General features: G+C 58.6%; 216 protein-coding genes, 10 tRNA genes, 2 riboswitches and 1 other annotated feature. Of the genes, 76 read left to right on the plus strand and 150 right to left on the minus strand.

Annotation, left to right across the window (positions count from 1 at the left end):
* Positions 1–225 precede the first annotated feature (225 nt).
* From ETHHA_RS12445 to ETHHA_RS15710, 14 genes are all read left to right on the plus strand, one after another.
* Positions 226–2298: a VirB4 family type IV secretion system protein gene (locus ETHHA_RS12445; RefSeq protein ID WP_137143916.1), complete on the plus strand. Its 2073-nt coding sequence runs from the start codon at positions 226–228 to the stop codon at positions 2296–2298.
* 1 nt (position 2299) lies between these two features.
* Complete coding sequence (locus ETHHA_RS12450; RefSeq protein WP_013486312.1) at positions 2300–2968, plus strand: lysozyme; 669 nt, start codon at positions 2300–2302, stop codon at positions 2966–2968.
* Positions 2969–2988: 20 nt separating this feature from the next.
* Complete coding sequence (locus ETHHA_RS12455) at positions 2989–3552, plus strand: hypothetical protein (protein WP_013486313.1); 564 nt, start codon at positions 2989–2991, stop codon at positions 3550–3552.
* Between the two features lie 117 nt (positions 3553–3669).
* A complete protein-coding gene (locus ETHHA_RS12460) occupies positions 3670–3993 on the plus strand; it encodes a hypothetical protein (protein ID WP_013486315.1) in 324 nt (107 codons plus the stop codon).
* 103 nt (positions 3994–4096) lie between these two features.
* Positions 4097–4432, plus strand: coding sequence for a hypothetical protein (locus ETHHA_RS12465; RefSeq protein WP_013486316.1), 336 nt, complete (start codon positions 4097–4099; stop codon positions 4430–4432).
* 258 nt (positions 4433–4690) lie between these two features.
* Entirely contained in the window at positions 4691–5074 is a 384-nt protein-coding gene (locus tag ETHHA_RS12470) for a hypothetical protein (RefSeq protein WP_013486317.1), read from the plus strand.
* 80 nt (positions 5075–5154) lie between these two features.
* Positions 5155–5334 (plus strand): hypothetical protein, encoded by a 180-nt coding sequence (locus ETHHA_RS12475; RefSeq protein ID WP_013486318.1) that lies wholly within the window; start codon positions 5155–5157, stop codon positions 5332–5334.
* Positions 5312–6199 (plus strand): radical SAM protein, encoded by an 888-nt coding sequence (locus tag ETHHA_RS12480; protein ID WP_013486319.1) that lies wholly within the window; start codon positions 5312–5314, stop codon positions 6197–6199. Before ETHHA_RS12475 ends, ETHHA_RS12480 begins: the two co-directional genes overlap by 23 nt.
* Positions 6200–6318: 119 nt before the next feature.
* On the plus strand, positions 6319–10452 hold the full coding sequence (gene mobL / locus ETHHA_RS14810; protein WP_013486320.1) for a relaxase MobL: 4134 nt from the start codon (positions 6319–6321) through the stop codon (positions 10450–10452).
* Between the two features lie 23 nt (positions 10453–10475).
* Positions 10476–12404: an ankyrin repeat domain-containing protein gene (locus tag ETHHA_RS16195; protein ID WP_242822077.1), complete on the plus strand. Its 1929-nt coding sequence runs from the start codon at positions 10476–10478 to the stop codon at positions 12402–12404.
* A 1-nt stretch (position 12405) separates the two neighbouring features.
* On the plus strand, positions 12406–14544 hold the full coding sequence (locus tag ETHHA_RS12500; protein WP_013486323.1) for a VirD4-like conjugal transfer protein, CD1115 family: 2139 nt from the start codon (positions 12406–12408) through the stop codon (positions 14542–14544).
* A gap of 7 nt (positions 14545–14551) precedes the next feature.
* Positions 14552–15145 carry a phospholipase D-like domain-containing protein gene (locus ETHHA_RS12505; protein WP_013486324.1) on the plus strand — a complete coding sequence of 198 codons (594 nt, stop codon included), beginning with the start codon at positions 14552–14554 and terminating at the stop codon, positions 15143–15145.
* A 385-nt stretch (positions 15146–15530) separates the two neighbouring features.
* Positions 15531–16736, plus strand: a complete 1206-nt coding sequence (locus tag ETHHA_RS12510; RefSeq protein ID WP_137143918.1) for a hypothetical protein — start codon at positions 15531–15533, stop codon at positions 16734–16736.
* A 1111-nt stretch (positions 16737–17847) separates the two neighbouring features.
* A complete protein-coding gene (locus ETHHA_RS15710; protein WP_013486328.1) occupies positions 17848–17997 on the plus strand; it encodes a hypothetical protein in 150 nt (49 codons plus the stop codon).
* Between the two features lie 161 nt (positions 17998–18158).
* On the opposite strand, the gene ETHHA_RS12520 is transcribed toward ETHHA_RS15710, so the two are convergent.
* Positions 18159–18234: transfer RNA gene (locus ETHHA_RS12520), tRNA-Val, on the minus strand.
* 226 nt (positions 18235–18460) lie between these two features.
* Positions 18461–18564, plus strand: a riboswitch (SAM riboswitch).
* Positions 18565–18639: 75 nt separating this feature from the next.
* On the opposite strand from ETHHA_RS12520, the gene metK reads away from it, so the two are divergent.
* Both metK and ETHHA_RS12530 read left to right on the plus strand, forming a co-directional pair.
* Entirely contained in the window at positions 18640–19821 is a 1182-nt protein-coding gene (gene metK / locus ETHHA_RS12525; RefSeq protein WP_013486329.1) for a methionine adenosyltransferase, read from the plus strand.
* 201 nt (positions 19822–20022) lie between these two features.
* Positions 20023–20364 (plus strand): hypothetical protein, encoded by a 342-nt coding sequence (locus ETHHA_RS12530; protein ID WP_013486330.1) that lies wholly within the window; start codon positions 20023–20025, stop codon positions 20362–20364.
* Positions 20365–20431: 67 nt separating this feature from the next.
* On the opposite strand, the gene nrdG is transcribed toward ETHHA_RS12530, so the two are convergent.
* Positions 20432–20953 carry an anaerobic ribonucleoside-triphosphate reductase activating protein gene (nrdG, locus tag ETHHA_RS12535; RefSeq protein ID WP_013486331.1) on the minus strand — a complete coding sequence of 174 codons (522 nt, stop codon included), beginning with the start codon at positions 20951–20953 and terminating at the stop codon, positions 20432–20434.
* Positions 20950–23295: an anaerobic ribonucleoside triphosphate reductase gene (locus ETHHA_RS12540; RefSeq protein ID WP_013486332.1), complete on the minus strand. Its 2346-nt coding sequence runs from the start codon at positions 23293–23295 to the stop codon at positions 20950–20952. Before ETHHA_RS12540 ends, nrdG begins: the two co-directional genes overlap by 4 nt.
* A 384-nt stretch (positions 23296–23679) precedes the next feature.
* Here ETHHA_RS12540 and pyrE point away from each other — a divergent pair, with 384 nt between their 5' ends.
* Complete coding sequence (pyrE, locus tag ETHHA_RS12545) at positions 23680–24363, plus strand: orotate phosphoribosyltransferase (protein WP_013486333.1); 684 nt, start codon at positions 23680–23682, stop codon at positions 24361–24363.
* A 206-nt stretch (positions 24364–24569) separates the two neighbouring features.
* Here the strand turns inward: pyrE and ETHHA_RS12550 are convergent, their stop codons facing one another.
* Positions 24570–26405: an ABC transporter ATP-binding protein gene (locus ETHHA_RS12550; RefSeq protein WP_013486334.1), complete on the minus strand. Its 1836-nt coding sequence runs from the start codon at positions 26403–26405 to the stop codon at positions 24570–24572.
* 1 nt (position 26406) lies between these two features.
* Complete coding sequence (locus tag ETHHA_RS12555) at positions 26407–28134, minus strand: ABC transporter ATP-binding protein (RefSeq protein ID WP_242822126.1); 1728 nt, start codon at positions 28132–28134, stop codon at positions 26407–26409.
* Positions 28135–28321: 187 nt separating this feature from the next.
* Here ETHHA_RS12555 and ETHHA_RS15715 point away from each other — a divergent pair, with 187 nt between their 5' ends.
* The 5 genes from ETHHA_RS15715 (at position 28322) to ETHHA_RS12580 (ending at position 31892) form a co-directional block, all read left to right on the plus strand.
* On the plus strand, positions 28322–28765 hold the full coding sequence (locus tag ETHHA_RS15715; RefSeq protein ID WP_013486336.1) for a zinc ribbon domain-containing protein: 444 nt from the start codon (positions 28322–28324) through the stop codon (positions 28763–28765).
* Between the two features lie 32 nt (positions 28766–28797).
* Positions 28798–29892 (plus strand): DUF3810 domain-containing protein, encoded by a 1095-nt coding sequence (locus ETHHA_RS12565; protein ID WP_013486337.1) that lies wholly within the window; start codon positions 28798–28800, stop codon positions 29890–29892.
* A 159-nt stretch (positions 29893–30051) separates the two neighbouring features.
* Entirely contained in the window at positions 30052–30345 is a 294-nt protein-coding gene (locus tag ETHHA_RS12570; protein WP_013486338.1) for a hypothetical protein, read from the plus strand.
* Between the two features lie 198 nt (positions 30346–30543).
* Complete coding sequence (locus ETHHA_RS12575) at positions 30544–31464, plus strand: polysaccharide deacetylase family protein (RefSeq protein WP_013486339.1); 921 nt, start codon at positions 30544–30546, stop codon at positions 31462–31464.
* Positions 31461–31892: a ComEA family DNA-binding protein gene (locus ETHHA_RS12580; protein ID WP_013486340.1), complete on the plus strand. Its 432-nt coding sequence runs from the start codon at positions 31461–31463 to the stop codon at positions 31890–31892. Before ETHHA_RS12575 ends, ETHHA_RS12580 begins: the two co-directional genes overlap by 4 nt.
* Positions 31893–31922: 30 nt before the next feature.
* Here ETHHA_RS12580 and dinB read toward each other — a convergent pair whose 3' ends face one another.
* Positions 31923–33122, minus strand: a complete 1200-nt coding sequence (gene dinB / locus ETHHA_RS12585; protein WP_013486341.1) for a DNA polymerase IV — start codon at positions 33120–33122, stop codon at positions 31923–31925.
* A gap of 545 nt (positions 33123–33667) precedes the next feature.
* Between dinB and ETHHA_RS12590 the strand changes: the two genes are divergently transcribed.
* Positions 33668–34396 (plus strand): CPBP family intramembrane glutamic endopeptidase, encoded by a 729-nt coding sequence (locus ETHHA_RS12590; protein ID WP_013486342.1) that lies wholly within the window; start codon positions 33668–33670, stop codon positions 34394–34396.
* Positions 34397–34534: 138 nt separating this feature from the next.
* On the opposite strand, the gene ETHHA_RS12595 is transcribed toward ETHHA_RS12590, so the two are convergent.
* From ETHHA_RS12595 to spoVG, 8 genes are all read right to left on the minus strand, one after another.
* Positions 34535–34610 (minus strand) — tRNA-Gly (locus ETHHA_RS12595).
* 97 nt (positions 34611–34707) lie between these two features.
* Complete coding sequence (gene nth / locus ETHHA_RS12600) at positions 34708–35361, minus strand: endonuclease III (RefSeq protein WP_013486343.1); 654 nt, start codon at positions 35359–35361, stop codon at positions 34708–34710.
* 192 nt (positions 35362–35553) lie between these two features.
* Positions 35554–35629, minus strand: a tRNA-Thr gene (locus tag ETHHA_RS12605).
* A 75-nt stretch (positions 35630–35704) separates the two neighbouring features.
* A tRNA-Cys gene (locus ETHHA_RS12610) sits at positions 35705–35779 on the minus strand.
* A 92-nt stretch (positions 35780–35871) separates the two neighbouring features.
* Positions 35872–35947 (minus strand) — tRNA-Gly (locus ETHHA_RS12615).
* Between the two features lie 5 nt (positions 35948–35952).
* Positions 35953–36028, minus strand: a tRNA-Phe gene (locus ETHHA_RS12620).
* 6 nt (positions 36029–36034) lie between these two features.
* A tRNA-Asp gene (locus ETHHA_RS12625) sits at positions 36035–36111 on the minus strand.
* A 207-nt stretch (positions 36112–36318) separates the two neighbouring features.
* On the minus strand, positions 36319–36615 hold the full coding sequence (gene spoVG / locus ETHHA_RS12630) for a septation regulator SpoVG (protein ID WP_013486344.1): 297 nt from the start codon (positions 36613–36615) through the stop codon (positions 36319–36321).
* A 254-nt stretch (positions 36616–36869) separates the two neighbouring features.
* Here spoVG and murC point away from each other — a divergent pair, with 254 nt between their 5' ends.
* The gene (gene murC, locus ETHHA_RS12635; RefSeq protein ID WP_013486345.1) at positions 36870–38234 is read left to right on the plus strand and encodes a UDP-N-acetylmuramate--L-alanine ligase; all 1365 of its coding nucleotides are present in this window, start codon (positions 36870–36872) and stop codon (positions 38232–38234) included.
* A gap of 61 nt (positions 38235–38295) precedes the next feature.
* Here murC and ETHHA_RS12640 read toward each other — a convergent pair whose 3' ends face one another.
* Both ETHHA_RS12640 and ETHHA_RS12650 read right to left on the minus strand, forming a co-directional pair.
* Entirely contained in the window at positions 38296–39072 is a 777-nt protein-coding gene (locus tag ETHHA_RS12640; protein ID WP_013486346.1) for a tRNA threonylcarbamoyladenosine dehydratase, read from the minus strand.
* 365 nt (positions 39073–39437) lie between these two features.
* Positions 39438–40655 carry a beta propeller repeat protein gene (locus tag ETHHA_RS12650; protein WP_013486347.1) on the minus strand — a complete coding sequence of 406 codons (1218 nt, stop codon included), beginning with the start codon at positions 40653–40655 and terminating at the stop codon, positions 39438–39440.
* Between the two features lie 155 nt (positions 40656–40810).
* Here ETHHA_RS12650 and ETHHA_RS12655 point away from each other — a divergent pair, with 155 nt between their 5' ends.
* The 5 genes from ETHHA_RS12655 to rpsR all read left to right on the plus strand — a co-directional run bounded on the left by ETHHA_RS12655 (position 40811) and on the right by rpsR (position 44437).
* Complete coding sequence (locus ETHHA_RS12655) at positions 40811–42373, plus strand: FAD-dependent oxidoreductase (protein WP_013486348.1); 1563 nt, start codon at positions 40811–40813, stop codon at positions 42371–42373.
* 13 nt (positions 42374–42386) lie between these two features.
* Positions 42387–43190 (plus strand): putative bifunctional diguanylate cyclase/phosphodiesterase, encoded by an 804-nt coding sequence (locus tag ETHHA_RS12660; protein ID WP_159033379.1) that lies wholly within the window; start codon positions 42387–42389, stop codon positions 43188–43190.
* A gap of 200 nt (positions 43191–43390) precedes the next feature.
* On the plus strand, positions 43391–43678 hold the full coding sequence (rpsF, locus tag ETHHA_RS12665; protein ID WP_013486350.1) for a 30S ribosomal protein S6: 288 nt from the start codon (positions 43391–43393) through the stop codon (positions 43676–43678).
* Positions 43679–43693: 15 nt separating this feature from the next.
* On the plus strand, positions 43694–44137 hold the full coding sequence (locus ETHHA_RS12670) for a single-stranded DNA-binding protein (protein WP_013486351.1): 444 nt from the start codon (positions 43694–43696) through the stop codon (positions 44135–44137).
* 45 nt (positions 44138–44182) lie between these two features.
* Entirely contained in the window at positions 44183–44437 is a 255-nt protein-coding gene (rpsR, locus tag ETHHA_RS12675; protein WP_013486352.1) for a 30S ribosomal protein S18, read from the plus strand.
* 221 nt (positions 44438–44658) lie between these two features.
* Here rpsR and ETHHA_RS12680 read toward each other — a convergent pair whose 3' ends face one another.
* Genes ETHHA_RS12680 through ETHHA_RS12710 form a run of 7 tightly spaced genes read right to left on the minus strand, consistent with a single transcriptional unit; the run spans position 44659 to position 50738 of the window.
* The gene (locus ETHHA_RS12680; RefSeq protein WP_013486353.1) at positions 44659–45324 is read right to left on the minus strand and encodes a hypothetical protein; all 666 of its coding nucleotides are present in this window, start codon (positions 45322–45324) and stop codon (positions 44659–44661) included.
* A gap of 38 nt (positions 45325–45362) precedes the next feature.
* Positions 45363–46661 carry a glycosyltransferase family 39 protein gene (locus tag ETHHA_RS12685; RefSeq protein WP_242822127.1) on the minus strand — a complete coding sequence of 433 codons (1299 nt, stop codon included), beginning with the start codon at positions 46659–46661 and terminating at the stop codon, positions 45363–45365.
* Positions 46662–46666: 5 nt separating this feature from the next.
* A complete protein-coding gene (gene rffA, locus ETHHA_RS12690) occupies positions 46667–47845 on the minus strand; it encodes a dTDP-4-amino-4,6-dideoxygalactose transaminase (protein WP_013486355.1) in 1179 nt (392 codons plus the stop codon).
* A gap of 38 nt (positions 47846–47883) precedes the next feature.
* Complete coding sequence (locus ETHHA_RS12695) at positions 47884–48219, minus strand: EamA family transporter (RefSeq protein WP_013486356.1); 336 nt, start codon at positions 48217–48219, stop codon at positions 47884–47886.
* Positions 48216–48596: an EamA family transporter gene (locus ETHHA_RS12700; protein ID WP_013486357.1), complete on the minus strand. Its 381-nt coding sequence runs from the start codon at positions 48594–48596 to the stop codon at positions 48216–48218. The genes ETHHA_RS12695 and ETHHA_RS12700 overlap by 4 nt, the downstream gene beginning before the upstream one ends.
* Complete coding sequence (locus ETHHA_RS12705; protein ID WP_013486358.1) at positions 48593–49750, minus strand: ATP-grasp domain-containing protein; 1158 nt, start codon at positions 49748–49750, stop codon at positions 48593–48595. The genes ETHHA_RS12700 and ETHHA_RS12705 overlap by 4 nt, the downstream gene beginning before the upstream one ends.
* Before the next feature lie 4 nt (positions 49751–49754).
* Complete coding sequence (locus ETHHA_RS12710) at positions 49755–50738, minus strand: glycosyltransferase family 2 protein (RefSeq protein WP_013486359.1); 984 nt, start codon at positions 50736–50738, stop codon at positions 49755–49757.
* Between the two features lie 367 nt (positions 50739–51105).
* Here ETHHA_RS12710 and ETHHA_RS12715 point away from each other — a divergent pair, with 367 nt between their 5' ends.
* Positions 51106–52359, plus strand: coding sequence for a GDSL-type esterase/lipase family protein (locus ETHHA_RS12715; protein ID WP_013486360.1), 1254 nt, complete (start codon positions 51106–51108; stop codon positions 52357–52359).
* A gap of 34 nt (positions 52360–52393) precedes the next feature.
* Here ETHHA_RS12715 and pepT read toward each other — a convergent pair whose 3' ends face one another.
* Both pepT and ETHHA_RS12725 read right to left on the minus strand, forming a co-directional pair.
* The gene (gene pepT, locus ETHHA_RS12720) at positions 52394–53608 is read right to left on the minus strand and encodes a peptidase T (protein ID WP_013486361.1); all 1215 of its coding nucleotides are present in this window, start codon (positions 53606–53608) and stop codon (positions 52394–52396) included.
* Positions 53609–53726: 118 nt separating this feature from the next.
* A complete protein-coding gene (locus ETHHA_RS12725) occupies positions 53727–54782 on the minus strand; it encodes a glycosyltransferase family 2 protein (protein ID WP_013486362.1) in 1056 nt (351 codons plus the stop codon).
* A gap of 216 nt (positions 54783–54998) precedes the next feature.
* Here ETHHA_RS12725 and ETHHA_RS12730 point away from each other — a divergent pair, with 216 nt between their 5' ends.
* The 3 genes from ETHHA_RS12730 to ETHHA_RS12740 all read left to right on the plus strand — a co-directional run bounded on the left by ETHHA_RS12730 (position 54999) and on the right by ETHHA_RS12740 (position 57604).
* Positions 54999–55679: a response regulator transcription factor gene (locus ETHHA_RS12730; protein WP_013486363.1), complete on the plus strand. Its 681-nt coding sequence runs from the start codon at positions 54999–55001 to the stop codon at positions 55677–55679.
* Positions 55680–55715: 36 nt separating this feature from the next.
* Complete coding sequence (locus ETHHA_RS12735) at positions 55716–57155, plus strand: sensor histidine kinase (protein WP_013486364.1); 1440 nt, start codon at positions 55716–55718, stop codon at positions 57153–57155.
* An 89-nt stretch (positions 57156–57244) separates the two neighbouring features.
* Positions 57245–57604, plus strand: a complete 360-nt coding sequence (locus ETHHA_RS12740) for a DUF6483 family protein (protein WP_013486365.1) — start codon at positions 57245–57247, stop codon at positions 57602–57604.
* Positions 57605–57902: 298 nt separating this feature from the next.
* Here the strand turns inward: ETHHA_RS12740 and clpX are convergent, their stop codons facing one another.
* From clpX to flgB, 53 genes are all read right to left on the minus strand, one after another.
* Complete coding sequence (gene clpX / locus ETHHA_RS12745; protein WP_013486366.1) at positions 57903–59213, minus strand: ATP-dependent Clp protease ATP-binding subunit ClpX; 1311 nt, start codon at positions 59211–59213, stop codon at positions 57903–57905.
* Positions 59214–59225: 12 nt separating this feature from the next.
* Positions 59226–59810: an ATP-dependent Clp endopeptidase proteolytic subunit ClpP gene (gene clpP, locus ETHHA_RS12750; protein WP_013486367.1), complete on the minus strand. Its 585-nt coding sequence runs from the start codon at positions 59808–59810 to the stop codon at positions 59226–59228.
* A gap of 108 nt (positions 59811–59918) precedes the next feature.
* Positions 59919–61262 (minus strand): trigger factor, encoded by a 1344-nt coding sequence (gene tig / locus ETHHA_RS12755; RefSeq protein ID WP_013486368.1) that lies wholly within the window; start codon positions 61260–61262, stop codon positions 59919–59921.
* Positions 61263–61605: 343 nt separating this feature from the next.
* Positions 61606–62898 (minus strand): Ger(x)C family spore germination protein, encoded by a 1293-nt coding sequence (locus ETHHA_RS12760; protein ID WP_013486369.1) that lies wholly within the window; start codon positions 62896–62898, stop codon positions 61606–61608.
* Positions 62885–64000: a GerAB/ArcD/ProY family transporter gene (locus ETHHA_RS12765; protein WP_013486370.1), complete on the minus strand. Its 1116-nt coding sequence runs from the start codon at positions 63998–64000 to the stop codon at positions 62885–62887. The genes ETHHA_RS12760 and ETHHA_RS12765 overlap by 14 nt, the downstream gene beginning before the upstream one ends.
* Positions 64001–64013: 13 nt before the next feature.
* Positions 64014–65549, minus strand: a complete 1536-nt coding sequence (locus ETHHA_RS12770; protein WP_013486371.1) for a spore germination protein — start codon at positions 65547–65549, stop codon at positions 64014–64016.
* 200 nt (positions 65550–65749) lie between these two features.
* Positions 65750–67129: a glycine--tRNA ligase gene (locus ETHHA_RS12775; RefSeq protein ID WP_013486372.1), complete on the minus strand. Its 1380-nt coding sequence runs from the start codon at positions 67127–67129 to the stop codon at positions 65750–65752.
* 148 nt (positions 67130–67277) lie between these two features.
* Positions 67278–68057 (minus strand): OmpA/MotB family protein, encoded by a 780-nt coding sequence (locus tag ETHHA_RS12780; protein WP_013486373.1) that lies wholly within the window; start codon positions 68055–68057, stop codon positions 67278–67280.
* 33 nt (positions 68058–68090) lie between these two features.
* Positions 68091–68891, minus strand: coding sequence for a motility protein A (locus ETHHA_RS12785; RefSeq protein WP_013486374.1), 801 nt, complete (start codon positions 68889–68891; stop codon positions 68091–68093).
* A gap of 129 nt (positions 68892–69020) precedes the next feature.
* A complete protein-coding gene (gene fliT / locus ETHHA_RS12790) occupies positions 69021–69359 on the minus strand; it encodes a flagellar protein FliT (RefSeq protein ID WP_013486375.1) in 339 nt (112 codons plus the stop codon).
* A 29-nt stretch (positions 69360–69388) separates the two neighbouring features.
* Positions 69389–69769 carry a flagellar export chaperone FliS gene (gene fliS / locus ETHHA_RS12795; protein ID WP_013486376.1) on the minus strand — a complete coding sequence of 127 codons (381 nt, stop codon included), beginning with the start codon at positions 69767–69769 and terminating at the stop codon, positions 69389–69391.
* 4 nt (positions 69770–69773) lie between these two features.
* Positions 69774–71999, minus strand: coding sequence for a flagellar filament capping protein FliD (fliD, locus tag ETHHA_RS12800; protein WP_013486377.1), 2226 nt, complete (start codon positions 71997–71999; stop codon positions 69774–69776).
* Between the two features lie 120 nt (positions 72000–72119).
* Positions 72120–72500 (minus strand): flagellar protein FlaG, encoded by a 381-nt coding sequence (locus ETHHA_RS12805; protein WP_013486378.1) that lies wholly within the window; start codon positions 72498–72500, stop codon positions 72120–72122.
* Positions 72501–72598: 98 nt separating this feature from the next.
* On the minus strand, positions 72599–73612 hold the full coding sequence (locus ETHHA_RS12810) for a protein-glutamate methylesterase/protein-glutamine glutaminase (protein ID WP_013486379.1): 1014 nt from the start codon (positions 73610–73612) through the stop codon (positions 72599–72601).
* 5 nt (positions 73613–73617) lie between these two features.
* Complete coding sequence (locus ETHHA_RS12815) at positions 73618–74427, minus strand: CheR family methyltransferase (protein WP_013486380.1); 810 nt, start codon at positions 74425–74427, stop codon at positions 73618–73620.
* A gap of 92 nt (positions 74428–74519) precedes the next feature.
* Positions 74520–75020: a chemotaxis protein CheW gene (locus ETHHA_RS12820; protein ID WP_013486381.1), complete on the minus strand. Its 501-nt coding sequence runs from the start codon at positions 75018–75020 to the stop codon at positions 74520–74522.
* Between the two features lie 40 nt (positions 75021–75060).
* The gene (locus ETHHA_RS12825; RefSeq protein WP_013486382.1) at positions 75061–77184 is read right to left on the minus strand and encodes a chemotaxis protein CheA; all 2124 of its coding nucleotides are present in this window, start codon (positions 77182–77184) and stop codon (positions 75061–75063) included.
* A gap of 50 nt (positions 77185–77234) precedes the next feature.
* Positions 77235–79475, minus strand: a complete 2241-nt coding sequence (locus ETHHA_RS14820; protein ID WP_013486383.1) for a glycosyltransferase — start codon at positions 79473–79475, stop codon at positions 77235–77237.
* 136 nt (positions 79476–79611) lie between these two features.
* A complete protein-coding gene (locus ETHHA_RS12835; RefSeq protein ID WP_013486384.1) occupies positions 79612–81384 on the minus strand; it encodes a flagellin N-terminal helical domain-containing protein in 1773 nt (590 codons plus the stop codon).
* A gap of 120 nt (positions 81385–81504) precedes the next feature.
* Positions 81505–81762 (minus strand): carbon storage regulator, encoded by a 258-nt coding sequence (locus ETHHA_RS12840; protein WP_013486385.1) that lies wholly within the window; start codon positions 81760–81762, stop codon positions 81505–81507.
* A 1-nt stretch (position 81763) separates the two neighbouring features.
* The gene (gene fliW / locus ETHHA_RS12845; RefSeq protein WP_013486386.1) at positions 81764–82204 is read right to left on the minus strand and encodes a flagellar assembly protein FliW; all 441 of its coding nucleotides are present in this window, start codon (positions 82202–82204) and stop codon (positions 81764–81766) included.
* Between the two features lie 51 nt (positions 82205–82255).
* A complete protein-coding gene (locus tag ETHHA_RS12850) occupies positions 82256–82813 on the minus strand; it encodes a DUF6470 family protein (RefSeq protein ID WP_013486387.1) in 558 nt (185 codons plus the stop codon).
* 14 nt (positions 82814–82827) lie between these two features.
* Positions 82828–84138, minus strand: coding sequence for a hypothetical protein (locus ETHHA_RS12855; RefSeq protein WP_013486388.1), 1311 nt, complete (start codon positions 84136–84138; stop codon positions 82828–82830).
* A gap of 22 nt (positions 84139–84160) precedes the next feature.
* Positions 84161–85807, minus strand: a complete 1647-nt coding sequence (flgK, locus tag ETHHA_RS12860) for a flagellar hook-associated protein FlgK (RefSeq protein WP_013486389.1) — start codon at positions 85805–85807, stop codon at positions 84161–84163.
* Positions 85808–85829: 22 nt separating this feature from the next.
* Positions 85830–86300 (minus strand): flagellar export chaperone FlgN, encoded by a 471-nt coding sequence (gene flgN, locus ETHHA_RS12865; protein ID WP_013486390.1) that lies wholly within the window; start codon positions 86298–86300, stop codon positions 85830–85832.
* 12 nt (positions 86301–86312) lie between these two features.
* The gene (locus tag ETHHA_RS12870) at positions 86313–86627 is read right to left on the minus strand and encodes a flagellar biosynthesis anti-sigma factor FlgM (RefSeq protein ID WP_013486391.1); all 315 of its coding nucleotides are present in this window, start codon (positions 86625–86627) and stop codon (positions 86313–86315) included.
* A gap of 137 nt (positions 86628–86764) precedes the next feature.
* A complete protein-coding gene (locus ETHHA_RS12875; RefSeq protein ID WP_013486392.1) occupies positions 86765–87469 on the minus strand; it encodes a flagellar hook-basal body protein in 705 nt (234 codons plus the stop codon).
* 24 nt (positions 87470–87493) lie between these two features.
* A complete protein-coding gene (locus ETHHA_RS12880) occupies positions 87494–88213 on the minus strand; it encodes a flagellar hook-basal body protein (RefSeq protein WP_013486393.1) in 720 nt (239 codons plus the stop codon).
* Positions 88214–88241: 28 nt separating this feature from the next.
* Positions 88242–88988, minus strand: a complete 747-nt coding sequence (locus tag ETHHA_RS12885) for a sigma-70 family RNA polymerase sigma factor (protein ID WP_013486394.1) — start codon at positions 88986–88988, stop codon at positions 88242–88244.
* Between the two features lie 36 nt (positions 88989–89024).
* Complete coding sequence (gene flhA, locus ETHHA_RS12890; protein ID WP_013486395.1) at positions 89025–91079, minus strand: flagellar biosynthesis protein FlhA; 2055 nt, start codon at positions 91077–91079, stop codon at positions 89025–89027.
* A gap of 26 nt (positions 91080–91105) precedes the next feature.
* A complete protein-coding gene (flhB, locus tag ETHHA_RS12895) occupies positions 91106–92176 on the minus strand; it encodes a flagellar biosynthesis protein FlhB (RefSeq protein ID WP_013486396.1) in 1071 nt (356 codons plus the stop codon).
* A gap of 36 nt (positions 92177–92212) precedes the next feature.
* On the minus strand, positions 92213–92983 hold the full coding sequence (gene fliR, locus ETHHA_RS12900; RefSeq protein WP_013486397.1) for a flagellar biosynthetic protein FliR: 771 nt from the start codon (positions 92981–92983) through the stop codon (positions 92213–92215).
* Positions 92984–93088: 105 nt separating this feature from the next.
* Complete coding sequence (locus ETHHA_RS12905) at positions 93089–93355, minus strand: flagellar biosynthetic protein FliQ (protein WP_013486398.1); 267 nt, start codon at positions 93353–93355, stop codon at positions 93089–93091.
* 30 nt (positions 93356–93385) lie between these two features.
* Positions 93386–94189: a flagellar type III secretion system pore protein FliP gene (gene fliP, locus ETHHA_RS12910; RefSeq protein ID WP_013486399.1), complete on the minus strand. Its 804-nt coding sequence runs from the start codon at positions 94187–94189 to the stop codon at positions 93386–93388.
* Positions 94173–94574 carry a flagellar biosynthetic protein FliO gene (gene fliO, locus ETHHA_RS12915; protein ID WP_013486400.1) on the minus strand — a complete coding sequence of 134 codons (402 nt, stop codon included), beginning with the start codon at positions 94572–94574 and terminating at the stop codon, positions 94173–94175. Before fliO ends, fliP begins: the two co-directional genes overlap by 17 nt.
* 37 nt (positions 94575–94611) lie before the next feature.
* Positions 94612–94977 (minus strand): response regulator, encoded by a 366-nt coding sequence (locus ETHHA_RS12920; protein WP_106919249.1) that lies wholly within the window; start codon positions 94975–94977, stop codon positions 94612–94614.
* Positions 94978–95002: 25 nt separating this feature from the next.
* Entirely contained in the window at positions 95003–96127 is a 1125-nt protein-coding gene (gene fliY / locus ETHHA_RS12925; protein WP_013486402.1) for a flagellar motor switch phosphatase FliY, read from the minus strand.
* Positions 96114–97121, minus strand: a complete 1008-nt coding sequence (fliM, locus tag ETHHA_RS12930; RefSeq protein WP_013486403.1) for a flagellar motor switch protein FliM — start codon at positions 97119–97121, stop codon at positions 96114–96116. The genes fliY and fliM overlap by 14 nt, the downstream gene beginning before the upstream one ends.
* Positions 97122–97181: 60 nt before the next feature.
* On the minus strand, positions 97182–97937 hold the full coding sequence (locus ETHHA_RS12935) for a motility protein A (RefSeq protein WP_013486404.1): 756 nt from the start codon (positions 97935–97937) through the stop codon (positions 97182–97184).
* Between the two features lie 84 nt (positions 97938–98021).
* On the minus strand, positions 98022–98273 hold the full coding sequence (locus ETHHA_RS12940) for a flagellar FlbD family protein (protein ID WP_013486405.1): 252 nt from the start codon (positions 98271–98273) through the stop codon (positions 98022–98024).
* 25 nt (positions 98274–98298) lie between these two features.
* On the minus strand, positions 98299–99279 hold the full coding sequence (locus tag ETHHA_RS12945; RefSeq protein ID WP_013486406.1) for a flagellar hook-basal body protein: 981 nt from the start codon (positions 99277–99279) through the stop codon (positions 98299–98301).
* Positions 99280–99392: 113 nt separating this feature from the next.
* Positions 99393–99776: a TIGR02530 family flagellar biosynthesis protein gene (locus ETHHA_RS12950; protein ID WP_013486407.1), complete on the minus strand. Its 384-nt coding sequence runs from the start codon at positions 99774–99776 to the stop codon at positions 99393–99395.
* A 28-nt stretch (positions 99777–99804) separates the two neighbouring features.
* A complete protein-coding gene (locus ETHHA_RS12955; RefSeq protein WP_013486408.1) occupies positions 99805–100275 on the minus strand; it encodes a flagellar hook assembly protein FlgD in 471 nt (156 codons plus the stop codon).
* Positions 100276–100290: 15 nt separating this feature from the next.
* Positions 100291–102132: a flagellar hook-length control protein FliK gene (locus ETHHA_RS12960; RefSeq protein WP_013486409.1), complete on the minus strand. Its 1842-nt coding sequence runs from the start codon at positions 102130–102132 to the stop codon at positions 100291–100293.
* A 32-nt stretch (positions 102133–102164) separates the two neighbouring features.
* Entirely contained in the window at positions 102165–102602 is a 438-nt protein-coding gene (locus tag ETHHA_RS12965; RefSeq protein ID WP_013486410.1) for a flagellar export protein FliJ, read from the minus strand.
* Between the two features lie 15 nt (positions 102603–102617).
* On the minus strand, positions 102618–103919 hold the full coding sequence (gene fliI / locus ETHHA_RS12970) for a flagellar protein export ATPase FliI (RefSeq protein ID WP_013486411.1): 1302 nt from the start codon (positions 103917–103919) through the stop codon (positions 102618–102620).
* Entirely contained in the window at positions 103900–104550 is a 651-nt protein-coding gene (locus ETHHA_RS12975; protein WP_137143919.1) for a FliH/SctL family protein, read from the minus strand. Before ETHHA_RS12975 ends, fliI begins: the two co-directional genes overlap by 20 nt.
* Before the next feature lie 31 nt (positions 104551–104581).
* Positions 104582–105457 (minus strand): FliG C-terminal domain-containing protein, encoded by an 876-nt coding sequence (locus ETHHA_RS12980; protein ID WP_041686887.1) that lies wholly within the window; start codon positions 105455–105457, stop codon positions 104582–104584.
* Complete coding sequence (fliG, locus tag ETHHA_RS12985) at positions 105450–106478, minus strand: flagellar motor switch protein FliG (RefSeq protein ID WP_041687698.1); 1029 nt, start codon at positions 106476–106478, stop codon at positions 105450–105452. Before fliG ends, ETHHA_RS12980 begins: the two co-directional genes overlap by 8 nt.
* Before the next feature lie 37 nt (positions 106479–106515).
* Entirely contained in the window at positions 106516–108102 is a 1587-nt protein-coding gene (gene fliF, locus ETHHA_RS12990; protein ID WP_013486415.1) for a flagellar basal-body MS-ring/collar protein FliF, read from the minus strand.
* A gap of 28 nt (positions 108103–108130) precedes the next feature.
* Positions 108131–108442: a flagellar hook-basal body complex protein FliE gene (fliE, locus tag ETHHA_RS14825; RefSeq protein WP_049776623.1), complete on the minus strand. Its 312-nt coding sequence runs from the start codon at positions 108440–108442 to the stop codon at positions 108131–108133.
* A 102-nt stretch (positions 108443–108544) separates the two neighbouring features.
* On the minus strand, positions 108545–108976 hold the full coding sequence (gene flgC / locus ETHHA_RS13000) for a flagellar basal body rod protein FlgC (RefSeq protein ID WP_013486417.1): 432 nt from the start codon (positions 108974–108976) through the stop codon (positions 108545–108547).
* Between the two features lie 5 nt (positions 108977–108981).
* Positions 108982–109359, minus strand: coding sequence for a flagellar basal body rod protein FlgB (gene flgB / locus ETHHA_RS13005; RefSeq protein ID WP_013486418.1), 378 nt, complete (start codon positions 109357–109359; stop codon positions 108982–108984).
* A gap of 531 nt (positions 109360–109890) precedes the next feature.
* Here flgB and ETHHA_RS13010 point away from each other — a divergent pair.
* A tRNA-Pro gene (locus ETHHA_RS13010) sits at positions 109891–109967 on the plus strand.
* 68 nt (positions 109968–110035) lie between these two features.
* Here the strand turns inward: ETHHA_RS13010 and ETHHA_RS13015 are convergent.
* Positions 110036–110911 carry a LysR family transcriptional regulator gene (locus ETHHA_RS13015; protein WP_013486419.1) on the minus strand — a complete coding sequence of 292 codons (876 nt, stop codon included), beginning with the start codon at positions 110909–110911 and terminating at the stop codon, positions 110036–110038.
* Between the two features lie 145 nt (positions 110912–111056).
* On the opposite strand from ETHHA_RS13015, the gene ETHHA_RS13020 reads away from it, so the two are divergent.
* Positions 111057–112496: an MFS transporter gene (locus tag ETHHA_RS13020; protein WP_013486420.1), complete on the plus strand. Its 1440-nt coding sequence runs from the start codon at positions 111057–111059 to the stop codon at positions 112494–112496.
* A gap of 230 nt (positions 112497–112726) precedes the next feature.
* Here ETHHA_RS13020 and ETHHA_RS13025 read toward each other — a convergent pair whose 3' ends face one another.
* Together ETHHA_RS13025 and ETHHA_RS13030 are read right to left on the minus strand one after the other, a co-directional pair.
* Positions 112727–113929 (minus strand): Ger(x)C family spore germination protein, encoded by a 1203-nt coding sequence (locus ETHHA_RS13025; protein ID WP_013486421.1) that lies wholly within the window; start codon positions 113927–113929, stop codon positions 112727–112729.
* A gap of 18 nt (positions 113930–113947) precedes the next feature.
* Positions 113948–115477 carry a spore germination protein gene (locus ETHHA_RS13030; RefSeq protein ID WP_013486422.1) on the minus strand — a complete coding sequence of 510 codons (1530 nt, stop codon included), beginning with the start codon at positions 115475–115477 and terminating at the stop codon, positions 113948–113950.
* 155 nt (positions 115478–115632) lie between these two features.
* On the opposite strand from ETHHA_RS13030, the gene ETHHA_RS15720 reads away from it, so the two are divergent.
* On the plus strand, positions 115633–115770 hold the full coding sequence (locus ETHHA_RS15720) for a hypothetical protein (RefSeq protein ID WP_013486423.1): 138 nt from the start codon (positions 115633–115635) through the stop codon (positions 115768–115770).
* A gap of 29 nt (positions 115771–115799) precedes the next feature.
* Positions 115800–116912 carry a GerAB/ArcD/ProY family transporter gene (locus tag ETHHA_RS13035; protein WP_013486424.1) on the plus strand — a complete coding sequence of 371 codons (1113 nt, stop codon included), beginning with the start codon at positions 115800–115802 and terminating at the stop codon, positions 116910–116912.
* Between the two features lie 135 nt (positions 116913–117047).
* On the opposite strand, the gene ETHHA_RS13040 is transcribed toward ETHHA_RS13035, so the two are convergent.
* The 3 genes from ETHHA_RS13040 to ETHHA_RS13050 all read right to left on the minus strand — a co-directional run bounded on the left by ETHHA_RS13040 (position 117048) and on the right by ETHHA_RS13050 (position 122070).
* Complete coding sequence (locus ETHHA_RS13040; protein WP_013486425.1) at positions 117048–119390, minus strand: glycogen/starch/alpha-glucan phosphorylase; 2343 nt, start codon at positions 119388–119390, stop codon at positions 117048–117050.
* A 13-nt stretch (positions 119391–119403) separates the two neighbouring features.
* Positions 119404–120966 carry a 4-alpha-glucanotransferase gene (malQ, locus tag ETHHA_RS13045; RefSeq protein WP_013486426.1) on the minus strand — a complete coding sequence of 521 codons (1563 nt, stop codon included), beginning with the start codon at positions 120964–120966 and terminating at the stop codon, positions 119404–119406.
* Positions 120967–121053: 87 nt separating this feature from the next.
* Entirely contained in the window at positions 121054–122070 is a 1017-nt protein-coding gene (locus ETHHA_RS13050; RefSeq protein WP_013486427.1) for a LacI family DNA-binding transcriptional regulator, read from the minus strand.
* Between the two features lie 505 nt (positions 122071–122575).
* Between ETHHA_RS13050 and ETHHA_RS13055 the strand changes: the two genes are divergently transcribed.
* Both ETHHA_RS13055 and ETHHA_RS13060 read left to right on the plus strand, forming a co-directional pair.
* Positions 122576–122651: transfer RNA gene (locus tag ETHHA_RS13055), tRNA-Thr, on the plus strand.
* A 54-nt stretch (positions 122652–122705) separates the two neighbouring features.
* A tRNA-Tyr gene (locus ETHHA_RS13060) sits at positions 122706–122791 on the plus strand.
* Between the two features lie 321 nt (positions 122792–123112).
* On the opposite strand, the gene ETHHA_RS13065 is transcribed toward ETHHA_RS13060, so the two are convergent.
* From ETHHA_RS13065 to ETHHA_RS13125, 12 genes are all read right to left on the minus strand, one after another.
* On the minus strand, positions 123113–123850 hold the full coding sequence (locus tag ETHHA_RS13065; RefSeq protein ID WP_013486428.1) for an ECF transporter S component: 738 nt from the start codon (positions 123848–123850) through the stop codon (positions 123113–123115).
* A complete protein-coding gene (locus ETHHA_RS13070; protein ID WP_013486429.1) occupies positions 123820–125496 on the minus strand; it encodes an ABC transporter ATP-binding protein in 1677 nt (558 codons plus the stop codon). The genes ETHHA_RS13065 and ETHHA_RS13070 overlap by 31 nt, the downstream gene beginning before the upstream one ends.
* Entirely contained in the window at positions 125463–126401 is a 939-nt protein-coding gene (locus ETHHA_RS13075; RefSeq protein WP_198009333.1) for an energy-coupling factor transporter transmembrane component T, read from the minus strand. The genes ETHHA_RS13070 and ETHHA_RS13075 overlap by 34 nt, the downstream gene beginning before the upstream one ends.
* Positions 126355–127437: a DUF4430 domain-containing protein gene (locus ETHHA_RS14830; RefSeq protein ID WP_049776624.1), complete on the minus strand. Its 1083-nt coding sequence runs from the start codon at positions 127435–127437 to the stop codon at positions 126355–126357. The genes ETHHA_RS13075 and ETHHA_RS14830 overlap by 47 nt, the downstream gene beginning before the upstream one ends.
* 124 nt (positions 127438–127561) lie before the next feature.
* A riboswitch (cobalamin riboswitch) is annotated at positions 127562–127745 on the minus strand.
* Positions 127746–127772: 27 nt separating this feature from the next.
* A complete protein-coding gene (locus tag ETHHA_RS13090) occupies positions 127773–128375 on the minus strand; it encodes a TIGR04100 family radical SAM protein (RefSeq protein WP_013486432.1) in 603 nt (200 codons plus the stop codon).
* Entirely contained in the window at positions 128372–129148 is a 777-nt protein-coding gene (locus ETHHA_RS13095; RefSeq protein ID WP_013486433.1) for a TatD family hydrolase, read from the minus strand. The genes ETHHA_RS13090 and ETHHA_RS13095 overlap by 4 nt, the downstream gene beginning before the upstream one ends.
* 4 nt (positions 129149–129152) lie before the next feature.
* Positions 129153–131207, minus strand: coding sequence for a methionine--tRNA ligase (gene metG, locus ETHHA_RS13100; RefSeq protein WP_083803739.1), 2055 nt, complete (start codon positions 131205–131207; stop codon positions 129153–129155).
* Between the two features lie 148 nt (positions 131208–131355).
* Positions 131356–132498, minus strand: a complete 1143-nt coding sequence (locus ETHHA_RS13105; protein WP_013486435.1) for a G5 domain-containing protein — start codon at positions 132496–132498, stop codon at positions 131356–131358.
* A gap of 273 nt (positions 132499–132771) precedes the next feature.
* A complete protein-coding gene (gene rpsI / locus ETHHA_RS13110; protein WP_013486436.1) occupies positions 132772–133170 on the minus strand; it encodes a 30S ribosomal protein S9 in 399 nt (132 codons plus the stop codon).
* 15 nt (positions 133171–133185) lie between these two features.
* Positions 133186–133614, minus strand: coding sequence for a 50S ribosomal protein L13 (rplM, locus tag ETHHA_RS13115; protein ID WP_013486437.1), 429 nt, complete (start codon positions 133612–133614; stop codon positions 133186–133188).
* A 212-nt stretch (positions 133615–133826) separates the two neighbouring features.
* Complete coding sequence (locus ETHHA_RS13120; RefSeq protein ID WP_242822128.1) at positions 133827–134693, minus strand: LCP family glycopolymer transferase; 867 nt, start codon at positions 134691–134693, stop codon at positions 133827–133829.
* A gap of 173 nt (positions 134694–134866) precedes the next feature.
* The gene (locus tag ETHHA_RS13125; RefSeq protein ID WP_159033381.1) at positions 134867–135823 is read right to left on the minus strand and encodes a sensor histidine kinase; all 957 of its coding nucleotides are present in this window, start codon (positions 135821–135823) and stop codon (positions 134867–134869) included.
* A gap of 411 nt (positions 135824–136234) precedes the next feature.
* Between ETHHA_RS13125 and gap the strand changes: the two genes are divergently transcribed.
* Complete coding sequence (gene gap / locus ETHHA_RS13130) at positions 136235–137257, plus strand: type I glyceraldehyde-3-phosphate dehydrogenase (protein WP_013486440.1); 1023 nt, start codon at positions 136235–136237, stop codon at positions 137255–137257.
* Between the two features lie 72 nt (positions 137258–137329).
* Here gap and ETHHA_RS13135 read toward each other — a convergent pair whose 3' ends face one another.
* From ETHHA_RS13135 to alr, 6 genes are all read right to left on the minus strand, one after another.
* Positions 137330–138109: a hypothetical protein gene (locus tag ETHHA_RS13135; protein WP_013486441.1), complete on the minus strand. Its 780-nt coding sequence runs from the start codon at positions 138107–138109 to the stop codon at positions 137330–137332.
* The gene (locus ETHHA_RS13140) at positions 138051–138623 is read right to left on the minus strand and encodes an RNA polymerase sigma factor (RefSeq protein WP_013486442.1); all 573 of its coding nucleotides are present in this window, start codon (positions 138621–138623) and stop codon (positions 138051–138053) included. Before ETHHA_RS13140 ends, ETHHA_RS13135 begins: the two co-directional genes overlap by 59 nt.
* A gap of 174 nt (positions 138624–138797) precedes the next feature.
* Positions 138798–139655 carry a DUF975 family protein gene (locus ETHHA_RS13145; RefSeq protein WP_013486443.1) on the minus strand — a complete coding sequence of 286 codons (858 nt, stop codon included), beginning with the start codon at positions 139653–139655 and terminating at the stop codon, positions 138798–138800.
* A gap of 134 nt (positions 139656–139789) precedes the next feature.
* Positions 139790–141472, minus strand: coding sequence for a 2-isopropylmalate synthase (leuA, locus tag ETHHA_RS13150; RefSeq protein ID WP_013486444.1), 1683 nt, complete (start codon positions 141470–141472; stop codon positions 139790–139792).
* Between the two features lie 61 nt (positions 141473–141533).
* Positions 141534–141762: a binding site (T-box leader), on the minus strand.
* Positions 141763–141840: 78 nt separating this feature from the next.
* On the minus strand, positions 141841–142533 hold the full coding sequence (locus ETHHA_RS13155; protein WP_013486445.1) for a metallophosphoesterase family protein: 693 nt from the start codon (positions 142531–142533) through the stop codon (positions 141841–141843).
* Positions 142534–142597: 64 nt separating this feature from the next.
* On the minus strand, positions 142598–143779 hold the full coding sequence (gene alr, locus ETHHA_RS13160) for an alanine racemase (RefSeq protein WP_013486446.1): 1182 nt from the start codon (positions 143777–143779) through the stop codon (positions 142598–142600).
* Positions 143780–144005: 226 nt separating this feature from the next.
* On the opposite strand from alr, the gene ETHHA_RS13165 reads away from it, so the two are divergent.
* Complete coding sequence (locus ETHHA_RS13165; protein WP_013486447.1) at positions 144006–145022, plus strand: peptidylprolyl isomerase; 1017 nt, start codon at positions 144006–144008, stop codon at positions 145020–145022.
* Positions 145023–145089: 67 nt separating this feature from the next.
* Here the strand turns inward: ETHHA_RS13165 and ETHHA_RS13170 are convergent, their stop codons facing one another.
* From ETHHA_RS13170 to ETHHA_RS13205, 8 genes are all read right to left on the minus strand, one after another.
* Positions 145090–145809, minus strand: coding sequence for a 16S rRNA (uracil(1498)-N(3))-methyltransferase (locus ETHHA_RS13170; RefSeq protein WP_013486448.1), 720 nt, complete (start codon positions 145807–145809; stop codon positions 145090–145092).
* 4 nt (positions 145810–145813) lie between these two features.
* Complete coding sequence (gene prmA, locus ETHHA_RS13175; protein WP_013486449.1) at positions 145814–146779, minus strand: 50S ribosomal protein L11 methyltransferase; 966 nt, start codon at positions 146777–146779, stop codon at positions 145814–145816.
* Positions 146780–146939: 160 nt separating this feature from the next.
* Entirely contained in the window at positions 146940–148628 is a 1689-nt protein-coding gene (locus ETHHA_RS13180) for a [FeFe] hydrogenase, group A (RefSeq protein WP_013486450.1), read from the minus strand.
* A 3-nt stretch (positions 148629–148631) separates the two neighbouring features.
* Positions 148632–150506: an NADH-quinone oxidoreductase subunit NuoF gene (locus tag ETHHA_RS13185; RefSeq protein WP_013486451.1), complete on the minus strand. Its 1875-nt coding sequence runs from the start codon at positions 150504–150506 to the stop codon at positions 148632–148634.
* On the minus strand, positions 150503–150985 hold the full coding sequence (locus tag ETHHA_RS13190; RefSeq protein ID WP_013486452.1) for an NADH-quinone oxidoreductase subunit NuoE family protein: 483 nt from the start codon (positions 150983–150985) through the stop codon (positions 150503–150505). The genes ETHHA_RS13185 and ETHHA_RS13190 overlap by 4 nt, the downstream gene beginning before the upstream one ends.
* A gap of 226 nt (positions 150986–151211) precedes the next feature.
* Positions 151212–151760, minus strand: a complete 549-nt coding sequence (locus tag ETHHA_RS13195) for a pyruvate kinase alpha/beta domain-containing protein (protein ID WP_013486453.1) — start codon at positions 151758–151760, stop codon at positions 151212–151214.
* Between the two features lie 77 nt (positions 151761–151837).
* Positions 151838–152506, minus strand: coding sequence for a DUF3298 and DUF4163 domain-containing protein (locus tag ETHHA_RS13200; RefSeq protein ID WP_013486454.1), 669 nt, complete (start codon positions 152504–152506; stop codon positions 151838–151840).
* A gap of 154 nt (positions 152507–152660) precedes the next feature.
* Positions 152661–154349 (minus strand): B12-binding domain-containing radical SAM protein, encoded by a 1689-nt coding sequence (locus ETHHA_RS13205; RefSeq protein ID WP_013486455.1) that lies wholly within the window; start codon positions 154347–154349, stop codon positions 152661–152663.
* A gap of 173 nt (positions 154350–154522) precedes the next feature.
* Here ETHHA_RS13205 and ETHHA_RS13210 point away from each other — a divergent pair, with 173 nt between their 5' ends.
* Positions 154523–155266, plus strand: coding sequence for an EAL domain-containing protein (locus ETHHA_RS13210; RefSeq protein WP_278244207.1), 744 nt, complete (start codon positions 154523–154525; stop codon positions 155264–155266).
* Between the two features lie 198 nt (positions 155267–155464).
* On the opposite strand, the gene ETHHA_RS13215 is transcribed toward ETHHA_RS13210, so the two are convergent.
* The 3 genes from ETHHA_RS13215 to ETHHA_RS13225 all read right to left on the minus strand — a co-directional run bounded on the left by ETHHA_RS13215 (position 155465) and on the right by ETHHA_RS13225 (position 158198).
* The gene (locus tag ETHHA_RS13215; RefSeq protein ID WP_013486457.1) at positions 155465–156406 is read right to left on the minus strand and encodes an FAD:protein FMN transferase; all 942 of its coding nucleotides are present in this window, start codon (positions 156404–156406) and stop codon (positions 155465–155467) included.
* Between the two features lie 124 nt (positions 156407–156530).
* Positions 156531–157484 carry a ketopantoate reductase family protein gene (locus tag ETHHA_RS13220; protein WP_013486458.1) on the minus strand — a complete coding sequence of 318 codons (954 nt, stop codon included), beginning with the start codon at positions 157482–157484 and terminating at the stop codon, positions 156531–156533.
* Positions 157485–157517: 33 nt separating this feature from the next.
* Positions 157518–158198, minus strand: a complete 681-nt coding sequence (locus tag ETHHA_RS13225; RefSeq protein WP_041686899.1) for a hypothetical protein — start codon at positions 158196–158198, stop codon at positions 157518–157520.
* Positions 158199–158618: 420 nt separating this feature from the next.
* Between ETHHA_RS13225 and sufC the strand changes: the two genes are divergently transcribed.
* From sufC to tsaD, 14 genes are all read left to right on the plus strand, one after another.
* Positions 158619–159368 (plus strand): Fe-S cluster assembly ATPase SufC, encoded by a 750-nt coding sequence (sufC, locus tag ETHHA_RS13230; protein ID WP_013486460.1) that lies wholly within the window; start codon positions 158619–158621, stop codon positions 159366–159368.
* Between the two features lie 28 nt (positions 159369–159396).
* Positions 159397–160803: a Fe-S cluster assembly protein SufB gene (sufB, locus tag ETHHA_RS13235; RefSeq protein WP_013486461.1), complete on the plus strand. Its 1407-nt coding sequence runs from the start codon at positions 159397–159399 to the stop codon at positions 160801–160803.
* A 196-nt stretch (positions 160804–160999) separates the two neighbouring features.
* A complete protein-coding gene (gene sufD, locus ETHHA_RS13240) occupies positions 161000–162106 on the plus strand; it encodes a Fe-S cluster assembly protein SufD (protein WP_013486462.1) in 1107 nt (368 codons plus the stop codon).
* A complete protein-coding gene (locus tag ETHHA_RS13245; RefSeq protein ID WP_013486463.1) occupies positions 162093–163343 on the plus strand; it encodes a cysteine desulfurase in 1251 nt (416 codons plus the stop codon). The genes sufD and ETHHA_RS13245 overlap by 14 nt, the downstream gene beginning before the upstream one ends.
* Complete coding sequence (gene sufU, locus ETHHA_RS13250) at positions 163330–163764, plus strand: Fe-S cluster assembly sulfur transfer protein SufU (RefSeq protein ID WP_013486464.1); 435 nt, start codon at positions 163330–163332, stop codon at positions 163762–163764. The genes ETHHA_RS13245 and sufU overlap by 14 nt, the downstream gene beginning before the upstream one ends.
* Positions 163765–163912: 148 nt before the next feature.
* Positions 163913–164284: a VOC family protein gene (locus tag ETHHA_RS13255; RefSeq protein ID WP_013486465.1), complete on the plus strand. Its 372-nt coding sequence runs from the start codon at positions 163913–163915 to the stop codon at positions 164282–164284.
* Positions 164285–164401: 117 nt separating this feature from the next.
* A complete protein-coding gene (locus ETHHA_RS13260; RefSeq protein WP_013486466.1) occupies positions 164402–165625 on the plus strand; it encodes an MFS transporter in 1224 nt (407 codons plus the stop codon).
* A gap of 123 nt (positions 165626–165748) precedes the next feature.
* Entirely contained in the window at positions 165749–166363 is a 615-nt protein-coding gene (locus ETHHA_RS13265) for a PilZ domain-containing protein (RefSeq protein WP_013486467.1), read from the plus strand.
* A 184-nt stretch (positions 166364–166547) separates the two neighbouring features.
* Positions 166548–167420 (plus strand): DNA-3-methyladenine glycosylase family protein, encoded by an 873-nt coding sequence (locus ETHHA_RS13270; RefSeq protein ID WP_013486468.1) that lies wholly within the window; start codon positions 166548–166550, stop codon positions 167418–167420.
* On the plus strand, positions 167417–170029 hold the full coding sequence (gene polA, locus ETHHA_RS13275) for a DNA polymerase I (RefSeq protein ID WP_013486469.1): 2613 nt from the start codon (positions 167417–167419) through the stop codon (positions 170027–170029). The genes ETHHA_RS13270 and polA overlap by 4 nt, the downstream gene beginning before the upstream one ends.
* Positions 170030–170227: 198 nt before the next feature.
* Positions 170228–170662, plus strand: coding sequence for a low molecular weight protein arginine phosphatase (locus ETHHA_RS13280; RefSeq protein WP_041686901.1), 435 nt, complete (start codon positions 170228–170230; stop codon positions 170660–170662).
* Positions 170659–171114, plus strand: a complete 456-nt coding sequence (gene rimI, locus ETHHA_RS13285; protein WP_013486471.1) for a ribosomal protein S18-alanine N-acetyltransferase — start codon at positions 170659–170661, stop codon at positions 171112–171114. The genes ETHHA_RS13280 and rimI overlap by 4 nt, the downstream gene beginning before the upstream one ends.
* Before the next feature lie 42 nt (positions 171115–171156).
* Positions 171157–171834, plus strand: coding sequence for an MBL fold metallo-hydrolase (locus tag ETHHA_RS13290; protein WP_013486472.1), 678 nt, complete (start codon positions 171157–171159; stop codon positions 171832–171834).
* 35 nt (positions 171835–171869) lie between these two features.
* On the plus strand, positions 171870–172874 hold the full coding sequence (gene tsaD / locus ETHHA_RS13295; RefSeq protein WP_013486473.1) for a tRNA (adenosine(37)-N6)-threonylcarbamoyltransferase complex transferase subunit TsaD: 1005 nt from the start codon (positions 171870–171872) through the stop codon (positions 172872–172874).
* Between the two features lie 53 nt (positions 172875–172927).
* Here tsaD and ETHHA_RS13300 read toward each other — a convergent pair whose 3' ends face one another.
* The 3 genes from ETHHA_RS13300 to gpr all read right to left on the minus strand — a co-directional run bounded on the left by ETHHA_RS13300 (position 172928) and on the right by gpr (position 174945).
* Positions 172928–173368, minus strand: coding sequence for a hypothetical protein (locus ETHHA_RS13300; RefSeq protein WP_013486474.1), 441 nt, complete (start codon positions 173366–173368; stop codon positions 172928–172930).
* Between the two features lie 56 nt (positions 173369–173424).
* On the minus strand, positions 173425–173895 hold the full coding sequence (locus ETHHA_RS13305) for a hypothetical protein (protein WP_041686903.1): 471 nt from the start codon (positions 173893–173895) through the stop codon (positions 173425–173427).
* Positions 173896–174030: 135 nt separating this feature from the next.
* Complete coding sequence (gene gpr / locus ETHHA_RS13310; protein WP_013486476.1) at positions 174031–174945, minus strand: GPR endopeptidase; 915 nt, start codon at positions 174943–174945, stop codon at positions 174031–174033.
* A 170-nt stretch (positions 174946–175115) separates the two neighbouring features.
* Here gpr and rpsT point away from each other — a divergent pair, with 170 nt between their 5' ends.
* Complete coding sequence (gene rpsT / locus ETHHA_RS13315) at positions 175116–175376, plus strand: 30S ribosomal protein S20 (protein ID WP_013486477.1); 261 nt, start codon at positions 175116–175118, stop codon at positions 175374–175376.
* Positions 175377–175587: 211 nt separating this feature from the next.
* Positions 175588–175740, plus strand: coding sequence for a hypothetical protein (locus ETHHA_RS15725; protein WP_013486478.1), 153 nt, complete (start codon positions 175588–175590; stop codon positions 175738–175740).
* Between the two features lie 193 nt (positions 175741–175933).
* Here the strand turns inward: ETHHA_RS15725 and ETHHA_RS13320 are convergent, their stop codons facing one another.
* The 9 genes from ETHHA_RS13320 to ETHHA_RS13360 form a co-directional block, all read right to left on the minus strand.
* A complete protein-coding gene (locus tag ETHHA_RS13320; RefSeq protein ID WP_013486479.1) occupies positions 175934–176164 on the minus strand; it encodes an acyl carrier protein in 231 nt (76 codons plus the stop codon).
* Between the two features lie 313 nt (positions 176165–176477).
* Positions 176478–177281 (minus strand): acetyl-CoA carboxylase carboxyltransferase subunit alpha, encoded by an 804-nt coding sequence (locus ETHHA_RS13325; RefSeq protein ID WP_013486480.1) that lies wholly within the window; start codon positions 177279–177281, stop codon positions 176478–176480.
* Positions 177274–178149 (minus strand): acetyl-CoA carboxylase, carboxyltransferase subunit beta, encoded by an 876-nt coding sequence (gene accD / locus ETHHA_RS13330; protein ID WP_013486481.1) that lies wholly within the window; start codon positions 178147–178149, stop codon positions 177274–177276. Before accD ends, ETHHA_RS13325 begins: the two co-directional genes overlap by 8 nt.
* A gap of 59 nt (positions 178150–178208) precedes the next feature.
* Positions 178209–179585, minus strand: coding sequence for an acetyl-CoA carboxylase biotin carboxylase subunit (gene accC, locus ETHHA_RS13335; RefSeq protein ID WP_013486482.1), 1377 nt, complete (start codon positions 179583–179585; stop codon positions 178209–178211).
* 50 nt (positions 179586–179635) lie between these two features.
* Positions 179636–180082, minus strand: a complete 447-nt coding sequence (gene fabZ, locus ETHHA_RS13340; protein WP_013486483.1) for a 3-hydroxyacyl-ACP dehydratase FabZ — start codon at positions 180080–180082, stop codon at positions 179636–179638.
* Between the two features lie 39 nt (positions 180083–180121).
* A complete protein-coding gene (gene accB, locus ETHHA_RS13345; RefSeq protein WP_013486484.1) occupies positions 180122–180565 on the minus strand; it encodes an acetyl-CoA carboxylase biotin carboxyl carrier protein in 444 nt (147 codons plus the stop codon).
* An 81-nt stretch (positions 180566–180646) separates the two neighbouring features.
* Positions 180647–181882 (minus strand): beta-ketoacyl-ACP synthase II, encoded by a 1236-nt coding sequence (gene fabF / locus ETHHA_RS13350; RefSeq protein WP_013486485.1) that lies wholly within the window; start codon positions 181880–181882, stop codon positions 180647–180649.
* A gap of 90 nt (positions 181883–181972) precedes the next feature.
* Positions 181973–182716: a 3-oxoacyl-[acyl-carrier-protein] reductase gene (gene fabG / locus ETHHA_RS13355; RefSeq protein ID WP_013486486.1), complete on the minus strand. Its 744-nt coding sequence runs from the start codon at positions 182714–182716 to the stop codon at positions 181973–181975.
* A gap of 72 nt (positions 182717–182788) precedes the next feature.
* A complete protein-coding gene (locus ETHHA_RS13360; protein ID WP_013486487.1) occupies positions 182789–183781 on the minus strand; it encodes a 3-oxoacyl-ACP synthase III family protein in 993 nt (330 codons plus the stop codon).
* A 224-nt stretch (positions 183782–184005) separates the two neighbouring features.
* Here ETHHA_RS13360 and fabD point away from each other — a divergent pair, with 224 nt between their 5' ends.
* The 9 genes from fabD (at position 184006) to ETHHA_RS13405 (ending at position 193636) form a co-directional block, all read left to right on the plus strand.
* Positions 184006–184929, plus strand: coding sequence for an ACP S-malonyltransferase (gene fabD, locus ETHHA_RS13365; RefSeq protein ID WP_013486488.1), 924 nt, complete (start codon positions 184006–184008; stop codon positions 184927–184929).
* Positions 184930–185192: 263 nt separating this feature from the next.
* Positions 185193–186032, plus strand: coding sequence for a shikimate dehydrogenase (gene aroE, locus ETHHA_RS13370; protein WP_013486489.1), 840 nt, complete (start codon positions 185193–185195; stop codon positions 186030–186032).
* Positions 186033–186035: 3 nt separating this feature from the next.
* Positions 186036–186581: a shikimate kinase gene (locus ETHHA_RS13375; RefSeq protein WP_013486490.1), complete on the plus strand. Its 546-nt coding sequence runs from the start codon at positions 186036–186038 to the stop codon at positions 186579–186581.
* A gap of 346 nt (positions 186582–186927) precedes the next feature.
* Positions 186928–187938 carry a 3-deoxy-7-phosphoheptulonate synthase gene (gene aroF / locus ETHHA_RS13380; RefSeq protein ID WP_013486492.1) on the plus strand — a complete coding sequence of 337 codons (1011 nt, stop codon included), beginning with the start codon at positions 186928–186930 and terminating at the stop codon, positions 187936–187938.
* Between the two features lie 12 nt (positions 187939–187950).
* Entirely contained in the window at positions 187951–188808 is an 858-nt protein-coding gene (locus ETHHA_RS13385) for a prephenate dehydrogenase (protein WP_041686905.1), read from the plus strand.
* A 104-nt stretch (positions 188809–188912) separates the two neighbouring features.
* Complete coding sequence (gene aroB / locus ETHHA_RS13390) at positions 188913–189974, plus strand: 3-dehydroquinate synthase (RefSeq protein ID WP_013486494.1); 1062 nt, start codon at positions 188913–188915, stop codon at positions 189972–189974.
* A 177-nt stretch (positions 189975–190151) separates the two neighbouring features.
* The gene (gene aroA, locus ETHHA_RS13395) at positions 190152–191429 is read left to right on the plus strand and encodes a 3-phosphoshikimate 1-carboxyvinyltransferase (RefSeq protein WP_013486495.1); all 1278 of its coding nucleotides are present in this window, start codon (positions 190152–190154) and stop codon (positions 191427–191429) included.
* Complete coding sequence (gene aroC / locus ETHHA_RS13400; RefSeq protein WP_013486496.1) at positions 191410–192507, plus strand: chorismate synthase; 1098 nt, start codon at positions 191410–191412, stop codon at positions 192505–192507. The genes aroA and aroC overlap by 20 nt, the downstream gene beginning before the upstream one ends.
* Positions 192494–193636: a bifunctional chorismate mutase/prephenate dehydratase gene (locus tag ETHHA_RS13405; RefSeq protein WP_013486497.1), complete on the plus strand. Its 1143-nt coding sequence runs from the start codon at positions 192494–192496 to the stop codon at positions 193634–193636. Before aroC ends, ETHHA_RS13405 begins: the two co-directional genes overlap by 14 nt.
* 130 nt (positions 193637–193766) lie before the next feature.
* Here ETHHA_RS13405 and eno read toward each other — a convergent pair whose 3' ends face one another.
* Positions 193767–195059 carry a phosphopyruvate hydratase gene (gene eno / locus ETHHA_RS13410; protein ID WP_013486498.1) on the minus strand — a complete coding sequence of 431 codons (1293 nt, stop codon included), beginning with the start codon at positions 195057–195059 and terminating at the stop codon, positions 193767–193769.
* 377 nt (positions 195060–195436) lie between these two features.
* Here eno and ETHHA_RS13415 point away from each other — a divergent pair, with 377 nt between their 5' ends.
* The 4 genes from ETHHA_RS13415 (at position 195437) to ETHHA_RS13430 (ending at position 199432) form a co-directional block, all read left to right on the plus strand.
* Positions 195437–196147, plus strand: coding sequence for a YveK family protein (locus ETHHA_RS13415; RefSeq protein WP_013486499.1), 711 nt, complete (start codon positions 195437–195439; stop codon positions 196145–196147).
* 10 nt (positions 196148–196157) lie between these two features.
* The gene (locus tag ETHHA_RS13420; protein WP_013486500.1) at positions 196158–196880 is read left to right on the plus strand and encodes a CpsD/CapB family tyrosine-protein kinase; all 723 of its coding nucleotides are present in this window, start codon (positions 196158–196160) and stop codon (positions 196878–196880) included.
* A 79-nt stretch (positions 196881–196959) separates the two neighbouring features.
* A complete protein-coding gene (locus ETHHA_RS13425; protein WP_013486501.1) occupies positions 196960–197643 on the plus strand; it encodes a sugar transferase in 684 nt (227 codons plus the stop codon).
* 166 nt (positions 197644–197809) lie between these two features.
* Positions 197810–199432, plus strand: a complete 1623-nt coding sequence (locus ETHHA_RS13430; protein ID WP_013486502.1) for an ABC-F family ATP-binding cassette domain-containing protein — start codon at positions 197810–197812, stop codon at positions 199430–199432.
* Positions 199433–199483: 51 nt separating this feature from the next.
* Here the strand turns inward: ETHHA_RS13430 and ETHHA_RS13435 are convergent, their stop codons facing one another.
* The 6 genes from ETHHA_RS13435 to ureA form a co-directional block, all read right to left on the minus strand.
* Positions 199484–200254 (minus strand): urease accessory protein UreD, encoded by a 771-nt coding sequence (locus tag ETHHA_RS13435; protein ID WP_013486503.1) that lies wholly within the window; start codon positions 200252–200254, stop codon positions 199484–199486.
* Positions 200255–200866, minus strand: coding sequence for an urease accessory protein UreG (gene ureG, locus ETHHA_RS13440; protein ID WP_013486504.1), 612 nt, complete (start codon positions 200864–200866; stop codon positions 200255–200257).
* Positions 200867–201053: 187 nt separating this feature from the next.
* On the minus strand, positions 201054–201728 hold the full coding sequence (locus ETHHA_RS13445; protein WP_041686907.1) for an urease accessory protein UreF: 675 nt from the start codon (positions 201726–201728) through the stop codon (positions 201054–201056).
* Positions 201729–201757: 29 nt separating this feature from the next.
* Positions 201758–203464, minus strand: coding sequence for an urease subunit alpha (gene ureC / locus ETHHA_RS13450; protein ID WP_013486506.1), 1707 nt, complete (start codon positions 203462–203464; stop codon positions 201758–201760).
* On the minus strand, positions 203461–203835 hold the full coding sequence (locus ETHHA_RS13455; RefSeq protein ID WP_013486507.1) for an urease subunit beta: 375 nt from the start codon (positions 203833–203835) through the stop codon (positions 203461–203463). Before ETHHA_RS13455 ends, ureC begins: the two co-directional genes overlap by 4 nt.
* A gap of 11 nt (positions 203836–203846) precedes the next feature.
* Positions 203847–204149 carry an urease subunit gamma gene (gene ureA / locus ETHHA_RS13460; RefSeq protein ID WP_013486508.1) on the minus strand — a complete coding sequence of 101 codons (303 nt, stop codon included), beginning with the start codon at positions 204147–204149 and terminating at the stop codon, positions 203847–203849.
* A gap of 265 nt (positions 204150–204414) precedes the next feature.
* Between ureA and ETHHA_RS13470 the strand changes: the two genes are divergently transcribed.
* Positions 204415–205695, plus strand: coding sequence for a glycoside hydrolase family 18 protein (locus ETHHA_RS13470; RefSeq protein WP_013486509.1), 1281 nt, complete (start codon positions 204415–204417; stop codon positions 205693–205695).
* Between the two features lie 122 nt (positions 205696–205817).
* Here ETHHA_RS13470 and ETHHA_RS15940 read toward each other — a convergent pair whose 3' ends face one another.
* From ETHHA_RS15940 to ETHHA_RS13495, 5 genes are all read right to left on the minus strand, one after another.
* Complete coding sequence (locus ETHHA_RS15940) at positions 205818–206015, minus strand: CDIF630_02480 family spore surface protein (protein WP_013486510.1); 198 nt, start codon at positions 206013–206015, stop codon at positions 205818–205820.
* 112 nt (positions 206016–206127) lie between these two features.
* Positions 206128–206601 (minus strand): ribose 5-phosphate isomerase B, encoded by a 474-nt coding sequence (rpiB, locus tag ETHHA_RS13480; protein ID WP_013486511.1) that lies wholly within the window; start codon positions 206599–206601, stop codon positions 206128–206130.
* Positions 206602–206747: 146 nt separating this feature from the next.
* Positions 206748–209510 carry a preprotein translocase subunit SecA gene (secA, locus tag ETHHA_RS13485; RefSeq protein WP_013486512.1) on the minus strand — a complete coding sequence of 921 codons (2763 nt, stop codon included), beginning with the start codon at positions 209508–209510 and terminating at the stop codon, positions 206748–206750.
* Between the two features lie 391 nt (positions 209511–209901).
* A complete protein-coding gene (gene ppk1, locus ETHHA_RS13490; RefSeq protein WP_013486513.1) occupies positions 209902–212010 on the minus strand; it encodes a polyphosphate kinase 1 in 2109 nt (702 codons plus the stop codon).
* A 16-nt stretch (positions 212011–212026) separates the two neighbouring features.
* Positions 212027–212935, minus strand: coding sequence for a Ppx/GppA phosphatase family protein (locus tag ETHHA_RS13495; RefSeq protein WP_013486514.1), 909 nt, complete (start codon positions 212933–212935; stop codon positions 212027–212029).
* 216 nt (positions 212936–213151) lie between these two features.
* Here ETHHA_RS13495 and ETHHA_RS13500 point away from each other — a divergent pair, with 216 nt between their 5' ends.
* Entirely contained in the window at positions 213152–213856 is a 705-nt protein-coding gene (locus ETHHA_RS13500; protein WP_013486515.1) for a DUF421 domain-containing protein, read from the plus strand.
* A gap of 24 nt (positions 213857–213880) precedes the next feature.
* The gene (locus ETHHA_RS13505; protein WP_013486516.1) at positions 213881–214264 is read left to right on the plus strand and encodes a DUF4363 family protein; all 384 of its coding nucleotides are present in this window, start codon (positions 213881–213883) and stop codon (positions 214262–214264) included.
* A 163-nt stretch (positions 214265–214427) separates the two neighbouring features.
* On the opposite strand, the gene nrdR is transcribed toward ETHHA_RS13505, so the two are convergent.
* From nrdR to ETHHA_RS13520, 3 genes are all read right to left on the minus strand, one after another.
* A complete protein-coding gene (gene nrdR / locus ETHHA_RS13510; protein ID WP_013486517.1) occupies positions 214428–214886 on the minus strand; it encodes a transcriptional regulator NrdR in 459 nt (152 codons plus the stop codon).
* Between the two features lie 103 nt (positions 214887–214989).
* Positions 214990–215271 carry a DUF6514 family protein gene (locus ETHHA_RS16415; protein ID WP_013486518.1) on the minus strand — a complete coding sequence of 94 codons (282 nt, stop codon included), beginning with the start codon at positions 215269–215271 and terminating at the stop codon, positions 214990–214992.
* Positions 215272–215566: 295 nt separating this feature from the next.
* The gene (locus ETHHA_RS13520) at positions 215567–216352 is read right to left on the minus strand and encodes a sugar phosphate isomerase/epimerase family protein (RefSeq protein WP_013486519.1); all 786 of its coding nucleotides are present in this window, start codon (positions 216350–216352) and stop codon (positions 215567–215569) included.
* Between the two features lie 244 nt (positions 216353–216596).
* Between ETHHA_RS13520 and ETHHA_RS15945 the strand changes: the two genes are divergently transcribed.
* A complete protein-coding gene (locus tag ETHHA_RS15945; protein ID WP_013486520.1) occupies positions 216597–216860 on the plus strand; it encodes a hypothetical protein in 264 nt (87 codons plus the stop codon).
* 389 nt (positions 216861–217249) lie between these two features.
* Here the strand turns inward: ETHHA_RS15945 and secF are convergent, their stop codons facing one another.
* The 3 genes from secF to purB form a co-directional block, all read right to left on the minus strand.
* Complete coding sequence (gene secF / locus ETHHA_RS13530) at positions 217250–218440, minus strand: protein translocase subunit SecF (RefSeq protein ID WP_013486521.1); 1191 nt, start codon at positions 218438–218440, stop codon at positions 217250–217252.
* Positions 218437–219762, minus strand: coding sequence for a preprotein translocase subunit SecD (locus ETHHA_RS13535; protein ID WP_013486522.1), 1326 nt, complete (start codon positions 219760–219762; stop codon positions 218437–218439). Before ETHHA_RS13535 ends, secF begins: the two co-directional genes overlap by 4 nt.
* Positions 219763–220012: 250 nt before the next feature.
* Positions 220013–221446, minus strand: coding sequence for an adenylosuccinate lyase (gene purB, locus ETHHA_RS13540; RefSeq protein ID WP_013486523.1), 1434 nt, complete (start codon positions 221444–221446; stop codon positions 220013–220015).
* 225 nt (positions 221447–221671) lie between these two features.
* Between purB and ETHHA_RS13545 the strand changes: the two genes are divergently transcribed.
* A complete protein-coding gene (locus ETHHA_RS13545; RefSeq protein WP_013486524.1) occupies positions 221672–222868 on the plus strand; it encodes a DegT/DnrJ/EryC1/StrS family aminotransferase in 1197 nt (398 codons plus the stop codon).
* Here the strand turns inward: ETHHA_RS13545 and ETHHA_RS13550 are convergent.
* The 7 genes from ETHHA_RS13550 to ETHHA_RS13580 form a co-directional block, all read right to left on the minus strand.
* On the minus strand, positions 222849–223919 hold the full coding sequence (locus ETHHA_RS13550) for a lactonase family protein (RefSeq protein WP_013486525.1): 1071 nt from the start codon (positions 223917–223919) through the stop codon (positions 222849–222851). The two genes, ETHHA_RS13545 and ETHHA_RS13550, sit on opposite strands and share 20 nt — an antisense overlap.
* Positions 223920–224043: 124 nt before the next feature.
* Positions 224044–224487 (minus strand): GNAT family N-acetyltransferase, encoded by a 444-nt coding sequence (locus tag ETHHA_RS13555; RefSeq protein WP_013486526.1) that lies wholly within the window; start codon positions 224485–224487, stop codon positions 224044–224046.
* 72 nt (positions 224488–224559) lie between these two features.
* The gene (locus ETHHA_RS13560) at positions 224560–226167 is read right to left on the minus strand and encodes a peptide chain release factor 3 (RefSeq protein WP_013486527.1); all 1608 of its coding nucleotides are present in this window, start codon (positions 226165–226167) and stop codon (positions 224560–224562) included.
* Between the two features lie 258 nt (positions 226168–226425).
* Positions 226426–227487, minus strand: a complete 1062-nt coding sequence (gene hisC / locus ETHHA_RS13565) for a histidinol-phosphate transaminase (RefSeq protein ID WP_013486528.1) — start codon at positions 227485–227487, stop codon at positions 226426–226428.
* Positions 227488–227686: 199 nt separating this feature from the next.
* Positions 227687–228394 carry an LrgB family protein gene (locus tag ETHHA_RS13570; RefSeq protein ID WP_013486529.1) on the minus strand — a complete coding sequence of 236 codons (708 nt, stop codon included), beginning with the start codon at positions 228392–228394 and terminating at the stop codon, positions 227687–227689.
* Entirely contained in the window at positions 228391–228882 is a 492-nt protein-coding gene (locus ETHHA_RS13575; RefSeq protein WP_013486530.1) for a CidA/LrgA family protein, read from the minus strand. Before ETHHA_RS13575 ends, ETHHA_RS13570 begins: the two co-directional genes overlap by 4 nt.
* A gap of 276 nt (positions 228883–229158) precedes the next feature.
* Complete coding sequence (locus ETHHA_RS13580) at positions 229159–230607, minus strand: 4Fe-4S dicluster domain-containing protein (RefSeq protein WP_013486531.1); 1449 nt, start codon at positions 230605–230607, stop codon at positions 229159–229161.
* Positions 230608–230686 lie beyond the last annotated feature (79 nt).

A 230686-nucleotide genomic window follows, 5' to 3' on the forward strand; every position in this document is an offset into this window, starting at 1 on the left:
CTGTCCTGCTCAGTAAAGGATGCAGCAAAAACATCTTCATTGCCCGTCACCCGGATTATTCCAAGCAAATCGCCTGGCTGGGCCAGCACGAACAGATGCAAACGAACGCCAATTTCAAAAACATTCTGGCACGGCAGAGACATGTGATCGAATGGTGGACGGACAATCGCATGGAAAGACGCTCATGCATCATCACCTATGGGGATTCCATGCAGGCGGTTGACGATGAGCTGGCCAGATATGCGGGCCAGCTACAGCGCGCGGGAGTCTCGGCCGAGGTGTGTACAACCGAGGATTTTATTACAATCTACAAGGCACTCTTACAGGGAGGTGAAGAACAATATGGATCTGCAACAGACGATAAGGGACAACCTTCGTGATAAGCTCCATCTGTTTATGCCTGGCTCGGATACTTCAAATGCCGATCAAACAGAGGAAGATATTCGGTTTATCAAGCAAATTTTACCGTCCGGAATTACACAGTCGAAACAGTACCTGAAATCTGGGAATTGTTATATGACCGTATATCTGGTCAACAGATTTCCAACGAGGATGCCTGCGCTTGTTTTTACAGAAATCTTCAACAAGCCGGGTGTTACCGTTACGATGGACCTGGAGGTCGCACAAAAATCTCAGGCCATGGAGGAACTTGAGAACAGTATCAACGAGTTGGACACACGCGTTTTTGTCAACAGGCATTCCAGTGAAAACCGCAATGATTCCTATGATTTGAACGATTTGCTGGAACTCCACAAGAAACTCCAGCTTACTTCCGAGGATATTGCGTATATTTCGCTGCGCTTCTGGATATATGCGAAGACGGTTAACGAGCTGAAAGCAAAAGTGAAAAGTCTCGCGGATGATCTGAAAACCTATGGCATGTATGGCTTTGTCCCGGAGTATGAGATACTCGCGGAGTACAGGGGGATGCAGATCGCCGCCAACACGATCCGCCAGCCTATTCCGATTCTGGACACGCTGAAAGAACAGTTCCCGTATTACTTCCAATCGTTTACCGACCCGCATGGATGGGTGTGGGGTGAGACGAAGACGGGAGGCCTGGTGCTTCTTGACACAAACAGGCATACCAGCCAGCGAAAAAGCTCCGATATTGTGTTCATCGGTCAGAAAGGCGCCGGGAAAAGTACCGAACTTAAATACCATGCGCAGATCCAGCTTGCGCTGGGAAATAAAGTGCTGGCTTACGATGTGGAAGGCGAAATGCTCGAATATGCAGTCGTCAACGGCGGCCGAGTTGTTAAGCCTGCTGATCCAAGCGGATACATCAATTTTCTGGAGCTTCACCAGATGTTTTCCAAAAAAATTGAAGAGGACATCTCCGACGCGGCGGCGGATGAGACAAGCATCATCGCGGAGAATTATACCTATGAAATGTCCCGTTTGGTGAAAAATTTCCAACAACTTTTTCCGGAGCTTGGAGACGAGCATTTTGATGAGCTTCGTGATATGCTCATGCGCACGTTCTTAAAATTCCATATAACAAAAACAACTCCGTTGATCAGACTGTCACATGAAGATTTCCCTGTGATGCATGATCTGTATGACACGCTTTACGACGCCCTCTATGAAACCGGCACGGATGGCAAGCTGTATTACAGGGCATCCGTCAGTGAACACCGCCGCAACGTCCTGGAACGTCTCCTGGCAAAAATAAAGCCCTATCAGCGCGATGGCATCTATGCCCCCTACTTTGACCACCATTCCGCGTTCGACATATCCGAGGAACAACTGGTCGTGTTTGATATGTCGTCCTTAAACGGGCTTGAGGAAAATATCTCGAACGCCTACATCATGCACACGATGTCCTTGATGTGGAGCGAGGTTTACAAAAATCGCATACGCAATATGGGACGACGGGGTGAGGAAATTCGCGAATGCATCCTGATATTTGATGAGGCACATAAAGTGCTGAACACGAAAAACACCGAGGGCCTTGCGTTGTGTGACGATATGACCAGACGAGACCGGAAATATGACGCGGCGATCTGGCTTGCATCCCAACAGCCCCGCGACTTTGCACCATCCGGCTACAACGAAAACCTGGATAAGATCCACAATATTTTTGGTCTCATACAGTATAAAGTGCTGATGCAGCAGGACCAGAGCAATTTCCCAATTCTTAAAGAATTGTTCCCGCAGTTTACAGACAGTGAAATCGAGTCCACCGCATTGTATGAGAAAGGTGAAAAACTGATTTCCATTGGTGCGGGAGCAAAGATTCGATGCGCGCTAACGCTGCCTGACGATTATCTTGCCTATTTCGGCGGAGGGCGCTGACATGGGTTCCGTTCTCCATGGGATTGCCTCAAAACTCAAATGGAAGCTGCTCATTGCCGCCGCACCTGTCCTCTTAATTTCGGCCCTCGGCGTGCTGGTTGTATTGGTCGCGGCGGTATCAATCCAGCATGCGTCCTCATCGGAATCAACCGCGTCTACCACCAGCAGCGCGGCGTACATTCCCGGTCAGGTGACAAACCTGCCAATCAGTAAAATGGGACTTGTATTTATTGAACAATGGGAAGGGGCCTATTCCAACTGGTACGATGACGGTTATGGGAACATGACCATCGGATATGGCCACACGGGGCCGCTTCCTACTGGCTTTACGTCCCCGCTCACCACAGGCCCCGGCGGTACGGCAGAGCAACTTCTCATACAGGATTTAAGCAGCGGTGGATACTGCTCCTCCGTTCAAAAAGAGTTCCAGGGCGTCGCCTTAAACCAGAACCAAATGGATGCATTGATCAGTCTTGCTTACAACATCGGAGGAAACGCATGGAATAGCCTGAGCCTTACGCAAGCGGTCAAAACGGGTGCGCCTCCTGACATTATCACAGCGGATTTTGAAAAAATATGCTACGCAGGAACCACATATTCACCCGGTCTGTACCGGCGTCGTGTGGCGGAGGCGCTGCTGTACACACAGGGGACTTATACATATCCGTAAATACGGTAGGGGGTGTAATTTTGCAATCAAAGGGCCGAATCTACGGTGTTCTATTCGTTGTAATTCTTGTTGTCTGCGGGTTCTTTTTTTCCTCAAAGCTCTGGTTGCCTGACGATCGTTCGCTCAAAAACCTCAACTATGACCAAGTGCTCACCCTGGGGGATTGGATGATACGTTTTCAAGACGCATCGTTTAATAAAGCGGCTGGAACGATGACGGTCAATGTGCTGCAAAAAGCACAGCTTGCAACTGATGGTCCGTACAAGGTGGTAGTCTATTTAGGAGACAAAAGCCTCGGAAAAAAACTGCCGTTTCATCTGAACCCCGTTATGGACAGGCCTAACCTGCAAGTGCTGAACATAGAAAAAATTCCAGCGGATTTTTACTATGTTACAGTTGAAGTCATCGTTCCGCAAAGCTATGCATCTCCCTCATCCGGAACCTCGACGGGCGATTCCAACCAAGACATATTTGGCACGGGTTCCGCCGTTCAGCAGCAGGAGCAGCCTGTTACGACAGAAGTCCATATTGACTATAGAAAAGTCCATATAATCAAAAATGCTGCGGATAAAAAGGAGTCATAATGCAAGCGGTATACATCATTATGATCGTGTTGCTGTTCGCCGCAGGCGCCTATGGTTCGGCGCTGAATGCGCACCGAAAATCTGCTCAAAAACCACCTGAAAAGGAGTCGAAACGTAATGTCAAAAAACCGCAATAAGGACAGCAATATTCCCAAATGGTATCTGGAAGCCGCCATAGAAATCGCGGCGGCACAGGGCACGACCTGGGATGACGTTTTGAAGGATTTCATCAAAAAATACGTCAGCGATAATATGTCTATTCTGGTCGGGCAAGCCAAACGCGGGCGCTTGCAAACGCCCAAAGAAGCTCCCCAAAAGAGTGCGCAGCAGCCTGCCTCTCCGCCAGTTCTTCGCACGGAGGTTTCCGGGACACCTGCCGCAGATACCGCGCATCCCGCGCCATCCACGGCGTATAAAACCGGCGAGAATCCCACGCCATAATCTCCACCATATCGCCCTGATGAGAGCCGGATGGCAACCGGCCGAAATGCCCCGAAGGGGGGCATAGGCGAGAGCCAGAATAAGCAAAAGCGAGGTGCTATTTATGACGTATGAAATAAAGGTCAAGGGCATATCTCAGGAAACTTACGATAAAATCAACCTCTGTTTTGAACACTCTAAATTTCCTGACAGGAGCGCATACATCATCCATGCGCTTGAACTCCACATGCTCTATAATGATTCCGCGTTTATCCGTTTGCTTCCCGATACGCTCCGCATATTGGTAGAAGACATCATCGCAAAAGAGATCAATAAGCGTGGCGATCTACTTGAGTTGGCACTGATAAACATTCAAAAAGATACGGAGTCACGGCAGCAATTGTGGCGTCTTCTTAACAATGATAATGTCCCGGAAAGTGATGAAAACGATGATTTTTAAGCGTGGGCCGTTCGTGGCCACACCCTCTAAATCGTGGGTCGTGTGTGGGTAGTTCACCCGAAAAGGCCAAATATCTCCTAGAAAATGGTATTACTTCTACCCACGCGCTACCCACAACGCACCTTTTCAGGGCCCCGTTCAAATCCTGTCACTGACAGGATTTGCGCGTCTTTGGGGCCCCGCCCCCTTATGCTCGTTTTTAAAATCACCTCTAAACCCCGAAAAGGGCCGGAAACCAACAATAGGGAGGAAATGGAAATGCCTGAAAAAGTGTTGCGGAAGCACCTGTTATTAACAGAAAAGGCATGCAACTCGTTAGATGAATTGGCTAAGGCAGCAGGGATGCCCAAAGGGCAGTATATAAGCTGCCTGATATTAGAAGAAGCGGCACGGCAGAAAGACGAACTGAGCGCGTCAGGTGAGGCACACCGCGCGTACTTGGCTGCACATGCGGCAGACCGAAAGATGGCAATACTCCTTGATTCGTGGAATAGTTATTTGCACCAGTTTGAATCCGGCGCAACGGATGAAAATTTCCGGCCTGCCGCAGACGATCCGCAAATCTGGGTTAAAAAGGCGGACGACTTGGAAGAGTACAGACGCAAAGTCGCGTATGACAAGAAACGTAGAAAATCGCCCTGATTAGAACCGGATGGCAACCGATCAAAATGCCCGAAAGGAGGGCATAGGCGATAACCAATTAAATTGTGGATGTGATGAGAATGACGCAGGTCAAGCGGTTTTCCAGAAAGCTCCTGATAAAAATAGAGGACTTGAGTGCAAAGGGGTACTGGCCGAAAGAAATATCCCGAAAACTGAAAATCACGGAAGACGATGTTAAAAAGGGATTATTAAAAATCTATAAGGATGAGCTTGCGTATGAAAATCGGTTTGTGGAGTGACGCACATAATTTTCCAAACCTCGTGTTGATGAAGCTGTCAGCATACCACAAGGTCATCGGGGATCAGGTTGAGATGCTGTGCCATCTCAACCATTACGATCGGGTATACTGCTCCAAAACATTTGACTTTACGGATAGCCCGGAAACGTATGCGGCTATCCGTGCGGATGAAATACTTTACGGCGGCACCGGATATCAAAACAGCAAAGTTACCCTGCCGTCTGAAATTGAACATATCTATCCGGATTACAGTTTGTTCCCGAGCTACACACAGGCATACGGTTTTTTGACAAGGGGCTGTCCGCGGGCATGCCCCTTTTGTGTTGTCTCAAAAAAGGAGGGGAACAAGAGCATGCAAGTGGCCGATCTGCACGAGTTCTGGCACGGGCAAAAGGAAATAAAACTGCTTGATGCCAATCTGTTGGCCTGCGAAAACCATGAGCAGTTATTGACACAGCTTGCCGCCAGCGGCGCATGGATAGATGTTACTCAAGGCTTTGATATACGGCTGGTGACGCCCGACAACATGCCCCTCATCAACCATCTGAAAATTCGCTCTATGCATTTTGCGTGGGACAACCCATGCGAAGATTTGATCGATCAGTTTCAATATTTTATCACGCATACTACTATGACTAAGCATCAGCGTCCTGCCGTTTATGTGCTGACGAATTTCGGCAGCTCGCATGAGCAGGATTTGTACCGGGTATACCGACTGCGCAAATTAGGATATGACCCATATATCATGATATATGATAAGCCCCATGCGCCACGAGAAACCCGATTGCTACAGCGCTGGGTTAATAACAAAATCATTTTTCGCAGTACTGAGAGGTTTGAAGAGTACAACCCGAAAGTAGGATAGTAAAAAAGTAGGTCTTTTGGCCTGCTTTCTAGCCGCGATTGCCGGTTATCTTGAACCGGTTGTTTCTTTACTTAACTCCGGCAGTCCGGGCTACATGATGAAAAAGAAGGGTAAGCGGCATGAGTGATTCCCCCGGCGTTACAACCATGCATAAATTTGTTCAGGCCAAAAGCGTCGAAGGCAGATACAGCGGGTATGCTGTTGGCTATATGGATCGACCGGAAGCCTTTGAAGAAGATGAGCACCTTGACGACCCTTTGTATAAGAATGTTGATGGTTACATGGGAAACCGAGAAAAAACAGACGGCCTGTTTGACGCAAACTTTGACTTACTGAACGATTACGACAAGAAAAACTATGGAGAAATGTTTGACGCTGCTCAGGATGTTGACTCCTGCATGTACCAGCCTATCATCTCTTTTGATAACGACTATCTCCTGGCTCACGGTATAGATTATCGCACGGAAGACGGTCTCCACCTTTTAAAAGAAATGACCAGACTGGCAGTCTCTGATCTTATTGCCAACAGCCACCTTGACGAGCACAACGCCATCTGGACAGGCGCGATCCACACCAATACGGGTAATATCCACATCCATATCGCCATCGCGGAAATTGAAAAGACCAAATCCCCACGTGACGTGCTGCCTGAAAAGGCCATCGACAAAATGAAATCCCGCGTGGCCAATGTGCTTATGGGGGATGAAAAAATCATCCGGCTCTCGGAGTATCTGCATAAGGAGCTGCCGCATGAGATCCGCACAGCCGCGCTGGAAGCCGGAAACGAGCTAACCGCCCTCGCCCGCCTACTCCCAGCAGATTGTGCATGGCAGTATAACCGTCCCAGCATGGCTCCATATCGGACAAAAATCAACCACTGCGTCGATACCATTATCCGCAGCAATCCTGAACTGACCGCGAAATACACCGACGCAATGGGTTTGTTGGAAGAATACCGGCAAGACATACAAGATGTTTATGGCGTCGGAAAACACGATCGCGCGCACGAGATGATGGACAACAAACTGGCAGACTTCTACGCCCGCGCCGGCAACGCTCTGCTTGCGGAAGCCAAAGAACTGAAACGCGATATGGCCCTTGAAGAAGGGCACAAAAACGGCCTGCCCGGCGGACCAGAAGGGGGAAAAAGGGAAACGGATGATTTACCGGCCTCAGCGCCGCCTCTTGTGGATGAGAATGTGGACTTTTTAGACCACGCCCGCCCCTCCCCGCCAGAGGGCAAAATCGGGCAGGCAGGCCAACCAGAAGGGGGAAAAAGAGAAATGTCGGATAATCCACCTTTACCGGATGAAATGGACATACCACCGGAATCTGATGGGACGCCAGACTTTGACTATGTTTCAAGACCACCGGAAAAGATTCCCGATGAGATCGACCTGCTCATAACCCGTGCCGAGCACGGAGACGCCCGCGCACAATACGATCTTGGCATGCGCACCCTGCGGGGCCGCGGCATTGAAAAAGATCCTGCGCTTGCTTTTCGGATTATCAAGGACTCTGCCGACCGGGGAAACCCGGCCGCGCAATACAAACTGGCTCAGATGTATCGGGACGGCATAGGCGTGCCGGCTGATGTCGCGGGCGCTTCCTGGACGGATAAAAACAGCTTCCACGCGGATGAATATTTTCACGAGGCGTTTCAGGGCTTTTTGGAAAAAGCAGAGGCCGGGAACGCCTATGCAAACTATCGTGTGGCCACAATGTACGAAAAAGGCGATGGCGTTCCGCAGGATGCCCAGAAAGCCCAAAACTACCTGCGTGAAGCGGCATACCTTGGTCACACGCAATCCATGTACCTGCTCGGCAAACAGCTTATTACCTCATCCATCAAAGACTATGCAGAAGGTATCCGTTATTTGGAATCAGCGGCGGATAAAGGGCACGTTAAAGCCGCTATTACGCTTGGCCAGTCTTATCTGCCCGCCGGTGACGATGCGACCGCTTTTGCATATATGCAGCTTGCCGCCGGGCTTGGCGATCGCCAGGCAGCGTATATGCTCGGGAAAATGTACCGCGATGGCATCGGCACACCGGCCGACGCGAAAAAGGCGGCAGATTACCTCAAACAGGGTGCCAACATCTTTTGGACGGACGAATACAAGTCCGCACGGGCATACCTGTATGGATCAAAAGAGGTCGAACAGGATTTTGCCACTGCTCTCGATCTGCTCAAAGAAGAGGCAGCGAAAGGCAACGCGTTTGCCATGTGCGATGTCGGCCGAATTTATGAGCGGGGCCTCGGTATCGATCCTGATCCGGAAATGGCCACCCGGTATTACTCCGAGGGCCTTGCTGCTCTGCTGGCGGTCGAGGAGATCGGACATGACGCCTACATACAGTATCGCATCGGTAAAATGTACCGTTTCGGGCAGGGCACAGAACCAAACGACGTGATTGCCGCCGAATTGTTTGAAAAATCAGCCGACCAGGGCAACCCGTTTGCACAGTACTCTCTGGGCGGGATGTACTACCGTGGACAGGGTGTGGAGCAGGATTTTGTCAAGGCTTTTGAGCTTTACTGTGCCTCGGCTAAAAAAGACAATTCGTTCGCCGCATATGAACTCGGTAAAATGTATCATGACGGGATTGGAACGGCTCCGGACGCTGCCGAAAGTGAGCGCTGCTTCGAGCAGGCATTCGCCGGGTTTGTTGCCATTGAGAAAGCCAACCCGGACGATAAGATCCAATACCGGCTCGGGAAAATGCTGGAGACCGGCACCGGCACACCAAAGGACCTCGATGCTGCCGTCCAGTATTACGAAAAATCCGCGAAACTCAAAAATCCAAACGCGCAGTATGCACTTGCGCGGATCTATCTGACCAGCCAAGACGCTGTGAAGATAAAACAGGCGATTATGTGGCTGAAAAAATCCGCTGTCCAGCAAAACCCGTATGCAAGATATACCCTTGGCAAGCTGCTGGCGGACGGCAAGGTCATAAAGCAAAACCATAAGGCCGCGCTGATCTGCTTTGAGTCAATTGCCGACAGCAACCCCTACGCCGCTTATACCGTAGCAAAGATGTACCGGGACGGCATCGGCACCGAAAAAAGCACGGAGCAGGCGGACAAATACTTCACCATGGCGTTTCAGAGCTTCACCGCGGCGGAAAATGAAACGCCAGATGCCAACCTGGAATACCGTTTGGCCACCATGCTCTTGACTGGTGAAGGCTGCGAAAGAAATCCCGAACAGGCAGTTGCCTATCTGAAAGCCGCCTGTGACAAAGAGCATCCATCCGCGCAGTACATGCTTGGGAAAATGTATCTGAATGGCGATGTCGTTGCAAAGGATGAAAAACAGGCGTTTAGGCTCATCAAAGCCGCCGCCGACAACGATCATCCCCACGCAGCCTACACCACAGGGCAACTGTACCGGGACGGCATTGGCACCCAAAAAGATGAGCAGGCCGCCCAGAGGTACTTCCAGAAGGCATTTGAGGCATACCAGAAGGGGGAAAAAGAACAACCTGACGAAAATCTGGAATATCGGCTCGGTATGATGCTGCTTGCCGGTGAGGGGTGCCCAAAAGATGTAAAAGCCTCGGTTGTCTATTTGGATACGGCTGCCGGCAAGGGGCACGAATACGCCCAATACGCGCTGGGCCGCCTGTACCTCACCGGCGAAGATCTTCCGAAAGACGTCGATAAGGCCGTGGGTTATCTGGATGCCTCCGCCGCAAAGGGGAACCAGTATGCACAATACGCCCTCGGCCGCCTGTATCTCACCGGCGAAGATCTTCCGAAAGACGTCGACAAGGCTGCCGACTACCTGGATGCCTCCGCCGCACAAGGGAACCAGTTCGCGCAATACGCCCTCGGCCGCCTGTATCTCGATGGAAAGGAGGTGCCAAAGGACGTGCAGAAGGGACTTGGGTTTCTTGAGGCTTCCGCCGGGCAGAACAACCCATTCGCACAGTACGCTTTGGGCAGGCACGATCTGTCGGAAGGAAAACGAGGGCGGGCGCTTGAGTGGTTCCGAAAGTCTGCCGCCCAGGGTAATGAGTACGCAAAGAAAGCAATTGATTACATCAATCGACCGAAAAGCCGCCCCCATCCCCAATGGCAAGCCAGCATCATACCGGTGAAAGCCCTGTCTGCGGTGCGAAGGCTCACAAACGACTACAACCGTCGTGTCGCTCAGCTCAAGCGTGAATTTGACCGTGAAATGGAACTTGAAAGAGAACAGACACAATCTCTTGAACGGAGTCAGGAAAAAGGCAGGAGCCTGTAAATGAAAATGAATAGAGGGATTGTATGAACCGAAAAAAACAGCTACACTATGTCTATAAGGACACCTTGAGGCGCGTCACGTCCTATCCTGACCGTTGGAAACGGTTTTTAAAGTATTGCGATCAGGTCTACCCGATGTCGTTTGAAAACATGGTGCTGCTCTTTGGGCAGAACCCCAAAGCTACTCTCTTAGCCACTGAAGAACAATGGCGGGCAATGGGACGGAATGTCCTTGATAACGCAAAAGAACTTTTTGCTTTTGATACAAACGGCGGTGAGATCCGCGCGGCAAAATTTTTTGATGTAAAGCAGACGGACGGGGAACCGGTTCCCGAACGCTGGCGGCTGGATGAAGACACACAACGCAGCTATTTGAGTGCCATCAACCGGCATCGATCCGAGCCGGCCGACTCGGTTGAACGCTATCTTCGGGACATGATAGCTAATGATGTGCAGAATTACGGCTCCTTTGCCGAAGATTCGTTTCTCAAGGCGTTACGGGATCGCGGGTATGATCCCGGCAAAATAGCTGCTCTCCAGAAATCTTTTCGCCCCATGCTTGAACGCAATATCCGTTACCTGGTTGGAAACCGTTGTGACTTTCCCATGCACAGCCTTCCCGCTACCGGCAAATTTCGATATATCCGCGATTTTAACGATGTGTATTCCGCCACGCTGTTCGGCATCGTTTCAACCGACATGGCACGCGCGGTGCTGACGCGGGTGGAACACTATGTACAACGGCTTGATGCAAAGGAGAATTTGATCTATGAAACTGAATTATACCAAGCAGGGACGTTTTCTCTCTCCAGAAATCCAGATCTCGAACGATCCGAGGGACGACCGTCCGCTGGGGGATCTCGGGAAGAAGATATTCAAGCGGCTGAAGCTGGAGAACAAGTGGAACTTTACGATTCTGTTGGTCGAAGGCGAGCTGATGGGCAAGATGCACCAGGCCGAGGAAACGGCCAATCGGAGGCTGCCGAAGTTGATCGAGGAGATGATGTCGAAAGAGCAGCTCCCGGAGGATTTGGAACTGCGGGAGCAGCGGATGCAGGAAATCCGGACTCAGGCGGAGGAGCAGATCATCCGGGAGATGGTGCAGAGCTTGAGCTGATCGCGCTGGATGAAAGTTATTTGTTGAAATCAAATTTGGGTGAGGGGCCGTTGAAAGACGGCTCTATTTTTATGCCCGAAGCAGCATCGGCAAAGAAGCTCTCCACCGTTCTCCTTTGTCTCCCGGTGCAGCCACCGATTGAAAGGCAAATGGCCTTGAGCGCAGAAAGCCTGCGTGAAGCGGTCGGCGGCCCTTATATGGAAATCGAGTATAAAGCCGGTGTTTCCTGTATTTGCAAACCACCCAATTATGATGGTGGCGACGTATTTAATCGCGTGGTATCCGGAGAACTGACGGCAGGCCCCATCATCTTTGTTCATGCAAACGCGGATGGTTCATATTCGTCGCTGTCAAAAGAGGACTTAGATCATCTGAAACTGAAATTCGCGGCACCTTTGATCGATGTCGGCCGTGAAATGGATAGATCCCATGCGCTTCTGGATGCGGTTCAGGCCAACGAAGGCGAAAAAGTATCCCAGATGCTTGCCGGGCATAAGGATGACGCCAACAAACTGATTGACGGTGCCACACCGCTGCATTACGCCGTTGAGCATGGCGCCGATAAAAGCGCTGCGGTGCTTTTGAAGCGTGGTGCGTATGTAGACGCCATCAATGAGGAGCGCAAGACTCCGCTTTTTCGGGCGGTGGAACGCGGGGATGCAAAGATGACGAGGCAGCTGCTCAAAGCCGGCGCTGACCCGGAACTCAGCGACGGCAAGCGCTTTATACAGGATATTGTCGCATCCAAAGCGATCAAGTCCATGCTGGATGAGTACACGACGATAAAACAACTCAAGACGGGGCGTTTGCCTTCCGGCCCGAGGAGGAAGATGTAGTATGAAGGCAAAACAGAGGTTCATCTATATCTTAATCGTGTTGGGAGTTCTGGCTGGAATGACCAGCCTTGCTACGATGTTGATCAACGTTGCCTTGCATTATTTATTTATTTTATTGCATTCACTGCCGTCCATTGTCAGATCCATCCGAACAAATACGTTTCATCCAAACCTGAGTTTTCGATCCGGCTATCTTTTCACTACGGTTTCCCCTTTAAAATGGTACTACCCATGGCTGTTTGCCTTGATTCTGATGATGTTGCGTGGCAGGCAAACCGTACTCAAAATAAGCCACCGGGTTTTTCGGTCACTACCTGTTACAAAGCCAGACTTTGAGGGCAGCAGCCGGTGGCAAACGAAAAAGGAAATCCGACAGAACGAACAGTTGGTGGCCATCCCCCATAGCAATATCCGATCGGTCAAGGATGCGGGAATACCAATCGCGAGGGATTTACTTTACACGTATGCATGTAAAGCGGTCGTTCACTCCTTGATTGTCGGTATCACACGCAGCGGTAAAGGTCAGTTGATGGTGCAGAACACGATTCGTTTTATCAGCCAGTGCAAAAACCCAGAATCGTTTATTGTCTTTGATCTCCGCGGCGATAATGCCCAGTCGAATTATCGGACGCTGAAAAAAACACATAAAATTCATATCATCAATTTGGACAATCCCAAAAAGAGCGCCGGATGGGACCTGCTTTCCACGATTCGTAAAGCATTTTTGCAGGAAATAAAAGAAGGAGATTTTGATAAGACCATTCAGCTGACTACTACCCTTGCTCATGCGTTTACGGAAGACAGTACATCCGAGGCTGTTTGGCCTGAGTCCTGCAAACAGCTCTTGACCGCTATGATTTTGTATCTGTTGGACGATGGCTATAAACGCGGTTGTCTTGACAAGGTGAATATGTACAGCGTCACGGAATTTTTCATCAAGTACGCTGGGCAGGAAATAAAGATTGGGCGGACAACGACCAATGCACTGGATACGTTGTTCTCCGAGCTTCCGGATGGTCATCTAGCAAAAAACTTTTATGCAACCAGCAAATTTGCGCAAGGTGATATGCGTTCGTCCATTTTTGCAATACTATCCGCGAACCTGTCCATGTTTAACGATTCGGGTATTATTCGCCTTACCAGCAATGATGACGTAGACTTTGCAGACCTGGCAAATCCGGATAAGCCATGCGCCATTTTTATTATCGTACCAGAAGGGCGCGAGGAACGTAATAAACTGGTGTCCCTGCTGGTGGATCAATGCTACGCAGAACTACTTGATATAGCAAGAGCACGCCCGGATGGCCAGCTGCCGAGACGGGTGCGGATCATTGCCGATGAAATCTGCAACTATCCTAAAATCACCGCACTGTCCAACAAAATCACAACTTCGCTGGCGCGCGGCATCATTTTAGACATGTATATTCACTCTCTGCCGCAATTTGAGGATAAATACGGCAAAAACACCGCCCAAACTATTTTAAGCAACGGCGGCAATCTTGTTTATATCTATTCGCAAGACAAAGCAACTAATCAATATGTTTCGGATTTGCTCGATACCTCGACCGAGGAGTATCGTACATACAACTCGGAGAATGGCGCTATTTTGGATAACAACAGAATGAGCCATTATAAGGGCAGACCGCTAAAAACGCCCGGTGAGCTGCGTCGGTTAAAATTTTGGGAAATCGTTGTAATTCAACAACGCAACTACCCTATTCATTCGCATCTTGTGCCATTTTTTCAACTGCACATACCTGTGGCAGCGTACGAGGAGCTGCCAATCCCAATACACAATGAGAAAAAAGAAGAACACCTCTTCCCCGTCTCATCCATAATGAATACCAAGCGGGATACCAGCGAAGACGCTGCACCCTTGCCCGGAGACAATGATGCGCCGCCAGCCGCAGCCGATACCCATGGCGACCATAAGGTAATCACTATGGATACCAAGCTTCAGGGTGTTCTAAACAACATCGATATCCTGACGCACGGGAAATTTCGGCATGCCGCCGAGAAGCGCAACAAAAACGCACTATATACTATGATTACCAAATACCAAGAGGCCGGCCAGCTGAACATGGAACAGGCCGAGCTGTTGGAAAGCTATGTTGATGATCTGTCTGATACAAAGGAGTAAGAATGCTATGAAAAAGACAATCGCCCTATTGGCTGCTGTAACGCTGTCTGTTGGCCTGCTGGCCGGGTGCGACTCTGTACCAAACGCCATTGCGTCCGTTTCGTCCACGCCCGCTTCTGTGGCCTCTCCCGGGGGAAGTGATATTTCCGTTTACTTTCCACGCGCCGGGCAGGACGCCGAAGGGCAGTTGATTTCCCGTCTGTCCGCCGCGCAGAAGACTTTGGATGTGGCTATTTACGAGTTCACAGATACCAAGATTGCGGATGCCATCGCCGCCGCAAAAAAGCGCGGCGTGACCGTGCGCCTGATCTCCGACCGGGAATGCTCCGGCGAAGCGGCACAAAAAAAGGCGCTTAACATCGTGAAGGCTGCCGGCATCCCGATCAGGATCAACAGCCACCCAGGTATCATGCACCTGAAGGTATCCATCATCGACGACAGCGTGACGACGACCGGCAGCTTCAACTATACCAAAGGCGCCCAGAACGAGAATGACGAGAACCTGGTCGTCCTGAACAACTCGCAGATTTCGCAGCAGTACGAGACGCAGTTCAACCGAATGTGGAACGACACAAAGGATTTTACAAACTGGAACAGTTGAATATCGTTTGTACTATTACTTGGGGAGGCGGGAAACCGTCTCCCCTTTTTTATTTTCACCTGTGCCCATAGGGTAAAAGCCATTATTCAGATGGCAGAAAATGGGTGGTTGACAAATGAAAAGGATATCGCATCACATTAAGCAGAACATGATTATGTACTCATATATCAAAAACATGAAGGGAGGGAAATAAACAGTGAGGTACGGTTTTATCAAGTTATCCAGAAACATGCTTGGTTGGCGTTGGTATCGGGATAATAACACAAAAGCTGTCTTCGTTCACTTTCTAATGGACGCGGCATGGGAACCGACAAAAGTAGATGGCATCCAGCTTCAGCGTGGCCAGTGCTTCGTATCTATGCCCACACTGGCGAAAGCATTACATATGGGTATGAGCAGTATCCGCACGGCATTGGGCCACCTTCAGGAAACCGGTGAGATCTCTGTCAATGCGAATTATAGAGGCAATCTGATAACCGTAAACAATTATGAGATGTACCAGTCCATGGACGCGGCCTGGTATGTAAAACTGTTTCGGAAGATCCGGCAATGGCGTTGGTACGGTAACACCAACACAAAGGCACTGTTTTTCCATCTGCTGCTTACGGCGGAATATAAGCCCGAGACGGTTGACGGGAAAGCTCTCGGTCGCGGGCAGTTGATTACAAGAATACCAGATCTGTCAAAGGCATTGGGAATGAGCGCAAGGGAAATCCGCACGGCCCTTGCCCATCTCGTTGAGACCGGCGAAATCTCTGACGAATCGGATAACCGCGGACGTGTGATTACAATCTGCAAATATGATGATTACCAGGGTGTCCTGCCCGGAGGCACCGGCGAAGATCGGGATAATTCTCCCGTGCCCGCAGAAAAAGCGACAGGCACACAGGCAGCCGCGCCGCGGCCAATGCGACAGGCAGATCTGTCAAAAGCGACAGGCACATATGACGTACAGGCGACAGGCAAAGCAAGTGTAGAAGATGGCTTTCCTATGCCAAATGTTGCGCCATCCGCATGTGCCATCGACATGCCAGAAACGGCATGCACCAACATGCCTCTTGATGAAAATCCGCATGCTGCCTGTCGCTTCATTGACGTGCCGGTCAACGCGCCTTCCTTTAATAAGAATTTAAAGAATTTAAAAAGCGAAGAAGGGGAAGAAACGCGTGCGCGCGCGCTTTCCCCCTGCATCCCAACCAACGAGGATGATGCTTTAACAATCGACGGCGTAGCCAAGCTGTATCTCCAGCTATGCCCATCACTGCCCCCGGTATCTTTGCCGCTGACGTTGCCCCGGCGGCACCATATTGCTATCCTGCTGCGGCAATACCCTGACCGGCAAACTATCCATGCCCTGTTCCAAAAGGCCGAGAGCAGCGCATTTCTCAAGGGCGCTGACGGCAAATGGAAAGCCGACTTTGATTGGCTTATAGACCCCACAAATGCCAGCCGTGTTCTGGAGGGCAAATACGATGTGCTCTGGGAGAAGACGCCACGGCCAGGCGGATATATGCCTGTTTCAGAATTGGAACCCACTTACGATATGCAGGAATACGTAGATTTGTCGATAAAACGGATACTGGAATCATAGATAGACTGACATGTTATCGCTGTCCAGCAAATAGAAAAAATTGTGCCTCAAAGGCACTTGGAGGTAAAAATGAGTAACACTTATGGTTCGAGGACAGTGGTCGTTGGTTTGTGGAAGGACAGTGAGTTGTTTAGTTTTCGTTTGGTTTTTCAAATAATGTATGTATTTGGCTAAATATAGCATCAAAAGAAATCAGCGAGGCTAAAAAAGTGTAATTCACAACAGACAAGAGTAAATTCGTAGGATGCTTGTAAAAAGATGATTCTATTTGATTATATCCATACAACAACGTAATAATAATCCCAGTAGAGTAAGCGCATAATTTTTTGAAAGCGAATCTTTTTTTGTCTCTATCGAAAGTCGGGACAATATTATAATTGTTAGACCATTGAAAATAGCACCAAAATATGTAAACCAGTCCACAGACGACCAATGATACAAAGAGGCTCAGATCACTGGCGTGCTTTGCAAAATGTGAAACAGAAAATATAAATGCAAATATACAAGCGAAGGTGTATAACAAATAAAATGCAAACAAAAGAGAATATCCAGTAGCCGTGTCTACGGTACTGTTATTTTCCCCTTTAAGAATTAATTTGTCGATCAATATGTTTATCCCAATTACGATAATTCGAGAGCCTACAAATATAATGACCGAAGAAAAAATTAAAATAAAATCATCTACACCCATAATTGCTCCTTGTGTAGTTTAAATTACTACTTGAATCATAATGAAAAATTATATTATATATTATTGACATATGTATCCACATAATATATAATATATGTATCCACAAAAGAAAGAAGGGTGAAAATGCCACGAACTGGACGACCAACCGATGACCCTAAGACCCTTAACACAAGGATACGATTTTCGGAAGGTGATGTTCAAAAACTGGACTACTGCTGCAAGGTGTTGGGCCTTACCAAAGCGGAAGTGATCCGGCAAGGAATTGAAGAAATGTATCAAAAGGCCCAAAAGCAAAAATGAAGCAGCCCCTCACCCTGAACAAGTAGTGGACTGCTACATACCGACAGGGCAAACCCTATCCGAGACCATTATACCAGATGGGGCTACCTTGTCAAACACAGAGTTTGAAAGGAGCTTATAATGAACACCATACAATCTATTGCGAAACTGGAGGCGCTTATTGCCTCCTTGGCCGGATACTCCGCCGAGGACTATCAGGAGATCGAGGACGCCGCTGCGCGGGGACTGGAGCGCGCCCGGGTGGAACTCATTTTAAAAGACGCTGTATGATTGCATGCCATTTTGCACCCATTACTTACTTCTAATTTTGTCCACTTTTTGTCCACTCGTTCATGTATGAGATGTACCATGGTATACCATAATTTCGTATTTGAACGCAAAACGAAATGCCACCCTATGGCTTAGGTAAGCCGTGGAGTGGCATTTTTAGCTGGTGCGCGCTGAGGAACTCGAATCCCCGACCCTTCGCACGTCAAGCGAAAGCTCTACCAGCTGAGCTAAGCGCGCAAATAAGTGACGAGTGATATTATACAGCATTTTTCTGCGATATGCAAGCCCTAATTTTTCTTTTTGACCGATTTTCTACACACCGGAAACGGTGAATTTTTTCCCGTGTATTGTTGACAACAACAAAGTTTATGTTATAATAAAGAACGTGATTGCGGTACATTTTTAAGCATATATGTGCACTTGGTTTTGTTTGCCGCAGCACCTACAATTACATAAGATCTTGACCTTATCAAGAGAGGCTGAGGGAAAGGCCCTGTGAAGCCCGGCAACCTGCACATGGATGCAAGGTGCCAATTCCTGCGGAGTGGATAACCGTGCAGATGAGGAGTTTGTTAGCAATCGCCCTCCGGTTATTGGCCGGAGGGTTTTTGTGTCAAGATGGGCCAACAAGGAGGAAAACCAATGGCGACCAAAAGTTATTTCACATCCGAATCCGTTACGGAAGGGCATCCGGATAAACTCTGCGACCAGATTTCCGATGCGATCCTTGACGCAATCATCGCACAGGACCCTGTGGCGCGTGTGGCGTGTGAAACGTTCGCGACCACCGGCCTGGTGCTGGTGGCGGGCGAAATCAGCACCAACTGCTATGTAGACATCCCCAAAGTGGTACGCAACACCATTCGTGATATTGGCTACACCCGTGCCAAATTTGGCCTGGACTGCGAAAACTGCTCGGTGCTGACCGCCATTGATGAGCAGTCTCCCGACATTGCCGCAGGTGTGAACGTGTCTTTGGAAACACGCGGCGGAAAAAATGAGATTGCAGACATTGGCGCAGGCGACCAGGGCATGATGTTCGGGTATGCCTGCAACGAGACTCCGGAACTGATGCCGCTGCCCATCTCTCTGGCTCACCGGCTGGCACGCAGGCTCACCGAAGTACGCAAAAACGGCGAACTCTCCTATCTGCGGCCGGACGGCAAAACCCAGGTCACCGTGGAATATGACGGCGACAAACCGGTGCGGGTGGACACCGTCGTCGTGTCCGCGCAGCACAACCCGGACGTTACCACCGAGCAGATTCACCAGGACATCCTCTCCAAAGTCATCAACGCCGTTATCCCTGAAAACCTGCTGGATGACCAGACACGGTATTTCATCAACCCCACCGGCCGTTTCGTGGTCGGCGGACCTGCGGGCGACACCGGCCTGACCGGGCGCAAGATCATTGTGGACACCTATGGCGGCTACGCCCGTCACGGCGGCGGCGCTTTTTCCGGCAAAGATCCGACGAAGGTGGATCGTTCCGGCGCATATGCCGCACGCTATGTTGCAAAAAATATCGTAGCCGCCGGCCTGGCCGACAAATGTGAAGTGGAGATCGCCTATGCCATCGGCGTGGCCAACCCGGTCTCCATCCTGGTGGATACTTTCCACACACATAAGATTCCCGAAGCCCGTATCCAGGAACTGGTCAAAGAACATTTCGACCTGCGCCCGGCTGCCATCATCCAAAAACTGGACCTGCGCAAGCCTATCTTCCGGAATCTGGCCGCTTATGGCCATATGGGCCGCGAAGATCTGGGTGTTTCGTTTGAAAAGACCGATCTAGCTGAAACCCTGCGAAAGGCCGCTTTCTAATCAAGCGTGACGATAAAGCAAAGGCCGCTGCCTATACGGGCAGCGGCCTTTGCTTTATGCGGATTTTGCCAGTTCTATGTTCGTCCAACTCAATTGATTTACAAAAGATGCACAAAGTTATCCTGCATTTTTGCGGGGTCTTTCAGTCGATTTCACCACCGGCACATTCCTATCATAGACTGGAAAAAAGGGGTGGTGGATATGTTCCAACTGATTGCCGGCATTACGATTGCGTTTTTCACCGTGATTGGCATCACCGAGGTGTTCCGCTGCGGCCTGCGGTATTTGCTGACGCCTCCCGAAGACCGCGTAACTTATGTGGTGCGGGTGCATGGCAGGGATGAGGGCGTGGAATACATCGTGCGTGCGCTGGCTTTTGCCGCACGCGAGCAATGTGCCAGAAACGTGCCTGTCATCATTCTGATCGACGACGATATGGATACGCAAACACGGCAGATCTGCGATGTGCTTGCCGGAGAACTGGGCTGTGTGCGCGTTTGCAAATCACAGGAAATTCCACGCGTGATCAATGCGGAAGCCTGAGTTCTCGGTGTCGCTCGCCAAACAAAAAGCCGCACAGGCTTTGCCGTGCGGCTTTTTGTTTGTTATCCTAACGGGGTTCATCCAGTCGTTTCGGCATTGGGGCACCGCTTTGCAGTGACATGGGCACATCCAGCAGGCGCTGGTTGGCGGACCCTTTATACAGCAGATCGTAACTCATTTTATCCTGTTCAAACCGACCGTCCACCAGGACGTCCAGCACGCGGAGCAGGTGCAGCACATCCGGCTCGGCCACGCTGCGCGCCGCCAGCTCTTCCCAAGTGTACCCCGTATACGCCCAGACGGAGTAGCCCGCATCTTTGGCTTGTTCCGCCAGTTCCTCCATTGCATCGCACTGGCAGAACGGTTCGCCGCCACTCAGGGTCAGGCCCGCGAGCAGCGGGTTTTCCCGCATGGCGGCCAGCACCTTTTCAGGCGGCGTCTCATGCCCGCCCGCAAACGGCCAGGTCTGAGCGTTCTGGCAGCCGGCGCAGTGGTGCGGGCAGCCTTGCGCAAATACCACGAACCGGATGCCCGGCCCGTCTACGATGGACTCCCGGACTACCCCCGCCAGACGCAGCGGCGCGCTCAAAGATTCTCCATCTGCCGCACTTTTTCATTGCAGTCGAGATGCTTCACACGGTCGTGTTCCTCGGCGCGCTTGGCGTTGTTGAAACGGTCGAGCGTGCCCACCAGATACCCGGTGATGCGGCGGATACGCTCAAACGGATGCTCGTCATCCTCCGCGCGTCCGCATTTGGGGCAGCGATCACCGATGATGCCCGTAAAGCCGCAGACCGGGTCACGGTCCACCGGGTGATTGATGGCGCCGTATCCGATGTTGTTTTCTTTCATGCAGCGCACCACAGCCTCAAACGCGTCCAGATTCTTGGTGGGGTCGCCGTCCAGTTCAATATATGTAATGTGGCCGCCGTTGGTCAGTTCATGGTACGGTCCTTCCAACTGGATCTTCTGGAACGCGCTGATGGGATAATAGACCGGCACATGGAACGAGTTGGTGTAATAGTCGCGGTCGGTAACGCCCTCGATGATGCCGAAGCGCTCTTTATCCATCCGCACGAAACGACCGGACAGGCCCTCCGCCGGGGTGGCGATGAGCGAAAAATTCAGATTGTGACGCACGGTGGCCTCATCCATCCGTTTGCGCATGTGCCCCACGATCTCCAGCCCCAGATTCTGCGCGCGCTCCGATTCACCGTGGTGCTCGCCGATCAGCGCCTTGAGGCACTCCGCCAACCCAATGAAACCGAGCGTGAGCGTACCGTGCTTGAGCACTTCACGCACTTCGTCGTCCGGCCCAAGTTTCTCCGAGCCCAGCCAGATGCCCTGGCCCATCAGGAACGGGAAATTCCGCACCTTTTTCCGCCCCTGAATCTCAAAACGGTCGAGCAGTTGGTCGATCACCAGCTCGATCTTACGGTCGAGCTCTTCGAAAAAGGCATCCACATCACCGTGACTGCGCAGGGCAATGCGCGGCAGATTGACCGAGGTGAAACTCAGATTGCCGCGACTGTTGATGATCTCATGCGTGGGGTCCACATAATTGCCACCCACGCGCGTGCGGCAGCCCATATAGGCCATCTCGGTTTCGGGATGTCCTTCCTTATAATACTGCAAGTTAAACGGCGCGTCGATAAACGAAAAGTTCGGGAACATGCGTTTGGCGCTCACGCGGCAGGCCAGCCGGAACAGGTCGTAGTTCGGGTCGCCCTGCTCGTAGCTCACGCCTTCCTTCACGCGGAAGATCTGGATGGGAAAAATGGGGGTTTCGCCGTTGCCCAGACCCGCCTCGGTGGCCAGCAGCACATTGCGCACGGCCATGCGGCCCTCGGGCGTGGTATCCATACCGTAATTGATGGAGGAAAACGGGATCTGCGCGCCCGCGCGGCTGTGCATGGTGTTGAGGTTGTGAATGAACGCCTCCATGGCCTGGTAGGTTGCACGGTCGGTTTCCTCATAGGCGCGCCTGAGGGTAAATGCCTGCGCGCGCCGCACGATGTCTTCCGCATAGGTTTTTTGCAGCAGCGCCGACTCGCGGGTCTGGTAGGCGTTGTTGTTAGCCAGCACCGGCAGAATCCCCTGCTCGTCCAAAAGCGCCGCCACGGCTGCGACGGTCTTCTCCGCGTTTGCGTCCTCCGCAATCAGTTCCAGCGCACGGGCCATGTTCTGCCGGTAGCGTCTCGCATAGGTCTTGCGCACGCCGATGGCCATGGCATAATCGAAATTCGGGACACTCTGGCCGCCGTGTTGGTCGTTCTGGTTGGACTGGATGGCAATACAAGCCAGCGCCGTGTAGCTGTTGATGTCGTTGGGCTCGCGCAGGAAGCCATGCCCGGTGCAGAAACCGTTTTCAAACAGCTTGACCAGGTCGATCTGGCAGCAGGTGGTGGTCAGCGTCAGAAAATCAAGGTCATGAATGTGAATGTCGCCTTCACGGTGGGCTTTGGCGTGTTCAGGCTTGAGCACGAACATATCATAAAACTGCTTGGCGCCCTCGGAACCGTATTTGAGCATAGTGCCCATGGCGGTATCGCCGTCAATGTTGGCGTTTTCGCGCTTAAGGTCGTTGTCCAGCGAGGATTTGAAGGTGAGCTCCTCATAGATCTTCATCAGACGGGTGTTCATGTCCCGCACGCGGGTGCGGTTGGCCCTGTAAAGGATATACGCTTTCGCGGTACGGGCATGCCCGGTCTCAATGAGCACGTGCTCCACAATATCCTGTATGCCCTCCACGGTGGGAATGCTGTCCCCGGAACGGCGCTGGATCTCCTCCGTCACCTTTTCGGCAAGAGCCACTGCCATGTCATAATCGTGGCCGCCGTTGGCTCTGGCGGCTTTATAGATGGCATTCGCAATCTTTTCCATATTGAACGGGGCCTCGCGTCCGTCACGTTTTCTGATCCGGGTAATCATCCGCGTCTCTCCTTTAACACTATATATAGTATGCCTGCTGCTTTTACATCCAGCATGATGTGTTTATTATACCCAACCGAATACCATTTTGCAAGGGAGTGGGAAAGATTTCGCGCTTCCTACAAAAAACGACCACAGCCTGTCCCATCTCCTGTACGGACGGGTGGAAAGTGTGGTATACTGAAGATATATGTGCAAGCAAAGCGCCGATTTTCGTGTGCATCGCGCAGCAATATTATACTTTTGGTATTTTTCGTATTATTATTTCATTTTCCGACGGCATTTGTACAGGCGCTTTCACGAAACCGGAGGAAAACCGGAACGACCCGCCAACGCGGCGAAATGGCGCGGGCCGGGAGTCCGGATGGGAAAGGAACAGGACCTATGAGCGAGATCGAGCAGAGCAAACGGGATTTCATCACCTTTATGGTGCGGGCAGGCGTCCTCACATTTGGGGATTTTGTAACCAAAAGCGGACGCAAGACCCCCTATTTCGTCAACACCGGCAACTATGGTACCGGCGCGCAGGCGGCCAAGCTGGGCGAAACCTACGCGCGTTGCATCCACGAGCGCATCGGCAAGGTGGACGCGCTGTTTGGCCCGGCCTATAAAGGCATCCCGCTCGCCACCGCCACCGCAGTGGCCCTGCATACGCTCTACGGCGAGGACGTGGGCTACTGCTTCAACCGCAAGGAAGCCAAAGACCACGGCGAAGGCGGCAACATGGTAGGGTGCCGGCTGAAGGACGGCGACTGCGTGGCCATCACCGAAGATGTGGTCACGGCGGGCACCTCGGTGCGCGAAACACTGCCGCTGCTGCAAAAGGCTGCGGATATCACCATTGCAGGGCTGATCGTCTCGGTGGACCGAATGGAAAAAGGCGTGCACGGCAAGACCGCCATCGAGGAATTGTATGAAGACTTCGGCATCCGTACCTATCCGCTCGTCACGGTGCGGGAAGTGCTCGCGGCCCTCCACAACACCGAAATCGACGGTCGCATCGTCATCGACAACGCAATGAAAGCGCGGATGGAAGCCTATATGAAAGAATACTGTTCGGAAAATTGAACAAATTTTCTACAAATCGTTTGCCTGTTCGACGGCATTTTACGGTGCACTTTTTGCCGTGACGGACAAAAAACATGCACAACCGCACGCGCCGGGCTCTTACATCTGTAAAAGCCTGGCGCTTTACATCTCCTGATCGGCAGGTTCGGCCGCCCGGATGGCGTGCCGGTCCTTCCGGGCCTTTTTTAGCCGCGCTGATTCCGTTCTTATCCAAAAGTCGTCTGGCTGTTCCAGAGCCTTGCATACAGGCCGTCTTGGGCGAGCAGTCCCTTGTGTGTGCCCTGCTCGGCGATCCGCCCGCCGGACACTACAAGAATTTGATTGGCGTCCCGAATGGTGGATAGACGGTGCGCAATGAGAAAACAGGTGCGCCCGCGCATAAGCCGCACCATTGCCTCCTGAATGCGTTTTTCGGTGCGGGTATCCACATTGGAGGTTGCTTCGTCGAGGATGAGCACAGGCGGGTCGGCCAACACGGCGCGCGCAATGGTGAGCAACTGCCGCTGCCCCTGGCTGAGCGACTGCTCACCAATAACGGTGTCATAGCCGTCCCACATGCGGGAGATAAAATGGTCCGCCCCCGCGGTTTCCGCCGCGGCGCGCACCTCTGCGTCGGTGGCGTCCGGCCGGCCGTAGCGGATGTTCTCGGCGACGGTGCCGGGCATCAGACTGGTATCTTGCAGCACAATGCCAAATGCGCGGCGCAGGCTGGCACGAGTGTATTGCCGCACATCCACCCCGTCAAACAAGATACGTCCGCCCGTCACGTCATAAAATCGATTGAGCAGGCTGATGACGGTCGTCTTGCCCGCGCCGGTGGGACCCACCAGCGCCACCACGCTGCCCGCTTCCGCCCGGAAGCTGACATGGGAAAGCACCTGCACGTCCGGCCGGTAGCCGAACGATACGTCTTCGAACGCGATCTCACCGCGCGGATGCGAAAGTTCCACGGCGTCCGGCGGATCGCCCGGTTCGGCAGGCGTGTCCAACACCTCAAAGATGCGCTCCGCGCCCGCCACCGCCGTCTGAAGGGAATTATAGGTATTGGCCACATCATTGAGCGGGCGGGTGAACTGGCGCGAATAGCTCAGGAAACTGGCAATGACCCCCACCGTGACCATTCCGCGCACCGCCAGAATGCCGCCTACACCCGCCACGGCGGCGAACCCCAGGTTGCCGATGACATTCATGATGGGCATCATGTAGCCCGACCAGATCTGTGCCTGGATGGAAACATCCAACAGGGCATTGTTGGCGGCGTTGAATTCCTCCACCACCTGCTTTTCGCGTCCGAACGCCTTGACCACCGACAGCCCGGAAATACTCTCCTCCACATGGCCGCCCAGCCGCCCCAGCGCCGCCTGCTGCGCCGAAAACAATTTGGCAGTGTGGGTCGTGACGGTCTTGGAAAGCAGGAATACCAGCGGCACCGTAACGAGCGCGGCCGCCGTGAGCGGCACGTTCAGCGCCAGCATGAGCCCAAACGCCCCGACGATGCCGGTAACATCCGCCAGCAATGACACGGTGGACTGCGAGATGGTGGTGCTGATATTATCCACATCATTGGTAAAGCGGGACATCAGATCGCCATGGGTGTGCACGTCGAAAAAGGCGATAGGCAGCGCCTGAATACGGTCGAACAGCACACTGCGCAGCCGCCCCACGATGCGCTGGGACGCACCTGCGATCAGGCGGTTTTCCAGCACCGTCAGCAGCCAGTCCCCCGCAAACACCGCAAGCAGCAGGCCAATGACGGCAAAGAGCGGCGAAAACGCCACCTTACCGCGCCCGCCCGCCATATAGTCCACGGCGCGCCCTTCCAGATAGGGCACGGCCAGCATAAGCGCGGCGTCCACCAGCACGAACACCACGATGACGGCCAGGATGCGCTTTTCTTTTGAAAAATAGCCAAGCAGACGAAGCACTGTTTTGCCGAACTGCCTGGGCTTCTCCACCGGGCCGCCGCGGCGCGGGCGCCGCCCGCCCGGGCGGATGGACGCCATATACGTCGCTGCGGCTGCTGTTTGCCGTTCTTCCGCCATCTTACACCCCCGCCTTCCCAAACTGCGACGCGAAAATGTCCCGATAAACCGCACAGCTTTGCAGCAGCGCTTCATGCCTGCCGCTCCCCACAACCCGGCCCTCATCCAGCACCAAAATCACGTCGGCGTCCATCACCGAGACGATGCGCTGCGCGATGACGATGCAAAGCAGCCCGCGCGCCACCGCGTGCAGTCCCTCGCGGATCTTACGCTCAGTCACCGCGTCCACCGCGCTGGTGCAGTCGTCCAGGATAAGGATGTCCGGTCGTCGCACCAGCGCACGCGCGATGGCAAGGCGCTGCTTCTGCCCACCCGAGAGATTCACGCCACCCTGACCAAGACGGGTCTCATAGCCCTCCGGCAGGGCGGTGATAAAATCATGCGCCTGCGCCAGCTTTGCCCCCGCGCCGATCTCCTCCCTCGTGGCATGCTCATCGCCCCAGCGCAGGTTTTCGAGGATGGTGCCGGTGAACAGTGTACTTTTCTGCGGCACCACGGCAATGCGCCGGCGCAACGCCGCCGCATCCGCCTGCCGCACATCCACACCGCAGACTTCCACCGTACCTTCCGCCGGGTCGTAGAACCGGGGGATGAGGTCCACCAGGCTGGTTTTTCCCGCGCCGGTGGACCCGATCAGGCCCACCGTCTGCCCGGCTGTGCAGGCAAACGAGATATCCTGCAGCACTGGTCCGCCGCCGGGATAGGCAAACGTCACATGCGAAAAGCGCACTCGTGCTTCTTCCCCCAGCTCACGCGGGCGGGCAGGCTCCCGCAGTACATCCTGCGCGTTCATCACTTCCCCGATGCGCTCCGCCGAGGCACGCGCACGTACAAACATGGTAAATACCATGAAAATCGTCATGAGCGAGGTGGAAATCTGTGTCATATAATTAATGAACGCCATCACCTTGCCCACCTCGAGCGAACCGGCGTCAATCCGCCAGCCGCCCAGCCAAAGCACGGCCACGATGCCCATGTTGACCACCATCATCACCGACGGACCGAACATCGCCATGGTGCGCATGGCGCGCGCCTGCGCGCCGCAAAGGGCCTCGTTTTCCCGCGCAAAACGCGCCTGCTCATAATCGAACCGGTGAAATGATTTCACAACCCGCACACCGCCCAGATAAGCGCGCATGGCGCCGTTGACACCGTCCACCGCACGCTGCACCCGCGCAAACAGCGGGTACCCCCGCCGCATGCCAAACACGACGATGACCGCCACACAGGGCACCACGAGCGCCAGCACCAGCGCACCTTGCGGGTCGAGCAGGCTAGCCATAACGACGCCGCCCACGCACAGGATGGGCGCCTTGATGAAAATGCGCATCAGCCCGTTGGAAAAGTTTTGCAGCTGGGTCACGTCGTTGGTCAGGCGAGTAACCAGCGAAGCGGTATCAAACCGTGCCGCCGTTTCATAAGAAAGCGACTGGATCCTGGCGTAAAGGTCGGCACGCAGGTCGCCGCCAAACCGCTGCGACACACGGCTGGAGAGGTTGTTGCGCACCACGGCGCCCACGGCACCCAGCGCCGTCACCCCCAGCATGACGCCGCCCATGCGCAGCACAAACGCCATGTTCCGGTTGCGGATGCCCACGTCCACCACGCGCGACATCAGGGCGGGCTGGAACAGGTCGCACAGCGCCTCCAGCGTCAGAAAGCAGATCGAAATGACGAACAGCTTCCCGTAACGCCGGATGTATTTTTTTAAATAAGACACACCGCTCATCCCTTTTATCAAACTCGGCACCCTCATCATACTAAAAAAAAGGTGAACGGTCAACTTTTTTAACCGATTCGGAAAAAGGCCGCCCTGAACACCCCACCGCAAAAAGGGTTTTATCAAAAACAGTTCACATCCGGCGCATTCTGTATTAAAATAGTAAAAAGAAACGAAACGGAAAGGAGGCGGACGAATGGCGCGTTGTACCGCCTGTGGAACAGAGCTGCCCGCAGACGCCATAGCCTGCCCCGCTTGCGGGAAGGAGGTGCGGGTGTGCATTGGTTCCACTGCAAACCCGGTGGAAACCGAGTTGTTTGAAGCACGCCTGCGCAGCGCCGATCTGCCCTATCTGAAGCAGCCGCATCCGGGCGGGGGGCTGCTCGCCCTGCTGAACGGATTCTCCGCGCCGGGTGCGGATTTTTTCGTACCCGCCGCAACATGCACAGAAGCCCGGCGCGCGCTGGGTTATGTGGATGACGCCGGCGCATCGCCCGCCGGCCCGGAAACGACTGTGGTCAGGCACGGCAGTTGGAAGACGCGAATCCTCGGGATTGTGATTGCCGCCGTGCTGCTGGCACTGTATTTTGGACTGGACGCGCTGCTATCTTTCATCCGGCACCTGTTCGGCGCCCCGTAAACGCGCCCGAAAAACCACGGAGGAACCGGCTTTTGAAACATCGTGTGCGTACCATATTCGCCCTGCTGCTTACGCCCGCCGCGCTGGCCCTGCAATTTTGGGCCGCCCGGCACAGCGAGCTTGTGGAAACGGCCTACAGCAGGGGCATCTATCCCATCATTGCCTCCATTTTTTCCACTCTATTCGGCCTCATCCCCATATCGGTCGCCGAAGTGCTGCTGGCACTGGCGGCCATCGTCATCCTGTGCCGCTTTTTCTTCCGGCTCGTCCGCCTGCCCAAAACAGGCCCCATCGGCCTGTGGCATGGCCTGCTCAAATTCGGCGCGTTCCTTTCGGTGCTGTTTTTCCTGTTCACCATCTGGCAGCTCAACTACCACCGGGAACCGCTCGCACAAAACCTGAACTATAAGACCGGGACACCCAACAAAGCCGAACTGGTTGCCCTCACCACGCAGGAGGTGTCCGCCATCAACGCGCTTTGCCCGCTGCTGAGCTGGAACAAGCAGGGACATTCCTATGAAGCAGGCGGGTTCAACGCCGTGCGCGCGCGCGTGAACGACGCCTACGGCCGTCTGTCGGCCGCTGAAGACCCGTCCAACATGCTTCTGCCACGTATCTCCGCTTACCCCAAAGCCGTCTGGCCATCTGGGTTGCTGGCACATTTCGGCATCGAGGGCATCTACGTGCCGTTCACGTTTGAGCCCACGGTGGACACCGGATACCCTATGTTTCTGTGGCCGTTCGACGCCGCGCATGAATCGGCGCATCTCAAGGGCTTTGCACGCGAGGATGAGGCCAACTACTGGGCCTATCTGGCCGACTGCGCGAGCCCCGACGTGTTCTTCCAGTATTCCGGGCACATGAACGCCCTGCTTTATCTGGCAAACGCGCTGGGCTCCACCGATGTGAGCGCGCTGAGCGCGCAGCTCGAAAAGCTGGACACCCGCGCCAAGTCGGATATCAACAGCTACAACGCCTATGTTGCGAAAAATCAGGGGACGCTGAGCACGGCCGCAAGCAAAGTCAACGACAGCTACCTCAAAGTGCAGGGACAGCCGGGCGTGATGAGCTACGACGCGTTTGTCGACCTGCTGTGCGACCGCTACCGCACGCAGACGGGCGTCTGACATATGGATTCGTCTTCGCCGGTATCTGACATCTTTCTCCCATCCGACCGTTTACAATGTGTCTTGAGCAGGACGGCGAACGGCTGCGTCCGTTCTCCAACGGACGGTTTCGTTCCTTGCGTCCGGGCCTGCAATGCATTGCAAGGGGGAGAACGGACCATGGATCGAAAATCGGACCTAAAGAAGGCACACGATGCGGAAATGCGCGAAGCCGCAAGCGGCGCGCCCCTGTGCATTCTCACCGCCGCACAGATACGCGCCGCACAGTCAAAATATGCTTCGCTCTGCGCGGAATACCTGGCATGCAACGGCATTTATTCCGGCTTCCATGAGGCGGGCTTTGACGAAAAAGCCAGCCCGTTCGCAATGGCCGCCACCATCGCGGCCGAAAACGTGCGCGCGGTGGGCGAACTGCTGGATATTCTGCACATCAGCCATCCGGATGCGCTCTGAACGACCGCCGACAACCCACGTCTTCAAAAGCCCGCCGTATCTGCGGCGGGCTTTGACGCGCCATAAAAAGTGACAGAACCGTGTCAAATTTATATAATGCTTTTAATCCCACTGGAATATGCTATAATGAAAAAGGCCGTGAATGACAAGACATACAGAGAGAATACCTTTGCGAATTAAAGAGGGGAATCAGACAATATGAAGCCGTTGCAATCCATGAAAAAAATCAATTTTTTTCACCTGCTTTTCCTGCTTAGCATCGCGTTGGCGGCAGTCTTCTGCATCGTTTCGGTGGTGCAGAGCGCGCACCTGCAGCAGGTCGAACACCAGCTTTCCTCCATGCGCGGGGAGACCTCGCGGGCAGACCATCTTCAGGACCAGTTGCAGGACCTCACCGCCAAATACGACGACCTTTCCAGCCGTATGGCCATCCGGCAATCCTTTTCAGAGACTCACGCGTCCGACGGCACCAAGATCGCCTACCTCACATTCGACGACGGGCCATCCAAAAACACGTCTCAGCTCCTGCAAGCGCTCAAGCAGTCCAACGTGAAAGCCACCTTTTTCGTCATCGGGCTCAACTGCCAACAGTACCCGGATGCGGTAAAAAACGAGGCGGCCGGCGGACATGTGGTGGGCATCCACTCCTGGACGCATAAATATGAATACATATACGCCAACATGGACAATTTCAAGCAGGACTTCATGCAGCTGCACGACTACCTGACACAGCAGTTGGGCTCGGAGCCCACCATCTGCCGGTTCCCAGGCGGCACCAACAACACCGTTTCCAAAAAATACACCAAAGAACCGATCATGCAGGAAGCTGTCAACTGGGTGGAAGGCATGGACATCCGCCCCATCGACTGGGATGCCGACGCGGGTGATGCGGAAACTCCCATCCCCACCAAGGATCAGATCGTGCAGCGCGTCCTCCGGGAGATCGGGCATAAAACCAATCCCGTTATCCTCATGCACGATTTCGGCAATCGCACCAGCACCATTGAAGCCGTGCCGCTGATCGTTCAGCAGTTGCAGGCACAAGGCTATACGTTCGGCACCCTTTCGGCCGCCACGCCGGCCACCCTCTTTAAGCCCGTCGTCACCGCAGCGTCATGAAAACCGGAAACCGCCGCTTTCTTGTTCTACTTTCGGTTCTGACCGCACTGTGCTGCATTGCTGTTGTGTTTATCAATTTCATGGGCATGCCCCCGTTTGAAAGCGCCGTGGCGGCCGCATCCGCTCCCGCGTCCTCCGGCACGTTTTCCTCCGGCGTGGCGGACACTTCCGCCTTTTCAGCCGTATCCACGGTACCCTCCTCCCGGGCAGCGGTTTCTGTCTCCGACGCGGCCGGCGCGCCAGTGGATATCAACACGGCAGACGCGAACACGCTCGCTTCCCTGCCGGGCATCGGGGACACGCTGGCTCAGCGCATCATCGACTACCGCAACGCACACGGCCCGTTTACCAGCACCGCCCAGCTCGACCAGGTCAAGGGCATTGGCGAAAAGAAAATGGCCGAACTACAGGGACTGATTACGACATAGATCGAAACGAAAACCGCGAAGGGCATGCCGTTAGAACGGCGTGCCTTTTTGTTTTGAATCCAACAGCGCGGCCCGCTGGATGGTCTGCCGGCCGTATTTGGCGCGGATGCAGTCTACAGCCGCTTCCAGTCTTCCATCCTGCCGGACCGGGGCGGTCGGTCTTCCCAGCAGATCGGCAAAGGAAAGCTGCCGGTTTTCCTCCCCGCCAAACCCGGACAGCGTGACCCCCAGCAGGCGGACAGGCCGCCCGTTCCAATGCTTTTGGAACAGAACGCGGGCGGTTTCGTAGATCGGCACGGGCAGATCGGTGGCGGGGACGGACGCCTGCCGCGTCACCACGGAAAAATCGGCGTATTTGATGGCGATGTGCACGGTCGTGCCTTTTTTCCGATGCCGCCTGGCCCGCTCCCCCACGCTTTCGGAGAGAGCCAGCAACACCTTTGCCGCCTGCCCGCAGTCGGTCACATCCTCCGCCAGCGTGGTGGAACGTCCGATGGATTTCATCGCATCCTGCTGATGGGGCGTGACGGGGGACGAATCTTTCCCCAGCGCGTGAGCATAGAGTTCCACACCCCATTTGCCGTACCGGGCCTTCAGCGTCTGCTCGCCGCAGTACACCAGATCGCCAACGGTCACGATTCCCCGGCTGGTGAGCTTTTCTTGCATCTTCCGCCCCACACCGTACAGCTCGCCCACCGGCAACGGCCAGAGCTTTTGCCGGACTTCCGACGGCCAGAGCGCGGTGATGCCGCGCGGTTTTTTCATATCGGCGGCCATTTTGGCAAGAAACTTGTTTTCGGAGATGCCGATGGAACAATCCAAACCGGTCTCCTCCCGGATCACCGCCATGATGCCGCCGGCCAGTTTGACCGGCTCCATTCCCGCAGGCAGGCATCCCGTCAGATCGAGCCACGCTTCGTCGATGCTGTTCCGCTCGAGCACAGGTGTGTAACGCTCCAGGATTGCCATCACGCTCCGGGAACACGCTGCATAATATGCGTGGTCGGGCGAAACAAGCCGGAGCGCGGGACAAAGCCGCTTGGCCTGGTAGGTGGTCATCGTGGTCCTCACGCCATAGGCACGGGCGGCGTAATTGGCCGTGAGGATAATGCCGCTGCGCCGCTCCGGGTCGCCCGCCACGGCGGCCGGAACGTCCGCAAGCGATGAATCACGCACAGTCTCGCACGAGATGAAGAAGGCGTTCATATCCACAAGAAAAACCAGTTTCATCGCAGCCACGGCTCCTTTCCGACGCAGGTCTGCCCGCTTCCCTACCTGCATGATAACAAACCGCCCGGCATTCGTCTAGAAAATGTCTGCAAAAAATGTCCTCCGCATAAGCGGAAGACATTTGCCTGATACCCACATGCATACATCGCCCCGCCCGGTGTGAACGGAAAGCAGCGAGAGAAAACACAAAAGCAAATGCGCCCGCAAAGCTGCGGGCGCGTCCTATTTACTGGGGCGGGTGGTCTTATAGGATTTACGGCACAACCCCAGTGAAATCAAGGCTTCACAGGCAGTCGGCGAGCAGTATTTACGTTCAAAGTTAAAGAAATCAGCAGTGTTTTGAGGACATTTTGTGAGCACGGAACGTTCTTTTGGTATTATTGAACAGCTTTTGCTTTTATTCAATTTTACCCTAACTTGGTTGATGATGCAAGCAACACGTAATACACTATCAAGGTGATATATAATATTTGCAATTTTAACAAATTTGTTTACCGATTTACTTTTAGCTTAAAGCGCCAGCTTGAGTGGAGAGGAACATGCAAATGAGAAATCTATTGGAAAAGAAGCCCGTCTTGCACGCAATCCTGTGGATCATTCTTTACATTGCGGCAGTCAACGTGGGAGACATAGTATCGGGAACGACAGGAATAACATGTTTGACAGGTGTGATTCTGATCGTCCTGTCGATCGTTCTGTTTCTTTATCTGAAGAAAACTCAGCGGCTTACGTACTACGGAATTTGCAAGGTCACCGCACAGGATGCTCGCAGAGCCTTGCTTTATATCCCACTGGCTGTGCTGGCGTTCATCCAGCTTCTTTCTGGAGTGCCCCGTACTACTACGCTGGCTGATGTTGCCGTTTCGTGCCTGTTAATGATCGGCACCGGCTTTATTGAAGAAGTGATTTTTAGAGGGCTCCTTTATCAAAGTATCGCGCAAAGACGGGGCATCGTCGCTGCAATCCCGATTTCCGGAATCACCTTTGGCCTTGGCCACATTGTCAACTTGCTGCGTGGGTATACATCCACGGTGCAAGCGGAGCAGATTGTGACAGCCATCGTGATCGGGATTGCCCTTGCCATGCTGGTAGCAATCACTCGATCGATAATCCCGGGCATCCTATTCCATATCATGTTCAATATCACCGGCACCATCACGGATACCAACGGTAATGCGCAAACCCGCCTGCTCATTGCCATTTTGGCAATCGGCGTGCTCTATACTGTCTGGCTGATCAAATTCCTTCCGAAGAAGAAAAAACAGCGCAAATGACATGACGCTTATTCATAGGATAAAAGTGCTATCACTCGCACCTCATTTGCAAGTGTTCTTAATAGGATTTGTATCCCACGAACCTGCACAAACACAGGCACAACAAAGCCCGACGATTTAAAATCGTCGGGCTTTCGATGGAGCGGATGACGGGGCTCGAACCCGCTACCTCCACCTTGGCAAGGTGGCGCTCTACCAGATGAGCTACATCCGCATATCAACACGTTTTTGTGTATCCGCCGATCAAGCGGCGATATTTATTATATACAAGCCCGGCAGCTTTGTCAAGGCTTTGTAAAAAATTGTGTCAATCATCCCGGCACGACCGCGTCAATTACATGCGGCGCGCTTGCGCAATAAGGCGCCAGGCAGCAATGCGCGCACTCCGGCTGCCGGGCCTTGCACACGGCGCGCCCGTGCCAAACCAGCCGGTGACAGAACATGGAGGATTTTTCCGGCGCAATGAGCTCACGCAGGCGCATCTCCACCCGCTTGGGATCTTTGGTATCCACCAGCCCCAACCGGTTGGAGATGCGGATGCAGTGTGTATCGGCCACGATGGCGGGCTGGCCGTAGATATCCCCCATGATGAGATTGGCTGTTTTACGCCCCACGCCGGGCAGCCTGACGAGCGCTTCCAGAGTATCTGGCACGCCGCCGCCGTATTCCGTCACCAGTATCTGGCACATGCGCACGATGTCGCGCGCCTTGGTGTGATACAACCCGCAGGAATGGATAATGGATTCGATGTCCGCAATGTTCGCCCCGGCAAAATCCTCGGCCGTATGATAGCGCGCAAACAGGTCTTTGGTGACGATATTCACCCGCGCATCGGTGCATTGCGCGGAGAGACGGGTGGCGATCAGCAGTTGCAGCGCATCCCGGCTTTCCAGCGAACAGGCGGCATCCGGATATGCGGTTTCCAACGCCTGCACGATATAAGCGGCACGCTCTTTGATATCCATAGGAAGCTGCTCCTTTCCGGGGCGGGATTCGACTAAAACCGTATCCTGTATTATAACACGGATCGTCCGAAATGCCAACGCCGGGCCCCGCCGGCTTTTGCCGCTCTGCGAAACCGATGCGAAAAGCTGGTCTTGCAAAAAAAGAGCAATCGCCCGGGCCAGCCGAAATCGACTTACCTGGGCGATTTGCTTTGGAGCTGGTGATCGGACTCGAACCGATGACCTGCGCATTACGAATGCGCTGCTCTACCAACTGAGCCACACCAGCAAATGCAGGACGATGCCCGCCCCCGGCCACACCCGCCGGGCATGCAGCCCGAACGGCTGCGCGCTGTGAATAAAATGGAGGCGCCACCCGGAATCGGACCGGGGAATGAAGGTTTTGCAGACCTTTGCCTTACCGCTTGGCTATGGCGCCATAAAAGAAAAAATCCCCCGAGTCGCTGCAAAAAGCGGCCGGGAGAAACACACGGGGTCTGTATCCCGCCGGCCTGCTGGCGGATAATCCGCTGGAGCGGATGACGGGGCTCGAACCCGCTACCTCCACCTTGGCAAGGTGGCGCTCTACCAGATGAGCTACATCCGCATAATTGGTGCCTCCGGGCGGAATCGAACCACCGACACGGGGATTTTCAGTCCCCTGCTCTACCGACTGAGCTACAGAGGCACACGATGGCGACCCGAAGGGGGCTCGAACCCCTGACCTCTAGCGTGACAGGCTAGCGTTCTAACCAACTGAACTACCGGGCCATCTGTGACTTTTCCACCTCTGCGAGCTGAAAAACGAACCCGCAAAGAATGGGACAGCGCTATTTATTATAATAGAATCCACTTCTCTTGTCAATATATTTTGCAATCATTTTTCACAAAATCAAAAAAGAACCTCCACGGTCATCGCCGCGGGCAGACAAACCGCCCCCCGCAGAACATCTGCGGGGGGCGGTTTGTTGGTTATGTTCAGCCGTTCATGGTCTCCACATGCGGCTCGGCATCGGCCTGGGCCACGGCCTCTTCATATTTCTCCAAGATGGCCGACTCGATCTGTGTGCGCGAATCGCTGGAGATCGGGTGCACAATATCCTGGAACCGGCCGTCTTCCGAGCGGCGGTTTGGCATGGCGACAAAAAGCCGCTCCACACCCTCGATGACCTTCAAATCATGCACGGCGAATTCCCCATCAAATATAATGGAAACGATCGCGCGCACCTTGCCTTCGGAAAAAAGTTTTCTGATTTTGATATCCGTGATGTTCAACTGCAAGTCCTCCTAAAAATGTCGTCCGAAAAACGGCTCGATCCATGTAAAAGCATATAAGACGCAAACCGGGCGGTTCCCTGCCCATAGTGTGCGGCGAAAAACAACCGTTTATACATTTTTACCCAACAGAAGCGATTTGGCGGAAAAGTGGTTTATTTTTACCGGCAATGGTCGTATAATATGCAGGAACTGTACGTGCTTTCCATGCACACAGCCCGCACGGTACAAGTTTGAGAGGAGTTAATCGAAACGTGAACGAGAATATATTGGCGCATGTAAAACGTGTCCATTTTATTGGCATCGGTGGCTCGGGCATGAGCGCGCTGGCCGGCATCCTGCACCGGGAAGGGTTTTCCCTCACCGGCTCGGACAACAATGAATCCGACACGCTTGCGCAGATACGCAAGCTGGGCATCCCGGTGCAGATGGGCCACCGCCCCGAAAACATCGGCAACGCCGAAATGGTGGTCTACACCGCCGCCGTACATGAAGACAATCCGGAAATCCAGGCGGCGCGTGCGAAAAATCTGCCGCTGTTCAGCCGGGCGGAACTGCTTGGCCTGCTCAGCCGGCATTATGCCGACACCTTCGCCGTTTCGGGCACACACGGCAAAACCACCACCACCAGCATGCTCACCCAGATCCTCATGATGGCCGGGAAAGACCCCACCGCCGTCATCGGTGGAAAGCTGCCGTTCATCGGCGGCAGCAGCCGGATCGGGGCAACCGACCTGATGGTCTGTGAGGCCTGCGAATTCCAGGATTCGTTCCTGACCCTGCACCCGGCGGTCTCCGTTATCCTGAACATCGACAACGACCATCTTGAATACTTCAAGTCCATGGAAAACCTCATCGAACATTTCGCCCGCTTCGCCGCTCAGACCGGTAACGCGCTGATCTACAACGGAGACGATGCCAACACCCTGCGCGCCGTCCGCAATGCGTCAATTCACAAAATCACATTCGGTCTTGACCATGCAAACGACTATTCTGCGGACAATATCGGAGTGGTTGACCGGCACCTCACATTCGATCTTCTGCGCGGCGAGCAGACGATGGCACATATCACATTGAAGGTGCCCGGCAGGCATAACATCCTCAACGCACTGGCAGCCTGCGCCGCCGCCGCCTACGCGGGCGTGCCCGACGCCGTCATTGAAGAAGGACTCAACGCGTTTTCCGGCGCCGGACGGCGGTTTGAAGTGCTGGGCAGAACGGCAAACGGCACCACCGTTGCGGATGACTATGCCCACCATCCCACCGAGCTCTCCGCCACCCTGCGCGCCGCCAAGGATCTGGGCTATGCGGCCGTGTGGGCGGTGTTCCAGCCGTTTACCTTTTCACGCACCGCCATGCTGCTGGACGATTTTGCCGACGCCTTGCGCATCGCGGACAAGGTCGTGCTCTCGCCCATCATGGGCTCGCGCGAGGTCAACACCTACGGCATCCGCTCCGAGGACCTTGCGGCCAAAGTGCCGGGCAGCGTCTGTCTGCCGGATTTCGATGCCATCGCCGCCTATGTGTCCGAGCACGCCGGGCCTCACGACCTGGTGCTGACACTCGGCTGCGGCGACATCTACAAGGCAGCCAAGCGGATGCTGCGCGCATCGGCGTGACCCCTCCACCCTGCCTGCCCCCGGCTGTGAAGCCGGGGGCTTTTTGGCGCGGCGGGAAAACTCAGTTGCCCGTCGCGGGCCTCGGGATACCACAGAGGTCCCGGACCACTTCGCCAGCCAGAATGAGCCCCGCCGCCGCCGGCACAAACGCCGTGCTGCCTGGAATCTGCCGCCGGACCGTGCAGGTCCGCTTGGTGCCCTCGGGGCAAACGCAGTTGTATTTGCAACTGGTTTCCTCGTTTTCGCGCGGACGGATGGGAATCTCGCGGGAATAAACCACCTTGAGACGCGGCACGCCGCGGCGGCGCAGTTCGTGCCGCATCACCTTGCAGAGCGGGCAGACAGACGTTTCGTAAATGTCCGCCACCTCCAGTTTGGTGGGGTCGAGCTTGTTGGCGGCTCCCATGCAGCTGATGACCGGAATGCCCGCTTCCATGGCGCGCGTAACCAGATCGAGCTTGGCGGAAACCGTATCCACCGCGTCGATGATGTAATCCCACCGTGTGTCGAACACGTCCGCGGCGGTCTGTTCGGTATAAAAAACCTTGCGCACGTCCACCCGCGCGCGGGGATTGATGTCCCGCGCGCGCGCGGCCATCACATCCGCCTTATACCGGCCCACCGTCTGGTGCGTCGCATGCAGCTGGCGGTTGATATTGGTCAGACAGATGCGGTCGTCGTCCACCAGCGTAAGCGATCCGACGGCGGAACGCGCCAGCGCTTCGACGACATAAGACCCCACGCCCCCGATGCCGAAAACCGCCACGTGCGCCGCGGCCAGCCGCTCCAGCGCCGGCTTTCCGATCAGCATCTCCGTCCTGGAAAATTCATTCAACATATGGTATCCTGTTTGCTTTTGCGCGAAAACCGGTGCAATAACGTTTGGTTCACCTCACATCATTATAGCATAAATATCCACCGAAAAAACAAGAGGGGACGCCGGTTGCAAAAAAAATATTTTGGCAATACGGTAAAAAGCCGGGACCCAAATAAGCAGGGCATTCGCACAAACGGCCGCCGCAAAGCCGCAAAAAAATATAGGCAGAATGCATATTCATTATACCGAGCCTGTTTTATTTTACAAGGAAAATTTCCTTTTTTTGTAGCTTTGTCACGTAATTGGTCGCAAAATATCGAATTTTGTGCATAAAATTTATTTGATTTGAACACATTTCACCTTTTCTGCGAAATCCGGTGGAAAAATCAGAGCGGGCGTTTGACCCAGGTCTTCCCGCCGTCCGTAGTAACGAAAACCGCGTCTTTTTGCAAAACAAACCCATCGGAAAGGCTCACAAACTGGAGCTGCAGCGCATCGGCCGGCAGCGTGGCGCTCTCCACCCGCTTCCAGCCGCCCTGCGCCTGGAAACGATAGAGCACCGGTTTCCCGCCCGCGCGCGAAAGCGCATAGATCGTCTGCGCATCCGGCATGCTCACGCTTTTGGCATCCAGCGGCAGGTCGGTGAGCAGTTCGGTCAGCTTGCCGGCCACCGAGCCGTCGGGCGAAAGGGTGTAAAAAACGTCACGCATGCGGGCATCCGCCGTCTCGGTCTTTCCTTTTGCCCCGGCGGCCGGCGTGCCGTTCTGCACACTGAGCATGGCAACGCGCGCGTCGGCTGCCATGCGCACCGGCACATACGTGGGAACCACGTCGGTGAAGCGCGGGGAAAGGCCGCTGTCCTGTTCTTTCCACGTTTTGCCGCCGTCGGTCGTGGCCAGCATGAAAACCGGCGCCGCCGAACCATTGATAAACAGATAGGCATGCGAAGCATCGGCAAGCGCCAGAGTGTTCTGCCCGTTCGGCATGCGCAGGCTGTCCGCCTGCTTCGTAAAGCTGCGCGCGCCGTCTTTGGTGGCAAAAACAACGGATTCATGGCTTCCCGCCGCAGGGTCGCCCGCCAGGATAAGCAGGCCGTTTGAGCTGCTGGCCATGGAGAAACCGTCCACGCCGCGCGTAATGCCCTCCGCACTGAAATACGGCGCACCCGAAAGCGCGAGGTGCCGCCAGTTTTTCCCGCTGTCCGCCGTGGCATAGACGGAGATGCCCGTCAGCGCTTCCTCGTCGTGGACAGCCTTGGCCAGCGCAAAGGCATGGGTAGCATCCAGAAAATCCGCTGCGCCGCCGTCATAAAACGGCGCGGCGGCATCCCAGCTTTTCCCGCCGTCCGTCGTGTGGAAGAGGTTCTGCCCGTCGCTGCGCCAGCCGTTCTGCGTATCCGCCATATACAGCGACAGGTCGGCTGTTTTCTGCCGCTCGGTGATCCAGTCGTTTGCCGTCTGCACAAAAGATTGCATATCCTCGTGCGTGGGCAGAACGGTTTTTGCGGTCGGCCGGCCCGCCTGCCGGACATACGCCGTGCCCACCCCCGCTGCGGCCGCCGCCAGCACGGCGGCGACCAGCAGCGCAATGTATTTTCCACGCATGGTTTCGACATCCTTCCGTCACTTCACCCGCCGCAAACACCTAAGCAAAGCGGGTGTTTCACTTTTTTCTGACATCAGTATTTTTGCCATTTTTGCGCATACTAATCACACAAATCAGGAAACCGCCGGGAAAAACAGACGCGGGAGGGCGCAAAATGGACAACCACACGCAATCGTATTGGGAAAAAACGGTCGGACGCACAGCGTATCCTGCTCTGGAGGCCGACGCCAAGGCCGACGTGCTGATCGTCGGCGGCGGCATCACCGGTGTGAGCTGCGCATACCATCTGGCCCGGGCGGGCGCTTCCGTGCTGCTGACGGAGGCGGACACACTGGGCTGCGGCACCACCGGGAAAAGCACCGGAAAGGTCAGCGCGCTGCATGACGTCTTTTACGGGCGGCTGAGCAAGCTACCTGGAAAAACGACGGCTTCGCAGGTGGCGCGCACACAGCGCGAAGCGGTGGACTTTGTGAAGCAATTTGCGCTGAGCTGCGAACTGGACTGCGGCTTTGCCGAAAGCGACGCCTTCCTCTTCGCCCGCAGCGAAGAAGAACGGCAGGCTGTGGAGGACGAGTTTGAGGCCGTGCGCAAGGCGGGGCTGGACGCGCGCTTCCTCTTCCGGCCCGACTTTCCCCCGCAGGGCATCTGCGCCACCGTGATGTTCGGGCAGGCCGTCATCCACCCGCTGCGCTACCTGCAGGCATTGGCGGATGCCGCCGTCAAGCAGGGCGCACAGCTTTGCGAGCAGACGCGCATCACGGATGTGGCTTCGGGAAAAATGGTGCGCGCGGTGTGCGAAAACGGCATGCGCATTGCGGCGCGCCACTTAATCCTGGCGACGCAATACCCGCTGTGGGAACAATTCGATACCTATTTCACACGGCTTTATCCGCGCCGCAGCTACGGCGTGGCGGTGGAACCGGAAAACATCTGGCCGGCCGGCAGCTACATCAGCGCGGGCGGCCCGATTCGCTCCATCCGCACCGTGATCGAGGGCGGAAAAAAGATCCTGCTGGTGATGGGCGACGGACATACCACCGGGCGGGACGAACACGACTGGGACGGCGGGCGGCATTTCGAGGCCCTCACGGATTATGCACAAAAACTGGCGGGCCCCTACTCGCTGCTGGCGCGCTGGTCGGCGCAGGATTACCAGACACCGGACGGCATCCCCTACATTGGGCCGGTCGCGCCGCAGTCGAATATCTATGTGGCGACCGGCTTCAACAAATGGGGGCTTTCGAGCGGCACGCTTGCCGGCATCCTGCTCACCGACTGGATCACCGCCGGGAAAAGCGTGCGCGGCGCACCGTATGACCCCGCGCGCCTGCATCTGGCCGGTGCGGCCACGCTGACGGGCGAGCTTTCCGGACAGGTGGGCGCGCTGGTGCGATCCAAGCTGAAAAAACCGGGCCGAGCGGAAGATCTGAAGCCCGGAGAGGGCGGCGAGGTGCTGTTCAATGGGAAAAAGGCCGGGGCCTACCGCCATCCAGACGGCCGGCTGACCGTACTGGACATTACCTGCACCCATCTGGGCTGCACCCTCACCTGGAACGAAACCGAAAAAAGCTGGGACTGCCCCTGTCATGGCGGCCGCTTCACCGCCGAGGGCGAGCGGCTGGAGGGACCGCCGCCCAAAGGGCTGCACGTTTTTCTCCGCAGGCAGGACGGGCTGCCGGAAAGGGCCGACGTCCCTGATACGCGTCCGCATGGCTAAGCGGGGCACCCCGGTGCCAACCGGCGCAGGCGTTTGCCCGGAGAACGTGGAAGCCCTGCTGCGTGACGCGCTGCAGAACGACCGCTTCACGCTTGCCTATCAGCCGCAGGTTGACCTGCAAACGGGTCAGCTGGACGGAGCGGAAGTCCTGCTTCGCTGGCTGCCGCCCACAGGCGCGCCGGTACTGCCGCCCGCGTTTATCCCCACCGCAGAAGCAACCGGGCTGATCCACCCCATCGGAGAATGGGTGCTGCGCACCGCCTGTGGGCAGACACACCGGTGGAATGCCAACAACCGCCCGTTTCGACTGGCGGTCAATCTTTCGCCCAGGCAGTTCTCCCGCGCCGAGGAGATCGTCCTTGCCGCACTGCGCGAAACGGGACTGGACCCCGGGCGGCTGGAACTGGAGATCACCGAACAGAGCGTGGCGGAGGATCTCCCGGCGGCAGCCGGCGTCCTGCGTCGGCTGAACGCGCTGGGCGTGCGGCTCGCGCTGGACGATTTCGGGACCGGCTATTCCTCGTTGCAATATCTGGCGCGCCTGCCGGTGCACACACTGAAGATCGACCGCAGTTTCGTGGCCGGGATGATCCGCACGGCCAAAGCGCGTATCATCGTCGAAAACATCATCCGGCTGGCGCACGGCCTTTCGATGCGTGTGGTGGCCGAGGGTGTGGAAACGCCCGGGCAGCGCGATCTGCTGCGGCGGCAGGGATGCGATCTGGCGCAGGGTTTCCTCTATTCCCGCCCGCTGGCGGGGAAAAAACTGCGCATGCTGCTTACCCGGCCGGAGCCATGCGTGCAAACCGCAGGTTGACCAAGGGCGCGGAAAGAGTGCTTCTTTCCGCGCTCTTTTTATTGTGGAATCCTGTTTATCCGACGGAACCGTCCCCTTGACAGCTTTCCGTTTCCATGATAAACTATTTATTTGTCGGGTCGTCCGTCCTGTTTTTCTGCGGGACGGCGCCGCATCCTTGCCGCTCTATGCGGCCTTATGTCCAAAAGGAGGTGCTTTTCATGGCAACCATCAGCAAGTACGAAAGCGTGATCATCTTCAAACCCAATCTGGGTGAAGAAGCGACCTCGGCGCTGCTTGAAAAATTCAAGACGCTGGTGTCCGAAAACGGCACGCTTGAAACGGTCGATGAATGGGGCAGACGCCGTCTGGCCTATCCCATCGAAGATGAAAACGAAGGCATTTACGTGCAGTTTCTTTTTTCATCCGACAACACTTTCCCGGCTGAATTGGATCGTCAGCTCAAGCTTAGCGACGGCGTGCTGCGCTCACTCATCGTGCGCAAATAAGGAGCGTGATTCTTTATGTTGAATGTGGTGGCCCTCAATGGTCGGCTGACAGCCGACCCTGAACTTCGGCACACAAGCAACGATATCGCCGTCACGTCCTTCACCCTCGCGGTGGACCGCAGCTATTCCCGCTCCGGCACCGAACGGCAGACCGATTTCATCGATATTGTCTGCTGGCGGAACACGGCGGAGTTTGCGTCCAAATATTTTCACAAAGGTCAGCTCGTGGCGGTGGAGGGGTCTATCCAGACCCGCAGCTACACCGACCGGGAGGGCAACAAGCGTCGCGCGTTTGAAGTGGTGGCGAGCAACGTGCATTTTGCCGAGCCGCGCCGTGATTCCTACGGCAATCCGGGCAGCGGCCAGAGCGTGGGCACGCAGGGTGGCGCGCCCGCCATTGCAAGCGGCGACAACGGTGATTTTGTGGAAATTGCGGGAGACGACGATCTCCCGTTCTAATGCCGGATTGTATGAATCGGATCAACCAACAAAGGAGGCTGTACAATGAGCAGAGAAGACAGAGAAGGCAGAGGAGACCGCCGCGGACGCAAAGGCCGCCGCAAGGTCTGCTCTTTCTGTGTGGATAAAGTCGAGTCCATCGATTACAAAGATATTGCCAAACTGCGTAAATATCTTTCCGAGCGGGCGAAAATCCTGCCCCGCCGTGTGACGGGCACCTGCGCGCACCATCAGCGCGAGCTGACCATCGCCATCAAGCGGGCCCGGCATCTGGCGCTGCTGCCGTATGTGAGCGACTAAATCGGTTTTTGATGATACGCCCCCGAAACGAATCGTTTCGGGGGCGTATCTGCATATGCAAGGAAAATGAAGCAACTGTTCAAAGACGTCCAGCAGGAACACGAGGAAATGAAGCCTCTGCTGAACGAAACACGGGAGATCCTGCACGCTTTGCATAAAAACCAGCGGGAACGGGGCTCATCGTTTCACCCGGTCCAGACGTTTTGAAAAGGCGGGCAGTCTCAAGACTTCAACAACAGCCCGAAAAGCAGACAGCAGAGAACAACCGACACCGCGATGACGCACAGCACCAGCGTGACATACGAAGCCGGGAAACGCCCGTTGTAGATGGCACCCAGACGGGAAGACCGGTAGACCGTCCGGAATGCCAGCACCCCTTTTTGCTGCGTCCCGTCGAGATACAGGCGATACCCGGTTTCGTCTCGTTCCTGGCGGTAAAACACCGCACCGTCCATCCACTGCCCCTGTGCCGGGCGGAGTTCCAGCGTAAAGCGCCTGCCCTTTGCATGCTCGACCGGCGTGAATGAGACCCGGACAAACCGGGATTTGTCCACATACGCCAGAGCGACGGTCTGCCGCGTTACGACACGGCCGGCATCATCCTGCAACTGCACCAGCACCGCCGCACCGGGCTGCGGACTGTCCGGTGTGATCTTGACGGCGATGCCGCAGAACGCGTCTTCGCGCACAATGAACGTCTGCCGGATGGCACCGATCCGGTTCGGCACCGTGATTTTGCTGAGGGCATATGGCGTTTCGATCCGTGTTTTTTGACGGGGCAGCTCATGGTAGAGCGCAAACAGCACCGCTGCCGCCAGCAACAGCGGCAACAGCAGGGGCAAGAGCCGGGAAAGGCGCTCCGGCAGATACAAACGGGCTGTATGCATTCTTCCTCTCCTCTCTCTCGCGCGAAAAACGGCTGCGGTCACTGCACGAAATAATAGCCAAACAGGCGCTGATAGACGCAGAACAGCTGCACCAAAACAAACCCCAAAGACACCAGCAGATAAAACCAGCGCTTCACCCGCCCGGCAAGCACTTTTTCAAACCCGAGAACCAGCAGGAGCACGATGGCCACCAGCCCCGGGTACATATACCGCCCCTGCGGCTGAAAATCACTGGTGAGCGAATAATGGGCATGCAAAGCAAACGCCCCGAGCGCCACCAGCGGCAACATCAGAGCAAACGGGCGGTGAAACAGCGTGCGCCACCCCTGCCGGAGCTTCTCCATGAACGCCGCGGAAAGACCGACAAACGCAAGTACATGCAGGCCGAAAATGCAAAGATAATAATCGGGGTTGATCGACAGGCTCATCGAACCGAACGTGGCCCAGAACGAGCGGAACGTTTCCAGCGGCCAGACGGTATCAAACAGCATATCCGCAAATCCGCGCAGATGGATGGTGGACGCCAGCCGCACCGACGGTTTATCTTTACCCGTCGCCAGCCGCTCCGCGATGCGGTCGGTGGTGGAAAGGCCCAGCAGGTCACCGTGGTACAGCAGGCCGCTGCGGATGAAAAACCAGCCGCTCACCGCCGCCATAATGCCCACACAGAGCAACAGTTTGCCGTAGAACGCACGCGTCCCCCTCCCCCGGTAGGACAGCAGTACGATGACGAACGACGCCGCGATCAGCAGATAGCCGTTGATATAGGTCAGCAGCATCACGCCCAGCACCACGCCCAGCCATGCCGTCGTTCGGATGCTCCAGTTGTCTTCCAAGCCTTTCAGCCAGAGAAACATCGTGGCCGCGCTGAGCATGACCATAAACGCATCCTGATTGGTGTAGGCGCAGATGAACGCGAACTGCGGGATAAACGCGAAAAACAGCGGAACAAACCGCCGGGTGATCATCTCGCGGAACAGCATGCCCGCAATACGGTGAACGAAGTAAACCGCCGCGACGCCCGCGCCGACCGAAACCATGCGCGAGACCAGATACGGCGCCGCGGAAATGCCCACGCCTTTGGCAAACATGCACAGCAGCGCGGAGAGAATATAGGAAAAAAACGGCATGGCGGCATAGGTCTGCCCGGCAGCATAGGAAAGGCGCGGATCGCCGGCCACCGGCAACGCATGGTAACGCAGGATGAAGTGTACGATATCAAAGCGCAGCGGCTCGTCCGGCCCCGCACCGAACGGCAGGATGAGCGCCCATGAGAAATACAGCACAAAAACGGCGGACAGCAAAACTGCAAGATAGACGCGGTCGTTTTTCTGCATCGCGTTCAAGCCAGAACCTCCCGGTCCGCGCTGCGCGTTTTGCAAACCGCGGTGTGTTGATAAAAGGCATGGACCGCGTCCACCACCGCCATCTGATCCGCGGCGCTGATCCCGAAATAGAGCGGCAGGCGGCAGATGCGTTCGCTTTCCCGGGTGGTGTAACGGTCTTCTCCGTGGAAGCGGCCGTATTTCCGGCCGGCCGTGGAGGAATGCAGCGGAATATAATGGAACACCGCGTCCACGTCATGCTCCTTGAGCCACGCGAGCAGATGGCTACGCTCCTCCAGATCACGGCATTTCAAGTAAAACATATGGGCGTTGTGCGCGCATTCCGGCGGCACCACCGGCAGCTCGACGCACCCGGCCTCCGCCAGATCGGCAAGCGCCGCACGGTAAAACGCCCAAGCGCGCAGCCGGTCCTGAAAGATCATGTGCGCCTGCTCCAACTGGGCGAACAGATAGGCCGCATTGAGATCGCTGGGCAGATAGCTCGAACCGATGTCCACCCAGGTGTATTTGTCGATCTCCCCACGAAAAAAGCGGCTGCGGTCGGTGCCTTTTTCCCGGATGATCTCGGCGCGGGCGGACTGCTCCGCATCATCCAGCAGCAGCGCGCCGCCCTCCCCCATCGAGTAATTCTTCGTTTCGTGGAAACTGAACGCGCCAAACCGCCCAATGGTGCCCAGGAACCGCCCTTTGTACCGCGCAAGGAACCCGTGCGCCGCATCCTCCACCACCGTCAGCCCATGGCGGGCGGCAATGGCGCAGATGGTGTCCATCTCGCAGGCCACGCCCGCGTAATGCACCGCAACGATAGCGCGTGTTTTTTCGGTGACGGCATCCTCAATCAGCCGCTCGTCGATATTCAGCGTATCCGGCCGGATATCGACGAACACCGGCACCGCCCCCCGCAGCAAAAACGCATTGGCGGTGGAGACGAACGTATAGGACGGCATGATGACTTCGTCCCCGGGCCGGATGTCACAAAGCATGGCGGCCATCTCCAGCGCGTGCGTGCCGGAAGTGACCAACAGCGCACGCCGCACACCGAAGCGTTCCTGCATCCAGGCACTGCATTTGCGGGTGAATGAACCGTCGCCGCTGATCTTGTGGTTGACTTTGACCGCTTCGGCAATATAGTCCAATTCTTTGCCGACAAACGGGGGTACATTGAAAGAGATCATGATTTCCTCCGAAACACTGTCCTCCGACCACTGCGGGATCAGAGATAAAAAATCAGCACGCCCGCCACGATGAGCAGATTGCCCGCCAGCTTGCGGCGGGTGATTTTTTCCCGAAAAAACAGGCGGCTGAGGACCAGCACAAACAGGTAACCCAAAGATTCGATCACCGGCGCGTTTTTGAACGCCAGCCCTTTAAACGCCGCGACCGTAAGCAGCGTGGAACACAGCAGCAGGGCGTAGGCGCCCAGCGTCCAGGGATTACAATATTCGGCCAGAAAGCCCCTGTGCGACCGGCCGGCCCCGGCCTTCAACAGCAACTGAGAAACCGACGCCACCGCCACCGACAGCACCAGCAGTGCAATATACCCGTTCATGCCTGTCCCTCTTGGTCGGTGTTCACCAGCAGCACGCCCGCAAAGATCACGCCCACACCCAGCAGGTTGCGCAGAGTAATTTGTTCGCCGAACACCGCCGCCGAAATCAAAAGCCCCCAGAAAACCGCCACGCTCCGGTTGGCATAGGCGGTGGTTAGGCTCATGCGCTTAACAGCCTGCTGCCACAGCAGCGCGTAAGCGCCCAACAGCACCAGCTCGGCACCGTAATACAGGAAAAAGCCCGACGAACCGAATGCGTGGCCGGACGCAAACTTCGCCGCTGCCGAAGCCGCCGCGTAGACCGCCACCACGCCCTGCAAAAACAGCAGAAGCACCCACCGCCTGCGGGGCAGCCGCTTTCCTTTCCGGCTGCTCATTGCGGCACGGCCTGCGCAAAACCCAGCAGGGAGCGCAGGCGCACAAACCGCTCATCCGCGCACGCACCAAGATAATAACCAAGGCGGTTGGAACTGTCAGTCACCGGCCGGCCGGCCGGCGGCTCGATGGCGCTCACCCGCCGCAGCACGTCCGGAGCCTCTTCCTGCATGACGTGCAGGGTATCCAGATCAGCCTGCCCGAACAGGAAGCGCACGAATGCCGTCTGTGGAACCGAAACGGGCGTAAAGTCCGGCGCCTTTCCACAGGCGGCGTCCAGCGTCATCCGCAGGAAATCATGCCCGGTGGAGAGCCGCACCAAGTCGGAGCCGATGCAGTCGCCGCCCATCCGCGCACCCACCTCAATGAGCCGCACCTCACCGGCCGACGTGACCTTGAACTCCGCGTGCGAAGCGCCGCAGGTGATTTCCAGCGCGTCCAGCGCGGCAAACACCGCATCCCGCACCGCGCCGGGTGGCACCGGCGCGGGCTGGACATGCCCGGTCTCTATGAAGTGGGGCGCGCCGGTGGTAAATTTCTGCGTCACTGCCAGCAGCCGGTGCCGTCCCCGGAAGGAGATGCTCTCGGCACTGTATTCGTCGCCCTCAATGTACTCTTCCACGATGGCCTTTTTCTCAAAGGAACAGCCAACGCACCGCGCGACCGCTTCCCGCAGGGTTGCCCGGTCTTCCACACGCGTCACACCGCGGCTGCCCGAACGGTCGGTCGGCTTGACGATGAGCGGGAACGGCGCATCCACTGCATCGCTCTCCGCCGGGGATGCCACCTCCCAAAAGCGAGGCGTGGGAATGCCCCGCTCCCGAAACCGCCGCCGCATACGGAACTTGTTGGTGGAAACCGCCGCGCAGGCCTCGCTGTTACCCGGCAGGCCAAGCCGGGCGGCCAGATAGCTCACGGTGGGCACAGCCAGGTCGGAGCCGATGGAAAACACGCCGTCCAGCCGAAGCGGGCGGCAGATCTCCAGGATGCGCTCCTTTTCGGTGATGCTTACCGGGTAGAAATGATTAGCCGTATCTTTTCCCACCGCGCCATCGGCCCACGCAAACACATGCGTGGTGTATCCAAGCGATTTGGCCAGCAGGATGGCTTGATTCTGGAAATCGTTTGCGCCGATGATGGCAACCGTATGCCCCATCCCGTCAGACCCCCGCTGTGTTCTTCTGCGCGCAGACCCGCTCGGCGGCACCGGAACCGGTGGGCGGCTGGGGCTTGATGACATACTGCGGCGTCTGGTTCACACTCAGATAGATCCGACCGATGTACTCGCCCAAAATGCCCACCGACAGCAGCTGCACGCCGCCGATGAACAGCATGATGACGATGGTGGAGGTCCAGCCCACCTGGATATCCTGCCCGGAGAGCTTGAGAATGAACAGCACCGCCGTCATCACAAACGCGCACAGCGCGATGACCGCCCCCGCAAACGACGCGATACGCAACGGCCTGACCGAAAAATTGGTGAACCCGTTCATCCAGAGCTGCACCAGTTTCACCAGCCCGTAGCCGGAGCGACCGGCGTGCCGGGCGGCGTGCCGGATGGGGATGCTGGCCACGCTGCCGGTCACCAGCAGGAACAAGCCGGGCAGATAGGGGAACGGCTTGTCGTAGCGTTTGACCACATCCACCACATACCGCCTGGCAATAAAATAGCTGGAGGTATGGATATTGCACGGTTTGTTCAGAATAAACGTCTGCATCTGTTCGTTCAGCGCCGTGCCGAAATTGCGGAAAGCGCTGTGCTTTTTCTGCTCGTAATAACCGTAAACCACGTCGAAACCGCCGCTCTGCATGGTATGGTAAAGCTTCGGGAACTCCTCCGGCGGGGTCTGCAAATCGTCGTCCAGGCAGACCACATAGTCGCCGGTAATCTGGTTGAGCCCGGCCATCAGCGCGTTGGCCTGCCCGAAATTGCGCGCCAGCCGGAACGACCGCACATACGGCAGCTCCACCGCAAGCTGCCGGCAGACGGTATACACGCCGTCCCGGCTGCCGTCATCTACCAGCACGATCTCAAAATCCAGCGGCGTTTCCAATGCCTGTACGGCCGCCGCGATGCGCCGGACCACCGACGCAATGGTGTCTTTGGAATTGTAGACCGGCACCAAAAACGATAGCTTTTCCATGCTTGCCCCTTTTCCTGTTTCTGTATGCACCGGCGCGAGCGGGCGGAGAAACAAATATGAACAAAATGTTTCAAAAATATGAACAGCTCAACATTCAGTATATCGACCTCGCGAATACCTGTCAATTCAATATTTGACAGATTGATGTAAAATTTGTGTAAAAATGTAGCGTTTGTTACCTTTTCACCCGATTAAACCGTCTTTCCTATGTTCAAAACACGTCAAAACAGTACGAATCGCTTAATATTTTGACAAACGGCTTTTGTAAATCGCTTCCATTGTCATCTGTTTTGCTTTGCGTTATGCTTAATGAGAAGACAATGCCCCTTTCCGTTCCAAATTCTGATGCAAACCGCGGGGAATGTGTATGCAAACAAAAACCCACAAACAACTGTTCGCCTGTTTTCTGGCTGTTTTGCTGATTGTTTTCGCAGCCCTGCCGGCCGAAGCGAAAACGGCGGAAATCCGCTCGCCTGTCTACACCGCTCTGGGTGATTCCATTGCCAGCGGGTATAAGCTCAACCAAAGCAACAACGGCTATGTCGGCCTGTTCGGGTCCTATCTGTCCGCCCAGACGACCAACCTGGCGCGCGTCGGGCTGGACAGCGCCGGCCTGCTCAAGCTGCTCAACTCCGACCAGGCCACGGTTGACCAGGTGAAAAAATCCGATATCATCACCATTTCCATCGGTGGAAACGACCTGCTGCCCATCTTTTCCGCCCTCCAGCCAACGTCGCCCACCTCGCTGGTCGCCGCCGTGCAGGCCATCAACGGCAACGCGATGCAGCAGAAATTCCAGAACGCCGTGACGCACTTCGGGCAGAACTGGGACAAAATCATCGCGCAGATCAAAAAACTGGCCCCCCACGCGCAGATCATCGCCACCACACTGATCGACCCCTATGAGGGCATGGTCATCAGCGTGCCGGTCATCGCGCACTTCGACCTGGGCGGCTATGCCGACGGCTACATCAAACAGATCAACGCGGTCATCACCGGGCACGCGAAGTCCGGGCAATACGCCGTGGCAGATGCATACGGCCTGTTCATGCAGCACAAAACGGACAAGCTGACCAACGCCGACCTCGCCAAGCTCGATTTCGACCCGCATCCAAACGCGGCGGGGCACCGCCTGCTCTTTCAGGCGCATCAGGCCGTGGCTCTTGATTTTACGCAGGACGCGCTGGCTCTGAGCGGACCGTCGCGCATCGTCATCCCCGCCGACGGCAAAAGCAGCCACGCACAGTTCTCCGCGCAGCCGCTCCTCTCCTGCTTCACCACGGCGAACGCATCCGCTCAGACCGCCTACACAATGGAAGACCCCGGCGCCACCGGTGCCGCCATCGACGTCTCCACCGGCACCTTATATGTGTACAAACCCGGCACCGTGAAGATCAAAGCCACGCTCACCACGGCCAACGGGAAACTGTCCGCGGAAACGATCCGGACCATCCGCGTGACCCAGGCGCTGGTTACACAGGCCGAGTGGAAACAATGGGCTGTGCCCGCCGGCATCGGGCTGGCCGTGCTGGCGGCCGTGTTGCTCATCCTGCTGCTCCCGCGGCGTAAAAAGCGCCGGCCGCACGACCTCCCGGCAGACAGAGAAAAAACCCCCGTTTGAAAAACGGGGGTTTTGGGCGATATATCCGGACCGGTTAAACCCGCAGCAGCCGCACCAGCACATCCACCATCCGATCCATGGACTGGATGGAAATGTATTCAAACCGGCCGTGGAAATGGTGGCCGCCGGTGGGCAGGTTGGGGCACGGCAGCCCCATGAACGAGAGACGCGCGCCGTCGGTACCGCCGCGGATGGGCACGACCATCGGCTCCACGCCCGCTTCCCGCATCGCCTGTTTGGCGTTTTCAATGAGGAACAGGAACGGCTCGACCTTCTCTTTCATATTGTAATAGCTGTCCCGCAGCGCGACTTCGACCGTCCCGCCGCCGTACCGCTCGTTGAGGAAGGCCGCCGCTTGTTTGAAACCGGCCTTTTTGCGTTCAAATGTTTCCCGGTCATGGTCGCGAACGATATAGTGCAGTTCCGCACGCTCCTCTGTACCGGACATCCGCGTGAGGTGGTGGAACCCTTCATACCCCTCGGTGCATTCCGGCAGCTCGTGGGGAGGCAGCAGCGCGTCAAACGCCATGCCGATGCGCAGGGCGTTTTTCATTTTGTTCTTGGCGCTGCCCGGGTGGATATTGACGCCGTGTACCGTCACATCCGCCGAGGCCGCGTTGAAATTCTCATATTCGATTTCACCGATGGCGCCACCGTCCACGGTATAGGCATAATCGGCGCCGAAGCCTTTCACATCGAACCGGTCGGCTCCGCGCCCGATCTCCTCGTCCGGCGTGAACGCGATCTGGATGGTGCCGTGCCTTGCGCCGCTCTCCCGCAGCGTTTCCACCGTGGTGAGGATTTCGGCAATACCCGCCTTGTCGTCCGCACCGAGCAAGGTGGTGCCGTCAGTCACGATGAGGTCTTCCCCCACATGGTCCCTCAAGCTCTCGAACGCAGCCGCGCGCAGCACCACGCCTTTTTCTTCGTTCAATACGATGTCGCCGCCGTCATACGCGCGCACGATGCGCGGCTTCACACCCTCGTCGCTGGCCGCGTCGCTGGTGTCCATATGGGCAATGAGCCCCAGCACGGGCCGCTCTTCCGCACAGTTGGCGGGCAAGGTGCCGTACACATAGCCATATACATCCACGCGTGCGTTTTCCAGCCCCAAGCCGCACAGTTCATCCGCCAGCGCGTTTGCCAGCACCCGCTGCCCCTCGGTGCTGGGGCAGACGGAGGCGGGCGCCGCCTCGTCCGACGTGGTGGGGTATGCGACATACCGCAGCAGACGTTCATATGCTCTCAAGGCAATTTTCTCCTTTTCAGCCACTTGATACGCCTATTATACCCCCCGCGCCGCCCATCCACAACGGCAGTTCTGCAAAAAAAGGACGGGCCGCGTTTGCCCGTCCTCCCCTTGCCGTTCATTTCTCTACGCGGAACGGATACGGCGGCGAATGGGCATCGGTTTCACCCTCCACCCCGTCGGACTTTCCCGCCACACCGCCCTGACCGATCTCCACCCGGCCGGCCTGCGCGCGCAGGTATTCTTCAATGTGAAAACGTGGGCGGTGTTTGGTTTCGGCATAGATTTTGCCGATGTATTCACCCACGATGCCCAGCGCCAGCAACTGCAACCCGCCCAGGAACCAAATGGAGCAGACCACGCTGCTCCACCCCGGCACGGCCCAGCCCGAAACATGCGCGGCCAGCACATAGAGAAACGCGACGATGCTGGCAAGCAGGATGCCGAGCCCCAGCCACGCGAGCAGGCGGATGGGCTTGACCGAAAAGGACGTGATGCCGTCGAACGCAAACGCCAGCATCTTGCCCAGCGGATACTTGGATTCGCCCGCCACACGCTCTTTGCGCTCGTAGGGCACGCAGGTGCTTTTGAAGCCGATAAGCGGCACGATGCCACGCAGAAACAGGTTGACCTCCCGATAGTCCGCCAGCGCGTCCAGCGCACGCTTGCTCATCAGGCGGTAATCCGCGTGGTTGAAGACCATCTCCACGCCCATGGCGCGCATGAATTTGTAAAAACCCTCCGCCGTGGTGCGTTTGAAAAACGTATCCTTTTCGCGGCTGGAACGCACGCCGTAGACGATGTCGCAGCCGCCCTCATACTCTTCCAGAAAGCGATCCACCACGTCGATGTCGTCCTGCAGGTCGGCGTCCATCGAAACGACCACATCCGCGCTTTCACGGGCAGTCATCAGCCCGGCCAAAAGCGCATTCTGATGCCCGCGGTTGTGCGAGAGCTTCACGCCCGCGAACAGTGCGTCCGTCTTCACCAGTTCCTCGATCTTTTCCCATGTCCGGTCTTTAGAGCCGTCGTCCACAAACAGCACGCGGCTCTGAGACGCGGCGCGTCCGGCGGACTGCAGCGCCCGCATTTTTCGGTAGAGGATCTGCGCCGTGATCGGCAAAGCCTCTTCTTCATTGTAGCACGGAATCACAAAATAGATGATATCGGCCATATCAGGCAACCCCTTTCCCGCTCAACGCGGAATCGCTCGCCGTGCGATCTTTGGTGTTTCTGTCTGCAGTATACCGTTGTTATGTGACAAAATCGTGAAGAGCGTCTGAACACTGCGCGAAAGGCGAAAAGACATGATTTTTTCAGTTTTTCACCACCCTGTCACACAGGTGCGGTATAATAAGCACAGGAAACAACAGAAACAGGAGGCGCGGAGATGTCCAAAATCCTGATCGTGGACGATGAAACAAACATACGCGCGGGTCTGCGCGAATATGCCGAATTCGAGGGGCACGAGGTGACCGAAGCCGGCGACGGCATGGAGGCGGTGACCATCTGCCGGGAACAGGATTTCGACGCCATCATCATGGATGTGATGATGCCGAAGCTCGACGGCTTTTCGGCGTGCAAGGAGATTCGCAAGACCAAAGACATCCCCGTGCTGATGCTCTCCGCACGCGGTGAAGAATACGACAAGCTGTTCGGGTTCGAGGTGGGGGTGGACGATTATGTCGTCAAACCCTTCTCGCCAAAAGAGGTGATGGCACGCCTCCGTGTCATCATCAGCCGCAACCGGCAGCACCTGCAAAACGGAGGCCCGATGCAGACCTTCCGCCACGACGGGCTGGTGGTGGACCTGGCCGGCCGCAGCGTGATGGTAGACGGCCAAAAGGCCGAGCTGACCCCCAAAGAGACCGACCTGCTTTTTTATCTGGTACAGAACCGCAACCTCGCGCTCTCCCGTGCGCAACTGTTGCAGGATGTGTGGGGCTACGACTTTTACGGCGATGACCGTACGGTAGACACTCATATCAAGATGCTGCGCAGCAGCCTGGGCAAATACAAGGACGCCATCGTCACGCTGCGCGGCGTGGGCTACAAATTTGAAGTGCATTGAGACACAAGAGCGGGTTGCACCACGAAGGGAAACCGGATGAAAAAGAGCAGACGGGCGCGCGCGCGCCGGCACATTGATCCAAAAGGGCTGCAGTTTAAGATTTGGCGGTATTTTGTGGCATTCGCCGCCATCATCATGGTGCTGCTCTGGCTGCTCCAGATCGTCTTCCTGCGCACCTATTACCAGAGCATGAAGACTCTGGAGGTGCAGAAGATCGGCAACGACATCGCGGCCGCCTACGGCACCAGTTCGTTTGCCGACACGGTGTTCAAATATTCGTTCAATAACGGGTTGATGGTGCAGGTGCTGGATGAAAGCGGCCAGCCGCAGACCGACTGGCAGCAAAACGGCACGGGGGACAATCTCCACATGGGGCCGCCAGACCCCCTCGCGTTCGCCACCCTCACCTATCGCCTTTCCCAGAGCACGAGCGGCTGGGTAACGTACATCTCCGACGACAGCAGCCACCACGTCGGCGGGCAGACACTGACCTACGGCGCCGTGCTCAAAAGCGGAAGCGGCAAGCGCTACCTGTACATCAACGCGCAGATTGCGCCGGTGGACTCCACCTCCGCTGTTTTGCAGACGCAGCTCATCATCATCACGGTGCTCTCGCTGCTGCTTTCGCTGGGTATCTCGCTGCTCATCGCGTCCAAGCTGGCCCGGCCCATCGTGCGCATGACCCAGGCGGCCGAAAAACTGGCCGGCGGCGATTTCGACGTGCAGTTCGAGTCGGGCAGCTACACCGAGATCAATCGGCTCGCGGCCGCGATGAACTATATGACCGGCGAGCTTTCCAAGACCGAGCAGCTGCGGCGCGACCTCATCGCCAACATTTCCCACGACCTGCGTACGCCGCTGACTATGGTAAAAATGTATGCCGAACTGATCCGCGACGTATCGGGCGGTCAGACGGAAAAACGCACCGCGCACGCGCAGCTCATCATTGATGAGGCGGATCGGCTCAGCCTGCTCATCAAAGATATGCTCGACCTCTCTAAGATACAGGCCGGCACGGAATCCCTCAAACCCGTGACATTCGACCTCGGGGAAAAAGCCCGCGTCATCCTCACACGCTTTGCAGTGCTGGCGGAACGCAACGGATACCGCTTTTCATTGGACTGCGCGGGCGACACCGCCGTCACTGCGGACGAACGCAAAATCGAGCAGGTCATCTACAACCTGGTGGGCAACGCGGTCAACTACACCGGCGCGGACAAAACCGTCTCTCTGCGGGTGGCGCGGCAAAACGACGGTGTCTGCTTCTCGGTGACGGACACCGGCAAAGGCATTCCGCCCGAAAAATGCGCGCACATCTGGGAGCGCTATTATATGGCCAAGGAGACCACCCGCCACCGGGTGGTGGGCACCGGGCTGGGGCTTTCCATCGTCAAGGCCATTCTGGCAGCACACCATGCCCGATTTGGGGTGGAAAGCATTGTGGGAAAAGGCAGTACCTTCTGGTTCGTGCTGTAAGCCGCCGTGGTTGCCTTCCCTTTCTGCGTGTGGTACAATACACATAGTAAAGGGCCGCTCTTTACCGGGCGGTACAGGAGGCGACCCGTGTGTTCGAGAACGATTACTGGATGCGGCAGATTGAAGACATTACAAAGGCGTTGGGAAATATGCTGTTCGAAAAACAATCCGGCACGGTCGAGCTGTTCGATGAGCAGGGCGTGCTTTCCGAAACGAGTTTTCTTTCCTACCGGCTCAACCGCATGATTGGGGACGGCCAGATCAACGAGGCGGAAAACCTGCTGTTTGATGCCATCGAGGAAGACCCGAAAACCGGCTACCTCAAGGTGGCGCTTGATTTTTACGCCACGCTGGAAAAGCGCAGCGATGCGGAACTGACCGCCGCGGGCTTTTCCCGGGCGGAGATTCTTGACGGCCTGCAAGCTGTGCAGAAAATCTACCAAAACTGATGGTCCTCCCGCTCAATCCGGCATCTTTCCGGTTCATTTTTCGCCTTGCCGCTTTCTCGTTGTCGGCGGGCGGCAGTTTTCCTTTCTTGCTCTGACAGACCCAAACATTTCCTCGCAAATTTCGTCTCCCCTTTCATGGGAAAACAACATGAGCCATCATCCTGTGTGCAAAACCACCCTGCCCGCCCGAAAAGACGGCGGCAGGGTGGTTGGCTTTACAGCCCAAAACCTTTGCAAACAGAAACAAACAGCGGCGACCGGTAACCGGCCGCCGCTGTTTTCGTTTATAATAGGAGCCTTACGAAGCGTCTTCCCGTTTCTTGGGAGCAGGTTTTTTCGCGGGCAATGTCAGACGGGTGCTCTTTTTGTTCGGATCGCGCTCAACAGCCGGCTGCCCCGCTCCGGTGACACAATCGCCGGTGATAGTGATCTTGGCGATTGTTCCGTCGGAGGGCACGTCGAACATCACGGCGGTGAGCAGATCCTCCATGATGGCCCGCAGACCGCGCGCGCCCGTTTCGCGGGCGATGGCCTTGTCGGCGATGGCGTTAAGCGCCGATTCGTCGAACACCAACTGCACACCATCCATCTCAAACAATTTGATATACTGTTTAACGATGGCATTTTTCGGTTCCGTCAGGATGCGGATAAGTGCCTTGCGGTCAAGCGCATTGAGCGTGGTGATGACCGGGATACGGCCAACCAGCTCGGGAATGAGACCGAAATGCACCAGATCCTGCGGGATGGCGTTTTTGAAAATGTTGATGCCAGCTTTTTCCTTTTTGCCGCGCACATCCGCACCGAACCCCAGCGCCTTGCTCACGGTCCGCTTTTCGATGATCTTGTCCAGGCCGTCGAACGCACCGCCACAGATAAACAGGATGTCTTTGGTGTTGATCTGAATGAACTCCTGGTGCGGATATTTGCGCCCGCCCATGGGCGGTACATTCGACACCGTGCCCTCCAGAATTTTCAGCAGCGCCTGCTGCACGCCCTCGCCGCTGACATCGCGCGTAATGGACGGGTTCTCCGATTTGCGGGCGATCTTGTCGATCTCGTCGATGTAGATGATGCCGTGTTCGGCGCGCTCCACATCGTAGTCCGCAGCCTGGATGAGCCGCAGCAGGATGTTTTCCACATCCTCGCCCACATAGCCGGCTTCCGTCAGCGTGGTAGCATCTGCGATGGCGAACGGTACCTTCAGGATATGCGCCAGCGTCTGCGCCAGCATGGTTTTGCCCACGCCGGTGGGACCAAGCAACAGGATGTTGCTCTTCTGCAGGTCCACGTCGGACGTTTCGCCGTAATAGATGCGTTTGTAATGGTTATAGACAGCCACCGAGAGGGCAACTTTCGCGTCTTCCTGCCCGACCACGTACTGATCGAGGATCTCATTGATCTCTTTGGGGCGGGGCAGGGTGATTGCGGTGTCGTCACCGGTGATCTGTGGATGGGCAATGACGTTTTCATCCTCAAGAATGCTCAGACAAAGCTCGACACATTCGTTGCAGATATAAACGCCGGGCCCTGCAATCAGCCGCTTGACCTGCTCCTGCGTTTTGCCGCAGAAGGAGCATTTCAGCACTCTTCTGTCATCAAACTTTGCCATAAAGCACCTGCCTTATCTCTTGGTAATGACCTTGTCCACCAGGCCGTAAGCCACGGCTTCTTCCGCAGTCAGGAAATTATCGCGTTCGGTATCGCGTTCGATTTCTTCGACCGGCTTGCCGGTGAACCCGGAATACAGTTCGTTCATACGTTTGCGGATGCGAATGATATGCTCGGCCGCGATTTTGATGTCGCTGGCCTGCCCCTGCGCGCCGCCCGACGGCTGATGGATCATGATCTCGCTGTTGGGCAGGACAAAACGCTTGCCTTTCGTGCCGGCCGCCAGCAGGAACGAACCCATGCTGGCCGCCATGCCGATGCAGATGGTGGATACGTCGCACTTCACATACTGCATGGTGTCGAAGATGGCCATGCCGGAGGTGATGGATCCGCCCGGGCTGTTGATGTAAAGCTGGATGTCCTTATCGGGATCCTGGCCTTCAAGGAACAGAAGCTGCGCGACCACGAGGCTGGCGGTCACATCGTTGACCTGATCGGAAAGCATGATAATGCGGTCGTTGAGCAGCCGGGAGAAAATATCGTAGGAGCGCTCGCCTCGGCTGGTCTGTTCGATTACATAAGGTACGAGATTTGACATTTCACAACAACTCCTTTACGGGTCGTCTGCTTGTTGGTTCCATATCGCCGAACCAGTCGGCACAAAAGGCGGCCTTGCGGCGCCCGGAAATATGCAAAGTCCTCAGGGTTACGCTTCTTCCGCGTGGTCATGGTCATGGTCGTGGTGCTGATGCTTGGGGTTGACGCCCTCCACCTCGGTGATCTCGGCGGAATTTTTGACCAGATCGATCGCACGGTTGATCTTGATGTCCCCCGTGATGGATTCCCGGTCGATGGCGGCTTTGATACGCTCGACTTCGGCCTTGTATTCTTCCGCCAACCGGCTGTATTCGGCTTCGATGTCCTCATCGGTGACGGTGAGGTTTTCCATCTGCCCGATTTTTTCAAGCGCGAGCCGCAGTTTCACCTGGTGCTCCGCCTGTTCGCGGAACGTCTGGCGGAATTTCTCCATTTCCATACCCGCATACTGAAGGTAGGTCTGGAGGTTGAGGCCCTGTGACTGGAGCCGGTAATCGAAATCCTGCACATAGCTGTCGATGGAGCGTTCGAACATCACGTCGGGGATCTCGGCTTTCAGACCTTCGACCACCTGATCGAGCAACTCTTCCTCGGCGTCGTTCTGCGCATGTTCGTCCTTGTGCTCCTGGATATGCTTGCGCACATCGTCTTTGTACGCCTCAAGGGTATCGAACTCGCTGACATCCTTGGCGAACTCATCGTCCAACTCCGGCAACTCGCGCTTTTTGATCTCGTTGAGCTTCACTTTGAAGACCGCCGGTTTGCCCGCCAGTTCCTCGGCCTGGTATTTCTCAGGGAACGTGACGTTCACATCGAACTCCTCGCCGGTTGTGTGGCCGACGATCTGGTCCTCGAAACCGGGGATAAACTGGCCGGAGCCCAGTTCCAGATCCTGCCCCACGGCTTTGCCGCCTTCAAACGGCACGCCATCCACGAAGCCCTCGAAATTGATGTTGGCGATATCGCCTTTTTCGGCCGCGCGATCCTCCAGCGTGATGACGCGGGCATTGCGCTCGCGCACGCGGTTCAGTTCATTCTCCACATCCGCGTCGGTTGCTTTTTCAATATATTTTGTAGCCTTCAGGCCCTTATATGCGCCGATCTCCGCTTCGGGCTTCACCGTGACGGTGGCCTTGAACGTGAAGCCTTCGCCGTCCACCTTGTCGATCTTGATGTCGGCACGATCCACCGGCTCAAGGCCGGCTTCTTTCACGGCTTCGTCATAGGCCAACGGGTACAGCGCGTTGATGGCGTCTTCATAAAACACACCTTCGCCGTACAGCTTTTCGATCACGGAGCGCGGCGCATGCCCTTTGCGGAAACCGGGCACGTTCATCTTCGCCACGTTTTTCCGGTAGGCTTTCTGCACGGCCTCTTGAAATGTATCCTTTTCAACGGCTATTTCAAGCTCATATTGATTGGTAGCAACTTTATTCGAATTGGTGAGACTCATCCGACATCCTCCTATATTTGACTGCTTATCTTGGCTATTATAGCACAACAGCAGCTGGGTTGCCACTATTTTTCGGTTTTTGCCCCTGAAAATTTTCCATGACCAGAGGGTACTTCATTATAATCCTTTTTGCGTATTTATTCAACTGTCTCAAGTCACAAATTCTACTAATTTTGTACGCTTTATCGTTCACCGTGCCGGCTGGCCCGTTTGACTTTCAACACGCTCGTGCTCATGCCATGGCGTCGGAGGGCGGGAAGACTGCTGAACCCACGCAAAAAATGCCCGGCGCGGCAGGCGACGGGCATCATCCGGTTCATGCTCTGCCCGACGGTCGCGGCACTCAGGCATGCAGCGTAAAGGTGGACGATACATTGAGGATGGGCTTGAGGTCCTGGCCGGACATCGGCCAGGTGTTCATCATGCCGCGCCACTGATCCGGCCGGAAACGGAAATAGTTGGTGCCGATGCGGAAAATGTCGGACTTTCCTCCGTAGAACGCCACGTCCAGCGCGCTTTGCACCTCGTGCCGGACCTGGCTGTTCTGCAAATCGACAATGGTTTTCTGGAATGCGGGGGAAGTTACATCCACACTGCCGTTCTGCACATCCACAAGCGCCGTTCGGAACGAGATATCAAATGTATACGTCTTGGGCTGCACGGTCAGGCTGGAAGAGTTGCCCTTGATTTCCACGCCGACTTTCAGACCGTTGGGCAGCGTCAGCGTGAGGACGCCCCCCACGGCGCCGCTGCGTGTCCATAAAAAGCCGCGCGTCTGGTTCGGCGTCATGAAGGTGGCAAACTGTGCGTCTTTGTTGAAAACGGCGGTGCGCTCAACCTCCAGCACTTCTTTGTTCTGCATGTCCTGCGACGATCCGCCCCCCGAACTGCTCGACCCACCTCCGCCGCCTCCGGAGCTGCCGTCCGACGAGGAGGTGGAACCGCCGCCCGACGAGGAGGATGTGCCGCCGGAAGAAGAACTCGAGCTGCTTTTACCGGGGTTGGCTCCCGGAGAACTGGTGGAACCGCCGAAAACATTGCCGCTTGGATTATAGGTGCGGTGGATAATGGTGGGCATAAAAATCGCGTCGCTTTTGGTCGCCACCCGTTCGACCAGCTCGCCGAGCTGCATATCCATGATCTTGGAGTTGTAGGTCTCGTTCATGGCCACGCGCTCCAGATACTTCGCCGTAATAACGCCGTTCGGGTTTTTGGCCGTCAGAATATCCGCCGCGCGGCCTTCCGCCATGAACACGCGCTGCCCCATGCGCAACTCATGGTTTCGCGAGAAAAAGTCCAAAATGGGCGAAAGGCCTTTGCGGCAAACGGCCGAACCCAGTATCAGGGCGCGCTCGTTGGAATAATACAGCCTTTTGCCGGACTGCACGGTGGCATTGCGGGAGCAGTCGAACAGGTTTGCACCGCTTGTCTGCAAGATATCCACGTCTTCGCCGCCCGTCTGCGTCTGGGACTGGAAGATCTGAAAGGTCACCTGATACTCCCCGTTCGGCAGCAGGTCCACCCCAAGGCCTTCAATGATATCCATGTCCTTCAGTTCCCTGGATTCCGTGCAACCGGTCATGACAACCAGAGCCGCACACAGAAGCAGAACCGCTGCGGCCTTAAGCCATTTCATGCGCCGTCCCCTTTCCCCGCACGATCCGGTCCCCGATCAGCAGGATCAGCGGCAGCACGATCATGCCCATCAGATTCGCGCCCGTAAAAAACCAGTTTAAGGCGTACTGGGTGGCTATGTTATCATAATTCTGCAAGAAAAAAGTTGCCGCTGAATCCAAGATACCGACAAGGATCACGATAACCTTGCGGTGTTTACGCAGCCCGATTTTTTCCAGGCATTGTATCTGAAAGTACAGAAACAACGATACGGTCAGCACCATGTTCAGCATCCACGGCATGCTGTACAGTGGGTCGAGCCTGTCAAATACGCTGACGGTGGACTGCGCCGCGAGATATTCGAGAGGGAAAAACTGCCTGGCGCCAAAAGGCCCCAGCACAGCAATGCACAGCACATAAAGCACAACCATCAGAACAAGCATGAGCAGGTTCCACTTGGCAAATACCTTACCCAGCTTAATACTGCTTTTGAAAAACGAGGCACAGAACGCCAGATAGATAATGCCTACATTCCCGTTGAACTGCGCAATCAGTTCGTTTACAAAGATGCCGGGGCCGTTAAAAAACAGCGGCAGCAAAAAGCGCGGCCCTATCGATGGCCGAATGGACGGGATCAACGTGCAGACAAGCAAAACCATGATGCCCGCATAGAACGCAAAAACGATGGTGCCAAACCGCACAATGCTTTCGAACCCTTTGGCGGCGATATAAACCGTGATCGCCAGAAGCGGCAGCAGGATCGCGTAAACTTTTGCCTCCTCAAGCACCGTGTCGTTGATATAGTAGCGGGTCGTCATCTGCGTAACAATGTTGCTCCATCCAAATAACAGAAAATAGAACGTCGCGGTCACGATCCCGGCCCCGCGCCCAAAGATATTGGTCGCGCATTCCACCAGATCCTTCCCCCTATGCCGCTTGAGCAGAGCAAGCAGCGGGAGAGCGGTGAGCAGATTGAGCAAAAAAGCGGCCAGCAGAGCCGGGAGAACATCCTGTATCGAACGCCCCGCATGCAGGGAAATAAGATGCACCGTGGAAAACAAGATGCGGGTAACGGCAAGCGTGACAATGACCTGGCCGGGCGAAACATAACTTTGCTTCTCCATCTCATATCCCCTACTATTCCATATTCGAGCCTTTGAAGTTCTGCGTCCGGTATGTTTTGTTGTTGAGCACTTTCCACGGCGCACGGAAAACAACATCGCGCTGGGCAAACAGGTCAAACGGGGCAATCGCCGACAGATATGGCGCATCGTACGACTTGATGCTACACATCATCACCATAAAAAAAGAAAAACCGATCACGATCCCGTAGAAACCGGCCATGCCAGCCAACAGAATATACGCAAACCGCATAATAACACCAGGCTCGTACAGCGTGGGAACCACCAACGAAGTCGTTGCCGTGAGCGCGACGATGATGACCATCGGCGCGCCGATCAGCCCCGCCGAAACCGCCGCCTGCCCGATCAGAAACGCGCCCACGATGTTGAGGGCGGAGCCAAGCTGCCGGGGCGCGCGCAGGCCCGCTTCCCGCAGCGACTCATAGATCACCTGCATCAAAAACGCCTCGAAGGTCAACGCAAACGGCGTGTTCTGCTCGGCCTGCGCCAGCGTGAACAAAAGCTGTGTGGGCAGCAGTTCCTGATGGAAACTGCCGATCGCCACATACATACCCGGCAGAAAAACCGAAATATAAAATGAGATGTATTTGAGCACCCTCGTGAAGGTCCCATAATAAAAGCTGGTCGCATAGTCATCCACACTGGTGAAATTGTCCACAAACAAATGCGGAACAAAAAGGGCCATCGGCGTGCCGTCCACCATGATGCCCACGCGCCCCTCATTGAGCTTGGCGCAGAGCGTATCCGGCCGCTCGGTGTACCCCACCGTGGAAAACAGAGTCAGCTTTTCTTCAAAAAAAGGCTGGATCATGCCGGATTCCAGCACGACGTCCATATCGAGTTCCCGCAGGCGCTTGCGTACCGTTTCCAGCGTCGTGTCGGCCACCGTGCCTTTGACATACGCCAGGCAAACCTCCGTTTTGCTGCTCTCGCCCAAAACATAGGTTTCAAATTTGAGATTCGACGTCTTCATCCGCCTGCGCATCATCATGATGTTGATGCGCAGCGCTTCCACAAACCCCTCGCGCGACCCGCGAAGCAGGCGGTCGCGGTTTGGCTCGTCGATCCCGCGTATTTTAAAACCCTGCAGGCCGAACACCATGGCCTTGGCGTAGCCGTCGATAAGCAGGGCGGCAAAGCCCGACATCATCAGCCACTCCACTTCTTCCAGACTGAACACCTCATGCTGGTCTGCGGAAGACAGCACGCAGTCGCGCACCCACGCGTAAAACGGCTCCCCTTCCGTAACCCCCTTGGGTCTTCTCGCCTGCGAAAGCGGAACGAGCACGGCTTCGGACAACACCATTTTATCCACCATGTTATCAATATACATCAACTGGCACTGATGCCCGCAAAATGTCAGCTCTTTATGCACATAGTCGGCCGTATCGGCCAGCCTGCCGTTGAAATACACCATGTTATCGGTCAGCGAGGCACTGATGGGCGTATAAGCCGCGGGCTGATCGCCGAGCCCTCTCGACGCCTTGACCTTGCGCCAGATGTTGATTTTGGTCCACCATTCCTTGATCATTCCGTCCGCCTTTCCGGCGATCGATCGCCAGCCGTTCTCACTGATGGTATAACCATCCAAAAAGGTTTTATACATTGCGGGCGGACGGGAACATCTCGCAAAAGCACAGGCCGGCTCCCCTTTTCGGGAAGCCGGCCTGCCTTGCTCCGGCCTGCGCGGCCGGAATATTTTATAAAACGCTCACGAACGACGCGTTCGCGTCAAAACTCCAGATGGTCCAGCACGTACTGCTTGACGGCGCCGATGGAAATGCGTTCCTGTTTCATGGAATCGCGGTCGCGCACGGTCACGCAGCCGTCGTTCTGGGAGTCAAAATCATAGGTGATGCAGAACGGCGTGCCGATCTCATCCTGCCTGCGGTAGCGCTTGCCGATGGAACCGGCATCGTCGTACTCTGTGGGAAACGATTTACTGAGCTCCGAATAGACCAGCAGCGCGGCATCGCCCAGCTTTTTGGAAAGCGGCAGCACGGCAGCCTTATACGGTGCCAGCGCCGGGTGCAGATGCAACACGGTGCGCACGTCTTTTTCGCCCACGGCCTCCTCGTCATAGGCGTTGATGAGAAAGGCCAGCGCCACGCGGTCGGCGCCCAGAGAAGGCTCGATGACATACGGCACATACCGTTCGTTGGTCTCCGGGTCAAAATAATCCAGATCCTTGCCGCTCTGGCGGATATGCGCGTTCAGGTCGTAATCCGTACGGTCGGCAATGCCCCAAAGTTCGCCCCAGCCAAATGGGAAGCGAAACTCGATGTCGGTCGTCGCTTTGGAATAAAAGCTCAGCTCCTCCGCCTCGTGATCGCGCAGGCGAATGCCGTCTTCCGTCAGCCCCAAGGCGAGCAGCCAGTTTTTGCAGGTATCTTTCCAATAATAGAACCACTCGAGGTCGGTACCCGGTTTGCAGAAAAATTCCAGTTCCATCTGCTCGAACTCACGGGTGCGGAACGTGAAGTTTCCCGGCGTGATCTCGTTGCGGAATGATTTGCCGATCTGCCCGATGCCGAACGGTACTTTCCGCCGGGTGGTACGCTGCACGTTCAAAAAGTTGACGAAGATGCCCTGCGCCGTTTCGGGGCGCAGATAGATCTGCGCTTTGGCGTCTTCGGTAACGCCCTGGTAGGTGCGGAACATGAGATTGAAGCTGCGGATATCGGTGAAATGGACCGACCCGCAAACCGGGCACTTGATGCCGTGCTGCTCAATGTATTCCTGCATCTGCTCAAAGCTCCAGCCGTTTGGGGAAACTCCGGCGGCGTCTTCAATCAGCTTATCCGCGCGGTGCCTTGTCTTGCAGTCTTTGCAGTCCATCAGCGGATCGGAAAAATTGCCGACATGGCCGGTCGCGACCCAGACCTGCGGGTTCATGAGGATGGCGCTGTCCAGCCCCACGTTGTAAGGGGATTCCTGAATGAATTTTTTCCACCACGCGCGCTTGACGTTGTTTTTGAACTCCACGCCCAACGGGCCGTAATCCCATGTGTTTGCCAGGCCGCCATAGATTTCCGAACCCGGATAGATGTAGCCCCTGCCCTTGCAGAGCGCCACGATTTTCTCCATGCTTTTCTCGCTGTTTGCCAGCATCCTGATGCCTCCAAAAAAAATGTGGGCCGCCAAAGCCGCCCCGTTTCCTGCCATATTCCGTAAATCAAACCGGCAGCGGCCAGATCGTCCCGCCGGTTTCCGCTCAATTTATAGTTTAGCAACCAGCCGCCGCAAAGTCAAGGAGTTCCTATTTGCCCACGGCGGATTCCAACTGTGTCACGTCGATGACCTGGTCTGCCGTCAGGTTGGAAAGACTCTTGTAGATGGTGATGACCACCCGGCGGTTTTTCGCCTTATTGGCGGGAGTATCGTTGGGTGCCACCGGCACCGTATCTCCCCGCCCCATGGCGGCGATCTTGGCCGCATCGAGGCCCCTGCCGATCAGCGCGCGCTCCACATTGTCCGCCCTGGCCGAGCTGAGCTCGATGTTATCCTGAAACTGCGCGTTGTGGATGGGATCGGAGTCCGTGTGCCCCTCCACGATGATGAGCGCATAATTCACCTGCTTGAGCGCGTCCCCGATCCGAAGCACCAGATCCTGCCCGGGCTGGTTCATCACGGCCGAACCCGGCGTATAGAGCGTGTTGTCCTTGAGCGTGATGACCAGACCCTTGGAGGTGGAAGAAAGATCCACATTCTTTTGCAAGCCTGCCTGCGCCACCAGTTTGGTCACCTGATCGTACAGACTGGACCAGTCCTGCACCTGCGAGATGACCTCCGACGTTGTGGAAGTATTGCTCATAGTAATATTGGTGCTGTTCGTATTCTGGGAGACCGGGCTCTGCTGCACCGCCTGCTGCGAGGCATTGAACCCTTTTCGGATGGCTTCCGCAACCTGCGAGGCCTTCTGCACGTCGGTCTTGCTCATGGCATAGAGGATGATAAACAGGATCAGCAGCAGGTTCATCAGGTCGGAATACGGCAGCAGCCATCGCTCCGAATTGTCTTTTTCAGGCGGTCTTTTCATGAAACGTTCTCCTTAGAAACGCGGCGCGCGGGGTCAGGCTTCCGTACCGGCCGGCCGTTCCGCCCCTTTGGCCTGGCCCTTTTTACCGATCTCGCCCACTTTGGCATTCAGCCTGTCCCGCAGGCGGGCGGCCGGCTCACCGGCCTGAATCGCCATCAGTCCCTCCATCACGATCTCCTGGTGCTCCGCCTCGTGCATGGCGGTCACTTTCATCTGGTTGCCAAGCGGCAGCCAGATGAGGTTACCGATGCCCACGCCGTACATCGTGGCAATGAACGCGCCGGCGATCTCGGTACCGATCTTGCTGGTGTCGCTGCCCATATGCCCCAGCACCGTCGTCATGCCCATAACGGTGCCGAGCACGCCCATGGTGGGCGATGTGCCGCCCATGCCTTCCATCACTTTGGCCGCGTCTTCCACGTTCTTGAAGTTGGCCTCGATCTCATTGTTGAGCAATTGTTTGAGAAACTCCGGGTCCGCACCGTCGGCAATGTAGCCCAGCCCTTTTTTGATGAACGGGTCCTTGATTTTGTCTGCCTCGCTTTCCAGCGAAAGCAGCCCGTCGCGCCGCGCCTTGTTGGCGATCTCACACATCATGTCAATGAGCTTCGGGTAATCGTGCTTTTTCTGAAACATCATGGTTTTGAACGCGCCGGGGATGCGTTTGATGTTGGCGATGGGGAAACTGATGAATGCCGAGCCAATGGTGCCCCCGACCACGATCATGAACGCCGGGAGCTTCAGCAGATTGGTCAGCACACCGCCTTCCTGGGTAAACCCCATCAGAACGCCGCCGAACGCAACAACAAGACCTATAATCAATGTGATGTTCATAAAAAGCTCCCATCCGCCGCTTCGCACCGGCCGGCGGCCGGAAAAAACGTCATGGCGGCGCATACACGATTCTATTCTTTAAAACACAAGCCGGACAAACGGGGCCGACGGCACGGCGCCCGCGTTGTTTCAGCGTTTCCGGTCCATCAACTGACCCTGCGACAGATCGAACCGGCTGTTCTGGTAGAGAAGCAGGTTTTTGGACTTGGCCTCGTACGCGCCGATGTCTTTGCGGTACCGCTCCAAAAGCGCCTGCGTGTCGGCCAGCACCTGCCTGTCCAGCTCCGCGGCGCGCGCGAGCAGCTTTTTCTGCGCCGGCATGAGAGCCACGCCCGGCCCGCACAGCCGCTCCAGGCATTGCCGACGGGTCTCCAGCGTCTGGGCAATCTCCTCCATATTTTCGCCGCGCACAGCCTGCACGAGCTGCTCGGTCATTTTAAGCACCAGTTCGCAATCCTGATTTTTCATATATTCCATCCCCGCACGGACCGGCCGGACTATGCCTGTATCTTCTTGTAATTTTTAACGGCCTGCGTCCATGTGTCCCGCAGTTCGTCCAGCATACCGGCCACGGTTTTCAGCGCCGTCTTGTCGCCGGAGAGGTTGGCCTTAAACAGTTTTTTCTGCATGTAGCCGTATAAGGTGTGCAGTTGTCCGGCGATTTCGTACTGCATATCCAGCGCGCCGTCCAGCCCGGCCAGGATCTTCTGGGCTTTCAGAATGCTGCTGTTCGCCTGTTCAAAGTTCTTTTCGTCGAGATAGAGCTGCGCACGCTTGATGGAAGCGGCCGCATCCCCATAGCAACGGCCCACCAGCTCATATTTGCTGCTGGTGTCCAGCGCCTGGTTCTTATAATACTGATATGGATTGAACGTCATCTTCTCAACTCCCACTGCTGCTTCCGGACAAGGAGGATAAAATCCCGCTCTGCGAATTCATCTGCGCCATGAACGATTCCAATGTGGAAAACTTCGCGTACAGCGCGTTTTTCTTGTCGGTCATTTTCTGGTTCAGATCGGTGATCTGGTTGTTCACATCGGTGATCTGGTCGTAGATGGAATTGAGCTGATCGCCGTCGCCCGAGTCGCCAAGCAACGAGACCAGCTTGCCCTGCACGCCGGGCGTGCTGCCGGTCTGCGTGAAATCGCTGACGATGTCCTGCAGACGGTAGGCAAGCCCTTCCGCGTTTTTGCGGTAGGTCTGCCGGTTCTCGGTGACATTGCCGGATTTTACGGTTTGGGTGTCGTTGATGACATACGGTGTGGAGGACTGCATGGTGAACAGATCCTGCACTTCCTGCGGATGGCTCTGCAGCATGCTCACAAGCGTGTCGGTGCTGCCGTTGTCAAATACCAGCTGGCCGGGCGTGGTATCGTCCGTGCCGGTGTCGTCGGTGCTTTCGCGGATGCCCAGGTCCGCCAGCGAGATGGTCGTGCCGTCGGATGTGGTGACGGATTGGTTCACCATGTCGCGCAGTTCATTTTCCAGGTCGTTGAGGGTGTCGTCATTGAACAGCACGCCCGCCGAAGCTTTGGCGTTCCAGTCGGAAATCTGGGTATCGCTCATATCGGCTTTCTGCGCATCGGTCAGAGGCTGATAATCCGAATCCGGTTTGGTGTTGGTGTAGGTGGTGATGGTGGAGAGCAGCGTGTTGTACGCCGTCACAAAATTCTGGATGTTTTTGACAGCCGTGCTGGTATCCTGCGTAAAGCTGATGTTCGCCGTCTGCGGTGATGAACCGCTGACGCTGCCGTTGATGGTGTAGTTGACATTGTCCAGCGTAAACGAGTTGGAGCTGCGCGTCATCCGCGTGGTGCCGCCGTCGATCGAAAAGACGGCGTCCTGCCCCGCCGTGGCAAGGGGTTTGCCCGAACTATCGTTTTGAGAAGCCAGCGCACTCGTAGACTGGCCGCTGGCCTGGCTGCCCGAAAACCCAAGCGCCTCCAGAAACGCCGTGCTGATATCATCGCCGGAAGATGGCGTGGAGGACAGGGCCGCGCCGGTGCCCAGCGAAAAATTGTGGGCACCGCCGGGACTCGTGGCAGACGCGGTGATCGCGCCCGTTGTGGAGGAATAAGACAGTGTGGCGCCCGTGTTGGCGGAATTGATCTTCGAGAGCGCGGTGAAAATGCTGTCGCTGCCGTTCAGCGCCACCGTCTGGCCGTTGATGGTCACATTGTACTTGGCGGAGCTGTCCAGTGTCACGTTTTCGTTCTGGGCCAGCACCTGTGCCACCGTGAGGTTGCGGTTGAGCCAGTTGCTCTGGGAACTGCTGGTGCCCAACAGGGCATACAGCCCGCTGGTATCGCTGGTAGGGTTGCCGCTCGAATCTGTGGAAGAAATACCGGACACCGTGAACGATGTGCCGTAGGCAACGGAACCGCTGCCGCCCGTATAGGTGCCGGCGGAAAAAACAACCTCACCGCTGGTGGAATCCTGGGAGAGCACCACTTTTGCGCTGTTGGTGGCGGACGTGTCGGACGACCACCCGAACGCAGAATTGATATTGCTCTGCAGGGCGCTGATGAGGCTGCTTGTATCCGTAATGCCAGACACCTGCGCGGCGGTCAGCTTGATGGTCTCGGACGTACCGTCCACCGTCAGGGTAAATCCATCGTTCTCCAGTGCCGAAAGACTGGATGCCGAAGTCGGCGCCGCGGACGCCAGCCCGGCGACGGTCTGGCTCGCCGTTGAACTGCTGATGGACGCTACTGCGGCATTCTGATATACGGTGATGCTACTTGCGGTGCCGGAGGCCCCCTGTTGGGCCACCGCCGTCACGGCCGCGTTGTCGCTTGAGGCCGTGTAGGTCTGGAGCGCGTTGTTTGCCGTGAGGCTGCTCGAACCCGAAAGCGCCAGGTAGGTGCTGTTGAACGTATTCAGCGCGGTCACGACCGCCTGATAATCCGTCTGTTTCCATTGCAGGGTCTGTTTTTGCTGATCGGCCTTGTCGATCTCTCCCTGCACGTCGGTGGTCAGGCCCGAAACGATGCTATCCACATCCAGCCCGGAAGCAAGCCCAAAGATGTGCCCGTTATAGATACTCTGGGTACTGGAACTTGAGCTGGAACTGCTGCTCGAAGATGTCAAACTGGAAATAGAAGACATGCCCTCACTCCTTTCCCGGCGGGAACGCCCGCCTCACACAGTCGAACCGAAACGGCACGCGCCCGCCACAGCGCCAAAACCGGCCCTCGTTTCCGGAGGTTTCTGAAAAAGAAACCTCCGTCAGATCTTCTGATCCAGCCGACCGCTGACGGCTTTCTGCATTTCATCCACCAGCCGGATCATTTTCTCCGACGGGATCTCGTCAAGCACTTTGCCGGTGTCCGAATCCACAATCTGAAGGATGACGGCACGCGGCTGCTCCAGGATGGCGTATTGGATGTGACGTTGGTTCTGCTGTGCAGAGCGGTTGAGCTGATCGAGCTGTTCCTCGATCCGCTTGGACGCGCGCCGCCCCGCATTGTTGTGGCTGCCGGCCCCATTCCCATCCGTATTGCTCTTTTTCTGCCCATACACATCAGTGTTTACAGCGGGAACTCCGGAAACGACCGGCTGCTGCGGAACCTCCGGGACCTGAGGGGGACGGATGTTGTCGATCTGCATGACGAGACCTCCTTTCAAACGGTATTGTATTGTATATCGTCTGAAACGGAGGAACCTTTAGTATACCGAAGAGGTTCTCTCCGGAATCCTTTTCCGGCTCATCCATGCAGAAAGCGCAGCAGTTCATCCGCCACCGCGGAAAGCGGCGCCTGCTTTGCCACAGCACCGAGATTGTAGGCCACCATGGGCATGCCGTATACCACACAGCTTTTTTCATCCTGCCCGATGGTATAGGCGCCCTTTTCACGCATGTGCAAAAGCCCCTTTGCACCGTCGCCGCCCATGCCGGTGAGGATGATGCCCACTGCCTGCTTGCCGGCCGTTTCCGCCACCGAATCGAACAGCACATCCACCGACGGCGCGTGCCCGTTCACCCGTTCGCCCTCGAGCACACGCACCGCATAGCCGCCCTTGTCTTTCACCAGCCGCATCTGGAAGCCGCCGGGCGCGATGAGGGCTTTGCCCGGCAGTACGGCGTCTCCGTTTTTAGCCTCCGCCACTTCCAGCTTGCAGATGTTGTTCAGCCGCTCGGCATACATGCGGGTGAACACGGGCGGCATATGCTGCACGATCACGATGCCCGGCAGGCCGCGCGGTAAATCGCGCAATACGGCCAAGATCGCCTCCGTGCCCCCTGTGGAGGCGCCGATGGCAATGACCCGGCCCGCTGTCTGCCCGGCTGCGGGCGGCCCGCTTTTTTTGTAACGGCCCACCTTGGCGGTGGACGCAATCTTGATCTTGATGATCATCTGCTGGATGAACGCCTGCATGCTGCCGCCCTGCGACACATCCGGCTTGGCCACAAAGTCCACCGCGCCCGCGTCCAGCGCGTCGAAGATCGTTGCGTTTGCGCTGCTCACCAGCACCGCCGGAAGCGGGTGCTCCGCCATGATCTGGTGCAGGAACTCCACGCCGCTCATGCGCGGCATCTCGATATCCAGCGTCATCACGTCCGGTTCCAACTGCAGGATGCGCTCGCGCGCGGTGAAGGCATCCTGCGCCGTACCCACCACCTCGATGACCGGATCCTGCGAGAGCCCGCGCACCAGCACTTCACGGAAAACGATGGAATCATCCACGACCAGAACACGGATCCTATGCTTGATCTCCATGTTGTTCACCCTTTCCGATAAACCGCGGGCATGACATACTGGAACGGGGTTGCGCCCCGTTCGACGGATTCCGAATGCCCGATGAAGAGATAGCCTCCGTCTTCCAGACATTGATAAAATTTATTGACCAGCGCGGTCTTGGTTTCCCGCTCGAAATAGATCATGACATTGCGGCAGAAGATGGCGTGGAACTTGCGGCGGAACGGGAAAAGCGGCGTCATGAGGTTGAACGGCTTGAACTCCACCTGCCGCCGGATCTCCTCTTTCACGCGCATGCCACCGTCCGCTTTCTCAAAATACCGCATCTTCCACAGGGCAGGCATGTTCGCCACCGATTCTTCGGAATAAACGCCCTCTTTGGCAATGCTCATGGCCCGCTCCGAGATATCCGTTGCCAGCAGCTGCGTGTTCCAGGTCGGCAGCTTTCCGGCATACCGGTCCCGCAGAACCATTTGCAGCGTATAAGGCTCCTCGCCGGTGGAGCAGCCCGCGCACCAGACACGCACGTCCCGCCCTTTTTCCACCGATTCGATATAGGGCAGAACCGTGTCACGGAAAAAATCAAAATGTCCCGATTCCCGCATGAAGTATGTATGATTGGTGGTCAGGCGGTTGATCAGCGTGGTCATCTCACGGCCGGTGGGATCGCGGAAAACCGTATTCAGATAGGTGTGGAAATCCCCCAGGCCGCGTTCCAGAATCAAATTGCTGAGCCGCCCCTCAATCAGCACCTTCTTTTGGGACAGATTGATGCCGTAATGCTGTTTGATATAGGCGGTAAGCCGTTCAAAATCCGCCTGTCCGATCGTGAGCAAACCAGATCCTCCTCATCGACCGCCGGTCTGCGGCAGCCTTTCCGTAATGCTGACAAAAAGCCCGGCCTGGCCGGGCCAACGGTATACGCGGTTTATTGCGCCGCGCTGCTGATGGTCTCCATATCTTCGTTGGAAACGAGTTTCCGGCAGTCCAGCAGCAGGACAACGGCGGCGCCCACCTTACCGATCCCTTTGATATACCGATTCTGGAAACCGGTCTTGTAGCTTGGCGGCGGCACCACGTTCTCGTCCCCCACCGTAACAACCTCGGCAACGCTGTCCACGATCAGGCCGATGGAGATGTCTTCAATGTCGATGACGATGATGCAGGTCCGGTCGTTATAGGGAATGGGTTCTTTTTTGAATTTCAGGCGGATGTCGATGACTGGAATGACCTGGCCACGCAGATTGATGATACCCTTTACATAATCGGGCACCTCCGGCACGAAGGTGACGGGCTGGATGCCGATGATCTCGGTTACAAAACGGATCTCGATGCCAAACGTCTCCCTGTCCAGCTCAAAGGTGAGATATTTTCCGCGCTGGGTATCTTCTTCCCCCGCGACGGCCATCTGCTTTTCCGTGTTTTCCATCTTGCATACTCCTTTTATGGTGTAGACCGGTTCCGCGGCGTCAGCCGATCACCCGGTCGATCAACCCTTTTGCGTTGAGAATCAGGCTGATGCTGCCGTCCCCCAGTATGGTGCAGCCCTCGATACCGGAATCTCTCGTGTGGCATTTGATGAGGTATTGCGGCAGCGGCTTGACCACCACCTGCTGTTCGCCCAGCAATTCGTCCGCAAACAGGCAGGCGGCCCGGTTTTCGCCTTCCACCATGATGAGAATGCCCTTGTGGAGCCGGTCGACCTTCGGCTCGATGCCGAACAGACGGTGCAGGCGGATGATGGGGTAGACATTACCGCGGATCATGATCATCTCGTTGTTGTCGTTGTCGTACAGGATGCTGTCTTCCTTCGGCCGAAATGACTCTTTGATGGAGACCGTGGGCAACGTGAAAATGTTGCCGCCCACCGAAAGCTCCATGGCGTCCGCGATGGCAAGTGTGAGTGGGATGATGATGGTCATGGTGGTGCCTTCGCCCTTGATGCTCTTGATGGAAATGCTGCCGCCCACTTCCTCAATGTTCTGCTTAACCACATCCATGCCGACGCCGCGGCCGGAAAACTCGGTGACCTTGTCGTTGGTGGAGAAGCCGGGTAACATGATGAGTGAAAAGATCTCGCGGTCGGTCATATCGCCAACCGGTTTGGTGAGCAAGCCGTTTTCCGCGGCTTTTTTCAGGATCTTGTCCTTGTCCATACCGCCGCCGTCGTCCGAGACGGAGATCTTGACATCGCCGCCCGCATTGTGTGCGGAGAGCGTGATGCGCGCTTTGCGCGGCTTGCCGGACCGGAGGCGCTCCTCCTCCGCTTCCACACCGTGGTCCATGGCGTTGCGGATCAGGTGCATCAGCGGGTCGGAGAGATGGTCGATAATGTTTTTATCCACCTCGGTTTCCTCTCCCACTGTAACGAACTCGACATCCTTGCTTAATTTATGGCTCATGTCGCGCACGATGCGCTGCATCTTGCGGAACGTGCCGCCGATGGGCACCATGCGGACGGACATAACGATATCCTGCAACTCGTCGGTCAGCTTGCGGAGCTGGCGCGCCGCTTTATGGAAATTCTCCAGTTCAAGCCCCGCGAGGTCGGGGTTCTTGGTCACCATGGACTCGGAAATGACCAGCTCGCCCACCAGATCCATCAGCATGTCCAGCTTGCCGACATTGACGCTGATGAGGTTGAGCTTGGTGGCTTTCGGCGCCTCGGCAGGCGACGCGGACGGCTGCTTCTCCAGCTTCTGAAGCGCCGCGCCCTGCTCTTTGGCCGGTGCAGGCTGTGCGGCGGGCTGTTGCGCCGGGGTCTCTTCGGCAGGCGGCGCAGGCGGTGTCGCCACCTCGTCGTCATAGGCGTCCACCGGCGTCAGCTCATAAGATTTCAGATACAGCGACTCGTCGAACAGGGAACGCATTCGTTCTTCGGGCTCGGCGGTGGAAAAGAAGATGTCAAACCCCTTCTGGAGGATCGTTTCCGACGGCGTGCCAAGCAGGTCGGTCGGGTTGGTGTAAAGTTCCACCGTATACTCGGTTAGATTGCGCACAATATTGAACGCGCGCAGATTTTCCATCTGCCCGCCTTCTTCGAACACCAGATGTGCGGTGTATTTGCGTGCGCCTTTCTGCCCGTCTCCGGTCTGCGCGCCGGCGGCCGGCTCCGCAGCAAGGGCCGGTGTTTCTTCGGCGGCAGGCGCGGCCGGAGCATGCCCGGCGGGCGCTTCGCCGGAGGCCTCACCGGAAATGTATTGCAGGAACTCCTTGATACCCTGCTCGATTGCGGACGCGTCGCCGTCGGGCTGCTGCCCGCTTTCCAGCTTGGACACCTCCGCCTTGATGAAGTCGGAAGCCGGAAGCACCAGATCGCAGACCGCCGAGATATCCAGCGACTCCGGGTGGTTCTCGCGTATATAGAAAAACAGATCTTCCACCGCATGGGCCAGCGTGGAAATATTCTGAAACGCCATCATGGCTGAAGACCCCTTGATGGTGTGCATGATGCGGAAAATCTCATTGATGTGCTCCGTGGAAAGCGAACCGCTCCTTTCCGTTTCCAGCATGATCTCTTCCAGCTGGTCGAGCAGTTGGTTTTCCTCATAGACATACATTTCCAGCATGGAGCCCATTCCGTTATCGTCCATCGTTTATCCCCCAGCTATTTTCCTTGCATGGTCTCGCATATCAACCCGCTTCAGGCTGGCATGGAGACCAGCGCCGCCCGGATCTGTTCGCGCAGCGCTTCGTCGCCGCACCGTTCCAGTGCCTGTTCGTAATATATTTTGGAGCATTTTTTCAGCCCCATGCGGCTGTAGATATCCCCGGCGTTATACAGCAGATCCGCATCGTCCGGGAAACGCAGAAGACCCGCCCGCACGATAAGGGCCGCGCGTTCATCCTGCCCGAGGTAATAGGCGGTGACCGCCGCCATGGAATACCACGGTGCATCCGGCTCGGCAAGATCGCGCAGAACAGCCAGCGCCGCCTGTGCGGTGTGAAAATCGCCCCGCTCCAGATGAGCGGCCACCCGTGCCTGCTCCGCCGCCATATCCGGCTGCTTATCCGCCCGGAAAGCCCGCAGGCGCTTTTCCGCTGATTCCAGCATGCCATCCGCCGCCGGGCCATCCGCCCCCTGCGCTTTTGCCAACCGAAGCAGGTCCTCCGCCTCGCCCATGCGGCCCAAGCGACAGGTGTAATATCCGCGCAGGAACACGGTCTCCGGCGAAAGCGGCGCGGCCTCCACGGCAGCCAGCGCGGCGGAATACGCAAATGATTTTTCGAGCTGCTCCGCAAAAGCCTGGGCAAGCCCGGTTCCCAACTGCTCCGCCGCAGTGCGGGCAATCTGCGCGGACAGCGCGCCGCCTCGCAGACGGTCGGCTTCCACCACCAGACTGGCGATCTGTGGAATATCGTCCTCGGCCACCGGCGCGTCGGCCACGCCCAGCGCCGCCTGCTGGCAGGGCGGTGCGACCGATTTGGCGTGCTCCAGCGCGTCCGCGTTCTGCGCAAGCACGGCGCAGAGCAGCGCGCGCATGGCCGAGTCCTTGTTCTTTGCTCCCACCGCATTGAGGTAAAAAAAGTTGGATGCGCCCAGATAATCGCCGTTGCCCGCCTGAATAAAACCGGACAGAGTGGCGTCGATGTCCTTTGCCCCCTGCCTGTCCCGCATATAGGCATAACCGAATGTGGCGGGCTTAGACATATAGTACATCATGACGGCGCCCAGCATCTGCGGCTTGACGGCGTCATCCAGCGACAGGAAAAAATCCTGCGCGAACGCATCGGCATGCAGGTCGCCCATCGGCTTGACAATGGCCAGCATGCGCAGCATGGCGGCATTGTTCTTTGCATGGCGCGACAGATCGGCAAACAGATCCAGCGCACCCACCGCATCACCCAGCGCCCACTTGCACAATCCGCGGAAATAATCGATGCGCTCCATCTCCGCACCGACAGAGTCGCAGTCCGCGCCATCATAGACAGCGGAGCGTTTCACCGCGCGGTCGAACTGCTCGAGCGCCTGCGCAAACATTCTCCGGCGATAATCGTACCGCGCACGGGCATAGGCAGCGTCGGGATAGCCGGGAAAATCCCGCTCCAGCATGGAAATCCATTCGTCCAGCTCTTCCAGCGGACCTTCTTCCTTTTCCAGGCTGTTGATGCTGTTGATGTATGGCTTGGCTTCCAGCCCCAGCATACGTACGCCGGTTTTCCTCCTGCCCTCCAGATAGGCGCGCGCTTCGGCGCGTGTTTCCTCGTGGCGGTTCATGCCCGAATAACAGTCGCACATATAGGCATGCAGCGCCGCTTCCCGCGTCGGTTCCGGGTGCGTTTCCAGTTCCTTTTGCAGCAGACGCAGGTTGCGCGCCAGCTTCCCCTCAAACCGATCGGAGGAATAGCCGGTATGATAATAGAAAAACTGCAGTTTGGGAACGGTGGCGATTTCCAGCCCCTGCGGTGAAAAAATGCTCTCGTGAATGGGAAAACGGTAGCGCAGGCCGGCGCGGAAAATGCGGATGACTCCTACCTCGCTTTTCTGCCGGCCGCTGGCATCGTCGAGGTTCACCTCACGGGCCATCACGCAGTTTTTCCCTTTGCGCTCGGCGTTTTCGATCACCCGGCGCACCTGTGTGCCGCAGTTTTCGCTGAAATACTGGTCGGCATCGAGGCAAATGATCCAGTCGCCCGATGCGGCCTCTATTGCAAAGTTTTTGGCAGCGGAGAAATCATCGCACCAATCAAAATGCAGCACCGTCGCGCCGCATTCTTCGGCAATGCGCACGGTGTCGTCGGTGGAGCCGGTATCCACCACAATGATCTCGTCAACAAACTCTTTATAACTGTTTATGCAACGGGCAATGTTTTTCGCCTCGTTTTTTGCAATGGTGCAGGCGGAGATCTTCACGTCCCCTTTTTTACGGGTATAGGCCTTCATGCACTCACCTCTTAAAACCATGATAGCATATTTTGCCGAAAACATACAGCCCAAGCGCGTGCATTTTCGACACTTTTCCGCAAAAATGCCAAAAGGCGGGGCTTTCGCCCCGCCTTTTGAAAAGGGAAAACCGAACTTATGATTTGAGGAGGGAGAGCATGCCCTGCGGCAGCTGGTTGGCCTGCGCGAGCATGGCCTGCGCGGACTGCACCAGGATATTGTTCTTGGTGTAGTTCATCATTTCCTGCGCGACGTCGGTGTCGGTCAGGGTAGACTGCGCGGCGGTCAGGTTCTGGCTCTCGATGTCCAGCGTATCGCCCGCATAGGTGAAGCGGTTCTGATAGGCGCCCATCTTGGAACGCAGCTTGGAAACCGTGTCGATGGCGGTCTGGATGGTGTTGATGGCGTTCGAGCCGGTAAGAGAAAGCGCCGTGGCGGCTTCGCCCACGCCGGTGCCCACACCCAGAGCGGAAACACTGACGGCATCCAGATACGAGGTGCTTTCGGTCACATTGATCTTGCCCGTAGTCGAATTTGTAGTCAACTGGCCACCGGTAACGGATCCGGTAAACGTGGCGGTTTCACCATTCGTGTCTTTCACAACCTGCCCGTTGACATCGGTGAGCGTGAAGGTGGTATTGGTACCGCTGCCCGCGATATTCGCGGTATAAGTTGCCGTGCCCAGTGTCACACTTGCAGTTTTGCCGCCAACATTCAAGCCTGTTGCGGAAAGCTTCTTACTTGCATCCGCCGTACCGGTAAAGACCAACTTGCTGCCGCTGCTGTCTTTTACCACATTGCCATCCGCATCCGTCAATGTGAAATAAACGTTCCCAGCAGAAGCCGTCTGCATAACCGTGGTCGCACTGGAATCTGAATAGAGGGAAGCCGTATAAGCTACGCCATTGATTGTCACAGTGGCGGTAGCCGGATCAGCTCCTGCTGTGCCATCTGTTGTGTCGGTAGCTGCTATGTTAGTGCCGCCGGTGGTTGTCTGAGAGCCAACAAGCGTGACCGCTGTCGCCGAAACCGCCGTGCCGGCCGTGCCGCCCTGCACACCGGTCAGGTCATAGTTGATGGTGGTTGCGGTGATGTTGCCCGCCGTAAAGAGCGCGGAGTTGGCAATGGAATAGGTGGTGGTGCCGTTCGCAGTCGTGGCGCTGACCGCCGCGGTGAAAGCGGTGGTAACAGCAGTCGACATGACCTGATTGCCGTCGGAATCCTTAAACGTGGCATAGATGGAACCGTCGGAAGCGGTGTTCAGTGTGACCGCATAGGTATCGGTGCCGGAAGAAGTGGAAACAAAGTACTGGTAGCCGTCCGCCGCGTCGCCGGAAAGCGTGGTGCTGCCCGTGGCGCTTGTGGCGGCAGAAGCGGAAACCAGCGTGGAAGTGGTGACGACGGTGCCGCCCAGCGTGAGGTTGATGGTCTGGCCGGAATCGGCGCCGATCTGGATCTGGAGGCCGCTGTTGGAGAACAGGCCCTCGCTGTCGGTCTGGCCGAACACGTTTTTGGTGTTGTAGGTGGTCTGGTCGGAAATGCGGTTGATCTCCTGCGCCAGCGCGTTGGCCTGATCCTGCAGGTTGCTCTTATCGGTGTCGTTCTGGGTGTCGTTCTGCGCCTGCACGGCGAGGGTACGCATCTTCTGCAGGATGTCCTGCACGTTGCCGAGCGCGCCCTCGGAGGTCTGGATGAGGGAGTTGCCGTTGGAAACGTTCTCCTGCGCCTGATTCAAACCGTTGATCTGGGCCTGCATCTTCTGCGAGATGGCAAGACCGGAAGCATCGTCCGCGGCTTTGTTGATTTTGGAACCGGTGGACAGTTTCTGCAGGGAATCCTGCACGGCTGAGGTGTTTTTCTGCAGGTTGCTCAGGGTGTTGAGCGCTGCAATGTTGTGGTTGATGACCATAATTCTTCCTCCTTGATGATGAAAGGGAAATCCTTTTCCCTTGCCTTTCGGCATTGTTTTTGAGCTTCACTCTATGTATCGGCGCTTAAATTCGGCACTTTAGCGCTTTTTAGAAAAAATTTAGGACGGTTTTCCTTCCGGGGGCAGCGAAGAGATATCCCCCAGCGCCGCGGCCAGGCTTTGCAGATCGGCCGACACGCCGGCAGCTTCGCGGTTGAAATCGGTCGCCTCCTGCAGCAGCTCCTTGCGCAGCACGGGCAGCGCGCGCGGCGCCGCAATGCCGATCTTCACCTTATCCCCCTGCTGCTCGAGCACTGTGATCTCGATCTCATCGCCAATCAGAAACGATTCTCCCTTTTTGCGGGTGATGACCAACATCTCAAACGCCCTCCCTTGCCGGGAGATAATACCGCATGGGATAGCGGTCGTCTTCCAGAATGATCTGCACCCCCAGCCGCGCCGTGGAATTGACCGCCACCGGGCACTTCAGGTTGAGAAACAGCCGGCCACCCGCCTGCGGCAGGTTGGCGATGACCAAATACCGTGGGCTTTCCTGCGCGCCGAGCGCCAGCGCGGCCCCGGCTCCTGTGGGGACGGGCGGGCAATAATCCCGGAAAAGCGCCGCCGCATCCAGCACGGCAAAGCAAACGCCCCGGTCTGTGGCGCTTTGCAGCCACATAAAGGGATTCTGCGGGTTCCTCCGATCTTTCAACAATGCAAAAAGCCTGTGCGTCTCAAATCCGTACAGGCCCTGCGGAAAACGGAACAACTCCTGTTCGGCCACTTCTACCGGGCCGGATTCTTTTGTATCAATCTGCATACATCTCTCCTGCGGGCGCGGGCCCGCTCATCCACGCAACCGGCGGCGCGCTCACGCCTGCGCCGAGAAGTGCAGCTCCGGCTGCTGTGCCATCCAGATGGAAATCTGCGCCGGGCGATCCTCGGAGATAGACGCGCTCTGATGAATCGTCCACTGGATATGCGTCTGATCCGGCTGGATTGAATAGGAAAACACATTGTCCGTAAAGGATATTTGCGGCGGCGCAGAGGGCACGAAACGCAGGCCATAGGTCGGCATAGCCGGCACTGCCTGCTCCAGCGCATGCCGGGCGATCGCGTTTTTGTTGCGCGCCATCGAGCGGTAGACTCGCCCCATCTCGTTATATTGGCGGGCGGCTTCATCCACAGCCTGCTTCCCCCGCTGTGCGAAATCGCTTACCAGTTGAGCAACGGTCTCGTGCCCTTCTTCCGATTTGGCCTCGGTGGCATCGACGGAAAGCCGTGGATGCTCTGCCTGCACCGAAACGCTCCCTTTTTCTTTGGTGATTTCCATAGAAGCCGCGGGCATACGGGTATCCAGCCGAAGGTTCTGCGCCTGCATGTCCAGACGCGCCGGACTCGCCTGGATGGTCAGGCGGAACACGTCCATTTTGCGTCACCCGCTTATTTGAGATATTCCGTCAGATTGTTCTGCAGGATGGAATTGCTGATGGCCAGCGTGGCCTGATACGCCATCAGGTGCAGCGAATATTGGGTATAAGCCGTGGTGGTGTCCACATCCTCCACGTTGGAAAGGCGCTGCGTCGCGTTTGTGTTATCCGCGCTGTATTTATTGGAAAGGAACGTGAGCATGTTCTGCTTGGCGCCCAGGACGGCATTGGTAAGCGACGCGGCATCCATCGACTGGGTGTTCAGCGTCTGAGAGGCGCTCACCGTGCTCGTGTCGTCGTTGTTCAGCGCCGTCGCCGTTGCCCCGAAATTGTCATAGACATTCTGGCTGCCGGAAGCGGTAACGTTCTGCAATAAAAAGCTGAGCGGGTCGGTGGATGCCTCAAACGCCGTACCCGCCGCCACGTTGCCGGAAGAATCCATCTGCGTGCCGTATCCGAGATCGACCGGATAGGAACGCGTCATCGCGCTGTTTTCCGTGCTGTAATAGGCCAGGTCGTTCACGGTGGTCGAAGATGTCTGCGCGCTGTCGTTGATTTTTGCCACCGGAATGTATTTGCCTGTGCCCGGCGTCTGATACAGCAGCTTGCCTTCGATATCGGATTCCGAAAGAGCGGCGGACACCGTTGCATTACCGGAGCCATCTATCGTAACGTCCACAACGGGCGCTACCGTCAGAGCGGACGAGGCCGCCCCAAGCGCCGTGGAGCCATCGGCGGAATCCGCCGTTATCGCTGCTTCCGCCGCCGACTGCTTATCCGCCGCGGTACCCGTCGTGCCGTTATAAGCGGTCTCATACACGTTTTTATACGCCGTCACATAATTGGAATACGCCGTGTAATCGCTTTCCGAGCCTGCCTTGAACGGCGGGTTGCCGGAGGCGCTGCCGCCGAACACATATTGCCCGGTAGACGATGTGGAGTTGAGCGCACTGAGGATCTCCGTCTGGTCATATTGCAGATTGGTGGCCAGCGTGGAGTTGTTGACGCTGCTGTCGGTGCCGGAGTTGGCCGCGGCATTGAGCGTGGTGTTGGCACTCTGCAAAATGCTGTAGTAGGTCTTATTCACCGTGGACTCCGTATCCGTCAGCCACGCCTGCGTGTTCGTGATGTTTTTCTGGTAGCGCTCGATGGTGTTCAACTGCCCGTTGGCGGCGATCATCTCCGCGGCATCCACCGGGTCCTGCGACGCACGGGAATACATCTGGCCGGAGGAAAGCTTCTGGGTGTCGTCGGACACCCTTTCCACGTTCTGGTTGAGCTGGTTGGCATATTGGCCCATAATCATGGAATTGGTAATGCGCATGTCCTGCTCCTTTCAAACACCTTTACTGCGCCATCGACAGCAGCGTGCCCATCATGTCGTTGATGGTCGTGATGACCCGTGCGCTCGCGCCGTACATCTGCTGGAATTTCATCAAGTTCACCGTTTCCTCGTCGATCGACACGCTGGAAACGGACTGCCGCTGTGTGTCCAGATCGTTTTTCTGGATCTGGTAGTTGCCTGCCATCGTGGTATCGTCGTTGATGACATTGGCAATCTTATTCGAGAACGTCGCCGCATAGGACGCCATCGTTCCGTCGGTGTACAAGGTCTTGTGCGCGGACGTATCGTAGGAGGAGACCTGCGCGCTGCCCAAGGCATTGAGAAATGCCTGCGCATAGGTGCCCACGCTGGTGCCGGTGTAATTGTCACCAAAGAGCGTGTCATCCTTGTTCCATGCATCGCTCAGCGAGATGGTCGCGGCCGCGTCGGTCGCCACATACGCCGCGGACGCGGTGGGGTCCGACCAGCCCGTGGTATCCGGATATGTCGGAGTCGGCGGGGTCCCGGAGCCATAGGTGAGCATCTGCGCGCCGCCGCCGCTTGAGGTCGACGTGCTGTTCATGATATCCGCAAACGACTGCGCAAAATCGTTGAGGTGCTCTTTCAGATAATGCACGCCCACGTCGCCGTAGCTGCCGGTGCCGCTGCCGTCGCCGTTGAGGATGGCCAGGTAGCCGTTGACCGAGCCGCCGCCAACGGACAAGGTGTTCCCGCTCCAGCCGGTGCCGGTATTCGTCGCATACGTCGTGCTCTGGTTGTTGGAATCGGATGCGTCCCAGGTAACGGCGGTGGTGGAAAGCCCGCTCGCATCCGTCGGGCCGTCGGTAACCACCTTGAGCGTGTGGACAATGTTGTTGCCGTCCACCAGCATGGCGCCGCTGCCCGAGGCAAGGTCGTTTTCCATCTGGACGGTCACGCTTCCGTCCGACTGCTCCGTCGCCGAGATGTCCAGATAGCCCGAGAGTTTGTCCAACAGTTGGTTGCGCTGATCACGCAGGTCATTGGCGGGCTGGCCGCCCACCTCCATGCTCACGATCTGCGTGTTCAGCGTGGAGATGTTTTGGAGAATGCCGTTGATACCGCCACTTTGCGTATCGCCGCTCACCACAACGTTGAGGGCGCTCTGTTCCTGTGATTCGAACGTGGTTAGGCTGGAATAGGCCGTCCGGATCTTCGTGACAAGATTTTCCGCATCCGTCTTGATGGTGACAGGCAGGCTGCTGGACGCGGGGGACGACTGATAGGAACCGATGTCGTTGATGAGGGTGTTGAGCTGGCCGCTCAGGCCCTGGAGCGTGTCGTTGCCGGAAGTGGACACCTCATTGAAAATATCCTCTACCTGCCCCAGATCGTTCTGCCGCTGCTCATAGTCGCTGTACTGCGCATTCGCAGTGCGGTAACGCACGTCCAGAAACCCATCACGCGCCTGCGTGATCTGATTGCTGTTCACGCCGTTGCCCACAAACGGCACCACCGGCTTCCACTGGTAGGCCCCCGTGTTGACGTTTACCGCCTGCAGATCGACCATCTGCCTGGAATAGCCGTCTGTCGCGGCGTTGGAGATATTGTGTGCCGTCACGCCAAGCGCAGTCTGCGATGCGGAAAGCCCGGAAAGGGCGGTGTTCAGCCCTGTATTCAAAGACGCCATATGTAAACTCCTTCGGCAGCCGTTATATTTTCTGATCAATAAACGCGCGGGAGGCGGTTTTCCGGGCCTCCGCGCCCTGGCTGGTATACAGCGCCTGCGGCTTTTGCATGGTCTTCACCAGATGGTCATATTGCGCAAAGCAGGCGGCGGCGATGGCATGATTCTTCTCATTCGCGCGCTGCAGTGCCTGTGCGGCCGCATGCAGCGTTTCCCGGCGGCGGGACAGCGTCTCGGTCCTGTCCGGCGCCTGCCCGATCACGTCCCGCAGCGTTTTCCCCGCCACGCCGCTTTTTCCCAGCAGGCACTGCTGCCCTTCCTGTACGGCCCGCAACCGCAGCACCAGAGGCTGCTCGGTGTTGACGATGGCACCCAGCGCCGCGATGTTGCCCACCTGAAGCGCCGGTGTCTTCAGCAGCGCCTGTTCCAGCAGGGCACGCACGATCTGCTCTTCTTTTTCCAAAGCCGCTTCCAGTTCTTCCGTCCACGAAGGCACGCGCGCCACCCCCTATGCTTTCCGGTCGATCCGTGCGCCAAGGATGCCCGCCGCGACATCTTCCGCGGGGACACTGTAGGTGCCGTCCTGCACCTGCTTTTTGATGGCGGCGATTCGCTCCGCCCGCCCGCCTGCATCGGACGCGTCCGTGATCTGCCCGGCAAGGCGCGACGTCGCCTGCTTGTCGGCAGCCTCCGCCGAGATCTCCACACGGTCCACACTGCCGGCCTGCGCCGGTTCAGTCGCCACCTGCGCGGGCTTCGTATCCTTTTCCTCTTTGGAAAAAGACGCATAGACCTGATGCGGCTGAAATCCATCTATTTTCATCTGTGCCACCACCCTTAAAGCCGAACCGGCTGTTCAAACTCCGCACGGACCGTCCACAAGCCCGTTCTCTCAACTATATATATCGGCCCGCATCTGCAAACATTGAGTGCGCGCACACGATTTCTTTGAAAAAATCATTAGTGCAGATCGTTGACATAAGACTCGATCTGGTCGGCGGTGGACACCACCCGCGCGTTCATCTGGAACCCGCGCTGCGTTACAATCATGTTACCCATTTCGCTGCTCAGGTCCACATTCGACGTTTCATACGCGCCCTGCAAGACGCCCTCGTCGGAGACCTGCGCCGCACCGGACGACGCGCTCGCCGCAAACAGGCTGCCGCCCAGCGCCGTCAGGTTCTGAGGGAAAGCAAATGCGAACACGCCGGGCTGGGTCTGCGGCACGCCGTTCTGCACCGCGATGGCGTTGCCCTGCGCGTCCAGCACCGTGCGGCCCTGTGCATCCACCAGCACGGCGGCGCCGTTCTCCGGCTGCGCAGTGAACGTACCATCCCGCGTGTAGGAAACCACTCCCTGCGCGTCGCGTACCGCGAAAAAGCCCTCGCCCCGGGGCGCAAAATTCAGCAGCGAGCCCGTCTGAACAAATGAACCGGCCGAAGCGTCCGCCACGACGGCATCCACACCCGCGCCGCTGCCCTCCAGCTCGTTCGCGTAGGACGGATTTTCCGGACGCACCATGGAATCGTACAGCAGGTCGCTGAAATCCGTATCCCGCTGCACATAGCCCGCGGTATTCACATTGGCGATATCGTTCGCTATCACGTCCATCGCCGTCTGCCTGGAGCGCAGGCTGGCCGCGCCGCCAAAAAACGCCTGTATCATGGAAACATCCTCCCCTGTTCCGGCTTAACGCAGGGAACCCACCTGCGTGACCAGCTTATCCAGCGTATCCGTGCCCGTGTTGTAAGCCTGCTGGCAGGACTGAAACGCACGGCTGGCCTCCATCAGTCCGGTCATGTCGGTCACGGTGTTCACGTTCGATTTTTCCACATAACCCTGCAGCAAAACTGAGCCTGTGGCCCCCTGCGCACCGGTCAGATCGAAAAAGCCGTCGGTGCGCTTGGCGGCCGTGCCGGTGTAAAGCGGGACGGTGCCGGTCTGCCCGGCGTCGTTGGTATAGGCGCCGTTGGCCGCGAGCCGGAACCCCGCCGCCGAAATCGGCGCGCCGGTGCTGTCCAGCAGGCGCTGGCCGGACGGCAGCGCCAGATAACCCGATGCATCCGGCGCGAAATCGCCTTCACGGGTATAAAGCGTCTGCCCGCCCGGCGCGGCAACGGCAAAGAATCCGCCGCCGTTGACGGCGATGTTGTATGAGCTGCCCGTCTGTTGCAGCTCACCCTGCGAGAGGTCGGTCTCCACGCCGCTCACATGCACGCCGGCGTTGAGCGTGCCGACCGGTACGGCGTCCGTGGTGCGCAGCGCCAGCTCCTCATCGAAACTGCGCAGCGTGGCCGTATCGCTTTTGAAGCCCTGCGAATCGGCGTTATCCAGATTATTGCCCATCACGTTGATACGATCGGACTGTGCGATCATGCCGGAAGCGGCCGAAAAAATCCCTCGGATCATCGTTTCACCCCATTTTGCGGTTGCGGTTTTATGTACGGATATAGGCGCCCATGGCCGCTTTCATCCGGCCTACGGCGCGCGAATGAATCTGTGACACGCGCGACTCCGTCACGCCGATCACCTCGCTGATCTCCCGGAGCGTAAGGTCTTCATAATAATACAGTGTGATAACCAGACGGTCACGCTCGGGCAGGTCCTCCACCGCCTTGGTAAGCACCTCGAGCAGTTCGCTTTCCTGCAGAGCATTCTCGGGGGAATCGTCCCCCGCCATGTCCCGTGCGGCGTCACGCAGCATCTCTTCGAACGAAATGACGTTGAACCGCTCCATACTCGCGCGCGTTTTGGCCAGCACACGGTCGGGCACGCCCAGGCGTTCGCAGAGCTCACTGTCCGACGGGCGGCGCCCCAAAGACGAAGCCAGCTCGCTCTCGGCGCTTTCCATTTCCAAAACCCGCTTGCGCACGCCGCGGGGCACCCAATCGCTGCGCCGCACAAAATCCAGAATCTCCCCGCGGATGCGGTAAGTGGCAAATGTGGAGAACTGCACACCCTTATCGCTGTCGAACTTCTCGATAGCCTTGATGAGACCGATGGTGCCGCAGCTGGTCAGGTCGTCGCTTTCGGCATAGCTGCCGCTCACCGACATCACCCGGTGCACGATGGCGCGCACCAGCCAGCCGTAGTGCAGCACCAGCCGGTTGCGCGCTTCCCGGCTGCGCGTTTCGCGGTAGACCTGCCAAAGCGGCTCGCTTTCTTCCTGTGTCGTTTCGCTCACGTCTTCACCACCTCACAGCCGCCTGCGATGCGTTCGTCAGGCCGCCACGGCGCCGAGCGCCTGCAATTTGACATCATTTTCTAACTCATTATAACTGATAACCGCCAGATCCGGCAATGCCTGTTCGGTCAATCGCTTGAGATACAGGCGGGTCTGGGGCGCGGCCAGCACCACCGGCTCAATGCCCGCGTCGCCGCACCGGCCCACCAGGGCGGTGAGGTTGTCGATGATGGCCTGCGCCTTGTCCGGCTCGATGGCCAGGTAGGCGCCGCTGTCGGTCTGGCGCACGCTCTGGTTGATGAGCTGCTCCACCTGCGGGTCCACCGTGATGACCTGCAGCTCGCCATGCGGCGCATACCGGTGCGAAATGGTGCGCCGCAGCCCCTGCCTTGCGAATTCGGAAAGCAGATCGGCATCCTTGATCTTGGGAGCGTGGTCGGCCAGCGTTTCCAGTATGCCCACCATGTCGCGGATGGGAACGGATTCGCGCAGGAGGTTCTGCAGCACTTTCTGCAGCTCGCCCACGGTGAGCTTATTCGGAATGAGTTCCTCCACCAGGGAGGCGTTGTTCTTCTTGACGGTGTCGAGCAGCGCGTTGACCTCTTTGCGCCCGAGCATCTCCCATGCATGGCGGCGGATGATCTCGGAAAGATGGGTCATCATAACGGCCGCCGGGTCGATTACCGTATAGCCTTTCAGCTCCGCCTCACTGCGCTTTTCGGGCGAGATCCAGCGCGCCTTGAGACCGAACGCGGGCTCCACGGTGTCCACGCCGTCCACGTCGAACGTGTCCGCCGAGGGGTTCATGATGAGCAGGCTGCCCGCCAGCAGCTCGCCCCGCGCCACCTCCTCGCCGCGAATCTTGATCACATACGTGTTGTTACCGAGCTGGATGTTGTCACGCATCCGCACGCTGGGAATGACCATGCCGGTATCCAGCGCGAACTGCTTGCGGAACATGACCACCTTGTCCACAAACGTGCCGCCCTGCGATTCATCCACCAGCGGGATGAGACTGTAGCCAAACTCCATCTCGATAGTCTCGACCTCAAGATACTGGTAGACGTTTTCCGGATTCTGAAGTTTTTTCAGCTCGGCGTCGGCCGCGGGCACCGCCGCTGCCGCGGCAGCGGCGGCCGGCGCCATGGCGGCGCGCTTCTGCCGCCTGTCCACCACAAAGCTGAGGACGATGAACAGCGCGCCCTCCAGGAACAGCACCGGCGCGGGAAAACCGGGCAGAAACATGATGAACAGCAGCACGCCCCCGGTGATGCGCAGCACCAGCGGGCGGGAAAGCAGTTGGGAGGCGAGGTCCTGGCTGATGTTGGCGTCCGAGGCGGCGCGGGTGACGATGAGACCGGTGGCCACCGAGATGAGCAGCGCCGGCAACTGGGCCAGCAGCCCCTCGCCGATGGTCGCCTGCGTGTAGGTGGTGAGCACCTTCTGAATATCCTCCCCGGCCACCAGCCCGGAGATAACGCCGCCCACGATGTTGATGATGACGATGAGGATGGCAACGGTGGCATCGCCCTTGACGAACTTGGAGGCGCCGTCCATCGAACCATAGAAATCCGCTTCGCGCTGGATATTGGTGCGGCGGCGGCGCGCCTCGGGCTCGGTGATGATACCGGCGTTGAGGTCGGCGTCGATGGCCATCTGCTTGCCGGGCATGGCATCGAGGGTGAAACGGGCGGCCACCTCGGCCACGCGCTCGGAGCCCTTGGTGATGACGATGAACTGCACCACCACGATGATGAGGAACACGACCACGCCCACCACCAGGTTGCCCTTGATGACGAAGCTGCCGAATGCAGCGATGACCTCACCCGCGTCGCCGCTGTTGCCGAGGATGAGGCGGGTGGCCGAAATCTCCAGCGCCAGGCGGAACAGTGTCGTCATCAACAGCAGAGAGGGAAAGATGGAAAACTGCAGCGTATCCTTGATGAACAGCGCCGTGAGCAAAATGACGACGCCGATGGACAGGTTGAGCATGAACAGGAAATCGAGCACGCCCGCCGGCACGGGGATGATGATGAGGAAGATCACACAGATCAGCCCGATGGACACCGCGCTGCTTTTCAGCCATTTCATAACCGCTCGCCTCCTTTCCGTCCGCCTTACCTGCGGCCGGCCCGCCGCAGCTTGTAGATGTAGGCGAGCACTTCCGCGACCGCCTTGTAAAACTCCGCCGGGATCTGCCCGCCCACTTCCACCGCCTGATAGAGCGCGCGGGTGAGCGGCGGGTCTTCCCGGATATACACATGGTTCTCTTCCGCGATCTCCACGATGCGCAGCGCCACGGCGTTCCGCCCCTTGGCCACGCAGACCGGCGCGCGCTGCTTGCCGTGTTCATACTTGAGCGCCACGGCGAAGTGCGTGGGGTTGCGCAGCACCACGTCGGCCTTCGGTACGTCCTGCATCATGCGGCGGCGCGCCATCTGACGCTGCAGGTTCTTGATCTTCCCCTTGATTTCGGGGTTACCTTCCATCTGCTTGTATTCTTCCTTGATCTCTTCCTTGGTCATGCGGATATCTTTTTCATACTGAAACCACTGGTAAAAATAATCAATGGCACCGAGCAGCAGCATCACGCCCGCCACCTTGATGCCGATATCCGCCAGGATGCCGGCCACCCAGGAAAACGACTGCGCCAGGCTCATGTTATACAGCAGGAGAATGGTGTGCATCTGGGGCTGGATCTCGAAATAGACCACCGCGCCCACCAGCACGACCTTCAGGATGGATTTGCCCAGCTCCACAAGCGACCGCACCGAGAACAGACGCTTGATACCCTCCAGCGGGTTGAGGCGGGAAAGATCCGGCTTGAGCTGGTCCAGCGAGACAAGCAGCCGAGTCTGCGCCAGCGTGGTGGCCACCGTGGCGGCAAACGCCACCAGCATCACGGGCACCGCCACCCCGATGAGCACCGACAGGGCGGCTGTCATCCGCGCGCGCATGTCCTCGTATCCGGACACGGCGGACGTGAGGTTCGCCAGCATGCCGCGCATCCCGTCCGACAGGCTCTTGATCATGGACGGCCCCATCACGCGCAGCACCGCAAACGTGCCGAGCATGGCTACGGCGGAGGTGACATCCGGGCTCTGGACCACATGGCCTTTTTTCCGTTCGTCTTCCCGTCGTTTCGGGGTGGCTTTTTCGGTTTTGTCCCCCGCGGACGCTTCGGGCATGCCGTTCCCCCCTTTTTCACCGTTTTGGGCGCGGCACTAGGCCAGCAGCCGGATGAATGCGGCGACCTTTTCCAGCAGGAACGTGACCAGCCCGTTGCACATGCTCACCGTGACCGGCACCGCCACCAGCAGCACGACGATGCCCACGATGGCTTGGATCTGGATGCCGAACGCGAAGATATTGATGGACGGTACGGCCCGCATGATAAGACCGATGGCCACCACGCAGATGAGCTCCACCGCGATGATCGGGATGGCCATGCGCAAACCCATCTCCAGCATGTCCCCGCCCATGTTCACCACGAACTGCGCGGCCCCCGGGGTGATGCCCGCCGCCCCCGGCGCAACGACATGGAATGAATCGGCCAGCATGGCGAACAGGGAAAGGTGCGCATTGCCGGCAAAGAACACCAGCAGGAGCACCAGGTTGTAAAAACTGCCCACGACCGGCATGCTGGCGCCCATGCTGGGGTCATAGATCTGCGCCATGGAAAGCCCGAGCTGCATGTCGATGTATTCGCCCGCGATGGCCACGATGCCGAACATCTGGTTGACCAGCACCCCGATTCCAAAGCCGATGGAGAATTCCAGCAGGCCGGCCACGATGAAATTGACCGGTCCGCTCATCTGCACCTGCACGCCATGCAGCGTGGGCACGATGAGAAATGCGGTGAGCAGGCTGAAGCCCACTTTCAGGATGGCGGGCACGCTGGTGCGGCCGAAAATGGGGTTGAACAGCATCATGCCCGTCACCCGCAGAAATACCAACAGAAACAGGTCGATATTCAGACCTGTGGTGATCGTCATGTCCGGCCTCCCTTGACTAAAAGATAACACCATGCGTTTTAAAACGATACTGCAAAACTACCTTGCAGCCTGCATGAATTTGCACCGGCAAAATGCCGCGCGCACTTACACCTTGCCCGCGATGGCCTGGAACACCTCGCGCGTGAACGAGGACAGCTGCGAGACCATCCAGCCGCCCGCGACCAGCAGCACAATAAGCACCGCCACCAGCTTGGGAAGGAAGTTCAGCGACTGCTCGTGGATCTGAGTGGCCGTCTCAAAGATGGACACCACCAGCCCCACCACCAGGCAGACCACCAGCAGCGGGATGCCCAGCATGGCCGCCATGATGAGCGTGCGGTGCGCAAGCTCGGCTATCTGTGTGACGTTCAATTCCTCTTCCCTTCCCGCGCGGCGCGCCCGTTATTTGAAGCTGTACACCAGCGACTGCACCGTAAGGCCCCAGCCGTCCACCAGCACAAAGAGCGCCAGCTTGAGCGGCAGGGAGATCATGGTCGGCGGCAGCATCATCATGCCCATCGACATCAGCGTGGTGCCCACGATCACGTCAATGATCAAAAACGGCAGATAGATGAGGAAGCCCATCATGAACGCCCGTTTGAGCTCGCTGATGACAAATGCCGGGATGAGCACGCTGTTGGGGATGTTGTCCAGCGATTTGACGGTGGGCGTGCCCGCCATGCTCAGAAAGGTTTTCAGGCTGGCGTTCTCCGTCTGCTTGAACATGAACTGCCGCAGCGGCTTCATGGCGTTCACTTCGGCCTGCTCGGTGGTGATCTGCCCGTTTACCAGCGGCTGGTAGGCCGTGGTGTTGATCTGGTTGATAACCGGCGACATAATGAACAGCGACAGGAACAGCGCGATGCCCACCAGCACCTGATTGGGCGGTGTTTGCTGGGTGCCCAGCGCGTTGCGCAGAAACGACAGGAAAATGATGATGCGTGTAAAGGACGTCATCATGATGAGGATGGACGGGGCCAGCGCGATCAGTGTGAGCAGCAGCAAAATCTGAAGGGTGTTGGCGGTGCCAGACGGGGTGGTCAGGCCGTTGAGCGTCAGCGAGATGCCCGGATCGCTGCTGGCCGCCGAAACGGCAAAGCCGACGGAGAACACGATGCAGAACACCGCCGAGGCTGCGGCAATGCGAAACAGTTTCCGCCCGTGCCTGCCTATCGTGCGGACCGCCCGCTTAATGAGATTGATCATGATCGTCATCCTTTTCGATATGCAGCCACTTGCCCACCTGCGCGCGCAGCTTGCCGCCGGGCATGGAATCCCGCAGGGCCACTTTAAACACGGTGGCAAAATCCTGAGCCGCCGGCACCTCCTCCTGTTCCACCGTTTCGGGGTCAAGCTCCCGCAGCGTGGTCATGCCGGAGGAGGTGACCCCCACGACCAGCACCTTATCCACCGCCCGCACAAGCAGGATGGAGCTGTCACGCGAGAGCGGCACTTTTTCCAGAACGCGGATGTTCCGGCCGCCCCGCATCCCCAGAAAATGCCCGCCCGCGACGATGCGGGTAACGACATAGGCCAGAAAGAAAAACAGGACGACGATGGCCAGCGTCAGCAGCAGCTTGATGATTTCCAAAAGCGGGGAACCTCCTTATGGTCCGGCGCGCGGCCGGTTATTCCGGCAGCACGCGGGAGATGGCGGCAAGCAGCCTGTCCGCCTGGAACGGTTTGACGATGAAATCCATGGCGCCTTCCTTGATGGCTTCCACCACCATTGCTTCCTGCCCCATAGCCGAGCACATGATGATCTTCGCGCCCGGATCTATTTTCTTGATGGCTTTGAGCGCGCCGATTCCGTCCAGATTGGGCATGGTGATATCCATGATGACCAGATCCGGCGAGGCGCCCGCGTATTTTTCCACAGCCTGCTGCCCATCCTGCGCTTCGTCGGCGATCTCATAGCCGCCTTTGGTCAGGATGTTTTTGAGCATCATGCGCATAAAAGCGGCGTCGTCGACGACCATGATTCTTTTTCCCACAATAATTTCCCCCTATTTTACTTACTTAGGCTTTGGATTGTTTGCCGATGATCTCGGTGATGCGTACACCAAAATTTTCATCAATGACCACCACTTCCCCCTGCGCAATCAGTTGGCCGTTGACGATGATATCCACCGGATCGCCCGCCTGCTTGTCCAGCTCGATGATGGAACCCACGGCAAAATCCAGTATCTCGCGCACCAGCTTGCGCGACCTGCCCACTTCCACCGAAAGGTCGAGCGGCACTTCCTGAATGAGCTCGAAATTGTTCTGTTCCTCGTGGCTCAGAACCGGCTGCGGCGCAAACTGCGGCAGCACTGCGGGGCGCACGGCCGTGGCCGCCGCGGCGGCCTCCTGCCTGGCCGCCGCTGGCGCGGCGGATGCTGCAGGCGCTGTTGGCGCGGAGACCGGAGCCGTAGCGGCGGCTGGCGCCGCTGGCGCGACGGATACGGGCGGCGCGGCGGGTTCAGGGGCCGGCGGCTCCGACTGCGGCGCGGCCGGCGGTTCCGGCGCAGACCCCGACATTTCCGAAAGATTGGAAATGCCCATTTTGTCGAGCATCGCCTGCACAAGCTCCCGTTGAAAATCGCGAGTCATCACCATGAAGATCTCGCTTTCAAACATATTTTCCACAAAGAACCGGAACTTGACGAAGACGACCTGGTCGGCCTGGCTGTATATAAACGCCAGCTTTTCTTCCTTGTTTTCCTCCGTGAGGACAAAGGCGGACGGCGGCGAGATATTGACCGTGCGGCCTATGAAGCCCGAAAGCGCGGTGGCGGAGCCGCCCATCATCTGGTTCATCACCTCGGCGATGGCGCTGATCTGGATCTCGCCGAACTCCTCGCTCTCCACGTCGCCGCCCATCAGCAGGTTGACGATCTGGGCCGCGTCCGCAGAGCGCATAATCAGGAAGTTTTCACCGATCACGCCCTCGGTGTAGGAAATGATGACGCCGATGGACGGGATCTTCTCCAGATCTTCTATGGCCTGGCGGGAGCCTTTTTCCACATGCGGCGACGTGATGACCACCTTTTGACCCAGGATATTGGACAGCGCCGTTGCCGCAGAGCCCATGCTGATGTTGCTGATTTCGCCGAGTATGTCTTTCTCATCCTGTGTCAGGACAAAGCCTTCATTTTGACTCATCTTTCACTCCACTCTCCAGCATGATCCGGTCCACACGGATGGCCCGGTTGTTGTGCCATGTGCCGAGCGTTCCCTCAAACCATTTTTCTTTGCCCGAATAGACCGCCGCTTTCTCGTCCAGATGCTGGTCCAGCGGAACCACATCCCCCACCTGCAGTTGCAGGGCCTCGTGCAGCGTGATGCGCGCAGTGCCCAGCACGGCCCGCAGCTCGATGGGGATCTGGCGCACTTTGCGCAGCAGGTTTTCCCGGCTGGCCTGCTCATCGCCGGTTTTGCTGCGGCTTTCGGTGAACCAGTAACGGGTGTTGAGGTGTTCAAGCACCGGCTCCAGGATCACATAGGGAATACAGAAACTGATGTTGCCCACCACATCCCGGATCTCCACATCGAGCATGACGATGACGACCGTCTCGTTTGGCGAGACCAGCTGGCTCTGGCGCGAATTGTTTTCCAGCCGCACAAAATCCGGCTGGAGGGCATACACATTCTCCCATGCATCCCCCACCAGTCGGCACACCGTCTGCACCACCTGGCGCAGCAACTGCATCTCGATATCGGTATAATCCCGGTCGGCCTCGTAGATTTCACCGGGGCCGCCCAGCAGCCTGTCGATGATTCCAAACGCCACGGACTGGCTGAGGGTAACCATAGACGAGCCCTCCAGCGGTTTCATATCCAGCACGCCCATCAGAACATTGGATTCCAGCGCGTTGGAATACTCGAAAAAACGCTGCTCCTCAATGGTCAGTACTTCCACTTTACAATAGCTGCGGAGGGTCCCGGAAAGGTAGGAGGAAAGCAGACGCCCGTAATTTTCATAGATGATGCTGAGCGTTTTCATCTGCTCTTTGTTGAATTTTTTGGGGATTTTGAAATCATAGGGGCGCACTTTCTTTTCCGTGCTGATCGTTTCCAGTTCGTTGACGCTGATGTTCCCGTCATGCAAAGACTGCAACAGCTCGTCGATCTGGTTTTGCGATAAAACGTCGCTCATACGAAAACCTTCCTTTCCTTTGAAATGGATACCGCCCGCGCGACGGGCGCTTTGCCCTCATCACGACGCGCGGCGGGCCTGTTTCACAATCGGATGCAGAATGGTGCGCAGCCGCTCCTGTACCACAAACATCGGCTCTCCGGCCTGCACGGCAAGAATCCCCTCGATCGCGGCCTGCCGCTGAATCTCCTGCCGTTCGGCCCCGGCCCGGACACGCGCCGCAAGCGGCAGCATCACCACATAGGCCGCCAGCGCGCCATAGGCCACCGGCAACAGGGCCGCCGCGATACCGGGCGCGAGCGTTTGGGGACCGGCGTAGCGGTGGAGCATCAACACCGTCTTGAGCAGCGTGCCCGCGCCGCCCACACCGATGGCCAGATAGGCCATGCGCTCAAACAGCTCCTGCGCGGCATGTTCGCGGGCTTTTTGGCAGTCCGCCTGTTTTTCCAACACCGCGCGCACCGTTTCCGGGCTGGCCCCGCCCGATATGAGCAGCAGTCCCTCCCGCACCAGCGCGTCCGAAACACGCGGCTCCGCATCCTCCAGCGCGATCAGGCCCTTTTCCCTTGCCAGCCTGGCGAGAGAAAACAGTTCCTCCTCCAGCTTTTTGCTTTCAGTCCGGCGCATGGCAAGCACCGCGGCGCCGAGCCTGTCGCGGAGCATCCCCCCCGGCAGACCCATGCAGCCAAGCGCCGCCATCCCCCCCACCACCAACAGCGCCGAACGCCCGTCCAAAAGCAGCGCCGGATTCCCGCCGCCCAATATGAACGCCGCAAAAAGCGCGGCACAGCAGATCAAACCAACTACAAACGACATGGAAACGGCATCCCTCTCCGGCAGCTTTTACGACAGTATCCGACACGCGTGGGCAGCCGAGGCCGCAGTCCCGCGCACCGACGGTCATACATACGGGTCTTCTTCCCCGCCGGGGCGCCTGACGCTCTCCCGCCGCGTTTCGAACGGTCGCGCCACCACGATCGCACGGCGATAAAAGGCCACCATCCTGTCGATCACCGTTTCCGCGTCTTCTTCCACCAGCAGCTTCTTGCCGCTCTTGAGCGTGATGACGGTGTCGGGCGTCTCTTCCATGAATTCCACCTCAAAGGGATTGACATAAAACGGCCCGCCGTTCAGCCTGGTGACTCTAATCACTGCCCTATTCCTCCCGCGGCAACGGTTATGAACGCTTCAGGTTGACGATCTCCTCGAGGAGGGAGTCGGCGACGGTAATGACGCGCGAGTTGGCCTGGAAACCGCGCTGGGTCACGATCATGTTGGTGAACTCCCGGGCCAGATCGACATTGGACTGCTCGAGCGCGCCGGAGATGAGCGTGGTGCTGTTGCCGTTGCTGGCCTGGATGTAGGTCGGCGAACCGGAGCTGACCGACTGGGTGAAGGAGGTGTTGCCCGCCTGCGACAAACCGCCGTCGTTGGGGAACGTGGCCAGCGCGACGATGATCGGGTCGCTTGCCGATGCGGTCGTTGCGCCGTTGGACGTGCCGTACTCAAACGTGCCGGTAGAGGAACCGATCGTCCCCGAGATGGTGCCGTCGCTGTTGATGGTCAGGTCGGAGATGTTGGTGTTCGCCGTGACCGTTACATCACTGGACGTGCTGGTGCCGGCCGCCGTGGGGTGGAAGGTCGCGCCGATGAGGCTGATGGCGTGCAGGGTGGGTAAGCTGGTCGGATCCGCCTGATAAGCGGCCAGCGAGGTGGCATCCATGCCCATCACATAGTTGCCGTTGGCATCCACCAGATAGCCGCTCGCGTTTTTCTGGAAATTACCCACACGGGTGTAATAGTCAGCCACGGTCGCGCCGCTGCTGTTGGTTGTGGAACCTGCCGTATGGCTGGCGGAATCGGTGCTGACAATGAAATAGCCCTCGCCGTTGATGAACAGGTTGGTGGGCACATTCGTGGTCGTTTCGCCGGTGGTGCTCATATCCTTGCTCACGCCGCTGACCTTCACGCCGTAACCGACCTGCGTGGCGTTGGTATTATCCGTGCCGCCCTGGAGGGTCTGGTAGAACAAGTCGCTGAAATCCGTACGGCTGGCCTTGAAGCCGTCGGTATTGACGTTGGCGATGTTGTTGCCGATGACATCCATGGCTGTCTGCTGCGCCTGCAGGCCGGTGACTGCTGAATTGAGTGCTCTCATTGAAGATCTCCCTTTCTTTCAAGCCTGTCATGATACGATCTGTTCGGAAAACGCCGCCGCACCCCGCGGGCTATCGGACATTCAAGCCCGCAGACCCTCCTGAAAGGACCGGGTCATACGATGACGGCGCCGTCGATATTGGTGAAAACGTGGTCTGCCTGCTCGCCCACCGGCATGGCCGTCACCACGGTCTTGCCGGGCACGTCCACAATGAACGCCAGCCCGTCGAGCAGCACAAGCGAATCCCGCAGGCCGTGGCCCGCCGCCTGCGCCACCGCGCGGCCGAGCTTCTGCATCTCGCCGCTGTCCAGCCGCACATGGCGGTCGGCCAGCCGCTCCAGCGCATGCCTGGAAAAGCGGACCCCGTTTTCTTCTTCCTGCGCGGCGGCCAGCGCCTGCGCGAAGGAAACGGAAGCAACCTGCTGCCCCGCCTGCGCCGCCTGTGCCTGGGGACCGACCGGCGACAGCAGGATATTGTTTACCTGAAACTCTGCCAACAAACAATCCCCCTTTCGATGTGTCTGCTCATGCCGAAGTGGACGAGGAGGTGTCCGTGGAGGAACCGGAAGAAGAAACCAGATCGGTCGATGTGACGCGCGTCACATCAGTGAGCGGGACCCAGCCGCCGTTGATGTAGCACTGCGGTGTGGAGGAATCACTGAAATCGACCGCCTGCACCACGCCCTCGGAGGTGGCGCTGACCCCTGTGCTGGCATCGGTCGTGGTGTAGAGCACATCCTTGCCCACCATGGCGGTGCCCGCCTGAATGCCCGCCGTCTGCGCCAGCTTCTGCGTCTGCTCCACCATGCTGAACTGCGCCATCTGCGCCATGAACTGGCTGTTGTCGGTCGGCTCCAGCGGGTCCTGATACTCAAGCTGCTTGGTCATCAGTGTGAAGAAATCCGACATGCCAAACGTGCTGCTGGAATCATCGGTGGACAGTGTGGAGGACGCGGCGGGTAAAGAACCCAAGGATGAAATGCTGCTGATATCCATACAAACGCTCCTTTCTTAGGCCGTGATGTTGACGAAAGACGCAAAGGCAGGCGCCTGCGTGTCTCCGGAAGGCTGCTCCTGCTGCCGCGCCTGCTGCCCCTGCTGCCGCGGGTGCGGATTTTGGCCGCTTTGCTGGTATGCGTTCTGCCCGGTCGCGTCGGGCTGGGTATAAGACACCACCGCCTTTTCCACGGGCACGCCGCTGCTCTGCATGGCGCCTTTCAGGCTTTCAAGCCCCGCGGCGAGCATCTGGCCGGTATGATGGCTATCCGCCACGATTGAGACCGTGAGCGCGCCGCCCTGTGACACCAGCTTGATGGTGATGCCGCCGAGATCCTCCGGGCTGAGGCGGACGCGCAATTCACTGCGCTGCGCGGCAAACGCGGTCTTCACCGCGTCGGCCACCTGCGCGGCCGCGCCCGTGTCGGCCGAAGGCTGCGCCTGTGCCGGCTCCGCCAGCCGGAAAACCGGCTGCGCCGAAACCGCCTGACCCACCGGCTGGGCATCGGTACCCCCGGGCAGAGCGCTCCTGGTATCCTGCTCATCGTGCGGGCCGGTCCGGCTCCCGCTGTCGGAGGCATCCGACGCTTCGTCCGCAGCCGTCGGCGAAGCCACACCGATACCGGATACTGCCGCCTGCATCTGCGCCGGGCCGCCTGTCTGCACCGGTTTGGCACCCGGCGAAGCCTGCACGGAAACAGACGCCGCAAGCGTCGTACTGCCGGCAGACGGCAGCACAAGTGGCTGCGGGAGCGCCGCTTGTTCGGTGCCCGCTGCCGGCGGGGCCGCGTCCTGTGCCGCTGTGGCGATGGTTGGAACACTGCCCTGCACGGCTGACGCCTGCTCGGTGGATACGGCCGCCGGAATCGCCTGCCCGTTTTGCGCCGCCGTGGCGACGGCTGGGACGCCGCTCTGCACGGCTGACGCCTGCTCGGTGGATACGGCCGCCGGAATCGCCCGCCCGTTTTGCGCCGCCGTGGCGACGGTTGGGACGCCGCTCTGCACGGCTGCCGCCTGCTCGGTGGATACGGCCGCTGGAATCGCCCGCCCGTTTTGCGCCGCCGTGTCGACGGCTGGGACGCCGCTCTGCACGGCTGCCGTCTGCTCGGTGGATACGGCCGCCGGAATCGCCTGCCCGTTTTGCGCCGCCGTGGCGACGGCTGGGACGCCGCTCTGCACAGCTGCCGTCTGCTCGGTGGATACGGCCGCCGGAATCGCCTGCCCGCTTTGCACCGCCGTGGCAACGGTTGGGACGCCGCTCTGCACGGCTGCCGTCTGCTCGGTGGATACGGCCGCCGGAATCGCCTGCCCGCTTTGCACCGCCGTGGCGACGGCTGCCGCCTGTGAAACGGCAGTGCTTACAGGCGCCGCCTGCGCGGGCTTCGGCGCTGCGGGTACGGAAAACACCTCTCCGCCCTGCGCCGCCGAAGCCGCGACGGGCAGGCCGGTTTGCACGGATGACACGGGCAGGCCGGCAACGGCCGCCTGCATGGCGAAAACCGACCCAGCCGCAACGGGAACAGTCGTGCTGGAAGCGGCCTTGCCTCCCTGGGCCGCCTCACCCTGCGCGGAAGCCGCGCCGGACGGCGTGACCGCCTGTGCAAAGAACGGAAGCCCCATCATCTGCAAAACGAGCTGTGCAGCGGTCTCCTGCTTTTGCGCGGAAGGCCGGCCGCCATCACCGCCCGCGTCTGCACCCGTGGAGGGCGACTCACCCTGCGCACCCTCGGCGGCCTGCCCTCCGGCTCCCTGCGGAAACAACAGTGAGGCGAAATCCGCCGCGCCGCCCTGCGCCGCCGCCGTACCGGTATTCCCGTTCGTCTGGACGGCTGTCTGCGTTACATTGGTTATCTGCATCTTTTTCACCCCCTTTCGCCGCGCTCCCGGTCTCACCAGTGGAGACGCGCCGCAATCTGTTCTTCGATCTCTTTTTCTGTTTGTATCTTCTGTTCCCGGTGATAGAGCCGGATCTGTTTTTCATAAAGCGCGTCGATGGTCTTGCGCGCCTGCATCTTTGTCATCAGCAACTCTCTGGCCTGCTCGACGGTTTCAGTCTGCTCCCGTATGCGCGCGGCGTTGTCTTTCCTGCGCGCCCGCAGCTCCGCCAGATAGGACTGGATACGCATCATCTCCGCCGGAACGGCGCCCGCACCGCAGACCCGCAGATACCGCGCCGACCACTGCCGCTCGGCCTCCCGCAGTGCTTCCGCCTCCTGCTCCAGGAGGCGCAGGGCATGCTGCTCGCGCGCAAGCACGTCTTTCTGCTCGCGTTCCGCATATTGCCGCAGATTGCGCACCGGCGCAAGCCGGAATTTGAATCGCTGCATGCTTCCGCCTCCTCATCACGCCAGCGCCTGCCGCATGGCGTCGATCGTCCGGCTGAACGAAAACGGCTCGCCCACACGCTGGCAAAGGAATGTTTCGATGGCCTTGTGGTACCGGATGGCCGTGTCCACTTCCTCGCTGCTGCCCGGCTTATAGGCCCCGATGCTGATGAGGTCGGCATAGTTTTCATAGGTGGCCATCAGGCGGCGCATCTTTCCGGCCAGCTCCATATGGGCGGGATCGGCGATATCCGGCATCAGGCGGCTGATGCTGGCCAGCACGTCGATGGCGGGATAATGATTCCGCATCGCCAGTGCGCGGGTGAGCACGATGTGCCCGTCCAGGATGCCGCGCACGGTGTCGGCCACCGGCTCATTCATGTCGTCGCCCTCCACCAGCACCGTGTAGATGCCGGTGATGGAGCCTTTATTAAAATTGCCGGAGCGCTCCAACAGCTTGGGCATGACGGCGAAGATGGAGGGCGTGTAACCGCGCGCCACGGGCGGCTCGCCGGTGGCCAGGCCGATTTCGCGCTGCGCCATGGCAAAACGGGTGAGGCTGTCCATCATCAGCATGACGTTTTTGCCTTTGTCACGGAAAAACTCCGCTACCGCCGTGGCCACCAGCGCGCATTTGACACGGGCCATGGCCGGGCGGTCGGAGGTGGCCACCACCAGCACGGTGCGCGCCATGCCCTCGGCCTGAAGGTCTTTCTCCATGAAATCCCGCAGTTCGCGCCCGCGCTCGCCCACCAGCGCGATGACGTTGACGTCGGCCTGCGCGTTGCGGGCGATCATGCCCATGAGCGTGGATTTGCCCACGCCGCTGCCCGCAAAAATGCCGATGCGCTGCCCTTTGCCGCAGGTGAGCAGCCCGTCGATCACCTTTACACCCAGCGGCATGCGCTCTTTGATGCGCGGCCGCTGCAGCGGGTTGGCGGGCTCGACGTCGATGAGGTAATGCGCCTCGGACGCGATGGGACCCTTGCCGTCGATGGGTGTGCCCACACCGTCAAGCACACGGCCGACCATATCCATGCCGACCGGCACATAAAACGAGTGGCCGGTGGATTCCACCACGCTGCCGGGGCCGACACCCTGCAGGTTGTCATACGGCATCAGAAGCATACTTTTGTCCCGGAAGCCGACCACCTCGGCCATCACCGGCCTGCCGCCCGTGTTGGGAAAAATGCGGCAGACCTCGCCGATGCGCACCGCGGGGCCCACCGATTCCACCGACAGGCCGGTCACACGCTCTACCCTGCCGCGGCTGACGGTGAGATCGGCCGCGCGGATCGTTTCAATGGCCTGCTGCAGCATGGCGGTCCCCTCCGGTCTGCCCGTCCGGAAAGCCGATCAGACGCATCGCTTTCCGGAACTGTGTTTCCACGCTTGCGTCCACGCTGCCCGCCTCCGTTTCCAGGATGCAGAGACCGTCGTCTCCGGGCGTCTGGCGGAGCTCCAGGCTCCGAAGCCCGTCGATCTGCTTCTTCATCCACTCCAGATACCGGGAGGCGATGCCGCAGCCATACGGGCTGGCGCGCAGCACGGCATGTTCCGCGCGGCCGACATGCGCGGCCGCCTGCGCGAACAGCCGCAGAAACGGCTGATCGCCGCAGTGCAGCTCTTCATCCAGCGTGCGGCGCGCTTCCCGCACGGCCGCGGCGGGCAGCCCGTCCTGCCGGGCGGCCAGCTCCTGCCGGGTCTGTTCCGCCAGGCCGGTGCACGCGGCTTCCGTTTCCGCCCGCTCCCGCTCGATCCGGTCACGCACGGCGGACAGAACCTGATCCCGGCCCGCCCGGGTGCCTTCCTCAAGCCCCTCGCGCATGCCGCACAGGCGTGCCTCGCGGATATCCTGCCAGTTGGCGCCGTGCGGCAGAGCGGCCGCAGAGACTGCCGCCCGCGCAGCCTGCTCATCCTGTTGTCCCGAATGCCGTATCAACTCTGCCACCGCTCCTTTCCGCTTGTGAGGGCCCGGCGCTTTACACATCCAAGCCGCCGGACCGCAGCAGCCTGCCGGCGATCTTCTCGATGCGCGCCTGCGCCTGCGCCGTGTCTTCCAGCGGGACGGGACCTAAAAACTCCATCTCCTGCCGGGCCGTTTCCTGCGCGCGTTTGGGCAGGGCCCCGAGCAGCGCCGCGCAACCTGCCGCGTCCATCCCCTTGAGGGCGACGGCCAAGTCGTGCATCCGGACATTTTTAAGTACTTTCTGCAATGCGCGGGCCGACAGACCGGGCAGGTCTTTGAAAAACACGGCGGGGCCCGGCGCATCCTCTGAAAAGGCGTGTTCCGCCGCCTGCCGGACCTCCTCCGCATCCAGCGCGGGCAGGTCCTCCACGGGCGTGGACCGCTCTGCGGCAACCGCTTGCACCGGCTCGGACAAGAGGAACGGCTGCGCCTGGTTTTCGTCCGACACGGGCAACAGACCGCGTGTTTCCTCCGGCTTGTCCGGCACGGGCTCAGGCAGATCGGTATGCTGCCCGAAGATCTTTTCCACCATCGCCCGGGCGAATGCCTCCGCCTGCCGTCCGCAGTCCTCGTCCGCCGCACGCAGCGCCTCTTCCTGCCGCCGCCTGGCTTCCGCAAGCCGCGCCCGGTTCTGCTCATGCGCCTGCGCAAGCTGCTGCCCGGCTTCTTTCTCGCCCTGCCTGCGCCCGGATTCTTCACCCGTGCACATCATCTGCACTTTGGCGCGCAGATACTCCGCCCGTGCCTGCATGCGGATGTCCTGCTCTCTGCGAAGCCAGATGACGCGCCGTTCGCTCTCCGAACGGTCCCGCACGAGATCGGCCATGCCGTCGTGCAGCAGAATCGGCTCGCCGGTCTGCACGGTGCTGCTTTTCAAAACATTAGACAAGGATATCATCCTTTCCGCCGCGGCCGATGACGATCTCGTTTGCTTCTTCCAGTCTGCGGATGGCCTGCACGATCTTCTGCTGCGCCTCTTCCACTTCACTGAGCCGCACCGGGCCGAGGAACTGGATTTCTTCCTTAATGGTATCCTGCATGCGCTTGGTCATATTCTGGAAGATGAGGTCGGCAACGTCTTTGTTGGCGCCTTTGAGCGCCACCACCAGGTCTTTGGTGTTCACCTCGCGCAGGAAACGCTGGATGCCGCGCGAATCGAGATAGATAATGTCTTCAAACACAAACAGCCTGCGTTTGACTTCTTCAGTGAGCTCGGGGTCCGTTTTGTTGAACTCGTCCAGAATGTATTTTTCGGTGGCGCGGTCGGCGCGAATGAGAATCTCGGCGATGGATTTGACGCCGCCGATTTCGGTGAAATTGGAATTCACCACATTGGAGAGCTTGGTCTCCAGCAGGTTTTCCACTTCCTTGACGATCTCGGGAGAAGTCCTGTCCATCATGGCGATGCGTCTGGCCACATCCGTCTGCTTTTCGCGCGGCAGCTCGGCCAGGATGGCGGCCGCCTGCTCCGGCGTGGTGTAGAGCAAAATGAGCGCAATGGTCTGGGGATGCTCATACTGGATGAACGACAGCAGGTGTTTGGGGTCGGCCTTTTTGAGAAATTCAAACGAATGCGCGTGAAGCGAATCGGTGATGCGATTGATGAGCTGCATGGCTTTTGCGGAACCGTACGCCTTCTCCAGCACCTGCTTGGCATAACCGATGCCGCCGTCGGAAATATATTTTTGCGCCAGACAGAGCTCATAGAACTCCGAAAGCGCCGCGTCGAGCTTACCGGAATCCACCTGCTGGATGGAAGCTACTTCCACGGTGAGCGTCTCCACCTCGTCATCCTTCAGGTATTGATAGAGGCGCGCGGCGCGCTCCGGCCCCAGTGAAATGATCACCATTGCGGCTTTGGTCTTATTGTTCAGCTGCGAACCAGCGGCTGCATTTGCCAACCCTTTCACCCCCACATGCACAAACGATGTCCCGCCACACGCGGCTTCAGTTATCCTTCAGCCAGTTGCGCAACAGCTGTGCCACCAGCTCCGGCTTGCTGTCTGTAAAATCTTCGATCTGCTTTTTCACCGGGTTGTCCGGCATCTCATCCAGTTTTTGAGCCAGCTCCGCCGACATGGGCGGCCCGGGTTTCACAGGCTGGGCGGCCTGCGCCTGCTCGGCCTGCGCCTCGGCCTCCTCCTGCAGCGCCTTTTTGCGCTTCCGGCCACGCAGCAGGAAAAACAGAAGCAGCAGGATGAGCACCACGGCGGCCGCACCAATGCCCGCGATGGTAAGCAGCGTGGTGGGGCTCCCCAGGCCGGACGTGCCGCTCGCGGACCCTTTCCCGCCGGAACTCACCGCGCTGGACGACGCAAAACGCATCAACTGCACGTTGACGTTCTGCGGCGCGGTGCCCACGGCGTAGGCCACAAACTGCTGCACCTGTGTGGGGTCCAGCCCGGCGATGGCCTGGTTGGCACTGTTGAGCATGATGCCGATGGTCAGGTTCTTGATGGAACCGCCCTTGTCCTGCACCTGCTGCTGCACCTGGTTGTAGAGATAGGTCGTATTGGTGTTCTGTTGTGTCACGGTGCCGGAAAGCGAACTGGTCTGGCTGCCGCTGGTCGGGTATGCCGGCTGCGCGCCGTTGACCCCCACCGTGCCGCCCGACGCCGTCCCGGTCCCGCCGGAAACCGTAATGCTGGAACTGACACTGGACGGGAAACCCTGGCCGTTGTCGGGCCCGGAATAGGTGGTGGTGTTGGTGGTGGTGGTGGTAAAATCGAGGATGGCCGCGGGGGAAACCTGCACGTTCGCCGCGCCGTATACCGGGCCGAGCACCGAGAGCACCTTCTGCCGGATCTCGCTTTCCACCTGCACACGCAGCGCCAACTGGTCGGACGTGGCACCCGAAAGATCGTCGCCCGTGTTATTCAGCGTGTTACCGTCGCTGTCCGCCACGGTGACATTGTCCGCCGAGAGGCCGGACACACTGTGCGAAACGATGTTGACAATACCGGTCACCTGTTTCTGGGTGAGCGTGGTACCGGGCGTGAGTGTGAGCTTGACGCTGGCGGTGGGCGATACTTTGTCCGATTCGAGCACATAGGTGTCGTCGTTGCCCTGCGTGATGGTCACGATGGCATTCTTGACGCCGGGAATTGTCTGAATGGTGCTCTGCAGGCGGTCCTGTATCTGGTAAAGGGCAAGCTGTTGCTTGTCCTTGTCGGTCATCGCCCAGTTGTTGCCGCTTTCATAAACCGAGTAATTGAGCGTCGTCTGCGGATATCCGTCCACCGCCAGCTCCATGCGCGCCTGGTCCGCGACGGATTTATCCACATAAATGCTGTTGCCGTCCAGCTTATATTTAATGCCCCGCGTCTGCAGGTCGGCCACGATCTGGCCGGACTCCGCGTCGCTCAGCCCACTGTAAATCAGTTCATATTGCGTCTGTGTCAGGAGCATGTTTGCAGCTACGGCGCCCACTATGGCGCCCACTACGACTATCACAAGCAGCACTCTGACTTTCGCGCTCAATCCTGTCCAGAAACGGTTCAAACCGGCCGCGATCTTCTTCAGGCCTGCATCCATGCATACACCTCCTCATGCATCGGTTTGTTTACACCTGCATGTTCATGACGGTATTGTATGCCTGAAGGGCGTTGTTGCGGACACTGGAAGCCAGTTGGAGCGCCACCTGCGCCTTACTGCTGTCGATAAGCAACTGCGCGGGGTTGTCCATTTCACCGGCGGCCGCCTTGACAATATCGGCCTGAAAGGCGGAATCGGTCTGGTTGACACCGTCCACCAGCTGATTGTAGATATCCCCAAACATCTGCGTGCCGTCTACCGTCGTGCCGGAAGCCGTTTGTGCGGTGGAAAGACCGGTCTGACTGAGGGAAGCGATTTGTGGCAAGATGGAAATACTCAAGGATGTAACACGTTCCTTTCCTATCGGGTCAAATAACAGAAATGCCGGACAAGGTCACAAAATATTTAAAATTTTTAAAGACAGAGTCTAAATTTTCCGAATTTACTTGCCGATATCTAAAGAGGAGACGGCCATGCCTTTCAGCGCATTAAATGCGGTTACGTCCGCTGAATACGAACGTGAGGATTCCATCAGGTCCGTCATCTCGGTCACGGTGTCCACGTTTGGCAGGCGCACGTAGCCGTCCGCGCCCGCATTGGGGTTTGTCGGGTCATACGAAAGTTTAAAATCGGAAGAATCGGTCTCGATCGCATCGACCTGCACGCCGCCCGGCCCTTCGCCGGTGGCGCCGGCCAGATAGCCGTCGAACGTCGGCTGCGTGCGCTCTGAAAACGAAACCGTCTTGCGCTGGTAAGGACCGCCGTCGGCCGTCTCCGTCGTATCCTGGTTGGCCAGGTTTTCGGAGATGACGTCCATCCGCAGGCGCTGCGCCGTCAGTCCCGACCCGGGAATATTCAGTGCATTCAAAAACACGGCCGTCAACCCTCCCCGCCGGAGGCTGCCGTCTTCAGCATGGAAAGCTGATCCGAAACGCCCCGTGTCAAATAACTGTATTGCAGCTGGTTGCGCATCAGCTCCACCATCTGCGTTTCCATATCCACACCATTGGAGTCGGAACTGCTGATGGTTCCGGATTCCACCTGCACCTGAGGCGAAACGCTGTCCAGCTCACCGGCGCTTAGACTGCCGTCGGAGATCGCCTGGCTGAGCTGGTCTTCAAAAGAAACGCTCTTCTGCTGGTAACCCGGGGTATCCGCATTGGCGACGTTGTCGCTGATCACATTGCTGCGCTGCCAAAGCGCGTCGATCGCCTTGGTACCTGCATCCATCGAAAGCATATTGATAGAACCCGACACGGCGCACTCGTCCCCCTTCCTGAGTATTTGACGAACGGCATCCTGACGCATCTCTGAGCGTATATTCACATTCGGGAACAGGCTCAAACATTGGTGACATGCCCCCCGGAGAAGAACCGGCGCCTTGCTCCTGGCTTCGTCAAATCTCCCCACAATCCCAAACTTTTCGTCATTTTTCCAGCTTTTATACACAGCATTTATTATACTGCGCCCGCCTGTGATACGCAACCGGATTCTTGTAAGAAACCGCACCCTTTTTACGAAAATGTGCCGCGGTCCGCCACAGGCATTTGCGCGGTTTCCCCTTAAAATGGCCGGGAGGAAAATCCCATTCGGTCAACCGCATATTCATAATAGTATGTTTTGGAGAAGGATGTCAATCCATATACAAAATTTTTACAGTTTTTTGTCGTTTTCTGTCTGTTTGATGCTGAATTTTATGGAATAATTTACAAAATATATACATCATTGTTCTTTTTTGTCCCGGGTATTGACAATTGAAAACCTCTAGTATATAATAATCCCGCATTTCGAGGCGTAGCTCAGTTTGGTAGAGTGCTTGGTTTGGGACCAAGATGCCGCAGGTTCGAGTCCTGTCGCCTCGACCAGCGGGCCGTGCCCGCAGACAAACACGCCCTTCACTGTTGTGGAGGGCGTGTTGCTTTGTGCCCGTATATTATCCATAGGCCGGCATATCGCTTTCTTCACAAAGCATATCAACAAATCTCAAAAGAGTGGCGGAGGGTGAAACTCCTTTTGCCCGCACAAAGCAGGTGCGCATGGTGCCGAATTGCGGCGGGACCGCAAACGTGCGCAGCAAGCCCATCTGTTCTTTCTGCATGACGACCTGCTTCATCACAAACGAGGCCCCCAATCCGGCCATCACACCGTTTACAATGGCGTCGATATTATTAAATTCCATATACCGGACACCGGGAAGCCCTTTAAAACGCAGATATTCTTCCAGTGCCATCCGTTTATAACAGCCGACCGTATTCATTAAAAACGGCAGTGTGAAAACATCCTGTAGGCGCCTGACGGCCGGAGGAGCGATCAGAACCAGCTCCAGATCGGTCGTCCAGACTTCCTCAAGCGTTTCCTGATCGTAGTTCGTTGCGGCGATAAACGCGCCGTCCAGTTTAAAATGTCGAATCTGATCGACCAGATCCGCCGACGGCAACGTTAAAAACGAAAGCTCCACATCCGGAAAATTGCGATGATACCGCGCAAAAATCTGCGGCAGATCGACAGCCGAAACAGGGTGGTATGTGCCGATAGCCAACCTGCCCTGGGGTTTTCCGTCGTCTTGCAGTACATAGCGTGCCTCGTCCAGCATACGCAGGACCTGTTCCGCATACGGCAGCAGCTTTTCACCTGCCGGTGTCAAAACCATCCCATGCTGCCGCTGGAACAGCGGGGTGCCCACCTCTTTTTCCAGCGCCCGTATATGCGCCGTCACATTCGATTGGACATAGCCAAGCGCATGTGCGGCTTTGGTGACGGTTCCTTCCACCGCAACCGCACGAAAAATCCGCAAGTCACCGCTTTCCATTCAACACCCCCCTATCATCACATAAAGTGAACGAATCCATCTCATATATTCATTTTACATCATGCCGCTTTTCCTGTAAACTGAAAACAGAAAAAGGAAACTGGAGGGTGCGTCCTTCGGCCTGTTCCGGTCAGGAGAATTTACTATGAAACAAACATCCACCAACAAGTGGGCGATCTTATCGGTCGTCACACTGGCTTCGTTCATCACAAACGTCGATTCCACCATCGTCATCATCGGGCTGCCCAAGTTGATGCAGGGACTGCATCTCTCCGTGGATGCCGGCCTTTGGGTGATTACCGCCTATGTGATCACCAGCACGGTCTTTTTGCTTCCGGCTGGCAAATGGTCGGACCGCGTGGGCAAAAAGCGCATCTTTATGGGCGGCTTTTCACTCTTCACCATTGCAACCGTCCTATGTGCGCTGGCGGGGTCCAGCACCGCCATCATTGCATTTCGGTTTTTGCAGGGAGCGGGCGCATCCATGGCGCTTGCCACAGCAACTCCCATTATTATGCAGACATTTGCAAAAAAAGAGCTCGGGCTGGCTGTCAGCATCAACGCGACATCCTGGGTGCTGGGAGCCATCATCGGGCCGGTCATCGGGGGCGCTTTGATCGACACGCTCGGCTGGCGCTCTATTTTTGCGCTCACCGCTCCTTTTGCCATAGCCGGCGTGCTTCTGGCGGCGTTTGTGCTCCGTCCCGATCGTGTGCACACGGATACGAAAATGGATTGGGCGGGACTGTTTACATTCGGCCTTGGGCTGACCGGTCTCATGGTCATCCTCTCGGAGGGAGGCGGCTGGGGCTGGCTTTCGCCCGCAGTCATTCTTCTGGCCGCAGGCACAGTCGTTTTGTTCTTCCTGTTCATCCGAACGGAAAAGCATGCCGCATCGCCGCTTTTTGATCTCGGGCTGCTCCTCAACCGGCAGTATTCCACCGGGCTTCTGATTGCCATAGGCTATATGATCGGGTTCTATTCCATCACGTTTCTGCTGACCATCTACCTGCAAGGCGCCCTGCGGCTGGATGCGCTGCACGCCGGGCTTCTTCTCATCCCGCTCTCGGTGCCGCAGCTGGTCCTCAGCCCGCTTTGCGGCAAACTGGTCGACCGCGTCGGCGCGCCGGTATTACTGGCCGTGGGCCTGACCGGCATAACAGCCGGGCTTCTGCTGCTCGGAACCCTGGGGCCCAGTCTTTCCACACCGGCTTTGTCCGGAGCGCTCATTCTGGTTTCCGTTTCCAACAGCTTCGCCTGGCCCTCCATCGCCAAGACCATTTTGGAAACCGCTCCAGCCAAACAGGCAGGCATCGCCTCCGGCATGTTTTTTACGGTCAATTATGCTTCCCGGGCCGTCAGCCAGACCTTTGTCCTGCTATTGATGGAAATCGGTGTGCCGGCTGTGTTGGTGACGCGGGCAATGGCCGGAACAGGCGGAGCGGAATCTGCGGTTCAGAGACACGCCCTTGTTCTATCCGCCGACGTAAGCTTTCGTATTTTTGCGATTTTTACAGCAGCTTCCGTCATAACCACACTGTTTTTCATTCGCACCAGACGAAAAACAATCCCGCACGCACGGTAAGCCCGCATCACGGGTGTTGCAGGCTCGTTTGAAAAGGCCGGTGCGGGCGGTCAAGCTCCTGCGGTACTTTACCGACAAAAACATCCGCATCAACTGCACGGTTATGAGGTCAAACGCGGATTCCTATCGCCGTGTAAAGACGAACATCGCGGACCTTCTTGATATTCCGGTTCGGTATGACAGCGCCCGGTCGTCATGGACGACGGGTGCCGGGACCATAACGTATCCACTCAATATTCCGCTTTATTTTTGTTATTGGTCATACCGGTTCGCACCAAAGTGGATTTTACGATCACATTGCATCGCACGGTGGGGTAGATTTCCGGCCAGTTATTCTTAATTTTTTCCCATTGGCGGGGATATTTTTTGTAAAAGCTCTGACCCAGCCCCAATATATCCGACTTATATTCCGTTTGCGTTTTGTTCAGAAGCTCTTCCACAAGGGCTTTCACTTTTTCGTTGTGTTCCTCTTCCAGCTTGGCAATCACGTCGATATCCGTTACATCCGTATCGTCGTGTACTTCGTCAATATTGGAAACATCGCTGATATTGATATCAAAAGAAATCTCCGAGCCGTTAAAATGCGGCTCGATGTGGCTATGCTCGCAAAGCACCTGCGTCGTAATCAATGAGTTTTGGTCTTGCAAACCATTGACGTTGACGACGGCACTTTTGATTTTGCCGGCCGCAAAATTGTAAGCTGTCGTTTCGTCTTCGCTTAAAAAGCCCTGAAATTTGTCAAACGCAAAAACCGCGCTGCCTGCGTAGTTGATATCCGTTTGCTGCCCGTCTGCGCTTTGCGTACCCGTCTGTGTTTGCAGAGAATTCATTTCCGGTGTTAAACTAAAGATTCCCAAAAGCGGATCCATGCCGTACGCATAGCAGCTTTGATTGAAATCCAGCAGGGTTTTATAAACCGATCCGGGGTTTCTGAACGAAACATTATCAAATTTGCTGAGCGCTATGGAAGGAATGCGTTCCGTTTTGTTATCGTAATCCAAAACATCGCGCGCTTTGGTATCCTTGGCAACCGCAAGGAGCATGTTGTCACGCGATTCGATATCTCTGGTAAAAAAGTCCAGAATGTTGTTCATTCCTTCTCTTGCAACCGCTTCGTCTACAATAATTAGGCCGTTATGTGAATAAAATGGACTCCTTTCATATTTTTGGGATAATTTCCGTTGGGCACTGAAAAATGTATCCCCTTCACTGGAAATATCTTTATATGGTTTTTTGTTGTTCTCCTGGTTTTTTTGCATGTTCCCCGGCAGTATGACCTGCAGGGTAATCTGGTAGTGATTGGTTTGCGCATCTTTGTCAATGGCAATGCCGGTCACAATGCCGATTTCATTCATCTCTTTTTCATCCCAGCATGCACATCCGGTCAAAAACATCATGGAAAAGCAGAGCAGCATCGCGCACAGTTTTTTCATACAGCATCTTCTCTTTATTTAAGAATCGTTTTGTTTTGCCGGGCTTGAGAAATACGACAGCCATTTTGTCGGCAAACGCCAAAAAGTGTCTTTCAACAGTCCTTTTTTATTCAACGGCACCACGGGAGAAAGATAGGGCATTCCAAAAGAATGGATGCTGCACAGCCGTATCAGAATGACAATGGAAACCATTTCTATGCCCAGAAATCCGAAACACGCACACAAGAACAGCAGCGCCAACCGAAAAAATATGATGATATTTTTCATGTGATAATTTAAAATGGCCGTAACCCCTGTCAAGGCAATGATGATTACCATGGGCGCACTGACGATACCTGCATCCACAGCCGCCGTACCGATAATTAAGGCGCCAATAAAACTGATGGTCTGGCCGACCGGACGCGGCGCCCGGACACCCGCTTCCCGCAGGATATCAAAGACAAAGGTCATGACCAATGCTTCCACAAAAGTCGGGAACGGTATGCCTTCTCTGGACGCCGAGGCCGTAATCAGCAACGTAAGCGGCAGCATTTCCTGATGAAACGTGGCCATGGCTACATAAACCGGGACGATCGATATCGTCAGGATGAACGAAACGATCCGCACCAGCCTGCTGAAGGAGGCAAAAAAGGCCGGCATATAATAATCTTCCGCATTATGGAATTCTTCCATAAAAAAATAGGGGATAATGATTGCCATAGGCGAACCGTCGGCCAATATGGCAATTTTCCCTTCCATGATTTTTGCCGCCGTCTTGTCCGGGCGCTCCGAAACGCCAATGGTATTAAACGGAAAACTTGGTTTATCTGAAACAAGGTCTCTGATGGTGGTGGTGTCCAAGATCAACTCGGTTTCCATTGCATCAAGCCTGTTGTGGAGCGTTTTCAGCACGCCCGTATCGATAATACCACGCAAATACACAAGATAAATCGGCGTTTTGATACCATGTTTTGGAACATATTTTTCCACAATCAGCCGTGGAGTACGCAGAATGTTGCGAACCAGCGAAAGATTGATTTTCACGCTTTCCACAAAGGATTGGTGCGGCCCAAATACTGATGCCTCCATCGTCGGCGTCGGTATACTGCGGGTCATTCGTTTTTCCAGATCTATCGTAATCGCGCGGTTGCATCCCTCAAGAAATATGGCCACGCGCCCATTGACTACCGCATGCACGACATCCTGAAAATGTTTGGCTTTTTCAACTTGTCCAAAGCTGATGACGCGTTCACTTGCTATATCCACAGCAGACGCCGCGCTGTTTTCCAATATGCGGCCGCCTGTCTGCAGCAGCGCGCGCAGGACATGCTGCGCAAGCATATCTTCATCCACAAGACCCGACAGATAGAACGCAAAACCTTTTAAAGATTCGCCGGCACCCATCACAAAGTCTTTGAACGTTGTATCGACGGAACCGTTAAAAATTCGAATAAGAGAACGCCGGTTTTTCTCCAGGCTTTTGTCAACGGCAGTGTGGATGTCGGGGTCGTCTTGCTGTTCCGTTTGTTTCAGTGCGCTGTCAATATAGTTGTTAAAGTGATTTTTCATATTCCAACGCCCCCTTACGATACAGTGTTTACCTTTGATCGCATTATATGAAGCATTAGTTTTTCATAAAAAGCAAGATTTTGGAGAGACATAATTTCCCCTTGCCCCGGCGATACTAATATTTGTTTTAACCAAGCCATCATGGAGGAACAGAAATGGTTCATTTCAAAAGCCTGCCGCTCATTTGGCAGGCATTGAGCTTTTTTGAAAAACTTCTGATTATCGGTGGTGCAGTCACGATACTGCTGCTTCTGTTCCTTTGTGTGTATTATTTGGCAAAGCGTTTTTACTGAACATCATACAGGTTGGGGTGGAGACGCTTATGATAACAAAACATCAACTGTTTAGCATGATGATACTATTTGAAATCGGCAGCACTACATTGTTTGTTTTAGGCATCGGAGCCAAGCAGGACGCATGGATCGTCATTTTGCTTGCCACACTCGCCGGTCTTTTACTGCTGTGTATTTATTTCCTGTTACAAAAACGGCACCCCGGAAAAGGAATCGGTGAGATGCTGTTGGACATCTGCGGGCCGATCATTGGGTTTCCGCTGGTCGTTCTTTATGCAGGTTATTTTACGTATTGTACAAGTATCAACCTTCGAGATTTTTGTGAGCTGGTATCCATCACGCAGTTGGAATATACGCCGCTTCCGGTTATCATGGTCATTATCATCCTGCCCATATTTTATCTGCTCTACTGCGGCGTATCATCCCTGGCAAAATTATCGGAAATCTTATTTACGATTTTTATAATATCTGTGGCTACCATTTATATCCTGGTGATCGTATCCGGCATTTTTCATCCGGGTTTCCTTTTGCCGGTGCTTTCCAATGGCTTTTTCTCGTTATTTAATATGGATTTGGTCAAGACGATCGAATTTCCATACGGTGAAATCGTCGCCTTTCTGGCTTTGTGGAAATTCACGGAAAGCCCGTCGCAATATAGGCGATCTTCCGTCAAGGCAATCCTTTGCACGGGCGCGTTTTTGGTGATTACCGACATTTTTATCCTCTGCACCTTGGGGGCGGATTACGCGGCCATTTCTACCATTCCGCTTTTTAAAGTCATCCGATTGATCAACATCAAAAACATCATCACGAATTTAAATGCCGTGGGCGTGGTGCTGATTTTTATAGGCGGCTTTTTTAAGATCTGCATATTCTTTTTCGCGGCGGTTCTCACATTGGAGCCCATTTTGAAGATCAGTCGGAAAATAATCATTCTGATCGTCGGCGCGGTTGTTTGCACCAATACGTTGAGCATCCCCGGCTTTCTCCAGCACGTCTGGGCTTCCAATTATGTACGCACACCCTATGTGCACGGCCTCTTTCAGATTGCAATCCCTCCTGTTCTGCTTTTGGCCAGTCTTGCAAAATCTCCGGAGAAAAAAAAGCGTGAACAGCATTCCACGGATGTTTTCCCTTCATAAAAGCGGCCCTTCCGTCTCCACACCAACATCCACGGCTAATGCCGCATGCAATGTTCCCCCCTGCGGGCCAGCCTGTAAGGCCAGCCCGCAGGGGGGAACGTTTTTGGCAATCCGAAAACATACGTGCAAACGGATTCAGACCATGGGCACGCCCCAGATCTCTTGCGCATACTGCAAGATGGTGCGATCACTGGAAAACATCCCGGCGTTGGCCGTGTTCAGAAAGCATTTTTTCGTAAAGGCGGCGCGGTTCTGCGCGTAATCGCGGTTGACGCGCAACTTGGTATCCATATAGGCGTGGAAATCGTGCAGCACATAATACTGGTCGGCACGGTTCCATGTTTTTTCGGTCAACGAGGCAAACAGTTCCTCGAACATGCCGGTTTTGCCGTCGTCCAGCGTGCCATCAAGCAGCGTATCCAGCAGGCGCTTGATGCGCGCGTCGGACCGGTAGATGGCTTTCGGGTCGTAGGACGTCTCCAGCGCGGCAATTTCTTCCACCCTTGCGCCGAAGATGTAGTTGTTTTCCTCACCGGCCTGCCCGACGATCTCCACATTCGCCCCATCGTAGGTGCCCAGCGTAACCGCGCCGTTCAGCATGAATTTCATATTGCCCGTGCCGGATGCCTCGGTACCCGCCGTGGAAATCTGCTCGGATACATCGGCCGCCGGTGTCAGCTTCTCCGCGTAGGACACATTGTAGTTCTGCACGAACACCACTTTGAGCCGATCACGCACAGCCGAATCGCCGTCCACCAGCCGGGCGATCTCATTGATGAATTTAATGACGGCTTTCGCGCGGAAATAACTCGGCGCGGCTTTTGCGCCGAAGATGAACGCCGTGGGATAAAAGTCCCGGATGCGTCCGTCCTTCATGCCGAAATAGAGATCCAGAATGGACAGCGCGTTGAGCATCTGCCTCTTGTATTCGTGCAGGCGCTTGACCTGGATATCAAACAGGAAAGACGGGTCGAGTGAAACACCCTCGGCCTTTTGGATATGGGCCGCCAACTGCTGCTTCTTCTCCAGCTTGACAGCGGCGAACGCATCCAGCACGGCAGAGTCGTCCTGATACGCTTCCAGCCCTTTCAGTTTGGAGAGGTCGGTCAGCCAGCCGTCACCCACCTTTTCGGTGATGAACGCCGCCAGCTCGGGGTTGGCCAGTGCAAGCCAGCGCCGCTGCGTGATGCCGTTGGTCTTGTTGTTGAACCGCTCCGGCCAGAGTGCATACCACTCGCGCAGGGCCGTGTTTTTGAGAATCTCGGTGTGAATGCCGGCCACCCCGTTGATGGAATGGCCCGCATAGATGGCCAGGCGCGCCATGTGCACCAGCCCGCCCGAGAGGATGCGGTACGGCTCCTGCGCGGCGCCTTCGATCCCCCGCGCGAGCAGGTCGCGGCGCAGACGGTCGTTCACCATCACAATATAGGGGTACACGTCCGGCAGCACCGACATGAACAGCCGGGCGTCCCATTTCTCCAGCGCTTCCGCCATAATGGTGTGGTTGGTGTAGGCAAACACCCGCTCCGCGATGGAAAACGCCTTCTCGAACGGCAAGGCTTCCTCACCCGCCAGGATGCGCAGCAGCTCCGCGATGGACACGGTGGGATGCGTATCGTTGAGCTGTATGGCGTATTCCTCCGGCAGATGAGAGAAATCGCTGCCATGCGTCCGTTTATACGCTTTCAGGATGGACCGGATGGACGCGCTTGAGAAGAAATATTGCTGCTTGAGCCGCAGGCGCTTACCGGCTTCCGTGTCGTCGTTGGGGTACAGAACGCTGGAAATGGCTTCCGCTTCGTTTTTCTCCCGGTAGGCTTCATCGTATTTCTGCTCGTTGAACAGGGTGAAATCGAACGGCTGCAGCGGCTCGGCCTGCCACAGGCGCAGTGTGTTGACGGTCTTGCCGCCGTAGCCGATCACCGGCATGTCATACGGCACCGCCCACACCGTCTGGTCGCCGAAGCGCACCTGCACCTTTTCCGTCTCGCGCCGCACCGACCACGGATCGCCGAAGCGCTGCCAGTCGTCCGCCGTCTCGCGCTGGAACCCGTCCTCGAACGTCTGCTTAAACAGGCCGTATCGATACCGGATGCCGTATCCGTCCAGCGCAACACCCTGTGTCGCCGCCGAATCCAGGAAACACGCCGCCAGGCGGCCCAGCCCGCCGTTGCCCAGTGCGGCGTCTTCAATGTCTTCAAAAACCGTGATGTCCGTTCCCTTTTCTTTCAGCCAGTCCGCGGTCTCCCGCAGCAGGCCGAGGTTGAGCAGATTGCTGTAGATCATCCGCCCGATCAGAAATTCCGCCGAAAAATAGCAGGCACGCTTGCCGGGCTTTTCTTCCTTCCATGCCGGATCGGCAGCCTCCACAGCCGCTTTGGACACCGCATTGTAAAGCTCCGCCGTGGTCGCCTGCCCGGGCTTTTTCCCTGTTTCCAACGCCAGAATCGATTCGATGCTGCTTGTGTACCTGCTCATACTCTCTGCTCCTTTACTGCTCCTCGCATTTGTTTGGAACGGACGATCCGGGATGCTTCTGCGGTTCCGGAGGCTTGAAGCGGGCATATGTTTCGGCCAGATGGCGTATACGGTCTGCCAGTTCATCCGAAAGCTGCCCCGGCAGCACCCGCCACATCCAGTTGCCGCCTATGGTGGACGGGCAATTCATGCGCGCGCCATTGTCCAGCTCCAGGAAGTCCTGCATCTGGAAGATGACGGTGTCCGCCACGCTGGCGTACGCCGCACGGACGAGCGCCCACGGCAGCTCCCCGCGCCGCCGGACATTGAGATACGTTTTGGCGAACGCGAGTTCTTTTCTTTTTTGGTGTTTGAAAAAGCCGACGAGCGTTTCATTGTCGTGCGTGCCACCGTAGACGATGCAGTTGTTTTCAAAATTGTGCGGCAGATTGGGGTTTTCCGTCCCGTCGTCAAACCCGAACTCCATCAGCTTCATGCCCGGATAGCCTGCGGCCTGCTTCACACGGCGCACGGCCGGTGTGACCGCCCCCAGGTCTTCGGCAATCACCCTGGCGGCTCCCAGCACCGGGCCAAACGCCGCGAGCAGCGCCTTGCCCGGGCCGGCCTTCCAGACGCCGTTCATGGCGGTGCCGTCCTTGGCCGGGATGGAATAGTAGCGCACGATCCCGATGAAATGGTCGATGCGGATAACATCATAGAGCTTCGCAGAGGCGCACATCCTCTGCTTCCACCAGGCGAACCTGTCCCGTCCCATCACGTCCCAGTCATACAGCGGGTTGCCCCAGAGCTGGCCGGTGGCGGAAAACATATCCGGCGGAACACCCGACACCGCGACCGGACGGCGGTCCGCATCCAGTTGGAAGAAGCGGCTGTTCACCCACACGTCGGCGCTGTCCATCGATACATAGATGGGGATATCCCCGATGATCTGTACGCCGTTTTTATTCGCGTACGCTTTGAGCCGGTTCCATTGTTCATAAAATTTGAACTGGCAGAAGGACCAGAACCCGATCTCCTGTTGCAGGTCTTCGACACAGGCCGCCACCGCTTCCGGGCGGCGCAGGCGGATATCATCCGGCCATTCCACCCACGACCGGTTGCCAAACTGCGCCTTGATGGCCATATAGGCGCTGTAATCCGGCAGCCATGCCTCGTTTTCCTCGCAAAACAGGCGGTAGGCTTCCGTGGAAGCGTGCCGGCTGCGTACATAGGCCTGTTTGAGCAAAGCGAACCGTGCCTCGAACTGCTTGCCGTAATCGACCTGGGAAGGAACGCCGCCCCAGTCGGGCGTTTCCGCCTCCGCGTCGGTGAGCAGTCCTTCCTCTATCAGGATATCCGGGTCGATGAAATACGGGTTGCCCGCAAACGCCGAAAAGCTCTGGTAGGGGCTGTCTCCATAGCTGGTGGGGCCGAGTGGCAGCACCTGCCAGTAGGTCTGCCCCGCTTTTTTGAGAAAATCCACAAACTCGAACGCCGCGCGCCCGAACGTGCCGATGCCATAGGGCGACGGCAGGCTGCTCACCGGCAGCAGGATGCCCGCACCGCGCGCAAGCGGTTTTTGTTTTTTTAGCCGCATGGCGCACCCACTCCCTTCTTACTTTTGCTTTCTTTTATGTAAAATACAAACCGGCACACGCCATGCGGTCGGCCCCGTCTGCGTCCTTCAGGCGGACGCACGCACGACGAGCCGGGTCGGGACGATCGTGTGCGAAGGCCCGGACCGGTCTTTCTCCTGAAGCTGGCGGTACAAAAGCCGCACCGCTTCTTCGCCCAGGGCGCAGGCGTTCACATCCACCGTCGTCAGCGGCGGGCGGTAGTATTCGGAGAGCGGCACATTGTTGAAACCCGCGACGGAAACATCCTGCGGCACCCGCACGCCCTGCTTTGCCAGCACGTCCATAGCCGCAAGCGCCTGGAAATCGTCGGCGGCAATGAGCCCGTCGAACGGCACGCCGCACCGCAGCAGTTCTTCCGTCAATACCCGCTCATCTCCTCCCATGAACTGACCGTCCACCACCAGGCGTTCATCAAAAGGAAGACCCGCTTCCCCCAGCGCTTTCCGGTATCCTTCATACCGGTCTTTGGTCACGACGATGTTCGGCGCAAGCCCGACGAACGCGATGTGCCGGCGGCCTTTGGCAAGGAAGTGGCCCGCCAGGCGGTAACCGGCCTCCAAGTTATCGCTGTCCACCCAGTTGATGCGATCCTTCCACGCATCCGCAGGGCGCCCCACCATGGCCAGCGGGAACTGCGCGGGATATACGCTTTCCCAATCGGTCGAATCGGTACGCGAAATCATCAGGATAGCACCTTCCGTCACACCGCCGTTGGCAAAATCATGAAGCCTGTTTCGTTCTTCTTCCTCGCTGCCGGCGCCGGAAAGCAGAATGGAATATCCACATAGCTGCGCCTGCATGGTGATGCCCCGCAGCAGCTCGAAGAAAAACGGGTGCTGGAAAACCCGCTCGCTTGCACCCGGCAGCAACACGCCGATGATGTTGGTGGAACGCCGGACCAGCGAGCGCGCGATGATGTTCGGATGGTAATCCATCTCGCGCATCACTTTCCGCACCTTCTGGCTGGTTTTGGCGCTGATAAGCGGGCTGCCCGCGATCACGCGGGAAACCGTGGACGGCGTGACGCTGGCGGCTTTGGCGATATCCTGAATGGTTACGCGCATCGATTTCCTCACTTTTGGGCAGATCGGCCTTGGAGACGGTGGCTTTATCGCAGCACAGTGCAAACGTTTGCATAAGCCACCGCTCGCATTCTATGACCCCTGTGATCCATGCTGTGGCCATTATAACAGGTTCTTTTGCGCATTGCAAGCGCCGCCCATAACTTTCAAACAATCCGGTTTGTTTTTATGTATTTTACATACGGTTCTGTCGGTATTTTTATAGAGATATGCCGATACACACCAACGCGACCCGGCTCCGACACAAGGCCGAAAACTCACTTGCGGCTGGTGGAAATACGCCAAAAACAGGACAAGAAGCGCCCGGCTCCAACCCCCCCTTCCCGGAAGGTTCCATCCAAACAGGCACATGACCGCCGCTTCTCCAGCATACGAACCACTTCAACAGAATCCTGCATTTTCCGCACGAAAATTCTTGACATCCATTTTACAATATGGTATGATGTTCAAGCGCCGTTTTGAACGGTGCACTGAACATCTGAATCTTGCTGGTGTAGCTCAGTTGGTAGAGCAGCTGATTTGTAATCAGCAGGTCGGGGGTTCAAGTCCGTCCACCAGCTCCAGGCGTACGCCGCCTGCCGCGCACATACAGGCAGGACAAACTGCATATCGTTCATGGAGGGATTCCCGAGTGGCCAAAGGGGGCAGACTGTAAATCTGTTGTCGGAAGACTTCGATGGTCCGAATCCATCTCCCTCCACCAGGCGGTGTTTTACCGCACCATAAGGCGCATCTGCAATAGCGGATGCGCCTGTTTGTTTTGTCCTTTTCATTCACCGGCCCCCAATCCGCAGCGAGCGTGACCTCCGCACACCCTGTTTCCCCATCCGTACAAAAGCGCCCGATGCCTGGCAGCCGGAACCCGGCACTGCCGCGCATTGGGCGTTTTGGTTTACCATGTCGGACAAATTTCTCTATTTTCTTGGAGTTTATTTATTCTGGCAAACAAACCATCTGGACGTTCGGGGAATATATACAGCATGCTAAACAAATCTTCACGGCGCACAAGGTTCTCCCCTGCGGGTCACCAGTCTTCGGAATCCGGCTGGCCGGGGTCGGTTTCCTCCAGCAGACCGAATTTCATCCGGATGCGCTCCAGCTTTTTGCAGAGCGGCCTTTCCAAAACAAACAAAAAAAACGCGGTCGCCGCACCCAGGATCGTATCGAACAAAAAACCGGACGCATAAGCCGCCAAAAGGAGCTGCCAAGTGAAACGGCTGGTAAACGCGGAAACCGACCAGACGTCAATGATCAGTCCATACAGATATCCCGAAAGAAATCCAAACAGGCAGACGCTCCAGCGGTGCCGGAGCCAGCCGGAACGACGCAGCAGCCCCGCCAGAAACCCGATCATGCCGCAGCAGAACATCTGCCAGGGCGTCCACGGCCCCTGCCCGAAAAACAGGTTGGAGGCGAGCATGGCCACCGCCCCTGTTAAAAAACCCGCTTCCGGCCCAAACGCAAAGGCGGTGATGATCACCACCGCGACAATGGGCTTGAATTGCGGCAGCGCGGCAAATGCCAGTCTGCCCGCAGCCGCCACCGCCGCCATGACCGCGATGGGAACCAGTTCCCGCGCTTTTGGTTTTCGCTTTTCAAACACCAGAAAAAACGGCAGCATCGAAAGCAGCAGCACAACCGGGCTGACGACGGCATAGGTGCGGTTGCCCAGCGCCACCCCTGCCGCCAGCATGCATGGTATGACCACCAGCAGCAGAACCGAGGCCACTTTCAGCCGCAGGGAGTTTCGCTTGACCGACATCTTTGCACCACCTCCTCGCATGTGACCGCATCCGGAAAGACCCGGCGGGCGATGCGGTTGGCCGCCGAGGTGTAGAAATTGTTGCCCGCGAAAAACGGGACCGGAGCGTCCTCGGAAACCACCGTACCGTTGAAAAACAACAGACAGCGGTCGGCAAAGGATGCCGCGAACTCCACATCGTGGGTCGCCATCAAAATGGCCGTCCCCTGCCCCGCCAAGCGCCGGAGCACAGCGGCAAACGCCTGCTTGAACGGGGCGTCCAGCCCTTTGGTGGGCTCGTCCAGCAGGATGACGCGCGGGCCGCGCAGCAGCAGTTTGGCAAACGCGGCCTTCTGCTGCTCGCCGCCGCTCAGGTCATAGGGGTGCCGCTCCAACAGAGCTTCCAGTTCCATCTCCCTCACCACGTCCGCAAGCCGTTCGCCGTCGTCCGCTTCGGCCAGATCCTCCCGCACGGTGTCTTTCACAAACAGCAGCTGCGGGTCCTGCGGCAGCATCGCCACGACGCCGCGGTACTGCTCCGCGCCGCCGTATGCCGTGCTTTTTTCCCCGAGCAGTTCCAGCGTGCCGCGGTGAGGCCGGTGCAACCCGGCGATCGTTTCCAGCACCGTGCTCTTGCCCACGCCGTTTCCGCCGAGCAGACAGGCGATCTGCCCGCCGTACACCTTCATCGAGGCACCCCGCAGTACATCCCGCCCCTTTTTGTCATATCGAAACCAGACGTCCCACATCCGCACGGCGGGAATCGCCTTGCCGTCAGCCTGCGTTTTGGACGGCACACCTGCTTCAGTTCCCTGCACGGCGGGCACTGGGCAATGCCGCTGCAGCCAGCGGCTGCCCTCCCGGACCGTCAGCGGACACTCCCCTGTGCCGCCCGCCCCGGCATAGATGCGCGCGGCCGCCGGGAACCCCGCAAACAGCGCATGCTCCGCCCCGCCGGAAGCAAATGCCTCCGCCACCCGGCGGGGCGTGTCGCAGCAGAGGAGCCGGCCGCCGTCCATCACGGCCACCCGGTCTGCCATGGGGAACACCTCTTCGAGCCGGTGCTCGGTCAGCACCACCGTCACCGCAAGCGTGCGGTTGATGCGCCGCACCGTTTCCAGAAAATCTGCGGCGGCAATGGGGTCGAGCTGGGCGGTCGGCTCGTCCAGAATCAGCACGCGCGGCTGCATCACCATCACCGAAGCGAGATTGAGCATTTGCAACTGCCCGCCGGAGAGCGTGCTCACATCCCGGTCGAACCACTCTTGAATGCCGAAAAAACTGGCCATTTCCGCCACACGGCGCCGGATGACAGGCGTAGAAAGCCCCAGGCTTTCCAGTCCGAACGCCAGTTCGTGCCACACCTTATCCGTCACCGTCTGATTCTGGGGCTTTTGCAGCACAAACCCAATCTCCGCGGCCGCTACGCGCGCGTCCAGTTCACGCAGCGCCCTGCCGTCGTACCGCACTTCGCCGCGCACCCGCCCGAACGGGGTCAGCTCACGCTTGAGGTGCCGCACCAGCGTGCTTTTCCCCGAACCGGACGCGCCGCACAGGAGCAAAAACGCACCTTCCTCGATCTCAAGGGAGATGTCGTCCAGTGCGCGGCCGGCCTGTTTGGGATAGCGAAAGCTCAGATGGTCGATTGCAAGGAGCGCCATTTCCATTCCCCCCATCCTTCCAGCCCCGCAGGCAGGAAACAAAGTACGCCGTAAGCCGCCGCCACCGCCGCCGTGGCCGGACCCGACGTCCATTTCACATATGGGTAATACTGCACATAGACCGTGCCCGTCAGTTGCCCCAGCACACAGGCCGCCACGGCGGCCGCGATCACCGCCAGGCAAATCGCGTCCCGTCCGCAAAAACGGAAGATGGAAAACGCCGTCCGTCCAGGCAGGCCGTAGCCGCGTGCCTTCATGGAATCGGCGGTTTCCACCGCATTTTCCAGCGCCCAGGTGATGAGGATAGATAGGATGCGCATCCCATTGCGCGCCCGTTTCCAGAGATTTCCCGCACCCGTCCCCATCCCGATGGCGGCCTGCGCACGGGAAATGCGGCCGATCTGCGTTTTGAATCGCGGAATCAGCCGCAGAGTCATCGACAGCAGCAGCGCAAGCGACGGAACCGCCCGGCCGAACAGATACAGAAACTCGTCGGATGTGAATACCTCGTTGCAGCAGAAGAACCACAGCAGCATCGCGGCCAGCATCACGGACGCTGCCGCTCCGAACAGCACCGCCTCCAATGTGACGGGGTTGTCATGGATATAAAACAGCATCGTCATGCCCTGGTGGACGAACAGCGGATTAAGCACCGCCACCGCCGCAAGCATCGGCAGCGTGAACAGCAGGCTGAACCGCAGCGCCCGCGCGCGCCCGAGCAGCACCGCATACAGCATGGCGGCTGCGAACGACACCCCCAGAAACACCGGATGCATAAGCAACAGCGTGCAGATGACCACCGCCGCAAAAAATGCGAAATGGACGAGGGGATGATAGGACTGGAAACGGTTCATCATGATCTCCTCAGTTGGCGGCACCGATGTCGTGGCCGAGGTCGCAGGTGTAGGCAAAGAGCACCGTGTCTCCGCTTTTGAGCGTATACTGCGACACCCCATAGCCGGGGAACGTGCCGTTGACCGCATAGTCCCATCCACTGAGCGGCCCCGCGTCGAACTCATAGAGGTTGTTGATGCCCTCGATGTATTCGCCTGCGGCCGAACCTTTATGCTCCATCTGGATACCGTTTTTTTCGCAGACGGACACAAGCAGGTCGTAGACCGTCGCACCCGGCTTGACCGCCATGGAAGTTTCCGGCAGAATGACACCGTTTGCAGGCACCACGCGGTGGTCCTGCTTGTTGGCGGAAAGGCTGCTCCAATTCTGCACGGCCGTGTCACAGCGGATGGAGATGTTCACCCGGATGGTCTGCGGGGCGGGCGCAGAGCTCACCGGCATTTTCGGCGCGGACGAGACCGGCGCGCTTGATGCCGGCACGCTTGATGCCGGCACGCTTGATGCCGGCACGCTTGATGCCGGCACGCTCGAAACCGCCGGCGGCGCAGCGGACGACACCGCATCCGCCTGCACCTGCGCGAGCAGGTAGGGACCCGTGTTTTCGGATACCCGGATGGTGGCGGCACCGTTCACCACCTGCGCCGTGCCCGCCTGCCACAGGGCGCCGGGCTTCCCGGCGTAAAACGGATAACTGCCGTCCGCCCAGCCCTTTCCCACCGTGATGCGCAGGGAGGCCGCGCCGGGATAGCTTCCCTTTTGCTCGAGCGTAATCTGCCCGTAGGTCTGTGCGGTATCCGTGCCGTTCGGTGATACCGTCACCGGTTTATAGGAAATATGCAGATCAGCTTCGGCCGGTTTGCGGATATCCGGCCCGACGAATGTCCACGAATAGGAAACGCCGCCGCTCTTGCCGTTGTAGATAGCGATGCCTCCGCTTTGTTGCAGCCGCTGGAAATCGGCTTTGCGGACCACGCCATTCGCCGGGACGGAAGCAACCGTCGTCCTGCTTCTGGTGTTTGCGGTGCAGCCCGCAAACACCGCGGTGCAGGCGACCAGCAACGCGAACCAGATGGCCATCACGCGCTTTTTCAAAACATCATCCCCATAATCTGTCGGCCTTCGAGTTTGCAAATAAAAAAGGCCGCGCGCGGCGGCCCCGATGCTTCCCACGCTTTTAGCGCGGGAAGCAAGCAGCCGCCTTTCCTCCGAAAGAAGCTCTGTTCCACGCGATGCGGCAGGTCTCCTGACTCGAATTCTTCCGCCGCCCCGGCCTTCCCGATCTCCCGGTGGCACAAACGGAGCGTTGTCCTTCTCACAGTAGCGGAGGCTGTCACGGTTTCGCACCGTGTTCCCTTGTTTCCCGCATGCACGCGCATGCGACCGCATCGCTTGATTCTGTTTTTTATCACTCAGGCTGTATGCGCCGTTCAGGCTTCGTAGGCGCGCACCCGAAATTTGGCACCGATGGACGCGGCGATGGCGCGGCTCTCCTCGATCTGCGCGGGAGTGAGAAGGTCGAGCACCGTCATCGTCACCGACGGGATATACCGCATGCAGTCTCTGGCATAGGCCAGCACGGCGTCATACGCCGCGCGGCCGAAATCGCTGCGGCAATAGTGCTGATAGGTCGCGGCATCCGGCGCGTTGAGGCTGATGGACACCGCATCCGCCAGGCCCGCCAGCTCTTTGGCGGTTGCCCGACCATGGATAAGGTCGGCCAGTCCGTTGGTATTGATGCGCACCGGCAGCCCCGGCGCTTTTTCCTTGGCTCTCCGGATCACGTCTTTCACGGCGTCCAGCCGCTCCAGCGGTTCGCCGTAGCCGCAGAACACCAGTTCTTTATATTTGGACAGATCGTTGGCAAAGATGGCGTCCACGATCTCCTCTACGGACGGCTCGCGCTCCAACCACAGGCTGCCCGATCCATACGCGCCGTCTCCCTCGTTGCGGATGCAGAACGTGCAATGGTCGGGGCAGCGATTGGTCACATTGACATACAGCCCGTCATGTACCGGATATGTGATGGTCATACGGTCTCCTCCCCTCGGTTGATGCCAAACAGCTCGCGCGCGTTTCTCGCCGTCACCTGTGCGGTCTCCTCCGCGGAAAGCCCCATCATCTCGCCCATGCGGGCCAGCGTATGCGTCAGCATGGAGGAATCACAGCGCCGGCCGCGCAGCGGCTCGGGCGCCATATAGGGGCAGTCGGTTTCGCAGAGCACACGGTCATGCGGCAGGGTTTCCAGCACGGCGCGCGCCTTTTTGTTGTTCTTAAACGTGACAGACCCCGTAAAGCCGAGGTACAGCCCCAACTTGAGCAGCTCGCGCGCGGTCTCGGCGCTGCCGGAATAGCAATGCACCACCCCGCGCGGACGGTATTTCTGCAAAAATGCCAGCGTGTCGGCATGCGCGTCGCGGTCGTGCACGATGACCGGCAGGTCCAGTTCTCTGGCCAGCTCAAGCTGGCCGGCAAACCATTTGTGCTGGAGCTCGCGCGGGACATCCCAGTGATAGTCCAGCCCGATCTCCCCGATGGCGGCCACCGGAAAGGATTCCGCCAACCGCTTGATCTCCGCCAGGTCACCCGAGGCGGCGTCCGCCGCCTCTTCGGGGTGGATACCCACCGCCGCGTGACAGAACGGATACGCTTTAGCCAGCTCCACACAGGCGGCGCTGTCAGCCGCCGTCGTGCCCGCATTGAGCACATCGGTCACGCCCGCGGCGGGCAGACCGCCCAGCACGGCCGCACGGTCGGCGTCAAACGCATGGTCGGCATAGTGCGCGTGTGAATCAAAGATTTCCATATTATTACCGGACCTTCGCGCCGGAAGGAATAGCGCCGTCCACAAACAGTACACGCGCGGCGGCACCGTCGTCGGCCGCCAGAATCATCCCCTGGCTCTCCACCCCGCAGAGTTTGGCGGGCGCGAGATTTGCGACCAATATGATTTTTTTACCGGGCAGGTCTTCCGGCGCATACCATTGCGCGATGCCCGAAACCACCTGGCGCGCTTCGCCGCCCACATCCAGTTCCAACCGAAGCAGTTTTTTCGATTTTTTAATTTTTTCGGCGGCTTTGATCTCGGCCACGCGCAACTCCACTTTGCCGAACTCGTCGATGCCGATGCGCGCCACGCCCGCAGGCGCGTCATCCGCTTTCTTCGCGTCCGCTTCGGCGGTCGGAGTTTCCGCCGGGCCGGGCGTGATCTGCGCCAGCGCTTCCAACTCAGCCGGAATGTCCAGCCGAGGGAACAGCGCCGCCCCTTTTTGCACACGCAGGCCGTCGGGCAGCACATCGAACCGTGCGGTGTCCGACCAGTCGGGCACGCCTTCAGGCAAGCCGAGCTGTCTTCTGATCTCCGCCGCGGTAGCGGGCATGAACGGCGCGATGCAGACGGAGATCAACCGCACCGATTCGCAGAGGTTGCGCAGCACCTGCGCCAGCCGGGGCTTATCCGCCTCGTTTTTGGCCAGTATCCACGGCGCGGTCTCATCAATGTATTTGTTGGTGCGGGAAACAAACTTCCAGATATCCGCCAGCGCGTTGGAAAACTGGAACGCATCCATATCCGCTTCCACGGCTTTAGCCGTTTCGGCCGCCAGCGCACGCAACTTGTCGTCGAACGGGCCGGATTCTCCTGCGGCGGGCAATACGCCGCCGAAATACTTCTCCACCATCGCCACCGTGCGGGAAACGAGATTGCCCAGATCGTTGGCCAGGTCGGCGTTGATGCGGCCAAGCAGGGCCTCGGTGGAAAACGTGCTGTCCGCCCCGAACGGGATCTCCCGCAGCAGGAAGTAGCGGATGGCGTCCACACTGTACCGCTTGCAGAGCAGCACGGGATCGACCACATTGCCCTTGGATTTGGACATCTTATCCCCGCCCAACAGCAGCCACCCGTGCCCGAACACGCGCTTGGGGAGCGGCTCGCCCAGCGCCATCAGGATAGCCGGCCAGATGATGGTGTGGAACCGCACGATCTCTTTGGCCATCAGGTGCACGTCGGCGGGCCAGTATTTGCGGTAGTCCGCATCGTTCTCCGTGCCGTAGCCCAGCGCGGTGATATAGTTGCTGAGCGCGTCGATCCAGACATAGATGACATGGCCGGGGTCGAAATCCACCGGGATGCCCCAAGTAAACGATGTGCGCGACACGCAGAGGTCCTCCAACCCGGGCTTGATGAAGTTGTTGACCATCTCGTGCATGCGCGAGGGCGGCGAGATGAACTCCGGATGCGCTTTGTAATGCTCGACAAGCCGGTCGGCATATTTGGAAAGGCGGAAGAAATAGGCTTCCTCCTCCGCCCGTTTCACCTCGCGGCCGCAGTCGGGACACTTTCCGTCCTTGAGCTGCGTCTCCGTCCAGAACGACTCGCAGGGGCGGCAGTACCAGCCCTCGTATTTGCCTTTATAGATATCGCCCTGCTCATACAGCCGCCGGAAGATCTGCTGCACCACTTTTTCATGAGCCGCGTCGGTGGTGCGAATAAACCGGTCATAGGATATATCAAGCAGCTTCCAGAGCGACTTGATCTCCGCCACGATCTCATCAACGTATGCTTTCGGGGTCTTGCCCGCAGCCTCAGCCCGCTCCTCGATCTTCTGGCCATGCTCATCCGTACCGGTGAGGAACAGCACGTCGTAACCCTGCATCCGCCGAAAGCGCGCCATCGCGTCCCCCGCCACCGTGGTGTAGCCATGCCCGATGTGCAGCGTGCCGGACGTGTAATAAATAGGGGTGGTGATATAATAGGTTTTTTTCATGGTGGACGCCTCCCGCTTTGCATGACGAACCCCACTCCCGCCCGAACCGGGCACGGCAGCCGGATTCCCATTCCTTTTATTATACCAACTGGGCGCCATAAATTCAACTCGCGCGCCAAACTCGGGCGCCCCAGCGTTTCCACGGGCTGTCTCGCGCCCGCAGCCTCCCCCTCCGGCATGCACACCCCGGGCCGGCGCAAATAAAAGACCGCCCCGTAAAACGGGACGGTCAAGTGCCGAAGGCGTGTCATTTTAACACATAGATGTTGACAGTTCTTTTCCCGAACGCATCGCATTGTGCCTGTGTCGGGAAAAAGAGATCGGTGAGGACGCCGCTTCCGTTGGACACAAACCCGCCGGTATCGGCTGCGACCGCGGTGCCGTAAACAAATGAGCGGTCGGGCGTGGCGATATACAGCTTGGTGCCATACGGGATCTTGTTGGGGTTTACGGCGACCAACCCTTTTGCCACCTGTTGCCCGGTGGCGGTGTAGGTTCCCTGCGCTTGCGTATAGGCGGTAGCGATCCCGGTGAACACGGTGGAATAAGCACCGGGGACGCCATCCGCCGCGCCGTCCACAGTGGTGGACTTGGCGGTTTTGGTCGAAACAGACGAACTAAGTGAAGATTTGAGGTTGAGCGGCGAGGCGGTACCGACGACGACCTGTTCGTTGACCGGCGATGTGGTGGAGCGGCCGGTCTCAGCCTGCTCCGCCAGCTTTCCGTCTACATATTTTAAACGTAGCGTCACTGTTTCGACGCCGTTCTGACCGGCCACGAGGACGTTGCGCGTGCCTTGCGCCAGCGTGGAGTCCTGCGTGGTCTGCGTCTGATACGGGATCGGGTTCTGCACGGTGCTCGTCTCATAGCGCACGCGCGTGACCGCGATGTTCATCCCGCGGGCGATTGCCTGATCGGGCTTCACACTCACGGTGTCGTCTGCGCCGAGCTTCACACCGGCTTTTTGCAGTGCGTCCGCCACCTTGCCGGTGGCGATCATGATTTCCTGTGTTTTCCCGTCCGCAGTAACCGGAACGGGGAAGGCCGTAAAGAAATCGATGCGGCCGTACTGGTTGTGGATACCCGTGAAGGTATACCGGTCGTCCTTGGAAAGGCGGATGCCGCTTTGCCGCAAAATCGCGTCCGGATCAGACCGGAACGTATAGATTGTCCGCGTACCGCTGCCGTCTGTGATCTGAATGACCTTGGTGTTGAGCACGACCGCCGTGATAGAGACGGACGCCAACGCGGCGCATAACAGAATGGCAAAGGTTCGGGTTCTGACAAGCGGCAGGATCCTGCGTCCCCATTGGGACGCGGTTTCCCGCGCGGTTGCCAGGCGGCTCAGCGACCACCGGATCTCCGGCAGGGGACTGGGGCCAAATTTCACGATTACATTGCTCCTTTTTTCCGTAATTCTTTGTTTCGGCACACGGAAAAACACGCCTACCCCCACGTTCTATATCTGTTATGTGCGGGGGTTTCGCCTATTATATTGCATGGCGGGGGGAGCTGTCAAGGCGGATTTGGCCTGAACAATCTGTTTTGTTTTGTCAAAATACGAAAAACAGAGGCAGAATATTGTCGAAAGAAACAAAAAAACGCACAAATCACGGAGCGTGATTGTACGTTTTTTAGATTTTTCACATATGAAAAAGCAAGCTCAGCGTTTGGAGAACTGCGGCGCACGGCGCGCGGCTTTCAAGCCGTACTTCTTACGTTCTTTCATGCGCGGATCGCGGGTAAGGAACCCGGCTTTTTTGAGGACGGGACGGAAATCCTCGCCCGCCTGCAACAGCGCGCGGGAAAGGCCGTGGCGCACCGCGCCCGCCTGACCGGAAACGCCGCCGCCCGCCACGCGGGCCACGATGTCGTAGCGGCCGAGCGTCTTGGTCACTTCCATGGGCTGGCGCACGATCAGTTTCAAGGTCTCCAGGCCGAAATATTCATCGATATCGCGGTCGTTGATGGTGATGCTGCCGGTGCCCGGATACACGCGCACGCGCGCGACAGAGCTCTTCCGGCGGCCGGTGCCATAAAAATACGGTTTCTCGTTATACATTGCCTTTCCCCCTTATCAAAGCGCCCAGACTTCCGGTTTTTGCGCGGCGTGCTCATGCTCGGTACCCTTGTAGACCCGCAGGCGGTCCAGCGCAGCACGACCGATCACCGTGGACGGGATCATACCCTTCACGGCAAGTTCGATCGCCTTTTCCGGATGCTCGGCCATCAGCGTGCGGTAGCGCACTTCTTTGAGGTGGCCAGTGTAGCCGGTGTGGTGCCGGTAATATTTCTGGTCAAGCTTGGAGCCGGTGAAAACGGCCTTCCCGGCATTGACCACGATCACATGATCGCCGCAGTCGAGATGCGGGACAAATTCCGGCTTGTGCTTGCCGCGCAGCAGCACGGCGGCCTCGGCGGCAAGGCGCCCCACCGGCTTGCCCGCCGCGTCAAGGATGTACCATTTGCGGGTGATATCCTTCGCTTTCGGCATAAACGTAGACATATCGCGTTCCTCCTGATAAAAACTGCCGCGCGACATCGGGCCGCGCGGCCTTTCATAATGATGCACGTTCTATTATATCCACCGCCGGGCGCAATGTCAAGAGAAAAATCCGAAGACCGTAATTTAGAACGGTTCAATCTTTTAAAATCGGCCTTTTCCTCCGTCATCCGTTCTGTGGCTCCCGCTTCATTTCAAAAAATCGTATTGACCATTCAGGGTGCATACCGCCGGTTCTGCCTGCCGAACGCCTTTTCCGCCTGCTTTTTTTCCGCGGCGGAAAGGGTGAACGCCCCGCTGTCACGCCAGGCGGGCAGCAGGACATCCACCCGTCCGCCGGACGCCGCCGCCTGCTCCAGCGCCCGCGTCTTGCTCAGCAGGTCATTCATGGAAAACGTCGTTTTGGCCATATCGAACCGATTGCCGAACGAATCCGGCGCGAGGTCCTGCGCGTTGCAGGTTTCCCGCAGCAGCGCCTGCAACACGGCGCCCTGCGCCGCCAGCCTGTCGGTCGGATCCGTATAGGCCGCATAGCCCGCGACAGCCTCCACCTTCATACCATTAAGGTGCTGAACTCCGCTGTCCGCCTGCACCTGCGCGCCATGTGGCACGCGGGCATCCACCGCCGCGGGCAGCGTGCAGTCCACGCCGCCGTTCAGATCGACCACCTGCGCAAACGATGTGCTGTCCTGCACCCAGTAATAGTCCACCGGCACCCCCAGAGTTTCCGCACAGGCGGCGGACGTTCGCGTGGGGCCGCTCCCGCCGAACAGATCCAACAACGTGCCGCCACGCACGGAGAGCGCCTCCGGCAGCGGCATCACCGTCAGGTGTTTGTCCGGCGCGTCCAGCCCGATGAGCGCAAACAAAAGCGGCGCGCCCGAATCGGGGTCTGTGAGTACAAACAAAAGATTGAACGAGTCGGAGGGTACAATTTCCAGCGAACGGGACGCCGGTTGCGCGGGCTGATACAAAACCGCATACAGTCCGGCCCCCGCCGCGAGCAACAGCGCCGCCGCCGTCAGCGCAAGCCATGGCCAAAATTGCCGGATACGAGCGGAAATCGCCTGTGCTTTCTGCATTTTCTTCAATATAATACACTCCCGGAAGAATCACATGATGGTTTTCCTTGCTTTCATTCTTGCCGGAAGTGTAAAAGCCATACATATATTATAATGAAAAAACACGGCCCAGCAAAAAACGCACCTGCCAGAAGCAGGTGCGCCGCAAGTCGCGGGATCGCTCCCGAAAGCCGTTATGGCAACGGTACGCCGCAAACATCCGAAAGCTCCACATAGACCGCGGAGAACCGGTCCTTGAGATAGCGTGCGCCATCCTGGGCCAGAAAGTCCGGCGCGTTGCCTGTTTTGCAGAGCGGAAGCGAAAACGCCACGTCGGTCCCCTCGCCCAGGCGGCTATGGATCGTCAGTGTGCCGCCGTGCTTTTCCACCACCGCTTTCACCAGCGCAAGCCCGATCCCATTGCCCGAAAACCCTTGGGCGTCCGCCATACGGAACCTGTCCTGTGCGGAAAGCACCGCCACGGTGGCCTCATCCATTCCCAGCCCGCAGTCGGACACCGTCACGATCACATTTTCCGCAGTCGCGTCCACCCGCACATGAATCCGATTTCCTTCTTTGGTGTAGCGGCAGGCATTGGAAATCAGGTTCAGAAACGCGCGGCGCAGGCGCACCGGGTCGAACGCTGCGCTGACCGGCTGCCGGGGCACCTCACAGGTCAGCGAAATGCCGATGCCGTCGGTCAGTACACCGGCCGCATCGCACAGGCCCCGGATGAACCGGGCGATGTTTCCGGTCTTCTTGTGCAGTTTGCCGTCCGCCATCCACAGCCGCCCGATATCAATAAAGTTTTCCGAAAACCGCATCAGGCGGTAACAATTCTGCATGATCAGCCGGAGATAATTCATGGTGCCGACGTCGGCGCCGATTTCGCGCGCGAGCAGGCCGAGAGTTGAAAAAATGATGGTAAGCGGCATCCTGTAACTTTTTTCGCCCATCCTCAAAAGACGTTCGGCCGTTTGACGCACGGAGGTATCCGGCGGTTCTTCCGGCCCGCCGCCCAGCACCTGGAACCCCACCGGCCTGTCCTCGTCCAGCACAGGCAAAAAAAGCAGCGAGCCGGCACCGTCCTGTATCCGTATGGAAAGCGACTTCCCGTTTTGCAGGGTCCGCACGATTGTTTCTTTCGGCAAACACGCCGGCCATCCATACCTTCCGCTCCCATCTTCCGGCAGCGGAATCTGCTGCGCAGCAGCCTGATTGCACCAGCAGATTTGCAGCGATGCATCCGTTAGCATGGCCGGAAATAAGGCATGGGCATAAAGGCTCTGCATCATATGCAAAACTGCGTCCAACTGCATTCCGCTCACACCCCTATTCGCTATTATATCATCTTCCTTCGCGGTGTAAACCATCCATGTTCCCTTTGGGAAGATTTCCGGCACAAGTTGCGTTCCCGAACGCCTGTGCGGCATTTCCGGCCACCGCACAGGCCAAACCTTGAAAAAGCGCCGCATTTAATTGATAAAAATCTAACAATCGCTTGCAGAAAAGCAGGAAATGGTATAGAATAGTTAAGGAATTTAGTTATGGAGGTTAAAGCAATGGGTATTAAAATCGGTATCAACGGTTTTGGCCGTATCGGCCGGCTCGTGTTCCGTGCTGCGTTCGAGCAGCCGGATCTGTTTGATGTAGTGGGCATCAACGACCCGTTCATCGACGCGGACTACATGGTTTACATGCTGAAGTATGACACCATGCACGGCCAGTTCAAAGGCGAGGCTTATATTGACGGCGACGGCAAATTTGTTGTCAACGGCAAAAAATGCGCGCTCTTTGACAAAAAAGATCCGACCGAAATCGGTTGGGGTGAAGTCGGCGCCGACTATGTCGTCGAATCCACCGGCGTGTTCGCCACCACTGAAAAAGCTTCCGCGCACATCAAAGCGGGCGCCAAGAAAGTGGTCATCTCCGCTCCGGCAAAAGACAAAGAGACCCCGACTTTTGTCTGCGGCGTGAACCTCGACAAATACACCAAAGACATGACCGTCGTCTCCAATGCTTCCTGCACCACCAACTGCCTGGCTCCGCTGGTCAAAGTCATCAACGACAAATTCGGCATTGAAGAAGGCCTGATGACCACCGTCCACTCCACCACCGCTACCCAGAAGACCGTTGACGGCCCGTCCAAAAAAGACTGGCGCGGCGGTCGTGCGGCAGCCGGCAACATCATCCCGTCTTCCACGGGCGCTGCCAAAGCCGTGGGTCTGGTTCTGCCGGAAGTGAAGGGCAAACTGACCGGTATGTCCTTCCGCGTGCCGACCCTGGACGTTTCCGTTGTTGACCTGACCGTCAACCTCAAAACGGAAACCACTTATGAAGCCATCTGCGAAGCCATCCGTGAAACCTCTGAGACTTCCATGAAAGGCATCCTCGGCTACACCGATGAAGATGTTGTTTCTTCCGATTTCCTGAGCGATCCCCGCACCTCCATCTTCGATGCCAAAGCCGGTATCGCACTGAACTCCAAGTTCTACAAACTGGTTTCCTGGTATGACAACGAGTGGGGCTATTCGCACAAAGTGCTCGATCTCATCGCGCACATGGCGAAAGTGGACGCTGAATAATTTCGCTTTTTCTTTATAATGAGCAGGGCCGTCCCAGTCCGGGCGGCCCTGCTTTTTTATGCGTGCGTTTGGTCAGCCGTTCACGCGGGCGACCACCATACCGTTTTCGGCATATGAGATGGCCACGGTTTTGGTCATTGTCTGCCCATCCGTAAAGGTCACCGTCACGGTCAGGGTGTCGTGTATCTGTGTCCTGTCCGGTTCCGAGCCGGACGTTTCTTTTATCAGCTTGTCAATCATTTCGGAAGATGGGTTCCAAAGCACTCCGGCTTTTGCAAGCTCTGCGGAAATCAGCAGGGATCTGCCCTTACGGTCCTGCTGCACATCGTCGGTCAGCATGCCGCTATCCGCCGCAAACAGCACCTTTTGGATATCGACTCCGACGACCCCAAAACCGCCGATTGCCAGACCTTTCGGGCCGAAGCCCGGAATCAGGAGCAGCCCTTTCACTTGATGGATCTGCACATCCACATTCGGCCTTAAAACCGTGCCGTTCTGTAGCTGGGAAGAACCGCCCCCGCCCGACGCTACCGGCTCCGCGAACGCGACCAACTCAAACGCATGCCGCACAGGCGCAACCGATGTTCCAGACGATGGCCTGTTTTCCGCCGTTTCATGAACGGAAAACCACTGCGCAGGCGCCAGCGCAAACAGCACCGTAGCCACGCACAAAGCTGCCGCGGTAGCCAGTGCTATTCGCAGCGGCCCGCGGATGCGGCGGTCGTGTTGTATCCGCACGTCCTCATCCGCATAGGGCCGCCCATCCCGCCCTGCCTCGATTTTATTCCACACATCAGGTGTGTACTGTTCCGCTTTTCTTTGGATGAACCGATGCAGCTCCCGTTTGTTCATCGGAAAGCCCCCTTTCTTTCAGCCATCGCCTCAGCTTGGCAAGCGCCCGCTGGTATTTCCAGAGCGCGGTGCCCAGCGGAATACGCAGCAATGCGGCTGTTTCGCGGTGTTTCAGGCCACCCAGCACATGCAGCAAAACGATTTGCCTTTCATCGGGCGGAAGACGCGACAAGGCTTCATCCAACTCCGTGGTTTCTTCCATACCGGCCCCACGCCGCACGGCCTTTTCCACCGGCGCCGCAGGTTCCACCCGTTTGCGCTCACGCAGGCAGGTCAGCGCCAGATTCCGCGCAATAGCAAACACATACGCTTTCGCGTTTTCGCTATGGTATCCCGCGTGTTTGAGCCGGATGAACGTATCCTGCAAAATATCCTGCGCGTCGTGGTAATTGCCGGTGATGGCCAGCGCAAAATAGAACACCGCAGAACGCCACGCCGTATATAACAGATGCAGCGCGTCATTGTCCCCCTGCCCGGCGCGCACCAGCAGTCCGTCCATCTCCTCATCGGTCATGCACACACCCCTTTTCCGAAAGCAAGCGTTCTCCGGAGGAACGCTTCCCTTTGTATAACGCCGGAAACGGCGGTTTTATTGGCCGGCCAGGCCAAAAACCCATGCAAAATAAAAACTGCCCTGCGAACCTCAAAACATCCGCAAAGCAGTTTGGAATATATCAAACGGGCGGTTTCACGCTTCCGGCGAAGCAGGCGGTGCATCGGTCTGCACCTGCACATCCTGCTTCCGCTCTTTCGCGCGCTTGGTGAAGATGATATGGCGCGCAAACACGGCCGAGGAAGCGTTATAATACGGCATGACATAGAGCGCGGGGAAAACCATGACGCACAACAGCCACCACAGGATGAACGACAGTTGGAACTTGATGATCTCCCAGCGGAACCCTTTGGCGTAACGAGCCGCCGTGCGCACGCAGTCGTTCGTTTTGCGGCCGCTATCTTCCACCAGCAGATACACGGCCGGAAAATACCGCATGGCAATAAGCGCCAACACGACCGATGCGCACACCCACAGAACCATTCCTGCAATCAGCAGGAAATTGGCCAAAAACGTATTTGCCGCGCCCAGCACAAACGCATAAACCACCCAGAGCGCAGCCGGCGTGGCATAAACGGCAAGCCCCCAGAGCGCCACCCGCCAGAGGATGTGCAGTTGCAGGAGGATACTTTTCGCATACAGCCCCGGCGAACCATACCAACCGAACACTTCCCCGAGGGGCGTTTCCTTCCGCTCAACCAGTTTCCAATACCATTCCACCTGGCCGACCTGCAGCGGCGCGGTGAACAAAAACAGCACTACGGAAAAAATAATAGAAAGAATCAGCGACGGCACGGACACATTCGGCAGGGCACCCATCAGGCCGGTACCGGAAGACTGCGGCACACCCGCCACCTGGCGCACACCCTGCTCAAGCAACGTGACCCCGCCCATGGGCAGCAGGTAAAACAGCGTGATCAGCATTGCACGCGTCCAGTTGCCTACCAGGAGCCGCCGGCCGTTCAACTTGGCCTGAAATCGAATTCTCGACATTCTATCACTCCAAAATTATCGCTCTACGCAGTACCCTTATTCTACCCCGTCCGCTCACAAATGTCAAAGCCGGGCGGGCCGGCCCGCGGCAATGTTCAAGCAACCCGGCCGGAATGCACCGCCGCACAGCCTGCTTATCGTTGTCCCCCGGCCACGCGGTTGATCGCAGAAAGAATGCCGCGGATAGACGCGATGGTGATATCGGAATCCAGCCCCACGCCATAAACGGTGCTGCCATCCGGTGCGCGCAGAGCGATATAGCTCAGTGCCATGGAATCGGAACCTTTGGCAACAGCCTGCTCACTGTACGAGAGGAAGGTATAGCCCGTCACGCCCGCGGCTTCCACCGCTTTGAAGAAAGCATCCACTGCACCATTGCCCACGGCATCCAGAGGCAGCTCCGCGCCGTCGCGGACCAACACACCCTCAAACCGCACATGCGGCGCGGCGCCATCTTCACAATGGGCAAACCGGTATTTTTTCAGTGCATACGGCGTGCTGATATTGACATAGTACCGGTTGAACAGATCAAGCACCGCCTGCGGCAGCAGCTCGGTGCCCGCCTCGTCGCAGGCTTGCTTGACGATGTGGCCGAAATCCGGGTGCATGGCTTTGGGCAGTTCATAGCCGTAAACCGACTGCATGACGAACGCCGCGCCGCCCTTGCCGGACTGGCTGTTGATGCGGATGATCGGTTCGTAGGCGCGCCCCACGTCGGCCGGGTCCAGAGGCAGATACGGCACCTCCCAATAGGGGGAGTTCGTCTCCCGCATATAGGCCTCGCCTTTGTTGATGGCATCCTGATGGGAACCGGAAAACGCAGTGAACACCAGGTCGCCCGCATAGGGGTGGCGGGGATGCACCTCCATTTTGGTGCACCGCTCATAAACCTCGCGTACATGGCGGATGTTGCTGAAATCCAGCTCGGGGTCGATGCCCTGTGTAAACATATTCAGCGCCACCGTAACGATGTCCAGATTGCCGGTGCGCTCCCCGTTGCCGAAGAGCGACCCTTCCACGCGCTCCGCACCGGCCAGCAGCCCCAATTCCGCCGCCGCCACGCCGGTGCCGCGGTCGTTGTGCGGGTGCAGGCTGATGATGGCGTTTTCGCGGTGCGGCAGGTGGGTGATGAAATATTCGATCTCATCCGCATAGATATTGGGCATGCAGCACTCCACCGTGTGCGGCAGGTTGAGGATGATCTTGTTCTCCGGCGCGGCTCCCAGCTCCTCCATTACCCTTGTGCAGATGGCCACGGCATTTTCCGGCTCGGTGCCCGAAAAGCTCTCGGGCGAATATTCATACCGGATATGCGTGCCCTGGTCCACCTCGGCGGCCAGCGTGCGGATAAGCCTGGCCCCCTGCACGGCAATGTCGATGATGCCGTCCATATCCTTTTTGAACACAACTTTGCGCTGGAGCGTGGATGTGGAATTATACAGGTGGATGATGACGTTCTTGGCGCCCCGGATGGCCTCGAACGTTTTGCGGATGAGGTGCTCGCGTGCCTGCACCAGCACCTGGATGGTTACATCATCCGGGATGTGGCCGCCCTCGATGAGGGTGCGGATGATCTCATACTCCGTTTCGGACGCGGACGGGAACCCCACCTCGATTTCCTTGAACCCGACCTCCACCAGCAAGTGGAACATCTCCAGTTTTTCGGCGAGGTTCATCGGCTGCACCAGCGCCTGATTGCCGTCGCGCAGGTCCACGCTGCACCACGCGGGCGCGTGCGTGATGGTGCGCGTGGGCCAGAGACGCTTGGTCATGGGCACCCCCGGAAACGGGACGTACTTTTGGTAAGACGGTTTCATCCTGCAAGTTCCTCCTTTATGATGGTTGACGGGCAAACGGGCGCAAAAAATCCCCGCCCCACGCAGGGGCGAGGAAAACTTCCACGCGGTACCACCCTGATTCGGCGGCAAGCTGCCGCCCTTTACAGGCCTCTAACAAGGCCCGGCGCGCTAACGTGCACCACACGTCCGCCCCTCATCGGGACGGCGACTCCGGGATGAGCTATCCACCTCTGCCGCTTTGCCCGCTCACACCAGCCGCGGGCTCTCTGAAAAACGGGCGAAGGTCTTTTTCCCTTCATGGTCTTTTTGAGTCTACGATATTGTCTTTATCATATCAACGCCCGACATGGTTGTCAAGCACTTTTTACGGCAACCGCGCGCACCGCTCACCTGCGGGGCTTCTTATCACTGTCCGTAATGAGGCGGATGACATCGTCATACAGCGCGTCCATACTGGTGGAAAGCCGCTTGTTGCAGTGATAATTGCCAAAGATCCAGCGCGCAAACCGGCATTTTTCCCGGATATGGTCGAGATAAACATGGAACGCATTGAGCTCGCCTTCATCCCGTACCAGCATCCGGCGCACGCTCGACGGCGCTTCGTAGGTGAAGATATAATCCACCTGCCAGTCGTTGGCCACCAGGTTCTCAATGCCCGTGCGCATCTCCTCTTCGTTGGGTATCTCCTGCGGCCACCAGCCTTTGCCGGGCTCGCGCATGTCGCGGTCTTCGCTCTCGCCGCCGCCGAAGGTGAACACCTTCTTGCCGTCGATGGTATAAACCTGGCCGCGCATCAGATGCATCACATTGCCTCCGACGACCTGCACATCTCCGCCGTTCCATTGCTCGACGGGATACGATCCCAACAGGTCGAAATTTTCATGCGCGCCGTCCACAAACAGGATGGGGTGTTTGGATTTTCCGAGCTTCTCCAGCGTTTTCTTTTCTTCCGGGCTGCCGTCCCAAATCATGCCGAAATCGCCGCACACCACCACAAAATCTTCTTTTTTCACCCGGCCGAACGGACGGCTTTCAAAATCACGCAGATCCGCGTGCACATCACCGGTTACAAAAAGCATGTCTGATTCCCTCTTACAGTATGTAAAGATGAACGGTCCTGCGGCAGCGGCAAAACAAAGACTTTTAAGGCAAAATGTAGTTGAGTTTGCCGACCTGCCGGCCGCCCTTGAAGAACACCCGGGGCACCCGCTTGCCGATGAGGCAGGCAGTCTCATAATTGATGGTGCCCATCTGCGCGGCGATCTCCTCCATGGAGACCGTTTCGCCGCCGTCCCGCCCAATGACGGTGACCACATCGCCGCTCTGCGCGTTGGGGATGTCGGTCACGTCGGCCATGCACTGGTCCATGCAGACGCGGCCGACAATGCGCGCGCGTTTGCCGTGGATGAGCACGTCCGCCCGGTCGGAAAGGCTGCGCGCATACCCGTCCGCGTAGCCGATGGGCAGCGTGCCCACCCGGCGCGCCGACGGCGTGCGGTAGATCATGCCGTAGCTCACGGGTGTGCCGGGCGTAAGCGTCTTGGTCTGGAACAGCATGGTCTTGAGCGCCATGGCCGGCTGCAGTTCAATGGGCAGCGGCATGCCCACCGCGGGCGTCAACCCATAGAGGATGATGCCGGGGCGCACCATGTCGAGCTGCATTTCGGGATAATTGAGCAACCCCGCACTGTTGCAGCAGTGACGCAGCGAAAAGCGCAGCCCCTGCTCCTCCAGCAGCGCGACGGCACGGATAAACCGCTCAAACTGCGTGCGGGTAAACGGGTTGCCCGGCTCATCCGAAACGGCAAAGTGCGTAAACACCCCGTCAATGCGCAGGTTCGGCAACGCGGCCGCCGCGGCACCGTCCTGCAGCAGAGCAGGCGCATCCTCTTCACCGTGGAACAGAAACCCGATGCGGGACATACCGGTGTCCAGTTTAAGGTGCACATCCACCGTGCCGCCCGCTTCTTTCGCGGCGGCGCTGAGCTGCTCCCCATATTCCATGCTGAACAGCGTCTGTGTGACGCGCTGTTTGATGAGCATGCCCGCAAACTCGGGCGGCGTGTAGCCCAGAATGAGGATGGGCTTTTCAATGCCCGCGATGCGCAGCTGCTCCGCTTCTTCTATATTGGAAACGCCGAACCAGTCCGTGCCGGCGTCGTCAAACGCTTTTGCTACAAAAGGCGCGCCATGCCCGTAGCCATCAGCCTTGACGATGGTCATGATCTTGCTCTGCGGGGACACATACGCCCGAATGGCAAGGTAATTCGCTTCTATTTTATCCAGGTCGACTTCCGCCCAGGTACGCTTTAAAAAATCAGACATGCGGTTTCCTCCGGTTTGGCCGTGAAACGCGGCAGAAATGGATACGCCCCGCCCATACAGACTGCGGACGCATATACAATTATAGCCTGTGGCGCACAAAAAGCAACCGCTTTCACCGAATTCACACAAAAGCGGAGACATCTCCGTTTTTGTGCCGAGGCGGTGGACAAGCCTGCCAAATCATAGTATACTGTTGATTGATGTATGAACTACCGGGAGGATCGTTATGAAGAAGCATTGGACCAAAGCAGCAGCTTTTCTGGTTGCCTGCACGCTCGCGCTCGGCCTGACAGGCTGCGCCGACACGCTGTGGGTGATGAAGACCGATAAGATCACCGTGCCCACCGGCGTCTACCTCTATTACCTGCTCAGCGCGCGCAGCGAAGCGCAGTCGAAAACTTCCTCCAGCACTTCCTCCAGCACCTCTTCCGGTTCATCGGTCGACTGGTCGAAGAAGATCGACGGGAAAGATGCCAAAACCTGGGCCGACAACGAGGCCGTGAAAAACACGCGGGAACTTTTGGCCGCCGAATCGCTCTGCACCCAGAAGAAAATCACCCTGGCCGCAGATGAAAAAAGCCAGGTGACTTCTTATGCGCAGAACATGATGAGCTCCTATACCGTGTTAAAGAACAACGGCATCGCCGAGGCGTCCATGAAGCGCGTGCTGGCCTACAACCAGTATCTCAAGGACAAGCTGTTCCAGTCCTATTACGGCACGGGCGGCTCGGAAGCTGTTTCGGACGCCGACCTGAAAGACTATTACACCAAGAACTTCGTGCAGATCAAGCAGATCTTTTTCAGCACCCAGGACGACAGCGGCAACGCCCTATCCACCACCGACCAGCAGGCCAAGAAGAAAAAGGCCGACAACATTTTCGGGCAGATCAACGCCGATCGTTCCAATTTCACCGCGCTGATGGACGCCAACAACGAGGACCCCGGCATGCAGTCCAGCCCGGACGGCTATGTGTTCGGAAAATCGGAGGACTTCGTGCAGGTGTTCAAGGACACGGCGTTCTCCATGAAGGTGGGCGACGTCAAACTCATCCAGTCCAGCCTGGGCTACCACATCCTGTATAAAGTGGCGCTCGACCCGAACAAGTTCGATTCGGTCAAATCCGACGTGCTTACCGATATGAAAAACCCGGCGTTTCTGAAGATGCTGGACAATTACAAGGGGATCACGGTCAACAACAGCACCATCAGCCGCTACGACGTCACCAATGTGAAAGATTCCTGACACCGCCGCATGTTTTCCGGAAGCGGGTGTTTGCCATTTGGGTAAACACCCGCTTTTATGCTGTTATTTACAGGTTGCCTGTGGCGTACATGATGACCGACAGCACGCAGAGCGGCGCCGTTTCGGTGCGCAGGATGCGCGGCCCCAGCGTGCAGACGCGCACACCCAGTTCCCCCGCCAGCGCGACTTCCTCATCTGCAAAGCCGCCTTCCGGTCCGATGCAGACGCCGATCTCCCGCACGCCGTTCCATACGCCGAGATGCGCATCACCGCCCTTTTCATAAAACAGCACGCCGCGCTCCATACCGGCCAGTTCCCGGGCGGCCGCGGAAAAATCCACCGCTTCGCCCACCACCGGCAGCCGCCCACGTCCGCTCTGCTTGGCCGCCTCGGCGGCGATCTTCTGCCAGCGGGCCGTCTTTTTGGCCAGCGTGGCCCTGTCCGGGCGGGAGACACAGCGCGCCGTCAGCACGGGCACGACGCGGCTCACGCCGAGCTCCACGGATTTCTGCACGATCAGTTCCATCTTGTCCGCTTTGGGCAGCCCCTGAAACAGCGTGACATGCACGCTCGGTTCGGCGATGGTGGGCCGCTTCTCCAGCACGCGCAGCTCCACCGCGTCTGGCGCAGCGGACAGAATTTCGCAAAGGTAGTCGCTCCCCGCCAGATCGCAGACCGTCAGTTTGTCACCCGGCCGCATGCGCAGCACCCGCGCGATATGCGCGGCATCCGCACCGGTGATGCATCCGTGTGTTTCGTCCACATCCTGCGTGAAAAAACGCGGCATCCCTTCACCCCTTTTTGCAGCACAGGCAGTGCCAGCCTTTTTCCTCGTCTTCCTCCACGGGGAACAGCCGGTGCCCGGCCAGCGCCTGCGCCACCTCGTCCCGCCGACCCTCGATGATGCCGGAGGTGACGAGCACGCCGTCCGACGCCAGCACCCGCGCGATGAACGGCGCCAGCCCGATGATGACGTCCGCCACGATGTTGGCAAACACCAGATCGTACCCCGCGCCCACACGCGCGCGAAGCATGTCGTCGGTCAGCACATCACCCGTATAGACCTCCAGCACCTCCTCGGGAATGCCGTTGAGCGCCGCGTTTTCAAGCACCGTGTCCCGCGCGATGGGGTCGATATCCACCGCCGTGGCTTTCTCCGCGCCGAGCAACAGGGAGATAAGCGAAAGAATGCCGCTGCCGCACCCGAGGTCGAGCACCTGCGCGCCCTTGCGGACATAGCGCTGCGCCGCCTGCACACAGAGACGGGTGGTCTCATGCGTGCCGGTGCCAAACGTCATGCCGGGATTGATGGAAAAGACCGTATAGCCCTGCACCTCCTCCGAGAGCGGCTCCCATGCGGGCCGGATGAGCACATTGCCTACCGGCGTGGGTTTGAAATACTTCTTCCAGTTATTGGCCCAGTCCTCTTCCGAAACATGGACCGTTTCCAATGTCAGCCGGCCGTAGGCATGCGCGCCGTCCTGCGCGCGCATGGCGTCCATCTCCTGCCGGATGGCCTGCACCGTCTGCGGTGCCGTGAGAACCGGCAGATACGCTTTGATTTTGGTCTCGCCCGCCATTTTTTCACGCAGCTCGTTGTCCACATAGTCCCAGTATTGCCGGTTGTTCTCCAGAAACTCGTTGAAATCGGTTTCGTCCTCGATCTCCACACCGGTGATGCCGAGCAGGCAGAGCCTTGCCGTGACGGCCTCCTCGCCCGCATGCGTACTGTAGATCGTTACCTGTGTATAGTCCATAGCTTTTTGCTCCGTTTGTTCGTTTTTTCGATTATACCACAAATGAAAGGGAAACAAAAACGGCAGTACCGCAGGAAAACGCCGCAGAAAAACGGGGCGGATGCCGCCGCATCCGCCCCGCAGCCGGAAACCGTGCCGGTCTTCGTCGGAAAAATCCTTTTCAGTGCCGTCCGCGATGCAGCCGGTGATGGTTCTCGCCCAGCACATCGCCGTAGACCTTGGAAAGCACCGGGTTTTCCTGTGAACGGCGGATCTGTGTCTCGCTGTCCGCCTGATACAGCCCTTTGGCGCGCGCGGCACGCGTCTCCGCCGCCTGCGGGCCCGGCTGCCCGCCGCCGCCGATGCAGCCGCCCGGGCAGGCCATCACTTCCACGAAATCATACTGCCGCCTGCCCGCCTGCATATCTTGAATGAGCTGTTCGGCATTACGCAGGCCGTGCACCACCGCCACGCGCAGTTCCCGGCCGTCCACCGCGGCGGACGCTTCTTTTACGCCTTCCATGCCGCGCACACCGGTGAACGCCACCTGTTGAAGCGTGTCGTGGCCGCTGTCGGCGGCCAAATTGCGCAGCACCGCTTCGGTGACGCCGCCCGTCACGCCGAAAATCACCCCGGCGCCGCTGGTCAGGCCAAACGGCATATCCGGACCTTCGGATTCCAGCGCGGCAAAGTCGATGCCGCCCTCACGGATCATCTGCGCGATCTCCTGCGTGGTGAGCACGACGTCGATATCCTTGCCGATCTCCGTGACCATTTCATCCCAGCCGGCCTCAAGCTTTTTGCCCGTGCAGGGCATGACCGCCACGCTGAAGGTCTTTTTGCCTTCCGCCGTGTCTTTGCCGCTGAAATAATCACGCAGCACAGCGCCGAACATGCCCATAGGCGAGCGGCAGGTCGAGATATTCTCCGCAAGCTCCGGGTGCCGGTTGCGCGCGTAAGTGACCCAGCCGGGGCAGCAGGAGGTGAACATCGGGAACCTGCCGCCGTTCTGCAGGCGGTCGAGCAGCTCATTGCCTTCCTCCGTCACGGTCAGGTCGGCGCCGAGGCCGGTGTCATACACTTCATCGAAACCGAGCATGCGCATGGCGGCGACCAGCTTGCCTAATGTGACTTCGCCGGGTTCCATGCCGAATTCCTCGCCGATGGCCACCCGCACGGCGGGGGCGATCTGCGCCACCACGCGGGTCTGCGGATCTTGCAGCGCCTTCCACGCGCGGGCGGTGTCGTCCCGCACGGTGATGGCGCCGGTGGGGCACACGCCGGCGCACTGGCCGCAGCCCACGCAACCCACATCGCCAAGGCTGCGGTGAAACGCGGTGGTCACTTCCATATCCGAGCCGCGATAGGCGAACGCCAGCGCGCCCACGCCCTGCACCTCGGCGCACATACGCACGCAATCGCCGCAGAGGATGCACTTCTGCGGGTCGCGCAGGATGGCCGGGCTGCTGGTATCGAGCGGGAGGTCGCGCACCTCCTGCCGGAAGCGCACCTTGCGCACACCGAAGCGCAGCGCCAGCTCCTGCAGCTTGCAGGAACCGTTCTTTTCGCAGGTGGTGCAGTCGCGGTTATGATTGGAGAGCAGCAGCTCCAGAATCATCCGGCGGTATTTGCGCAAACGCTCGGTGTTGGTGCGGATCTCCATACCGGGTTTGGGCGGCGTGGAACAGGCGGCCATGGTGCGGCCGCGGCTGTCTTCCACCGTGCACATGCGGCACGCGCCGTACACGCTCATGCAGGAATAATAGCAGAAGGTCGGCAGGTCGATCCCGGCCTTGCGCACCACTTCCAACAGGTTCTTCTCGCCGTCCAGTTCCACCCGGCGGCCGTCGATTACAATACTGTCCTTCATGCTTTACGCCTCCTTGATCGCGTGGAACGGGCAGTTTGCAATGCACGCGCCGCACTTGATGCATTTCTGGGTGTCGATGGTAAACGGATGCCTGATCTCGCCGGAGATCGCACCCACGGGGCAGATACGGGAGCATTTGCTGCACCCTTTGCAGGCCTCGGGGTCGATGGCGTAAATGCTCATGGCCTTGCAGGTGTGGGTGGGGCATTTTTTGTCGCGCACATGGGCAATGTATTCGTCGCGGAAATATTTCAGGGTGCTCACCACCGGGTTGGCGGCGGATTTGCCGAGGCCGCACAGCGCGGTGTTGCTGATGGTATCGGCCAGCTCCTCCAGCATGTCGAGATCCTCCATCTCGCCCTTGCCCTCGACGATGCGGGTGAGGATCTCCAGCATGCGGCGGGTGCCTTCCCGACAGGGCACGCATTTGCCGCAGCTCTCGTTCTGCGTGAAGTTCATGAAGAAGCGCGCCACTTCCACCATGCAGGTGTCCTCATCCATGACCACCAGACCGCCGGAACCGATCATCGCACCCACTTTCTTGAGCGAGTCGAAATCGAGCGGCAGGTCGAGGTGCTCGCTGGTGAGGCAGCCGCCGGACGGGCCGCCGATCTGCACGGCCTTGAACGCCTTGCCGCCGCGGATGCCGCCGCCGATATCGAAAATGACCTCGCGCAGCGTGGTACCCATCGGCACCTCGATGAGGCCGGTATTGTTGACGTTGCCGGAGATGGCGAACACCTTGGTGCCCGGGCTGTTTTCCGGCCCGATGCCGCGGAACCAGTCGCCGCCGTTCTGCACGATGCGCGGCACGTTGGCGAAAGTCTCCACATTATTGAGCACGGTGGGGCGGTTCCACAGGCCATGCTCGGTGGTACGGGGCGGCTTGACGCGCGGCATGCCGCGCTTGCCCTCAATGGACGCGGTGAGCGCGCTGCCCTCGCCGCAGACGAACGCGCCCGCGCCTCGGTTGACCCGAATGTCGAACGAGAAGCCGGATCCGAGGATGTTTTCACCCAGCAGGCCGACGCCGCGCGCGGCTTCAATGGCCTTGTTCAGCCGCTCCACCGCCACGGGGTATTCGGCGCGCACATAGATGTAGCCCTGTGTGGCTTTGGTGGCAAAACCCGCGATGAGCATGCCTTCGAGCACGCTGTGGGGGTCGCCCTCCATCACGCTGCGATCCATGAACGCGCCGGGGTCGCCCTCGTCGCCGTTGCAGACCACATATTTGATCTCGTCCGGGCGGGAGAGCACCTGCTCCCACTTGCTGCCGGCCGGATATCCGCCGCCGCCGCGCCCGCGCAGGTTGGAGAGCTTGATGAGCCTGCAGACATCCGCAGGCTCCATGGTGAACAGCGCCTTGCGGAACGCCTGGTAGCCGCCCATGGCAATGTATTCGTCGATGGATTCGGCGTCGATGTCGCCGCAGTGGTGCAGCACCAGGCGGGTCTGCCGGCTGTAGAACGGGATGTCCTCCTGCTTGGCGAACGTCTGCTCGCCCTCTTTGTAGAGCAGACGCTCCACGGGCTTGCCGCCGAACAGGGTCGTCTCCGCGATCTCCTCGGCGTCTTCCGGCTTCACGCGCAGATAGAGGTAACCCGCCGGCTCGATGCGCACGATGGGGCCCATCTCGCAGAAGCCGTGGCAGCCGCTCTTGTGGACGCCGATGCCGTGCTCCGGTTCTTTTTCCAGCCGCACGTCCACCAGCAGGCCCTTTTCGGCCACGATGGCGCGTAGACGCTCATAGAACTCGAGCGAACCCCCCGCCAGGCAGCCCGTGCCCGCGCAGACGGATACGCGCAGCTGCTGTTTATCCATCCGCTCGCCCGCCACATGGGAGAACCGGTCGAGTTGTTCCGCTGTTTCCAGTTTCATGCCTTTGCCTCCTCACGCAAGCCGTCCACCACCGCGAGCGCCGTTTCCGGCGTCATCTTCGGGTGCACATGGTCGTTCACGGTCATCACCGGAGCCAGGCCGCACGCGCCCAGGCAGGACACGGTCTCCACGGTGAAAAGCTGGTCGTCTGTCGTCGGTTTCGCCTCGCTCACGCCCAGCTTGTCGCGCAGGGCGTTGAGGATGGGGATGGATTTGCGCACATGGCAGGCCGTGCCGTCGCAAACCTTGATGACGTATTTGCCTTTGGCCGTGAGCGAAAAATTCTTGTAAAACGTGGCGACACTGAAAATCTCGCTTTCCGAAACGCCGGTGCGTTCGGACACGCGCGCCAGCGCATCTCCGGGCAGATAGTGGCACTCTTCCTGAATCTCTTCCAATATGGCGATCAGTGCCGACGGCGAAGCATCATGGCGGTCCACGATGGCGTCCACCGCCGCGATGGTCTGTTCTTTTGTCATTGAACTATTCCTCCGTTCCGCTTTGCAACAGCGAGACTCTTAGATTCACAATATACAAAAAAAGTTTAGCTTTTTTCTATTTTTTCTACAAGAATTGTGTAAACCCCGTCCCTGGCATTTTTTGATCTTCTCATTGTAAATATGGTATTCATAAATAGACATCTACATGCAGCAGGCCCCTTCCGCCGCAATGCGGTGGAAGGGGCCTGCTAGCGCCGGCTGCCGCTCAATACAGCGCCGGCTTGCAGATATATTCATGGATCTTGACGTTTAAAATCTCGCTGGCGTGGGCAGGCGTGAGGATGAGCGCCGTGTCTGCGCCGCGCGCGGTGCCGCCAACGGCCACCACCGGCTCGCCATAGGGCAGCAGGCCGGCGTCCAGCGCCATCACGGCCACCTCCACGCAGACTTTCGTGCCCGCGCCGAACATCCGCAGCGTGTCGGCGATGACTTCCACCGGATGGATGCCGCCGTATTTTTTGCTCAGGCCGCGCTCCGCGCCGCTGAGCACATGAGAGGTGGTGAGCACACGCACGCCGGCGCGCTCCAGCGCCTCCCGCTCGGTCTGCGGCAGTTCCATCTCGCCCGGCTTGGGGTAACCAAATGCGTGGGTGACACAAACCACGCCGACGCCCTCGTGCGCGGGCAATGCACGCACCGTTTCGCCCCTGCTGGAAGCGACGACGATATGGCCGATGCCGTGCGCGCGGGCCGCTTCCACGGCCGCTTTGGCCACCTCCACGGTGTTTTCGCGCCCGGGCTGTGCGAAAATCATGGAAATCATCCTTTCTCTACACATCCCATATTTACAACGTACTTTATTTTATTATACCACACGCGCAAGGCACGCCGTCACACCGGGCGGATCTTGAGCATATCGCCAAACAGCTCGTAGGGCACGATGAAGACCGGGATGCCGGTCACATAGGGCGCAATGGTGTAAAGCTGGAAGAAAAAGGCAAATCCCCGGGGCGTGAGGTAATAGTTTTTCTCATCAAAATACTGAAAGACATTTTTCTGATAATCCTCGAAATATTTATCCGGGTCCCGCTGGATCTGGGCAAAGATAGCACGAAAAATGATGTTGCGGTAGCCCGGATCGCTGAAAAACGCGTTCAGCGGCAGGCGGCGCGCGTCCCACGCCCGCCAGGTGTCGGCATGGCGGACGGTGGTGCCGTGCGCACCGCCCGTGTATGTATATTGGTCGTAGTAAATGGAGAGCAGGCCGCCGTGGTTGAACGGCACCTCATAGGTCATGCCCGCCCCGTATGCGTGAAACGGATAGCCGTTTTTCTGCGCCTCCCGCCAGGACTGCACCGCGTCCGCATACAATTTTCTGGATGCATAGGCATAGAACCGGCGGGCCGCATGGTCGTAAAACACACTGATGACCTGCCCCGCCGGGCTGCCTTTGGTCAGCACCCGCGGGTAGGCGATGTCGATCTCTACCATCATCACGCCGCGATACTGCGGCTTACCCTGTATCTGGCGTCTTGTCACTGTAACCGGTTTCTCATTCATGCGCCGCGCCTCCCTGTTCCGGCCGCCGCCGTCGCGCCGCCTGCGCGGCGTCCGGGCGGCGCCCTCTGATTTGCGGCGGCCGGACCCGCCGCCATCGCATCGCACAATCCAATCTATGCGGCGGCCGGGAGAACGTGCACAAAAAACACGTATTTCACGCCTGCGGAGCGGCTTCCAGGCGCGCGGCCGTATACAGCCCCGTGACCGGATGACGCCGCGCGTAATCGAAACAGTAGACAACCGGGCCGCTCGTCTCCCCGGTCTGCACAAGGGCCGGCGGGTCGAACGGAAAGGCTTCGAAATGCACGCGCGCACCCTTTTTCTCCGCGTAAAGAGCGCGTGCGTGCGGCGGCGCTTCGCGCGGCAGGCACCGCGGCGGGTTGCCGGAATTGTCACTGCGGTAAAAATCGAACCGCAGCAGCGCGCACAGCGTATCGGCTTCGCCGGGGAAGCGCCCTGCGGCGAACCGCACCAGTTCCGCACAGAGCTCCGGGTAGGCCACCGGCCTGGCAAAACAGCCGCGCGCCCGCAGCGCCCCGGCAAACGCCTCATAAAACGCGAACGGCCCTGCGAACCGGGCAATCAGATACGGCAGGGAAAGCATGAAGCGGCCGCTGTTGTAGAGCCGCTCCACGCAGAACGCCGTATCCTCCAGCCGCCCCAGCTCCGCGAAGGACAGCCACGGTGTCTGCAGCACCTGATACGGCGGTTTTTCACTGTAAAGATAACCGGGCGTGCAGTCGGCCACGGCGCGCATCTCCGAGCCCTTGAGCAGTTTCAGAAACCCCAGTTGGATACAGTGAGACGCAAGCGCGTGCAGGGTATCGAACGAGCGCGCAAACGTCATGTAATCCTCAAGCGGCAGCCCCGCGATCAGATCGGTGTGAACATGCACGTTCCGCGGCGCGCACAGGTGGGCGATGGCGGCGGCGCAGCGCGCAAGGTCGCTGGCCCGGTGCACGGCGGCCAGCGTGGGTGCGTGGAAGCTCTGGATGCCGATCTCAAGCTGGAACAGGCCGGGCGGCGCGGATGCGAACAGATCGAGCAGTTCCTCATCGAACAGGTCGGCCGCCACCTCGAAGTGGACATGCCGCGCGGCAATCGCCGGGTTTTCTTCCGCCAGTTCCAGCACCGCGCGCACGATCTCTTTGGCGCGGGACAGGCGGCAGTTGAATGTGCGATCCACAAATTTGACCTGCCTGGCCGGGGAATCCAGCACGCGCGCCAGTTCCGCGCGCACACGGTCCAGCGGGAAGAAGCGCGCACCGCCGCCCAGCGACGACAGGCAGTAGGCGCAGCGAAACGGGCACCCGCGCGACGCTTCATAATATAAGATGCGTCCCGCCGACGCGGCCAGCATCTCGTCGGTGTAGGGGGAGGGCAGGCTGCCCAAATCGGGTTCCGCCGCCGGTGGGCAGTCCCGCTCTCTGGACGCTACGCCGGGGATGTGCGTATCCAGCCCGTCGCGCAGCGCCAGCAGCAGCGCGCGGAATGCGGTCTCTCCTTCCCCGCGCACCACAAAATCCACGGCCGGGCAGGCGCGGAAGACATCCGGGTCAAGCCCCGCCTCCGGCCCGCCGAACACGATGACCGTCTCCGGCAACAGCGCGCGGACATCCGCCGCGAGGGCGCGCACCTGCTCGATGTTGAACAGATAGGTGCAGAAACCCAGCACGTCCGGGCGCGCCTCCATCAGCCCACGCAAAATGGAGCGGTCGTCCCGGTTGACGGTGTATTCCTGCACCGTGACATCGCAGACATCCGCACAGGCGGCTTTCAGGCACCACGGGGCCAGCGCCATGTGCACATACTGTGCATTGAGCGCCGCCAGCACCACGTTCATGCCACCCCTCCTTTCATCAAATGTGCAAAAACGTGCTTTCCATAATTTACATTTGTATCCGGATATGATAAAATGCGAGTATCCTTATGCCCCTGTGTTTTAAATGACCGCCTGTTCCGCATATCCGCGGCAAACCGGGAGGAGGGCTTTTTATCAACGCACAACTGGACGAGATCCTGAAAAACAATCTTTTGCAGACGCTTTTCCAGCCGATTATTTCGCTGGCTTCCGGGGAGATTTTCGGCTATGAGGCATTGACACGCGGCCCCGAAGGCCCGCTGCGCGCGCCCCTCACCCTGTTCAGTGAAGCCAAGCGGTATCACCGTCTGGCCGAGCTGGACAGCCTTTGCCGGGACAATATTCTCCGCCGCGCACACGAACAGAAACTGGGCGGCATGCTGTTCATCAACATCGACCCCGCCGCCGTCTTTTACCATATGGAAACGCCGTCCGGCCTGCTGCGGGCCAAAGAGGAAGGCTATACCGAAAACCGCATTGCGCTGGAGTTCACGATGACGGAGGATCTGTGCCGGTTCGCAAATTTCATCGACCTAGTGCAGGGCCTGAAGCGGAGCGGCTACCATATTGCCTGCGACAACACCGTGCCGGGCAACACCGCGTTCCTCTCGCTGCATAACCTGCATCCGGATTTCATCAAGATCGACCTCTCCAGAACCGACGACGCGGCTGCAGCCATCCAGCAGAGTGTCCACACGATCGTACAGCTCACCCACGCGCAGGTCATCGCGGTGGGCGTGCATACGGCGGAACAACTGCAAGCCCTGGCGAACAGCGGCATCCTTTATGCGCAGGGCAATTTTCTGGCCGAGCCCGCAGAGATTGGGCCCCGGCCGCGGGAAGAAGCAATCTCCCTGTTGCGGAAATTTGCGGCCCGGCCCGAAACGGCACAGCCCTGAACAAACACCGTCGGAAATGGAAATGCAGTTGCACAGACGGACATACGCCGCCTGTGCAACACCTATATGGTAATATCCAGAAGGGGACGACTGCCGCAAAACGGCATGAAGTCCTCCCTTTTTTTTCACTGTGCGAACCGCATGCCCGCACGCCGCGCCCTCCCTTCCGCGGGAAGCGGCGGGTTATCCTGCCGGGGCTTACCGCCCGTCGGTAAGAAAACGCGTGTCCCACAGGCAAAAATGCGGTTTGAGCCCGTCTGTGACGGAGATCATGCCGTCCGTGGTCACAAGGACGGCTTCCGCGCCCTGATCCTCCACCAGCCTTCTGCCCTGCTCGGGGCCGAGCAGCAGCGCGGTGAACGCCAGCGCATCGGCGTCCAGCGCGTTTTCGGCAATGACGGTCACGCTGCGCAGCCCGCTGTCCACCGGATACCCGGTCTTGGTGTCGATGACCGGGCGGCTGCCGGCGCCCGCCGTCACCACCGAGCGGTCGATGATCTCCACCGAGCCGAACATTTTATCCGGCCTGCTGCTGCCCGGGCAATGCAGCCGCACCTCCCAGGGCTTTCCATCCGGGCGGGCACCCACCGCCACCGCGCTGCCCCCCAGATCGACGAGGGCGGAGCGCACGCCGTGCGCGCGCAGGATCTTGCGCACCTCGTCGGCGGCATATCCCTTGGCGATGGAGCCGAGGTCGATGGCCTGTCCCTCATAATTGAGCCGGATCTTGAAACTGCTCGCGCCCAGCAGCACGTCTTTGTAATTCACCAGCCGCAGGGCCTTGCCCAGCGCGCGGTTGTCCGGCACGGCGCCGGTGCACGCGGCCTCGTCCCACAGCCGCAGAACCGGCGCGACGGTGATATCCATGCAGCCGGAAGTCTGCTCGGCATATTGCAGAGCGCGCTTGACCACGAAAAACGTATCCGGGCTAACGCTCACGTCGCCGTGCCCCGCGCCGCGGTTGACGGCAGACACCTCACTGTCCGGATTGACAAACGACATATGCGCGTCGATGACGCGCACACGCTCCGCCGCTTCCCGCAGGGCCGCTTCCGTGCCGTCTCCTTCCACCCGGAGCGCCTGCGCCTGTTTCAGCGTGTGGACCTGCGTATGGCTGCTCCACGATATATAAAATGCCATGGGAATGGCACTCCTTTCCAGTTCTCCATGCCGGGTACGCCGCGGACTGTTCGCTTTCATTGTATCCCCGCCGGCCTCCCCGTTTGCAAACAGAGTGTGAACACTTTGTGGCCGGACGTTCCCGTTATCCGGCCGGGTACATGCTTTCTTTCGCCCGGATGAGCGACGTCAGCATCCCGCTGCACGGCACGTTCACCCCGTGCGTTTCGCCGTATTCCGCCACCGCGCCGTTGAGGGTGCCGATCTCGGTCTTCCGACGGGCCTCTACATCCTGCAGGGTGGACGGCCGGTGCGCACGGGTGGGTGGCAGGATTTTTTCAAAAAATACACGCTCATATGACGCGGCATCCGGCCAATAGGTCGAAAAACCCAGCGCTCGCATAACGGCGAACGTTTCCCGGATGAGTTGTTTCATCAAGACCACGGCGTCCGGGCTGTCGGCCAGCATGCCGTAATCCGCCCCCAGGATCGCGCCAAGGGCATTTAATGTACAGTTATACAGCATTTTCGCCCAGACGGACTTGCCGATCTCCGTTTCCGCCGTGCAGGGGATTCCCCCCGCCGCGACGGCTTCCGCCAGCGGGAGAACCCATGTATCGCCGCCGTACAGGCTGCCCAGACGCACGGGAGCGGAAAAGACCGTCACCTCGCTCACCGACGGCGCGGGACGGCAGAACCCGATGCTGATGGTAGCCTGCACGAACTGTTCTTTTTTAAAATACGGCAAAAACGGCCGTTCGGTGCCAAAGCCGTTCTGCAGCAACACGATGCGGCCGCCCGGCGCCAGCAAAGACGGGCACGCCGCTAGCCGGGCCGCCACCGCAGCGGATGCCGTGGTTTTGACCGTGACCAGCACCGCGTCGTAGCCGCCCGGCGCCTGTGTGATCTCTTCATATAAGCGCAGGCGCTCCGGCGGCACGAACGCTTCGCCCAGCGCACCCGTGCGGGTGATGCCGTTTGCCGCCAAGGCCCGCCGGGTTTCCCCCCGCGCCACCAGGTCGGGCGCCTCGCCCGCGGCAAACAGCGCGCTTGCCACGCTCAGCCCCACGGCCCCGCAGCCGATCATCAGCAGTTTCATCTGTCCGTCATCCCTTTGTCGATTTGCTCACCATCAAGGCCAAAGCCGCGGCGGTTTATTCTCGTTGGGCGGCTTTTCCGCCGGATGCCCCGCGGACGGCGCGTTTTCCGGCGCACCGGAAGCCTCCGTGCCATCCGCCGTTTCGTCGTGCGGCTCCTGCGCACCCGGTTCCCCGCCGCCCGCGACCATGGCGTGCAGGCGCTTCATAAAACGGTCCCACAACGAGCCGCTTTCTTCATCCGCGTCCGGAGCGTCTCCATCATACTGCAAGCCGAAATGCTCCATCAGCGCCCGGTAATATGCATAGCGGTCGATCCGGCGGCTGCGGTCCCGCCCATAGGTCGCGGCCCGCGCCCGCACCTCCGGCCCATACAGCGCCATGCAGAGCTGCAGGGCCATGTCGTAATTGACCGGGCGGCCGCCCTGTTCCTGCACCGCCTGCTGCAGCGCCGGGGGCAGGCCGGCTGTGAACGCCTCCAGCATCCGGGGGTCGCGTTCCAGTGTCTGTGCAAAGCGGCAAAGCGCCTTGCCCATCTCGCTGATGATGACCTGGTCGGCACCCAGTTCGCCGCCCGTCTGGCCGACGGCGGGCGGCGGCGGCAGCTCAAGTTTTGCGCGCAGCGTGGCCAGTTTCTGCGGGTCGATCGGCGTGTTGACCGGGCCCTGCACCCGTTCGGTCCGCGTCGCGTTTACCGGCGTGATCGGTCCTTCCATAACCGCCATTCCTTTCGTGGCCGCCGTCCGGGCAAAACCCCGGCGCATCGTGATTTCTTCTCCTTAGCTATATCGGCCGAAAAGGCGGAACCGTTAGGACACCGGTCCCCGGTTGTTCCATTATACCGGCCTTTCCAAATGATGTCAAACAAGCGGCACCACGCAGGCACCCGGCCATTTTCCCGGCAATGCGAACAACAAACGTCCGCGCATAATGCAAAATTTATGTAAAGAAATTTTCAAATTTTCGTAGCGAAAACTATACTATTGTGGTATAATACTCATTGACCAAAACCGACGGCTCCGGCATCCTGCGCAAGTGCCTTTTTTACCGCCAAGACGCACGGCCGGCCGGATATTTTGTTTGAACAGGATATGGCGCGCGGCGTGTACGCGCGGAAAATAGAAGGAGTGGACGACATGGCGGAAACATTACTGGAGATTCGCGGCCTGCATGTAGAGGCAAACGACAGGGAAATCCTCAAGGGTCTGGACCTGACGGTACACAAAGGCGAGGTGCATGTGCTGCTCGGCCCGAACGGCGCGGGCAAATCCACACTGGTCAACACCATCATGGGGCACCCGCAGTACCATGTGACCGATGGGCAGATCTTTTTCGAGGGCGAAGACATCACCGCCGCCAAAACGGACGAACGCGCAAGGCGCGGACTGTTCCTCTCGTTCCAGAGCCCGGAGGAGATCCCCGGCGTTTCGGTCGAGAACTTTCTGCGCACCTCCTACGGCGCCATCACCAAAAAGCCGGTGAAGATCTTTGCCTTTAAAAAGGAACTCGCCGCCACCATGGAAGAACTGAAAATGGACAAAAGCTATGCGGAGCGCGGGCTGAACGTGGGCTTCTCGGGCGGCGAAAAGAAAAAGAACGAGATCCTCCAGATGCTGATGCTCCACCCGAAACTGGCCATACTGGATGAGACGGACTCCGGCCTGGACGTGGACGCGGTGAAAATCGTATCCCAGGGCGTGGAAAAATTCAAAAACGCCGAAAACGGCCTGCTCATCATCACGCACAACACCAAGATCCTGGAATTTGTGGATGTGACGGCCGCGCATGTGCTGGTGGACGGCCGTATCGTCCGCTCAGGCGACCGCTCGCTCATCGACGAAATCAACGCCTCCGGCTTCACCGGCTTGCAGGGCGCTGCCGTATAAACGCCTATTTGAGAAAGCGGGTGAACCTATGTCCAAGCAGAAAAGCGATGTGGCCGATATCGACCGCAGCATGTATGACTTTCGCAACGAAGACAAAGACAACTTCAAAGTAAAAAAGGGCCTGACGCCGGAAATCGTTGAAAAAATCTCGGCGGAAAAGCATGATCCCGCGTGGATGCGGGAATTCCGGCTCAAATCTTTGGAAATCTATAACCGGACGCCGCTCCCGAAATGGGGCCCGTCGCTGGACGAGCTGGACATAGACAACATCGTCACCTATGTCCGGCCGGACACCAAGATGGCAGGCAACTGGAAAGAAGTGCCCGACGAGATCAAAGACACTTTCGAGCGGCTGGGCATTCCCAAAGCCGAGCGCGAGTCGCTGGCGGGTGTGGGCGCGCAGTACGACTCCGAAGTGGTCTACCACAACGTGCGCGAAGAAGTCACCCGGCAGGGCGTGGTCTACACCGACATGGAGAGCGCGCTGACCGAACACGGCGACATCGTCCGGGAATATTTTATGAAGCTGGTGCCACCGCAGGACCACAAGTTCGTTGCGCTGCACGGCGCGGTCTGGTCGGGCGGATCGTTCGTCTATGTGCCGGAGGGTGTGGACGTATCCATCCCGCTCCAATCCTATTTCCGGTTGAACGCGCCGGGCGCGGGGCAGTTCGAGCACACGCTCATCATCGTGGAAAAGGGCGCGCGGCTGCACTTCATCGAAGGCTGCTCGGCGCCGAAATACAACGTGACCAATCTGCACGCCGGCTGTGTGGAGCTGTTTGTCAAAGAGGGCGCGCACCTGCGCTATTCCACCATCGAAAACTGGTCGAAAAACATGATGAACCTCAACACCAAACGATGTTCGGTGGAGAAAAACGGCAGCATCGAGTGGGTTTCTGGTTCGTTCGGCTCCCATGTTTCGATGCTCTACCCCATGAGCATCCTGAAAGGCGAGGGCGCGCGCTCGGAGTTCACCGGCATCACCTTCGCGGGGCACGGCCAGCACCTGGACACCGGCAGCAAAGTGGTGCACGCCGCGCCGCACACCTATTCCACCATTAACACCAAGTCCATTTCGAAGGACGGCGGCATCTGCGTCTACCGCGGCGGCGTGGTGGTGGGACCCAACGCGCACGGCTGCCGCTCAAGCGTATCCTGCGAATCGCTGATGCTCGACGGGATCTCCAAATCGGACACCGTGCCCGCGATGGACATCCGCAACGACGATGTGGACATCGGACACGAGGCGCGCATCGGCCGCATCAGTGAGGAAAGCATCTTTTACCTCATGTCCCGCGGTCTGAGCGAGGAAGACGCCCGCGCCCTCATCGTGCGCGGCTTCGCCGAGCCGGTCGCCAAAGAGCTGCCGCTCGAATACGCCGTGGAGATGAACAACCTCATCAAGCTCGAAATGGAGGGCTCCATCGGGTAGGCAGGCACAGCCCTCTTTCAAGTTCAGGCAAGTGCATGGTAAAACGCGAACGCACGGCCTGAACGGGCGGGTTTCCAACTTGCCGCGCGGCAGCGGTTGCGAAAGGCGGGCAGGCACAGCCCGCAAACCGAATCGCTTCATCCAAACCCGCTTTTCGCCGGCATGTCCGGCATCTCTTTTAAAAGGAGTGAACCTTATGCAGGTGAATATAAAAGACATCGACCGCCTGCCAACCTCCACCTGGAGCTGGCTGGGCGTGAACGGCGAGACCCTTGAAACCGAGATCCCCGACGTGACCCCTTTTTCCGCCTTTTCCCTGCCCGAACATCTGCCGGAGGGCGTGAAAGTAAGCGAGGTGCTGAAAAGCGATATCGTGTTTCTGGAGGGCGACATCGACACCGGGGCCGGCCCGCAGGTGCGCGACTTCGTCAAGGCCAACCACAACGCGGGCGTGTTCGTCGAGGTCAAGCCCGGCGTACAGGTCGCCGAGCCGCTGGTCTTCGACTACACGCTTGACGCCACAAATCCCGTTCTGGCCGACGAGAACACTGTCATCGCCGAACCGGGCAGCAGCGTCACCGTGGTGCTGCGCTACACCTCCGCGGCGGACCTGAACGGCTTCCATGCCGGGCTAACCCGGCTGTATGCCAAAAAAGACGCGAAGATCACGCTGGTGCAGGTGCAGGTGCTGGGCAAAAACTGCCCGCATTTTTCGGACGTGGGCGGCACGGCGTTCGAGGACGGCCGCATCGAGCTTACTCAGGCCGAACTGGGCGGCTCACGCGCCTACGCGGCGGCCAAATTCAAACTCACCGGCGACCGCAGCCATACGGACATCGGCAGCATCTATCTCGGTGACGGCGCACGGAATATCGACATCAACTATGTTGCCGAGCACTACGGCGAAAAATCAGTCAGCGAGATCCTCTCGCGGGGCGCGATGCTGGACAAAAGCCAGAAAATCTTCCGCGGCACCATTGATTTCAAGCGCGGCGCGGCCGGCTCCAAAGGGCATGAAGAGGAATACGCCGTGCTGCTCAGCCCAAAGGTGCGCGCCCGCAGCGCCCCGCTCATCCTCTGCGATGAGGAGGACGTGGACGGACAGCATGCCGCCAGCACCGGCCGCATCGACGAAAACCGCCTGTTTTACCTCATGTCCCGCGGGCTGAGCGAGGCGGACGCAAGGCGGCTTATTGTGGAAGCGCAGTTTGCCCCTATCCTGGATCGCATCCCGGTCGCGTCCATCCGGAACGATCTGCAAAACCATATCATAGGGAGGTTGAACGAACATGTCGGCGAATAAACTTGTGCAGGCCGGCGTCGATCTGTCCGACTTCCCCATCCTGCAAACAAAAACGCACGGCAAACGGCTGGTCTATCTCGACAGCGCGGCTACCGCGCAAAAACCCCTGCCGGTGCTGGATGCCGTGCGGCACTATTATGAAGAAGAAAACGCCAACCCGCACCGCGGTAACTATGAGCTGAGCGTGCTGGCCACCGAGCGGTACGAGGAGGCGCGCGCCCTCACACGCGCGTTCATCAACGCCAAAGAGGACGCGGAGATCATTTTCACCCGCAACACCACCGAATCCCTCAACCTCATCGCCTACAGCTACGGCATGCATTTCATCCAGGAGGGCGATGAGATTGTCCTCTCCATCGCGGAACACCACAGCAACCTCATCCCGTGGCAGCAGGTGGCAAAGGCGCGCGGCGCCACTCTCAAATACCTCTACCTGGACAAAAACGGCCGCATCACCGAGGAAGAAATCAACGAAAAGATTACCGAAAAGACCAGGCTGGTGGCTATCGTGCATGTTTCCAACGTGCTGGGCACCGTCAACCCCGTGAAGGAGATCGTTAATAAGGCGCACAACGTGGGCGCCGTGGCCGTGGTGGACCTCGCGCAGAGCATCCCGCACTTCCCGGTGGACGTGCAGGACATCGACGCAGATTTTGCCGTGTTCTCCGGCCACAAGATGCTCTCACCCATGGGGATCGGCGTGCTGTACGGCAAGCGGGAGCTGCTTGAAAAAATGCCGCCTTTCCTTTTCGGCGGCGATATGATAGAATATGTCTACGAACAGGAAGCGACGTTTGCCCCTCTGCCGGCCAAATTCGAGGCGGGCACCCAGAACGTGGGCGGCGCGGTGGGCCTCGCCGCGGCCATCCGTTATATCCAAAAGGTGGGGTACGACCGTATCCGCGAGATCGACAGCAAACTGGTGCACTATGCGTTCAGCCGCCTGCGCGAGCTGGATTATATCACCATATACGGCGACGGCGGCGCCGGCAACCGCTGCGGCGTGATCTCCTTCAACATCCGGGACGCACACCCGCACGACGTTGCCTCCATCCTGGACGCCGACGGCGTGGCTATCCGCGCCGGTCACCACTGCGCCCAGCCGCTGCTGCGCTATCTCGGCATCAACGCGACCTGTCGCGCGAGTTTCTATTTTTACAACACGCCCGAAGACGTGGATACCTTCGTCGAGAGCGTGAAGAAAGTGCGTGGGGTTCTTGGCTATGGATCTAAATAGTGTATATACGGAAATCATCACCGAGCACAACGCGTCCCCTTCCCACAAGCACCACATCGAAGACCCGACCGCCGTGCTCAAGGGGCACAACCCCAGCTGCGGCGACGAGATCGAGTTGGAGCTGCGTGTGAAAGACGGCGTGATCGAGGACGCGTCGTTCACCGGCATCGGCTGCGCCATCTCGCAGGCCTCCGCCGACATCATGATCGACCTCATTCAAGGAAAAACGGTGGAGGAGGCCAAAAAACTGGCCGCCACTTTTCTTGGCATGATCAAGCAGGAGATCACCGACGACGAGCAGCTTGAAGCGCTGGATGAAGCCATCGCGCTCAAAAACATCTCCAACATGCCCGCGCGCGTCAAATGCGCGGTGCTTGGCTGGCACACGCTCGAAAACGCGGTGGAGGGCAAAAAGGACTGACCGTATCCCTCTTCTTTTTCGCATGGTTATCAACACCCGCCTGCGGCACACAGCGCCGGCGGGTGTTTTTTTATGCATCCCGCCACTTGCGCCGCCGCCCGCGCGGGCGTATAATAGCACCGTGTTTTGATAAAGGAGGAAATTCCCTATGAATCTATCCGTTTTTCCCGGCGTGCACCACGTCTGCATGAAGGTTCGGGACATACAAAAAAGCGTCGATTTCTATGTGTCGCAGCTTGGGTACACCGTGCGCCTGCAGTGGGACGGCGGCGCCATGCTCAAATCGCCGGACGGCACCCATCTCGAATTTTTTCCCGTGGACGAGGAAGAAGGCTATTCGCACGTGGCCTATATCTGCAAGGATGTGGATAAGGCGTATGCGGAGCTGCTGGAAAACGGCTGCACCAGTGTTTCCGCACCCGAAAGCCTGACCATTCCTTCCGACCCGGCCCTGCCGGTGCGCATCGCGTTCGTGCGCGACCCCGCCGGCAATAAAATCGAGCTGTTCAAGGAACTGTAAGACCGCGATTGAACACACCGCATGCAGGGGCAGGAGCCTGACAACGCAGGCTCCTGCCCTGTCGCGTGCCAGGGGAAAAGCCCCCCTTTGAAAGATGAAAACGGAACAGGATACGCTATGGAACTTTGGAAACGAAACCTGATCGTCTGCTGGCTGGGCGAATTTACCACCAGCTGCGGCATGAGCATTGTGGTGCCGTTCATGCCGTTTTATATCGAACAGATGGGCATCAAGGACCTCAGCACGGTGTCGGTGCTCTCGGGCGCGGCGTTTTCGATCACGTTTGTCACGGCGGCGGTGATGGCACCGGTCTGGGGCACGCTGGCCGACCTGCGCGGCCGCAAGACCGTGATGATGTGCACCGGCCTGGGGCTGGCGGTCTCCAACTTTTTTTACCCGTTTCTGCACAGCATCTGGCTGCTGATGCTGATGCGGGCGCTGCAGGGCGTGGTTTCCGGCTACATCCCTTCCGCCAACGCGCTGATGGCGCGCGTAACACCCGAGAAAAAAACCGGCTGGGCGCTGGCCACTCTCTCCACCGGCATGATGAGCGGCTCCCTGCTTGGGCCGGTCATAGGCGGCTACCTGGACACCACCATCCATATCCGCAATACCTTTTTCGTCACAACCGCCTCGCTGTTTCTGTCTTTTCTCATCGCCGCGCTGTTTGTGAAGGAGGACGCGGGCGAGCGGCCGCTCGCCGTCGTCACCCATGCCAAACCCGGCCCTTTGCTCCCGACCATAGACGGCAAACTCCTTTTCGTCGCGCTGATGGCCACCACCTGCCTCATCAATGTCGCCAACCAGTCCATTGAGCCCATCGTTTCGCTGTTCGTGCGCCAGCTTTTCGTGCAGAGCCACACCGGCACCGGACAGATCAGCCTGTTTTCGGGCATCGTCATCTCCGCCACAGGCGTGGGCATCCTGCTTTCGGCCTCCCTCATCGGGCGCCTGGCCGACCGTACCGGCTGCATGCGGGTGCTCATTCTCTCCCTGTTGTTCTCCGGCATCCTGTTCGTCCCGATGGCGCTCGTTCAAAACGCCTGGCAGCTGATGGCGCTGCGTTTCCTGTTCGGCATCTCGCAGGCCGGCATCATGCCCGTGGTCTCCACTCTGCTCAAAAAGACGTCGCCCGCCGACGTGTTCGGCCGCGTATTCGGCTACAATCAGGCCATGACGTATCTGGGCATGGTGCTGGGCCCGCTGCTCGGGTCGCTCATCTCCGCCCGCCTGGGGTTTTCGCATATCTTCTGGATCACTGCGGGCATTCTGTTGGGCAACCTCGCGCTGGTCGCCGCCGCCAGGCGGAAACTGCCCGCGGCCCTGTCGCCCCGTTCCTGACACGCCGCGCCTGCCGGCGGCCCGCGAAGCCAAAACTGCCACTTGCCAACCTCTAGTCCGATACGATATAATAAAAATATATGTTGTATTTTTTACATTTTGCCGGTTAAGGCGGGATCTGTTATGCATGAATTTGACAGGTGTATCCTCATAGACGCTGCGCACACCCCGGTCTCAGAGGGCTTTGTGCGCTCTTTTGACAACGGCGTGATGGAGATTATGAGCGCGAAAGATATCGCGGGCTGGGTGCAGGCCGGGCAATCGGTCCAGGTGCATGTATATAACTCTTCTCTGGGTGAATGCGTGTATGAGGGGCGTGTACAGTCCGTCATGCTGCTGCATGTCTATCTGGACGGGCTGCAGCTGATTACCAACCGCCAGAAACGCAACAACACCCGCGTCAACACCGAGCTGCCGTACCTGATGCGGTATTATGAAGACGCGGACGGTGCACACCCGTTCGAAAAGCCGGTCCCCGTCACCATTCTGAATGTGAGCGCCGCAGGTGTCTATGTTGCCTGCAAAGAACGGTTCGACATCGGCTTACGCTTTGTGTTCACGTTCCGTGAAACGGCGCGCGATATCCGGGTGACCGCCGAGATCGTCCGGCGCGACATTTCGCCCAACGGGTTCCATTACGGCTGCCGCTTTGCCGATATTCCCGAAAAGGACGCAAACGAGATCCACCGCTGGGTTTTCACCCAGCAGATCGAGCAGCGGCGGCGTCAGTTTTTTTGACAGCCGAGGCTTCCCCTTGGATACGCGCGCAGGCCGCCGGGTAAAACCGGCGGCTTTTTCGGTTTGGGAAGCTTTTAGGCCTGAAAATGTGGTATAATATGAAAAAATCATGCGGAGAGCGTATTATTGGGACCGTGCGGACACGCGCGGAGATATCCGGCAGGAAGCCGGTGCGGAGAACGGCATGACACAACAAACGGCAACAACTCAAACCTGTCCGGCCGTATCGGTCTGCGCGCCGGATTTCGATCCTGCGGCGGTGTTTGAAAACGGCCAGTGTTTCCGCTGGGAGAGGCGGCGGGACGGCACCTGGTCGGGCATCGCTCACGGCCGCAGGTTGCATCTGCGCAAGGAAGGCAACCGCCTGCTGTTCCTCGGCGCTTCCCCCGAAGAGGTGCAGACCATCTGGCACCATTATTTCGATCTCGGGCGGGACTATGCGGCTATCCGCACCGCTTTCGCGCGGGACAAGGCCCTCGCGCGCGCGGTGGCGTTCGCCCCCGGCCTGCGCCTGCTGCGGCAGGACCCCTGGGAAGCGCTCTGCTCATTCATCCTCTCGCAGAACAACAACATTCCCCGCATCAAGGGCATCATCGACCGCTTGTGCGCCGCATTCGGCGCGCCGCTGGAAGACGGCGGCTTCGCCTTTCCGTTACCGCAAGCCCTGGCAGAACTTGACGCGGCCGACCTTGCGCCGGTGCGCTGCGGGTTCCGCGCCGGCTATGTGTTGGACGCGGCGCGGAAAGTGGCCTCCGGAGAGATTGACCTCGACGCGCTGGCCGCACTGCCGCTGGACAAAGCACGCGCCATGCTGCAGACCATTCGCGGCGTGGGGCCGAAGGTGGCCGACTGTGCGCTGCTGTTCGGCTGCGGGCGGCTGGACTGCTTCCCGGTGGACGTGTGGGTGCGCCGCATCCTAACCGCCTATTATCCGGACGGTTTCCCCGAAGCGCTGCGCCCGCTCGGCGGCATCGCACAGCAGTTCCTGTTCCACTACGAGCGCTGCCACGCCGTCCGCCGCCCTCAATCCGCTCCCGCCGGAGGAATCGACCGATGAAATTACTCGTACTCGACGGCAACAGCATCATCAACCGCGCATTTTACGGCATCCGTCTGCTTTCCACCAAAGACGGGCAGTACACCAACGCAATCGTCGGGTTTCTCAATATTCTGAACAAGGCGCGCGACGAGACTGCCCCGGATGCGGTGGCCGTGGCATTCGACCTGCCCGCCCCCACCTTTCGCCACCTGTCCTATGACGGTTATAAGGCTGGGCGAAAAAAAATGCCGGACGAGCTGGCCTCGCAACTGCCGGTGCTGAAAGACCTGCTGCGCTACATGGGGCTGCCCATCCTGGAAGCGGAAGGCTTTGAAGCGGACGACATCCTTGGCACCGAAGCGTATGCCTGCGCAAAGCGCGGCGATGCCTGTGTGCTGCTCACCGGTGACCGCGACAGCTTCCAACTGGTGGGTCCCTCCGCCACCGTGCGGCTGGCCTCCACCAAAGCCGGGCAGCCGGTGACCACCCTGTATGACGAAGCGGCTATCCGGGAGACCTACGGCGTGGAACCCCGGCAGATGATCGACGTGAAGGCCCTGATGGGCGACACTTCCGACAACATCCCCGGCGTGGCGGGCGTGGGCGAGAAAACAGCGCTCTCACTTATCCGGACCTACGGCACACTGGACGAGGTCTATGCCCATCTGGAAGACGAGAGCATCCGCCCCGCTCTGCGCGCCAAGCTGCGCGCTGGTAAAGAAAGCGCCTACATGAGCCGGAAACTGGCGAAGATCTCCACCGACGCACCGGTGGAGACCGACCCCGGCGCGCTGGCCGGCGCCAAAGGAGACAGCCACGCGCTGGCACTGCTGATGGCCCGGTTGGAGCTGTTCAAGCTGATGGAAAAGATGGGTGTGACGGGCGGCGCGCCCGCCGAAGCGGATGCCCCCGGCCCGCAAAAAGCCACGCCCTGCACCGCTGCGGTGGACGGCAGCACCCTGCTCGCCGCACTGCGGGCGGAGGCGCCGGTGGATTTTGCCTGCCGGTACACAGACGACGGGCTCATCGACGGCATCGCGTTCACGCGGGAATACGGCGTGACCCTTGCCCGCGCGGGCGAGACCGCCGGGTTCGACGCGTTCCTTGCCGCGTTCTTTGCGGACGGCTCCATCACCAAGCGCACACACGACAGCAAGCCCGTCTATGCCGCCGCACTGCGGCAGGGTTTTACCGTATCGGACGCGGAGCCGGACGACACCATGCTGCTCGGCTATCTGCTCAACCCGCTCGCGTCCTCCTACGCACCCGCAAGACTCTGCGAAGAATACACCGTGTTCCCCCCCGCCACCGAAAACGTGCCGGACGGTTTTTCCGGCTGTGTGGATACCGCTCTCGCCGTGCGCGCGCTGGCGCCGGTGCTTCTGCGGAAGCTGACGGAGAACGGGCAGGAAAAGCTCTACCGGGAAGTAGAGCTGCCGCTCGCCCGCGTGCTGGCGCAGATGGAACACGCGGGCTTTCTGGTGGACGCGGCGGGCATCGCCGCCTATGGCGAAACGCTGGGCAAAAAGCTGGCCGCCATCGAGCAGGAGATCGTGGACGCGGTGGGTTACCCGTTTAACCTCAATTCGCCCAAACAGCTCGGCGAGGCCCTGTTCGTCAAACTGGGGCTGCCGCACGGCAAAAAGACCAAGACCGGCTGGTCCACAAGCGCCGACGTGCTGGACAAACTCCGGGGTGCGCACCCGGCCATCGACGCGCTGCTCGGCTACCGCAAGCTGAGCAAACTCAAATCCACCTACACCGACGGCCTGCTCAAGGTCATCGCGCCGGACGGCCGCATCCATTCCAGCTTCAACCAGGTGGAGACCCGCACCGGGCGCATCAGCTCCACCGAGCCGAACCTCCAGAACATCCCGGTGCGCAGTGCGGAAGGGCGCGAACTGCGGCGCTTTTTCGTGGCCCGCCCCGGCTGGGTGCTGGTGGACGCGGACTATTCCCAGATCGAGCTTCGCATCCTCGCGCACATCGCGGACGATGCCGCCATGATCGCCGCGTTCAACAACCACGAGGATATCCACACCATCACGGCGTCGCAGGTATTCGGCATGCCGCCCGAATACGTCACGCCTATCATGCGCTCACGCGCAAAAGCCGTCAATTTCGGCATCGTCTACGGCATCGGCGCGTTTTCGCTCTCGCAGGATATCGGCGTGAGCGTGAAGGAAGCCGACAGCTATATCAAGGGCTACCTGCAGAAATTCTCCGGCGTGCGCGACTATATGGAGCGGGTCATTCGCGAGGCACACGAAAAGGGCTATGTGGAGACGCTGTTCGGCAGGCGGCGGGTGCTGCCGGAATTGCTTTCCTCCAACCACAACATGCGCGCCTTCGGCGAACGCGTAGCGCGCAACACGCCCATTCAGGGCACCGCCGCCGACATCATCAAGATCGCCATGGTGCGCGTGCGCGACCGGCTTGAGCGCGAACAGATGCAGTCCGCGCTCATCTTGCAGGTGCACGACGAACTCATTGTGGAAGCGCCGGAAGACGAAGCCGCACGCGCCGGGCAGATTCTGGAGGAAGAAATGGAAGGCGCCGCCAGCCTGCGCGTGCGGCTGGAAGCCGACGTGCACACCGGGCACACCTGGTACGACGCCAAAGGCTGAACGATCCGCACGGACCGACTGTGTGGAACTTAAACCCATCCATGAAGCGAAAACCACACATTCAGGGGTCGGCTTTATACCATTCTGCGTTGCCGTTGGTGGAATACGAAAACCATTTCTTTCACCTCCGCCCTTGCATGAATAGACTTATCGTTTTCGCATTTCCTTATTTACGGATCGGCTTTTAATCGAGGGATCATGATGAAAAAGGTTCTGTTTGTCTGCACCGGCAACCTCTGCCGCAGCCCGATGGCGGAAGCCATCTTTAACCACATGCTCAAAGAACGCGGCCTGCCGCCCGCCGCAACGAGCGCGGGCATCGCGGCGCTGGAGGGAGAAAAAGCGTCCGCGCACGCCATCACCGCGCTCAAAGAAATCGGCATTGACCTGCGGCATCACCGTGCCCGCGAGCTGACGCCCGCCATCCTGAACGATAGCGACGACGTTTATGTAATGACCCGGTCCCACTACAACTCCATTGAAAACGTGCTGCCGGAATATCTGCACAAAGCACATATCCTCGGCGGCGGCATCGACGACCCCTACGGCCAGAACCTGCGCGTCTACCGCGCCTGCCGGGACAAAATACAGAGCGCCCTGCGCGAGATCATCGGGGGTTACCTCAAACCATGAGCGCCGCGCCATTCGACATCCTGCCCATGGAAGAACGTCATTTAAACGCCGCGGCCGCGCTGGAGCGCATCTGCTTCGGCGACCCGTGGTCACGCGAGGCCTTTGGGGAAGAGCTGCGCAACCCGTCCGCCCGGTTTCTCGTAGCGGAGCGGGACGGCGTGCTGGCCGGCTATGCCGGCATGAGCTTTGTGCTGGACGAAGGGTATGTCTTCAACATCGCGGTGGCGCCTGCCTTCCGGCGGCAGGGCGCGGCACGCGCCCTGCTCACCGCGCTTGACCGTTTCGCGCAGGAAAAGGGGTTGGCGTTCCTCTCGCTGGAGGTACGCGTTTCCAACACCGTCGCCATCGCGCTCTACCGTTCCTTTGGCTTCCGGATGATGGGCGTGCGCCCCGGGTTTTACGCCCACCCGCCTGAAAACGCTTATATTATGACCAAGCCGTACCGTCCATAACGGCGGCGGATGCGCCCGCCGCGGCGAAAGGAGCAGATGTATATGCCGGCTGACACGATCCGCATCACACCCATCCCGCTCGGTTTTGTCAATGCGTTTCTCATCCGCGGCAAACAGGCCGTCCTCATCGACACCGGCAATCCCGGTTCGGCAGACCGCATCCTGCATGCGCTGGGTGAACAGGGGCTCGCACCCCATGACCTGGCGCTTATCCTCCTCACACACGGGCACGGCGACCATGTCGGAAGCAGCCCCGTTTTGAGAGAAAAAACCGGGGCGAAGGTGGCCATCCACATACGCGACGCCGACGCCCTGCGTACCGGGCGCGGCCCCAATCTTACGGGAACCAACGCCCTTGGCCGCGTGTTTGCCGTGCTGCTGCCCCGACCCATCCGCGGGTTTGAGCCGTTCGAGCCGGACATCCTTATCGAAGGTGAACTATCCCTGCAGCCCTACGGCATTGCGGGAAAGGTCGTGCCCACGCCGGGACATACGGCGGGCTCGATCTCGGTCGTGCTGGAAAACGGAGCCGTCTTTGCCGGGGACACCATCATGGGGGGCATGGGCCGGAAAGGGAAACCCCGTTTTCCGCTGTTTGCCGAAGACGCCGCCCGCGCCAAGGAGAGCATCGCCTATCTTCTGGGGCAGGCACCGGAATCGGTTTACACCGGGCATGGCGGGCCGTTTTCACCAGCCGAACTGCGGGCGGTCTTCCCATGACCGGCTCCGATTTCCTGATATGAAGGTGAAACTGTTTGAATATCCTTGCATTTGAATCCTCCTGCGACGAGACCGCCGCCGCCGTGGTGCGGGACGGCCGGGAAGTGCTTTCAAGCGTCATCGCCTCGCAGGTGGAGACCCACCGGCTCTACGGCGGCGTAGTGCCGGAGATCGCCTCCCGCCAGCATGTAGAGGTCATCGCCCAGCTCTGCGCGCAGGCGCTGGAAGAAGCCGGCTGCACGCTGGATGCCATCGACGCCGTAGCCGTCACCTACGCGCCGGGGCTGATCGGCGCGCTGCTGGTGGGCGTCAATTTCGCCAAAGGGCTGGCACTGGCGCGCGGCCTGCCGCTCATCCCCGTGCACCATCTGCGTGGGCACATCGCCGCCAACTACCTGGCGCACCCGAACCTCACGCCGCCGTTTTTGTGCCTTGTGGCATCCGGCGGGCACAGCCACATCGTACAGGCGGACGACTACACCCACTTCACCGTGCTGGGACGCACGCGCGACGACGCCGCAGGCGAAGCGTTCGACAAAGCCGCCCGCGCGCTGGGGTTCCCCTATCCGGGCGGCGTGGCCATCGACCGCGCGGCCCAGAGCGGCAACCCGGACGCCATCCGGTTCCCCCGTCCGCAGGTAAACGGGGCCCCGTACGACTATAGCTTTTCCGGTCTGAAAACCGCCGTGCTCAACTATGTGCACAATGCCGCGCAAAAAGGTGAGGCAATTTGCAAAGAAGACGTGGCGGCCTCGTTCCAGGCCGCCGTGGTGGACATGCTGGCCCACGGGTTCCTGCTCGCGGCCGCGGACACCGCCAGCACCACACTGGTGCTGGCGGGCGGCGTGGTGGCCAACACCGCACTGCGCCGGCGCATTGAGAACGACTGCGCGGCCAGCGGGCGCAGGCTTTATCTGCCGCCGCTCGCACTCTGCGGTGATAATGCCGCCATGATCGGCGCGCAGGCCTATTATGAATATCAGGCAGGCCATACCGCAGGGGCAGACCTGAATGCCTGCGCCAATATGGAAATCGGATGAACCCGACCGCATCAAAACACCCGAACGGTTTTAAAAACCGTTCGGGTGTTTTTTTACCAGATATTCGGCAAGGGCGGAAGTTTCTGCACGGTACGCTGGAGAGACAGCACCGCTTGCCGCACGCGCTGGCCCTGCGCGCGAAGGAGCAGCGTGCCCGCCTCCTGCGCCAGCCACACCGGCGCGGGCTTGAGCGTGTCCATCCCCTGTTGATATCGCTGTATATACGCGGCGGCATGGTAGGCCGGTTGAAGCGCAAACGTGCCGCTTGCGCCAAACACCGTCAACCGCACGTCATCCCCCATGAACGAAACGGCAAATTCCTGCCGATGCTGGTTCCAACCCACCGCGCGCGACTGATAGTCCACCACGCCCATGGCGGTGAGGAACACGGCCACCATCCCGGCCAAAAAAAACCATGTAATCATTTTGACTGCCCGTGGGCGAGGCGGCGCCTGCACAATGCGTTCATCCGTCTTGAAAACCCGATGTTTCATGCGACATCCCCTGTATGATACGTCCTGCTTTGGCCGCCACGGCCGGTTTGCGGAGACTATTTGCCGGATGCGACGGATTTCCCTGCCGCTCGGCTGGCGGTGGAAGATGCCGGCTGCTTCAACGTGCTGCCGGAAAAAAGTGTCTGCAATTTCTGCATCTCACGCGCGGCAACCGATCGTCCTCCCTGTGGATAGGTGAGCTGGGCGCTGAGCACGGCGGCTTTTCGTGCGGTTTGCCCCAACGAAGCGGCCGCTCCTTCATGCACGCCCGTGATGACGGTGGCGGCAAACGCCACGCCAAGCAGAATAAACACCCCGTTGCCTGAACGCTGTTTTTTCACATGCTGCGCCGGTTTTACCGTCTGTGCCGGCCTGGAGGCCGCGGGCCGTGTGCATGCCGATCGTTCCGGCACGGTTCTTGCCGGCGCGGGCCGTGTGAAGGCGGTGGAACGCGCGCGCTCCGGCACCCGCTCCCGCTTTGCGCGCGCATCCTGATCCTTATGCACTTTTCCCATGATGATCCGCATTATTTTGCACGCCCTTTCCCTGTACGCGGGCACAGAACCCCTGCCTGCGCCTTTACATCCTCCCCTTGAGGGGATTGTCCGTTCTCCGCACTATATGCGACCGGCGGAAACATTATGCGCACAGGAGAGAATCCGTCAGGCCAGCATAGCCACCATATCATCGTATGCGATGGACGGATTGAGCGCCCGGTTGATGGCAAACCCTGTCAGGCGGGCGGCATGCTCCACGATCAGGTCGATAAACCGTGGGGTGACGAACATCGGCGTGTCATTCGGGCAGGCGCTGCGGCGGATTTTTTCACGCGCGCCTTCGTCGGCGTGAAAGCCCGCGTCCTCGATCAAATCGACCGCGAGGGTGGCGGCGTCCACCACCGTGGGGATGCCCAACGCGATTACCGGCACGCCCAGTGAATCCTTGTTGACCGCAAACCGCGCGTTCCCCACGCCGGAGCCGGGGATGATGCCGGTATCCGCAATCTGGATCGTGTTGCCCAGCCTGGCCGCGCGGCGGGAGGCCAGCGCGTCCACCGCAATCACCGCCACCGGCCTGATCTTCATCACCAGTGCCTTGAGTATCTCACCGGCCTCCACGCCGGTCTGTCCCAACACGCCGGGCGCGATGGCCGCCACACCGCGCGTGCCTTCCATACCGCTGATCTGCGAGAGCTCACCCGCCACATGCCGGGTGACCAGCACGTTTTGCACACTGCGCGGGCCGATCGCGTCCGGCGTCATTTCAGCATTGCCCAGCCCGGCCACCAGCACCTCGCCCCGCATTTCCTGCAGCATGGCGGCCAGCTCTTTGCCCACCGTTTCCACTGCTTCCAGAAAGGTTTCGCCCTCCGTATCGTCCAGCCCCGGCACCTCCACCGTCACATAGGTACCCACCGGCTTTCCGATGGCCTGTTCTCCTCGTTCATCCAGCACTTTTACCCGCGTTAGCTTGACATGCCCGGTCGTTTCCTCTGTGGATTCCACGCCCGAAAGGTTGCCCGCGCTTTTTGCAATCTCATGCGCCTCCACGGCAAGGTCTGTCCGTACCTGCGTCATGGCCGCACCGCCTTTTCATTTTTCAATTATTCTGCCCCCACATCGCGCGGTTATGCACAGAACCCCCTGCCTGCACGCAAGTGGAGGGAATTTCAAAAAACTGTTGCAATACAGGTGCACCTATGCTATACTAGGTAGTACTGGTTTATATGAAAAAAGGAGGTGTGAACATGCCAAATATCAAATCCGCCAAAAAGCGCGTGAAAGTCACCGCTGTTAAAACCCTGCGCAATAAGGCGTATAAATCCGCGCTGCGCACCTCCATCAAAAAGGCGCAGAGCGCCGTGAGCGATGGTGCTGAAAACAAAGCCGATGCTTTCAAAGCCGCCGTCGTCAAGATCGACAAAGCGGTCTCCAAGGGCATCCTGCATAAGAATACAGCCGCCCACAAAAAATCCAAGCTGGCCAAAGCATTCAATCAGGCGCAATAAGCGTGCGGAAAGTTTCCACGCGGCCCTGCGCATGAGTATGCAAACAGATTCCGAAAAACGTGCAGCACGTTTTTCGGAATTTTTGTTCCCCGTGCCATGCGGCCGCGCAAGTTGACTTTCTTTCAAAAATAGATTATCATGCTTTTATGAAAGATCGACGGGCATCCGTGCAGTCTATCCGCGGTGCCCCGGCCGGAAACGGAGGCTTGTTATGAAATTCACCCATACGGTAGGCGCTTTGTTCGCCGCGGCTGCTGTGCTGTTGGCAGTGTCCGGCGGGGTTGCCTATTTCCTTTACCGCATTTCCCGCGAAAGAGCCTACAACGAGAAATGGAAAGACTATGTGGACTGCGGGCTTGCCTAAAGCCCCGCACAGCCGATTTGCATACCTGCCCCAAAAGGCCCGGGAATCCAGACGACATCTGGATTCCCGGGCCTTTTGGGGCAGGTAGTTGCCTACGGGCAAGAAAAAAAGGAGCGCGCCTTCCTCGGCACAACTCCTCCCGGTGCGGCCAGCCTGCGCTGAGAGCAGGACGGCTTTGCATACGAAAACGGATTTATTTCGTCTTCTCTTCCACATAGTGGACAATATCGCCCACTGTTTTCATGTGCTCGACATCTTCATCCGGAATTTCGATCTCAAATTCTTCTTCGAGCGACATAATCAGATCGACGACATCCAGAGAATCTGCTCCGAGGTCCTCGATGATAGAAGCCTCCAATGTAACTTTATCTTCTTCCACATCCAGTTGCTCACAAAGCGTCTCTTTCACCTTTTCAAATACCATTCGTTGTCCCTCCTTCACGTTGTGATCAACGGCCTTTTGGGTAAGAACCGTCCACCGGCGATTTTTACAGCGGCCGCCGTGCAGGCGGCAGGCGGCAACGTCGGTCTATGCACGTGCCAGAACCATTATCGGACTTCCACCGTATCAAGTCCAATCGCTCTCTTATTCTACATGCGCTTGCCCCGCTTGTCAAGCGGGCAAGCGCAGCCTGCGCTAAGGTTCAGGCAGGTTTTGCAGCGGGCATCATATACACACAGCCTGCACACCTGCATGTGTGTAGAAAAGGCATCGGGCACACCCGCGCTTTACAAATTCATTCGGCAAACAAACCCACCTGACGGAATTTTTGATACCGCCGCTCCAGCATCGTTTCCTCCGGAAGACCCGCGATGCGCTCAACCGCCTGCCGGAGATACTCGTCCAGCGCCGCAGCCATCGCCTGTGGATCGGCCTGTGCGCCGCCTTCCGGCTCAGGGATGATGGTATCGGCCACGCCGAAGCGCACCAGGTCGGGCGCCGTCATTTTGAGCAGCTCGGCGGCCTCCTGCTCGCGCGTGGCATCTTTCCAGAGGATGCTGGCGAACCCGCGCGGCGAAATGACCGAATATACCGCATTTTCCAGCATAGCCAGCTCATCGCAGACGCCGAGCGCCAGCGCGCCGCCGCTGCCGCCCTCACCCATGATGACACTGACGATCGGCGTGCGGATGCGGAAGAGCTCCATGATGTTGCGGGCGATGGCCTCGCCCTGGCCGCGCTCCTCTGCGCCTACGCTGGGGTTGGCACCCTGGGTATCCACCAGGCAGATGACCGGCCGGTGGAACTTTTCCGCCTGCCGGATGAGGCGCAGCGCCTTGCGGTAGCCCTCCGGGCTGGGCATGGCGAAATTGGCGCGCCGGTTCTCTTCAAACGTGTGCCCTTTCACCATGCCGACCACCGTCACCGGCCGGTCGTGAAACAAGGCGACCCCGCCAAGAATAGCACCGTCGTCCCCGAAGCAGCGGTCGCCGTGCAGCTCGAAGAAATCGTCGAACAGCTGCGGGATATAGTCGTGAATAGTCGGCCGGCCTTTGCCGTGCACGATCTGGATGCGTTCCCACGCACTGCGCTCAGCCATGCCGCGCACCGCCTTTCGTATGCATTCGGAGAAGCCGCGCCAGTGTGGACTTCATGTCCGCACGCGTGACAATCGCGTCCGCGAAGCCGTGCTCCAACTGGAATTCGGCGGACTGGAACGCATCCGGCAGGTGCTGGTGGATGGTCCCCTCGATCACACGGCGCCCCGCAAAACCCACCAGCGCTTTCGGCTCGACGAGGATGATGTCCCCCAGCGAGGCAAAACTCGCGGTCACGCCGCCGGTGGTGGGGTCGGTCATCACCGTGATGTAGAGCAGGCCGGCGTCGCCGTGGCGTGCCACCGCCGCCGAGGTCTTGGCCATCTGCATGAGGGAAACGATGCCCTCCTGCATGCGCGCGCCGCCGGATGCCGTGAACAGCACCACCGGCAGCCTTTCCCGGGTGGCATATTCAAATGCACGGGTGATCTTTTCACCCACCACCGAGCCCATCGACGCCATCATGAACCGGCTGTCCATCACGCCGACGACAGCCTGTTCGCCATCGATGCGGCCCTGCCCGGTCACCACCGCGTCGCGCAGGCCCGTTTTCTGGGAGAGAGTCTCCACTTTCTTCTCATAATCCGGGAAATCGATCGGGTTGAGAGAATGCATCGACGTATCGAACGCGGAAAAACTGTCTTCATCCACGGTGAGCGCCAGCCGATCGGCGGCGGAAATACGCGCGTGATACCCACATTTGGGGCAGACCTGCAGGTTTCGCGCGAATTCTTCTTCCAATGTGGCCGCCCGGCAGCGCGGGCACTGGAACCACAGGTCTTCCGGGATGTTGACGCCGCTGCCCGCGGCATGCGGCAGTGTTACATCCGCCATGCGGCTCTTGACGTTTTTAAACAGGTCTTCGAGCAATTGGATTCACCTCTCGTCGGGCACACGGCCCACAATGACAGCCGGCAGACCATCGTGCGTCAGCGCGATGCGGCGGACTCTGCCTTTTTCTGTGTCTGCAACTGCTTGCGGTCCAGAAAGCCCACGTCCACGTTTCCGGCCAGAAAATCGGGGTCTTTCAAGATGGCAAGCTGGTAATCAATGTTCGTATCCACGCCTTCGATGAGAAATTCCGCGAGTGCCCAGCGCATTTTCCGGATGGCTTCGTCGCGCGTGGGCGCATAGGCGATCAGCTTGGCGATCATGGAATCGTAATACGGCGGGATGGCGTAGCCCTGATACACCGCGCTGTCGATGCGGATGCCTGGGCCGCCGGGCACATGCAGCGAAGCAATCCGCCCCGGAGACGGGCGGAAATTCTCAGCGGGGTTTTCCGCATTGATGCGGCACTCGATGGCATGCCCTTGGGGATGGATGTCTTTTTGCCTGAAAGGCAGCGGTTCGCCGCTTGCGATGAGGATCTGTTGCTTGATGAGGTCGATGCCGGTCACCAGTTCGGTGATGGGATGCTCCACCTGAATGCGGGTGTTCATCTCCATGAAATAGAAGTTATGGTTTTTGTCTACCAAGAATTCGATGGTACCCGCGTTTTGGTAGCGGCAGGCCTTGGCGGCGCGCACGGCGGTCTCGCCCATCACGCGGCGCATTTTGTCGTCCAGAATGATGGCCGGGCTCTCCTCCAGCACTTTCTGGTGACGGCGCTGAAGCGAGCAGTCGCGCTCGCCTAGGTAGACCGTATTGCCCGCCTGGTCGGCCAGGATCTGGATCTCCACATGATGCGGGTCGATGATGTATTTTTCTAAGTAAACGCCCTCATTGCCGAACGACGCGCCGGCCTCGCCGCGGGCGGCGGCGATGGCGTCTTCCATTTCGTCGGGCGTATGCACTTCGCGGATACCGCGCCCGCCGCCGCCCGCCGTAGCTTTCACCATAACGGGGTAGCCGATCGCGTCGGCGACTTTCCGCGCGTCCTCCAGCGACTCGATCAGCCCGTCGGAACCCGGCACCACCGGCACGCCCGCCTTCTGCATCGTTTCGCGCGCGCGAGCCTTGTCGCCCATCAGCTCGATGGAGGAGGCATCCGGCCCGATGAAGATGACGTTGCAGCGCTTGCAGAGATAGGCAAAGCGCGCGTTTTCCGAGAGAAACCCGAAGCCCGGATGGATGGCTTGCGCGCCGGTAAGCTCGCATGCGGCGAGGATGGCACCCATGTTCAGATAACTGTCGCGGCTGGGGGCAGGCCCGATACAGACCGCCTCGTCGGCGATCTCTGCGTGCAAGGCGTTTTTGTCCGCCTGTGAATACACCGCCACCGTGCGAATGCCCAGTTCCCTGCACGCACGAATGATGCGCACGGCGATTTCGCCGCGGTTGGCAATGAGGATCTTGTTGACCATGTATCTACTGCTCCCTGTCTGTCCGGATGCGGTCACGCCCTGCAAACGGCTCATTTACCGGCAGGTTCGCTGACGGCGAACGAGATCTCGGCCGTTACGGCTTTTTTGCCGTCCACGCTGGCTACGGCAGTGCCAAAGCCGACCGGTCCCCGGAATTTATTGACGGTCACTTCAAGGGTAAGCGTTTCGCCGGGCAGGACGGGACGGCGCCAGCGCACCTTGTCCGCACCTGCGAACATAGCAACTTTGCCCTGGTTTTCCGGCATGGAAAGCACACACACCGCGCCCGCCTGTGCGAGCATCTCCAGTGTGAGCACGCCCGGCTGCACCGGCATGCCCGGAAAATGCCCTTTAAACCAGTATTCGTCTTCTTTGAGGTGCTTTTGGGCGACCACATGATGCCCCGGCTCCAGTTCCACGATCTCATCAATGAGCAAGAACGGGTCACGGTGCGGGATCACCGCTTTGATCGCTTCTTTATCCATCACAACCGCCATGCGCCTGTTCCTCTTTTCCTGTTTGGTGCGGCCGCGGCATCACACGATGCGCAGCACCGGCTGGCCGTATTCCAGGCTTTGGCCGTCGCGCACGTAGATTTCCTCCACCGTGCCATCGTATTCGCTGGTGATCTCGTTCATCAGCTTCATGGATTCCACGATGAACAGCACATCGCCTTTCTGCACCCGCTGCCCCACTTTGACGTACGCCGGTTTTTCCGGCGACGCCGACGCGTAGAACGTGCCCACGATGGGGGACGTGACCACATTGCCGCACACATCCGCCTGCGCCGGCTGCACGTCCGCCGCCGGCTCCGCGGCCGCGGGCGCAGCCGGCACGGCCACCGGCGTCGAAACGACCTGCATCGGCTGTGCCTTTTCCACGCTGAGCTTAAAGCCTTCTGTTTCCAGCTTGAGGGTGGAAAGTCCCGATCGGTCCACCTCGTCGATGATTGCCTTGATAAAGTCGATATTCAGTTCCATGATGCTTTTTCCCTCTTTCGCCCGCGTCCGAACGCATGCCCGGCACGTTCTGCTTTTTCTTTGAACCGAACAGCCGACGGATCAGCCGCGGAATTTCTTCAGGCAGACCGTTGCATTGTGCCCTCCAAAACCCATGGTGTTGGACAGGGCATAGTCGTAATCCAGCTCGCGCGCGCCTTCGGTGACATAATCGAGGTCGCAGACCGGATCTTTCACCTTGTAGCCTACGGTGGGGGGCACCACGCCGTCCCGCAGCGAGAGTGCGGCAACGATGGCTTCCACCGCACCCGTAGCGCCGAGCATATGCCCGGTCATCGACTTGGTGGAGCTGACGCAGAGCTTGTCGGCATGCGCGCCGAACAGCGTGTGGATGGCTTTGGTCTCGGTGCTGTCGTTGGGCGGAGTGGAGGTGCCGTGCGCGTTGATGTAGCCGATATCGTCCGGCTGCAGGCCCGCGTCTTTCAGGGCAAACTCCATGGATTTGGCCAGCCCAAGGCCCTCCGGGTCGGGGCTGGTGATGTGGTAGGCATCATTGGTGGTGGCATAACCGACCATCTCGGCGTAGATCTTCGCGCCGCGCGCTTTGGCATGCTCCCATTCCTCCAGGATGAGCACGCCGCCGCCTTCACCCATGACGAAACCGCTGCGCTCCGCATCGAACGGGATGGAGGCGCGGTCGGGATCGGTGCTGGTGCAGAGAGCCGTCATGTTGGCAAAACCGCCCAGCGCAAACGGCGTGATGGTCGCCTCCGCACCACCGGCAACGGCCGCATCGGCATAACCGTCCCGAATCGCGTGGAACGCTTCGCCCACCGCATGGGTGCTGGAGGAACAGGCCGTCACCGTCGCGTAGTTCACGCCTTTGAACCCGGTGCGCATGGCGACATGCCCGGACGCCGCGTTGGCGATCATCATCGGGATCATCAGCGCGGAAACACGGCCCGGCCCTTTCTCCACGAATTTGGAGTGGTTGGACTCCAGCGTCTGCAGTCCGCCCACACCGCTGCCGATCATAACGCCCACGCGGAAGGGGTCGAGGTCGGCGAAATCGGTGCCGCAGTCGGCCAGCGCGATCACCGCGGCAGCCGTGGCGAAACGCGCATAGGGGTCGAGGCGCCTTGCCTCATGTTTATCCATATAGGCTTCCGGGTCAAAATCCTTCACCTGCGCCGCAAGCGAGATTTTCTGGCCCGTCATATCCACATTTTCCACTTTGGCGATGCCGTGGCGCCCGGCCCTGATGTTTTCCCAAAACGTATCCACCGTGCAGCCTACGGGAGTGATGACGCCCACACCGGTGATTGCTACTCTACGCATATTCAACCTCCGCAAGTTCATTGTCCTGCCGCGCCGGGCGGCGCGGGCACAGACACTTCTATCCAAAGACCCAACAAAGGTTCCGTATTTTTACATAATCATGCCGCCGTCCACCACCAGCACCTGCCCGGTGATATAGGCGGCTTCTTCAGAAACAAGAAACGCCACCGCGTTTGCCACATCCTCGCAGGTGCCGGCTCGTTTCAGCGCGATGGAAGCAAGCGCCGCTTCCCGCACCTTTTCCGGCATGGCCTCTGTCATGGGTGTGTCGATGAAGCCGGGCGCGACGGCGTTCACGGTGATACCGCGCGCCCCCAGTTCCTTGGCGGCGGTCATGGTCATGCCCACGATACCGGCCTTGGCTGCGGAATAATTCGCCTGGCCCCGGTTGCCGTAAAGCCCCGCCACCGACGTGATGTTCACGATCGCGCCGTGCTTCGCTTTTATCATCCGCTTGCCCGCATGCCGCATCATATTGAACACGCTCTTGAGGTCGGCGGCGAGCACGGTGTCATACTGCTCCTCGCTCATCTGCACCAGCAGCGCGTCTTTGGTGATGCCGGCGTTGTTCACCAGCGCGTCGATGCCGCCGAACCGGCCGACGACCTCTCCAACCATCCGCTCGCACTGGGAAAAATCGGCCACATCGGCCACAAAGCACGCGGCTTCCACGCCGAATTCCCTGCACTGTGCCGCGACGGCTTCTCCGCCTTTTTCCACCGAAGACTGCGCGTGACAGCCCACCGCGATGTCATAACCCTTCCGGGCCAGTTTGATGGCGATGGCCGCGCCGATCGAACGCGACGCGCCGGTCACCAGGGCGCATTTGCCCATGCCGTTTCCTCCTTCTGCATCGCCGGAACGCCGGCGCTCCACGAACATCCTGTTTTCACATAAAAAGAGGGCCTACCATTCAAAAACGACCGCACCGCAGGTCAATCCGCCGCCAAAGCCGGCCAGCGCCACCTTGTCGCCGCGTTTAAGCCGCCCGGCCGTTTCCAGTTCCGCCAGGCAAATGGGCACCGACGCGCAGGACGTGTTGGCGTAACGGTCGATGTTCACATACATTTTTTCCATCGGCACATGCAGGCGGTCGGCCGCTGTTTCAATGATGCGCAGGTTGGCCTGATGCGGCACGATGAGGTCGAGGTCCTGCACGTCGATGCCCGCACGCGCACACGCACCGGTCACCATGTTGGGGATGGCGTGCGCCGTGAACCGGTAGACCGCCCGGCCGTCCATCTTCATGCAGTTCCCTTTGGTTTCCATATATTTCGCGTATTTGGGGTCGTCTTTCTCTGTGGAAAACGGGGTGTCCAGCGGGAGGGCGCGCGCCAGCAGCGCAGCGCCGGTCCGCCCGTCGCTGGCCATGCAGGATGCATACAGTCCCTCGCTTCTCTGCACCACGGCCGCGCCCGCGCCGTCTCCGAACAGCACGCAGGTTGAGCGGTCGGTGAAGTCCAGCGATTTGGACATATTTTCGCTGCACACGATCAGGACGTTTTTGGCCGAGCCGGTGGACAGGTAGCCCCGCGCCACGTCCAGCGAGTACACAAACCCGCTGCATGCGGCTTCCATATTCCAGCAAAACGCATTGTCCGCGCCCAGCTCATCCTGCACCGTGCAGGCGATAGTGGGGTAAAAGTAATCCGGCGTGATGGAACAACTGATGATGACGTCGATCTCTTTCGGGTCGATGCCCGCGCGCTTGACCGCCTGTTTGGCCGCCTGCACGCCCATATACCAGTTTGGCTCGCCTGTGGAGAAATGGCGCTCCCGAATGCCCGTGCGCTGCACGATCCATTCATCCGATGTATCGACGAATTGGGTCATTTCATCGTTGGTGACCACCCGCGACGGCACATACATTCCGGTTCCGGCAATAAATACGCCCGACATGGCCGCACCCCCTTGCGTACTGTAGTATGTTATGTTATATTGAGTATTGATAGCTCACCCGGAAATGAATTTTTTTTAAATGCGGCATGCATTATCTGTGATGAAGCGCCCGCCACCTGTCGGTGGGGCAATGCTCATCATTCCAATATTATATGGGTTTGGCCGATTTGTCAAGGCGCACCGCCTTGTCGATAGCCGCAGCCCGTTTATGGGAGCGATGCAATTTGGGTAAAACAGCCTTTTTATTCTCCGGACAGGGCGCACAGTATCCCGGCATGGGCGTGGACCTGTGCGCAAATCATCCGGTCGCCGCGCGTGTATATGAGGAAGCCTCCGAGGCGCTGGGCTTCGATGTACTGGCACTTTCGCGGGACGGCGATGGGGAAACGCTTGCGAAGACCGCCGTTTCCCAGCCGCTCATCTTCACGCTTTCGCTCGCCGTTTTTGCGGTTTTGAAAGAAAACGGCGTAATGCCGGACGCGGGCGCCGGCTTTTCGCTGGGTGAAGTATCGGCTCTGGCCGCCTCAGGTGCGCTGGACGCGGCCACCGGGTTCGCGGTGATCGACGCGCGTGCGAAAGCCATGCAAAAAGCCGCCGAGGAGACCGGCGGAACGATGTTCGCCATTCTGGGCGCGGAAGAAAGCGCGGTGGAAAAAGCCTGCGCCGACGCACCGGGATATGTCGCCCCGGTGAACTACAACTGCCCGGGCCAGATCGTCATCGCGGGTGAAGAAGCCGGCGCCGTGGCGGCCGCGGAAACCCTGCAGGCCGCCGGTGTCAAGACCGTGCGGCTGGCGGTGAACGCGGCGTTCCATTCCCGGCTGATGGCATCCGCTTCGGAGTCCTTTTATGAAGCCATCCGGGGCTTTTCCTTCACCGCGCCCACATTCCCGCTCTTTTCCAACGTGACGGGCGGCACACTGGAAACAGACAGTATCCCGGACTATCTTAAACGGCAGATGGTCAGCCCCGTGCGGTTCTCGGATGAGATCGCCGCGCTGGAAGCGGCAGGGTTCGACACGTTCCTGGAACTCGGTCCGGGCAAGACGCTCTGCGGCTTCATCCGCAGGGGCATTAAGGGCGCACGCACCTTCCCGCTGGACGACAGTGCAAAAATTGAAAAATGTCTGCGCGCACTTGCGGGCTGATCTGAAATCATGCAAAGCACAGCAACGGCGGCTGCGGTTGACCTCATATCTGTATACGACATATTTGAAACCGTCATGACGTAATGGCGGTTTTTCTTTATCATACTGTTCACTCTGTCATCTACGGGACCTGTTCGGTCCGGTATGCCAAAGGCATTTTGCCGACCGCGGTACAGCACGGCAGACCCGCCCCCGGCAAACAGGGCATGCTACCAACGACGTATCCAGGTGGTTCCCATTTATTGATATTGGAGGAGTTATATATGGGTCAATTTGCATACGGCCTCATCGGCCATCCACTCGGGCACAGCGTCTCCCCGGAGATCCACCGGCGCCTGTTCGCGCTTTCCGGCGTGCCGGGCACCTATGAACTGTTGGATTTTCCGCCGGAAGAACTGGAAGCCCGGCTGCCAGCTCTGCGGGCACTCGACGGTTTCAACATCACCATTCCCTACAAGCAGACATTTCTGCCGCTGCTCGACACGGTGGACGGCCGCGCGGCGCGCTATGGTGCGGTGAATACCGTGAAATGCGCGGAAACCGGCATGAGGGGGTTTAACACCGACGTGACCGGGTTCCTGCGCGCGCTCGCGCAGGCGGACATCCCGCTTTCCGGCCACGTGCTGCTCTGCGGCACGGGCGGCGTCTCGCACATGATGGCCTGTGAAGCGCTCGAACGCGGGTGCACCCTGACGGTGGGCGCGCGCACCTACGGCAAGGCTTCCGCTTTCGCCGACGAACTCACCGCGCGCTACCCGGGCAGCCAGGTGGAACCTTCCGCTCTGGCCTACCTGAGCGGGAGCTTTGATCTCATCCTCAACGGCACCCCCGCCGGTATGTACCCAAACGTCAAAGAACTGCCGGTGCCACTGAACGTCGCACGGTCGTCCCGTGCGGTGTTCGATGCGATCTACAACCCTACCGAGACAACATTGCTGGCCCGCGCGCGCGCCGCGGGGGCCAAAACACAGAACGGCCTGTCCATGCTGGTGTGGCAAGCTGCCGCGGCGCAGGAGATCTGGACGGGCAAAACGTTTGCCCCCGAAGATATCGACGCGCTGTGCAGGGAGATGGCCGTCTACATAAAGGAGCATTTTGCATAAACGATGAAAAACGTGGTGCTCTGCGGCTTCATGGGCAGCGGGAAATCGAGCGTAGGTGCGGCGCTGGCCGCCCTGACCGGCGCACGGTTCGTGGACATGGACCGCTATATCGAAAAGCAGGAAAACAAGCGCATCCCTGCCATTTTCCACGAAAAAGGTGAGGGCTATTTCCGCCAGTTGGAAAGCCTGGCTGCGGCCGCCCTTTCCAAAGAAAGCGGACAGATCATCGCCACAGGCGGCGGTGCCGTGATGCGCGCCGAAAACGTGCAGGCGTTCCGCAGCGGCGGTGTCATTGTGCTGCTGGACGTGCCGCTGCATGTGGTGCAGCGGCGCCTGCGCGGCGACCGCTCCCGTCCGCTGCTCAACACGCGCGACCGCGGGCGCGCCCTGCGCGAATTGTATTGCAAGCGCTTGCCGGTCTACCGCGCCGCCGCCGACCTGGTGGTGGAAAACCGCGGCGCCCTGCCCGTCTCACAGATGGCAGGGCGTGTGTGGGAAGCCGTGCGGGCTCTGCCCGCCTTTCAGGAGAATGCCGGCCCCACCGGCTGAACCGCGCGCTTTGCAAGGCGACGCGTGCCCCTTTCAAAAGCTTTAGGGCTTTTAGATGTTAAAATCCCAAATTTTCTATTGACAAGCGCTGCCATTTGGTTTAAGATAAATGCAGTTGCAAAAAGGAGGATACAGTCTCATGGCTTCCAGCAAGGCTTTTGCATTTTATGGCACATTTTTTCCGGGCTTTTACTTTAGCACCGGTAATTTGTGCTGCGAATATGCAAAACCATGAGATTGTATCGCTACATCTGATACGTTGAACACCTGCGGGGCTCATGGAAATGAGCCCCTTTTTATTTTGCGCGCAGGGGCAAGTGCAAAACCATTGTGGAGGGTTTAAAACATGATCGTGGTACTGAAAAACGGCGTAGGCAAGGAACAGCAGGACGATTTAAAACGGTTTCTGGAAGGATATGGCGTAAAAGTGAGCGTAACAGAAGGAACGCAGACCACCATCTTCGGTCTGCTGGGCGATACGTCCAACATTGATATCAACGCGGTGGAAGCGCAGGACGCGGTGGAGACGGTCAAGCGCGTGCAGGAGCCTTACAAAAAGGCCAACCGTAAATTTCACCCGGACAACACCGAGGTCAAGGTGGGCGACCTGGTTATCGGCGGCAAAAAGCTGACCGTTATCGCCGGCCCGTGCTCGGTGGAATCGGAAGAACAGATCGTGGAAATTGCCCGGCGCGTCAAGGCGGCAGGCGCCACGATGCTGCGCGGCGGCGCCTTCAAGCCCCGCACCTCGCCCTACTCGTTCCAGGGCCTGCACGCCGAGGGGCTGGAACTGCTGCGCATCGCGCGCAAAGAAACCGGCCTGCCCATCGTCACCGAGATCATGAACACCGAAGACCTCGACCTCTTTGCCGATGTGGACGTCATTCAGGTAGGCGCGCGCAGCATGCAGAACTTTGAACTGCTCAAGGAACTGGGCAAAACCGACAAACCCATCCTGCTCAAACGCGGCCTGGCCAACACCTACGAGGAAATGCTCATGAGCGCCGAATACATCATGGCCGGCGGCAATGAGAACGTCATCCTCTGCGAGCGCGGCATCCGCACCTATGAGACCTTCACCCGCAACACGCTGGATATCTCCGCCATCCCGGTGCTCAAGCGCCTGTCTCACCTGCCGGTCATCATCGACCCGAGCCATGCGGCCGGCCTGCCGTGGATGGTGGAGCCGCTGAGCAAGGCCTCCATCGCCGCGGGCGCCGACGGTCTCATCATCGAAGTGCACAACAATCCGGCCAAAGCCCTCTCCGACGGCGCGCAGTCCCTCACGCCCGACCAGTTCGACGGCATTATGGAACGTCTGGCGCCGCTCGCGCAGGTCGTCGACCGCACCCTGTAAACGCATATTATTATGGAAGAAACATTGGATGTACCCTTTACCCGCGCGGGCGTGGCCGGCTTGGGGCTGATCGGCGGCTCGCTCGCGCTCGCGCTCCGGCAGGCGGGGCTGTCTGTGACAGGATACGACATCGACACAGCGACCGTCCGGGCGGCAAACACGGCGGACATCGCAGCTTCCACGACGCCGGACGCGCTGTTTGACACGGATATCCTCTTTATCGCACTTTACCCCGACGCCACCATCGACTTCGTGCGCACGCACGCGGCACGCATCAAACAGGGCGGACTGGTGGTGGACTGCTGCGGCATCAAAACGCGTGTGGTGGAAGCGCTCACAACAGTGGCGGCGGAAAACGGTTTCACATTCATCGGCGGGCATCCCATGGCGGGCAGCGAATTCGGCGGGTTTGGCGCCGCGCGCGCCGATCTGTTTGCGGGCGCGAGCTTCCTGCTCACCCCGCCCGACCCTCAAATGCCGCAGTTGGCGCCGCTGGAAACGCTGCTGCGCCGCATCGGCTGTGTGCCAAACGTGACCGACCCCGCGCACCACGACCGCATGATTGCCTTCACCTCCCAGCTGCCCCACGCGCTGGCCTGCGCCTATGTGCTAAGCTCCTCCTGCCCGGGGCACGCAGGGTTTTCGGCGGGCAGCTACCGCGACGTGTCCCGCGTGGCGCATATCAACCCCACGCTCTGGGCGGAGCTGTTCCTCGAAAACCGGGACGCCTTCTGCGCCGAGATGGACGAGATGATCGACCACCTGCAAACCCTGCGGAACGCGGCGGCGGCAGACAATCGAAAATCGCTGGAAGACCTGCTGAAAAAGGCACGCAAACGCAAGGAACTGGACAACCTACAGCAACGATAACACATGACAGCGGTGAACGGTATTGCAGTTTTGCAGGAAAGCAACGCAAATCATTTCGACCGGGCCGTGAAGTCAAGACCAATACACAAAAGAAGGGAAAACGCATGGCGGACATCATTCCGGTAAAAACCGGACGGGCGTATGACATCCACCTCGGGCGCGGCATCCTCGCGGAAACCGGCCGGCTCGCGGCGGGCGTGGCGCGCACCCGAAAGGCCGTGATCGTGACCGATACCCACGTCGGCCCGCTGTACGGCGCGCGGATAACGGCCAGCCTGGAGGCGGCGGGGTTTGAAGCGCCGCTTTATGCCTTCGAGGCGGGCGAGGCGTCTAAAAACATGCGGACTTTGCAGGCGCTTTACCGCTTTTTCGCGCAGAGCGACCTGACACGCGCCGACCTTGTGGTGGCACTGGGCGGCGGCGTGGTGGGTGACGCGGCGGGCTTTGCCGCCGCCACCTATATGCGCGGCGTGGATTTCATCCAGGTGCCCACCACGCTGCTGGCGCAGGTGGATTCCTCGGTGGGCGGCAAAACGGCCGTGGACCTGCCCGAAGGCAAAAACCTGGCGGGGGCGTTCTGGCAACCCCGGCTGGTCGTCTGCGATCCCGATGTGCTGGATACGCTGGACGATGAGAATTTCGCCTGCGGCATGGGCGAGGTGGCCAAGCACGCCTGCATCCGCAGCCGGGCGCTGTATGACCGGCTGCTCGCCTGCGGAGATATCCGCGCGGAACTACCGGAAATCATCGCGGAAAATGTGCGCATCAAGCGCGACGTGGTGGAACACGACGAGCGCGAAAAGGGCGAGCGGATGCTGCTGAATTTCGGGCACACGCTGGGCCACGCCATCGAAAAATGCCTGCATTACACAGGTATCAGCCACGGGGCGGCGGTGGCGGCCGGCATGCATCTCATCACCCTGCACGCGGAACAAAACGGGCTGACGCCGCCCGGCACCGCCACGCGGATCGACACGCTTCTGAAAAAATATGGCCTGCCCACCGCTTCTCCGCTTCCGCTGGAAGAAGTGGTGCATGCCGCGCTGAACGATAAAAAGCGCGCGGGCGGCAGCATCCATCTGGTGCTGCTCAAAGGCATCGGGGATGCATTCATCCACACCGTGCCGGTGGCCGATCTGCCCGCATTCTTCGGGCTGAGCGCGTAAACGCTTCCCATCGTTTTTACCGCAAAAACCGAACGGAGCAATCCGTTCGGTTTTTTGGACAGGACGCGCTGTGCGTCGCCCAAAACATGGTATAATAATACAGGCGCCTGCCAAAAAGCGGGCACAGTCTTGCACATTCCGGCCCCCAGCGGGCCCACGGATAGAAAGGGTTGGATCATGGGAACTGTACGCATTCGCGCGGGCAAACTGGTCGGCGGCGTTACGCCGCCGCCCTCCAAAAGCGCCGCGCACCGGGGCATCATCTGCGCCGCGTTGGCAAAAGGCGCGGGCCGCATCACCCCGTTTGCCGAATCGGACGATATGCGCGCCACCATCGGCGCCATGCGCGCGCTGGGCGCTTCCATCCGTGCAGAGGACGGCGCGCTGCTGGTAAACGGCACCGATACGTTCCGGAACGTATCGGGCACCATCGACTGCCTGGAATCCGGCTCCACACTGCGTTTCCTCATCCCCATCGCGGCGGTCTGCGGCGCAGACTTTACGTTTGAAGGGCACGGGCGGCTTCCCAAACGCCCCATCGGTCCCTACCTCGACTGCCTGCCCAAAGCGGGCGTGACCTGCCTCACCGAGGGCGGCCTGCCGCTTTCGATTCGCGGCGCGCTGCGGCCCGGCACATTCACGCTGCCCGGCAACATCAGTTCCCAGTTTATCACCGGCCTGCTGCTCGCCCTGCCGCTTCTGGACGGGGACAGCCGCATCCGCCTGACCACCCCGCTGGAATCGGTCGGCTACATTGACCTGACGCTCGATGTGCTGCACGCGTTCGGCATCGAGATCCGGCAGACAGCGGACGGTTACGACGTGCCCGGCAAACAGCGCTACACTCCGCGCGACTTCACGGTGGAAGGCGACTGGTCGCAGGCTGCGTTCTGGCTGGCAGCCGGCGCACTGGGCGGTTCTGTCACCGTGCGCGGCATGCGCACCGATTCCAAGCAGGGAGACAAAGCCATCGTAGACCTTCTGGAACAGTTCGGCGCACGCATCACCCGCGGGCCGGACGGTGTGACCGCTGCCGTCGCACCCCTGCACGGCATTGCAATCGACGCGGCGCAGATTCCCGACCTGGTGCCCATCCTTGCGGCCACGGCCTGCTTTGCCTCCGGCACCACCACCATCCAAAACGCGGCGCGTCTGCGCATCAAGGAGAGCGACCGCCTGCACACCATCGCCGTGGGCCTCACCGCACTGGGCGCGCGGATCGAGGAACTGCCGGACGGGCTGGTCATCCGCGGCCCGCTGTCAAGTATCACCGAGCCGCCGGTGCTGGATGGTGCAGGCGACCACCGCATCGTGATGGCCCTTTCGGTCGCGGCCGCGCACACCGTATGCGGCGCGAAAATCAGCGGGGCGGAAGCCATCCGGAAATCGTACCCCGCCTTTTTCGCAGATTTTCACACGCTGGGAGGGAACACGGATGTCATCGACTTGGGGTAACCAACTGAAACTCTCCATTTTCGGGGAATCGCACGGCAAAGGCATCGGCGTGGTGCTGGACGGCCTGCCCGCCGGGCAGTCCATCGACCAGGACGAACTGCTGGTGCAGATGGCGCGCCGCGCGCCCGGCCGCGACGCTACGAGCACGGCGCGGAAAGAAAGCGATTTTCCCGAGATCCTCTCCGGGCTGTATCAGAACACCACCACCGGCACGCCGTTGAGCGCGATCATCCACAACAGCGACACTCACTCCAAGGATTACGCCGACCTGAACAGCCATCCGCGCCCCGGCCATGCGGATTACACCGGAAACGTGCGCTACAGCGGGCACAACGACTACCGCGGCGGCGGGCACTTTTCCGGCCGCCTCACCGCGCCGCTCACCTTTGCCGGCGCGGTCTGCCGCCAGATCCTTGCGCGGCGGGGCGTCTCCATCGGCGCACACCTGCTCGCAGCCGGGAATGCAACAGACACGCCGTTCGACCCCATGGGCATGCCCGACCACGTGCTGTCGGCGCTGGCGGCATCCCCTTTCCCCACGCTGACGCGTGACGCCGAACAGGCCATGCGGCAGCAAATCGAAAACGCCAGGCTGGACGGCGACTCGGTAGGCGGCATTGTGGAGTGCATGGCTACCGGGCTGCCCATCGGCATCGGCAGCCCGATGTTCGGCGGCGTGGAAAACCGTATGGCTTCGCTGCTGTTCGGCATCCCCGCTGTCAAAGGGCTGGAATTCGGCGAGGGCTTCGGCGCGGCAGCCCTGCGCGGCAGCACCAACAACGACGCTTATGTTTATGAAGGCGTTCGTGTACGCACCGCCACCAACCATCACGGCGGCATTCTGGGCGGCATTACCAGCGGCATGCCGCTGGTGTTCCGCGTGGCGTTCAAGCCCACGCCGTCCATCTTCAAGGAACAGCGCACAGTGGATCTCGAAGCCCACGCGGAGGTTCCGCTCACCATCCACGGGCGGCACGACCCCTGTGTGGCCGTGCGGGCCGTACCGGTGGTGGAATCGGCGGCCGCGGTTGCTTTGCTGGACCTTTTCCTGGAGGCGTATGGCTATGAATTTAGATGAGGCGCGCGCCCAAATCGATCAAATCGACAAAGAAATGGTCAGCCTGTTTGAGCAGCGCATGAACGCGGTTCTGAACGTGGCGCGGTATAAAAAAGAACACGGCATGGTGGTGTTCGACCCCGCGCGCGAAAGCGCCGTGCTCGACCGGGTGCGGGAATCGGTTTCCCCCGCGCTGGCAGACTATGCCGTTTCCCTCTGGGAATCGCTGATGGAACTGGCCAAATCACTGGAACGCAGCATCATCGCGTCCGATTCACCGGGTGTCCAGGCTATCAGGGATCTGGCCGCCAACGCCGGCAGCCCTATTCCCCACCCGCGCGTGGCAGTACAGGGGGTGGCCGGGGCCTATGCCCATCTGGCGGCAAAACATATGTATCCGGACGGTGACATCTCTTTTTGCGAACGTTGGGCAGACGTATTTTACGCACTGCAGGACGGTTTATGCGACTATGGTATACTGCCTGTGGAAAACTCCAGCGCCGGAGCGGTAGCGGAAGTATACGACCTGATGCGCCAGTTCAAATTCTACATCGTCAAGGCCTATCCGCTGCCGGTGAAACATTGCCTGTTGGGCGTGCGCGGTGCAACCCTCCGCGATATCCGGCATGTCTACACCATCCCCATCGCCTATATGCAGTGCGCCGATTTTTTCAAACAGCATCGCCATATCCAACAGGTTCCCGTTGCCAACACCGCCATAGCCGCACAACAAGTTGCCCGTCTCGGTGACAAGACCTGCGCGGCACTCTGCTCGAGGGAATGCGCCCAGTTATACGGACTGGATGTCCTCGCGGAGCATATCCAACAGACCTCCACCAACTGCACCCGGTTTATCTCCATTTCGCGCCATCTGGAGATTCCACCGAACGCAAATAAGATCAGTCTGCTTTTCACTCTGCCGCATGTTACCGGCTCGTTGCACCGCACACTTGCGCGCTTCGCGCACGGCGGTCTGAACCTCACCAAAATCGAATCCCGGCCGAACCCGGACAAAAATTTCGAGTACGTGTTCTATCTCGATTTCACGGGAACACTGGCGGCACCCAGCACAGCCGAGCTGTTGGGCAACCTGTGGGACGAATTGGTCGTGTTCCATTTTCTCGGGAACTACTACGAACCCAAAGCCTGACCGGTTCTGGGCGGCGACAGGCTGTGCCGGACAAGCGATAGAACCACAAACGGCGCCCCGCACATGGGGCGCCGTTTGTGGTTCTATCAGGGTATGAACAACTGCCGCGCGCTCGGCGCGGCATTCAAATTCAGATGTTGTAGAAAGCGGCAAGGCCCGGGAAGTTGGCTTCCGCACCCAGCTGTTCCTCAATGCGGAGCAGCTGGTTGTATTTCTCCACGCGCTCGCTGCGGCTCGGGGCACCGGTCTTGATCTGGCCGGCGTTGAGGGCCACGGCCAGGTCGGCGATGGTGGTGTCGCCGGTTTCGCCGGAACGGTGGGAAATGATGGTGGTGTAGTTGTGGCGGTGGGCCAGCTCGATGGCGTCGAGGGTCTCGGTCAGGGTACCGATCTGGTTGACCTTGATCAGGATGGCATTGCCGGCGCCCATTTTGATGCCCTTATCCAGGCGGGCCGGGTTGGTGACGAACAGGTCATCGCCCACCAGCTGGATCTTCTGGCCCAGCGCTTTGGTGAGTTCCGTCCAGCCGTCCCAGTCTTCTTCGGCCAGGCCGTCTTCGAGGGAGATGATCGGATATTTGGAAACGAGATCGCTCCAGAAGTTAATCATGTCGGTACGGCTGAGCTTTTTCTGGCTCTTGGTGAGCAGATAGCTGCCGTCTTCCTGATACCACTCGCTGGAGGCGGCGTCGATGGCGATGCGGAACTGCTCGCCCGGTTTGTAGCCGGCTTTCTCGATGGCTTCCAGGATGATCTTCAGCGCATCTTCGTCGGTGTCGAGGTTCGGGGCAAAGCCGCCTTCATCACCCACGGAAGTGGCAAGGCCGCGGCCTTTGAGCACTTTGGCGAGCGCGTGGAAAACTTCGGCGCACCAGCGAAGAGCTTCGGAGAAGGACGGGGCGCCCACCGGCATGACCATGAATTCCTGAATGTCAACGGTGTTGGTCGCATGCGCGCCGCCGTTGAGAATGTTCATCATCGGGACCGGCAGGGTGTGCGCGTTCACGCCGCCCAGGTACTGGTAGAGCGGCAGATCCAGCGCTTTCGCGGCGGCTTTCGCAGTGGCAAGAGAAATCGCCAGAATGGCGTTGGCGCCCAGGTTGGATTTACCCTCGGTGCCGTCGGCTTTCAGGAGAGCGGCGTCGACCGCGCGCTGGGAAAGCGCGTCCAGACCGATAACAGCCTCGGCAAGCGGGCCGTTGACGTTCTCGACGGCTTTGAGCACGCCTTTGCCGAGATATACGGATTTATCACCGTCACGGAGCTCCAACGCTTCGAATTGGCCGGTGGAAGCGCCCGACGGAACGGCGGCAAGACCGACCGAACCATCTTCGGTGACGACTTCCGCTTCAAGCGTAGGATTGCCGCGGGAATCTAAAATCTGGCGGGCATGGACATGCTCAATGTGCAATTCTGATTTCATGAGGAAACCTCCCTGTTCTAACATCTTCTTGCCCTGCAATGCAGAGCAAACCTGCGATTGGACATATATTTACCCTAATACTATAGCTCTTTTTGCCTATTTCTTCAAGTCTTTTTTCGCTTAAAGCGGAGAATTTTTAAAGCGCCGCCCTATGCGGCAGGCACAACCTTGAAATGGTGTAAAAATACAATAGCACAAAAGAAAACCAGTCGATTTTTTCCATGCGTTCTTGAAATCCGACGGCTAAATTATTATAATAAGAATGCTTTCCTGTTAGAGTTTGAAGTTTTTCTTATCTCTTTCGATTGAATGGGACTTTTCGCCCTTCTCTTTTCGGACAGGCGACAGCCGTTACTTTATGTTTTGGAGGTATTTTTTTGAACGAAACCAACGAGCCCACGTCGTACGATCAGGAATTGGATCTGGGCCGCCTGCTTTTGATTCTAAAAAGAGGCTGGCTGCCAATATTGCTTGCTTCCTTTTTGGGCCTGATCGTTGCTTTTTCTCTTGCGGCTTGGGCAATCAGCCCGCTGTATGCATCCAGCACGATGCTGGTGGTAAATGCCAACAACAACCAAAACAACACCACTACCATCACCAATGACCAGTTGACAACCGCACAGGAGCTCGTCAATACGTATTCCGTGATTCTGACCAGCGACACCGTGCTTGATCAGGTGATTTCGGATCTGAACCTCAAAACGGACGCCTCTGCACTTGCAAAGAACATCTCCGTTGAAGGCGTGAACCAAACACAGGTTTTGAAAATCACGGTAAAGGACACCAACCCCCAGGTGGCCAAAAATATTGCAAACGACATCGCCCGCGTCGCGCCGAGCATAATTATCCAGACCGTTAAAGCCGGGTCGGTGGAGGTGGTTTCGGATGCAAAACTAGAATTGAAACCTGTCTTCCCGAATATTGTTCTGTTTTCCGCCATTGGTTTGCTGATCGGTTTTATCGGCGCCTATGCCACGCTGCTGGTTCGGGATCTGCTTGACCATACGTTTGATTCGGAAGAAGATGTTGAAAATCGTTTGGGCATCAGCGTCATCGGCGTGATCCCGGTCGTTCAGGTAAAAGAATAGAGGTACATACATGGCCAATAAACATCGCGTGCTTTCACATGATGTCCTGCTGTCATCGGGCAACGTTCCTTTCCAGTTTGTGGAGTCTTACAAAACACTGCGCACCAATCTCGATTTCATTCCGATCGATGAACCCTGCAAAAAATTCCTCATCACCAGTTCCATCCCCGAAGAAGGCAAAAGCACGGTATCCATCAACCTGGCCATCACACTGGCCGAAAGCCAGAAGCGGGTGCTGCTGATCGACCTGGACCTGCGCAAACCCACCATCAAAAAGAACCTGAAGCTCAAGGATGTGCGGAGCGGAATTTCTTCCGTCCTGGCCGACCAGAAAAGCGAAGACGACTGTATCGTATATCTGAGTGACCTCAATCTGTATGTCATGACATCCGGTCCCATTCCCCCCAACCCGGCGGAGCTGATCGGGTCGGACCGGATGCAGCACCTGATTCGCCGGCTGGAGGAAAAATTCGATTATATTCTGATCGATACCCCTCCCGTTTCCGTTGTCACGGATGCGGCTCTGGCTTCCCGGCTGGTACATGGTGTTATATTTGTGCTGCGGCAAAAATATACTACAACCGAAATTGCCCAACAGGCGCAAAACAATCTGAAAAATGTCGGCGCCCGGATCGTTGGGTGCGTATTCAATGCCTTCAACGCGCAAAAAAGCCGCAAATACGCCTACGGCCATTATAGATATAAAAGATATTACACCGAGGCATATAAATAATCTGACACTCCAGCGGAACAGCCCGCGTCACAGACAGAGTGGACCTAAGTATGAAGAGGAGCAGATAAAGGAGCGCATAATGGAAGGGGATATAAAGGCAGCGAGTCCCGTTGCCGACTATCTGCCCGGGGAAACCGTCGAAACAAACCATGCCCCCAAGTTCTATCTTTTGAAAAAGCGGTGCGCAGACATCGTATTGTCCGGCGTAGGACTCGTCATTTCGGCGCCGGTCATCTTCTTGATCGCTGTCTGCATTCGGTTGACCTCCAAAGGACCTGCGTTTTTTCTCCAAACGCGCGTTGGAAAAAACGGAGCCCCGTTTACGATCTTTAAATTTCGCTCCATGGTGGATGGGGCGGACGATTTGAAGAAACATCTGAGTTCCGAATTGTACGCATGCTACTTGGAAAAACGGAAACTGGCAAACGACCCCCGTGTGACCCCTTTCGGCCAGATATTGCGCAAAACCAGCCTGGACGAATTGCCGCAGCTGCTCAACATCCTGCGCGGGGACATGAGCCTCATCGGGCCGCGCCCCTTGCTTCCGGATGAAATCGTATCCTATGGCCCTGTTTACGCCCTGTATACCCAATTACGGCCGGGGCTGACAGGCCTTTGGCAGATCAAAAGCCGGAGCTTCACCACCCTGCCGGAACGTGCAAAGCTGGATGCGGAATACTACCGCCGAAGAAGCACCCTGTTTGACCTGTACATCTTTTTCAAAACGTTTCGGACCGTACTTTCTGCGAAAGGCGCATGTTGAACCAACCGGCCGTACGTCGTTTGCCTGAAATACCGAACATACACCGCTCTCCGTGCAAACAGGATCGGACGAAAACCGTGTCGGTGCGATTTCCGTCCGATTTTTATCGGGGCGGAGTTCTCTTCCGCAATGTCTGCTTTCACGTTTAAAAAGAAAGGATCTTCCTATGATCACGGTCTCAAATGTCAGCCTGTCCTTTCAGGATAAAAAACTGTTTGACAATGTCAATCTAAAGTTCACGCCGGGAAACTGCTACGGCGTGATCGGCGCAAACGGCGCGGGAAAAACCAGCTTTATCAAGATTCTTTCGGGCGAGCTTGTGCCCACCGGCGGCGAGGTGATCGTCACACCCGGAGAACGTTTGGCCGTGCTCAAGCAGGACCATTTCCAGTTTGACCAATTCACCGTTCTCCAAACGGTCATCCTCGGGCACAAGCGCCTGTACGACATCATGCAGGAAAAAGACGCGCTGTATGCCAAGCCGGATTTCAGCGAGGAAGACGGCGAGAAAGCCGCCGCGCTGGAAAGCGAATTTGCGGAATTGGACGGCTGGAACGCCGAATCCGATGCGGAACGCCTGCTCACCGGTCTGGGGGTGGATGTGTCGCTGCATGGCAAACAGATGCAGGAACTGGACGGCAACGACAAAGTGAAAGTGCTGCTGGCGCAGGCACTGTTCGGTAACCCTCACATTTTGCTGCTCGATGAGCCGACCAACCATCTCGACATCGCCGCCATCACCTGGCTGGAGTCCTTCCTGCTGGATTATCCAAACACCGTCATCGTCATCTCCCATGACCGCCATTTCCTCAACCAGGTCTGCACCCATATGGTGGATATCGACTTCGGCAAAATGAACCTGGTGGTGGGCAACTACGATTTCTGGTACGAATCCAGCCAGTTGGCCCAGCGGCTGCTGGCCGAACAAAACCGCAAAAAAGAAGAAAAAATCAAGGAGTTGCAGACTTTCATTGAACGGTTCAGCTCCAACGCCTCCAAGGCCAAGCAGGCGACCTCCCGCAAGAAGCTGCTGGAAAAGATCACGCTCGACGATATCCGCCCCTCCTCGCGGCGCTACCCATATGTCGGCTTCACACCCAACCGCGAAGCGGGTAAGGATATCCTTTCGGTCGAGGGCATCTGCAAAACCGTGGACGGCGTGCCTTTACTGAAAGACGTGACCTTTACGGTAAATAAGGGCGACAAGATCGTGTTTTCCTCCCACAACGAGCTGGCCCGCACGCTGCTGTTCCAGATCCTGATGGGCGAAATCGAGCCGGACAGCGGCAGCTTCAAATGGGGCGTGACCACCTCGCAGTCCTATCTGCCGCGCGATGTGAACGCCTATTTCGAAGACCCGGAGCTCACCATCATCGACTGGCTGCGGCAATTCTCGGAAGACAAACACGAAAGTTACATTCGCGGCTTTTTGGGAAAAATGCTGTTCTCCGGCGACGATGCGCTGAAAAAAGCGCAGGTGCTCTCGGGCGGCGAAAAGATGCGCTGCATGTTTTCCAAGCTGATGCTGTCGGGCGCGAACGTGCTGCTGCTTGACGACCCGACCAACCACCTCGATCTGGAATCCATCACGGCGGTGAACAACGGCCTGAAAGCGTTCCCCGGCACCATGCTGTTCACCTCGCATGACCTGGAGTTCATCGAGACCATCGCCAACCGCGTCATTGAGCTGACACCCGCCGGCATCTACGACAAGCAGACCTCGTTTGCCGATTTTCTGGAGAACGAAGACGCGCAGCAACGCATCGCCGCGCTGTATGCGGATGCCTGAGTTTCCCTGCCATATCTTCAACGCCCCCGTGCCGGTGCACGGGGGCGTTTTTCATGCTCTGCAGCCCGCCAGCGCGCCGCAGAGCCGCTCGAGCTGTTCCGCGCCGGTACCCAGCATCCGCACCAGCCTGCCGCCCCGCAGCGTGTCGGTTACGCCCGCGGAAACGGCGGGCACGTCGGCCAGCACGTTGAGCAGGCAGTCTTTGTCCGGCACATGCCCGCCAAAGAAAAACAGCGCCGCCTGATGGGTGTATCCCTCATAGTATCCCAAACCGGGCAGCGGCTGCTCATCCGGAAGCAGCACGGTGCGCTCTCGCAGCACCGGCCGCCCACTCTGCGAAACCGTAAGCGCGGCGCGGTAAGACGCGAAGCGGAACACTTCCCCGCTGCCCGCCCGACCGCAGGAGAGGATGTCCCGCCAAATGAGGCTGCCGTCGGGCCGCACGTCAATCACGGTATCGGACACATAGCGGCTGCCAGCGAACGGGAGCACCGGCGGAGGCAGCCAGCGCAGCACAGCGCCCGCTTCTACCGTGATGCGTGTGCGCTTCTCGGCATGCCCCGTCCCCATGCGGAACAGCTTGGTATAGGACTGACCCGTGACCGTGACGCGCGAGCCCGCGCCGATGCGAAAATCCTCCGTATAGCGGTCGCCCTCGAGAATGCCCGCGGAAGCGCTCATCACCATAAGCTGGACGCCGCCGTCCGGCTCCGGAAACGGGCGCGCAATCTTATACGGCGGGGTGAAAAAACAATCCTCCAGCACGGTGGCGCCGCCGCGCAGGCAGGTGCGCACGTGCAGCGCGCCGTCGCTCCCGTTCATTCAGGCAAGCCCTTCGAGCAACGCGTTTTTGCGTATCCAGCCGATCACCTCGTCCACGCCGCTGCCGTTCACCAGATTGGTGAACAAAAACGGGCGGTTGCCGCGCATGCGTTTTGCATCTCTGGCCATCACATCCAGGCTCGCGCCCACATACGGCGCAAGGTCGGTCTTGTTGATGACGAGCAGGTCGGAACGTGTGACGCCCGGGCCGCCCTTACGGGGGATCTTATCGCCCTGCGCCACGTCGATGACATAGATGGTCGCGTCCGCCAGCTCAGGACTGAACGTAGCGGAGAGGTTGTCGCCGCCGCTCTCGATGAACACGATCTCCACATCGGGAAAATTCGCCGCCATCTGTTCCACGGCCTCCAGATTCATGGAGCAGTCTTCGCGGATGGCCGTGTGCGGGCAGCCGCCCGTCTCCACACCCACGATGCGCTCCCTGGGCAGCGCGCTGTTGCGGATGAGAAACTCCGCGTCCTCTTTGGTATAGATGTCGTTGGTGACGACGCAGATGCTGTAATCCGGCGCCATTTTTCGTGTGAGCCGCTCGATGAGGGCCGTTTTGCCCGAGCCGACCGGCCCGCCGACACCGATGCGTACATATGCCATGCCTGTGCCCTCCTGTACCTTGCTTTCTATTGTATCCATATTTCCGTGTGCTGTCTTCTGCGGTTCTACCGGAAAACACGTCCGGCTTTTTCGAACCTGAACGCGGGCTGTGCCCGCCCGTTCAGGCCGGGTGCCTGCCATGTTCTCCAAACTCACCTGAAACCTGCAGGCAGGCTCAGCCTGCACGCTAGGACATATATTGGCGGGCAGGGAGATGCTCGTGCTGGATGGCGCGCAGATCCAGCCCCGGCAGCGCCAGCCCGATCTCCTCCTCCGGCACGTCCAGCGCCAACCGGGCGGCACAAAGCACATCGCCCAGCCGCGCATGCAGGATGCGCTGCCCATCGTGCTGGCCCAGCGGCACGAGCTTGACGCAGTTATTCACCACGGCGGACACGGCATTGTAGGCCAGCGCCGCCACCGCGTCTTCGCGCGCGATGCCCTGCGCGCGGGCGTATAGCCCGAACGCCACCGCATACTGGCCGTATGCCTCCCCCGCCCGCACCGCCGCCGCGTACCGCTCCAGACCGCCCGCGCCCATCTGCCCGGCCAAGCGGAAAAAGCGCTGGCACATCCGTCTGGCGCCCTCTCGCACCTCACGCGGGATCCTGGACGCCGCCGCCAACGCGTCCAGCCGCAGCAGCGCGGCGAAATCGTCGATATAGTCCCACGCGCGCGCAGCCACCGCGAGGTCGTTGTATGCCGCAGAGCGCAGAAACGCGGCCAGATAGGCTTCCAGATCGGCCGGGGTGCGCAGACGCTCCTGCTGCACATAAGTCTCCAACCCGTTTGAAAGCGTGAACGCCCCCACGGGAAAAAATGCGTCCGTGATTTGCAGCAGCTTCATAAATGAGGTGTCCATCGCATTTTTCCCTTTCCGGTGCAGGCGGCTCAGAATAAAAAATACCGCTGCGCGAGCGGCAGCTCGGCGGCCGCCTCGCAGGTGACGACCTCCCCGTCCACCGTGACGGTGTAGGTCTCGGGGTCCACGCGGATATCGCCCATACGGTCGTTGAACCGCATATCCTTCTTCGAGACGACACGGCAGTTCCGTACCGGGCGAATGATCTTCCGCAGGCCCAGCCGCTCGGGCAAGCCGCCCTCGACGGCGGCTTGCGAGAGAAACGTGATACTCGTCCGCTCCAGCGCGCGACCGAACCCGCCGAACATATGCCGGTAAAGCACCGGCTGCGGCGTGGGGATGGAGGCGTTGGCGTCGCCCATACGGGAGGCCGCGATGAAGCCGCCTTTGAGCACCATCTCCGGCTTGACGCCGAAAAAGGCCGGTTTCCAGAGCACCAAATCGGCAAATTTACCCGGTTCCACCGAGCCGAGCACGTCCGCGACGCCGTGCGTGACGGCCGGGTTGATGGTATATTTGGCAATGTAGCGCTTGATGCGGTTATTGTCGCAGTGTGTGTCGCCGGGCAGACGGCCGCGCTGCTTCTTCATTTTGTCCGCCGTCTGCCACGTGCGGAGGATGACCTCACCCACACGGCCCATGGCCTGCGAATCGGAACTCATCATGCTGAAAATGCCCAGATCGTGCAGCACGTCCTCCGCCGCGATGGTCTCGGGCCGGATGCGCGAATCGGCGAACGCCACATCCTCCGGCACGCTGCGGTCAAGGTGGTGGCAGACCATCAGCATATCAAGGTGCTCGTCCAGCGTATTGCGCGTGAACGGCATGGTGGGGTTGGTGGAGGAGGGCAGGACGTTTGGGAAAGCCGCCGCGCGGATGATGTCCGGCGCATGGCCGCCGCCCGCGCCCTCGGTGTGATAGGTGTGGATGGTGCGCCCCGCGATGGCGCGCATGGTATCTTCCACGAACCCCGCTTCGTTGAGCGTGTCGGTATGGATGGCCACCTGCACATCCAGTTCATCCGCCACGCGCAGGCAGGCGTCGATTGCGGCGGGCGTGCTGCCCCAGTCCTCATGCAGCTTGAGCCCCACCGCGCCCGCCGCAATCTGCGGGCGCAGGGTGGCCGGGTCGGCGGAGTTGCCTTTGCCCAGAAAACCGAGGTTCATAGGGAACGCTTCGGCTGCTTCCAGCATTTTGGACAGGTTCCACGCGCCCGGCGTGCAGGTGGTGGCGTTGGTACCGTCGGCCGGGCCGGTGCCGCCGCCGAACATAGTGGTGACGCCGCTGTAGAGCGCGGTGTCGATCTGCTGGGGGCTGATGAAGTGGATGTGCGAATCCATGCCGCCGGCCGTGACGATCAACCCTTCGCCCGCCAGCGCCTCGGTGGACGCGCCGAACGTCAGGCCGGGGGTCACACCGTCCATCACGTCGGGGTTGCCCGCCTTGCCGATGGCTGAAATGTATCCGTTTTTGATGCCGATGTCGGCCTTATAGATACCGGTAACATCGAGAATGAGCGCGTTTGTGATGATGAGATCGGGCACGTCCGTCGCGGAACAGGACTGCCCCATGCCGTCCCGCAGGGATTTGCCGCCGCCGAACTTGGCTTCATCACCATAAACGGTACAATCCTTTTCCACCTTAGCAAAAAGGTCGGTGTCCGCCAGGCGCACAAGATCGCCCGTGGTGGGGCCGTACATGCCCGCATAGCGCGCGCGGGAGATCTCCACACTCATGCGTCCACCCCCGAAAAACCCTGCGCTTTGGCGCGGGCAAGCGCGGTGTCGCGCACCGTTTTGTCGTCCAGCGCGCCGCCGGTGAGCCCGTTCAGCCCGAAACCCTGCCGTGCGCCGCCGATGGCCACCAGCCCCACCGTTTTTTCCTCGCCCGGCTCGAACCGTACCGCCGTGCCGGAAGGAATATCCAGCCGGAAGCCGAACGCCTGCGCGCGGTCGAACCGCAGGGCCTTGTTGACCTCGAAAAAATGATAATGCGAGCCGACCTGCACCGGCCGGTCACCCGTGTTCATCACATGCAGCGTGCGCGCGGGCCGCCCCTCGTTGAGCGTGATGTTCCCCTGCGCACAGAGGATCTCTCCCGGTTTCATAAGCGCTCCTTTCAGCGGATGGGGTTGTGGACGGTGACCAGCTTGGTGCCGTCGGGAAAGGTAGCCTCGATCTGCACTTCTTCCACCATATCGGCCACGCCCTCCATCACATCGTCCGCTGTGAGGATATGCCGCCCGGCCTGCATGATCTCCGCGACCGTCATGCCGTCCCGGGCACGCTCCATCAGTTCGGCACTGATGAGCGCGACCGCCTCCGGATAATTGAGCTTGAGCCCGCGCTCTTTGCGCTCTTGGGCCAGCCGGCCCGCGAAATGCAGCAGCAGCTTTTCCGTTTCCTTGGGTTGCAGATACATCGGCCATCCCCCTTGCACCTTGTTTTATCAGCAGATGATCTCATTATAAAAGGAAGACCGTGCAAACGCAACCACATCTTTCCGGCATACATGCGCAAAACGGTGGTATCGGACAAAACCCGCGCATATAGTGGAAACGCGGATACAATTCTCCCGCATGCCCCGGCCCCGCGGCACGGCGCGCGCCGCGCGGCTGTTCGCTACGTGCCTGTTTTGCCTGAACATAGAAACAACGGGCCGTGCCCGGAGGAAAGGTGCGATTTGATTGATCATTCATGTAGTCGAGCCCGGTGAAAGCCTCTATTCCATCGCCAGACGCTATGGCGTGACCTCCGAAAGCGTGATGCAGGCAAACGCCCTGCCCGAACCCGACCAGTTGGCGGTGGGGCAGGCCGTCGTGGTGCCGCAGGGGCGGCGCATCTATACCGTGCGCCCGGGAGACTCGGTGTTTGCCATCGCGCAGCGCTACGGCGTGCCGCCCTCCTCCATCCTAGAGGAAAATCCGGACATTGAGGACGGCAGCCGCCTCTACCCGGGGCAGATCGTGGTCATTCCTCCGCCGCAGGCCCGACAGGGCACCATCGAGGTCAACGGCTATGCTTTCCCGAGCACGTCCCCGGCGCTTTTGCAGCCCATCTTCCCGCTGCTCACCTATCTGTCCCTTTTTGCCTATCGCGTACGGGCGGACGGCAGCTTGGAACCGATCGACGACGGGCCGCTCATCAACCTGTCCAGGCAAAATCGCACCGCTCCTGTGATGGTGATCGCCAACATCCGCGAGACCGGCGGTTTCAGCACCGAGATCGGACAATCGGTACTAAACGACCAGACGGTACAGAACGCGCTGGTGCAAAACATCCGCACCACCATGCGCGAAAAAAATTATTATGCGCTCAACGTCGATTTTGAGTACATCCGCCCGCAGGATCGCGAGGCCTACAACGCATTTCTCACCCGCATCACCGGCGTGATGCACAGTGAAGGATATCCCGTCTTCACGGCTGTGGCGCCCAAACTGAACGCCGCCCAGCAGGGCCTGCTCTATGAGGCGCACGACTATCCCGCCCATGGCCGCACGGTGGACCGCGTGATCCTCATGACGTATGAATGGGGCTATCTGGCCGGACCGCCGCAGGCCGTCGCCCCCATCGACCAGGTGCGTCGCGTGGTGCAGTATGCCGTTTCGGTCATCCCGCCGCAAAAGATCCTGCTCGGCATGCCCAACTATGCCTACGACTGGACACTGCCCTACCGGCGCGGCACGCTGGCGGACACGTTTTCGAATGTGGAGGCCGTGCGGCGCGCCATCGCCAACAATGCCGCCATCCAATACGACAACACCGCACGCTCGCCGTTCTACACCTATTACGACGCGCAGCGCAGACAGCACATCGTCTGGTTCGAGGATGCGCGCAGCGTGCAGCAGAAATTCGCTCTGGTCACCGAGTTCGGGCTGGCGGGCGTCAGCTATTGGACGGTGGGACGGCCGTTCCCGGTCAACTGGTTTGTGCTGAACGAAATGTTCAACGTACGCAAAGTGCTTTGAAATTTCTATGAGGGCAAAAACGCGCGCGGCGGAGTTTGTCCGCCGCGCGCGTTGCGGTTTTTCGCCGCGGCAAGCGCCGCGCGTGCCTTTTTCGCCATGCCCCGTTTTAGCGGGGCACCGGCCTATTTTTCGTTGTGGTTCACCCAGTCGCGCGCCCGCTTGACATTCTGCTCGGACGGCAGCGCTACATCGGTGCCCTCCTGCTCATGGTCCTTCTGGCTGATGGCACTCATGATGAACGTCCCGTTCTCCTGCTTTTTCAGGAGGGCGGGCTGATGTTTCAGATATTTCTTGCGGTCGAAAAACCCATCGATCACCATTTCGCTCACCTCTTTATCCAAACGCCCTGTTGCAAATGAAAAACCCGGGCATGCTGCCATGCCCGGGTTTATTGTGTGCTTTTTTGAAGAAAAGATGAGGCTTTCCAGATTTTTATTTGATTTCATCCAGCGGGCGCAGATGCCGCCGGGAAATTTCGTCCACCTTTTTCACACGACGCTCATATTTTTCCTGCCCGGCAAAAAAATCGGTGTGCATCCAGACATCCACGATTTCCAGTGCAATGGCGGAACCAATGATCTTGCCGCCCAAGCAGAGCACATTGCTGTCGGTATGCTGGCGCGCCAGCTTGGCGCAGAACGGATCCTGACAAACCACCGCCGTCACACCCGCGATGCGGTTGGCGATCAGTGCGCTGCCGTAACCCACGCCGTCCACAAATATGCCGCGCGCGGCTTCGCCTTTGCCCACCGCCAGTGCGGCCGGGTAGACAAAATTCGGGAGGTCGGCGGCATCCGTGCTATAGGCGCCGAAATCCAGCACCTCGTGCCCCTGCTTTTGCAAAAGCACCTTGATCTCTTCTTTGAGCGGATATCCCGCGTGGTCGCTCGCCATGGCGATCCTCATAACGTGAACCTCCTGTTCGCCGTCAAAAGCTGCTTCTGTTATGACCGGATGCCTGCAATCCGGTTTGCCTGAACGGATATGCAGGCGCAAACCGGAGCCGCCTATTCAGACGGAATACTTGCCGCTTTTGCCGGCCTGTGGCTTGCTCAATCGTCGCGGCCACAGCAGTTTTTGTACTTTTTGCCGCTTCCACAGGGGCACGGGTCGTTGCGGCCGGGTTTTTTGCCGACATGGATCGGCATTTTCTTTACCGGACCATCATCCGTTCCCGAGGTGGGCGTGCCGACATGCTGGGTGTTCTGCACCGGCGTGACCGGCTGGCGCACCGGTTCCTCCTGCCGGTGGATCTGCACCGTCAGCAGCAGGCGCACGACGTCTTCACGGATGGAGCCGATCATCTCCTCGAACATCTGGAAGCCCTCGATGCGGTATTCCACCACCGGATCCTTCTGCCCATAGGCGCGCAGGTACATGCCCTGCCGCAGTGCGTCCATCGCATCGATGTGATCCATCCACTTCTCATCCACCACGCGCAGGATGATGACCCGCTCAAGCTCGCGCATTACGTCCTCGCCGAACGCTTCCTCACGCGCGCCATACAGCGCGGCGGTGCGGTCGATCAGCTTCTGGAGCATTTCGTTTTTCTCCAGTGCGGCGAGTTCGTCACGGGTGTAGACGTAATCGTCCGGCTTGGTGATCCAGCCCATGTAGTAGTCGCGCAGGCCCACCAGATTCCATTCATCCGGCACATCGCCGCTCACAAACTGGACGAACGCGCTCTCGATGCTCTCGCGGACCATACCCAGCACATAGTCGCGCATACTTTCGCCGTCGAGCACGCGGCGGCGCTGGCCGTAGATGATCTCGCGCTGGCGGTTCATGACATCGTCGAACTGAAGCACGTTTTTGCGGATGCCGAAGTTCTTGCCCTCGACCTTGCGCTGCGCGTTCTCAATGGAGTTGGTGATGAGCCGGTTTTCGATGGGCACATCGTCGTCCAGGCCCAGCGTATCCATCAGGCCCTGGATGCGTTCGCCGCCGAACAGGCGCATCAGGTCGTCTTCCAGCGAAATATAAAACCGCGATTCACCGGGGTCGCCCTGACGGCCGGCGCGGCCGCGGAGCTGGTTGTCGATGCGGCGGGACTCATGCCGCTCGGTGCCGATGATGAACAGGCCGCCCGCCGCCCGCACTTCCTCTGCCTCGGCCTCGGTCTTCCCACGGAATTTATCATGCAGCTCCTTGTACGCCTCTCTGGCATGCAGGATCTGCTCGTCTTCGGTCTCGGCGTAACCGGTTGCTTCGCTGATGAGCTCCTCGGGGAACTTCTGCTTGCGCATCTCGGCTTTGGCCATATATTCCGCGTTGCCGCCCAGCACAATATCGGTGCCGCGGCCGGCCATGTTGGTAGCGATGGTCACCGCGCCGCGTTTGCCCGCCTGCGCGACGATCTCCGCCTCTTTTTCGTGGTATTTGGCGTTGAGCACGCTGTGCGGAATCTGCCGTTGCTTGAGCATCTGGCTGAGCAGCTCGGATTTTTCGATGGAGATGGTGCCCACCAGCACCGGCTGGCCGACCTCGTGGCTTTCCACGATCTGCTCGATGACGGCGTTGAATTTGCCTTTTTCGGACTTATACACCGCGTCGTGATGGTCCACACGGATCATGTCGCGGTTGGTGGGAATCTCCAGCACGTCGAGCTTGTAGATCTCTTCAAACTCCTCCTGCTCGGTGAGCGCGGTGCCCGTCATGCCGGAGAGCTTCTTATACTGGCGGAAGAAATTCTGGAACGTGATGGTGGCCAGCGTCTTGGACTCGCGCTCCACCTTCACATGCTCTTTGGCCTCGATGGCCTGATGCAGGCCCTCGTTGTAGCGGCGGCCCAGCATGAGGCGGCCGGTGAATTCGTCGACGATGACGACCTGCCCGTCGCGCACCACATAGTCCACGTCGCGCTTCATGATGCCGTGCGCACGGATGGCCTGGTTGATGTGGTGCAGGATGTCGATGTGTTCGGAGTCCATCAGGTTCTCCAGCCCGAAGAACAGCTCCGCTTTCTTCACGCCGGAAGGGGTGAGGGTGGCCGTCTTGGCCTTTTCATCGACGATGTAGTCGCCCTCCTGCTCGATCTCCTCGTTGCTCTCCTTGTCGTCCAGCTCGCGCACCTTTTTGACGGTGAACGTGCGCACCAGTTGATCGGCGCGGTCATACATCTCGGTGGATTTGTCGCCCGGGCCGGAAATGATGAGCGGCGTGCGCGCCTCGTCGATGAGGATGGAGTCCACCTCGTCCACGACGCCGAAATGGAAGCCGCGCTGCACCATCTGCTCTTTATAAAGCACCATGTTGTCACGCAGATAATCAAACCCCAGCTCGTTGTTGGTGCCGTAAGTGATGTCGGCGGCATAGGCGGCGCGGCGCGCATCGCCCGGCAGGTCGTGGGAAATAAGCCCGACCGACAACCCCATATAACGGTAGAGTTTGCCCATCCAGTCGCTGTCGCGCTTGGCCAGATAATCGTTGACGGTGACGATGTGCACGCCCTTGCCTTCGAGTGCGTTGAGGTATGCCGGCAGCGTGGCCACCAGCGTTTTGCCTTCACCGGTCTTCATCTCGGCGATGCGGCCCTGGTGCAGTATGATGCCGCCGATAATCTGCACGGGGAAGTGCCGCATGCCGAGCACGCGGTCGGCCGCCTCTCTGGCCGCGGCAAACGCGTCCGGCAGGATGTCGTCGAGCGATTCGCCGTTTGCCAGCCGCTCTTTGAGCGCCGGCGTTACGGCTTTCAGTTCGTGCTCGGACATCGCTTTGTAGGTATCTTCCAACGCCAGCACCGCATCCGCAATCGGGCGTATCTTTTTCAGCTCCCTCTTGGAGTGGGAGCCGATGATGTGTTCAATGATGTTCATGCTGCACCTCGTCACACTTTTCCAAATTTTCCAGCTGTTCTATCTTTTCACGGCGGGACCCTTTCGGAACCTGCCGTCCGCCATGGCTGCCAGGCCGACGGCCCCGCCGCGATCAACTGCCGCATGGAGAACTTAGAGCCTATCCATAAATAAGGGGATGCAAAAACAGCGAGGCGATTTTTGCAAGACAAGACGGGGGGAGGAATACTTGCCGTATTCCGACGGACGACAACACAGAATGGCGGAAAATCGTCCGCTGAATTTGCGGTTTTTATTGTATGGATGACTCTTCATATCAACTGATTATACCATATTTTCAACGCAGTGTAATGGGATACCCGCAGAAAACCGCCCCGGATGTGTAAAACTTGCGTAAACAGGTGCGCCTGCCCTACTTTTTCTTTTGGCCGCGGATGCGTGAAAGCAGCACGCCGAACAGGCCGCGCCGGGGCTTTTCCTCCTGCCGCTCGGTGGCGCGGTAGGCCTGCCGGTAGAAATACATCTGGCTGTCCAGGTCTTCTCCTTCACGCAGGACACGCGCATAGGCACCGTCCGGCTGAAGTTCCCGGGCTTTCACATTGTCGCGCAGCTGCATATCCATGATACCGATGACACGGCCCGCGAGCCGGCTGTCCAGCACAGGCATGGCGATCTCCACCCGGCGCTCGGTGTTGCGCGTCATCCAGTCGGCGGAGGAAATATACACCCTGGCTTCGCTGCCCTCCCCGAAAATATAGATGCGCGCATGCTCCAGGAACCGGCCGACGATGCTGCGGACCCGGATGTTGTCCGTTTCGCCGGGCACGCCGGGGCACAGACAGCAGATGCCGCGAACGACCAGATCCACCTTTACCCCGGCCTTCGACGCCTCGATCATTTTATCAATGATATCCTTGTCGGTGATGCTGTTCATCTTGGCGATGATCCGCCCCGGCAGGCCGCTTTGGGCTTTGGCGATCTCGGCGTCCATCCGCGCGAGCACGCCCTGCTTGAGCGAGGACGGCGACACCAGCAGATGACGGTAGGCGCCGTCCAGATTGTTGATGCTGACGTTGTGGAAAAACGCCACGGCGTCTTCACCGATCTCGCGGTTGGCGGTCATGAGCGAGAGGTCCGTATAGAATTTGGCGGTGGTCTCATTGTAGTTGCCGGTGGCAATGTTGGTGATGTATTCCACACCTCCCCGCTGCTTGCGGGTGATGAGCAGGATCTTGGCATGCACCTTGTAGTCTTCGATGCCATAGATGACCTTACAGCCGGCATCTTCCAGCAAGCGGGACCAGTTGATGTTGTTCTGTTCGTCGAAACGGGCGCGCAGCTCGATGAGCACGGTAACGTCCTTGCCGTTTTCGGCGGCGGCGCAGAGATTCTGCACGATCTGCGACTGGCGCCCGATGCGGTAGAGCGTCATCTTGATGGAGACGACCCGGGGATCTTCCGATGCCTGGCGAATGAGCTCCACCAGCGGACGCATGCTCTCAAACGGATAGGAGAGCAGAATGTCCCGCTGGAGCACCTGCGGGATCATGGGCGCCGCGCGGTCCACCCCCGCCGGCCACTGGGGGCGCAGCGGCGAAAACATCAGTTTGCCGCGCTCCTCGGCGCCGATCTGTTCCTCCAGCACGCCGACGAACGCAAAATCCAGCGGCGCGGAGGAAAGGAAGCACTGGCTGCGCTGCAGCTCCAGTTTGGAAAGGAAAAACGCCAGCAACTCGTCATCCCCCGCCCGGTCGGTTTCCAGCCGCACCGGGGAGAGTTTGTTCCGCTTTTTGATGATCTCCTGCATATAGTTGCGGTAATCCACATCCTCGTCGAGCACGCCTTCCTCGGAGTCGATATCGGCGTTGCGGGTCACACGGAAGATCGCCTTGGCCTCCACCTCATAGACCCCGAACACCGTATCCGCAAAGCGCAGCAGAATATCCTCGGCCAGCAGGAACTTGCTGGTCTCGGGGATGAAGTACACCCGGTCGATCTCCCGTGTGAGGGGGATGATGCCGAACAGTTTGCCTGCCTTGCATTTGAGCCGCACGCCGATATAAATGACCTTGTTTTCCAGATGCGGGAACGGATGGTGCGCGTCGATAATCTGCGGGCTGAGCAGCGGGAGCATCTCTGTTTCAAAATAGGTGCGCACCACGCGCTTTTCTCCGCCGTCCAGCCCTTTATAGGAAACATGCGAAAACACGCCGATATCGCGCAATATGTCCGCATATGCTTTGTCTCTGCGGGGATACATCTGCTGCACGGCGGTATTCACCGCGGCGATCTGCTCCTCGGGCAGCATGCCGGTTTTGGTGTCGGCATTGTTACCGCCGAGCAGGGACTGGTCAAGCAGGCTGCCCACGCGCACCATGTAAAACTCGTCGAGGTTGGAAGAAAAGATCGACAAAAAGCGCAGCCGCTCATACAGCGGCACCGATGTGTCGCACGCTTCCTCCAGGACGCGCTCATTGAATTTGAGCCAGGAAAGTTCGCGGTTTATATACAACGCGGACATTTGTTCACCTCATCGTTCATCTGTCATTAAGCATAACGGTCTTGAGATAGCCTTCCCTCACGCCGCTGCGGCTGAGGGATACGGTGGCGGCGCCGGCATAGCCCACCAGACGGGCGAGGGCGGCCATACCGGGCAGGATGGTGTGTATGCGGTCGGGCTCCACCCGCAGGATGCGCCGCACCCCCACCTTGTGGTGAGACAGCACCCATTTCATCAGCGCGGCGATATCCTGCGCATCGAACATATAGCCCTGCAGCGCTTCCCCCGCGCGCCCGTATACATCCTGGTGCAGCCGGGCGATTGCGCGACCCGTGCCGCCGATCAGGCAGACATGCCCGCCCACCGACTTGAGCCAGTCCACACATTCGAGCTGGTGCTCTGCAAACTCCTTGATCTTGCGCAATTCCCCGGCGCCGGGAATAATTTTTTTCACGAACCGCTTATAAAGCGAAAGGCTGCCGTACGGCAGGCTGATACAGTTGTCGATATGCCCGTCGGCAAAGCGCACGATCTCGGTGCTGCCGCCGCCCATATCCACGACCAGACCTTTCTCCACCTCCGGTGGGATATACGCGCCCGCGAAATCCAGCCGGGCCTCTTCCTCGCCGCTGATGATGTCCACATCGATCCCCACCTGCTCTTTCACGCGCCGCACCACGTCTTCGGCGTTTTTCACGGCGCGCAGGCCGGCGGTGGCGAAACAGTTGAAACGCTCCACCCGCACGGCGACCGCCGTTTCGCGGAAGGCGCGCAGACCGTTCACCACGCGGAGGATCCCTTCTTCGCTGATCTCCCCCTTTTCCATATAGCCGATCATTCCCACCACTTCTTTGGCGCTGACGATATGCTGCAACTGCCCTTCTTTTTCGTCATAGACCTCCATGCGCATGGTATTGGAACCCAGATCCACGACCGCTCTTCTCATGCTTTCCTTTCGCCGTCCATTCTTCCCCTGCCGTGCACTCCGCCCGGCTTTCTTCATTTAAACATCTCTATACAAGTCTATTGTAGCATGTCCTCCCCGTAGTTTCAACGCAGGAAACAGAATGTGCATAACATCCTGCCCGGCCGCACATGATAAACGCAGCAACCGCCGCCCGCGGGCGGCCTCACGCTCGATGCGCATCAAGGAGGTTGCCCCATGGGAATCGCGTTTATCCGTACGCTCATTCTATACGCCGTCGTCATCGCCGCCGTGCGGGTGATGGGCAAGCGGCAGATCGGGGAGCTCCAGCCGTCGGAACTGGTGGTGGCCATTCTCATATCCGACCTTGCCTCAGTGCCCATGCAGCAGACCGGCACGCCCCTCACCAGCGGAATCGTACCGATTCTAACGCTCATCTCCTGCGAAGTGGCGCTTTCCGGGCTGACGCTGCTCAGCTCCCGCCTGCGGCGCGTCGTTACCGGCCGGCCGAGCATCCTCATCCAGAACGGCCAGATCAACCAGTCGGAAATGCGGCGCCTGCGCTTTACCGTGGACGACCTGATGGAAGAACTCCGCCTTTGCGGTTATATGAACGTGACCGACGTGGCGGTTGCCGTGCTGGAAACCAACGGCAAGCTCAGCGTGTTTCCCTCCTGCGCCAAGGCGCCTGTCACAGCCGAAATGCTGCATGTGCAGTGCCCGCCGGACGGCGGCCTGCCCACCACCCTCATCTGCGACGGCAAGCTGTTTCCCGAATCGCTGCGCGCCGCCGGAAAAAACAGGGACTGGCTGGAGGCCATCCTTTCCACGCAGGGAGTAACGGTGGAAGGTGTGTTTCTGATGACGGTGGACAACCTGGATAAAACCATCATCATCAAAAAGGACGGCGGCGCGCTTTCGAGCGCACGCGCCGCCGGATAAAACCGCAAAGGGAGGTGGACCGCCGTGAACAAACTGAAGGTTGTTGCGATCATCCTGATTCTGGTCATCGCCGTGATTGCCGCCGGCCAATATTATCTGGCCGTGAGCACCCATTCCATGGTGAACGCCGTGGAAACCGCGCAGGCCGCATACCACCGGAACGGCGATTCGCCCGATACCCAGAAAAAGATGCGGCAGTTTTTCTCCCTGTGGCAGAAAAACAGCCGCATCCTTCCCATGATGATCGACCACCGCGAAATCGATATCGTGAACACCTCGGTCGCCAAACTTCCCGCTTATCTGGAAAACAACGAAACCTCAGAATTTGATGCCGAATGCGATATTTTGAAAATGCAACTGGCACATTTGTGGTATGTTGAAAAAATTAACTGGGAAAACATTCTTTAAACACAGCCTATGCCGCCCGCGAAATGCGGACGGCCTTTGTTTTGTCTGCTTTGGTAAAAAGTGATCAAAAAGGAACCGATCACATTTTTCCGCGTGGGGTGTGAAGCAGGACGGCGCGCAAGACGTTTGGGGGATTCATGATGCAGACAGAACGGAAACGGGCCTATTGTCGGCTGTCCAACAGTCTGTTAAGTTCTTCCAAAAATGTGTTGATATCACGAAACTGGCGGTAAACCGAAGCAAACCGCACATACGCAACTTCATCAATCTCTTTGAGTTTTTCCATTGCGAGTTCGCCCACCCGTTTGGATGTGACTTCCCGTTCCAGCGAGCTTTGCAGAGTATTTTCGATCTCATCCGTTGCTTTTTCCAGAACACCGAGCGGCACCGGGCGTTTCTCACACGCGCGCAGCATACCGCCCAACAGTTTGTGACGGTCGAACGCCTGTCTGGAGTTGTCTTTTTTGATGACGACCAGCGGCAGGCTTTCCACCATTTCGTAAGTGGTGAACCGCTTTTGGCAACGCATGCATTCGCGCCGCCTACGGATACGCCCCCCCTCGTCAATGGGCCTGGAATCCACCACTTTACTTTCAAGGTATCCGCAATAAGGGCACTTCATGTTGTTTCCTCCGTCAAGGGCAGAAATCCGAGCCACGCACCGATCCCGCCGGTATCGGCTTCAGGCGGTTCCGCACCCCCGACCGTGAAAACACATACCGTGCCTACCGATCCGCTAGGTAGTCCTCAACCACGTCGCGCAGTGAAACCGGCGTTACGGTGTGTGCTGCGAGGAGGTGCAACAGGTCCTCTGCCTGTTTTTGAGAGAAACAGATATCATTCACCTGATCTGAATACGACGCACCCTGCTCCCCCGTAAAAGAGACCGACACGCCATACGTCTGGACGGGAGCGATCTCGCAATTGCAGCTTGTTACATAGTACCGAGCTACCCCAACGCATCTCTCCCCTTCCCGTACCTCCGCGGTCGCTGTTGGTTGCTTCATCTGTATTTCCCCCAAATAGACGCGATATTCTTGCGATTACAACAACCGCATTCGGGTTGCCGTCCAAGAATATTATACTTGCTGGACAATACGGATGAAAGCGTGCTTTATGTACGAGACTCAGAAATATTGCATAAATCTTACAAGAATTTTTTGGGCATTCGCACAAATAATTTCCATATAACGGATATTCTATGGGGAAATCGGTCGTTTTGTGTCGATTTCAAAAAACATTCAACTTTTACAAAATCGCGTTCGGTCTATTTTCACTGCAAAATCAGATATGGCAAAAAATTTACTCCGAGGAAAATATGCGGGTCGCAAGCGAAAGCGCCGTGTGCAGTTCGGCATGGTGGACAAATCCCGTGCGGTAAACTTCGATGAGCAGAGGGCCGACAAACCCCTGGAGCGCCAGCCTGCCGCGCAGCGCGGGAAGATCGACCTGCCCTGCCCCGGGAAGCAGACAGTCGCGCCCGTACGCGGCATCGCTCAGATGCACACAGGCGATCTGCCCCCCCATTGCGGCGCACATGGCCTCCACTGTTTCCCCTGTGCGCCGGACCTGTTTGACATCCAGTACAAACCGGACATCGTTCCCCAGAATACGGCGCATGGCCGCGACCTGTTCGACGCCGCCGCATTTGCAGCGCGCCACATTTTCCTGCGCCAGCACCACGCCTTCTTCTTTGGCCGCGTGCGCCAGGCGCGCGAACCGCTCGCAGTACTGCTCCATGGGCATGGGCAGGTCTTTGCGCGCGCCGTGAAATACCACCGCCTTGGCCCCGAGAAACGCCGCCACCGCGAAGGTGCGGCGGTATTGCGAGACCGAATCACTAAACCGGCTGGGATAATCTGAGAAGAACATCATCGATTCGTACGCCGCGGTATAGGGGTGGATGGAGCTGACAACCGCCCCCGCACGAGTGAGCAAAGCCTGCAGGCGGCGCAGATAGGTAATATTGTACTCACACTCGGCATTGAAAAAGATCTCGACCGTATGAGCACCCTGCTCCAGCACAAGCGCAAGGGCCTGCTCCGTTTCCATCGGATATAAACAGGCAGTAGAAATACCAACTTCCATACCGGCCTCCAGACGCTCCGCGCTCCATGCACACCACAGACTGCGCGCGGCACGGTAATAAATCCTTTTTAGCGCACATCTGCATACTCTGGCAAAACTTACGCCTTGTACGGCCATACGTAACGTGCTACTATAGTGGAAAGTTTGGTAAGAATCGTGTAAAAGCCATGCGGTGAAACCGCTCCAAAACCATGCCCGCCGTGCCGGGCGCATATCCACGCTCTTTCCCGAGGAGGAAAAACCCATGCAGTTCTTGCGTACGCTGTTCACAAATCTGCGCCAAATGGAGCCGCTCACGGTCACAATGCTGACCGACGGGTTCCGCCTTTCCTGCGGGCTTTTGGCGATGGCCATCCTGTTCACCCTGCTGCTGGGACACGTCGGCGATTATATGACGATGCTGTCCAACATCAAAGGCGCATTCTCAGCCGCTTTCGGCGTGTTCGACGCCACCGTGATCGCCAGCCTGTTAGGCGACCTCTACATCAAGGAACGCCGACGGGCATAACAGGCGCGGGCACAGCCCGCTTTTGATTCAGGCAAACCCGTGCGAAAAACATCCCGCACAGCCTGAATCCTGATCCGCCGGCCCCGCACCGCAGAGCGAGTACAGGCGGGCACAGCCCGCTTTTGATTTAGGCAAACCCGTGCGAAAAACATCTCGCACAGCCTGAATCCTGATCCGCCGGCCCCGCACCGCAGAGCGAGTACAGGCGGGCACAGCCCGCTTTTGATTTAGGCAAACCCGTGCGAAAAACATCCCGCACAGCCTGAGTCCAAAAAGGCAGTCCTACGTACAGCCTTTTTTCGGTCTGGGAAACCAGAGAAAGCATGCATAACGTACAGGTAGCAAATGAAAGCGCGGCTGCGGCCGCGCTTTCATTTTATTGGACCTGTTCAGCCTTCGACCACATCCCCGGCGCGACGCTGATCTTTCTTTTCCTGATGCTCCACCCAGCTCACCCAGAGCGGCCCGGCAATGCAAATGGTGGAATAGCAGCCGGTCACCACACCGACCATCATCGGCAGGGCAAACCCGCGAATGGAGTCAAGGTGAAAAATAATGGAAAAGACGCAGACCGTGGCAATGGCCAGAAATGTGACCAGCGTGGTATTGATCGAACGGGTGAAAGACTGATTGATACTGCGGTTGACGATATCCTTGAACTTCATGCTGCGGCCGAACAAGCCGCGGTTTTCACGGATACGGTCGTAGACCACGATGGTGTCGTTGATGGAATAGCCCAAAATCGTCAGCGCCACGGCGACGAAGCTGTCGCTGATGGGGATGCGGAAGATGGAAAAGGCCACAAACGCAATCACCAGATCGTGCAGCAGCGCGATGAGCGCCGTCAAACCGGCGGGCAGGCCGCCGATATGCCGGAAGCGTATCCAGACATACAGCACGATGAGCAGCGCCGCCAACAGCACCGCACCGATGCTCTGGAGGAAGAACTGCCGTCCCGTCTGAGGCGACACATCGTTGGACTGATACTTTTTCAGGCTGTTGGATGAGAACTGCTTGTTGAGCGCGTTATACAGCGAAGCCTGTTGCGTATTGGTGAGCGCTTTGGTGGTCTGAAGCACCAGAAGCTGCGTATGGCTGGCCGGCACCTTATCGACCTGCACGGTAAAATCGCCGCCCGCGATTGTTTTGTTGGCCAGTGTCTGCGCGGTGGAAAGGTCAAGCGTGCCGGTGTAGGAATACTGAATGATGGCGCCGCCTTTGAACTGGATATCCAGCTTGACGCCGAAAATCGCCGACACGAGGATGCCGATGACGATCAGCGAAATGGAAATCGTATAGAAGACGCGACGCTTACCGATAAAATCAATATGAAGGCCGTTGTAGACCTCGCCTTTTTCTTCCGCATCGCTGCCGGCCTGCTGATCCGGCTGCACGGAACGCCGGCCGCTGTCCATGTCCATAATGGTGGGAGCAGTGCCGTGATGGCGGCGGCCAATGTCCTGTTTGGGCTGTGCGGCAGGCTCATCCGGCACGTCGATCTGGGACTCGCGCACTTTCGGTTCGTTTTTTTTGTGACCAAACAGCGGCGTCACATTGTCTTTGCGGTGCTTGTCACTCATTTCGCAGCCCTCCCGTTATACAGAACGTCTTTGCGGGCAAAGCCGAACCGTGAGATGGATTTGAGCATCAGGCGGGACGCGATGATGCCCATCAGGAAATTGAACACCACGCCCACCACCAGCGTATACCCGAAGGACTTGACCGAGGCCGACCCGAGGAAATAGAGGATCAGCCCGGCGATGACCACGGTGACGTTTCCGTCGAAGATGGCGGCGAAGCTGCGCTGGAACCCTGCATCCAGCGCGCCGTCCAGCGTTTTGCCGATACGCAGCTCTTCCTTGATGCGCTCGGCGGTGATGATGTTGCAGTCCACCCCCATACCGATGGAAAGGATAATGCCCGCGATGCCGGGCAGCGTGAGGGAAAACTGTGGAATGGAGATGGCAAGCAGCGTGCCGGCCACATGCCCCGTGAGCGCGATGCAGGCCACAAGACCGGGCAGGCGGTAATAAATCAGCATGAACAGCACAATGAGCACCGCCGCCACCGCGCCCGCCATCAGCATGACCTGCAGGGCGTTCTGCCCCAGTTTCGGTGAAATGGTCTGGTAGTTATCGGTCTCCAGTTTAAAAGGCAGCGCGCCCGCGTTGATCTTGTCGGCCAGCGCCTGCGCGGAAGCCGCCGTGAACGGACTGGAGCTCGAGCCTTCGATGGTGGCCTGGCTGAGCTCACCGGACAGCGTGCTGGGGTCTATATTCATTGTGGGCGTGGAGATCGCCGTGCTGTCCATATAAATTGAAACCGTCTGGTTATAATATTTTTTCACCGCGTCGGTAAACTTGCTCTTGCCGGAATCCTTGAGGGACAGCAGCACGACATACTGGCTGGTCGTCTGCCCGGTCGTCTGGTTCGACTGCTCGTACTGCGCGGCCGCGCTCTTGACGTCCTTACCGGTCATGATGACGGTGCCATCCGACGCCTTGAACGAAAGCTCCGCCATCGCGCCGAGCTCCTGAATGGCGCTTTCCGGGTCCTGATTGGTCTGGTCGGAGCGCCACGGGAAGCGCACAATGATGCGCTGGTTGCGGTAATCGGTATAGATCTCGGAATCGGTGATGTGCTTACTGTCCAACCGTGTGCGCAACACGGCGGTGGCCGCGTCCATCTCCGCGTTGCTGGCCTTGTAGTTCGTCGGGGGACGGAACGTCACATCCACGCCCCCCCGGATGTCGATGCCGAAGCGCATATCCTGCGCGCCTTTGATGACCGTGATGACATTGTCGCCGAACGTATAAGAGAATCCGGATACCGACAAGTATGTGATGATGGCAATGATAACCGCCACCACCACGATGACTGGCCTCCCCACGCGTTTATACACAGGCTTCCACCTTCCAAATCGTTTGTTGACCGTCCCATTTTCCGACCGGGCACACACTGTTTCCATTATAAAGCGCTAACGTAAAAAAGTCAATTCACGGCAAGCGGCCGGCACAACCCGCTTTTTTGTTCAAAAAGTCCGGGAGGGAAACCACCCGCCCATCGCCGCAAGGTCCCTTGAGCCCGCCCGTTCAAATTGTGCATTTGCCATCGCGCCAACGTTCTTTGAACCCGTCAGCGGGCACTGTCCGCTAGACGGTGAGCTCGGGGACTGCATCGAGCAGACCACGGTTTTGCTCCAGAATCGGGTTGACGATTTCGCCCAGGAACTCCTCTACCTGCGCGACGGAGCGCCCGGTGAAGCGCTCCGGCGTGAGCACGTTTTCGATCTCGGCTTTGTCGAGCATGAACGCCGGATCGGCCACGATGCGGTCGATGAGGTCGTTGTCCAGTCCATCCTCTTTTACACGTTTGGCCGCGGCGAGCGAGTGCTGGCGGATGCGCTCGTGAAGCTGCTGGCGGTCGCCGCCCTTTTTCACCGCGCGCATCATGATGTTCTCGGTCGCCATAAACGGCAGCTCCTTCATCACGCGCTGGCGGATGACTTTGGGATAGACCACCAGCCCGTCCGCCACATTGATGTAGATATTGAGGATGGCGTCCGCCGCGAGGAACGCCTCGGCCACCGCGATGCGCTTGTTGGCCGAATCGTCCAGCGTGCGCTCAAACCACTGGGTGGCGGCGGTGAATCCGGGGTTGAGCGAATTGGCCAGCAGGTAGCGGGACAGCGCCGTGATGCGCTCGCTGCGCATGGGGTTGCGCTTGTACGCCATGGCGGACGAACCGATCTGATGCTTCTCGAACGGCTCCTCCATTTCCTTGAAATTCTGCAGCAGGCGCATGTCGTAGGAAAATTTGCTGGCGCTCTCGGCAATGCCCGCCAGCGCGCTCACCACACGGCTGTCCACCTTGCGGGAATAGGTCTGGCCGGAGACCGGCACCACCTTATCGAACCCCAGCGACGCGGCGATGAGCTGTTCCAGCTTCTTCACCTTTTCGTGGTCGCCGTCGAACAGCGCGAGAAACGATGCCTGCGTGCCGGTAGTGCCTTTGGAACCCAGCAGCGCCAGCCCGTCAATGCGGTGCTCCACGTCTTCCAGGTCCATCAGCAGCTCGTTGATCCAGAGCGTGGCACGCTTGCCCACGGTGGTGAGCTGCGCGGGCTGAAGGTGGGTGTAGGCCAGGCAGGGCCGGCCTTTGTGCGCCTCCGCAAATTTCGCCAGATGCGCGATCACATTGATGAGCTTTTTGCGCAGCAGCTCAAGCCCTTCCCGCATGATGATGATGTCGGTGTTATCCCCCACATAGCAGGAGGTGGCGCCCAAATGAATGATGCCTTTTGCCTGCGGGCACTGCACACCGTAGGCGTAGACATGCGACATCACGTCGTGGCGCACTTCTTTTTCGCGCTGCTCGGCCACGTCGTAGTTGATGTCCTCGGCGTGAGCTTCCAACTCGGCCACCTGTTCGGCGGTGACGGGCAGGCCCAGTTCGTGTTCCGCTTTGGCCAGCGCGATCCACAGCTTGCGCCAGGTCTTGAACTTTTTATCCGGCGAAAACAGATACTGCATCTCGGCGCTGGCATAGCGCGTGCAGAACGGGCTTTCGTAACGATCTCGGCTCATGGTCTTCCTCCATGTAACTCTCCGTCCGGCGGAGATTTTTTCACACAATGTATGGTGCATTTTCTAGTGTACCACAAAACGCGGCGCAGGCACAGCCTTCTTTTGCGCGCGCGGGCCCGTTTCGACAAAAAACGGCACCGGGCGGGCTTGTGGAACCGTGCTGCTTGTGCTACCCTAAAGAAAACTGAACATTCTGAACGATATGGAAGGGGTTTTCCCGTTTTGATGCAGATCCCGATGCTGGACCTCAAACGCCAATACGCCGCGCTGGAACCGGAACTGGAACCGGAGATAAAGGCCTGCCTGCGCAGCGGCGCATACATCATGGGCAGACCGGTGGCCGCGCTCGAGCAAGCGCTGACCGACCGCCTCGGCGTGCGCCACGCCGTTGCCGTGGGCAACGGCACCGACGCGCTCACCATCGCCCTGCACGCGCTGGGCGTGGGCCCGGGCGACGAAGTCGTCACTACGCCGTTCACCTTTTTCGCCACGGCGGAAGCGGTGGCTGCCCTCGGCGCCACACCGGTCTTCGCCGACGTGCGCCCCGACACCTACAACCTCGACCCCGAAAGCGTGCGCAGGTGCATCACGCCCCGCACCAAAGCCATCCTGCCGGTGCACATCTTCGGGCAGCCGGCCGACATGGCGGCCTTACGTGCCATCGCCGAAGAACACGGGCTACCCGTCATCGAGGACGCGTGCCAGGCCATCGGTGCGGCCGTAGAGGGAAAACCGGTCGGCGGCCTGGGAGACGCGGCCTGCTTCTCGTTCTTCCCCACCAAGAACCTCGGCGCGTTCGGCGACGGCGGCCTGCTCACCACCGACAGCGACCGCCTGGCCACACTGTTCCGCGCGCTGCGTGCCCATGGCGGCGGACACACGGGAGCCGCCGCCCGCGCCCTGCTCGACGGGCAGCCCCTGCCGCCCGCGCCGGGCGGCGCGGAAAACCCTTTGTATAATCCATATAAATATTACAATTATCTGGTTGGATATAATTCCAGATTGGATACATTGCAGGCGGTCATCCTAAATATAAAGCTCCGTCACCTTGACGAATGGAACGCACAGCGCGCGCAGAACGCCGCGTTTTATCAGGCGCACATCCACAGAGAGGACGTCATCCTGCCAAAACAGGCGGAGGGCACCACCCATGTGTGGCACCAGTTTGCGATGCGCACCCCTTACAAGGCCGAGATGGGCGAAGCGCTGGCAAAAAAGGGCATCGCGACCGGCGTATTTTATCCTGTGCCGCTGCACCTGCAGAAAGCCTTCGAGGGGCTTGGCTACCGCCCCGGCTCGCTTCCGGTGGCGGAAACGCTCGCGCGTGAGACGCTCTGCCTGCCGGTCTTCCCCGGCATGACAGAGGAAGAACTGGCCTGCGTAGCGGACGCGGTCGACGCATTCACGCCGGAAGGCTCTTGAGACAGACCGGGCTGCCCACATGGGCGACCTCGCCCAATGGCGAAAGGGCACCGTTTTGCACCGCAAACGCCGTGATACCGTCCGATTTTTCGTTGGCGGCATACAGGAAGCGACCGTCCGGCGAGAAGGTGAGATCGCGCGGGCCTTTGCCGCCGCAGGGCGTGAAAACCGGCTCACTCAACACACCGTATTGCCCGATGCGGTAGGCCGCGATGCTGTCGTGTCCGCGGTTGGATACGACCAGCAAGCGGCGGTCGGGTGAGATCTTGATGGCGGCGGGCAAGTTTTCTCCTTTAAAATCGGCGGGCACCGTGGCGTAATAGTCTTCCGGCGAATAACCGCCCTGCATCCGCACGTTCATAAGGGTGATGTCGCTGGTCAGCTCGTTGACCACGTAGGCGGCGTTCTGTTCAGGCAAAAACGCCATATGGCGCGGCCCGCAGCCGGGGAATCCCCGCGTCTGCCAAATCTCATACAGCGCACCGCTCGGGGCCACCGTATAGCTGAAGATGAGGTCGATGCCCAGATCCACCGCGCAGAGCCACCCTTCCGGGGCAAAATCAAGAAAATGCGCGTGCGGGCAGCGCTGCCGCTCCGGATGCGCACCGTGCCCCGCATGGCTGGTTTTTTGCAGCGGCGCGCCCACCGCGCCGTTTTCGATGGGAAACGACACCAGCGTCGCGTCGGACGCGCCGTTGGGCAGAAAATCCGCGCCGCCATAGTTGGCCACAAACAAGAACTTCCCATCGGGGTCCACACTGAGATAACACGGAAACGCCCCCAGCGAGGACTGCTCACCCGTCTGCGTGAGCCGGCCGTCCGGGCCGGCGGCATAGGACGCCACGCCGCCGCCCGGCTGCCCCTTGAGCATATCGGTCTCCAGCACGACGTACAGCGAGCGCCCGTCGGGACCAACCGCCAGATAGGAAGGGTTGTCCGCTTCGGCCTCCAGCCGCACCGGGCCGAGCGTTCCGTCCTCCCGCAGCCGGGCGCTGTAGATACCTTTGCTCTCTCCCGCCGTATACGTACCGATGTACAGGATCGGTTCCATAAAAACGCCCCCTTTTAGCTCTGCCATGCATTGACTTTGATTTTTTACCATTGTACCATCGCGGCGCTCCCAGAGCAATCGGCATTTTCGCCGCCGCACCCGCATTCGCATCGTAAAGCGGCGTTCATTCCGGCAGCCACCGGATGAACGCCGTTTTGTCATGGCGGTTATACCCCGCCCGCTCATAAAAGCGCAGGGTGCTCTCCAGTTTCGAGGCGGTGAGCAGCATGATCTTGCAGCAGCCCTCCCGCACCGCAATATCTTCCGCCGCGTGCAAAACAGCGGTGGCACAGCCTTTGCCACGGTGCGCTCCGTCGGTGATAACGTTCTCCACCAGCGCATATGGCCGCTGCCCGTGCGTGAGGTTGGGGATGACGGTGAGCACGCAGGACGACACGATCTCTCCATCTTCCTCACCCAGCAGAGCATGCTGCCCGTCCATCCGCAGCATGCGCTGCCACAGCTGCCGCAGTGCATCGTCCGGTACGGGCATGGGGTTGTCGTGCAGTTGGGTGTAAAGCCGCAGCAGGGCATACAGATCGTTCTCGTTCGCTTCCCGAATGTGCATGGGGGCGCTCCTTTTCCGCAAACCAACACAGGCCGCCGCTCCCGGATGAACCGGAAGCGGCGGCCTGCCCTGTCATTCCTCCAGAACGGGTGGAATGTCCAAAAACTGTGCGTCCTTGTTTTCATCGACCGTGCGGCGCATAAACCATTCGTTGGTGAACAGCACCACCTGCCGGTCATACGCATCCTGCACCACCAGCGCGTCGTTGGTGTAACCGATGCGCTCGGTGGTGAATTTGGCCGGCACCACCCAGCGCGCATACCCATAGGGCAGCTGCTCCATGCGCACATCGACCTTATACTCGTTCTTCAGCCGGTATTCCAGCACTTCCAGTTGCAGTACGCCCACCACGCCGACAATGAGCGACTCATACCCCGCAAACGGCTGCTTAAACAACTGGATGGCACCCTCCTCGGCGATCTGCTCCACGCCCTTGAGGAACTGCTTGCGCTTCATTGCGTCTTTGATGGTCACGTTGGCAAAATGCTCGGCCGGGAACATGGGGATGCCCTCAAAGTGAAACGACTGCCCCGGCGGGCAAAGCGTATCGCCGATATGGAAAACGCCGGGGTCGAACACGCCGATGATGTCGCCCGCATAGGCTTCCTCGACGATGTTGCGGTCCTGCGCGAGAAACTGCTGCGGCTGCGCGAGCCGGATGTTCTTCTTTGTACGCGTCTGGTAAACGGTCATTTCCTTTTCGAATCGGCCCGAGCAGATGCGGATAAACGCGATGCGATCGCGGTGCGCGGGGTTCATGTTGGCCTGTATCTTGAAAACGAAGCCTGAAAACGCCGCCTGCGTGGGTTCCATATCACCTTCCGCCGTTTTGCGGGGCGCGGGCGCGGGCGCATAGGAGAGGAAATCCTCCAGGAACGGCTGCACGCCGAAATTCGTCATGGCGCTGCCGAAATACATCGGCGTGAGCTCGCCCTGCTTCACTTTTTCCAGATCGAACGCGTCGCCCGCCTCGTCCAGCAGTGCGATATCCTCGCAGAGCTGGTCATACAGCTTCTCACCAAGCAGCTCGCGGAATCTGGGGTCGTCCGCCGTGCCGGTGGTGGCGGCCACCATCTTCTGGCCGTGCCCTTCACTGGTAAAAAGCTCGATGCGCTTCTGCGTACGGTTATATACGCCCTTGAAATCGGTGCCCGAACCGATGGGCCAGTTCATGGGGCAGGCACGGATGCCCAGGACCTGCTCCAATTCTTCCATCAGATCGAACGGGTCTTTGGTGAAGCGGTCCATCTTATTGACGAACGTAAAAATGGGGATGCCGCGCATCCGGCAGACATGGAACAGCTTGATCGTCTGCGCTTCCACGCCCTTCGCACCGTCGATGAGCATGACGGCGCTGTCCGCTGCAACGAGGGTGCGATAGGTATCTTCACTGAAATCCTGATGCCCGGGCGTATCCAGGATGTTAATATGGAATCCGTCGTAATCAAACTGCATCACGCTCGATGTGACCGAGATGCCCCTCTGTTTTTCGATCTCCATCCAGTCGGAGACGGCATATTTCTCGGCTTTGCGCCCTTTCACGGTGCCCGCCAGGCGGATGGCCCCGCCGTAGAGCAGCAGTTTTTCGGTGAGGGTCGTTTTGCCCGCGTCCGGGTGCGAAATGATCGCAAACGTCCTGCGCCTCTGTATTTTTTCCGCCAGTTCTTCTGTCTGCGGCACAACAATCCACCTTCCGCGGGCACAGCCCGCTTTTTAGTTCAAATAAATCGGCAGGCGTGTTTCAATACATCGCTTGAACGGGCGGTGCAGCCTGCTTTCTTGTTTAACCGGCCATCCATAGTATCCAGGCTTTTTAATCGGAAAGGCCGGACTTTTTTTTATAAATCGAAAAAACCGCGCGTATTTCCGCGCAGTTTTTGATTATACCATATTTTGTGCGGGCATGCCAGTCATCCATGCAACCCCGTGGTAAAAATATCAGGCTTTCTGCTGCAAAAGCGCCGCCAGCACGTCCAGCAACCGGTCCATGTCCTCGTCCGTGCCGACGGTAATGCGCAGATAATTGCTGATGCGCGGCAGATCAAAATACCGTACGAGGATACCCGCCGCCCGCAGACGCGCAAACAGATCCGAAGCGGGCACGCCGGGGTGGGCAGCAAACACAAAATTCGCCAGTGACGGCAGCACCGTGAACCCCAGCGCGCGCAGCCCCGAGACAAACCGCCCTCGCGTGGCGACGATCTTCCCGGCGGTTTCGGTGTAATACGGCACATCCGCCACGGCGGCGGCCGCCGCCGCCGCCGCCAGCCTGTCCACCGGGTAAGAGTTGAACGCGTTCTTCACGCGCAAAAGCGCGGCAATCAGGTGCGGCTGACCCAGCGCGTAGCCGATACGCATGCCCGCCAGGGCGTGCGACTTGCTGAACGTGCGCACCACCAGTAAATTGGGGTAGTCTTGGATAAGCGGCGCGGCACTCCGCCCGCCGAATGCGATGTAGGCTTCATCCACCACCACCACGCGGTCTTTGTGGTAATCCAGAAGCTTGCGGATACTGGCAATATCCAGATAGACGCCGGTGGGCGCGTTGGGGTTGGGGAAAATGACGCCGCCCGCCGGGCGAAAATAGTCCGCCGCGTCGATCCCGAACCGCTCATTCAACGGCACGGTCTGCACGGGGATATTGTAAAACCCCGCAAATACCGGGTAGAAGCTGTAGGTCACATCGGGGAAAAGCACGGGCTGCTCGTCATCGAAAAACGCGCAGAATGCAAACGAAAGCACCTCATCGCTGCCGTTGCCGCAGAACACACAGCCCGCATCCAGTCCTTCTACCGCGGCAATAGCCGCGCAGAGCGCGGTAGCGTCCGGATCCGGGTAGAGCGGCAGCCGGTCGGTTTCCTGTGCAATCGCCTCCCGGATGCGGGGGGACGGCGGATAGGGGTTTTCATTGGTGTTCAGCTTAATATACCGCATGTCCTTGGGCTGCTCACCGGCGGTATACGGCGTCATCCGCCGCGCGCGTTTTGAAAGAAAGTCCATTGCTTCTGTTCTCCCCTGCCCGTTTTTTACAGTCTACAAGATTTTGGGCTCCTGCGCAAGCGGCAGTCTGCAAGGCCGGCTGCATAAAAGCCCTTCCGTTCGACCCGCCGGAACGCGTTCGCAGACACGTCGTCCGCTCAGGCTGTGCATGGAAAAATAGCTGCCAGCTTATTTGAACCTGTATGCAGGCTCAGCCTGCTCAGCGCCAGATGGCGGTGAAGACGGAAAACAGCAGCGGCGCGCAGATCACGGTGATGATGCCCGCTACGCAAATGGAAAGGCTGCTCATGGCGCCTTCGTCCTCACCCAGCTCCAGCGCTTTGGAGGTGCCCACGGCGTGCGAAGCCGTGCCGAGCGACAGGCCGACCGCCACGCGGTTTTTCACACGCAGCAGCTTGAACACCTGTGGGCCCAGCACCGCGCCGAAAATGCCCGAAAGCAGCGTGGCCACCACCGTTACAGCCTGGATGCCGTGCATATCCTGCGTGATGCCGATGGCGATGGCGGTCGTGACCGACTTGGCCATCAGCGACTCGATGAGCACCCGGTCCAGCCCGAACAGCTTGCACAGGAAATAGACTGACGCCATGGACGCGACCGAGCCGATGGAAATGCTGAGCAAAATGACCGGAGCGTATCGCTTGATAAGTTTCAACTGGTCGTATAACGGAACCGCCAGCACGACGGTCGCGGGCGTGAGCAGCAGGGTGATGAACTGCCCTCCGGCCATATAGTCCTTATAGCTGATGTGGAAAATCATCACCACCGCGCAGACAATGATGATGGCGAGCAGGAGCGGATTCAAAATCGTCAGCCGCGTTTTGCGGTAGATGACCACCCCCACCGCATAGGCCGCGATGGAAAGCGTGATGCTGAAAAGCGGGCTGCCGACAATCATTTCTTTCATAGAGAGGCATCTCCTTCCGCCGAAGGACTGACGGGCGGCACGGGCGGCAGGACGGACGGCCTGCGCGGCGGCTGCGGTTTGGCCGGAGAGACAGGCGGCACCGGGGGCTGCGCAGACGGCGGCGCCGCTTTGCCCCCTTTCCGGTTGAACAGCTTCATCACCCAGTTGGCAAACACACCCGTAACCGAGAGCACGATGATGGTCGTGAATAGGATGATAAGCAGATACGGGACCAGCACGCCCTTGATGGTGTTGAAATTGGCCACGATGGCCACGCCGCTGGGAATGAAGAAAAACGCCATGTTGCCGATCAGGAACCGGCTGACCCGGCGGATCTGCTGTTTTCTGATGACCTTGAAATACAGCAGCAAAAACAGGATGATCATGCCGAACACATTGCCCGGAACAGGCAGGTGTGTCACCACGCTGAGCACTTGCCCGGCCACGCAGATGGCGAAAATGATGCCGCACTGCGCCAGAATCTTCATGAAAAAGGCCTCCGCACCCGGGCGCGCCCGAGGTGCGGGCCGGGTCAAAATACGGGGCGGCGCCGCAAAAGGCCCGCACCCGGTCATGGGCGGCGGTACATGCCGTACCGCCGCCCATGAGAATGTGGCTATATTCTACTATTCTTCCGCCGCAAATGCAAGGAAAGAGTGCCAACCTCACCAATGCGCATGAGATTTTCTCTTATTTTGATAAACTTCCCGTCCATGCCTTTGCTTTTTTTGTATGTGTTTTTTCGAGCTGTACGCACACATTTTTTACGAGGCCGGACCGTCTTCCCCGTCAAAACTGCCGTCGGCATCGGCAACGCTTTCACCCACATGCTTCCGGCTCGCCTTTTTGCTGAATGTATTCACGTCCACAACGCTGCGCAGACCGTGGCTCAGGCAGGCGGCGCCGCCCACGCAGCCGTCCGCGCAGGACATCCCCTCAATGAAGTTTTTGCCCAGCTTACCCTTTGCGGCCTTGAACAGCGCGATCTTATAGCTGTCCGCCCCGTTGCAGATCTCGGGGTCGAGCACCAGATCCAGTCCCTCGTCCTCGATCACGCTGCGCACCGCCTCGGTTACACCGCCGCTCCTGGCAAACGCGCGCCCGAAACAGGATGCATCGTCCATGGGGCCTTCCTCCAACTGATCCACCGGGATCTCCATGCCGTCGAACAGGGCCTGCAATTCCTCAAAGGTGAGCACGCTGTCCACCGCGCCCTGGGTCTTTTCCAGCGAGATCTCCATCTTCTTGGCGATGCACGGCCCGATGAAGACCACTTTTGCGCCGGGATCATGGTGCTTGATGAGCAGCGCCGTTTCCACCATGGGAGACACGTTGTGGGAAATGAACGGCTTGAGGTCGGGATGGTTGATCTCGACATAGCGCACGAACGATGGGCAGCACGAGCTGGTGAGGAAACCTTTCTCGGCCAGCTCATGCGCTTCTTTCTGCGCGACGATGTCCGCGCCGAGGGCGGCTTCCACCGCACGGTGGAAGCCGAGCTGCCGGATGCCCGCCACCACCTGGCCGATTTTCGCGTAGGAGAACTGGCTGGCGATGGCCGGCGCAAGCACGGCGTAGATATGCAGATCCGGATTTTCCTGCGCCTGCCGGAGCAGATCCAGCACGTCGAGGATGAAGGATTTGTCAACCATCGCGCCGAACGGGCACTGGTAGACGCAGTTGCCGCAGGAGGTGCAGCGATCGTAATTGATTTTTGCCTTTTTCTGGTCGTCGATCTCGATGGCCTTGGCGGCGCATCCGGCCACGCAAGGGCGCTGGCGCTCGATGATGGCGTGATAGGGGCAGGCTTTCATGCAGCGGCCGCACTCCCGGCATTTTTCCGGGTCGATGACGGCCCGGTGCTTCTCATAACTGATGGCGCCGAACGGGCAGGCCGCGTGGCATTTGTGCGCGATGCAGCCCCGGCACGCGTCGGTGACCGAGAAACGCTGCACCGGGCACTCGTCGCAGGCGCTGTCGATGACCGAAACGATGCCCGGCATGTCGCCGCGGCCCATTGCGGCGCGCACGCGCTCTTCCACGATGGCGCGCTCGCGGTAGATGCAGCAGCGCATGGTTGCCTTCGGCCCGGGAATGATGGTGCGCGGGATGTCGTAATAGCCGTCGTCCAGCTTGTCGGCGCGGGCCAGGCGCACCACCTCCCGCAGCACTTTATACTTCAGTTCCTGTACGTCGGTATCAAATAAAATCATGGGGACTCCTCCTGCGGGGCACGGCGTACCCGCCCCGGCCGTATTTCCTGTATGCACGGACCATTTCCGCAACGGTACC

Source organism: Ethanoligenens harbinense YUAN-3 (genome assembly GCF_000178115.2).
GTDB classification, from domain to species: Bacteria; Bacillota; Clostridia; order Oscillospirales; family Ethanoligenentaceae; genus Ethanoligenens; species Ethanoligenens harbinense.

Coding starts and splice junctions, on each gene's coding strand:
- ETHHA_RS13020 (WP_013486420.1), top strand. CDS start 111,057: ATGAAACAAACATCCACCAACAAGTGGGCGATCTTATCGGTCGTCACA.
- rimI (WP_013486471.1), top strand. CDS start 170,659: ATGAGCGCCGCGCCATTCGACATCCTGCCCATGGAAGAACGTCATTTA.
- ETHHA_RS13145 (WP_013486443.1), bottom strand. CDS start 139,655: ATGTCGAGAATTCGATTTCAGGCCAAGTTGAACGGCCGGCGGCTCCTG.
- ETHHA_RS13550 (WP_013486525.1), bottom strand. CDS start 223,919: ATGGAACCGATCCTGTACATCGGTACGTATACGGCGGGAGAGAGCAAA.
- ETHHA_RS12685 (WP_242822127.1), bottom strand. CDS start 46,661: ATGCAGAAAAACGACCGCGTCTATCTTGCAGTTTTGCTGTCCGCCGTT.
- eno (WP_013486498.1), bottom strand. CDS start 195,059: ATGAAATCAGAATTGCACATTGAGCATGTCCATGCCCGCCAGATTTTA.
- ETHHA_RS12580 (WP_013486340.1), top strand. CDS start 31,461: ATGAAAACCGGAAACCGCCGCTTTCTTGTTCTACTTTCGGTTCTGACC.
- ETHHA_RS13070 (WP_013486429.1), bottom strand. CDS start 125,496: ATGGAAATGGCGCTCCTTGCAATCGACCATCTGAGCTTTCGCTATCCC.
- prmA (WP_013486449.1), bottom strand. CDS start 146,779: ATGGACTATACACAGGTAACGATCTACAGTACGCATGCGGGCGAGGAG.
- rpiB (WP_013486511.1), bottom strand. CDS start 206,601: ATGAGGATCGCCATGGCGAGCGACCACGCGGGATATCCGCTCAAAGAA.
- fliF (WP_013486415.1), bottom strand. CDS start 108,102: ATGGATGCAGGCCTGAAGAAGATCGCGGCCGGTTTGAACCGTTTCTGG.
- ETHHA_RS13265 (WP_013486467.1), top strand. CDS start 165,749: ATGCATGAATTTGACAGGTGTATCCTCATAGACGCTGCGCACACCCCG.
- ETHHA_RS15720 (WP_013486423.1), top strand. CDS start 115,633: ATGGTTCATTTCAAAAGCCTGCCGCTCATTTGGCAGGCATTGAGCTTT.
- ETHHA_RS13120 (WP_242822128.1), bottom strand. CDS start 134,693: ATGCAGAAAGCACAGGCGATTTCCGCTCGTATCCGGCAATTTTGGCCA.
- ETHHA_RS12550 (WP_013486334.1), bottom strand. CDS start 26,405: ATGGCGGAAGAACGGCAAACAGCAGCCGCAGCGACGTATATGGCGTCC.
- ETHHA_RS13185 (WP_013486451.1), bottom strand. CDS start 150,506: ATGAAACTGGAAACAGCGGAACAACTCGACCGGTTCTCCCATGTGGCG.
- sufC (WP_013486460.1), top strand. CDS start 158,619: ATGGCGGAAACATTACTGGAGATTCGCGGCCTGCATGTAGAGGCAAAC.
- ETHHA_RS12965 (WP_013486410.1), bottom strand. CDS start 102,602: ATGCAGCGATTCAAATTCCGGCTTGCGCCGGTGCGCAATCTGCGGCAA.
- secA (WP_013486512.1), bottom strand. CDS start 209,510: ATGAACATCATTGAACACATCATCGGCTCCCACTCCAAGAGGGAGCTG.
- ETHHA_RS13545 (WP_013486524.1), top strand. CDS start 221,672: ATGCAGATCCCGATGCTGGACCTCAAACGCCAATACGCCGCGCTGGAA.
- ETHHA_RS13300 (WP_013486474.1), bottom strand. CDS start 173,368: ATGAAACATCGGGTTTTCAAGACGGATGAACGCATTGTGCAGGCGCCG.
- secF (WP_013486521.1), bottom strand. CDS start 218,440: ATGAGTGACAAGCACCGCAAAGACAATGTGACGCCGCTGTTTGGTCAC.
- ureA (WP_013486508.1), bottom strand. CDS start 204,149: ATGTATCTGCAACCCAAGGAAACGGAAAAGCTGCTGCTGCATTTCGCG.
- ETHHA_RS13570 (WP_013486529.1), bottom strand. CDS start 228,394: ATGAAAGAAATGATTGTCGGCAGCCCGCTTTTCAGCATCACGCTTTCC.
- ETHHA_RS12955 (WP_013486408.1), bottom strand. CDS start 100,275: ATGGATATCAGCAGCATTTCATCCTTGGGTTCTTTACCCGCCGCGTCC.
- ETHHA_RS13095 (WP_013486433.1), bottom strand. CDS start 129,148: ATGGAAATCTTTGATTCACACGCGCACTATGCCGACCATGCGTTTGAC.
- ETHHA_RS13040 (WP_013486425.1), bottom strand. CDS start 119,390: ATGAGCAGGTACACAAGCAGCATCGAATCGATTCTGGCGTTGGAAACA.
- fabF (WP_013486485.1), bottom strand. CDS start 181,882: ATGCGTAGAGTAGCAATCACCGGTGTGGGCGTCATCACTCCCGTAGGC.
- ETHHA_RS12460 (WP_013486315.1), top strand. CDS start 3,670: ATGTCAAAAAACCGCAATAAGGACAGCAATATTCCCAAATGGTATCTG.
- ETHHA_RS12850 (WP_013486387.1), bottom strand. CDS start 82,813: ATGGACGTGTTCCGCCTGACCATCCAGGCGAGTCCGGCGCGTCTGGAC.
- ETHHA_RS12765 (WP_013486370.1), bottom strand. CDS start 64,000: ATGGAGAAGCAAAGTTATGTTTCGCCCGGCCAGGTCATTGTCACGCTT.
- rffA (WP_013486355.1), bottom strand. CDS start 47,845: ATGATCTCTTTCAATGTACCCCCGTTTGTCGGCAAAGAATTGGACTAT.
- ETHHA_RS12640 (WP_013486346.1), bottom strand. CDS start 39,072: ATGTTGAATGAATTTTCCAGGACGGAGATGCTGATCGGAAAGCCGGCG.
- ETHHA_RS13260 (WP_013486466.1), top strand. CDS start 164,402: ATGGAACTTTGGAAACGAAACCTGATCGTCTGCTGGCTGGGCGAATTT.
- clpP (WP_013486367.1), bottom strand. CDS start 59,810: ATGTCAAATCTCGTACCTTATGTAATCGAACAGACCAGCCGAGGCGAG.
- gap (WP_013486440.1), top strand. CDS start 136,235: ATGGGTATTAAAATCGGTATCAACGGTTTTGGCCGTATCGGCCGGCTC.
- ETHHA_RS13445 (WP_041686907.1), bottom strand. CDS start 201,728: ATGGACACCTCATTTATGAAGCTGCTGCAAATCACGGACGCATTTTTT.
- ETHHA_RS12810 (WP_013486379.1), bottom strand. CDS start 73,612: ATGGAGATCAAGCATAGGATCCGTGTTCTGGTCGTGGATGATTCCATC.
- ETHHA_RS12480 (WP_013486319.1), top strand. CDS start 5,312: ATGAAAATCGGTTTGTGGAGTGACGCACATAATTTTCCAAACCTCGTG.
- ETHHA_RS13325 (WP_013486480.1), bottom strand. CDS start 177,281: ATGGCTGAGCGCAGTGCGTGGGAACGCATCCAGATCGTGCACGGCAAA.
- ETHHA_RS13455 (WP_013486507.1), bottom strand. CDS start 203,835: ATGAAACCGGGAGAGATCCTCTGTGCGCAGGGGAACATCACGCTCAAC.
- fliD (WP_013486377.1), bottom strand. CDS start 71,999: ATGTCTTCTATTTCCAGTTTGACATCTTCGAGCAGCAGTTCCAGCTCA.
- ETHHA_RS13015 (WP_013486419.1), bottom strand. CDS start 110,911: ATGGAAAGCGGTGACTTGCGGATTTTTCGTGCGGTTGCGGTGGAAGGA.
- mobL (WP_013486320.1), top strand. CDS start 6,319: ATGAGTGATTCCCCCGGCGTTACAACCATGCATAAATTTGTTCAGGCC.
- ETHHA_RS13135 (WP_013486441.1), bottom strand. CDS start 138,109: ATGAACAAACGGGAGCTGCATCGGTTCATCCAAAGAAAAGCGGAACAG.
- ETHHA_RS15940 (WP_013486510.1), bottom strand. CDS start 206,015: ATGGTGATCGATGGGTTTTTCGACCGCAAGAAATATCTGAAACATCAG.
- ETHHA_RS12780 (WP_013486373.1), bottom strand. CDS start 68,057: ATGAAAAGACCGCCTGAAAAAGACAATTCGGAGCGATGGCTGCTGCCG.
- fliI (WP_013486411.1), bottom strand. CDS start 103,919: ATGCTGCAGCAGGCCATTGAAACGATCCGCGCGGCCGATCTCACCGTC.
- purB (WP_013486523.1), bottom strand. CDS start 221,446: ATGAGCCGAGATCGTTACGAAAGCCCGTTCTGCACGCGCTATGCCAGC.
- ETHHA_RS13200 (WP_013486454.1), bottom strand. CDS start 152,506: ATGAATGAGAAACCGGTTACAGTGACAAGACGCCAGATACAGGGTAAG.
- flgK (WP_013486389.1), bottom strand. CDS start 85,807: ATGGCGTCTTTGAATACAGGGCTGAACACCGCCCTTTCCGGGCTTTCC.
- ETHHA_RS13140 (WP_013486442.1), bottom strand. CDS start 138,623: ATGACCGATGAGGAGATGGACGGACTGCTGGTGCGCGCCGGGCAGGGG.
- ETHHA_RS13375 (WP_013486490.1), top strand. CDS start 186,036: ATGAAAAACGTGGTGCTCTGCGGCTTCATGGGCAGCGGGAAATCGAGC.
- malQ (WP_013486426.1), bottom strand. CDS start 120,966: ATGCGGCTAAAAAAACAAAAACCGCTTGCGCGCGGTGCGGGCATCCTG.
- ETHHA_RS13030 (WP_013486422.1), bottom strand. CDS start 115,477: ATGAAAAATCACTTTAACAACTATATTGACAGCGCACTGAAACAAACG.
- ETHHA_RS13425 (WP_013486501.1), top strand. CDS start 196,960: ATGGAAGGGGATATAAAGGCAGCGAGTCCCGTTGCCGACTATCTGCCC.
- ETHHA_RS13420 (WP_013486500.1), top strand. CDS start 196,158: ATGGCCAATAAACATCGCGTGCTTTCACATGATGTCCTGCTGTCATCG.
- ETHHA_RS15715 (WP_013486336.1), top strand. CDS start 28,322: ATGGCGCGTTGTACCGCCTGTGGAACAGAGCTGCCCGCAGACGCCATA.
- fliP (WP_013486399.1), bottom strand. CDS start 94,189: ATGATCAATCTCATTAAGCGGGCGGTCCGCACGATAGGCAGGCACGGG.
- ETHHA_RS13050 (WP_013486427.1), bottom strand. CDS start 122,070: ATGCGCGTAACCATTCAGGATATCGCCAAAGCCGCCAGCGTCACGCCG.
- aroB (WP_013486494.1), top strand. CDS start 188,913: ATGGCGGACATCATTCCGGTAAAAACCGGACGGGCGTATGACATCCAC.
- accB (WP_013486484.1), bottom strand. CDS start 180,565: ATGGAACTGAATATCGACTTTATCAAGGCAATCATCGACGAGGTGGAC.
- aroA (WP_013486495.1), top strand. CDS start 190,152: ATGGGAACTGTACGCATTCGCGCGGGCAAACTGGTCGGCGGCGTTACG.
- ETHHA_RS12870 (WP_013486391.1), bottom strand. CDS start 86,627: ATGAAAATAGATGGATTTCAGCCGCATCAGGTCTATGCGTCTTTTTCC.
- ETHHA_RS13290 (WP_013486472.1), top strand. CDS start 171,157: ATGCCGGCTGACACGATCCGCATCACACCCATCCCGCTCGGTTTTGTC.
- ETHHA_RS12770 (WP_013486371.1), bottom strand. CDS start 65,549: ATGATCAAGGAATGGTGGACCAAAATCAACATCTGGCGCAAGGTCAAG.
- ETHHA_RS13360 (WP_013486487.1), bottom strand. CDS start 183,781: ATGTCGGGCGTATTTATTGCCGGAACCGGAATGTATGTGCCGTCGCGG.
- ETHHA_RS12945 (WP_013486406.1), bottom strand. CDS start 99,279: ATGAGAGCACTCAATTCAGCAGTCACCGGCCTGCAGGCGCAGCAGACA.
- ETHHA_RS12760 (WP_013486369.1), bottom strand. CDS start 62,898: ATGAAATGGCTTAAGGCCGCAGCGGTTCTGCTTCTGTGTGCGGCTCTG.
- flhB (WP_013486396.1), bottom strand. CDS start 92,176: ATGCCCGAAGCGTCCGCGGGGGACAAAACCGAAAAAGCCACCCCGAAA.
- ETHHA_RS13165 (WP_013486447.1), top strand. CDS start 144,006: ATGAAGAAGCATTGGACCAAAGCAGCAGCTTTTCTGGTTGCCTGCACG.
- ETHHA_RS12735 (WP_013486364.1), top strand. CDS start 55,716: ATGAAAAAGAGCAGACGGGCGCGCGCGCGCCGGCACATTGATCCAAAA.
- ETHHA_RS13500 (WP_013486515.1), top strand. CDS start 213,152: ATGGGAATCGCGTTTATCCGTACGCTCATTCTATACGCCGTCGTCATC.
- ETHHA_RS12710 (WP_013486359.1), bottom strand. CDS start 50,738: ATGGAAAAGCTATCGTTTTTGGTGCCGGTCTACAATTCCAAAGACACC.
- rpsR (WP_013486352.1), top strand. CDS start 44,183: ATGAGCAGAGAAGACAGAGAAGGCAGAGGAGACCGCCGCGGACGCAAA.
- ETHHA_RS13320 (WP_013486479.1), bottom strand. CDS start 176,164: ATGGTATTTGAAAAGGTGAAAGAGACGCTTTGTGAGCAACTGGATGTG.
- ETHHA_RS15945 (WP_013486520.1), top strand. CDS start 216,597: ATGCAGTTCTTGCGTACGCTGTTCACAAATCTGCGCCAAATGGAGCCG.
- flhA (WP_013486395.1), bottom strand. CDS start 91,079: ATGAAATGGCTGAAAAGCAGCGCGGTGTCCATCGGGCTGATCTGTGTG.
- ETHHA_RS13430 (WP_013486502.1), top strand. CDS start 197,810: ATGATCACGGTCTCAAATGTCAGCCTGTCCTTTCAGGATAAAAAACTG.
- nth (WP_013486343.1), bottom strand. CDS start 35,361: ATGGATATCAAAGAGCGTGCCGCTTATATCGTGCAGGCGTTGGAAACC.
- ETHHA_RS14820 (WP_013486383.1), bottom strand. CDS start 79,475: ATGAAGGCCTATACCCGTAAAAAAGGGGACGTGAAGATCTCCGCCTGC.
- metG (WP_083803739.1), bottom strand. CDS start 131,207: ATGGCGCCCAGTTGGTATAATAAAAGGAATGGGAATCCGGCTGCCGTG.
- sufB (WP_013486461.1), top strand. CDS start 159,397: ATGTCCAAGCAGAAAAGCGATGTGGCCGATATCGACCGCAGCATGTAT.
- ETHHA_RS12935 (WP_013486404.1), bottom strand. CDS start 97,937: ATGTCGTTTGTAGTTGGTTTGATCTGCTGTGCCGCGCTTTTTGCGGCG.
- rpsI (WP_013486436.1), bottom strand. CDS start 133,170: ATGTATAACGAGAAACCGTATTTTTATGGCACCGGCCGCCGGAAGAGC.
- ETHHA_RS13035 (WP_013486424.1), top strand. CDS start 115,800: ATGATAACAAAACATCAACTGTTTAGCATGATGATACTATTTGAAATC.
- ureG (WP_013486504.1), bottom strand. CDS start 200,866: ATGGCATATGTACGCATCGGTGTCGGCGGGCCGGTCGGCTCGGGCAAA.
- dinB (WP_013486341.1), bottom strand. CDS start 33,122: ATGAAACTGGTTTTTCTTGTGGATATGAACGCCTTCTTCATCTCGTGC.
- tig (WP_013486368.1), bottom strand. CDS start 61,262: ATGAGTCTCACCAATTCGAATAAAGTTGCTACCAATCAATATGAGCTT.
- hisC (WP_013486528.1), bottom strand. CDS start 227,487: ATGGACTTTCTTTCAAAACGCGCGCGGCGGATGACGCCGTATACCGCC.
- alr (WP_013486446.1), bottom strand. CDS start 143,779: ATGTCTGATTTTTTAAAGCGTACCTGGGCGGAAGTCGACCTGGATAAA.
- ureC (WP_013486506.1), bottom strand. CDS start 203,464: ATGAGTGTGGAGATCTCCCGCGCGCGCTATGCGGGCATGTACGGCCCC.
- ETHHA_RS13180 (WP_013486450.1), bottom strand. CDS start 148,628: ATGAAGGACAGTATTGTAATCGACGGCCGCCGGGTGGAACTGGACGGC.
- ETHHA_RS13025 (WP_013486421.1), bottom strand. CDS start 113,929: ATGAAAAAACTGTGCGCGATGCTGCTCTGCTTTTCCATGATGTTTTTG.
- ETHHA_RS12715 (WP_013486360.1), top strand. CDS start 51,106: ATGCAAACAAAAACCCACAAACAACTGTTCGCCTGTTTTCTGGCTGTT.
- clpX (WP_013486366.1), bottom strand. CDS start 59,213: ATGGCAAAGTTTGATGACAGAAGAGTGCTGAAATGCTCCTTCTGCGGC.
- fliT (WP_013486375.1), bottom strand. CDS start 69,359: ATGAAAAATCAGGATTGCGAACTGGTGCTTAAAATGACCGAGCAGCTC.
- ETHHA_RS13195 (WP_013486453.1), bottom strand. CDS start 151,760: ATGATTTTCGCACAGCCCGGGCGCGAAAACACCGTGGAGGTGGCCAAA.
- ETHHA_RS13495 (WP_013486514.1), bottom strand. CDS start 212,935: ATGAGAAGAGCGGTCGTGGATCTGGGTTCCAATACCATGCGCATGGAG.
- ETHHA_RS13575 (WP_013486530.1), bottom strand. CDS start 228,882: ATGAAGATTCTGGCGCAGTGCGGCATCATTTTCGCCATCTGCGTGGCC.
- ETHHA_RS13170 (WP_013486448.1), bottom strand. CDS start 145,809: ATGCCGCGTTTTTTCACGCAGGATGTGGACGAAACACACGGATGCATC.
- ETHHA_RS12575 (WP_013486339.1), top strand. CDS start 30,544: ATGAAGCCGTTGCAATCCATGAAAAAAATCAATTTTTTTCACCTGCTT.
- ETHHA_RS12475 (WP_013486318.1), top strand. CDS start 5,155: ATGACGCAGGTCAAGCGGTTTTCCAGAAAGCTCCTGATAAAAATAGAG.
- ETHHA_RS12505 (WP_013486324.1), top strand. CDS start 14,552: ATGAAAAAGACAATCGCCCTATTGGCTGCTGTAACGCTGTCTGTTGGC.
- ETHHA_RS12555 (WP_242822126.1), bottom strand. CDS start 28,134: ATGAGCGGTGTGTCTTATTTAAAAAAATACATCCGGCGTTACGGGAAG.
- ETHHA_RS12500 (WP_013486323.1), top strand. CDS start 12,406: ATGAAGGCAAAACAGAGGTTCATCTATATCTTAATCGTGTTGGGAGTT.
- ETHHA_RS15725 (WP_013486478.1), top strand. CDS start 175,588: ATGAAATTCACCCATACGGTAGGCGCTTTGTTCGCCGCGGCTGCTGTG.
- fliW (WP_013486386.1), bottom strand. CDS start 82,204: ATGCAGATTGATACAAAAGAATCCGGCCCGGTAGAAGTGGCCGAACAG.
- ETHHA_RS16195 (WP_242822077.1), top strand. CDS start 10,476: ATGAACCGAAAAAAACAGCTACACTATGTCTATAAGGACACCTTGAGG.
- ETHHA_RS13555 (WP_013486526.1), bottom strand. CDS start 224,487: ATGCACATTCGGGAAGCGAACGAGAACGATCTGTATGCCCTGCTGCGG.
- ETHHA_RS12825 (WP_013486382.1), bottom strand. CDS start 77,184: ATGGACGATAACGGAATGGGCTCCATGCTGGAAATGTATGTCTATGAG.
- ETHHA_RS12680 (WP_013486353.1), bottom strand. CDS start 45,324: ATGCATACAGCCCGTTTGTATCTGCCGGAGCGCCTTTCCCGGCTCTTG.
- ETHHA_RS12695 (WP_013486356.1), bottom strand. CDS start 48,219: ATGAACGGGTATATTGCACTGCTGGTGCTGTCGGTGGCGGTGGCGTCG.
- ETHHA_RS12570 (WP_013486338.1), top strand. CDS start 30,052: ATGGATCGAAAATCGGACCTAAAGAAGGCACACGATGCGGAAATGCGC.
- metK (WP_013486329.1), top strand. CDS start 18,640: ATGGCGACCAAAAGTTATTTCACATCCGAATCCGTTACGGAAGGGCAT.
- ETHHA_RS12470 (WP_013486317.1), top strand. CDS start 4,691: ATGCCTGAAAAAGTGTTGCGGAAGCACCTGTTATTAACAGAAAAGGCA.
- ETHHA_RS12655 (WP_013486348.1), top strand. CDS start 40,811: ATGGACAACCACACGCAATCGTATTGGGAAAAAACGGTCGGACGCACA.
- fliS (WP_013486376.1), bottom strand. CDS start 69,769: ATGACGTTCAATCCATATCAGTATTATAAGAACCAGGCGCTGGACACC.
- aroC (WP_013486496.1), top strand. CDS start 191,410: ATGTCATCGACTTGGGGTAACCAACTGAAACTCTCCATTTTCGGGGAA.
- ETHHA_RS16415 (WP_013486518.1), bottom strand. CDS start 215,271: ATGAAGCAACCAACAGCGACCGCGGAGGTACGGGAAGGGGAGAGATGC.
- ETHHA_RS12785 (WP_013486374.1), bottom strand. CDS start 68,891: ATGAACATCACATTGATTATAGGTCTTGTTGTTGCGTTCGGCGGCGTT.
- fliM (WP_013486403.1), bottom strand. CDS start 97,121: ATGAGCGACGTTTTATCGCAAAACCAGATCGACGAGCTGTTGCAGTCT.
- ETHHA_RS12650 (WP_013486347.1), bottom strand. CDS start 40,655: ATGCGTGGAAAATACATTGCGCTGCTGGTCGCCGCCGTGCTGGCGGCG.
- ETHHA_RS12510 (WP_137143918.1), top strand. CDS start 15,531: ATGGGTATGAGCAGTATCCGCACGGCATTGGGCCACCTTCAGGAAACC.
- ETHHA_RS12820 (WP_013486381.1), bottom strand. CDS start 75,020: ATGGAAAACACGGAAAAGCAGATGGCCGTCGCGGGGGAAGAAGATACC.
- ETHHA_RS13225 (WP_041686899.1), bottom strand. CDS start 158,198: ATGGAAGGACCGATCACGCCGGTAAACGCGACGCGGACCGAACGGGTG.
- ETHHA_RS13155 (WP_013486445.1), bottom strand. CDS start 142,533: ATGCTTTTTGTAACCGGTGATGTGCACGCGGATCTGCGTGATTTTGAA.
- ETHHA_RS12450 (WP_013486312.1), top strand. CDS start 2,300: ATGGGTTCCGTTCTCCATGGGATTGCCTCAAAACTCAAATGGAAGCTG.
- ETHHA_RS13280 (WP_041686901.1), top strand. CDS start 170,228: ATGATGAAAAAGGTTCTGTTTGTCTGCACCGGCAACCTCTGCCGCAGC.
- ETHHA_RS13435 (WP_013486503.1), bottom strand. CDS start 200,254: ATGAACGGGAGCGACGGCGCGCTGCACGTGCGCACCTGCCTGCGCGGC.
- accC (WP_013486482.1), bottom strand. CDS start 179,585: ATGGTCAACAAGATCCTCATTGCCAACCGCGGCGAAATCGCCGTGCGC.
- ETHHA_RS13245 (WP_013486463.1), top strand. CDS start 162,093: ATGTCGGCGAATAAACTTGTGCAGGCCGGCGTCGATCTGTCCGACTTC.
- ETHHA_RS12730 (WP_013486363.1), top strand. CDS start 54,999: ATGTCCAAAATCCTGATCGTGGACGATGAAACAAACATACGCGCGGGT.
- ETHHA_RS13385 (WP_041686905.1), top strand. CDS start 187,951: ATGGAAGAAACATTGGATGTACCCTTTACCCGCGCGGGCGTGGCCGGC.
- ETHHA_RS13205 (WP_013486455.1), bottom strand. CDS start 154,349: ATGAACGTGGTGCTGGCGGCGCTCAATGCACAGTATGTGCACATGGCG.
- ETHHA_RS13580 (WP_013486531.1), bottom strand. CDS start 230,607: ATGATTTTATTTGATACCGACGTACAGGAACTGAAGTATAAAGTGCTG.
- polA (WP_013486469.1), top strand. CDS start 167,417: ATGAAATTACTCGTACTCGACGGCAACAGCATCATCAACCGCGCATTT.
- ETHHA_RS13090 (WP_013486432.1), bottom strand. CDS start 128,375: ATGACCATCACATATCCGGTACATGACGGGCTGTATGTCAATGTGACC.
- ETHHA_RS12805 (WP_013486378.1), bottom strand. CDS start 72,500: ATGCAGATCGACAACATCCGTCCCCCTCAGGTCCCGGAGGTTCCGCAG.
- fabZ (WP_013486483.1), bottom strand. CDS start 180,082: ATGGCGGTTGTGATGGATAAAGAAGCGATCAAAGCGGTGATCCCGCAC.
- ppk1 (WP_013486513.1), bottom strand. CDS start 212,010: ATGTCCGCGTTGTATATAAACCGCGAACTTTCCTGGCTCAAATTCAAT.
- ETHHA_RS12465 (WP_013486316.1), top strand. CDS start 4,097: ATGACGTATGAAATAAAGGTCAAGGGCATATCTCAGGAAACTTACGAT.
- ETHHA_RS12700 (WP_013486357.1), bottom strand. CDS start 48,596: ATGAGCAGCCGGAAAGGAAAGCGGCTGCCCCGCAGGCGGTGGGTGCTT.
- ETHHA_RS12840 (WP_013486385.1), bottom strand. CDS start 81,762: ATGTTGGTCATCACCCGCAAAAAGGGAGAATCGTTTCTGATTGGCGAT.
- ETHHA_RS12530 (WP_013486330.1), top strand. CDS start 20,023: ATGTTCCAACTGATTGCCGGCATTACGATTGCGTTTTTCACCGTGATT.
- fabG (WP_013486486.1), bottom strand. CDS start 182,716: ATGGGCAAATGCGCCCTGGTGACCGGCGCGTCGCGTTCGATCGGCGCG.
- ETHHA_RS12725 (WP_013486362.1), bottom strand. CDS start 54,782: ATGGCCGATATCATCTATTTTGTGATTCCGTGCTACAATGAAGAAGAG.
- ETHHA_RS12835 (WP_013486384.1), bottom strand. CDS start 81,384: ATGGTCATCAACCACAACATTGCAGCGCTCAACACCCTGAGCAACCTG.
- ETHHA_RS12880 (WP_013486393.1), bottom strand. CDS start 88,213: ATGATCCGAGGGATTTTTTCGGCCGCTTCCGGCATGATCGCACAGTCC.
- ETHHA_RS12960 (WP_013486409.1), bottom strand. CDS start 102,132: ATGCAGATAACCAATGTAACGCAGACAGCCGTCCAGACGAACGGGAAT.
- sufD (WP_013486462.1), top strand. CDS start 161,000: ATGCAGGTGAATATAAAAGACATCGACCGCCTGCCAACCTCCACCTGG.
- ETHHA_RS13255 (WP_013486465.1), top strand. CDS start 163,913: ATGAATCTATCCGTTTTTCCCGGCGTGCACCACGTCTGCATGAAGGTT.
- aroF (WP_013486492.1), top strand. CDS start 186,928: ATGATCGTGGTACTGAAAAACGGCGTAGGCAAGGAACAGCAGGACGAT.
- leuA (WP_013486444.1), bottom strand. CDS start 141,472: ATGAAACCGTCTTACCAAAAGTACGTCCCGTTTCCGGGGGTGCCCATG.
- ETHHA_RS12540 (WP_013486332.1), bottom strand. CDS start 23,295: ATGATTACCCGGATCAGAAAACGTGACGGACGCGAGGCCCCGTTCAAT.
- ETHHA_RS13190 (WP_013486452.1), bottom strand. CDS start 150,985: ATGACAAAAGAACAGACCATCGCGGCGGTGGACGCCATCGTGGACCGC.
- ETHHA_RS12855 (WP_013486388.1), bottom strand. CDS start 84,138: ATGCGCATTACCAATTCCATGATTATGGGCCAATATGCCAACCAGCTC.
- rplM (WP_013486437.1), bottom strand. CDS start 133,614: ATGTCTACGTTTATGCCGAAAGCGAAGGATATCACCCGCAAATGGTAC.
- ETHHA_RS13305 (WP_041686903.1), bottom strand. CDS start 173,895: ATGCGGATCATCATGGGAAAAGTGCATAAGGATCAGGATGCGCGCGCA.
- ETHHA_RS12775 (WP_013486372.1), bottom strand. CDS start 67,129: ATGCTGGCAAACAGCGAGAAAAGCATGGAGAAAATCGTGGCGCTCTGC.
- ETHHA_RS13270 (WP_013486468.1), top strand. CDS start 166,548: ATGACACAACAAACGGCAACAACTCAAACCTGTCCGGCCGTATCGGTC.
- ETHHA_RS15710 (WP_013486328.1), top strand. CDS start 17,848: ATGAACACCATACAATCTATTGCGAAACTGGAGGCGCTTATTGCCTCC.
- aroE (WP_013486489.1), top strand. CDS start 185,193: ATGGGTCAATTTGCATACGGCCTCATCGGCCATCCACTCGGGCACAGC.
- sufU (WP_013486464.1), top strand. CDS start 163,330: ATGGATCTAAATAGTGTATATACGGAAATCATCACCGAGCACAACGCG.
- ETHHA_RS12590 (WP_013486342.1), top strand. CDS start 33,668: ATGAGAAATCTATTGGAAAAGAAGCCCGTCTTGCACGCAATCCTGTGG.
- ETHHA_RS12670 (WP_013486351.1), top strand. CDS start 43,694: ATGTTGAATGTGGTGGCCCTCAATGGTCGGCTGACAGCCGACCCTGAA.
- pyrE (WP_013486333.1), top strand. CDS start 23,680: ATGAGCGAGATCGAGCAGAGCAAACGGGATTTCATCACCTTTATGGTG.
- ETHHA_RS13065 (WP_013486428.1), bottom strand. CDS start 123,850: ATGTCGGTCAAGCGAAACTCCCTGCGGCTGAAAGTGGCCTCGGTTCTG.
- ETHHA_RS13215 (WP_013486457.1), bottom strand. CDS start 156,406: ATGGCATTTTATATATCGTGGAGCAGCCATACGCAGGTCCACACGCTG.
- ETHHA_RS12445 (WP_137143916.1), top strand. CDS start 226: ATGAGCTGGCCAGATATGCGGGCCAGCTACAGCGCGCGGGAGTCTCGG.
- fliR (WP_013486397.1), bottom strand. CDS start 92,983: ATGACGATCACCACAGGTCTGAATATCGACCTGTTTCTGTTGGTATTT.
- ETHHA_RS13220 (WP_013486458.1), bottom strand. CDS start 157,484: ATGAAACTGCTGATGATCGGCTGCGGGGCCGTGGGGCTGAGCGTGGCA.
- ETHHA_RS13520 (WP_013486519.1), bottom strand. CDS start 216,352: ATGGAAGTTGGTATTTCTACTGCCTGTTTATATCCGATGGAAACGGAG.
- ETHHA_RS13405 (WP_013486497.1), top strand. CDS start 192,494: ATGAATTTAGATGAGGCGCGCGCCCAAATCGATCAAATCGACAAAGAA.
- rpsT (WP_013486477.1), top strand. CDS start 175,116: ATGCCAAATATCAAATCCGCCAAAAAGCGCGTGAAAGTCACCGCTGTT.
- ETHHA_RS12875 (WP_013486392.1), bottom strand. CDS start 87,469: ATGATACAGGCGTTTTTTGGCGGCGCGGCCAGCCTGCGCTCCAGGCAG.
- rpsF (WP_013486350.1), top strand. CDS start 43,391: ATGGCAACCATCAGCAAGTACGAAAGCGTGATCATCTTCAAACCCAAT.
- fliY (WP_013486402.1), bottom strand. CDS start 96,127: ATGAGTCAAAATGAAGGCTTTGTCCTGACACAGGATGAGAAAGACATA.
- nrdR (WP_013486517.1), bottom strand. CDS start 214,886: ATGAAGTGCCCTTATTGCGGATACCTTGAAAGTAAAGTGGTGGATTCC.
- ETHHA_RS12705 (WP_013486358.1), bottom strand. CDS start 49,750: ATGGGGCATACGGTTGCCATCATCGGCGCAAACGATTTCCAGAATCAA.
- gpr (WP_013486476.1), bottom strand. CDS start 174,945: ATGACGCAGGTACGGACAGACCTTGCCGTGGAGGCGCATGAGATTGCA.